This is a genomic window from Gemmiger sp. An120, assembly GCF_002160955.1.
Classification (GTDB): domain Bacteria; phylum Bacillota; class Clostridia; order Oscillospirales; family Ruminococcaceae; genus Gemmiger_A; species Gemmiger_A avium.
The window spans coordinates 1-230,686 of the sequence record NZ_NFLN01000003.1 but is presented as its reverse complement, the minus strand read 5'-3'; the positions used below and the strand labels follow the sequence as shown (position 1 = coordinate 230,686).

Here is a 230,686-nt window from a genome sequence, read left to right as displayed (position 1 = left end):
TATCCCCTCGGTCATTATCGCCCTGGTGTCTCTGGCCGGGCTGGCCATTCTGCTGTTCGCCCAGAAAAAGGCCGGCTATATCCTGATGTGCTGCTGCTATGTGCTGTCCTTCCTGGTGGCGGTTACCGGCAGCCTGTCCTCCGGCAATCTGCTGGCCTCCATTGTGATGTCCCTGATCGGCAGCCTGCTGGTGCCGGTAATCACCTGGCTGTTCATCCGTCGCGACTGGGCACAGTTGCGCTGATCCGGGCGGCCGCCCTGTTTTATCTCCCCGGCCGGGGCCTCCCTGTGGAGGCCCCGGTTTTTCTATATTATGGATTCTTGCGTAAAGTGTGGCAAACCTTTATAATGCAGGTGAAAAGAAGAAAGGGAGAGATCGTATGGAACTGCGTCAGCTGAAATACTTTCTTTCGGCCGCCCGTAATCTGAGTTTCACCACCGCCGCACGGGAGTGCTATATTGTGCAGTCAGCCATGTCCCAGCAGATTGCCGCGTTGGAAAAGGAACTGGGCGTTACCTTGTTTGAACGGGGCGGCCGCACCATGACCCTGACGGCGGAGGGGCGGGTATTCCGCCAGGAGGCAGAGCGCATTCTGCGCCAGGTGACCGACTCCACAGCGTTGGTGCAGACCATTGCCTCCGGCTACGAGCGTACGGTGCGGCTGGGCTGTCACGGAAGCCTGCTGCATCGGGAACTGGTATCCGGCCTGCGGCAGCTGCATAAGGAAAAACCGGATCTGCGGGTGCTGGTTTTTCAGGACATCGCGGCCCGCTTGCTGGATGCTTTGCGCAATAAGGATCTGGACTGTGTGGTGGGCATCCTTTCCCCGGCTATGAAATTGCTGTCCGGTTGGCTGGACTGGCAGGTTATCCGGGAAGAAGGGGTTCGGCTTATGGTGCCGGAAAACCATCCGCTGGCCGGGCGGGAGTCGGTCACAATGGAGGAAGTGGCCAGGGAGCCTGTTATCCTGCTGAGCGGCAGCGATAAACGGGATCATCTGATGCGCTGGGCTGACAGCGGCCATCCGATCCGGGTTTATTGCTATGCGGAAGAAGCCGGCAGCGTAGAAACCATGGTGGCGGCCGGGTTTGGCGTGTCCCTGTGCCTGGAAAGTGCCTGCCGCATCCGGGAGGGCATACGCTATGTGGACATCTGCGGAACCAACCGGGAGCAGGTGGCCCTGTTCTGGAACCGGGGCGAACGGGAGAAAAGGCTGGCGGAGGAACTGCTTTCATTTTTAGTGATGGATCCATCGAATTCCGTTATTTGAATTTGTGGGATCGCTCCGATATACTGAGTGTGGTAAATGTTTAACACATACGGGACGGGTGCACACGGCCTGTGTGGATATAAGCATTCAGCATACCCAGGAGGAGAAAAGATGAAGAAGAACAGCATTCTTGCCTGTGTGCTGGCAGGTGCGCTGCTGCTGAGCGGGTGCTCCAACACAGCGGCATCCGGCAGTGCGGGCAAGTACACAGCAGGCACCTATGAGGCCACCGCACAGGGATACGGCGGCTCTGTCACGGTTACCATGACGGTCGATGCCGACAGCATTACCGATGTGAAAGCCGTGGGCGAAAACGAAACCGAGGGCGTGGGAAGCAAGGCGATCGAGCAGCTGCCCGGCGCGATTCTGGAAGCGCAGAGCTGTGAAGTGGACGGCATTGCCGGCGCCACCTTTTCCAGCGACGCGGTACTTGCAGCCGCCAAGGACTGTCTGGCCCAGGCTTCCGGCACCCAGGCGGAGCCTGCCTCTGTGAAGATGGCTTCCGGCACCTATACCGGCCAGGGAACCGGCTTCCGGGTCAGCGAGCCGATTACCGTCAATGTGACTGTCAGCGAAAATGAGATCCTGGACATCCAGGTGGATCAGGTAAACACGTCGGAAAAACCCTCGATTCTGCAGTCGGTGGTGGATCTGATGCTGCCCCGTATCCTGGAGAATCAGTCGGTGGCTGTGGATGCCATTACCGGCGCAACTGCCAGCAGCAACGGCGTCAAGCAGGCGATTACGGATGCCCTGACCCAGGCGCTGGAGGCCGGCGACAGCGATGCCTCCGCCATCAGCGCGTTCCAGACGGCTCCGGCCAAGAGCACCGAGACCATTACCCTGGACACCGATGTGCTGGTGGTAGGTATGGGCGGTTCCGGCGTGGCGGCGGCGCTGAGCGCAGCGGAAAACGGTGCTTCGGTGCTGGCGATTGACAAGGCCGGCAAATACGGCGGCACCTCGGAGCTGACCAGCGGCCCCATGGCCATCAATGTGCCCAGCCAGGTGGAAGCCGAAATCGCCGATTGGCCCAACCCGGTCACCGGTGAGACCGAGACCAAGCCCGCCGGGGCCGATCTGATCGACGCCGAGGCCCTGTACGAAGACTGGCTGGCCTATACCACCATTGATGGTGTGCAGACCGCCAAGCCTGAAATGATCCGCATCATGATCGACGAGAGCGGCTATACCGATGACTGGCTGACCCAGTATGGTTTCTCTTTTGATCCGGCCATTGGTTTTGCCGGCAACAGCTGGGCGGCGTTTACCCCCCACACCGGCGCCAAGGCCTTGACCGAGAGCTTCTTTGACTCGGTAATCGGGCACTTCGAAGAGATGGGCGGCAGCTACATGCTGGAGACCGAGGCCTATGACCTGATCTATGACGAGGCCACCAACCAGGTCACCGGCGTGCTGGCCCGCAGCACGGCCGACGGCACCGAGTATGTGATCAACGCCAAGGCAGTGGTCCTGGCCACCGGTGGCTACGCCGGCAGCGCCGAGATGGAAGAGACCTACCTGTCCAACGAGTACTATCCCCTGAAGGGTGCCTGGAAGCAGTTCGGCATGCAGCAGAACGACGGCAAAATGATCCAGGCGGCCATTGACGATGGCGCCGGCACCTACAACATCAGCGTGCCGCCCATGGTGCATGTAGGCGGTGTGGACGGCTTCCTGTCCGGCTACGAGGCTGTGCCCATCGAGGGGCAGATCAGCAGCTCCACCGGCCGTCCCGCGGTTTGGTCGGTGGCGGATATTCCCCTGAACATGGCCATTTCTTCCAACACGCTGGCCGTGGGCGCGGACGGAAAGCGCTTTACCAGCGAGACTGCCCTGTCCATGTTCAACCCCTGGATCTCCGGCCCCCACTTCTACAGCATCTGGGGCAACGAGCAGATTCAGGATCTGATTTCCAACGGTTTTGATGAAGTGCCCTACGGCCCCTCTACCAACTATCTGGGGTATGGCAGCAGCATCCCGGCCGGGGTTCCCCTGCCGGAGACCGAGGAAATTCTGCAGGCAGCCATTGACGCGGGCTACGTGTACAAGGCGGACACCATTGCGGAACTGGCGGAAAAGATGGGCTTCGATCCGGAAGTCCTGGAAGCTACTGTAGAAGAGTACAACAGCTACTGCGCCACCGGCGTGGATGAATCGTTCGGCAAGGATGCGCAGTATCTGGCGGCGGTGGAAGGTGGCCCCTACTACGGCATCGTAGGCTCTTCCTACTGCTACTCCACCTGCGGCGGCCTGGATATCAACACCGATTTCCAGGTGCTGCTGGCGGACGGCGAGACCCCGATGGGCGGTTTGTACGCAGTGGGCACCGACTCCATGGGCGTGCTGTTCTCCGAGGCGAAAGCCTACGTGACCTACGGCGGCGCTGCCCAGGGCTGGGCCTATACCTCCGGCCGTCTGGCAGGCCAGGTGGTGGCCGAGGCGGTAAAGGAGTAACCCCTCTCTTTCCCTAAGTGGTGTGACCCGCCCAATACACGGGCCGACCAAGCAGAAGCCGGGCAGTGCAAAGGCACTGCCCGGCTTTTATGTGCAACCTTGGACTCAGTAAGCGGCCGGAGCGATATTCCCGTTCTGCACACAACCTGAACCGAAAAAATCCCCCGGCAGCCTGCCGGGGGATTGCTGTATACAAAGGTGGATTACGCGGCTTCCCACCCGTACATGAACCGGTGCACGCGGGGCTTCAGCGGCTCGTACAGGCCCAGGATCTTGCCCACGCCGAACGCCGCGATCACGGTGCCCTCCCGGATGCCGTGGAACTGCCGGAAGTAGGCCAGCGAGATGGCCAGCGCAATCAGGGACACGGTGATGTCAAAGCACATCTTGACGGTGTGCAGCGGCAGATGCAGCTTGTCCGCAATCACCTGCATGATGCCCTCGCCGGGCAGCGAAATCAGGCAGGGGGCCAGATACAGCAGGATGCCCAGTGCAATCAGCGCCATGCTGATTGCCAGGTACAGCAGCCGCACCCCGTAGATCCCAGCAGGGGAGAGGGACAGCGAGGCTGGATCCGGCAGAAAGCGGTCGGCCAGAAAGTTGGTGAAGTCGGTAAAATAGCCGAACAGGGTGGTGCAGATCAGCTGCAGCACCCGGGCGGGCTGCAGATCCCGGCCCAGAATCAGAAACTGGATCAGGATATACAGCGAAAAAATTACAATGATCCAGGTGCCCATGGACAGAAAGGTAAAAATCTCGCTGAGCACGTAGGGGATGGAGTTTACCGGCGACATCCCCAGATCGGCGGTGCCGGAGAAGGATACCCCCATCGCCATGATGAACAGCCCGGCACAATAGACCAGAACCTTTTTCAGCAGTGTGATTGCGCTATATTTCATTCCAAACTTCCTTTCCCGTTTTGCAGGCATTTTTCCAGCAGCCCTGTCAGCGTCTGCCGCTCCTCGGCGGTCAGGCCGGCGGTGATCTGCGCCTCCGCCTCGGCAAAAACGCCGTTCAGCGCCCCGGCCAGTTCCTGCCCCCGCGGGGTCAGCGATACATACAGGGAACGCCGATTGCCCGGCCGGTTGCGCCGGGTTACCAGGCCCGCGGCCTCCATGCGGGTGAGGATGCTGCCCACCGTGGCGGGTTCAATCTCGCAGTAGTCGGCAATGGCTTTCTGCTCATGCTCCCCCTGCGAGGCCAGAAATTCCAGAATTTTTGGCTGCCGGGGGACAGGCCCAGCGCCGCTGCCCGGTCCAGAACCATGCGGTTCAGCTGCAGGTAGGTCTTCATCCACAGATGATGGAGCGAATTCATGGCTGCCTCCAAATACTAAGCATTCTTATAATAACGATGCTTGTTATATGCCTCTTGCAAAATCTTCTCAACGGGCAGGATGCAAAATAAACAGAGCGAGGGGCCCCGCACCACGGTGCGAAGCCCCTCGCCAGATCGGATTCAGAAAAATTGCGCGGTTCAGCCGGCCAGTGCCGCTTCGGCCGCATGGGTGCCGGCCAGACGGCCGGAGGTCAGGGCAAAGCCCAGGCCCACGCCTTCCACGTTTACGTAGGCGGCCACGCTTATGCCGCTGCAGTTGTTGCCGGTGGCGTACAGGCCGGTGATGGGCTGCATGTTCTCGTCCACCACCTGCAGCTCGCTGGTCACGTCCACGCCGCCCAGCGCGCCCAGCACGGCGTTGTAGCCCTTGGTCACGTAGTAGGGCGCTTCGCTCGCCGCGTACACCAGGCTCTCGGCGCTCTTGAAGAATTCCTCATCCACGCCGGTCTCCACATAGGTGTTGTAGCGCTCCACCGTCTCTTTCAGAGTGTCCGGGTCGCAGCCGATGAACTCGGCCGCCTCGTCCAGGGTCTGGCATACCTTGCCGTCCCCGCTGGCGGTCAGCGCCTCAAAGTCGGCGGCGAACACCTCCGGATCAATGGGGGCATGGTAGACGGTGGGATCCCCGTTCTCGTCCACAATGCCGAAACGATCCCAGTAGTGCACCCAGGTGCCGGTGTTCTCCTGGGTCATGTCGGTCCAGCGGTCCACGGTGGCCTGGTCCACAATGGTAAAGGCGTAGCCGCCCTGGGCCAGCACCGCGCTGGAGAACTCCACGGTATCCTTCAGCAGGTCTTCGTTCATAAACCGCTGGCCCAGCTGGTTCACCCACAGAACCGGGGTGTTCAGGGTCAGCTGTTCGCTGGTGATGTCGGCCGTCTTGGTACCCACGCCATGGTTCATGGTCAGCAGCTTGCCTTTGGCGGCGCCCACATCGTACATCATCTGCAGGCCGGAACCGTCGTTGCCGCCGATAACGCTCACGGTGTCATACACCTTGTCGCCCAGGGTTTCCCGCATCATTTCCTCATTTCCCGCAAAGCTGCCGGTGGCCACGATCACCGACCCGGCATGGACGGTCAGGGTGCTGCCGTCCTCCTTGGTGCACACCGCACCGGTCACAGCGCCGCTGTCATCGGTGAGCAGGCTGGTGGCGGTGGTGTTGTACCGGATCTCAACCCCGTTCTCCTCCAGGGACTGGCCCAGGTAGGTGAAGGGATCGGCGTTGTTCCAGCGGTGGTAGATGATGGTCTCGTCAAAGTGGGCGATCTGCTGGGCGGTCTTGGACAGATACACGTTCACGCCCTTGTCCAGCAGGTATTCCACGGTGTTTTTGGCTTCACTCACAAAGGTGCGCACCAGCTGGGCATTGGCCAGCTGATTGCCCTGGTCCATGATCTTTTCGTACCAGTATTCCTCGTCGGAACCCAGGTCATCGCCGTAGCGCTCTTCCTGCAGGGAAGTGCCGATGGCGAACATGCCCTGGGCCGCGTTGCCCATGCCGCCCAGTACGCCGGTGCTTTCCACACCCAGTACCTGCGCGCCCGCCTCAGCGGCGCTCAGGGCGGCCATGGTGCCGGAAGCGCCCATGCCGATCACCAGTACGTCGGTGGTAACTTCCTCATCCTCGCCGGTGGGCTCGGCCGTCTCCTCAAAGGACATCCCGGCCTGGGTCAGGGCGTCCTTGGCGGCGGCCATCACCGCCGTGCTGGTCACGGTGGCACCCGCCACCCCGTCAATGTCCGGGCTCTGGGCATCCAGAATCGCCTGGGCCAGTTCCGGCAGGGCGGCGCCGCCGATGGTGGCGGTCTCGCTGTCGCCGGCCGCGTCCACGGCGGTGATTGCGCCGCCCTCGATGGTCACGGTGACGCTGACTTCACCGCCGAATCCCTCGGCGGTGCCGGTATAGGTGCCGTCGACAGGGCCGGCGGCGGAACAGTCGGAAGCCGGGCTGCTTGAGCTGTTCTGCCCGCCGCAGCCGCACAGAACGGCGGCCAGCATCAGAACGCTCAGAAGCAGAGCCAGCAGCTTTTTGCCAGTGGTTTTCATGCTTGTTGTTCCTCCTTGCGAATCTTGCGCGGCAGCGGAAAGGGCCCGTTTCCGCCGCTTGTTTCACAACCCGCGCCGCGGCACGGATTGTGCGGTCTGCGTTAAAAGATTATCACGGAAACCGGGCCGCTCACAATTGACGCAGCTTGTGTCAAAAGTGGTTTATTTTTGGCTTTTCCTGGCGGCTGACAGGTACTATACTGTAAGAAAAGACACCAGGCAAGGAGGAATCGTCATGGCGACCAAAGCGGATTGGGCTCCGGTGCTGGAGGGGCTGTCCGGCGGGCCTGCTCAGGCCGGCGGGGTACAGCTGGCGGTCTGCGCCCCGGGGGAACATCCGGGGGCCCATCTGCAGCTGTTGTTTGCGCCGGAGCGGGCGGTGCTCAGCCTGCGGGACGGGCGGCGGGTGCCGCTGTGCGCGGGCAGTGTGCTGCTGCTGCGCAGCCGGGCGGGCTGCCGGGTGGAGAGCGGCCGGGCGCTGGCGGTGCGGTATCCGGAATCCTTTTTTGACGGGCTGTTCTTCAGCCAGCTGGCGGATTGCCGCATCCTGTACGACCTGATGCGGCTGCCCGATCCGGAGGAGGAATTCCTCTGCTTTGACTATCGGCCGGACGAACCGGTGTGGGAATGCCTGCTGGCCCTCTGCCGGGAGCTTCTGCTGGGGGATGGCTTTACCGGCAAGCTGCTGCACTGCGGCACGGTGCAGCTGTTCACCCTGCTGCAGCGGGGATTCCGGGACCACCTGGCGGTAAGCCGTTCCACCATGCTGCGCCAGAACGCCTTCGGCCAGATGCTCAAGTATATGGGGGACCATTACGACACGGTGACCCTGGAGGAACTGGCCCGCCGTTTCAACTACAACCCCAGCTATCTGTCCGCTTATTTCCGGCGGGTCACGGGGGAGACCTTCAGCCACAAGCTGTACCACATCCGGATGGAACAGGCTCTTTGGGCGCTGGAACATACCGACCGCCCGGTACAGGACATCAGCCAGTCTTTGGGATTCAAGGAAAAAAGCTACTTTCTGCGCCGGTTCAAAGCGGAGTATGGCTGCACCCCTACCCAGTATCGCAAGCGGCTGGGACTGCCGCCGCGGGGGGTATGCGCTCCGGACCAAACAACGCCAATCGAATAAAATGACTGCGCGGGCCGACCGAATGATTGTCAGGCCCGCGCTTTTTCTGCCAGCTGAACAGAGCAGTTTTGTTAAACGACAGGGCAGGATTCGGGAACAAAGTGGGCTGGAAATCCGCCGTGAAATTGGGTATGATGGAATTGCACAAAACAAGTGGCGCTCACTTAATAAAACTGTGCATAAGGCCTAAAACATGCGGGCGGAACGAACACATCCGGCCGTTTTAAAAGGAGGAAACACAGATGAAAAAAGCAATCGCATTGATCTCGGCGCTGGCGCTTTGTCTGGGTCTGATGGCCGGCTGCAGCACCGGCGAGTCTACCAGCCAGCCCGCCGCAGGCGGTTCCAGCGAGCCGTCTTCCACGGCCAGCAGTACCGGCGGCACCACCGGCGACAGCAAGGGCGTGATCTACGGCATCTACAAATCCGGCGATCAGACCTGATTCCTGGATGAGGGCGCCGCTGCCAAGGAGGCTGCCGAGGCCGCAGGCTACGAGTTCAACTACGTGGACGTGGGCCTGGATCCCGAGAAGTACCTGAAAGCCATCGACAACGCCATCGCCAGCAAGGCGGCCGGCGTGGTCACCTGCACCCCCGACCAGACCATGTCCCAGGCCGTTGTGGACAAGCTGAGCGGCGCCGGCATCCCGGTCGTGGCCGCTGACGACGCGCTGGAAGCGGACGGCGAAAAGCTGGTGCCCTGGGTGGGCATCAACGCTTACGCCATCGGCCAGGCCAACGGCGAGTGGCTGGCCAACTACGCCATTGAGAACGATCTGGTGGGCAAGGAAGATGTGGGCCTGCTGATTATGACCATCGACACCGTGTCCAGCTGCGTGCCCCGCGCCGAAGGCGAAGTGGACAAGTTCCTGGAACTGTGCCCTGAATGGGACGAGAGCAAGATCTTCTACGCGGACAACGACGGCACCACCGAAAAGGGCAACACCCAGGCGGCCGCTGTGATTACCGCGCATCCTGAAATCAAGACCTGGCTGGTCACCGGTGCCAACGAAGAATGCTGCATCGGCGCGGCCCGTGCGCTGGAGAGCGCCGGCCTGGACAAGGACGCCTGCGTTGTGGGTCTGGGCGGCTACATGGCCAAGGATGAGTTCAAGAAGGACTTCTCCTGCATGAAGGCTTCTGCTTACTTCTCTTCTCAGGACGTGGGCGCTGGCTCCATCGAGGTCCTGCTGCAGCTGATCAACGGTGAAGAGCCTCCCATGGAGACCGCGGTGGACGCCGTGGTCGTAACCCCCGAGAACTACGTGGAAGTCATGGGCTCCTACGCCGAATAACTCCCACCAACAGGGCCGGCCTGCACAGAAAACAGGAGGGGACGCGCCCGGCGGCGCGTCCCCTTTGCTGTGCCCTGTGTTACTGTTCGTCCCGATATTCCTGCGGCGTCATGCCCAGCTGCTGGCGGAAACAGGTGCAGAAATGGCTTTCGCTGTTGAATCCGCACCGGAACGCCACCTCCTTGACGGTGAGCGGGCTGGAACGCAGCAGATACCGGGAATAATCCAGACGCACCATGACCAGATAGCGGTGCGGCGTGAAACCGGTCTCCCGCTTGAACAGGCGGGAAAAGTAAAAGGGGCTGAGCATGGCCTGCCGGGCCAGCAGCTCCACCGAAATGTCCCGGTCCAGATGATCGCTGATATAGCGGATGGACTCCTCCACAACAGCCGACTGCTGCGCCTGGCCGCGGCTTTCCTCGGCACAGAGGATCACGTCGGTAAGCAGATCGGTAATGTATTTGGAAAGACGCAGTTCCGGCGCAGGCACCCGGTCTTTGTACAGGGTCAGCAGCTTGCGCAGGCTGTGGGTGGCGGCATAATGCCCTGCCATACGCAGTACACAGCCGTTTTTGGCGGCCAGTTCATAGTAATGGCGGGCCATCGGTCCGTCAAAATGGATCCACTCGATCTCCCAGCCGTCTCCGGTGGCGGCATAGCGGTGCGGCGCGTAGCAGTCCAGCACCACGATATCCCCCTCCTGCAGGGTACGGCGGCGGCCTTCGGTCTCCACATACCCGGTTCCGTGGGTGATATACATCAGCATAAAACAGTCAAAGGTACGCCGGTCCACGCAGTAGCTGGTGTCACACATATAGTGGCCCAGATATACCGGATAAAAGGCCAGTTCCTTGCCGGCTGCGCTGGGAATGTGTGCGTACAGTACAGAACCGGGCAAAGTCCCGATATCATGCGGCTTCAAGCCGATCCCCCCTTTTGAGCAGTGATTTATTTTTATAGTATAGCAAATTCTTCGGCCGCTCTCTATCGGCCGGTTGAAATAAGAGCAGTTTTTTGAAATAAAAACGCAGTTTACAGCAAGCCCGTCCGGCCCGTCCGCCGGATCCTCTGGAGGTATGACAGATGAGCATGAAATTCCCCTATTCCGTTGAGCTGGAGACCAAACCGGATTTTGAGGCCTGCATGGAGCGGGTCTATGCCTGGTACAATCACGAGGTGCTGGACCGGGTACCGGTGCGTTTCTCCGCCCACAATGCCGAGTACAACACCGTGGACCGGGCTGACCGCTGGCCCACCCTGAAAGACCGCTGGTTCGATGCGGAATACCAGGTGGACAAATACCTGAACAGCATCCGGGGCAAGAAATTCCTGGGCGAAAGTTTTCCGGTGTACTGGCCCAATCTGGGCCCCAATGTGTATCCCTGCATGCTGGGGGGCGAAGTGGAGTTCGGCGATGTGACCACCTGGGCCCGCCATACCCTGCACGACTACAGCGAAGCGCCCCGCTACCGGTTTGATCCGCGCAATCCCTACTTCAAGAAACTGGACGAAATGACTGACATCGCCCTGGAAAAGGGCAAGGGCCTGTTCATCACCGGCTATACCGATATCCACCACGGCCCGGACTGCGCCGACGCCATCCGGGGCACCGAGGCGCTGTGTATGGATCTGTACGACGAGCCGGAGGAAGCCAAGGCCTTTATCGAGCAGTGCAGCCTGGATTTTGAGCGGGTATTCCACTATTTCAACGACAAGCTGCGCGCCCATGACCAGCCGTCGGTCACCTGGATCAACATCCCATCTTATGAGTCTTTCCATATTCCGGGCATGGATCTGTCCTCCATGCTCAGCCGGGAGCAGTTCCGGGAGTTTGTGCTGCCGGTCCTGCAGCGGGAGGTCAAGGTGGCCCGCCACAATGTGCTGCATATGGACGGCAAGGGCGTGGCCCGTCATCTGGATGATTTCCTGGCGATTCCGGAACTGGCCGGCATCCAGTGGGTGCAGGGCGTCGCGGAAGACGAGCCGATCCTGCAGTGGGTACCGCTGATCCAGAAGATCCAGAACGCCGGCAAGGGCGTGGTGGTGGACCTGAAGGTGTCGGAACTGGAGCCCTTTATGGACGCGGTTTCTCCCGAGGGAATCTACCTGTGCATCGCCACCGACGACGAGGAGGAGCAGCAGGCAATCCTGAAACGGCTGCTGAAATGGAAGTAACCCGGAATGGGCCGGTCCTGGTGCTGCGGGGCGGCGATCTGTGTGTTCATGTGCGCCCCGGGCGCGGCGGACGGATCGACCGGCTGTTTCACGGCCCGTCAGGCGGATTTCAGCCGGTGTTTGTGTCCGGCACGGCCTGTCGCACACCCCGGCCCGGCGATGCTTTTGAAGAACACGACACCTGCGGCCTGGACGACGGTTTCCCCACCCTGCTGCGGGAAACCGTGGAACTGCCGGACGGCCCGGTGGTGTATCCGGATCATGGGGAAATCTGGTCCACCCCCATGGAGTGGCGGCAGGACGGGGATGCCCTGACCCTGTTTATGGAAAGCCGGCTGCTGCCGTACCAGTATGAAAAGACCCTGCGCCTGAAAAGGGATTGCCTGCATCTGCACTGGCGTATCCGCAATACAGGGCGGTATGCGTTCCCTTGTCTGTGGACCTTCCACGGACTGTTCCGCTACAGCCCGGACCTGCGGGTACGGCTGCCCGAAAGCGACGGGAACGGGGCACTGTGTACCTGCGCCAACCCCCGCCTGGGGCCGGAGGGCACCCGCCTGCGCCGCACGTCTCTGCTGGAGCATGTGCCTGAACCTGTACCGCCCACCGCAGAGAAATTCTGGCTGCTGGGCCGGGTCCGGCAAGGCCGCTGCGCATTGGAATATCCCGCCGAGGGCATGGCGGTGGTCCTGACCTACGATCCCGCCCAGCTGCCGTATCTGGGCTTCTGGGTCACGGCAGGCGGGTTCAAGGGTGAGTACAACTGTGCGCTGGAACCCTCGACCGGCTGGTACGATTCGGTGGACTGTGCACGCCGGCAGGGCTGCTGCCCGGTGCTGGAACCGGGGCAGGAGCAGAGCTTTTCCATGACCATACGCGTATGCCCGCTGACGCAGGCAGAAAAGGAGGCCTTTGCATGACCGACCGCGAACTGTTTTTTGCCATTGCACGGGGCGAACCCACCGACCGGCTGTATTTCTGCCCGGACATTACCGACTGGTATCTGGGCAACCACCGGGGGCCGGGGGAGCCGCTGAAATACGGCCCCGGCGTGTTCATCCCGGAGGAGGATTCCATCCGGCACGAACATCAGGAGCATCTGGACCCGGAGTTCCGGGATCTGTCCCTGCTGGATTTCCACCGCCGCTACGGCTGGGGCATCCATTGCCATATCCGGGACTGGTACCGGGTGGACTATGCCCCCGGTACCCGGCTGGACACCACTGTGGAGGGGGACCGGATGACCCAGGTGTGGAGCGGCCCCGCCGGTTCGCTGACCCGGCACTGGCAGCTGGCGGCGGACGGCAGCTGGGCTTCGCTGGACTACTGGATGGACGGCCCGGAGGATCTTCCGGTGCTGGAAAGCCTGGTGGACGCCGAACGCTATACCCTGCTGGATGAGAATATTCGCCGGGTGCTGGACGGCATCGGTGAGATGGGCCAGGCGGATATTGTGGTCAACCGTTCCCCGTTCGGCAAGCTGCTGCATGAATACCTGGGCTTTGCCCAGACGGTGTTCCTGCTGGAAGACGAGCCGGAACTGTGTGAACATTTTCTCGAGGTTCAGACCCGCAAGGACAAAGAACTGATGGAACTGGCGGCTGCCTCTTCTTGCAGCCTGGTGCTGATCTGCGACCATGCGGATTCCACCCTCTTTTCGCCCACCATGTACCGGCAGTGGTGCATCCCGTTCTACAAGCAGGCGGGGGAGATCCTGGGCCGGGCAAACAAGTTTGTATCCACCCATCTGGACGGCAACCTGCACACCCTGCTGCCGCTTATGGCGCAGACCGGATTCCATATTCTGGACGGCTGCACCCCCGCCCCTATGTTCGACTATGAACCGGAGGAGCTGGCGGCCTCGCTGGCCCCGGAACAGACCGCTTTTGTGGGGGTTCCCTCCGCGCTGTTCTGCGACGGCACCGGTGAAGAGGAGCTGTTTGCCCTGGCCGACCGCATTCTGCGGGCATTCCATGGCCGGGTAATTCTGAATGTGGGCGATATCCTGCCCGCCAACGGCGATATCCGCAAGGTGATCGCCCTGGGCGAATATGTAAAACGACATCCCCTGAACGGAAGAACGGCCGGGCGGTAGCCCTCGCTGTGCTTTCCGGCACTCGAACCGAGAACGGCCGGGCCAGTTTTGGCCCGGCCGTTCTCGGTGAAAACAGCATTTCTGTAAAGTTTTTGTGAAAAAGGAATTGCAAACCGCGGCGTTTTTTGGCATAATAGGTCTAATCAAATTCTGTAAAAGTGAGGCGTCAGTATGGAATTGCTGGAACAGCGCATCCGGGAGCAGGGTCAGGTCCGCCCCGGCAACATCCTGAAGGTGGACTGTTTTCTGAATCATCAGCTCGATGTGGAGCTCCTGGACGAGATCGGCAAGGAGTTCTACCGTCTGTACAAGGACGAGGGCATCAATAAGATCCTGACCATCGAGGCGTCCGGCATTGCCATCGCCTGCATGACCGCCCGGTATTTCCATGTGCCGGTGGTCTTTGCCAAAAAGGCCAAAAGCAAGAACCTGGATGGGGAAGTGTTTACCTCGGTGGTGCACTCCTATACCTACGGGCGCGACTACGACATCACCCTGGCCCGCAAGTTCCTGGGCCCGCAGGACAAGGTGCTGATTGTGGACGACTTCCTGGCGGTGGGCAAGGCCATGAACGGCCTGCTGGACATCTGCAAGCAGGCGGGCGCCCAGGTGGGCGGCATCGGCATCGCCATCGAAAAGGGTTTCCAGCCGGGCGGCGCTGCGCTGCGGGCTGCGGGCTACCGGGTCACCAGCCTGGCCATCGTGGACGGCATGGGCGACGACGGCTCGCTGGAATTCCGTCCGCAGTAAGACGGCCGGATTCCTGCCTATTTAATATTGTATAGAAATACAAAAAGGGCGCCCTGTCGGGGGCGCCCTTTTTTGCCGGAAACGGGGAATCAGGCCTCGGCCTGCTGGTCTTCCTTGCCGTCAATGCGGCCCAGCATCAGTTCATAGCCGCCGGTACCGTACTGGATGCACCGGTTGATCCGGCTGATCGTGGCGGTGCTGATCTCCACGCTGCGCACGATCTGCTCGTAGGTCTTGCCATCCAGCAGCATCCGGGCCGCCTTCAGCCGCTGGGTCATATCGCCCAGTTCCTTCACCGTGCACAGGTCCTCAAAAAACATATAACATTCTTCCACACTGCGCAGGGCCAGGATCGTTTCAAACAGCTTGTCCGTTGTGGGATTGTGCAGCCGGTCGTTTGCCGCCATTCTTTTCGCCTCTCTTTCTTGTTGCACGCTTTAGCCGGCTACAATGGTATCATACAAACGAACAAAAAGCAACCTCTTTACCGCTGCCGGGGTTCGGGAGTTGTGAAGATTCTGCCAAGAAACTGTGACCGAATTTTGTACAAGTTCCCCACAAAAAGGTTTGGAATGACAAAAACTATGTAAAAATAATGCATTGCCATTGCCTGCTTTGCGGAAGTATAATTTATGGTATCATAGTGAAAAAGTGCTGAAACCGCTTTTTCGTATGAAGAATCAGGAGGGAAAGATATGAAAAAGATCTTGTGCTTTGTGCTTGCGGCTGCCATGGCGCTGAGTCTGGCTGCCTGCGGCAATGGTTCCAACGGAAATGCGTCCGATGGGAATACCATTAAGGTAGGCGTTATTGCCAACACCACCGGCGACTCTTCCCAGTACGGCATTGCTGTCAGCCAGGGTGCCAAGCTGTACATCAAGCAGCTGAACGAAGAGGGCGGCATCAACGGCAAGCAGATCGAGGTTGTAGAGTACGACGATAAGGGCGCCACCGCCGACGCGGTCAACGCCTACGAGCGTATGAAGAGCGACGGGGTCACCGCTGTGATCGGCGCGGTGCTTACCAACACCACCCTGGCCGTAGCCGACAAGACCTATGAGGACAATATGCCTCAGATCACCGCTTCCGCCACCGCGGCCAGCGTCACCGTGCTGGACCCCACCGACGAGAACAGTGATATCCGCACCAACGTGTTCCGCGCCTGCTTCATCGACCCGTTCCAGGGCGAGAAGATGGCCGAATATGCCCAGAAGCTGGGCGCCACCAAGTGCGCCGTGCTGTATGACAGCGGCAACGACTATGCCAAGGGCGTAGGCGATGCGTTCGCTGCCAAGTGCAAAGAGCTGGGTATTGAGTGCACCGTGGAAGGCTACGCTACCGGCGACAAGGACTTCAAGGCGCAGCTGACCAACATCAAGGCTTCCGGCGCCGAGTATATCATGTGCCCCAACTACCTGGAGGACGTGGGCCTGATCGTGACCCAGGCCCGTCAGCAGGGCATCACCGCCGGTTTCCTGGGCGGCGACGGCTGGTCCGGCGTCAGCGCTTACGCTTCCGCTGAGGATCTGGAAGGCTCCTACTTCTGCTCCGGCTACGCGCTGGGCTCCAACGCTGAGTTCGAAGAGGCGTACGCCGCCGAGTACGGCGAGGCTCCCAAGCAGATGTTTGAGGCTCTGGGCTACGACGCTGCGCTGCTGATGTGCAATGCTCTCAAGAGCGCGGAGGAGCAGGGCCTGGAGGCTGGCTCCGACGAGTATAAGCAGGCTGTGATCGACGCCATGAAGGCCACCAACGGCCTGGAGGGCGTCACCGGCACCTTCAGCTTCGACGACCAGAACAACCCCATCAAGTCCGCTTCCATCCTGCAGATCCAGGGTGGCGAGGAAGTCTTCGTGGAGAACTTCTGATCCAGGTTCCCGTAAGTCTTATCGATCGTGCAGGGGGGGCCATCCCCCCTGCACGATTTTTCACATCCTGCCGCTGGTGCGGTATTACCGACATCTCTATCTGAACCGGAAAGGATCTGACCGCTATGTCACTGATTTCCCAAATCATCAGCCAGCTGGTCAACGGGTTGCAGTCCGGCTCCATCTACGCCCTGGTCGCGCTGGGGTACAGCATGGTGTACGGCATCATCCTGCTGCTGAACTTTGCCCACGGCGACATCATCATGATCGGCGCGTATGTGGTGTTCTACGCCATGACCAGCTTCAGCCTGCCCCCGCTGGCAGCGGTGCTGCTGGCCGTTATCGCCTGCACCCTGTTGGGCGCCCTGATCGAAAAAATCGCCTACACCCCGCTGCGTTCGGCCCCCCGCCTGTCGCTGCTGATCACCGCCATCGGCGTCTCTTTTCTGCTGGAAAACGGTGCGCAGCTGGTATTCGGCGCCGGCGCCAAGAACGTGCCCAGCTTTATTGACGGCGGCGTTCAGATCGGCGGCGTGTACCTGAGCTATGTTTCGGTGGTCACCATTCTGGTATCGGTGGCGTCCATGGTCGTGCTGACCTTCCTGGTGCAGAAGACCAAACTGGGCAAAGCCATGCGCGCGGTGTCCGAGGATATGGGCGCGGCCCAGCTGATGGGCATCAGCCTGAACCGCACCATTTCCTTTACCTTTGCTGTTGGCTCGGCGCTGGCCGGTATCGGTTCGGTGCTGTACATCTGCGCCTATGGCCAGGCCAGCCCCACCATGGGCTCCATGCTGGGCCTGAAAGCCTTCGTGGCGGCGGTGCTGGGCGGTATCGGCTCCATCCCGGGCGCGATGATCGGCGGCTTTGTGATCGGCCTGCTGGAGGCCCTGGTCACCGCCGTGGGCCTGTCCACCTGGAAGGATGGCGTGGTGTTTGCGGTGCTGATTGTGGTGCTGCTGGTCAAACCCACCGGCATCCTGGGCCGCAAGATCACCGAGAAAGTGTAAGGGGGTTGGTAACATGATCGAAAAACGCAAAACGATCCCCATGCCGGTTCGGTATCTGATCAACACAGTGCTGGTTCTGGCACTGTTCGGCCTGTTCTACGGCCTGATGCAGGGCGGTATGATCGACGGCTACAGCAGCACCGTGCTCTCCCTGGCCGGCATCAACATCATCCTGGCTGTTTCCCTGAACGTGGCCACCGGCTACCTGGGCCAGCTGCCTCTGGGCCATGCAGGCTTCATGGCGGTGGGCGCCTACACCGGCGGTATCTTCCTTAAGAGCGTCAACGCCTCCGATCTGAGCGGCCCGCTCTACGCGCTGGCCATCCTGGCGGCGCTGGTGCTGTCCGGCGTGGTGGCGGCGGTTTTCGGCGTGCTGATCGGTATTCCGGCCCTGCGCCTGCGGGGCGACTATCTGGCCATCATCACCCTGGGCTTCGGCGAGGTCATCCGCGTCATTATCCAGAACATCGACGATGTGCTGGGCTTTGAGTTCACCGGCGGTATCTCCGGCCTGAAGCGGATCCCCTCCTTTACCAATTTCTATCTGGTGCTGGCCTGCGTGGTGGTCACCTGCCTGGTGATCCATATGGTGATGAAGTCTCATCACGGCCGCGCCATCCTGGCCATCCGGGAAAACGAGATCGCCGCCGAATCCAGCGGCATCAACACCACCTACTACAAGGTTATGGCCTTCTCCCTGTCGGCTTTCTTCGCCGGTGTGGCGGGCTGCCTGTACGCGGGCCATATCGGCTCTCTGGTTCCCAAGGATTTCGGCTTCATGAAGTCCATCGAGATCCTGGTCAACGTGGTGCTGGGCGGCCTGGGCTCCATGGTTGGTTCTGTGCTGTCCGCCTCCGTGCTGACCATCCTGCCCGAGGCGCTGCGTGCCTTTGAGGACTACCGCATGGTGGCCTACTCGCTGGCGCTGATCGTGGTTATGATCTTCAAGCCCTCCGGCCTGATGGGCCAGTATGACTTCTCCATGAGCCGTATTCTGGAGAAACTGCTCAACCGCGGCGGCCGCAAGACCGCCGCCCAGGCGAAAGGGGGTAAGGGCGAATGAGCAGCAAGACAAAACTGATCCCCGTGCCGGGCAGCGGCATGGTGCCTGAGCGGGACATTGACAAAATGCCCATTCTGGACGCCCGCCACCTGGGCGTGGATTTCGGCGGTCTGACCGCTGTGGACGACTTTAACCTGGCCATCGGCCGCACCGAGATTGCCGGCCTGATCGGCCCCAACGGCGCGGGCAAAACCACCGTGTTCAATCTGCTGACCAACGTGTACCAGCCCACCCGCGGCTCCATCCTGCTGGACGGGGTGGACACCAAGGGCAAAAAGGTGTACCAGGTCAACCAGATGGGCATTGCCCGTACCTTCCAGAACATCCGTCTGTTCAAGGAACTGTCGGTGGCCGACAACGTAAAGATCGGCATGCACAAGTCCCTGAACTGCCGCCTGCCCGCCGCCGTGCTGCGGCTGCCCACCTACTGGAAAGAGGAGAAAGCCGCGCAGGAAAAGGCTCTGGACCTGCTGAGCATCTTCGGCATGCAGGATCTGGCCGAGGTCAAGGCCGGCAGCCTGCCCTACGGTGCCCAGCGCCGTCTGGAGATCATCCGTGCCCTGGCCAGCGAGCCCAAGCTGCTGCTGCTGGACGAGCCGGCCGCCGGCATGAACCCCTCCGAGACTGCCGAACTGATGCAGAACATCAGCAAGATCCGGGACACCTTCCAGATCGCCATTATGCTGATCGAGCATGACATGAACCTGGTCATGGGCATCTGCGAGGGCATCGCGGTGCTGAACTACGGCAAGATCATCGCCAAGGGCACCCCCGACGAGATCCGGAACGACCCCGTCGTGATCGAGGCCTATCTGGGCAAGAAGGAGGCGTGAGAGCATGCTGAAGGTTGATAACATCAATGTGTATTACGGCAACATCCACGCCATCAAGGACGTTTCCTTTGAAGTGAACGAGGGCGAGATCGTTACCCTGATCGGCGCCAACGGCGCGGGCAAGAGCACCATTCTGAAAACCATCTCCGGCCTGCTTCGCACCAAGACCGGCGACGTGATCCTGAAAGGGGAGAGCATCAAGAGCGTGGCTCCCCACAAGATCGTGGCCAAGGGCCTGGCCCATGTGCCGGAAGGCCGCCGGGTGTTCCTGGCCATGAGCGTGGAGGAGAATCTGGAGATGGGCGCCTACACCCAGCCCGCCTCTTCCGTCGCCCCCAACATGCAGGAAGTGTTCCAGTGGTTCCCCCGCCTGAAAGAGCGCCGCCGCCAGATGGCCGGCACCCTCTCCGGCGGCGAGCAGCAGATGCTGGCCATGGGCCGTGCCATGATGTCCGGCGCCAAGGTGCTGCTGCTGGACGAGCCCTCCATGGGCCTGTCCCCGCTGCTGGTCAAGGAGATCTTCGAGATCATCACCGAGCTGAACAAGCGCGGCATGACCATCCTGCTGGTGGAACAGAATGCCCAGATGGCCCTGTCGGTGGCTCAGCGCGCCTACGTGCTGGAAACCGGCCGGATCATTATGCAGGGCAGCGCCGCCGAACTGCTCAACAACGACTCGGTGCGCAAAGCGTACCTGGGCGCATAAGCCAAAACAACAAACGGGGCGTACCGTCAAAAGCGGTACGCCCCGTTTTCTGCTGTAAGATATAAAAACAGGCGCCCCGGCCTTTGACCGGAGCGCCTGCTTGTTTTGTGCTGTTTATCGAACCGGCAATCAGCCCTGAACCAGAGCCAGGGTGTCGCGGGCGATCATCAGTTCCTCGTTGGTGCAGACCATCAGGATCTTCACCTTGCTGTCGGCAGCGGACATGTCGATGATGTCCTGACCGCGCAGGTTGTTCTTCTCGGGATCCAGCTTCATGCCCAGGAACTCCATCCCGGCGCAGACATCGCGGCGCACGTTGTTGTCGTTCTCGCCGATACCGCCGGTGAAGACCACGCAGTCCAGACCGCCCATAGCGGCAGCATAAGCGCCGATGTACTTCTTGATCTGGTACTTCAGCATGTCGGTGGCCAGCTGCGCACGCTCGTTGCCGTTCTCGGCAGCGGTGGTCACGTCACGCATATCGCTGGAAACGCCGCTCACGCCCAGCAGGCCGCTCTTCTTGTTCAGGTAGTCGGCCATCTCCTGGCCATGGATGCCCAGCTTCTGCTCCATGTAGGTCACCACGCTGGGATCCACGTCGCCGCAGCGGGTGCCCATCAGCACACCGGCCAGCGGGGTCAGGCCCATGCTGGTGTCCACGCACTTGCCGCCGTCCACAGCGGTGATGGAGGAGCCGTTGCCCAGATGGCAGGTGACCATCTTCAGCTCGGAAGGATCCTTGCCCAGGAACTTGGCGGCGGCCATGCTCACATAGCGATGGCTGGTGCCGTGGGCGCCGTACCGGCGGATGGCGTACTTCTCGTACATCTCGTAGGGCACGCCGTACATATAGGCCTTGGGAGGCATGGTCTGGTGGAAGGTGGTGTCAAACACAACCACGTTGGGCACCTGCTCGCCAAACACCTTCTTGGCGCTGCGCAGACCCTGCACATGGGCCATGTTGTGCACCGGAGCCAGCGGGGCGATCTCTTCGATCTTGTCGATGATGGCGTCGGTCACGATCTCGCTCTTGGTAAAGAACTCCGCGCCCTGCACCACGCGATGGCCGATGGCGCCGATCTCGCTCTTGTCGGCAACCACGGCGCCCTCGCCGGTGGTCATCATCTCCACAACCTTCATAAAGGCCTCGGTGTGGGTGGGGAAGGGAACCTCCACGCTCCACTTGCCGCCGTTGGCCTGATGGGTGATCTTGCTGCCCTCGATGCCGATGCGCTCGCACAGTCCCTTGCACAGAACGGTTTCACCCTCCATGTCGATCAGCTGATACTTCAGAGAAGAAGAACCGCAGTTGATCACCAGAATCTTCATTGTCGAACTCCTCCCGATGTTTTTTGTCACGGATATAAGGGCGGAAGCAGATTTCTCCCGCCCGAATCCTGATTTTACTTTGCGACAAAACTATTATATAATGGACGCATCGCTTTTTCAAGGCAAAAACCGGCCAAAAGCCGACAAAAGGAGGCGCGGATATGCGCGTTGCGGGCATCATTGCCGAATACGATCCCTTTCATGCCGGGCACGCCTGGCAGATCGGGCAGCTGCGGCAGCAGGGCTTTGACCGGATTGTGATCTGTATGAGCAGCTGGGCGGTGCAGCGGGGCGGGATACCCATTCTGCCGCCGCTGGTGCGGGCGCAGGCCGCGCTGGAGGCCGGGGCGGATCTGGTGATCGCTCTGCCCGCGCCTTATGCCTGCCGCAGCGCCGAGGGCTTTGCCGCCGCCGGGGTGGGGCTGCTGAACGCGCTGGGCTGCGTGGATACCCTGGCGTTCGGGGCCGAGACGGCGGATAAGGACGCCCTGCTGGATACGGCGCGTCTGCTGCTGGGGCAGCCCTACGCCGCCGCGCTGCGGCAGCAGCTGGCGGGGGGCGCCCCCTACGCCGCCGCCCGGGCCGCCGCCGCGGAGAGCATCCGCCCCGGTGCAGGGGCGCTGCTGGCCGGGCCCAACAACAACCTGGGGGTGGAGTACTGCAAAGCCATCCTGGCCCAGCGCGCCGCCCTGACCCCGCTGCCGGTTCCCCGCCGGGGGGCCGCCCACGGCCAGGAGGGGGAGACCGGCGGATTTGCCAGCGCCAGCTGGATCCGCCGCCGCATCGCCCTGCGGGGGATCGAGGGGGCCCGGGGCCTGGTGCCGCCCGCTGCCTTTGCGCTGTATGAGCAGGCGGCGGCCGCCGGACTTTTGACCAGCGCCCGGGCCTTTGACCTGGCGCTGCTCAGCCGCCTGCGCGCCCTGACGCCGGAGCAGCTGGCCCGTATCCGCGGGGTGAACGAGGGGCTGCAGCACCGGCTGGCGGACGCGGTGCGCACCGCCCCCACCGCCCGGGCGCTGTACGACACGGCCAAGACCCGCCGCTATGCCCACGCCCGGCTGCGCCGCCTGGCGCTGGACGCGGCGCTGGATTACCGGGAGGGCGCGCTGCCCGGTCTGCCGCCCTATCTGCACGTGCTGGCTGCCCGCCGGCCGGCCCTGGAACTGTGCGGCAGCGCACAGCTGCCCTGCGGTGTGTCCCTGGCCCGGCTGATGCGGCAAAGCGAGGACTGCGCGGCCGTGGGAAAGGCAGAGTGTGCCGCGGCGGATTTTGCTTCCCTCTGCCGTGCACGGCCCGCCGGGATGGGGCAGGCCCTGACCCAGAAACCGGTGATCCTGTAAAAGCCGGACAGTCGTTTTCCAGCGAAAGACGGATTCGTGAACAAGATGTAAACTTTGCGCCAAAATTTGCATTTTTGTCCTTGAACCGGTTTCTGAATATTGAATAGTATTTAACAAAGTGATACAATAACATCAAATGGCGAGTTTTTCCGCGCAGACATTGCGATGAGAAATTCGACGGAGAGGATAGGTGACAGTTAATGACTACCAACAAGCACGTATTGACCTGGCTGGACGAAATGGTCGCGCTGGTCAAGCCCGACAAGGTCGTCTGGATCGACGGCAGCGAGGAGCAGCTGAAGGCTCTTCGTGAGGAAAGCTTCAAGACCGGCGAGATGCAGCCCCTGAACGAGGAGCTGCTGCCCGGCTGTGTGCTGCATCATACCGCGGTGAACGACGTGGCCCGCGTAGAAGGCCGCACCTACATCTGCACCAAGAAGAAAGAGGACGCCGCCCCCATCAACAACTGGATGGAAACCAGCGAGATGAAGGCCAAGCTGATCCCCATGTACGACGGCTGCATGAAGGGCCGCACCATGTACGTGCTGCCCTACTGCATGGGCCCCATCGGCAGCCCGTTCAGCAAGGTCGGCATTGAGCTGACCGACTCCATCTACGTGGTTATGAACATGGATATCATGACCCGTATGGGCAAGCAGGCTCTGGATCAGCTGGGCGATTCCAACGACTTCGTCCGCGGCCTGCACTCCAAGGCCAAGATGGAAGAGGAGAACCGCTACATCGTGCAATTCCCCGAAGAGAACACCATCTGGTCCATCAACTCCGGCTACGGCGGCAACGTGCTGCTGGGCAAGAAGTGCTTTGCGCTGCGTATCGCCAGCTACCAGGGCCTGAAGGAAGGCTGGATGGCTGAGCATATGCTGATCCTGGGCATTGAGGATCCCACCGGCCATGTGGAATACATCACCGCTGCCTTCCCCTCTGCCTGCGGCAAGACCAACCTGGCCATGCTGATCCCGCCCGAAGTGTACGCCAAGCAGGGCTATAAGGTGTGGACCGTGGGCGACGATATCGCCTGGATGCACATCGGTGAGGACGGCCGCCTGTACGCCATCAACCCGGAGAACGGCTTCTTCGGCGTGGCGCCCGGCACCAACGAGAAGTCCAACCCCAACGCGCTGCACACCACCATGAAGAACACCATCTTCACCAACGTTGCCCACAACCTGGACAACAACACCGTGTGGTGGGAAGGCCTGGACAAGAACCCGCCCGAGAACGCCGAAGAGTGGACCGGCAAGAAGGTCAACGGCAAGGAGTGGGTTGCCGAGGGCAACAAGCTGGCGCATCCCAACAGCCGCTTCACCGCTCCCGCTGTGAACTGCCCCTGCCTGAGCAAGGAGTTCAACAACCCCAACGGCGTGCCTGTCACCGCTATGGTGTTCGGCGGCCGCCGCGCCAAGACCGCTCCGCTGGTGTTCCAGAGCTTCGACTGGAACCACGGCGTGTACGTGGGCTCCGCGATGGCTTCTGAGACCACCGCTGCCGCTGCCGGCGCCGTGGGCGTTGTCCGTCGTGACCCGATGGCCATGCGTCCCTTCACCGGCTACAACATGGGCGACTACTTCAATCACTGGATTGAGATGGGCGAGAAGCTGGGCGACAAGGCCCCGAAGATCTTCCATGTCAACTGGTTCCGTACCGACGACGAAGGCCACTTCATCTGGCCGGGCTTCGGCGACAACATGCGTGTGCTGATGTGGATGCTGAAGCGCTGCAAGGGCGAAGTGGACGCCGTGGAGACCCCGATCGGCTACCTGCCCAACGCTGAGGACATCGACATCACCGGCCTGGACGGCATCACCCTGGATACCGTTAAGGACCTGCTGAGCGTGGACAAGGACCTGTGGCTGGAAGACTGCAACGGCGTGGAAGAGCTGTACGACCAGATCGGCGAGCGTGTTCCCGCCGAGCTGCGCAAGCAGCTGGCCGACCTGCGTGCCCGCCTGAGCAAGTAAGCTAAGGCCCGCGCAAGCCGCGTATAAAGCAACAAAAACGGCATGACCGGAACGGTCATGCCGTTTTGTTGTGTCGGAAGCAGCAAAATGCCCGCCTCCGATATTTACAAAGGCGGGCGCAAAAAAGATAGTCAGACGGTGAATTCCATCAGCAGCAGCGAGCCGTCCTCGCCGCTTGTGGTGATGGCAAAATAGCGGGTGATCCCGTCTGCATCGGTGTAGGCAATGCCCCGGTCGGGCACGTCGCCCGCAAAGGTCATCCGGATCACCACCGGCTTGCCCTCGGTCAGCGCATCGGTGGTGTACAGATCTTCGGTATCATAGTACATGGTACCGTCCGCGCCCACATCCCGCAGGGTCAGGGCCAGAAACCGGAAATCGGATACCGGTGCATCGGCGGTAAATACCAGCTGCGTCTGGTAATCAGAGGGATAGTCGGCAAACTGGTCGTAATCGGTCAGGTTGGCCAGCAGGGCCTCGTCTGCAAAGGCTGCCTGGACGGCAGCCCCCTGCGCTGCACCGGTATCCGGGGCCGGTGTGGCCTGCGGCCCGGAAACGGCCGGCATAAACTCCAGCCACATGGTATCCTCGGAAGTCCCCGCAGGGTCATACCGGTATATGTTGTTCCGGTTCCCGGACAGGGCAAAATCTCCGTACCATTGGCCGGCCAGTTCGCCGTTTTCCGCCGTGTCTGCATAATACAGGGGCAGCACCAGGCATTCCTGCCCGGCGATCACCTCGGTGCGCAGTTCCGTCTCCCGCCAGACCAGTTCCCGGCCGATCTGCCCGGGTTCCAATACACCGGCATTTACCAGCCGGGCCTCCAGCACGGCGCCGATCTCGCTGCTGGAAAGGAAGCCGCTGCCGTCCGATTCCTCCGCGTGGGCCTGTTCCCAGGCGATCTGTGCCTTTTGCAGATTGATGGTGCGCAGTTCGCGGGAGTATACCGTATCCCCCGCAAACAGCCGCTGGGCCGCCAGCGGGGTAAAGGTCTCCCGGATACTGGCCGTGTAGAGGCTGCCGTCTTGTGCCGTCCAGTAGTCCAGCAGAGTATACCCGGCGGTTTCATCGCCGGAGAAGGTCAGCGCGGTGGGAAGGACGCTGCCGCTTACCGCTACCGGCTCGCTGCCGGTCAGATCAAAGGTTTCCTCCCGCACCAGAGCATAAACCAGAGTCTGCCCGTTCTGACGGGTCATGTCCAGTACCGCGTGGCTCTCCACCCGTGTGACAAGGGCCTGCACCGGCGCCCCGTCCTGGCCCAGCACCGCCGCCTGGATAGCGGTGTTCAGCGCCGCGGAGGGCTGGGGCAGATCCTCCAGAGCCAGCGCCTTGTTTTCAAAAAAGCCCTCCGGCAGGGCGGCGTTCCCTTCGCCCCAGTCGCTCTCCCACCCGGCCAGCCAGTCATATCCGGCGTCAAAGTAGGCCCCGTCTATTGTCAGATAGGTGTTGCCCTCGTTGGCTATCGTGTGGGTTACCCCGTCGGCGGTGGTCACATAGAAGGTGATGCAGCCGCCCGCCAGGGCTTCATGGCGGCTCAGCCGGCGGCCCCGGCTCTGTTTGATCAGTTCCACCGCCCGACCGGTTTCCTCCTCGTTCAGCAGCTTATACTGCTTGTCGGTATCCTGGGGCATTACCACCAGTTCCAGGCGGGTTATATCTTCCGCCTGCAGCTTTTTGGCCCATTGCAGGGATTCATCCGGCTGGTCATAGGCGAAGAAGGTCAGGGCGGCGGTGACTGAACAGATCAGCAGCACCAGCAGGATGACGGCCGGCTTTTTGTAGCGAAGCACCGCCTTTACCCGGCTTTTTACCCCCACCTCGCCAAAGGCCAGGGGGCAGGGGGCCACCCGCCGCCGGGGCAGACTGCAGGCCAGCAGCGCCTGGGAATAGTCCGCCCGGCCTGCCGGGTCCAGTTTGCTTACTACCCGCTCGTCGCAGGCGGCTTCCATATCCCGGCAGAACAGAATATAGGCCAGCCAGATCACCGGATTGAACCAGTATACCGCCAGAAAGGCGAATCCCAGCAGCTTGAACCAGTGGTCTTTGCGGGCAATGTGGGCCTGCTCGTGGGCAATCACCGAGGGCAGCGCGCTCTCCGGCAGGGAAAAGGGCAGGTAAATCCGGGGCCGCAGAAGCCCCAGCACAAAGGGGGCGGCGATCCGGTCGGACTGCCAGATATTGTCCTGAAGCCGCACCGCCGTGCGCAGCCGCCCTTTCAGCCGCAGCCAGCTGATGGCCGCGTAGAGCAGCATCCCCGCCAGCCCGATCAGCCACACCCAGCCGGCCAGCCAGGTGAGCACCTGCAGCGGGTTGACACTGGCCCCGGGGCTGGGAGCCAGTGACCCGGTAAAGGCGGGATTCACCGCCGCATCCACCGCCGGGATACCGCTTTCAATGTGCGGCGTGGACGAGTAGAGCATCTCTTCCGGCAGAACCTCCCGGGTGGGCACCAGGCTCCAGGGGTGGGGGATGGAGAACGGCAGCAACCGGAACCCCACCACCGCCCACAGCAGCAGCCGGGGCCATCGGGGCGCCTTGCGGAACACCAGCCGCAGCACCAGCACCACCGCGATCAGCCAGCAGGCGGTCAGGCTGCGGTTGAACAGGGTCAGAAACACCTCACTCATGGCTGTTCTCCTTTCGGTACTCGTCGATCATCCGCTGTACCTGGTCGATTTCCCGGTCGGTCATCTTCCGGTGCCGGGTAAAGGCCGCCAGAAACGCGGGCAGCGACCCCTCAAACTTCTTCTCCACCATCTCGTCAATCTCGGCGGCCTGCACCTCGTCCTTGCTCACCAGGCTGCGCACCACCGTGTCTTCATTCACCAGTACCCCCCGCTGGGCCAGCCGCTTGATCACGGTGTAGGTGGTGGTGGGTTTCCAGCCCAGCTGCCCCCGGCACAGGGCCACCAGCTCGCTGCTTTTGACCGGTTCGTGGGCCCACAGAATCAGGCAAAACCGGTATTCGCTCTCAAAGATTTTGGGTGTCTCCAAAGAAACCACCTCCTCTAATGGATTAGAGCCGTTTCTGCTTTCAGTCTAACACAGTAGAGTAACCCTGTCAAGCAAAAGAAAACGCGGGGCGGACGGCTTTCAAAACCGTCCGCCCCGCGCAGATAAGCGGAACGCTGTTTACTTGGTGTAGTTATCGAAGTAGCCCTGCACCAGGATGATGGGGGTACCCTTGTCACCGCTGCCGCTGGTCAAATCGCACAGGCTGCCGATCAGGTCGGTCAGGCGGCGGGGGGTGGTGCCTTGGCTGGCCATGTTGCCGGTCAGGCTCTCGGCCTTGCGGTCCTTCTCCTCAATCGCCTTGCTGATGGCGGCCTTCAGGGCCTCGCCGCTCAGGTCGGCAAAGTCGTTGTCGGCCAGGTACTTCAGCTTCAGTTCGTTGGGGGTACCCTCCAGGCCGGCGGTGTAGGCCGGGCTGACAACGGGGTCGGCCAGCTCCCAGATCTTGCCCATGGGATCCTTGAAAGCGCCGTCGCCGTAGACCATGACCTCCACGTGCTTGCCGGTCTTTTCCAGCAGTTCGGCCTGGATACGGTCCACCAGCTCCTGGCAGTGGATGGGGAACAGCTTCACGGTCTGCTCGGTGGCCTTGTTGGAACCCAGCAGGCCGTACTTGTCGTTGTAGCCGCTGCCGTCCACGCTGGCGGTCATGATCTCGTCCAGGCACAGCACCGTCTTGGCGCCCGCGGCCTTCAGGATCCGCTGGGTGCGGCGGCGGGTGTGGATGTCACAGGCCAGCACGGTGTCGGTGTAATCCAGGATGGCCCGGGGATTGTTGGCGAACACCACCTGGCATTCGGCCCCGCACTCCTCGATCACGCTGCGGTAGTATTCCACATAGTCCACGCCGGTAAAGGTGTGCTTCTTGTAGCCGAACAGTTCCCGGTAGCGCTCCTCGGTGAGCACGTCGCTCCAGGGGTTTACGCCGCTGGCATCCAGGTCGTCCTCGCTGATCAGATGGTTGCCCACCTCATCGGAGGGATAGCTGAGCATCAGCACCACCTTGCGGCAGCCGCTGGCAATGCCCTTCAGGCAGATGGCAAACCGGTTGCGGCTCAGAATCGGGAACAGAACGCCCACGGTGCCGCCGCCCAGCTTGGCGCGCACGTCCTTGGCAATCTGGTCCACGGTGGCGTAGTTGCCCTGGCTGCGGGCCACCACAGCCTCGGTCACGCCGATCACGTCCCGGTCACGCAGGGAGAAACCCTCGCTCTCGGCGGCGGCCAGCACGCTGTCCACCACGATGCGGGCCATGTCGTCGCCCTGCCGGATGATGGGGGCGCGCACGCCCCGGGATACGGTACCCACCAAACGTTCCATACTCTATCGCTCCTTACATAGGGTCTGCCGGAACCTGTGCCCGGCAGCAGTTTTTCACAACACTTTTCATTGTAAGAAAAAACAGGCGGAATGTAAACGGTTTTTTACGCTTTTTTGCAAAAAAAAGCCGCTTACGGCGCGCCCAGCTGCCACAGGTTGCCGCCAAACCAGGCCGCCTGCTCCGGATCGTGGGTGATCAGCAGCAGCCATCGGCCATCGGCTTTGCGCTTTGTCCAGGCCATGGCCAGGGCGGCGGTGTCCTCGTCCAGCCCTTTGAACGGTTCGTCCAGAACAACCCCCTCCGCAGGGGCAAGCATGGCCCGGGCCAGGGCCGCCCGCCGCTGCTGTCCGCCGCTCAAAAGGGCGGCGGGCTTGGTCAGATCTTCGCCGGAAAGCCCCAGTTCCTCCAGGGCCTGGCGGGCTGTTTGTTCGCCGTGGCCGGGCAGCGCCAGCGCCACGTTGGCCACAGCGCTCAGCTGCGGGCAGAGCCGGTCTTCCTGAAACACCGCCGCCAGCCGCCCGGTCACCGTCACGCGGCCCTCGTCCGGCTTTTCCAGCCCCAGCAGCAGCCGGGCCAGGGTGGTTTTTCCCCGGCCGGAGGGGCCCATCAATACGGTGGTGCCCTCCAGACGGCGGCTCACCTTCTCCAGCACGGTTTCGCCGCCGTACCGCTTGGTCACATCGGTTAATTCCGCGTACACAGCGGCGCACCTCCTCCCAGCCGGCGCCCGGCCAGCCGCAAAGCGGCCAGCGCCAGTTTCTCAAATACAGCGCTTACCAGAATGATCACCAGCGTCCAGGCGAACAGCTCACCGGTCTGCAGAAAAATCTTGGCCTGGTACAGCGCTTCACCGATGCTGCCGCCCGCCAGGCCGATCACCTCGGCGGCCACACCGCTTTTCCAGCACAGGCCCAGCCCCGTCTCACAGCTTTGCAGCAGATAGGGCCAGACCCCGGGCAGCCAGATCGCCCGCAGGGTACGCCCGAAGGGCAGGCGGAACACACGGGCCATCTCCAGCAGCTGGGGGTCAGTGCGGCGGATGCCCTCCAGCACCGCCGCATAGATCACCGGCAGCACCATCAGAAAGCTGATCAGCACCGACAGGTTGGCGCTGCTCACCCACAGCAGGGCCAGGATGATGATGCTGGCCACCGGCGTTGCCTTGATAAACTGCATCAGGGGCCGCAGCAGAATGTACACCGGCGGCAGTGCCGCGCTCAGCGCCGCCAGCAGGCACCCGAATACCAGCGCCAGCGCAAAACCGCCCAGAATGCGCGCCGCGCTGAATCCGATCCGGCCCCAGAATGCCCCCTGCGGCAGCATCCCGGCCAGAACCTGCAGTGTTTCGAGGGGGCCGGCCAGCAAAAAGCCCAGCCCCATCCGGCCAACAAAAAAGGCCGCAAGCTGCCACACCGCCACCCAGAACAGGATGGCGGCGGCAGCCTGCAGCCGGGATACCCGGGCGGTTGCGGGCTTAGGCACCATAGTAGAAGCCGTCGTCCGGCATGGCCCCGCCCACGGAGGCCGGATCCTGATCGTACAGGGTCTGCAGATAGCCGGACAGCTTGTCCTTCATCTCACTGCCGGCCAGCCAGGTGATGTTGCAGGCGGGCAGAGCCTTTTCGGCCACTTCGGCCTTGGGCACGATCTCGTACTTGGCAACCAGCTGGGCCGCGTCGGCGGTGTTGGCGTTCACCCACTCGATGCTGGCCTGGTAGTCGGCCAGGAACTGGTCAAAGGCGGCGGGATTGGCCTCGATCACATCGGTGCGGGCCAGCAGCACGCCGGTCACCAGCGCGCTGTCCGGGCTGACCTTGTTCCATTCCTCGGTCAGGTCCAGGGCCACCTTGAGCCCCTCCACCTGCATCTGGGCGGTGGTCACATAGGGCTGCGGCAGTACGGCCACCGCATCGCCGGCGGTCTGCATGGCGGACAGCACCTCGGTGGCTTCGCTCTTGTACTCAATGGTCAGATCCTTGGCGGGGTCCAGACCGTTCTGGGTCAGAATGTAGTTCAGGGCATACTCGGGGGTGGTGCCCTTGCCGGTGGAGTAAACGGTCTTGCCGGCCAGGTCGGCCACGCTGGTCACTTCCGCGTTGCCGGTGGTCACCACATACAGCACACCCAGGGTGTTGACGGCGGCTACCTGCACCTTGTCCTCCAGTTTCTGGTACAGGGTAGCGGCCAGGTTGGCGGGCACGGCGGCCATATCCAGCTCGCCCTTGCTCAGCAGCGGCACGATCTCATCCGCCGCGCCGTACATGGTCACGGTGTAGGTGTTGTCGTACAGGCCCTGTTCCGCGTCATCCATGAGCTTGACCATGCCCATGGTGGTGGGGCCCTTCAGCCCGGCGATGGAATAGGAGGCGGGTTCAACCGGCTCGGCTTCCGATTCGCTTTCCGGGGCGGGGGTAGGCTCGGCCGCGGCGGACGAACTTTCCGGCACGGAAGAGCCGGACCCGACCTGCCCGCAGGCAGCCAGACTCAGTACCAGCACAAGGGCCAGCAGCAAGGCAAGAAACTTTTTCATTGCAGTATTCCTCCAGTCTGCACAAACCCGATCCGGGGGTTTGCGTTCTGGGGGATATTCTACTATAATAAGAAGGAAAATGCAGTTGCGGCGGCAACCGATGCCCCGCAGGAGAGGAGACCCCTCATGCCCGCTACCCTCACCCCGTACTATCCCATTCTGCAGGCTACCACCCTGTTCCAGGGCTTTTCCAATGAGGAACTGGACCAGGTGCTGGCCTGTTTTGCGCCCTGTCTGCGCCGGTTCTCCAAAGGGGAGCTGGTGCTGTTGTCCGGCTTTGAGACCCGGGACGTGGGCCTGGTGCTGGAAGGCTGGGTGGAGGCGCTGAAGAACACCCCCGACGGTACCAGCGTGTCCATCACCCGGATGGATCCGGGCGGGGTGTTCGGGGACGTGCTCAGCGGCAGCAGCGTGAAAAGCCCGGTGACCATTGCCGCCCGCAGCGACTGTGTGATTCTGTTTGTACCCTACGCCAAGATCCTGCACCCCTGCGCCAAGATGCACGCCAGCCACAGCCGTCTGATGCAGAATCTGGTCACCACCATTTCGGACAAGTATTTTGCCCTGAACCGCCGGGTGGATCTGCTGATTCTGAAAAGCCTGCGGGCCAAACTCTGCGCCTACCTGCTGGACGAGGCGCACCGGGCCGGGGCGGATACCTTTACCATCTCCCTGTCCCGGGCGGGGCTGGCGGAGTACCTGAACTGCGAGCGCAGTGCGCTTTCCCGGGAATTGTCCCGGATGCAGGCGGAAGGCCTGCTGGAAACCTACAAAAGCAGTTTCAAATTGCTGAATGTGCCCGCCATGCGGGCTGCCTGCCACCGATAATGAACATTAGGAGGCGCCATCGTGGAAAAACAACCGGTACTGTATATCGTGATCCCCTGCTACAACGAGCAGGAGGTGCTGCCCATCACCAGCGGCATGTTCCGGGACAAGCTTCGTCAGCTGGCCGGTGAGGGCAAGATCAGCCCGGACAGCCGGGTGCTGTTTGTGAACGACGGGTCCAAGGATAACACCTGGGCCATCATTCAGAAGCTGGCCGAAGAGGACCCCTGCTTTGAGGGCATCTGCCTCAGCCGCAACCGGGGCCATCAGAACGCGCTGCTGGCGGGGCTGATGGAAGCCCGCACCCGCTGCGACATCACCATCAGTATCGACTGCGACGGGCAGGACGACATCAACGCCATGGACGCCATGGTGGACGCCTGGCACGAGGGGTGCGAAGTGGTGTACGGGGTGCGCGCCAAGCGGGATACCGATACCTGGTTCAAGCGCACCACCGCCGAGGGCTTTTACCACATCATGAACGCCATGGGCGCCAAGGTGGTGTTCAACCACGCGGATTACCGGCTGCTGAGCCGCCGCGCCCTGGATGAACTGGCCCACTACAAGGAGGTCAACCTGTTTTTGCGGGGCATGGTGCCGCTGGTGGGCTTCAAGAGCACCAGCGTGCTCTATGACCGGGCCAGCCGCATCGCCGGCGAGAGCCATTACCCTTTGCGCAAGATGCTGGCACTGGCCTTTGACGGCATTACCAGTCTGTCGGTGCAGCCCATCCGGCTGATCACCGGGCTGGGACTGCTGGTGTCCATCGTAAGCTTTATCGGGGTGGTCTGGGCGGTCGTCGAAGCGCTGCTGGGCGCCACCGTGGCCGGCTGGGCCAGCACCACCGCCATCGTATGCTTTATGGGCGGTATCCAGCTGCTCTGCCTGGGCGTGATCGGCGAGTACATCGGCAAGATTTATATGGAAACCAAGGCCCGGCCCCGGTTCTGTGTGGCTGAGCGCACCTGGGAAAAGGAGAGGGAAGAATGAGCAAGCAAGTCTGGAAACCCGGCAACCTGCTGGCGCCGGTTCCGCCGGTGCTGGTAAGCTGCGGCAATATGGAAAAGCCCAACCTGATCACCATTGCCTGGGCGGGCACCATCAACAGCGACCCGGTGCGGGTGAGCATCAGTGTGCGGCCCGAGCGGTACAGCCACGGCCTGATCAGCGAGAGCGGCGAGTTCGTCATCAATCTGCCCACCCAGAAGATCCTGCGTGCGGTGGACTGGTGCGGCGTGAAAAGCGGCCGGGATGTGGATAAATTCAAGGAGATGGGCCTGACCGCGGTGCCCGGCAGCGCGGTGAGCGCTCCGGTGCTGGCCGAAAGCCCGGTGAACCTGGAATGCCGCGTGTTCCAGACCATTCCGCTGGGCAGCCACGATCTGTTCCTGGCGGACGTGGTGGCGGTGGACGTGGACGAGGATCTGCTGGACGAGGCCGGCCGCCTGCGGCTGGACAAAGCCGGTCTGGCCGCCTATGTGCACGGCACCTACTACGCCCTGGGCAAGCAGCTGGGCACCTTCGGGTACAGCGTGCGCAAAAAGCCGGCCCGCCGCAGAAAATAAGGCCCGGCGTTTCCGTTTTGCGTGGGAATATGGTATAATTGAAAAATAGTTTTTGGCCGCCGCCCGCCTGGTGCGGAGGCGCAGTTTATAAAGACAGAGGGGTGCAAGACCATGATCCAATGCAGCAAGACCGGCATGTACTATGCCCGGGGCCAGTGGGTCCCGGCGGACGAGCAGGCTGCCGCCGCGCTCGCCGCGCAGGGCTTTACGGCCGAACAGGTGGACAAAGCCCGGGAGGGCACCATCGCCTGGGGCATTCTCCAGGCGCACAACCACAGCGGCGACGCCGAGGCGCTCAAGCTGAAGTTTGACGCCATGGCCAGCCACGACATCACCTTTGTGGGCATTGTGCAGACCGCCCGTGCCTCCGGCATGATCCGGTTCCCCATGCCCTATGTGCTGACCAACTGCCACAACAGCCTGTGCGCGGTGGGCGGCACCATCAACGAGGACGACCATGTGTTCGGCCTGTCCGCGGCCAAGAAGTACGGCGGCATCTACGTTCCGCCCCACATGGCGGTCATCCACCAGTATATGCGGGAGATGCACGCGGGCTGCGGCAAGATGATCCTGGGCTCGGACAGCCACACCCGTTACGGCGCGCTGGGCACCATGGCTATCGGCGAGGGCGGCGGCGAGCTGGCCAAGCAGCTGCTGGGCCGCACCTACGACGTGGCCCGTCCTGGCGTGGTGGCAGTATACCTGACCGGTGCGCCGGTGCCCGGCGTGGGCCCCCAGGACGTGGCCCTGGCCATCATCGGGGCGGTGTTCAAGAACGGCTATGTGAAGAACAAGGTCATGGAGTTCATCGGCCCCGGCGTGGCCAGCCTGCCGCTGGAATACCGCAGCGGCGTGGACGTGATGACCACCGAGACCACCTGCCTGTCCAGCATCTGGGTCACCGACGAGGCCACCCGGAAGTATCTGGCTGTCCATGGCCGCGAGGCGGATTACAAGCCGCTGGCCCCGGCGGAGCTGGCCTACTACGACGGCGTTGTCACGGTGGAACTGGACAAGGTGCGGCCGATGATCGCCCTGCCCATGCACCCCTCCAACGTCTATACCATTGAGGAACTGAACGCCAATCTGGCCGACATCCTGCACAAGTGCGAGGAGGACTGCCGCGCCCTGGTCGGCAACGACAAGGTGCATCTGGACCTGGTCAGCAAGATTGAGAACGGCCGCCTGCGGGTGGATCAGGGTGTCATCGCGGGCTGCGCCGGCGGTACCTACTCCAACATCTGCGAGGCCGCCCAGATCCTGAAAGGCCACACCGGCGGCTGCGGCGAATACGCCCTGAGCGTCTATCCCAGCAGCCAGCCCACCATGATGGCGCTGTCCCGTCTGGGCATCCTGACCGACCTGATGGCCAGCGGCGCCACCATCCGCACCGCCTTCTGCGGCCCCTGCTTCGGCGCGGGCGACGTGCCCGCCAACGGGGCGCTGTCCATCCGGCACACCACCCGCAACTTCCCCAGCCGCGAGGGCGCGAAGCCCGGCGCGGGCCAGATCGCGGGCGTAGCCCTGATGGACGCCCGCTCCATCGCCGCCACCACCCGGGCGGGCGGTATCCTGACCCCCGCCACCGACATCGACTACGCCCCCAACGTGCCGGAGTACGAATTTGACCGCTCCAGCTACGACGCCCGGGTCTACTTCGGCTACGGCAAGGGCAACTGCGACGAAGCCCTGCGCCTGGGGCCCAACATCAAGGACTGGCCCGCCATCGACCCGATGGGGGACAACCTGCTGCTGCGGGTGGCCAGCTACATCACCGACCCGGTGACCACCACCGACGAACTGATCCCCTCCGGCGAGACCAGCAGCTACCGTTCCAACCCCCTGGGCCTGGCGGAGTTCACCCTGAGCCGCAAGGATCCCGCCTACGTAGGCCGTGCCAAGGAGATCCGCGACCTGGAAGCCGGCCGCAAAGCCGGTCAGGCGGACGGCGCGCTGCTGGCGCAGGTGCAGGCGGTGCCCGGCTGTGAGAACCTGACCTGGAAGGACCTGGCCATCGGCTCCACCATCTACGCGGTCAAGCCCGGCGACGGTTCCGCCCGGGAGCAGGCGGCCAGCTGCCAGCGGGTGCTGGGGGCTGCGGCCAACATCGCGGTGGAGTACGCCACCAAGCGCTACCGCTCCAACCTGATCAACTGGGGCATGGTGCCGTTCCAGCTGGAGGGCCCCACCCCCTTCGGCCTGGGCGACTGGGTGCTGGTGCCCGGTATCCGGGCGGCGCTGGAAAGCGGCGCGATTCAGGACATCCCGGCCTGGGTGCTGGGCAGCGAACCCCGCGCCTTTACCCTGCATATCGCCCCGCTCACCGCGGACGAGCGGCAGATCCTGCTGGACGGCTGCCTGATCAACTACTACAAGCATTGAGTTTTCCGCGGCTTCGGCCCTCCGCCGAAGCCGCTTTGTGCGCAGAAAGGAGAAGCCATGAACGGCGACCTGCATACCCACTCCACCTTTTCCGACGGCAGTACCCCCATTGAGCAGCTGCCCCGGCTGGCGGCCCGCGCCGGGCTGGGCTGGCTGGCGGTATCCGATCACGATACCCTGCGGTCAGCGGAGTATGCCTATGCCCATCCGGAACAGGCGGGGGTGCGGCTGATCCCGGCGGTGGAGCTCTCCGCCCGGGACACCGTGCGGGGCCGCCGGGCTCACATCCTGTGCTACTGGCCGGACACCGCCTGCCCGCCGCTTCGCGGATACTGCGACCACATGGCCGCCGAGCGGGTGGAAGCAGGCCGCCGCAACGCCGCCGATCTGGCCCGGGAGGAACCCCGGTTCGATCCCGCCTGGGCCGAACCGCTGTGGCAGGCAAGCGACATCCCGTTCAAGGCCCATCTGATGGCCGCCATGTGCGAGGCCGGTCTGGCCGACAGCATCTATGGGGCCCGCTACCAGGAGCTGTTCGGCAAGAACGGTCCGATCCACAATTCCTGCCGGTACGAATCGGTGGAGGGGGTGCTGGCGCTGATCCGGGCTGCGGGCGGCGTGGCGGTGCTGGCCCACCCCAGCGTGTACAACGGCATGGAACTGGCCGCGGAACTGGCGGCCGCCGGCAAGATCGACGGGGTGGAGATCGACCATCCCCGCAACACCCCCGAAGACCGGGCACAGCTGCACCGGCTGGCGGAAAAGTATGGGCTGCTGGTCACCGGCGGTACCGATTTCCATGGCCGGTACGCGGGTACCCTGCGCCCCATGGGCAGCGGCACCACTTCGGAAGATACCATCCGGCGGATCGAGGCGCTGGCCCGGTCCCGCAAGGAGCAAAAATAAAAAGGAGAGAGAAACTATGACTACCTATACCCAGATGAATCGCGGCGTCTGCAGCCGCAGCACCACCGTACAGCTCAACGACGACGGCACCATCCATGCCGTGGAGGTCGTGGGCGGCTGCAACGGCAACCTGAAGGGCATCTGCTCGCTGCTGCGGGGCCAGAAGGCCGAGGACGCCATTGCCCGTATGGAGGGCATCACCTGCGGCGGCAAGTCCACCTCCTGCCCGGACCAGATCGCCCACGCCCTGCGCGCGGCGCTGGAACAGCAGAAGAACGGCTGAGCACAGCAAACAAAAGCAACGCCCCGGAACCTATCGTTCCGGGGCGTTGCTTTTATACAGGAAAAATCAGGGCATGACCGCGCCCTGGTTGGCGCCGCTGACCAGCTTGGCGTACCGGGCCAGCCAGCCGGACTTCACGTTGGGTTCCGGGGCCACATAGGCGGCCTTGCGGGCGGCCAGTTCCTCGTCGCTCACGTTCAGGGTAATGGAGGCGTTCGGGATGTCAATGGTGATGGAGTCGCCCTCCTGCACCAGGCCGATGGGGCCGCCGTTGGCCGCCTCCGGGGCCACATGGCCGATGGACGCGCCGCGGGAAGCACCCGAGAACCGCCCGTCGGTGATCAGGGCCACCGTCTTGTCCAGCTTCATGCCCGCCAGCGCGCTGGTGGGGTTCAGCATCTCCCGCATGCCCGGGCCGCCGCGGGGGCCTTCGTACCGGATGACCACCACGTCACCGTCCACGATCTTGCCCGCGTAGATGCTGGCAATGGCCTCTTCCTCGCTGTTGAACACCCGGGCGGGGCCGGTGTGGCAGAGCATCTCCGGCGCCACGGCGCTGCGCTTGACCACGCAGCCCTGGGGAGCCAGGTTGCCCCACAGGATCTGGATGCCGCCGGTGGGGCTGTACGGATCGTCAATGGGCCGGATGGCGCGGGTGTCCTTGATGTAAGCGCCCTGGATGTTTTCGCCCAGGGTCTTGCCGGTGGCGGTCAGCAGGCTCAGATCCAGCAGGCCTTTCTTGGCCAGCTCGGCCTGCACGGCGGGGATGCCGCCCGCCGCCCACAGATCGGGCATATGGGTGGGGCCGGCCGGGGCCAGATGGCACAGGTTGGGCACCTTGGCGCTCATCTCGTTGAACATGGCCAGATCCAGGTCTACGCCTGCTTCCTTGGCGATGGCCAGCAGATGCAGCACGCTGTTGCTGGAGCAGCCCAGCGCCATATCGCAGGCCAGGGCGTTGCGCAGCGACTTCTCATTCACGATGTCCCGGGCCTTGATGTCCCGGCGCACCAGTTCCATGATGGCCATACCGGCTTTCTTGGCCAGGGCAATGCGGCCGGCGTGTACCGCGGGAATGGTGCCGTTGCCGGGCAGAGCGATGCCCACCGCCTCGCACAGGCAGTTCATGCTGTTGGCGGTGTACATGCCGCTGCAGCTGCCGCAGCCGGGGCAGCAGCCGTGCTCGCACTCGTCCAGCTTGGCTTCGCCAATGAGGCCGGCTTTGTAGGCGCCCACCGCCTCAAACATCTTGGACAGGCTTACCTCCTGGCCGTCGTAGCTGCCGGCCAGCATGGGGCCGCCGCTGCATACCACGGTGGGCACGTTCAGCCGCAGCGCGCCCATCAGCATGCCGGGCACGATCTTGTCGCAGTTGGGCACCAGCACCAGACCGTCCAGCTGGTGGGCCATGGTCATGGTCTCCACGCTGTCCGCGATCAGCTCGCGGCTGGCCAGGCTGTACTTCATGCCGATATGGCCCATGGCGATACCGTCGCACACGCCGATGGCGGGGATCAGGATGGGGGTGCCGCCCGCCATCCGCACGCCGGCCTTGACCGCGTCGGCAATCTTGTCCAGATGGATGTGGCCGGGCACGATCTCGCTGTGGGCGCTGATCACGCCGATCAGCGGCCGCTCCAGTTCCTCCTGGGTAAAGCCCATGGCGTAGAACAGGCTGCGGTTGGGCGCGCGCTCGGGCCCTTTGGTAACGTTGTCGCTGCGCATTGTCATCGCTCTCCTTTTATTTTGGGGCCGGACGCATCCCGCATCCGGCCCCGCTGTAGTTGCACTGGGTGGTTATTTCTTGAGCCAGCTCATCATCTGGCGCAGCTCGGCGCCCACCTTCTCCACCGGATGCTCAGCCTGCAGGCGGCGGGTAGCCAGGAACTTGGCCCGGCGGCCGCTGCTCATCTCCTGCATGAACTCGCTGGCGAAGGTGCCGTCCTGGATCTCGGTCAGAACCTGGCGCATCTCGGCACGGGTGGCCTCGGTGATCAGGCGCTTGCCGGTGCGGTAGTCGCCGTACTCGGCGGTGTTGGAGATGGAGTACCGCATCTTGCCGAAGCCGCCCTCGTTGATCAGGTCAACGATCAGCTTCATCTCGTGGATGCACTCGAAGTAGGCCATCTCGGGCTCGTAGCCGGCGGCCACCAGGGTGTCGAAGCCGGCGTGCATCAGTTCGCACACGCCGCCGCACAGAACCGCCTGCTCGCCGAACAGGTCGGTCTCGGTCTCCTCACGGAAGGTGGTCTCCAGGATACCGGCACGGCCCGCGCCGATGCCGCAGGCATAGGCCAGGGCGTAATCCTTGGCGCGGCCGCTGTAGTCCTGGGCCACGGCGATCAGGCTGGGCACGCCCTTGCCCTCCAGGTACTGGCTGCGCACGGTGTGGCCGGGGCCCTTGGGGGCGATCATGATCACGTCCAGGTTGGCGGCGGGCTTGACCAGGTTGAAGTGGATGTTGAAACCGTGGGCCCAGCACAGGATGTTGCCCTCTTTCATATGAGGGGCAACCTGGGTGTTGTAGATGTCGGCGGCCAGTTCGTCGGGCACCAGCATCATCACCACGTCGCCGGCCTTGGCCGCGTCCTCAATCTCCATCACCTTGAAGTTGGGGCGGGTGTCGGCAAAACGGCTGGCTTTTTCCCAGTGACCGCTGCCCTTGCGCAGGCCAACCACCACGTTGACGCCGCTCTCGGCCAGGTTCATGGCGTGGGCATGGCCCTGGCTGCCAAAGCCGATCACGGCTACGGTCTTGCCGTCCAGCAGGCCCAGGTTGCAGTCGCTGTCGTAGTACTTCTTGATCATGATGAACACTCCTTTAAATTGGATTTTGTTTCAGAATTGGTTGCGGTCAGGCCGGTCCCACCCGGGCCGGCATCTATCTCGGTCCCCGTTTGTGCCGGGGAGGGGATACAAAATGCTTACAGCAGATGTTCGCTGGCGCCGCCCCGCTCCAGGGCGGTGATGCCGGTGCGGCACATCTCCAGAATGGTAAAGCCCTCCATCATTTTCAGGAAAGCGTCGATCTTGTCCGGTTCGCCGGTCAGCTCGAATACCAGGCTCTCCGGGGACAGGTCGATGATCTTGGCCTTGTAGATGCTGCCGATCTCCCGCAGTTCGCTGCGGTTGGCCTGGGTGGCCTCCACCTTCAGCAGCAGCAGTTCCCGAAACAGGCTTACCGCCGGGTCCAGCACAAAGATGTGGCGGGTCTCCTCCAGGCGGGCGGTCTGCAGCACGATCTGCTGCAGAACCTTGGCGTCGTCGTGCACCACGATGGTGATGCGGCTGACAGCCGGATCGTTGGTGGCGGACACGGTCAGACTGTCGATGTTGAAGCCCCGCCGCCCGAACAGGCTGGAGATGCGGGTCAGAACGCCCGAATGGTTGTCCACCAGCACGCTGATGACTTGTTTGTTCATATCGCTGCGCCCCCTCTCGTTAAGACATCATGATGTCGTCCACATTGCCCGCGGCGGGGATCATGGGCAGCACCTTTTCGTCCTTGTCGATGCGGCACTCGATCCAGGCGGGCTTTTTGGAGGCCAGCGCCTCGGCAAAGGCGGCCCGGAATTCCTCCACCGTCTCGCAGTGGTAGCCCTTCAGACCAAAGCCCTCCGCCAGCTTCACGTAATCGGTCTTGCGGTGGGGATCGGTGCTGGAATACCGCTTGCCGTAGAAAGCGGTCTGCCACTGGCGAACCATGCCCAGCACCTGGTTGTTGAAGATAATGGTGATCACCGGCAGGTCGTAGCTGACCGCGGTGCAGGCTTCGTTCAGGTTCATGTGGAAGGAGCCGTCGCCGGTCATCATGACCACCGTCTGATCCCGGCCCAGCGCCGCCTGTGCGCCCAGGGCCGCGCCGTAGCCGAAGCCCATGGTGCCCAGACCGCCGCTGGTCAGGAACGCCCGGTCTTTCACGTGGCGGATGTACTGGCAGGCCCACATCTGGTGCTGGCCCACGTCGGTCACATACACCGCGTCCGGCCCGGCCAGTTCGCAGGTCGCCCCGATCACCTGATGGGGCGTCAGCCGGTCGGTGTGATCCTTGGGCCGGTAGTCGATGGACTGCCAGCTCTGCAGCTGCCGCATCCATTCCGGATGGGCCGCGGGCTGGATGTGGGGCAGAAGCGCCTCCAGCACCACCTTGGCGTCGCCCACCACGCTGCAGTCTACCTCCACGTTCTTGCCGATCTCGCTGGCGTCGATGTCAAACTGGATGATGGTGGCCTCCTGGGCAAAGGTGCCCGGATCCAGCGCCACACGGTCGGAGAACCGGGTGCCCACCGCGATCAGCACGTCCGCCTTGCTGGCGGCCTTGTTGGTGGTGTAGCTGCCGTGCATGCCCAGCAGGCCCAGATTCAGCGGGTCGCCGTAATCCAGCACACCGGCGGCCATCAGGGTGTAGGTGGCGGGAATCTGGGCTTTCTGCACCAGCTGGCGCAGCGCATCACCCGCACCGGCCGACCGCACGCCGCCGCCAAAGTAGATCAGCGGACGCTGGGCGCTGTTGATGATCTGTGCCGCGTGCAGCACCGCTGCCTGATCGTAATCCTGCCGCGCCGGAATTTCCACCGGCGGGGCGGGGGTGTATTCGGTCATGGCGCCGGTCACGTCCTTGGGAATGTCCACCAGCACCGGGCCCTTGCGGCCGGTCTGGGCAATGCGGAACGCCTCCCGCAGAATGTGGGCCAGGTCCTCCACCCGCCGCACCACAAAGTTGTGCTTGGTGATGGGCATGGTAATGCCGGTGATGTACACCTCCTGGAAGCTGTCCTTGCCGATCAGGCTGTTGCCCACGTTGCCGGTAATGGCCACCATGGGGATGCTGTCCATATAGGCGGTGGCAATGCCGGTGACCAGGTTGGTGGCGCCGGGGCCGCTGGTGGCCAGCACCACGCCGGTGCGGCCGGTGGCCCGGGCATAGCCGTCGGCCGCGTGGGCCGCGCCCTGCTCGTGGGCGGTCATGATGTGGGTGATCTTGTCGCTGGCCTTGTACAGCGCGTCGTACAGATTCAGCACCGCGCCGCCCGGATAACCGAACAGGGTGTCCACGCCCTGCTCCAGCAGCACTTGCACAAAGATGTCTGCGCCGGATAGTTTCATGCTCATTCCCTCGCTTTCTCTCTTTCTCCCTCGCCAAAACCCTGCCGCGTCCGCTGCGGAACGGCACCGCCGGATAAAAAAACGCAGCCCTCGTCCCTGTTAAGAGACAAAGGCTGCGAAAGCGCTCTGCGGTACCACTCTCATTGCCGCCACAAAAGGCGGCCGCTCAGCGGGCCGGTGGGCCCTTGCACGGTAACGGGTGCTCCGTCCAGGCCTACTGGGCCGGAAACCCGGCTGTTCGGTTGGCCGCTCCAGGATGACTTCGCGCGCTGCTGTGCCTGCTGCCTTGCACCAGCCGGCAGTTCTCTCGAGGCCGTGGGCAGGCGTTACTTGTTCCCTTCATCGCGTTTTTGTTGGTTGAAAAATAATTTGCTTTATTATACTAAACTCCGATAGAGAAGTCAAGAGCGCATTTTGCGATTTTTTTGTGTCAGCCCTCCGCGGTGGAGATCACCTTCAGATGAACCCCCGCGTCGGTGGTTTCCACCTGCAGCAGATTGCCGTTTGCGATGCTGGCGTCCCCGCCAAACAGCGGCAGGAACTGAGCGGCAAACTGGCTGTCCACATTGTACAGATACACATATTGATAGGATTCGCCCAGCACTTCCCCCCATTCCTCGGCCGTACAGGGCTGTGTCCAGAGGTCTCCGTCGCCGTAGGGGCTGCCGATGCTGGTGGCGTGCTCGTCCAGATAAAGCGGGGCCAGTTCATAGTTGGCACGCAGGAAAGCCAGGCCCGCGTCCTGCTGGGCGATCAGGTATACCGGCAGCCGGCCGTCTTCTTCGGCAGGCAACTCGCGCAGCCGGTCGGCAATCTCGTGATAGGGGGCTACGGTCTTTACAGTAAGAGCGGCTTCATCAGGGGCATGCACGATATTGTCCAGAATCTCCAGCGGCCAGGGGCTGGTCAGAACCACCCAGAGCAGGGCGGTTGCTGCCGTGCCGGCCAGCACGCCGCGAAGCCGCAGATTGCCCAGAGCCGTCAGCCCGAACCCGGCCAGCACCAGCAGGCAGGCGGTTACACCGGTGTTCAGGTACCGGGACAGAGAGGCCAGCAGCAGGGCCTCCGTTTCGGTAAACCAGAACAGATACCCCATCAGGATGAACCCCACATACAGGGCCAGCGACACGCCCATACCGATCATGGCCGTCACCAGCGGGGAACGGTCCGCCCGGGCACAGAGCTTCCACACCAGGGCCGTCAGCGCCGCGCCGATCAGAAAGAACGCCAGATAGGGAAAATGCAGGCCGGGCAGACCGCCGTAGTTCCAGTCTCCGGCCAGGTTGGCCGCGTAGCTGCGGATAACCTGCACACGCCAGCCGGGCTGATGATGGATGAGCAGATCCCACAGGCTTTCCAGGGTCAGGCCCTGGGGGCTCCAGCGTTTGGGCACCTGCGCCAGAATCAACAGCAGTTTCCAGCTGCCTGCCGTGAACACCGCCGCCGCCGCAGCCGGCCAGAGGGATTTCAGCCGGGCGGTCAGCCGCACCCCGCTGCCCCGCACCGGCAGCAGCATCACCGCGAAAGCCATCGCCGCCAGCAGCGGGCCGGTGCTTTTGGTCAGGCAGAGCTGGGCGGCGCCCACCGCCAGCAGGGCCTGCTCCAGCCGGCCGCGCCGCCCCAGAAACCAGACCAGCGGCAGAAAGCCCCACAGCACACCCAGAAGGCCGTCCACCGTGCTCTCGGTGTAGAAATTCATATAGAGGACCAGCGGCAAAAAGAACAATCCCAGCGCCGCGGCGGGCAGCGTCTGCCAGCCGCGCCGTCCCTCCAGCCGGTGAAGCGGGTAGAACAGGAAGCTCAGTGCCAGAATGTCCTGGGCAAAAAGCGCCGCATCTTCCCGCAGCCCCAGCCCGGAGGCCTTGAGCAGGATATACTGGAACAGAGAAGCCGCCGGCGGGTACTCCTTGAATCCCTCATGAATGCTGGTCAGGCAGGGAAGCTTGTCCTCCAGCAGTACGCCTTTGAGGGCCAGACCCCAGTGGGAGAACTCGTCCCAGCCGATAAAACACCGGTCCCGGCAGATCCACCAGAGCAGGGCCAGCGCACCGCAAAACGCAATCACGTCCGGCCGAAGAAGCGCCCGGACAAACCCGATCCGGCCGCTCTCGCCGGGCCGCACGGCAAACCGCACCGCCAGATAGATCCAGCCGGCCGCCGCCCCGGCCAGGAACAGCCGGGGGGCCAGGAACAGCCCGCCCGCAAGCCCCAGCAGGTAGGCCGCGACGGACGCGCCGCCCAGCACCAGAGGGGCCAGCTCGGCAAAGCGGCGGCCGGTACGGGCTGCCAGCGCCAGCGGCATCGGCAGCACCAACAGGGAGAACAGAATAAACGGCATGGAAAGGGAGCCTCCTTTTGCAGCAAGTAATTCCTTTGCCATTATACAGGAGAAAGGCTGTCAAACAAATAGGAAATCCAAGAATTTGGTTTAATGTTTGCTGAATTCGGCATAAAGTTGAAAACAAAAGGATACATTTCGCCGGTGCGGCGGAACATCCCGGCGGCGATAGGCACTTGTATCCGGAAACAATCTGGAGTATACTCTAACCAGTCTCGACCGACCGGTCGGTCGGAAGGGGCCCGTTCGCTCATCCAAAAAGGAGAAACGCAAACCGTATGTCGAAATTTTGTGTAAAAAAGCCCTATACCGTGGTAGTGGCGGTGGTGCTTGTGCTGGTGCTGGGCGTCATCAGCTTTATGAACATGACCACCGATCTGCTGCCTTCTCTGGAGCTGCCCTATGTGGTGGCGGTGACCACCTATCCCGGCGCCAGTCCGGAGAAGGTGGAAAAGTCGGTCACCGAGGTGCTGGAATCCGCGTTCGGCACCGTGAACGGGGTGGCCAACCTGTCCAGCGTGTCCAGTGAAAACATGAGCATGCTGATTCTGGAATTTGAAAGCGGCACCAATATGGATACCGCCATGGTGAACCTGTCCACCGCTGTGGACCAGGTCAGCAGCTATCTGCCGGATACGGTATCCAGCCCGATGCTGCTGCAGATCAGCCCGGATATGCTGCCGGTGGTGGTGGCCAGCGTGGACATGGAGGGCATGGACATCTACGAACTGACCCAGTTCGTGCAGGAGGACGTGACCCCCTATCTGGAACGCCAGGCCGGCGTGGCCAGCGTGGACGGCACCGGCCTTGTGGAAAAGACGGTGGAAGTGCGGCTGGACCAGGCGCGCATTGACGCCCTGAACGACAAGGTGCTGGCCAGCGTCAGCGACAAGATGGACGAGGCGCAGGCTGAACTGGCCGATGCGAAGCAGAAGCTTGCCGACGGTAAGGCCGAGCTGGACAGCGCCCATACCAAGCTGGAGGACACCCAGACCCAGACCGGCGACGAACTGGCCCAGGCCAGCGCCCAGGTGGACGCGGCGGTGGCCCAGGCCAGCGCCCTGGCCAGCCAGGTGACCAGCCTGCAGGCCAGCAAGGCGGCGCTGGAGGCGGAGCGGGAGATGCGCTACAAGGCCATGGTGGCTATGGCGCAGGCTGCAGACCCGGATGTGGACTCGAACGATGAAGATGCGGTGTGCAAGGCGGTGCAGGGCATCGCAGCCGGTATGCAGGCAACCTATGAAAGCATTACACAGTTGCCTGGCGTGACGGATGACACCACCCTGGAATCTCTGCTGAACAGCCTGCCGGATGATCCCACTCTGAAAGCGCAGTTGCAGGCCCTGATCGCCCAAGGCTGTACCACTGTGGGCAGCATCAAAGAAATGGCCGGCACGATCGGTGCCATGCCCGGTCGCCTGGATGAGATCGACGCGGCCCTTGCCAATCTTTCCACCGAGATCACCGCCGCCGAGATGATGAAAAAGGCGGCGGACGAGGGCCTGACCAAGGCCAAGGACTACTATGCCCAGATCGAGGCGGGCAAGATCGCCGCCGCGGCGGGCTTTGGGGCGGGCACGGCCCAGATCGCCTCTTCCCGCACCGCGCTGGAGGAAGCGGAGCAGCAGCTGGAGGACGCACAGAGCCAGCTGGACGATGCCCGCACCGCCGCGCTGGAGAACGCCGACATTACCGGCCTGCTCTCCGGCAAGACCATTGCCGGTATCCTGACCGCCCAGAACTTCTCCATGCCTGCCGGGTACATTGAAGGTTCCGACGGCAAGCTGATGCTGCGGGTAGGCGATGAGTTCGCCAGCCTGGAAGAGCTGGAAAACACCCTGCTGGTCCATATGGACATCGACGGGGTGGGGGATGTGCGGCTGTGCGATGTGGCCGATGTGGTGGTCACCGACAACGCGGCCGACAGCTATGCCCGGGTCAACGGCAACCAGGCGGTGATTCTGTCGGTGTCCAAGTCCAGCACCGCCGGCACCTCCGACGTGTCCAAAGCGGTGAACGAGGCCATTGAGGAACTGGAAGCCAAATACGAAGGCCTGCGCATCACTCCGCTGATGGATCAGGGCCAGTACATTGCGCTGATCGTCAACTCGGTGCTGTCCAACCTGGCCTGGGGCGGCGTGCTGGCCATCCTGGTGCTGGCGGTCTTCCTCAAGAGCGTGCGTCCCACCCTGGTGGTGGCGTTCAGCATCCCCATTTCGGTGCTGTTTGCTTTGGTGCTTATGTACTTTACCGGCGTCACCCTGAACATCGTCAGCCTGTCCGGCCTGGCGCTGGGTGTGGGTATGCTGGTGGATAACTCCATTGTGGTCATGGAGAACATCTACCGCCTGCGCGGGCAGGGGATGCCCGCCGCCAAGGCGGCCGTGCAGGGTGCCAAGCAGGTGGCCGCGGCCATTGCGGCCTCCACCCTGACCACCGTCTGCGTGTTCCTGCCCATCGTCTTTACCGAAGGCCTTACCCGGCAGCTGTTTGCGGATATGGGCCTGACCATCGCCTACAGCCTGTGCGCCAGCCTGATCGTGGCCCTGACCCTGGTGCCCACCCTGAGCTCCACCCTGCTGCGCAGCGAAAAGGAAAAGCCTCATCCCTGGTTTGACCGGATGGTGAACGCCTATGAAAAAACGCTGCGCTGGTGCCTGCGCCACAAGGCCGCACCGCTGGCCGGGGCGTTGGTGCTGCTGGTCTTTGCAGCCTGGCAGACCAGCCGCATGGGCCTGGAATTCATGCCCGAGATGGGCGGCAACCAGATGACCCTGACCGCTCAGGTGCCGGACGGCACCACCCGGGAGGACGCCTATGCCCTGGCGGACGAGATCATGGACCGCACCCTGGACCAGCAGGGGGTGGAGTATGTGGGTGCCATGTCCGGCGGCGGCACTTCGCTGCTGGGCGGCGGCAGTTCCGACACGGTGAGCAGCTTCAGCTTCTATATCCTGCTGGATGAAGAGGCCTCCAAGGACAACAGCAAGGTAGCCGCCGCCATCACCGAGGCTACCGCGGATGTGGGGGCCGAGATCAGTATTTCCACCTCCAATATGGATATGTCGGCGCTGGGCGGCAGCGGGCTGCAGCTGCGGGTGGCCGGTGAAGATCTGGACCAGCTGCTGGCGGTCAGCCAGGATATGATGGACCTGCTGGGGCAGGTGGAAGGCTTCACCGACATCACCAACGGCCAGGAAGACGGCGACGACCAGCTGCATCTGATTATCGATAAGGACGCGGCCATGCAGTACGGCCTGACCGTGGCCCAGATCTACAGCGAGCTGTCCACCGCGCTGACCACCGAGACCAGCGCCACCACCCTGACGGTGGGGACGGACTCCTACCCGGTCGTGGTGGTGGATGCCTCCACGGCGCCCAATGCGGACAGCCTGCTGGATTACGCCTTTACCACAACCACCACCGATGAAAACGGCGAGGCGGTGGAGGAAGAACACGCCCTGCGCCAGTTCGCCACCCTGCAGCAGGCCCCCGGCGTGAACGCCATCAACCGGGAAAACCAGGCCCGGTACATCACCGTCAGCGCCACCACGGCCGAGGGCTACAACACCAGCCTGCTGGCCCGCCAGGTGGAGGATGAGCTGGCGGCCTACGAGCTGCCCGAAGGGGTGGATGTGACCATCGAGGGCGAAAGCGCCACCATCGGGGACGCCATGCATGACCTGGTGCTGATGATCCTGCTGGCGGTGGTGTTCATCTACCTGATCATGGTGGCCCAGTTCCAGAGCCTGCTGTCGCCCTTTATCGTGATGTTCACCATGCCCCTGGCCTTTACCGGCGGCCTGCTGGCGCTGCTGATCGCGGGCGAGAGCCTGTCGGTCATCGCCATGCTGGGCTTTTTGGTTCTGGCGGGCGTGGTGGTCAACAACGGCATCGTGTTTGTGGACTACGCCAACCAGCTGCGGCTGGAGGGCATGGAAAAGCGGGAAGCCCTGGTGCAGACCGGCCGCGACCGTATCCGGCCCATTCTGATGACCGCCCTCACCACCATTCTGGCCATGGTGACGCTGGTGTTCAGCACCGACGCCAGCGCGGCCATGAGCCGCCCGCTGGCGCTGGTGACCATCGGCGGCCTGAGCTACGCCACCCTGCTGACCCTGATCGTGGTGCCGGTGCTGTATGACCTGCTGTTCCGGCGTGAGCTGAAAAACGTGGATGTGGGGGATTGATCATGACCTATACCGATAAACAGATCCAGGTGTTCACCGGCGTGCTGGCCCTGGCCCGGCAGGGGGTGGACATGGCCAGCCTGCGGGTGCAGCAGATCGCCGACGCGGCGGGCCTGGGCAAAGGGACGCTGTACGAGTATTTCTCTTCCAAGGAGGAGATCCTGGCCGGCACCGTCCACTGGAGCCTGACCCAGATTCTGAACCGGCTGGACCGGATCATGGCCGAACCGGGCAGCTTTGAGGCCCACGTGGCCGGGATGCTGCGGGCGCTGTGGGATACCATGCTGGGGGATGCTACCGTCTATCACAGCCTGAGCAACGGCATGCGGGGGGAGAAGCCCGCCTGCTGCCGGTTCACCGAGGCCCAGCAGGATCTGCTGGACCGCCTGCTGGGGCTGGAACGGGCGCTGATTGCCCAGGGCCGGGAGGAAGGCGTGATCCGCGCCGATCTCCCGGAGGACTACTGCCGCTGCGTGGTGGAAACCGCCCTGATGGCCTCCGCCGCCGCGGTACAGGGCCCGGCGGGCAGCCCGGTCCAGGCGGAAAACCTGTGCCGGATGGTCTGCCGCGCCCTGGCCTGAACCGATACCCAATACGCCGGGCCCCGCTTTCCGGAGCCCGGCATTTTTGTGCCCGCCGTCCGGCATTGATCCGGGGCGGCAAACATGATACGCTTACTGTACAGAAAAACGGCGGCGGGGCGCGCCGTGTCAGGAGGGAGAAAACGGATGTTTCGCATCGCCATTGTGGAGGACGAGGACGCCTGCGCCCGGCTGCTGGAGGACTATATCCGCCGGTACGGCGAAACCGCCGGGGACGCATTCCGCACCGACCGCTTCCCCAACGGGCTGGAGTTTATCGAGAACTACCGCCCGGTATACGACGTGATCCTGATGGACATCCGGATGCCGCTGGTGGATGGCATGGAGGCCGCCCGGCGGCTGCGGGCCCAGGATGAGGAGACCGCCCTGATCTTTGTGACCAACATGGCCCAGTACGCCATCAAGGGCTACGAGGTGCAGGCACTGGATTTTATGCTGAAACCGGTGCAGTACTACGATTTTGAGATGAAATTCAGCAAGGCAATCCGCTACTGCCGCAAGCGCAGCGCCGCCGCCCTGTCCTTTGAAGCGGGCGGCACCGTGCACCGGGTACCGGCCCGGGACGTAAGCTGCGTGGAGGTTATGAACCACTCCCTGCTGTACCATGTGGGGGACGCGGTATATGAGGTGTACGGCCAGCTGAAAACGGTGGAGGAGCAGCTGGCGGGCGGCGATTTTGTGCGCTGCAGCCAGAGCCACCTGGTCAACCTGCGGCACGTTACCGAGGTGCGGGCCGCCTCGGTGGTGGTGGGCGGCCGGGAAGTGCCCCTGAGCCGCCGCAAGCGCAAGGAGTTTTTGCAGGCGCTGGCGGATTATATGGGAGGTGGATTCTGATGGGCCAGTGGGGCGAGTACCGGTTCTTTTTCAACTATTACCATATCCAGCTGCTGGCCGCGGAATTCCTGATCTGCTGGCATCTGCCGCTGCGCCGCCGCTGCCGGCTGCCCAAGGCGGCCGCCTGGCTGTGCTATGCGGGCTTTCCCTTTCTGCTGCAGTGGCTGCTGAACTACGACGAAAACCTGCTGGAAACCTGGTATTCCCTGGGATTTGTGGGCATGATGGCCCTGTCCGGGGTGCTGCTGTGGTTCTGGTTCCGGTTCCGTTCCCTGAAAGAACTGGCCTTTTACACCATGGCCGCCTGCATCCTGCAGCATCTGGTGTACAGCACCTCCCAGCTGGCCTGCGTGACGCTGGGCGTTTCGGCCGAATTTCCCGGCCAGGTTCTGGAAACGGTGGTGCTGGCGGGGCTGTACGCGCTGTTCTACCTGATCTTCGGCCGCCGCCTGGAACCGGGCGACGACGTGGGGGTGCGCAGCGACGTGCTGGTGGGCTTCTCGATGGTGTCGGTGTTTGTGGTCTACTTTTTCAGTTTGTGGGCACGCCTCCGGGAGCCGGTCACCGTCAGTTCCTCTTTCTTTGAAAGCCTGTGCTGTGTGCTGCTGCTGTTTCTGCAGTTTGGCCTGTTTGAGCGCAGCAAGCTGCAGCAGCAGAACGCCATCCTGCAGCAGATCCTGCATCTGGAGCAGGAACAGCACCGCACCTCCACCGAAAACATCGAGCTCATCAACCGGAAATGCCATGACCTGAAACACCAGATTTCGGCGCTTCGGTATATCGACAGCCGCAAGGAACAGGAGGAGAGCATCCGCCAGATCGAGCGGGCGGTGATGATCTATGACCTGTCGGTCAAAACCGGCAACGATGCGCTGGATATTGTGCTGGCGGAAAAAAGCCTGTACTGCGGCGAGTACAACATCCGCCTGAGCTGCATCGCCGACGGCAGCCGCCTGAACTTCATGGAGGACGCGGACGTATACGCCCTGTTCGGCAACGCCTTTGACAACGCCATCGAGAGCGTCTGCCAGCTGAAGGACCCGGAAAAGCGGGTCATCAGCCTGCATATCTACTGCCGGGGCAGCTGCCTGGCCATCCATATGGAAAACTACTGTGACCATCCGGTAGCCTTTGAGGACGATCTGCCCGTTACCACCAAGGGGGACAAGGACTACCACGGTTACGGTACCCGCAGCATGCGCTGCCTGACCGAGAAATACGGCGGCACCATGACCCTCCGCACCGAGGGGGAACTGTTTGTGCTGAATATCCTGTTCCCGCTGAACAGAAGCTGACCCCCGCCCCGCGCGGGGGCTTTTTGTACCCCGGTACTTGACCGCTTACGAGGAAAAACAGACCGAATACGCCAAAAGCAGCCGGAAATTGGCGCATATTGTGGTATTCTGTGCCCAACGAACAAAACTCTTGTGCAATATGCGGAGGAAGGGGGCGCAGAGCAAATCCGTGTGCACGGCAGAACATGAAGGAGGATGGGCATGAAATCCAAACAATCCCGCAACCGGTTGTGGCACGGGCTTACGGCGGCAGGCTGCAGCCTGCTGGCGCTGATGCTGGCGGGCACCAGCATTGCCACCACCCTGGAAACCCGGATCAACTCGATCCTGGGCACCCGCTCCAGCAAGGTGGTCACCCTGAACGCGGACGAGACCGAAGACACCACCTATTTTACCTCGAATTTCGCCGCCGCCCAGGAGCTGGTGGATTACCGGGAAGAACTGAACAGCCGCATCCAGGCGGAGGGTTCGGTGCTTCTGAAAAATGAAAACAACGCGCTGCCCCTGGGGCAGGACGTGAACGTGACCATGTTCGGCATCGGCAGCGTCAGCCCGGTGTACTGCGGGTCCAGCGGCGGCGGTGTAATCAAGAACACCGACCAGATCGTTCCCATCGGCACCGCCTTTGAAGAGAGCGGCATCCATGTAAACGATACCGTGCGCCAGTGGTACATCGACACCGCCATCCCGGAGAACTGCGTCTTTACCTCCACCGGCCGGGACGGCACCGTCACCCAGGAAGGCCCCTGGGAGAACGAGGCCGTGGAACTGGCCGCCCGCACCGACGGTGCGCTGGAGGCGGACGCTTCCGCCGCCTTTGCCGGTTTCCGTGACAGCTACGCCCAGTACGGCGACGCAGCCATCGTGGTGCTCTGCCGCCAGGAGGGCGAGGGCAGCGACCTGCCGGAGGGCAGCCTGGCCCTCACCGAAGAGGAGCGCGCCCTGATCGCCGAGGCCGAGGCCAACTTCGAAAAGGTGATCGTGCTGCTCAACGGCAGCGCCGCCATGGAGATCGAGGAACTCAAGCAGGACCCGCAGGTGGACGCCATCCTGTGGGTGGGCGAGCCGGGCACCCACGGCTTCTACGGCGTGGCCCAGCTGCTCACCGGTGAGGCCAACCCCTCCGGCCATCTGCCGGATACCTACGCGGTGGATTCTACCTCTTCGCCGGCCTACCAGAACGCCGGCGACTTCACCTTCGCCAACGCGGAGGCCGAGGGCCTGGACAGCTACGGCAGCTACTACATCGTGCAGGCCGAGGGCATCTACCTGGGCTACAAGTACTATGAAACCCGCTATGAAGACTGTGTGCTGGGCAGCGGCAACGCGGATTCCGCCACCGGCGCCTTCGCCAGTGAGGACGGCTGGAACTACAACGAGGAAGTTTCCTACGGCTTCGGCTACGGGCTTTCCTACACCACCTTCTCCCAGACGCTGGACAGCGTGACGGTGGACGAGGACGCCCAGACCGTGACCGCCCGGGTCACCGTCACCAACACCGGCGACGTGGCCGGCAAGCAGGCGGTGCAGGTGTACGCCCAGTCCCCCTACACCGACTACGACCGGGAAAACCAGGTGGAAAAGGCCTCGGTGCAGCTGCTGGGCTTTGACAAGACCGGCCTGCTGGAGCCCGGCCAGTCCGAGACTGTGGAAGTGGTCATGGACCTGAAGTACCTGGCCAGCTACGACTATGTGGGCGCCAAGACCTACATTCTGGACGCCGGCGACTACTACTTTGCGGTGGGCAACGGCGCCCACGACACGCTGAACAACATCCTGGCCGCCAAGGGCTACACCACCGCCGACGGCATGGACTACGACGGCGACGCGGCGCTGGCCTCCCTGTGGGTGCACGACGCGCTGGACACCACCAGCTTCTCCACCGGCTACGACGGGGTGACCCCCATCACCAACCAGTTGGATGACGCCGACTACAACTACTGGAAACCCGATACCGTGACCTATCTGTCCCGCAGCGACTGGAGCGGCACCTGGTCCGAGGGCTACGAGGGCCTGGAGGCCACCGCTGAGATGCTGCCCTGGCTGAAAGAAGAACAGTACGAGCCGGGCAGCAGCGATACCTCGTCCATTGTGACCGGTTCCACCGAGACCAATTACAGCCTGATCACCATGCGGGGCGCGGACTACGACGATCCCCTGTGGGAGAGCCTGCTCAACCAGATGACCCTGGAGGAGATGGCAGCCCTGGTCACCGACGCCTGCGAGCATACTGTGGCGGTGGATTCCATCCAGTACGGCGGCAGCCTGGACAAGGACGGCCCGGTGGGCTACGACGCCCATTTCAGCACCAATCCCGAGGATGCGTATCACATCTCCGACAGCGATTCCGACTATCTGAAAAACTACAACTTTGCCAGCATGAACACCGAGCCGGTGCTGGCAGCCACCTTCAACCCGGATCTGGCCGCCGAGCGGGGCGCGCTGAACGGTGAGGACTCTCTGTGGAGCGGCTACACCGAGATCTGGGCCCCCGGCCTGAACCTGCACCGCACCCCCTACTCCGGCCGCAACTACGAATACTATTCCGAAGACTCCATGCTCAGCAACATCATGGGCGCGATCGTCTGCGCCGAGGGCCAGAAGTACGGCAATGTGGCTGGCCCGAAGCACTTTGCGTTCAACGACCAGGAGACCCACCGGCAGGGTGTGGCCACCTTCCTGAACGAGCAGGCGGCCCGCGAGCTGCAGCTGCGCGCCTTTGAGGGCGCCTTCCTGCCCGATGAGGGCGGCGCCATGGGCACCATGACCGCCTTCAACCGGATCGGCGTGGTGCATGTGACCTATTCCTCCGCGCTGCTGCAGAACATCCTGCGGGGCGAGTGGGGCTTCACCGGCTACAACATCACCGACTTTGCCTTCAAGGAACTCATGTACCCCTACGCTTCCATGGCGGCGGGCACCAACGCCTTTGACAACATGATCAGCGACTACAGCGCCATCAACGCTTCGTACCTGTCCACCGATCTGAAACTGCTGGAGGCGGTGCGGGAATCCTGCCACCGGATCCTGTATACCTATGTGAACAGCAACGCCATGAACGGCGTGTCGGCCAATTCCCGTATCGTCAGCGTCACCCCCTGGTGGAAGACCGCCCTTTACGGCGCCGACGCGGTGATCGCGGCCTTTGCCCTGGTAAGCCTGGCCGGGTATCTGGTCACCCTGGCGGGCGTGGCGCGCAAGAATAAAGAAGGGAGCAACCTGTGATGACGCAATTTTTGAAAAAACAGGCCGCGGGCTTCTATCTGTCCGCCCTTTCCATCCTGCTGGCGGCCGTGTCGGCCGTTGCCTGCGCGGTGCTGGCGCAGGACGGGGAAAACACCCCCGCCCTGATCTATCTGCTCACGGCGGCAGGGGTGGTGCTCACCCTGGCGGCGGCAGCCTTCAGCCGCACCCGCACCGGCCTGGCGGTGTATAATACCTCCCCGGCCGCGGCGGCGGTGCTCTACGCCCTGTGCCTGGCGGTGCTGCTGCTGGGCCGTCTGGAATGGCTGGGCGGCCTGATGGCCCACAACGCCAACTTTGCCCCCATGCATACCGCCTTTTACGTGACCATAGCCCTGTATGTGGTCACCATGCTGATCAGCATCGCGGCCAGCTTCTGCAAGCAGGTCCGGGACTGATCCCGTAGCACGCCGCGGGGTGCGGACGGCCGCTGCGCCGCCCGCGCCCCGCTGGCTGTTCCCAAGCAAACCAACCGAAAGGAGAGAGATCCGCTGTGCGAGCGATCCCTTTAATGACAAACTGGACCTTCCGCCGTCTGGGCGAAGAGCAGGCGGGCGAGCGGGCCCCGGCCGTGCCGGTCACGCTGCCCCATGACGCCATGCTGGACGAGCCCCGCACCCTGCTCAGCGCGGGCGGGGTGAATACCGGCTGGTACGAGGGCCGTGATTACGAGTACACCCGCATCCTGCCCCTGCCCGCCGAGGCCGAGGGCAAAAGCCTGATCCTGGAATTTGAGGGGGTGTACCACAACGCCGAGGTATGGGTCAATGGCCGCCAGGCGGCGTTCCGCCCCTATGGCTACACCAACTTCTGCGTGGATCTGGAGGGGCTCGTGCGCTTCGGGCAGGACAATGAGCTGCGGGTGATTGCCCGCAACGCCGACCAGCCCAACAGCCGCTGGTACAGCGGCGCGGGCATCTACCGGCCGGTTACCCTCTGGGTGGGCGGGGCGCAGCATATCCTGCCCGCCGGGCTGCGGGTGCGAACCCTGGCCATCGGGCCCGCCCGGCTGGAGATCGACCTGTTCACCCGGGGCGACGGTCCCGCCGAGATCGACATCCTGGACGGAGAAACCTGCCTGCAGACTGTGCGGGGCGAGGTGACCGGCGGCCGCCTGACCCTGCAGACCACCCTGCCCGACGCCCGCCTGTGGACCCCCGGCCAGGCCAACCGGCTGTACACCTGCCGGGCCCGGTTTGCCGGGGACGAGGCGGCAGCGGATTTCGGCGTGCGCACGCTGGACTGGGGCCCTCAGGGGTTGCGGATCAACGGGCAGCGGGTGATCCTGCGGGGCGCCTGCATCCACCATGACAACGGCATTCTGGGGGCCTGTGCCTACCCGGAGGCGGAGGCCCGCAAGGTGCGGCTCATGGCCGAAAACGGCTACAACGCACTGCGCAGCGCCCACAATCCCTGTTCCAGGGCGCTGCTGGACGCCTGCGACCGGCAGGGCATGCTGGTGATGGATGAATACGTGGACGCCTGGTACATCCACAAGACCCAGTACGACTATGTGAACTACCTGTCCGAGTGGTGGCGGCAGGATTTGCAGGACATGGTGGACAAGGACTACAACCATCCCAGCGTGATCCTGTACTCCACCGGCAACGAGGTATCCGAGACGGCCCAGCCCCGGGGCATCGCCTTCACCGGCGAGATGACCCGCTATCTGCACAGCCTGGACGCCACCCGGCCGGTCACCTGCGGGGTCAACATCTTCTTCAACTTCCTGAGCGCGGCGGGCTTCGGCGTGTACAACGACGAAAAGGCCCGCAAGGAGGCGGAACAGGCCGAGCGCCTGCGCCGGGAGGGCAAGCTGGTGCGGCAGAAAGCCGTGGGCAGCGAGTTTTTCAACAACCTGGCCGGCCTGCTGGGGGATAACGCCATGAAGGTGGGGGCCACCCTCTATCCCTGCGACCTGAAAACCCGGGACGCCTTTGCCAATATGGACGTTGCCGGCTACAACTACGGCATCTACCGGTACGGGCATGACCTGAAAAAATACCCCGACCGGCTGATCCTGGGCACCGAGACCTTCTGCCGGGACGCCTGGCGCTTCTGGGAACAGGTGCAGGATGAGCCCCGCCTGCTGGGCGACTTCGTCTGGTCCGGCATGGACTACCTGGGCGAGGTGGGCGTGGGCGCCTGGGAATACCGGGATTACGCCCCGGACTTCTCCCATGGGCCCGGCTGGGTCACCGCCGGCTCCGGTCGGGTAGACCTGACCGGCAGCCCGCTGGGCGAGGCCCTGTATACCCGGGTGGTTTTCGGGCAGGCGAACGGCCCGCTGATGGCGGTCTGCCCGGTGAACCATACCGATGACCGGCATTCCCCCTCGGCCTGGAAGATGTCCAATGCCTTGCCCAGCTGGTCCTGGAACGGGTGCGAGGACCGTCCGGCCCGGGTGGAGGTCTATGCCCGGGCCGCGTGGGTGGAACTCTGGCTCAACGGCGAGCGGATCGCCCGCCGCCGGGCCAGCCGTACCTGCCGCACCCTGTTCCGGGTCAAATACCGCCCCGGTACGCTTGTCGCGGTATCCCGGAACGAGGCGGGCCGGGAGCTGGGCCGCTGCACCCTGCGCAGCGCCGGTTCCGACACCTGCCTGCAGGCTGTTCCCGAACAGGCGGCCCCCGCGCCGGGCGGGCTGTGGTATGTGCGCCTGCGCTACACCGACCACGCCGGCCTGGTCAAGCCGCTGGAGCGGGGCGTGATCCAGGTGGAGGTGCAAGGCGGCAGCCTGCTGGGGCTGGGAAGCGCCTGCCCCTACAGCGAGCGCGGCTACCGCGGCCGGGAAACCGATACCTATTACGGCGAGGCGCTGGCCATCGTCCGGGCTGACCCGGAGGCGGACTGCGTGACCCTGACCGCCCGGGACGGCCGGTACAGCACCTCGGTGACCGCCCGGCCGGCGGCGGAAAGGAGCAGCCAATGACCCCTGTGCAGAAAACCGCCGGCGGCTTTGCCGCCCGGCATCCCCGGCTGGCCCGGCTGGGATTCCAGTTTGTCAAATTCTACCTGGTCTCCCTGCTGGTCACCCTGTTTCAGTATCTGACCCTGACCTTTTTGCCCGGCCTGATCGACCGGTATACCAACTGGTGTTCCATTCCCTGCCAGTTGATCCATCTGGATTTCTGGATCATCGACACCTATGTGTTCGACTATCCGGTCACCGGCGACGCCACCGGCGGCATGGGATATTTTGCCGCCTTTGCCATCACCCTGTTTCTGGCCCAGTGCATCAATTTCCCCATCCAGCGCAACGTAACCTTCCACTCCCACGGCAACGTGGCGCGGCAGATCGCCTGGTATGTGGTGGCCTGGGTGGTGATCACGGTGGTGTGCAGCATGCTCATGTCCCTGTACCTGCCGCTGTGCCGGGCCTGGCTTCCGGTATCGGTGTACAACGTGATCATCACGGTGATCAACGGCGGGGTGCAGATGGTGATCTATTTCCCCATTCTGAAGATTATCTTTCCGGAGGAAAAACCGGCAGCCTGACCGCTGCCCCACACAAAACACAGCGCCGGGCCTTTCGGGGCCCGGCGTTGTGTTTTGCCACCCCGGATGGTACAATGAAAAAAACGACCGGAAAGGGGAAACGCAGATGGACTGGTTCCTTTCGGTGGACGGGGGCGGCACCAAAACCGCCCTGCTGCTGCGCCGCGCGGACGGCCAAGAATACCGGGCCCGCAGCGGGGCGTCCAGCATCAAGTCGGTGGGGGAGTGCGCCGCCCGGCAAAACCTGGCCCGGGGCCTGGATGAACTGTGGGCGGCCAGCGGCGCCGGCCCGGATTCCGTAACCCACGGGGTGTTCGGCATGTCCGGCTGCGACAGCCCGGAGGACGAGGCCGTCTACCGGACCATGATCGAATCGCTGGGCTGGCGGCCGGGGCGGTATACCCTGTGCAACGACGCGCTGCCCGCCTTTTTTGCCGCGGCCGATCCGCCGGGGGTGGTGCTGATCGCCGGTACCGGTTCCATCGCCATGGGGGTGGACCGGCAGGGCCGCACGGTGCGCGCGGGCGGCTGGGGCTACGGCTTCAGCGACCTGGGCAGCGGCTGGTGGCTGGGCTGCCGGGCGCTGGAACAGGCCCTGCTGTACTGCGACGGCTGCCGGCCCTACCGCCCCTGGCTGGAGGAGGTGGCCCGGGCGCTGGGCGCACCCTGCCTGGAACAGCTGCCCGGCACAGCCACCACCCTGGACAGGGCCGACCGGGTAGCGGCGCTGGCGTCGGTAGTGCTGGGCGGCGAACCTGACCCGAACAAGGACGCGATTCTGGCCCGGGGCGCGGCCCATCTGGCGGCGCTGGTGCAGGCTGCCGCCAAAAAGCTGGGGGAGCAGCCCGGTGCACCGCTGCGGCTGGTGCTCACCGGCGGCTGTATGCGCAGCAGCCGGTATGCGGCGCTGGTGCGGCAGGCCCTGCCCGCCGGGCTGCAGAACGCTCTGGTTCCGGCGGGGGAGGACCCGGCGGAGGGCGGTATCCGGATGGCAAAGCGCGCGGCGGCGCGTAACGGATAAGAAAAGGAGAATCAACTGTGCGGCAAAAGATTGCGGCGGGCGAAAAGCTCGTCTACACCGGCAGCCTGCTCGGCCAGAACATGATCTACAGCTTTGTGACCATGTACATTATGTTCTTCTTCACCGACCTGCTGCGCATCCCTTCCCAGAGCGTTACCGTCATCATGGTAGCGGCCAGCCTGTGGGACGCGGTCAATGACATCCTCATGGGCATGATCGCCGACCGCACCAAGACCCGCTGGGGCAAGTTCCGGCCCTATCTGCTGGCAGGCCCGGCGGTCATCCTGCTCACCACCATCTTCTGCTTCACCCACTTCGGCGGTTCCCCGGCGGGCACCGTGGCGGTGGCGGCGGTGTGCTATGTGTGCTGGGGCATGTCCTACACCGTCTATGACATCCCCATCTGGGCCATCTCCTCGGTCTGCTCCCGGGATGCGGACGAGAAAAACGGCATGGTCACCCTGGGCAAGATCGGCGGCACCCTGGGCACCGTGGTGGTGTCGGTGGGCAGCGTGTCGCTGCTGGGGCTGTTCGGCGGTGAGCGCAGCGCCGGGGCCTATACCGCGGCGGCCGCCGTGGTGGCCGGCGTGGGCGCGCTGCTCATGCTGCTCAGCGGCTTCTTTGTCAAGGAGCGCATCCAGCCCGCTGCCACCGGTGTGCCCTTTAAAAAGAACATTCACACCATTCTGGACAACGCCCCGCTGAAAGCCCTGATGGTCGCGTTGCTGATCGTCAACATGGTCAACAACCTGCGGCAGGTAGCCCAGATGCATTTTGCGGTGTATGTGTGGGGGGATTCCGGCTACGTCACCTGGATCGGGCTGAGCCTGGTGCTGGGGATGGTCTTCGGCATGGCGGTCTCCCCGGCGCTGATCCGCCGCTTTGATAAAAAACATATCTTCCTGGCCGCCTGTGCCGGGGGTGCGGTGTCCAGTACTCTGCCCTTTGTGCTGGGCGGGGGCCCGGCGGTGGGGCTGGTGCTGCTGGGGGTCAGCTTCTTCTTTACCGGCCTTACCACCATCTGCAGTACCTCCATGCTCATGGACACCACCCGGAACACCGGGCGGAAGCAAAGCAGGATTTACAGCTTTTGAACGCTCAGAAGATGGGGGAACATGAAGCGGAGATTGAAAAAATCAAAAATGTGTTCCTTGCTATCCTGCGGGACATTAAGAAAGATATTGACAACGGGGAACAGCCGGGGGAAGCTGTGACCGCTGCTATGTTCCAAGCCATGCGGGACGCACTGGCGGGGCAGAAACAAAAACCACTTTCCATTGATGATGTAACGGCGATGATAGCCGGACGGATTGGACAGCTTACGCCGATGGATGAGGAAACCGTTGATTTGTTCCAGCAGTTTGCGAAAAAGATGATTGAGCAGGCGGGAGAATAATCCTTTAGTCAAATTCGCGAAATTTACATAGGCTTTTATGCAAGGCAGAAAATCGAAATTAAATTGCCTTGAGAATACGTAAAGGAGATAAAGAAGATGAAAGATGACAAAATGAAAATCGAACAGCGATTGCAGAACATGAAAAAATTTTATATTAAAGCGGGTGAACTAATCGATAAATTGCCTGACGCAATTCCAGAAAAAACACGTTCAATGTTAAAGGACACAATTTTAGGCGATAAGGATCTTAAGCGTTTAATGGAGGGTATTGACTCTCATAGACCGCCCAGGTTTTTTTTAATAGGAAGAACCGGGGTAGGGAAAAGCAGTCTGATTAATGCTTTGTGTGGTGCATATGTCGCTGGGGTAAGTGATACCAAAAGTTGCACAGAAGGCGCACAAATCTATGAGTGCAAAGATGGCGACAGAGTATTGATGGAAATTCTTGACACAAGAGGAATTGCTGAGTCGGAAAGCTTAGACGATAAAGTTACAGCCGAAGAAATGCTTATTGAACAAATAAATGAATTTTCACCAGATGTGGCAATTTTTATGCTAAATTGTACTCATCGCGATGATGTGAATACAGATGTTGAATTTCTTAAAAAGGTGTCCAAAGAATATGCCAAAGTAAATAAATTACAATTACCAATAGTTGTTGTAATCAATAAATGTGACGAAATGGCACCTTCCCGCTTTAAGAACCCTGTAGAATATCCAGAAAACAAAATAAATAAAATTAACGAGGTAGTCCAATATTACAAGGGAATTATAGTAAAAAATGGGCTTAAGATAGATAATATAATTGCTGTTTCCTCGTTGATAGATTGGCAAACGCCAGATGGAATGGAAATCGATGTCGATAGCATAAAGAACCTTCCTAAATATGATATTGATAATCTTCAAATTGCATTTGACGGCAGATATGGAATCGAGGAATTGCTTGATATATTGGAAGAAGCCATCCTCGATTTTGAAGCGCAGATGGGATTGAGGATGGCTTCTCGGTTGAATGAAGTTGTAAAAAGGCTTGCGAAACACTTAAACACTATCTTTTCCGGAATATCTGCGACAGTTGCATTAACCCCCATACCGGTATCTGACATCTATATTTTGTTGATTATTCAAAGTATGTTGGTTTGTTTAATTGCATCGTTGAGTGGCCGTGATATTTCACTCGACACAGGAAAAGAGTTCATTTTTAGTATGGGAGGAATTGCAGGTGCTGGATATGTGTTTAGACTAATCGCACAACAAGCGTCAAAATTCTTAAATGCAATCTTTGTTGGTTCCGGTTCGGCGGTTAGCTCTGGGATAGCTTATATTGGAACATCGGCAATAGGTAAAGCAGCGATAGCATATTACATAGAAAATAAGACTATGGATGAAGCAAAAAAGCAATTTGAAAAGGCGAAGCAAGAGCACAATAAATCTTGAGTAAAAATTAGCCTTTACAAAGGGTTAGCAAAGCCAGCCGAGCCAGTCAACGGTCAAGATGAACGGCGCATTTCATGCACCGCCGTTGACAGTCCCGTCTGTCTTTACTGATGGGCAATCAAGGCGGGAAAGCCCTAAAATGGCTTCCCGCCCATTTCAATTATGAGAAAAGAAACATTCCCACATCAGAAAGAGAGTGGCCAAGCACTTTGAGGGATTGGCCGCCTTGTTCACCCATTCAGCGGGGCGGCGGTCAAGGCCGGGTGTAAACCTGTTCATTTCAGCCTTGACGGTTCCCCGCTGTCCCGCTACTTTTCCGGGAGTGTAGCCACAACTTCGGGACACTTTGTCCACAAGTCGGAGCGTAGGACGAGGGACGGGGGCTTTTATATACGCCCAGTCTGCTGTTGAAAACAGACCTGCGCTTACGGCTCCACGCCACACAAGCACAGCCCTGTTTTCCTGTCGCTTCAAATGCCCTTGCCCTCCACGGCGGCAACGGCATTTTCACGGCAACGCCGACAGAGCGTATAACACACTACACTTTGCTTCGCAAAGTCGTGTGCCAAATGGGGGCGTTGCCCCCTTTGGAAACCCCCACAAGAAAAGGCGGTACGCTACCCCTCCACGGGGCGCATACCGCCTTTTCTTGTTATCCAGCCCTCCGGCTGTATCGGTTGAGCAAAAGTCAGCGTGGGATTGATGTGGTATCTTTATCTAAGTGAACCCCCCGTTCCCATTTGCTCACTGCCCGGTCGGTCACCGCCAGCTGCCGGGCCAGGTCTTTCTGGGTCATGCCCCGGCCGGTGCGCAGCTGCCGGATCAGGGCGCCGGTTTTCTGGTTGTCCATGGATATCCCTCCTGTCGGTTTCAGTATACCCGATCCCGCCGCAAAAGGCATCAAACCATTGGTTGATCGTTGACCCAAACCTGGAAAAGTGGTACACTTGTCTCAAACAGGAACGGCCGCCGGCCGGAAAGGGAGATGCATATGACCTACGCAGAAATGTTTGCCAGAGCCAAAGCGCTGCTGGAAAGCGCCGACGCGGGCGCCGTGCAGGGGCACCTGGCGTACCAGTTCAATGTGACCGGGGAAGCCGCCGGGGTGTTCTATGTAGAGGTAAAGGACGGCCAGGTTCATGTGGAGCCCTACGACTACAAGGACCGGGACGCCCAGTTTACCTGCAGCGCCGAAACGCTGGAAAAGATCGCTTCCGGCAAAACCGACCCGGTGGCGGCGGTGATGATGGGCAAGCTGAAAGTAGAGGGCAGCATCGAAAAGGCACTCAAGCTGAAAGACCTGCTCAAAAAATAAGCGGCATACAGCTACCTTATATATAAAGGAAAAGGGCATCGCGGCGGAAAAATGACAAAAAACTTCGCCGGGGGCTTGACAAACTCAGGATTATCAGGTATAGTAATCAGGCACGCTGATGTTGCGTGTCTGATTTATAGGGGTATAGCTCAGCTGGTAGAGCAGCGGTCTCCAAAACCGCGTGCCGAGGGTTCGAATCCTTCTGCCCCTGCCAAAATCGCCGGTTCCGCAAGGGACCGGCGATTTTTCTTTATCACCATAACAAAACGGGAGCAGACCGCAGTCTGCTCCCGTTTGTACTATCTGGTTTACAGGATCGGGATGCCCGCTTTCCGGCAGGCGGCCAGGGTGGCGGCGTCCCACACGCTGGACTGTACCTCGCCGATGTGGGCGCAGCCCAGCAGCAGCATGCACAGCCGGCTCTGGCCGATGCCGCCGCCGATGGTCAGGGGCAGTTCGCCAGCCAGCAGCGCCTTGTGGAAGGGCAGCGAACGCCGGGCGTCGCAGCCGGCGGCGGTCAGCTGCTTGTCCAGGCTCTCCGGGCTTACCCGGATACCCATGCTGCTCACCTCAAAGGCCTTGCCCAGGGTCTCGTTCCAGAACAGCAGATCGCCGTTCAGCTGCCAGTCGTCGTAGTCGGGGGCGCGGCCGTCGTGGGGCTTGCCGCTCTTCAGCGGCGCGCCGATCTGCATCAGGAATACCGTACCCGCTTCTTTGCAGATGGCATCCTCCCGCTGCTTGGGGGTCAGGTCGGGCCAGCGGTCCTCCAGCTCCTGGGTGGTCAGGAAGGTCACCTCACGACGCAGCGCCGGTACCCGTTCCAGCACCGGGAACATCGCCCGCAGGGTGGTCTCGGTGGAGATGATGGCCTGCACGATCTTGTCGGCCACCTGCCGCAGATAGGCCTGGGTGCGCTGGTCGGCGGTGATGATCTTTTCCCAGTCCCACTGGTCCACATAGATCGAGTGCAGGTTGTCCAGCTCCTCGTCCCGACGGATGGCGTTCATGTCGGTGTACAGGCCGGTGTCCGGGGCAAAACCGTACTGGTGCAGCGCCAGCCGTTTCCATTTGGCCAGGCTGTGCACCACCTGGGCGTGGGTGGCGGTGTCCCGGATCTCAAAATCCACCGGGCGCTCCACCCCGTTCAGGTCGTCGTTCAGACCGGTGGAGGCCTCCACAAACAGCGGCGCGGATACACGCCGCAGGTTCAGCGCCCCGCACAGGGTATCCTCAAAAATGCGCTTGATCAGGCCGATGGCCTTCTGCGTCTCATACAGGCTCAGCGCCGGGGCGTAGCCCTCCGGCAGATACAGCTTGCTCATGGTGACGCTCCCTTCCTCTTTAGTGTGCTAAAATTATGCCACATCGGCGGCCAAATGTCAAAACACCTTTTCACGACTTTACAAACTGCCCGCAAAATGCTATATTTAAGTATATCGACTTGGTATATTTCAGGAGGTGCCCGCTTTGCATATTACGCAGGAATCCGATTACGCAGTGCGCATTGTGTTCTGCCTGGCTCGCGCGGGGGTGCGGATGGACGCCCGCAGCATCAGCGAACAGATGTGCGTTACGCTGCGCTTTTCCCTCAAGATCCTGGGCAAACTGGCCCAAAGCGGCATTGTGGCCAGCTACAAGGGCAACCGGGGCGGCTACGAACTGGCCCGCCCTGCCAGCGAGATCACCCTGCTGCAGGTGATCGTGGCGGTGGAAGGCCCCTACCGGCTGTGCCGCTGCGTGGGCCCCGAAGGGGCAGGGGAGTGCAGCCGGGGTGCTTCGGGCTGCTGCTCGTTCCAGCGGGTGTTCGGCCGCATCAGCGATACCATTAATAAGGAACTGGACGGCGTGACCTTCCAGGATCTGCTGGAGGATGAACAGGCTTCGACCACTGCATGACAGAAAAGTTACACTTGCCCGGGCGTACCACGTCCGGGCAAAATTTTTTGCAAAAACTTCAAAAAATGGCTTGACACTGCGGTTTTCGGACACTATAATGGATTAGTCTAAAATAATGGAATAGAACGCCCAAAAGAAAATGTTTTGCACAAAAAACTGGCGAAAGTTTGTGAAAAACAACCAATCACAGGATTTGTCAAGCGTTTTGGTTGTGCGTTTTTACCAAATGCAGTCAATAGTCAAGGATAGGAGTGGTCGCTTTTTATGATGAAGGTCAAGCCCGTAAAGCTCGGCAGCACCCAGCGCATGAGCTTTTCCCGCATCGACGAAGTCATCGAGATGCCCAACCTGATCGAGGTGCAGAAGAACTCGTATCAGTGGTTCCTGGACGAGGGCCTGAAAGAGGTCTTCAAGGACATCTCCACCATCGAGGACTACACCGGCAACCTGGTGCTGGAGTTTATCGACTACCGGCTGGACAAGGAGCCCAAGTATTCCATCAAAGAATGCAAGGAGCGGGACGTGACCTACGCCGCGCCCCTGCGGGTGACCGCCCGGCTGCTGAATAAGGAGACCGGCGAAGTCAAGGAGCAGGAAATCTTCATGGGCGATTTCCCGCTGATGACCGATGCGGGCACCTTTGTCATCAACGGCGCCGAGCGCGTCATCGTCAGCCAGCTGGTCCGCAGCCCCGGCGTCTACTTCGGCGAGAGCTACGACAAGACCGGCAAGAAGCTGTTCACCGCCACCATGAACCCCAACCGGGGCGCCTGGCTGGAGTATGAGACCGATTCCAGCGACGTGTTCTATGTCCGTATCGACAAGAACCGCAAGCTGCCGGTCACCGTGCTGATCCGTGCCCTGGGCCTGTCCACCGATGAGCAGATCAAGGACGTGTTCGGCGAGGACGAGCGCATCCTGGCCACCCTGGAAAAGGATACCACCCACAACGAGGAAGAGGGCCTGCTGGAGACCTACCGCAAGCTGCGTCCCGGCGAGCCTCCCACGGTGGAGAGCGCCAAGAGCCACCTGAACGCCCTGTTCTTCGACCCCCGCCGGTACGATCTGTCCCGGTTCGGCCGGTATAAGATGAACAAGAAGCTGGCCCTGGCCCGCCGTATCACCGGCTTTGTGGCTGCCCGCGAGATCGTGGCCCCCCTCACCGGCGAGCTGCTCTGCGCCCCCGGCGAGAAGATCACCCGCGAGATCGCCCAGGCCGCTGAGGACGCCGGCGTATCCGTGGTTTACATCCACACCCCCGACCTGGGTGAGGACGGCCACGAGGTAAAGGTGTTCACCAACGGCACCGTGGATGCCCAGAAGTTCTTCAGCTTCGACGTGACCGAGTGCGGCATCACCGAGCGCGTACGTTTTGACGAGTTGCGCGCCATCCTGGAAGAGACCGACGACGAGGAAGCCCAGAAAGAGCTGCTGGTCAAGAACCATGACAAGCTCATCGGCAAGACCGTCTCGGTGGACGACATCTTCGCTTCCATCAACTACCTGAACGGCCTGGACCACGGCGTGGGCGTCACCGACGACATCGACCACCTGGGCAACCGCCGTATCCGCAGCGTGGGCGAGCTGCTGCAGAACCAGTTCCGCATCGGCTTCTCCCGTATGGAGCGTGTCATCCGTGAGCGTATGACCCTGCAGGCGCAGGATATGGATATCGTCACCCCGCAGGCGCTGATCAACATCCGCCCCGTGGTGGCCGCCATCAAAGAGTTCTTCGGTTCCAGCCCCCTGAGCCAGTTCATGGATCAGAACAACCCGCTGGCCGAGCTGACCCACAAGCGCCGTCTGTCCGCCCTGGGACCCGGCGGTCTGTCCCGTGACCGCGCCGGTTTCGAGGTCCGTGACGTGCACTACAGCCACTACGGCCGCATGTGCCCCATCGAGACCCCCGAAGGTCCGAACATCGGTCTGATCAGCTACCTGGCTACCTTTGCCAAGATCAACAGCTACGGCTTTATCGAAGCCCCCTACCGCAAGGTGGACAAGGCCACCGGCATCGTCACCGACGAGGTGGTCTACATGACCGCCGACATGGAGGACGAGTACGTAGTGGCCCAGGCGAACGAGCCCCTGGATGAGGAGCACCGTTTCGCCAACGCCCGCGTCAATGTGCGCCGCCGCGACGAGATTCTGGAAATCGAGCGGGAAAAGGTCGACTACATGGACGTAAGCCCCAAGATGGTTGTGTCTGTGGCTACCGCCATGATCCCCTTCCTGGAGAACGACGACGCCAACCGCGCCCTGATGGGCTCCAACATGCAGCGGCAGGCCGTGCCTCTGATGGTCACCCAGCAGCCCATCGTGGCTACCGGTATGGAGTACAAGGCCGCCTGTGACTCCGGCGTCTGCGTGCTGGCCAAGAACGACGGCGTGGTGGAGAAGGTGGACGCGGACAAGATCGTCGTCCGCACCTCCAAGACCACCGTGGACACCTACGAACTGATCAAGTTCATGCGTTCCAACCAGGGCACCTGCGTCAACCAGCGTCCCATCGTGAGCGTGGGCGATGAGATCAAGGCCGGCCAGGTCATCGCGGACGGCCCCGCCACCCGCAACGGCGAGATCAGCCTGGGCAAGAACGCCCTGATCGGCTTCATGACCTGGGAGGGCTACAACTACGAGGACGCCGTCCTGATCAACGAGAAGATCGTCCGTGAGGACGTGTACACCTCCATCCACATCGAGGAGTACGAGCTGGAGGCCCGCGAAACCAAGCTGGGGCCTGAGGAGATCACCCGCGACATTCCCAACGTGGGCGACGACGCTCTGAAGGATCTGGACGAGCGCGGCATCATCCGCATCGGCGCCGAGGTTTCCGCCGGCGACATCCTGGTGGGTAAGGTCACCCCGAAGGGCGAGACCGAGCTCACCGCCGAGGAGCGCCTGCTGCGCGCCATCTTTGGCGAGAAGGCCCGCGAGGTGCGTGATACCTCCCTGCGTGTGCCTCACGGCGAGTACGGCATCATCGTGGACGTGAAGGTCTTCACCCCCGAGAACTGCGACGAGCTGCAGCCCGGCGTGCGCCAGGTGGTGCGCTGCTACATCGCCCAGAAGCGCAAGATCAGCGTGGGCGACAAGATGGCCGGCCGTCACGGCAACAAGGGCGTTGTGTCCCGCATCCTGCCCCAGGAGGATATGCCCTTCCTGGCTGACGGTACCCCGCTGGATATCGTGCTGAACCCCCTGGGCGTTCCCAGCCGTATGAACATCGGTCAGGTGCTGGAAGTCCATCTGGGCTACGCCGCCAAGGCGCTGGGCTGGAAGATCATGACCCCCGTCTTTGACGGTGCGCACGAGAGCGACATCCGGGCCGCGTTCCGGATGGCCGCCGAGAAGAACCACGCCGAGGATGCTCCCGAGTACCCCACCAAGCTGGACAAGATCATGGGCGAAAAGGGCCACGTGATCGACTTCTCCAAGATCGAGCTGGACGAGGACGGCAAGAGCGTTGTGTACGACGGCCGTACCGGCGAGCAGTTCGACAACCGGGTTACCGTGGGCTATATGTACTACCTGAAGCTGCACCACCTGGTTGACGATAAGATCCATGCCCGTTCCACCGGCCCCTACAGCCTGGTTACCCAGCAGCCTCTGGGTGGTAAGGCTCAGTTCGGCGGCCAGCGCTTCGGCGAAATGGAAGTGTGGGCGCTGGAAGCTTACGGCGCCGCCTACACCCTGCAGGAGATCCTGACCGTCAAGAGCGACGACGTGGTGGGCCGTGTCAAGACCTACGAAGCCATCGTCAAGGGCCAGCCGGTTCCCAAGCCCGGCATCCCCGAGAGCTTCCGCGTGCTGATCAAGGAACTGCAGAGCCTGGGCCTGGCGGTCCGCGTGCAGGACGCCAACGGCGACGAGATCGACCTGAAGCAGAACTTTGACGACGAAGAGACCGGCTTCGATATGCGGGATCTGGCCCTGGGCGACGACGTGCTGGTGGAGGGCGAACTCTCCAACGACTACAGCATCGAGGAGCCTGAGGACGACGGTTTCGGTTCGGAAGAGCCGGACGACGATCTGTTCGGGTCTGACGCCGACGAGGACGATCTGTTCGGTGCCAGCAGCCTGGAAGATCTGGATGGCGACCTGTAACGCCTTGCCTGCATCGCTTTACTGAGATCAGGGGCCTGCCGGAAACGGCGGGCGGGGCCCCCGGCAGCCGCCGCGTGCGGCGCCGCCCCCGCTTTTCCGACACTGGCCCATAGAAAGGGAAAGGGTTTCGTTTCATGGAATATAACGATTTCGACTCCATTAAGATCAGCCTTGCCTCGCCCGATCAGATCCGTGCCTGGAGCTACGGCGAGGTCAAGAAGCCGGAGACCATCAACTACCGCACCCTGAAGCCCGAGCGGGACGGCCTGTTCTGCGAGCGCATCTTTGGACCCACCAAGGACTGGGAGTGCCACTGCGGCAAGTACAAGCGGATCCGCTACAAAGGCAAGATCTGCGACCGCTGCGGCGTTGAGGTCACCAAGGCCAAGGTCCGGCGTGAGCGCATGGGCCACATCGAGCTGGCCGCCCCGGTCAGCCACATCTGGTACTTCAAGGGCGTGCCCAGCCGCATCGGCCTGATGCTGGACATCAGCCCCCGTCAGCTGGAAAAGGTCCTGTACTTTGCCAGCTACATCGTAACCGATCCGGGCTACACCCCGCTGGAAAAGAAGCAGCTGCTCACCGAGAAGGAATACCGGGACATGCGCGACCGGTACGAGGATGAGTTCAAGGCGTCCATGGGCGCCGAGGCCATCCAGGAGCTGCTGGCTGAGATCGATCTGGAGCAGCTGGCCAGCCAGCTGCGCGCCGAGCTGGAAGAGGCCGGCGGCCAGAAGCGCGTTCGCCTGATGAAGCGTCTGGAGGTCGTGGAGGCCTTCCGCCTGTCCGGCAACCGCCCCGAGTGGATGATCCTGAACGTGGTTCCGGTCATTCCGCCGGATATCCGCCCGATGGTCCAGCTGGACGGCGGCCGTTTCGCCACCAGCGACCTGAACGACCTGTATCGCCGGGTCATCAACCGCAACAACCGCCTGAAGCGTCTGCTGGAACTGGGCGCGCCCGACATCATCGTGCGCAACGAGAAGCGGATGCTGCAGGAGGCCGTGGACGCCCTGATCGACAACGGCCGCCGCGGCCGTCCGGTCACCGGCCCCAACAACCGCCCGCTGAAGAGCCTGTCCGACATGCTGAAGGGCAAGCAGGGCCGTTTCCGTCAGAACCTGCTGGGCAAGCGCGTGGACTACTCCGGCCGTTCGGTTATCGTTGTCGGTCCCGAGCTGAAGATGTACCAGTGCGGTCTGCCCAAGGAGATGGCGCTGGAGCTGTTCAAGCCCTTCGTCATGAAGGACCTGGTGGAAAAGGGCGTGGCCAACAACATCAAGAGCGCCCGCAAGAAGGTCGAGCGCACCAGCCCCGAAGTGTGGGACAGCCTGGAAACCGTTATCAAGGGCCATCCCGTTATGCTGAACCGCGCGCCTACCCTGCACCGTCTGGGCATCCAGGCCTTTGAGCCGGTGCTGGTGGAAGGCCGCGCCATCAAGCTGCATCCCCTGGCCTGTACCGCTTTCAACGCCGACTTCGACGGCGACCAGATGGCGGTGCACCTGCCCCTGAGCGTGGAGGCCCAGCGTGAGGCCCGTCAGCTGATGCTGGCTTCCGGCAACCTGCTGAAGCCCTCCGACGGCTGCCCCGTTACCGTGCCCACCCAGGATATGATCCTGGGCAGCTACTACCTGACCATGGTCAACAAGGGCGACAAGGGCGAAGGCAAGATCTTCCGGGATGAGAACGAGGCCCTGATGGCCTACGCCGACAAGGTGGTCACCCTGCATGCCCCCATCAAGGTGCGCCGCACCAAGGAAGTGGACGGCCAGGTCATGAGCCGTCTGGTGGACACCACCGTTGGCAGCATCATCTTCAACAATCCGATTCCGCAGGACCTGGGCTACGTGGACCGTACCAATCCCGAGACCATGTTCAACTACGAAATCGGCTTCCAGATCACCAAGAAGAACCTGCCCGACATCATCAGCCGGTGCCTGGCCAAGCACGGCACCCGCACCACCGCCCAGATGCTGGACCGCATCAAGGCGCAGGGCTACAAGTACTCCACCATCAGCGCCATCACCGTGGCCGTCTGCGACGCGGTGATCCCGCCCCAGAAGCCTGAACTGCTGGCTGAGGCCGACGCCAAGGTGTCCAAGGTCATCAAGCAGTTCAACAAAGGTCTTATCTCCAACGAGGAGCGCTACAACAGCGTTATCCAGATCTGGCAGGAGACCACCGACAAGGTTTCCAAGGCCCTGGCCGACAACCTGCCCGACCGCAACCCCATCTTCATGATGGCGGATTCCGGTGCCCGTGGTTCTATGAACCAGATCAAACAGCTGGCCGGCATGCGCGGCCTGCTGGCCAACACCTCCGGTAAGACCATCGAGATGCCCATTCGCGCCAACTACCGCGAAGGCCTGAACATCCTGGAATACTTCGTTTCCAGCCGTGGAGCCCGTAAAGGTCTGGCCGATACCGCGCTGCGTACCGCCGACTCTGGTTACCTGACCCGTCGTCTGGTCGACGTTTCTCAGGACGTGATCATCCGCGAGGAGGATTGCGGCGCCACCGAGGGTATCATCGTGACCGATATCCGCGAGGGCAAGGAAGAGATCGAGAAGCTCAGCGAGCGTCTGATTGGCCGTTACGCTGTGGGCGATGTGAAGGCTCCGGACGGCACCGTGATCGTGCCCGAGGGCAAGATGATGGACCTGTTCGACGCCGAGAAGGTCGTGGCCGCCGGCATCACCAGCGTGGAGCTGCGCAGCGTTCTGACCTGCCGCGCCAAGCACGGTGTCTGCGCCCACTGCTACGGCGCCAACCTGGCCAACGGCGAGGCCGTGGGCATCGGTGAGGCCGTGGGTATCATCGCGGCCCAGTCCATCGGTGAGCCCGGTACCCAGCTGACCATGCGTACCTTCCATACCGGCGGTATCGCGTCGGCGGAAGATATCACCCAGGGTCTGCCCCGCGTTGAGGAACTGTTCGAGAGCCGTCGTCCCAAGGCCATGGCTATCATGACCGAGATCGCCGGTACCGCGCACATCGACGACACCAAGAAGAACCGCCACGTGGTGGTGACCGGTGTGGACGAGAACGGCGCGCCCGCCGAGAAGAGCTACCTGATCCCCTTCGGCCAGCGCGTGCGCATCTCCGACGGCGACAAGCTGGAGAAGGGCGACATCCTCACCGAAGGCAACGCCTATCCCCACGACATCCTGGCCATCAAGGGCCGCACCGCCGTGGAGAACTACCTGATCAGCGAAGTGCAGAAGGTATACCGTCTGCAGGGCGTGGAAATCAACGACAAGCACATCGAGGTCATTGTGCGTCAGATGATGCGCAAGGTCCGTGTGGACGACGCCGGTTCCACCAATCTGATCGGCGGCGCTCTGGCCGACAAGATGGAAGTGGAGGCCCAGAACGAGGCCATCCGCGCCCGCATGATGGCCGGCGAGACCGGCCTGAAGGAAGCCAAGTTCACCCAGGTTCTGCTGGGTATCACCAAGGCTTCTCTGGCCACCGACAGCTTCCTGTCCGCCGCTTCCTTCCAGGAGACCACCCGCGTGCTGACCGAAGCCGCCATCAAGGGCAAGGTTGACCCGCTGATGGGCCTGAAGGAGAACGTCATCATCGGTAAGCTGCTGCCCGCCGGTACCGGCCTGGCCGAGGTGGAGCAGAAGCTCATCGAACGGGAAGAGCAGGAGAAGGAACTGGCCGCTCAGGCGCAGTAACCTTTGCCGTATCTGCCAAAATGTAAAAAAGTGCCTGTCCCGCAAGGGGCAGGCACTTTTTCTGTATACGAGAAACGGCGGAACCGATCGGTTCCGCCGTTACGTTCAGCTTTTCTGGGAATTTTTCTGGTACTCCCGCAGGGTATGGCCGGTTTCCCGCTTGTAGAACTTGGAGAAATAATGGATGGAACTGAAATGGAACAGCTCCGAAAGCTCGGTAAAGTTCTTGTCCATCTGCCGGATGTGGTACTCGATCCGGTCCACCACGCTTTTGCGGTAGTATTGCATCACACTGTAGCCGGTTACCTCCCGGAACAGCTTTTTCAGCTGGGTTTCGCTCATGCTGAAATGTTCCGAAACGTCGGTAAAGGTGATGTTGCGGTAGATGTTCTGGTCCAGATACAGGATGATCTGGCGCACGATCTGATATTCTGTTCCCAGCGACTGCATGGGCAGCGCCTGCACCTGGGAGGGGCATTCCTGCTGCTTGCGGTACAGCGAGATCAGCAGCTGTTCCAGCAGGTTGCGGATCATCTGGCCCGCGCCGGGCAGATGTTCCCCGGCGGAGGGGTCTTCCTTGCAGTAGACCAGATTCTTGCCGAAAGGCTTGTCGTACATCCGGCGGGCTTCCTGCAGCATGGCCTTGAAGAGATGTCGCTCCTGCATATCCAGCGTGAAGATGTGATCCCGGAACTGCTCCAGCATCTCCAGTTCGCCGTTGAAGGACACCACAATGATGTCGCATTCCTCGCACCCGTCCGCCGCCTCGGTGGGGCCGCCGGTGCGGAAATTGTGGAATACATTGGGATGATGGAAGATCACCTGGCCCTTTTCCAGGGTGTAGGGCTCCGGCCCGTTCAGGCCGCTGGCCATCCCTTTGTCCACATAGATGATCTCCCAGAAGTCGTGGCTTTCGCCGGCAAACCGATACCCGCTGTTATGGTGGAAGTAGTACAGGGTGTACAGCTCCGTCACACTGAGCACCGGCCGGATGGGAACAGGTTTCAACATAACCGATCAGCCTTTCACCGCGCCGGCGGTAGCGCCGGACATGATCTGCTTGGACAGCAGTACGTAGATGATGACGGTGGGGATAAACACGATCACAACACCGGCAAACAGGCCCTGGTAGTTGCCGGTTGTCTGCATGCTGGTAACCAGCGTCTGCAGCGCCACCGCCAGGGTGCGGTTGGCCTGTTTGCTGGAGAATACCAGCGCCCAGATGTATTCGTTCCAGTAGCCGATAAAGTTGAAGATGGTGATGGTCACGATACCGGGCTTGGCCAGCGGCACGATCAGCCGGTAGAAAGCGCCGATGTGGCTGCATCCGTCGATCAGGCCGGACTCAAAAACGGTCATGGGCACCGTGGCAAAAAAGCCCATCAGGTATACCGTGGTGGCCGAGATACCGGTGCACAGGTACACAATGATCAGGGTGCCGCGGAAATTGTGCAGGTTCAGTTTTACCAGCATCATGTACAGGGGAGCCAGCAGCATCACACCGGGCAGGCCCAGCGAGATGGAGAACAGGGTCTGGAATACCCGCCGGCCCCGGAAGGTAAACTTGGTCATCACAAAGGCGGCCGGGGCACAGAAGAAGATCAGGCCCGCACAGGCGCACACGGTGTACAGAACGCTGTTCAGGAAGTAGTTCATGATGTGATAGCGTTCCATAACAGTGGAATAGCCGTCCATGTTCAGCCCGTCGGCCAGCAGCTGGTTCTGGAAGATGTCCCGGGTGGGGGTGAACGAAGCCAGCACGACCCAGCCGATCAGCGCCACCGTAAAGGCGCACCAGCACAGAATCAGGATCTTGCCAAACAGATGGACCGCCTTGCCGGCCACGCCGCTGACACGGCCGGCCGGAGCGGGTTTCTGGGTCAGACAATACCGGGGATACCGTTTCATATAGACGCAGCCTCCTTACATTTCGTATTTTTCTTTGGGGAAGACCAGGTTGATCACCGCCATGGCAATCACCGTGACCAGGCAGAGCACCACGCCGATGGCCGCGCCCATGCCCACGTTGGTACCGCTGGTGGCCACCGTGTTGGAGCTGATGGAGGTGCCGAACAGCTGGTCATACATGTAGCTGGCCGGGGTGATGGTGGTGGGGTCGGAGGGCACCACGCTGAATACCCGGGACCAGAGGAAGAAACCGATGCAGCCGATGGTCCAGAAGGTGAACTGGGTCTTGATGTTGTCGGCAATCAGCGGCAGGGTAATGCGGAAAAAGATCTTGCCCTCGGTGGCGCCGTCGATGAAAGCGGCTTCAAACAGATCGTCCGGAATCTTTTTCATGGCGGCCATATAGACCAGCAGGTTGCCGCCGATGCTGCAGAAGCAGTAGGCGATCAGCATGGCCCAGAAAGCGTACTGGGTGCTGGTCCAGGGAATAGCGGCCAGGGAATCCAGCCCCAGCGTTTCAAAGATGGTCTTGAGCAGGCCGAACCGGTTGTTGTACACGTACTGGGTCCAGACGGTGATCATGGCCACCGGGGTGATCACGGTGGGCAGGTAGATCAGATTGCGCCACAGCTCGCCCATGAACATGCCCTTGTGCAGCACCCAGGCAAAGAACAGCGAGATCAGGAACACCGCAGCGCCGCCCACCAGAAAGATCAGCAGCATATTGCGGAAGGATACCCGGAACAGCTGCCGGCTGAACAGGTCCAGGTAGTTGAACAGGCCGACGAACTTCCAGGTGTCGGACGAGGAACTGATATCGGATACTTCATAAAAGGACATCTGCACGGTACGAAGCACCGGGTACAGATAGGCAATCAAAAAGGCAATCACCACTGGCGACAAAAACGCCAGATACATCCTGTGCAGGCTTTTTTTCACAGTTGGTTTCCTCCTTGGGGCAAATCGGTTTGGAAAGATCCGCGGTGTATGGGACACAGAAAACAGGCAGAAATCGAAAAACCAAAGGATGCCGGCCCGCATCCCGCAGGCCGGCATCCCGGCGCCTTACGGGGAAGGCTCCCCGTCCAAGCGCGAACGGCACATCAATACTTGGCGGACTCAGCGGTCAGGGTTTCCACGGCCTTGTCGGCGGTGGTCTGCCCGGTCAGCACCTTGTTCATCTCCAGGGTGAACACCGCGCTCACAAACTCGCTGCTCAGATCGCAGTTCAGGCTGGCCACCTTGTCGGCGGCGGCGATCACGTCGGTGCACTCCGCACGGGCGCCGGTCCATTCGGAACCAACGGTGGCGGGGGCGCCGCCCATCTCAGCCAGGTAATCCTGCACTTCCTTGGAGAGCACGTACCGCAGGAACTCCTTGGCAGCTTCCGGGTTGGGGGATTCGCTGTACACAGCCAGAGGCACGCCGCCCACGGAGGTGTAACCGGCGCCTTCCACGCCGCCCTCCACAACCGGGAACGCGAAGAAGCCCCAGGGGAAGTCATCGCCGGCGGTCTCTGCTACCTCAGAGGGCATCCAGCTGGCGTTCAGGTACATAGCCGCATCGCCCAGAGCAAACTCCTGCTGGCCGGCAGGGTACTTGTTGGTAGCGGTCTGGGGCGACATGTAGGGAGACAGGGCTTCCATCGCCTGGAACGCCTGGGCCACCTGCTCGGACTGCCAGGCCGGATCGGCCGCGTCGGCGCTCATGGCCTTGATGGTATCACTGCCCACCAGACGGGCCAGGTAGTTGTTGGGGATCAGGGTCATGTAGGCATCGTCGCAGGTGATGGCGTTGATGCCGGCAGCCTTCAGCTTCTCGCACACCTCCATGAACTCGGTCCAGGTGGTGGGGGCCTCGGTCACGCCCGCCTGGGCGAACAGGTCCTTGTTGTAGAAGAAGCCCACAACCCAGGGCGCGATCTGCACGCCGTAGTATTTATCGGTGGCCAGACCCGCGGCTTCCTGGCTCTGCGCATTGGCCAGATTCAGAACCGGCAGCAGGCTCTCTTCCACGGTCATGTCCTCCTGGCCCAGCGCCGGGGACTGCATCATGTCGGTGATGTCCATATACCGGTCGGTGCTGGTGGAGTAAGAGAAGTTATCCAGAATGTCGATCTGCTCGCCACCCTCCAGCGCGGGACCGACGATCTCCTGGTTGGAACGGCCGGTCCACTGGATCTCGACCTCACAGTCGGGGTAGTCTTCCATGAACATGTCGGCGGCTTTCTGGATGGCCATGGCCTCCGGCTCACCCTCGTTGTACATGGACCAGTAAACCACCTTGCCGGACAGCTGTTTGCCGGAATCGGATCCGCCGGTTGCAGCGGACGATCCGCCCGCCTGCGACGAGGACGACGAAGACGAACATCCGGCAAAGCAGGTCAGTGCCAGCGCCAGGACAAGTACAAGCGCTACGAACTTTTTCATTTGCATTTCCTCCTGAATAATGATGTCCCCGAAAGGGAGATTCCCTTCCTTTTGTGTTTCCAGTATAACAAGTTCTGACGGTAAAGTATTCGTCTTTTTCGACGCTTGTTTTACTGTTTTCAGGCAGAGCGTAAAAATTATAGCATGAATTTGCAGCAGAATAAATAAATTTTTGCGTTTGCACAGAAAAAAGTGACAAAAATTTATCCATTTTTCAAGCGTGCAGAAAAAGAAGAATAACCGGAAAGGACAAAACGATTGACGGTGATTAGAGCTCCACAGGCAGGCTGCGGCCCTCGTCCAGACGGGAATTTTCCGCCAGCAGCGCCACCAGATGGCTCTCGATGGAGTGCTCGATGGAAGACTGCATCTCGTCGTCGCGGCCGCTGTGCAGCAGATCCACAAACTGTTTGACCATAACCGCGTCGCCGCCGCCGTGGCCCGCCATCGAACCATCGGTGATGTTCAGGTCGATTTCCTCGGTGTGGCCGAAGAAGTCGTGCAGGGTCAGATGGGCCAGATCCATGTTGCCCTCCACACAGCCGCGGGTGCCCATCACCTTGATGGTGCGGTAGCACCGCTCGGTAAAGGCGGACATGGTAAAGTTGATGGTGGCCCCATTGTCCAGATCGATGTTCACCACCTGGTGATCCACCACATCGTTGTCGCAGTGGAATACACAGCGGCCGTAGGGGCCCTCGCGCAGGGCCCGGGCGATGGTCTCCTCGGTGGGGTTGGGGTCCAGCACGTTGATAGGCCAGTGCACCCGTCCCGCCCGCACGCTGGTGCGGTCGCTTTCCAGATAGTAGCGCACCGCGTCATAGGGGCAGTCCGCCCGCACCGGGCAGTCCAGGCACCGCTCGGCGGCGCCCTCCGGGGCTTTGTCTGCCCGGAACAGATAGTTGCTGCCATAGGAACTTACCCGCTGGGCCCGCCGGCCGGACAGCCAGAGCAGCACATCCATATCATGGCAGCACTTGGCCAGGATCATGGGGCTGGATTCGTCCGCCCGCCGCCAGTTGCCCCGCACGTAGCTGTGGGCATGGTGCCAGTAGCCCACCTGCTCCATGGCCTGAATGGTTACCACCTCGCCGATGCGGCCCTCGGTGATGATCCGCTTGAGGGTGGTGTAGAAAGGGCTGTACCGCAGCACGTGGCATACCACCACATGGCGGCGGTACTGCCGGGCCAGCCGCAGCACCTCCAGACAGCCCTCGATGTCCACGGCCACCGGCTTTTCCAGCAGCAGATGGTACCCGGCCTTGAGCGCCGCGCCCGCATGGGCCACATGCTGCCGGTCCTGGGTGGCAATTACCGCCGCGTCGGCCAGCTGGGGCAGAGCGAACATCTCCTCCGCGCTGGTAAAGCAACGCTCCGGCGGGATGTTCCACTCCCGGCGGGCCAGTTCCAGCCGGTCCGGCCGGGGATCGGCGATCGCAGCGATCTCCACTTCATCCGGATGCTCCAGGGCGTACTGTCCGTAGATGTCATGGCCGCGCCCGCCCAGGCCGGCAATTACCATCGTCACCTTGTTCTCATTCATCTTCTCGCTACCTTTCTGTTTCAAAGGGGTTACCAGGCTTTGCAGGCGCTTGTGATCTCGCGCCAGAAATACACACCATGGATCTGATCGGTGCCGGGCTTGCGCAGCACCGGCAGACGGGGCGCTGCCAGCTCTTCCAGTTCATCCAGTTCTCCGGCGCACCAGGCCTCTACCCGCCGGGCCGCGGTCTCCAGCCGGGAGCGTACCCCGGCTATCCGCACCTCCAGTACCTCAAAGCCAAAGGGCCGGTTCTCCTGATCCCACAGCACCCGCCAGGCCTCCAGCAAGTCGCCGCAGTCGGCGGATGCCTGCCGGGCCTGTGCCGCCAGACGGCGCAGCGTTTCCCGGTCGCCGGCTTGGTAGGCATGGCAGAGGTCGCCGCCCAGTTCCGCCTTGTTCTTCAGCACCCGGGCCAGCGCGGCATAGAACGTATACAGCGCCTGCCACTGGCCGCCCGCTTCAGCCCGGACGGCGTATTCCGTTTCCAGGGCCGCGTACTGTTCGGCAAAACCCAGCCCCGCCACGTCGGCATCGTAGATACCGGTCAGCGGGTCCTGGTACAGCAAAAATTTGGCCCCGTTGGGCAGGTCGCTGGCCGGGTCCAGCCGGGCGGTTTTGTGGAACGCACTCAGCCGCAGCAGCGCATCCCAGTCCGCACCGGTGCAGGTATACAGCCGCCGGGCCAGTGCCGCCCGGTCATCCCAGCTGCCGGTGTAGGCGTATTCCGCCCAGGCTTGCAGCCCCAGCAGCATGGCCTGGGGGCTGGTCTCGGCGCCGTCGTCGCCCCAGGTGGTCAGCAGCATCTGCTGCACTCCGTGCTTGCGGCAGGCGGCCAGCGCCGGGGCCGCGTTGCGGAAAAACACCTCGTAATCCGGCGCGGGCCCCAGCCAGGTCCACATGCCGCCCGCAAAGTACAGCGGCACACCGAACTGCTCATGCAGGGTCAGATACCGGTCGTAGAAGGCCTCGTCGGCGTGGTAGTAGTCCCAATACACCAGGGCCACGTCCCGGGGTGCGGCTTCCCGCACCCGGGCGGGGATCTCCACCACGTCCTCGTAATAGTCATCCCGGGGGCTGGCACAGCGGAAGTACATATCGCTCCACATCATGGGCGAGAACCCGTACTGCCGGGCAATCTCCGCCACCCGGTTCACATGGGCCAGCATGATGGAAAAACTCTCCCGGTATCCGTTCTGCTTCAGATACCGGCCCAGCCCCAGGTTCATGGCTTCGTCCATGCCGATATGGATCTTGTCTGTACGGAAACACCGGCGGCACTGCCGCATCATCGCGTCAATCAGCTGATAGACCTCTTCGCTGCCCACCAGCAATACATCGGGGGTGTCCCGCAGCGGTGCGCTGCTCTCCCAATGCAGGAACCGTTCCAGATGGCCCAGTGTCTGGATGCAGGGGACCAGCTCAATCCCCAGGCTGGCGGCCTGATCGTCCAGCTGCCGCAGTTCCTGCTCGCTGTAGGCGCCCCGCAGATAGCCAAAGAACGGATAGTCTTCCAGCTGGTAGGTATCCTCGGTGTACAGGTACATCTGCTGGTATCCCATCAGTGCCAGCCGGGCCAGCATCCGGCTCAGTGCCCGGGGCTGCATCGCCCCGTTGCGGGACAGATCAAAGCTGGCCCCGATGGTGGGAAATACAGGCTCTTCCTGTACATCCTCCGCCCCTTCCAGAAGCAGGCCCAGCCCCCGGAAAAAGTGTACCGGGCAGCTGCCCTCGATCCGGGCGGTGCCGCCCTGGCGGCTCACCCGGAGGACGCTGCCCTCCTGCCAGTCAACGGCCAGGCCGTCGTCGGCCAGTTTCAGTACGTTCAGCCCGGCCAGCAGCCGGACGCCCTCGGTAAAGCGGAGGGCACTCTCGTTCAGTCGAAATCGCATAGGTGGATACCTCGTGTTGTATCGGTATGGGTTTCTGTCTTCATCATACAGCAAAAAGGGTAAAAAATCCGACGCAATTTTTATCCTTTTCGGCTTGATTATACACGATAAAACAGTGATTTTGGCATTTTGCAGTATAAATGCCGGGATTTTTGCGGCAGAAAGCACAATTTTAAGAAAATGAAAAAGGAGACGCTTTTGTCTTTTTCGCCTGATATTGTCAACATTCGGCATTTGTTTGACGCGGCCCCCCTGGCCTTTCTATAATGGGGATGCCGGGAGCAGGATGGCAAAAATGAATCCCCGGCAGAGAGGCAGACGGCCATGAAACTGTTGTTCATTTCTCCGCTGGAAAAGCATCTCCCCGGAACGCAAAAATCCCCCACAGCGCTTGCCGGGCTGCAAGCGCTGTGGGGGGAGACGGTCTCGTTTCAGATCCTCTGCCGCTTTGACCCGGAGGAGGCCGACCGGCTGTACATCCTGCCGCAGGTAACCTGCCCCGGCTGCCGGGTGCAGGTGTTCCGGCAGGAGGTTGTGCCTTGCACCTTTCCCTGTGCACCCAATGCCAGCGGTGCGTACCTGACCCGCAAGCCCGCCCTGATGCCTGATCCGCTGCTGCCCTGGAACGGTGAGCTGCTGCGGCTGCGGGCTGACCGGGACCGGCTGCTGTGGGTGGATGTACAGGTGCCATACGGTGCGGCGGATACCGCGGTGGAGGTGGCCCTGCTGGATCGCAGCGGCCATCCGCTGGCCCGGCAGACGCTGCCGCTGCAGGTGGTGCCGGTGGCGCTGGCGGAGCAGACCACCCGCCATTCCCAGTGGTTTTATGCCGACTGCCTTTGCCAGCGCTACGGCTGCGGGATGTTTTCGGAAGAATTCTACCGCATCGCCGCTGCTTACTGGCGCTGTGCTGCCGAACACGGCGTGGACACCTTGCTCACGCCGGTGTTCACCCCCTCGCTGGATGTGGAACCGGGCGGGCAGCGGATGCGCGGCCAGCTGGTGCGGGTGGAGCGCCGCGGGGATGACTATATCTTTGACTTTGCAGAACTGGAGCGCTGGGTGCGCACCGCCCGGGACTGCGGGATCGGCTGGTTTGAGATCGCGCCTTTCTTCACCCAGTGGGGGGCAAAACATCCGGTAACTGTCTATGCAGAGCCGGACGGCACGCCGCTGTTTGGCTGGCAGAACCCGGCGGATGATCCGGAATACGGCCGGTTCCTGGCCGCGCTGCTGCCCCGCCTGATGGATTGCTTTACCGCACTGGGGGTACGGGACCGGGTGCTTTTCCATATTTCGGACGAGCCCTCCGGGGAAAACCTGGAAGCCTACCGCCGCGCCCGGGCCAAAATCGAGCCCTGGGTGGGCGGCAGCCCTATCCTGGACGCCCTCAGTGACCCGGCTTTTGCCCGGGAGGGGCTGGTGACGGTACCGGTGGCCGCCGAGGATTATCTGGCCCCGTTTCTGCGCCGCCGCACCGGCCCGCTCTGGACCTACAGCTGCTGCTGCCAGGACAAAAAGGTGCCGAACGTCTTTCTGTCCATGCCGCTGACCCGCGCCCGGGTGCTGGGTGCCTTGCTGTATAAGGAACAGCTGGACGGCTATCTGCGCTGGGGATATAATTTCTGGTTCAGTCAGTTCAGCCTGCGCCCCATCGACCCCTGGCAGAACACCGACGCGGACGGGGGCTTCCCCTCCGGGGACGCCTTCCTGGTCTACCCGGGGCAGGGGGGCGAGCCGGTGCCCTCGCTGCGGCTGAAAACGCTACGGGACGCCTGGCAGGATCTGCGGGCGCTGCAGGCGCTGGAGCAGCGGGCAGGCCGGGCCGCGGCGCTGGACTGCATCCGGCAGCATCTGGGGCCGGTAAGCTTTACCCGCTACCCCGCCGACCCGGCCCGGTATCAGGCATTTCGGCAGGCGGTGAACGACCGTCTGCTTCAAACTACAGGAAAGCAGGAACAGGTATGAAAAAGATTGGATTTATCGGATACGGTCTGCGCAGTGAGACCATGATGAAAGCCTTTGCCGGCATCGGCGCGGAGATCGAGGCGGCAGCCATCGCCGACCCCCGCGCCGGGGAAATCCGGGAAAAGGTGGCGGCCGACAGCCGGTTTGCCCACACTCGGTATTACGCGGACGCGGCCGAAATGCTGGCCGCGGAACCGCTGGACGGCGTGTTTATCGGCACCCGCTGCGGGCTGCACGCCTCTCTGGCGGCCCAGGTGCTGGCGCGGGACCTGCCGCTGTTTCTGGAAAAGCCGGTCTGCATCAGCGAGGAACAGTATGACCAGCTGGCCCGGGCAGGCCAGGGGAAAGAGGACCGGGTGGTGGTCTCCTTCCCGCTGCGGCTCACCGATCCGGTGCAGCAGATGAAGCACCTGGCGGACAGCGGCGAACTGGGCGATATCGTGTCGGTACAGGCGGTGAACAACGTGCCCTACGGCAGCGTGTATTATCACAGCTGGTACCGGGACCCCTCCCTCACCGGCGGGCTGTTTTTGCAGAAAACCACCCACGACATTGACTATATCACCTACATCCTGGGCAAGCAGCCGGAACAGGTCTACGCCGAAACGGCCAAGATGCATTTCAAGGGGGACAAACCCGCGGGCCTGCATTGCCCCGACTGTCCGGAATACCACACCTGCCCGGAGAGCAGCTTTACCGTGCGGCATACCCGCAAGGAGGAGCCCACCGGCGACGCCTGCTGCTTTGCCCGGGATACCGGCAACGAGGACGTGGGCGCGGCGCTGTTCCGCTGCGGTGACGGCACCATCCTGTCCTACCACCAGATCTTCCTGGTGAAAGGGGAGGCGGGCCGCCGGGGCGCCCGGTTCGTGGGCACCCGGGCCAGTGCCGAGTTTGATTTTTATACCGCCCGTCTGCGGGTGGATTACTACGACGGACGGCGCGGTGCGGAGTATCAGTTCCACTGCCCGCCGGGCCTGCAGCATTTCGGCGGCGACGAGGAATTGGCCAAAGAATTTCTGGCGGTGATGGACGGCGCGCCCAGCCGCTCCAACCTGGCCCAGGGCCTGGCCAGCGCGGCGGCCTGCCTGGCCGCGAAGCGCTCTGCCGAGTGCGGCATGCCGGTGCGCATACAGCGATAATGGAATAAACAAAAAACGCGGCAGCCTACGCTGCCGCGCTTTTTGTTTGCCCTTTTCAGCGCAGAATGTTGCGCACGATGCCGTAAAGCACCGGTTTCATGTTGTCGATGGTGTCGGGCTTTCCCTCAATGATGGAGGAGTAGCACACCGACCCCACCATTTCCACAATCACAAAGATGATCCGGAACAGTTCCTCCTCGCTGTAGCGGGAGGCCTGGGGGCTGCGCTCCAGATCGCTCATCAGCCGGTCCCACAGCGGGTCGCTGCGCTCGCTCATCTGCCGGGCTACCATCGGCCAGGAGAAGTTCCGCTCCACCAGCCGCAGCACCAGCTTGTTGCGCTTGAAATACTCGATGATGTAGTCCAGCATGAGCAGCACGTTTTCCACAAAATCCGGGGTGCGCCGCTCCTCCAGCCAGGCATAGGCCTCCTCCAGCACCCGGGCGGAAATGTCATATACCAGCTGCTGCAGCAGCTGATCCTTGTCCTGAAAATACAGATAAAAGGTGCCCTTGGCCACATTGGCCCGCCGCACGATCTCGTCCACCGAGGTCTTGGCCACCCCTTTTTCGGTAAACAATCCGTAGGCAGCGGCCAGCAGACTCTGCCGCTTGCGCTCCTTGCGGGACTCCCGTTCATCCGGCATCGCTGTACCCCTCCTCCTCATTCCGGCGCGGTCACGCCGTTGCTTTCAGTATAAGCCCATCCCGCGCCGGTTGGCAAGTGTCCTACGGGGAATTGTACAAAATGACCAACAGTCACAATAAAACAATTCTGACCATTGGTCATTTAATGAATTGACCAGTGGTCATTTCTGCGGTATACTGCTGCTCGATGACCAACAGTCAGTTTCCGCTTCGCCGGAAACCGGGAAAGGAAGTGTTGTGCGATGGAATGGTTCGCACGTTGGGTGGTGCGGCACCGAAAAGCGGTGCTGCTGGCCGCGGTTCTGCTGCTGATCCCCTCGATCTTTGGCGCCGTGGGCACCTATATCAACTACGACATCCTCACCTATCTGCCGCCGGAGCTGGACTCCATGGTAGGGGAGGGGATGCTGGACGAGGATTTCCACATGGCGGCCACCTCCATGATCACGGTGGAGCACATGACCCAGGCCGATACGCTGGCCCTCAAGGAGGCGCTGGCGCAGGTGGAAGGGGTGCGCGCCGTGCTGGGGGCGGACGACCTGCTGAATGTGACCACCCCCAAAGAGATGCTGCCGTCGGATATCCGCCGCTTTTTCTACAGCGACAGCGGGGCCACCCTGCTGGTGGTACAGTTTGATTACCCCAGCGCCCATGCGGTGACCATGGCGGCCCAGAACACCATCAAGAAGCTGCTGAACGAGCGCTGCTTCATCGGCGGTATCTCCGCCATTCTGGAGGATACCCGGGCGCTGGTCAACAAGGAGATGCCGCTGTACATCCTCTGTGCGGTGGGCGCCTGTCTGGTGGTGCTGTTCCTGAGTATGAAAGAAACGGTGGTGCCGCTGATCTTCATGCTGGGGATGATCTTCCCCATCGGGTACAACTTCGGCACCAACATCTTTCTGGGCCAGATCAGCTACATCACCGAGGCCCTGGCCACCGTGCTGCAGCTGGGCGTCACGATGGATTTTTCCATCTTCCTGCTGCACCGGTTTGAGGAAGAGCAGCTGACCTGCCCCGACCCGGAACGGGCCATGGTACAGGCCATACAGAAAACCTTCTCCTCGATTCTGGCCAGCTCCCTCACCACCATCGCGGGTTTCCTGGCCATGTGCACCATGCGTCTTACCCTGGGGCGGGACATCGGCCTGGTCATGGCCAAGGGCGTTCTGCTGGGGGTGATCAGCACCGTCACCATCCTGCCGGCGCTGCTGCTTACCTTCCGGGGCGCTATCTCCCGCCATACCCACCGCACCTTTATTCCCCGGCTGCAGCGCACGCCCCGTTTTGCAGTGCGCCACGCGGTGCCGATCCTGGCGGTGTTCGTGGCCTGCTTCGTCCCCTTTGCCGTGGCGCAGGCCAAAACCCCGGTCTACTACACCCTGTTCGACAGCCTGCCCCAGGATCTGCCGGGCATTGAGGGCACCAACCGGCTGAAAGAGGACTTCGGCATGACCACCTCCCACTTTATCCTGGTGGATGCGGATCTGTCCTCCCGGGAGATGCAGAACCTGTCCCGGGAGATCGCCGGGGTGGAGGGGATCCACCAGGTGCTCAGCTGGGAAAGCTTTGTGGGCGGCGGGATCCCGCAGGAGATGCTGCCCCGTTCCGCCCGGGAGATGTTCCAGGCGGGCGGCCACGAGATGCTGCTGGCCAACTCCAGCTGCAAAAGCGGTACCGCCGAACAGGGCGAGCAGCTCAAAACCCTCAACGAGATCGTAAAACGGTACGATCCCAACGGGGTCATCACCGGCGAGGGCGCCATGACCAACGACCTGATCCAGGTGGCGGATGTGGATTTCCGCAGCGTCAGCATCGCCAGTATTTTGGCGGTGTTCCTGATCATCGCGGTCAGCTTCCGCTCGCTGTCCATACCGGTGCTGCTGGTGGCGGCCATTGAAAGCGCCATCATGATCAATATGGGCATCCCGTATTTCACCGGGGATGTGCTGCCCTTTGTGGCCAGCATCGTAATCGGCACGATCCAGCTGGGCGCCACGGTAGACTACGCCATCCTGCTGACCACCCGGTTCCGGGAGGAACGGGAGGGCGGCTATCCCGCCCGGGAGGCCGCCCGCATCGCGGTGGAACAGTGCAGCCAGAGCATCCTCACCAGCGGGCTTACCTTCTTTGCGGCCACCTTCAGCGTGTCGCTGGCGTCCCGCATGGAGCTGATCGGCAGTCTGTGCCGCCTGATCAGCCGGGGCGCGCTGATCAGTATGTTTGTGATCCTGCTGATTCTGCCGGCTTTGCTGGTGATTACCGAACCCATCATTCAAAAGACCACCTGGCGCTGGACGCGCCGGGGAAAGGAGACGACCACCCCATGAAACGATTCTGGAAAAAAGCCCTGGCCGCCGCCCTCAGCGGCGCGCTGGCGGTAAGCTGCACCCTGCCCGCCTTTGCCGCCGGGCCCCAAAGCAGCGAAATGACCAAGAACGAAAATGTGTTTGTGATCCTGAACCCGGACGGCTCCATCCGGGAACAGATCGTCAGCGACTGGCTGCACAGCGACAGCGGATTTTCCGCCGCTGCCGACCGCAGCAGCCTGACCGGCATTACCAACCTGACCGATACGGTGATGCCGGAACAGAACGGGCAGGAACTGACCTGGACCACCGATGCCAAGGATATCTACTACCAGGGCACCACCGACCAGACCCCGCCGGTCACGGTGGAGATCCGCTATACCCTGGACGGCAGCCCGGTCACCGCCGAAGAACTGGAAGGCAAAAGCGGCCACCTGGTCATCCGTCTGGCGCTCACCAATCATGAGGGGCAGCAGAAAAAGATCGGCGGCAAGACCCGTACCGTCTATACGCCCTTCTTCACGGTGGCGGCCCTGACCCTGCCGGTGGGCACCTACACCGATGTGACCGCCCTGCACGGCACGGTGCAGACCGACGCCAAAACCCAGCTGGCCTGTTTCCTGGCCATGCCGGGCATGTCGGAAACGCTGGACGGCCTGCTGCCGGGGGCGTTTTCCGGCCTGGAAAACTATCTGCTGGACGAACTGGTGGTGGAGGCGGATGTAACCGACTGCACCCTGCCCACCGTGCTGCTGGCCTCTTCCACCAGTGTGGAGGAGCTGTCCGACGGGCTGGACCTGCCCGATCTGGATCTGGGCCAGCTGGATCAGCTGAAAGACGCGGCGGCCCAGCTGCAGAGCGGTGCGTCTACCCTGCATCAGGCCACCGGCGCGCTGCAGAGCAAGATGGAAGAGTTCGAGAGCAGCTATGCCACCTTTGACGCGGGCGTGGACAGCGCCCTGTCCGGCGCACAGCAGGTGCAGGCCGGTTCCCAGCGGCTGCTGGACGGCACCAAGAGCCTGGATGACGGCGCGACCCAGCTGGCGGACGGTACCGTGCAGCTGGACGACGGGGCCAGGCAGCTGTCCGACCAGCTGCAGCAGCAGCTGGTTCCGGCCCTGCAGGGGGCTGCCGGCCAGCAGGCTGCGCTGGAACAGGAGATGGAAGCGCTGCTGGAACAGCTGGAGGGGCTGAAGTTCCCGGATGTGGCGGCGCTCAAAACCCAGCTGGCCACCGGCGTGGGCCAGGTGTTTGACGGCGCCGCGCAGGGCGCAGCCCAGGCAGCTGCCCAGAATGTGGGCGACGCGGTGAAAAGCGGTGCCGCCCAGGCGGCCCAGGCCGCGGTAGGGCAGGCCATGCCCGTCGTGTCCCGGGCCGTGCAGGATACCCTGACGGCAGCCCTGCAGCCCTATGTGGACAGCGGTAAGCTCACCCCGGAGGAGGCCGCGGCCATTCAGGAACAGGCCGGCGGCGCGGTCCAGGCGGCTGCACCCGCCGTGCAGGAGGCCGCGGCCGGTGCGATCCAGAGCCAGGTGAACTTTGACGCCGCCCAGGTGGCGGATCAGGTGGTTGCCGGCATGGCCACGCAGAAGCAGGCGGCGGTGGATAAAGTCACGGCCGCGCTGGACGGGCTGGATGTTTCCGTGGTGGAACCGGCGATAACCGGCTTCCTGAAACTGGCGGGGGATGCCCAGACCATGATGAACTCCCTCAAAACCCTGACCGGTGCACTGTACGATGCGGAAAATCCCGCCAACCCGCAGACGGTGGCCGGTGCGGCCGCGGCGCTGGCAAGCGGTACGGCCGGTGTCCGGCAGGGGGTAAGCACCCTGCGCACCGGTGCCGACCAGCTTACCGCGGGTGCCGCGGAGCTGAACAACGGCGCTTCGGCGCTGAGCGCGGGGCTGAGCACCCTGTCCGCCTCCAGCAAAACCGTAAAGGACGCCATCGGGCAGTTCCGCACCGGTGCGGGTAGCCTGAACGAGGGCGCGGGTCAGCTGCAGGCCGGTCTGGACACCTGCGTGGAGCAGGTGGGCGGCCGTCTGAAAGACCTGGCCGGCAACGCCGACGGCGGTTCCCTGGGCCAGGTCCTGGACGCCATGGAAGAGCAGGCCGCAGCCTATACTTCGTATACCGGCAGCGCCGAGGGGGTCAAGGCCAGCGTTAAGTTTATCATGAAGACCGATGAGCCGGATACACCACAAACCGAATCCCCGGCGGCTGCGCAGCAGCCGGAACCCGCTGTGCAGGAAACCACCTTCTGGGATCGGGTGCTGCACCTGTTCGGCTGAGCAGACCTACCTATTATATATAAGGAAAACCGCCTGACGGCCCTTTGCCGCAGGCGGTTTTTTGCCGCAAAAACCGGCAGAACGAAAATTTGTTGATTTGCCCAGCATTTTTTTGAAAATACTGTTGACATACACAAACTTTGCCTGTAAAATAAATCATGTTGCGCCACCTGGGCGTAACTCTGCCCCAAACCTCGTATATACGGGGCGAAGGACGGAAAAATACTGTAAGAAAGGAGAACAAAATGCCTACTTTTAACCAGCTTGTACGCAAGGGTCGTGAGGTCCTGGTCAAGAAGAGCACCGCTCCCGCGCTGCTGAAGAGCTACAACTCTCAGAAGAAGGCCTATTCCGATCAGAATAGCCCCCAGAAGCGTGGCGTCTGCACCGCTGTTCGTACCATGACCCCGAAAAAGCCCAACTCTGCTCTTCGTAAGGTAGCCCGTGTTAAGCTCACGAATGGTATCGAGGTAACCTCTTACATTCCGGGTATCGGCCATAACCTGCAGGAGCATAGCGTCGTACTGATCCGTGGCGGCCGTGTTAAGGACCTGCCTGGTGTTCGTTACCACATCATCCGTGGTACTCTGGATACCCAGGGCGTGGCCAACCGCAACCAGGCCCGTTCCAAGTACGGTGCGAAGCGTCCCAAGGCCGGTGCTAAGAAGAAGTAATAAAAATCATACCCGCCACAAAGGCTGTTTATATACAAGCGTAAATTGCCTTTCGTGTGGCACAACGGGAGTTTTTATGCTTTCGAGTACCGATGATATCATTCTGTGAAGGAGGGAAGAAAGATGCCCAGAAGAGGTAATACTGCGAAGCGGGACGTTTTGGCGGATCCGCTTTACAATTCCAAAATGGTCACCCGGCTGATCAACAGCATCATGCTGGATGGCAAGAAGGGCGTTGCTCAGAAAATCGTGTACGATGCCTTCAATATCGTGCAGGAGAAGAGCGGCAACGATCCCCTGGAGATGTTCGAAAAGGCTATGGAGAACATCATGCCCAGCCTGGAGGTTAAGGCTCGCCGTGTGGGCGGCTCCACCTATCAGGTGCCTATGGAGGTGCGTCCTGAGCGCCGTCAGACCCTGGGTCTGCGCTGGCTCACCACCTACTCTCGCACCCGCAGCGAGCGCACCATGTCTCTGCGCCTGGCCAACGAGATCCTGGACGCCTGCAACAACACCGGTAACGCGGTGAAGAAGCGCGAGGATACCCACAAGATGGCCGAGGCCAACAAGGCTTTCGCTCACTATCGTTATTGATTCGGTTAGGAGGTTACTATGCCAAGAGACGTTTCTCTGGAAATGACCAGAAACATCGGCATTATGGCGCACATTGACGCCGGCAAGACCACCACCACCGAGCGTATCCTCTACTACACCGGTGTAAACCACAAGATCGGTGAGACGCACGATGGTGCGGCTACCATGGACTGGATGGCGCAGGAGCAGGAGCGTGGTATCACCATCACTTCTGCTGCTACCACCTGCTACTGGAGCCACACGGAACTGCTGAACGATCCTGCCAAGGCCAAGAAGTTCCGGCACCGGATCAACATCATCGACACCCCGGGCCACGTGGACTTCACCGTTGAGGTGGAACGCAGCCTGCGCGTGCTGGACGGCTCTGTGACCGTTCTGTGCGCCAAGGGCGGTGTTGAGCCCCAGTCCGAGACTGTTTGGCGTCAGGCCGACAAGTATCACGTGCCCCGTATGGCGTACGTGAACAAGATGGACATCATGGGCGCCGACTTCTATCGCGTCGTGCGCATGATGCGTGAGCGCCTGAAGTGCAACGCCGTGCCCATCCAGCTGCCCATCGGCGCCGAGGATACCTTCAAGGGTATCATCGACCTGATCGACATGAAGGCTGACGTCTACTACGACGACATGGGCAAGGATGTCCGCGTGGAGGAAATCCCCGAGGATATGCGCGAGCTGGCCGAGCAGTATCATGCCGAGATGATCGAGGCCATTGCCGAAAACGACGAAGAGCTGATGATGAAGTACCTGGACGGCGAAGAGCTGACCAAGGAAGAAATCAAGACCGCTCTGCGCCGCGAGACCATCGCCAACACCGTGGTTCCCGTTGTCTGCGGTACTTCCTACCGCAACAAGGGCGTTCAGAAGCTGCTGGACGCCATCGTGGACTATATGCCCGCCCCCACCGATATCGAGGATATCAAGGGCGTGAACCCCGAGACCGGCGAGGAGACCAGCCGTCCGTCTTCTGACGACGCGCCGTTCGCCGCTCTGGCTTTCAAGATCGCCACCGACCCGTTCGTTGGCAAGCTGTGCTTCTTCCGCGTGTACTCCGGTACCGTTGAGGCCGGCTCCACCGTGTACAACTCGGTGAAGGAAAACAACGAGCGTATGGGCCGCATCCTGCAGATGCACGCCAACCACCGGCAGGACATCGAGATCTGCTACGCCGGCGACATCGCCGCCGCTGTGGGTCTGAAGAATACCACCACCGGTGACACCCTGTGCGATCCCAAGCACCCCGTCATCCTGGAGAGCATGGAGTTCCCCGAGCCCGTTATCCGCGTTGCCATCGAGCCCAAGACCAAGGCTGGTCAGGAGAAGATGGGCATTGCGCTGAACAAGCTGGCTGAAGAGGACCCCACCTTCCGTACCTGGACCGACGAGGAAACCGGTCAGACCATCATCGCCGGCATGGGCGAGCTGCACCTGGAAATCATCGTGGACCGCCTGCTGCGCGAGTTCAAGGTGGAAGCCAACGTGGGCGCCCCGCAGGTTGCTTACCGCGAGTGCATCCGTCGTGCCGCCGATTCCAACACCAAGTATGCCCGTCAGTCTGGTGGTAAGGGCCAGTATGGTCACTGTATCATCACCATCGAGCCCAACGAGGCTGGCAAGGGCTACGAGTTCATCAACGCCGTGGTTGGCGGCGATGTGCCGAAGGAGTATATCCCGGCCATCGACCAGGGCATCCAGGGCGCGATGAAGGCCGGCATCCTGGCCGGTTACCCGGTGGAGGACGTCAAGGTCACCCTGAAGGGCGGCTCCTATCACGAGGTCGACTCTTCTGAAATGGCCTTTAAGATCGCCGGCTCCATGGCGTTCAAGGACGCTATGGCCAAGGCCGATCCCGCCATCATGGAGCCCATCATGAAGGTCGCGGTCATTGTGCCCGACGAATACATGGGCGACGTGATCGGCGACCTGAACAGCCGCCGTGGCCAGATCCAGGGCATGGAAGCCCTGAATGGCTCTCAGCAGGTCAACGCCTTCGTCCCGCTGTCCAACATGTTCGGTTATTCCACCGACCTGCGCAGCAAGACCCAGGGCCGTGGCCAGTACTCCATGGAGCCCAGCCATTACGCTGAGGTGCCCAAGAGCATCGCTGAGGAGATCATGGCCGGCCGCAAGAAGGACTGATTTCACCCCAGCCCTGGCAACTGCGGGGAAATTCCCGCAAATGTCTTGATTTTTGAGAACTGATTTAGTATGATATTCGTAAGTCATACGGTCATAAAAAAGGAGGACAATAACCATGGCAAAAGCTAAGTTTGAGCGTTCCAAGCCTCATATTAACATTGGCACCATCGGCCACGTTGACCACGGCAAGACCACCCTGACCGCCGCCATCACCAAGGTGCTGGCTATGAAGGGCGACGCCGAGTTCACCGATTACGCCAACATCGATAAGGCTCCCGAGGAGCGCGAGCGCGGCATCACCATCAACACCTCTCACGTGGAGTACCAGACCGACAACCGTCACTACGCCCACGTGGACTGCCCGGGCCACGCCGACTACGTGAAGAACATGATCACCGGTGCTGCCCAGATGGACGGCGCTATCCTGGTCGTGTCTGCCGCTGACGGCCCCATGCCCCAGACCCGTGAGCACATCCTGCTGAGCCGCCAGGTAGGCGTGCCCTACATCGTTGTGTTCATGAACAAGGTGGACCAGGTTGACGATCCCGAGCTGCTGGATCTGGTCGAGATGGAGATCCGTGATCTGCTGACCGAGTACGACTTCCCCGGCGACGACACCCCGATCATCAAGGGTTCCGCTCTGAAGGTTCTGGAGAGCAACTCCACCGACATCAACGCTCCCGAGTACGCCTGCATCCTGGAGCTGATGGACGCTGTTGACAGCTACATCCCCACCCCGGATCGTATGGCTGACCAGCCGTTCCTGATGCCCGTTGAGGACGTGTTCACCATCACCGGCCGCGGCACCGTGGCTACCGGTCGTGTGGAGCGCGGCACCATCAAGGTTGGCGAGGAAGTTGAGATCGTTGGCCTGAAGGACGAGAAGATGAAGACCACCGTTACCGGTCTGGAGATGTTCCGCAAGCTGCTGGACTTCGCTCAGGCTGGCGACAACGTGGGCGCCCTGCTGCGTGGTGTGCAGCGTTCTGATATCGAGCGTGGCCAGGTTCTGTCCAAGCCCGGTACCATTCATCCCCACACCAAGTTCTCTGGCCAGGTCTACATCCTGAAGAAGGAAGAAGGCGGCCGTCACACCCCGTTCTTCAACAACTACCGTCCTCAGTTCTACTTCCGTACCACCGACGTGACCGGCGTCATCACTCTGCCCGAAGGCACTGAGATGTGCATGCCCGGCGATAACGTCAGCATGGACGTTGAGCTGATCACCCCGATCGCTATCGAGGAAGGCCTGCGTTTCGCTATCCGTGAGGGTGGCCGTACCGTTGGCTCCGGCGTTGTTACCAAGATCAACGAGTAATCGTTATCTGCATCGCTTTTTTGGCCCCTGCCAGTTTGGCAGGGGCCTTTTCGCATATGCCGGGCAGCCTGGCATTTGGTGCAGCGCCCCTTTTTATCCAGAGGCGATTGTGGTACAATAGACAGGGTACAACGCGGATGGACCGCCGCGAATTTGTGTACCGGTGAGGAAAGTGACCTATGGAAATACAACAAATCTGCAGCCTGCTGGAGATTGACTGGCAGGCATGCGTGTCCCGGTTCAGCGGCAACGAGGGGCTGTACCGGCGTTTTCTGTTCCGCTTTCCCCAGGATGAGACCTGGGAACAGCTGGCCCGGGCCTGGGAACAGCAGGACATTCCCGGTGTGGAGCGGGGGGCGCACACCCTGAAAGGCATTGCCGCCAATCTGGGTCTTGCCCGCCTGCAGGCCGACAGCGCTGCGGTTGTGGACGCTGTCCGTGCCGGCCGCACGGAGGAACTGCCCGCGCTGATGGAGCAGCTGACCGCCAGCTGCCGCCTTGCCCGTGAGATCCTGTCCCAGCCGGTGGACTAAGGGGGCGCGGTATGCAGAGCGAACAATGTGTTGAAACTGCCGCCCGCCGGGATACCATCCTTGTGGTGGATGACGTGGAGCTGAATCGCGTCATTCTCAGCGAGGCGTTCCGGGAGGGCTATCGTCTTCTGGAAGCGGAAAACGGCCGCCAGGCGCTGGATCTGGTGCTGGCTGAGCCGGACCGGATCTGCGCCATCCTGCTGGATGTGGTGATGCCGGTAATGGACGGTTTTGCCTTTCTGGAAGAGATGCGGGCCCGGGACCTGCTGGCCCGTATTCCGGTTTTCCTGATCACGGCGGACTCTTCGGAGAGTAATATGCGCCGCGGCTACGACCTGGGCGCCGTGGATATCATCGGCAAACCGGTGCTGCCCTATTTTGTGCGCCGCCGGGTTGAGAGCGTGGTGGAACTTTACCGGGCCCGGGAACAGCTGGGCCGCCGGGTAGAACAGCAGGCCGAAGAGATTCAGCAGCTGGGCCAGTCCATCATCGAAAGTCTGGCCACCGCCATTGAGTTCCGCAGCGGAGAGTCCGGCGAACATGTGCGCCGGATCAGTGCTCTGACCACCTGGATGCTGGAAGAGCTGCGCGCCTGCGGCTATCCGGGCTGCAATTTCACCGATGAGCAGATCAGCCAGATCGCCACCGCTTCCATCCTGCATGACGTGGGCAAGATCGCGGTGCCGGATCAGGTGCTGAACAAGCCCGGCCGCCTTACCGCCGAGGAATTTGAACTGATGAAGATCCATACCGTGCGCGGCTGTGAACTGCTGGAGCAGATTCCGCAGTACCATTCCAATCCGCTGTTCCGGTACGCCTATGATATCTGCCGCCACCACCATGAACGGGTGGATGGCCGCGGCTATCCGGACGGCCTGAAAGGGGAGGAGCTGTCCATCTGGTCGCAGGTGGTGGCGCTGGCCGATGTGTACGACGCACTCACCAATAAGCGGGTCTATAAACCGGCCTTTACCCATGAGAAAGCCATGGAGATGATCCGTACCGGTCAGTGCGGCCAGTTCCAGCCCGCGCTGGTGGACGCGCTTGCCCAGGGACTGGAGCATCATGCCCGCGGCCCGGAAACCAACTGAACACCAGCGGCCCGCCGGCTCTGCGCCGGATGGGCCGCTGGCTCTTTTTTTGCCGGACTTTTACAAAAAAGTGCAGGATTCCGCGGTTTTCCGCTTTTCAGGACTGGTTAAATGTGCTATACTATGGCATACGAATTTGTAAGTCTGCACAAAACAGAGTCATACAATAAAAGGAGGCACCACCTTTGCAGCAGAGAGAAACCATTATCGTGCTGGACTTCGGCGGCCAGTATAACCAGCTGATCGCCCGCCGTGTCCGGGAGTGCGGCGTATACTGCGAGATCTACTCCTATCGTACCCCGCTGGAGACCATCCGGGCCAAGAACCCCCGGGGCATCATCCTGACCGGCGGCCCCAACAGCGTCTACGATCCTGCTTCCGCCACCTGCACCGCCGATCTGTTTGCCATGGGTGTGCCGGTGCTGGGCATCTGCTACGGCAGCCAGCTGATGATGCATCTGCTGGGCGGTCGCGTAGAGCGCGCCCCCGAGCGGGAATACGGCAAGACCGAAGTGTATGTGGATACCGAATCCCTGCTGTTCCAGGAGGTCAATCCCACCACCATCTGCTGGATGAGCCATAACGACTACATCTCCCAGGCGGCGCCCGGCTTCAAGGTGATTGCCCATACCGACCACTGCCCGGTGGCGGCGGTGGAAGCCCCGGACAAGGGCCTGTATGCCGTGCAGTTCCATCCAGAAGTGCTGCATACCCAGCAGGGCAGCCTGATGCTGTCCAACTTTGTGTACAAGGTCTGCGGCTGTGCCGGTGACTGGAAGATGGACAGCTTTGTGGAGCAGTCCATCCAGAACATCCGCGCCAAGGTAGGCAACGGCAAGGTGCTGTGCGCGCTGTCCGGCGGCGTGGATTCCAGCGTGGCGGCGGTCATGCTGGCCAAGGCGGTGGGCCGTCAGCTCACCTGCGTGTTTGTGGATCACGGCCTGCTGCGCAAGGACGAGGGCGACCAGGTGGAGGCCGTTTTCGGCCCCGAAGGTCCCTACGACCTGAACTTTATCCGGGTCAATGCCCAGCAGCGCTTCTACGATAAGCTGGCCGGCCAGGACGACCCCGAGACCAAGCGCAAGATTATCGGCGAGGAGTTCATCCGCGTCTTTGAGGAAGAAGCCAAGAAGATCGGCCGGGTGGACTACCTGGTGCAGGGCACCATCTACCCGGACGTGGTGGAAAGCGGCCTGGGCGGCGAAAGCGCCGTGATCAAGAGCCACCACAACGTGGGCGGCCTGCCCGACTACGTGGACTTCAAGGAGATCATCGAGCCGCTGCGCGACCTGTTCAAGGACGAGGTTCGCGCCGCGGGCCGTGAGCTGGGCCTGCCCGAGGCTCTGGTAGCCCGTCAGCCCTTCCCGGGCCCGGGCCTGGCGGTGCGGATCATCGGTGCCGTCACCCCGGAAAAGGTCCGCATGGTGCAGGAGGCCGACGCCATCTTCCGGGAGGAGATGGCCAACTTTGGCCTGGCCAATGCCGCCAGCCAGTATTTTGCCGCCCTGACCAATATGCGCAGCGTGGGCGTTATGGGTGACGAGCGCACCTACGACTACGCCGTGGCCCTGCGTGCGGTCTCTACCAGCGACTTCATGACCGCCGAGAGCGTCCAGCTTCCCTGGGAACTGCTGGGCAAGGTCACCAGCCGCATCGTAAACGAGGTCCCCCACGTGAACCGCGTCCTCTACGACTGCACCGGCAAGCCCCCGGCAACCATCGAATTTGAATAAGGAATGCCGTCCCCGGAAACCGGAAAACCCTGGTTTCCGGGGACGTTTTTTCAGGCGGGCACCGGTCCGGACGAATCCGGCTGCCGGATTCGTCCTGTCTATAGAAAAAACGGCGGCTTTCCGCCATACAGACAGAGGTGCGCCATGAAAACCATTGCGATCATTGAAGACGATCCCGCCATCGGGGATATGCTGCAGGAGGTGCTGCAAAAGTATTGGAAGCCTGTCAGGTAGAGGAAGAAGATTTCTTCTGCCATGTGACGCACAAAACATGGGACGTCATTCTCCACGACATACGCAAGGCGCACGAAAATGACAGTGAAAGTGCGCCGGATACTACGCCCGCCGATGAACTGATACGGGAAGTACAAAAGGCCATGCAATCGCCGGGGGACAGGGTTCAGCAATTCACGGAGATATTCTGCAAGGCGTTCCGGCTCAAATATAAGCGGCTCTCACAAGAGGAACGAAGCCTTTTGAAGAAGCTGTTCAAGAAATCCCCGCTGATAAAACAGTCCGGTATGAACTTCCGGCGCAGGCCGTGGAAATGAAAAACTGCCGTTGTGGGAATGGGTGTTCCTGCAACGGCAGCTTTGGCTTTCTATTTTCTATATGGCTTACTGAGTTAACTATATCAGCACCTGATCCAATTCCTGAATCATCACATCTGGATGTAATAAAGCATTTTCGCAATGGCCTTTCCCTTTAAAGCATTTTATGACGCTACCGCTATAATTCTTCGCAATAACTTGAGCCGATTTTTTTGCAAGCAGTTCATTTACAGCAGTCCCATAATAAAAATAGATTTTTGTGTTGGGAGTATCTACATCATCCTTTAGTCGAAAGTTCGCTATCTCGCTGATATAATTTATAATAGTTGTATCTGACATATTATCAAGTACCTGTAAGAAATCCCGGAGATATTCTTGTGGGCAAATACTTTTTGTCGCTTGCGCCAATGTTTTTTTGTCTCTTTGTTGTGACTTGTGAGTTATATTCAAATAGAACTGTAGCATCATTCTTTTCATAATGCCATTGACAGATACAAGCGGAGAACCATCAAAAATCACTTTTTCAATTTCTAATTGTCCATTTTGCCATAACGTAGCGGTCAAAACACCACCCATTGACATTCCATAAATGGCATACACGCTTTTACCATAACGGGAAATATAATAATCCTCAAGTTCTCTTGAAGTCTGTAAAAAAGAGAAAAATTTTTCCTGCTTTTTAGGATTGTGTCCAGGCATTATTGGAATAATAATGTGATAGTCTTTTTGATAATGTTCGATATATTTTTCCCATATTTGATAAGGACATTGAAAACCATGTATAAAGATAATCTTTCTTTTGTTTCTATCTCCAAATTCTAATATTTCCATATATGGTGTTCTCCTTAATTCAGATTATTCTTTGCCTTCAACATCTTCATCCTGTTCCAGCTCAATCACATCCAAAATGCCACAATTCAGGGCTTCGCAGATACGAACCAGCGTTTCCATGCTGATATTTTTTCCCTTACCCATGTTGGCAATCATATTCGTGGTAAGACCGGCGGCAATCCGCAAGTCCTCTTTCCTCATGTTGCGCTCAACCAGCGTGTGCCAGAGGGGTTTATAGCTTATGTGCATTTATCCTCCTGCCTTTCTCCCGGTTCCGGGGACTCTGTTCCCATCATATCAAAATTCTTGCTATCCCACAAACATTTCTTGACACAATCGCCGGTTCCGTCTGGATTGTGCTTTTCCTTTCTTTTTTTGATTACATCTACTTAGCCATAAGCTGCTTTGTGCCAACGGGGAACGCCTGCGCCATTACCGGATCTTCTGGGGAATGCTGGCCGGTTTGCTGGCGGTGTCGGCCCTTTCTGTCTGGAACTCCTCCCGCGCGGCCCGGGAAATGGCCCGCATGGGGATCGAGCGTCCGCTGGAATTCTACTTTTTTGCCATGGCCTCTGTCATGGGGGTGGTGTTCGCCGCCTTCATCAGCCTGTTTTTGAGCGCGGAACTGGCGGACGGCGCGGTCCGCAACAAGCTGATCGTCGGGCACTCCCGCGCGTCGGTCTACCTGGCGGATTACCTGGTCTGCCTGGGGGCATGTCTGGCCTTTGTGGCGGCCTGGTTTTTAGGCGGCCTGACCGGGCTGCTGTGCATCGGACCATTCTCCATGAGCCCGGGCGAGGTGCTGGTGTATCTGCTGATCGCGGCCGGCTTTACTGCCTCGTTTGCGGCGCTGTTTGTGCTGATCAGCCTGCTGTGCGACAACAAGGCGCTTACCGTCATCCTGTCGCTGGCCCTGTGGCTGGGGCTTGTCCTGCTGGCGGGGGCGTTTTACGACCGCCTTCACGAGCCGGAAATGAGCGGCGGCGTGATGTATCAGAACGGCGCCTTTCAGGAGGTTGCCCCTCAGCCCAATCCGCTGTACCTGGCAGGGCTGGCCCGGACGGTCTGCCAGTGCCTGCTGGAATTCCTGCCTACAGGGCAGGCCCAGCTGGTATACGGCGTGGAAGTTCAGGCGCCGGTGCGGCAGCTGGCGTTCTCGCTGCTGTTTACCGGTGTGGCCCTGTGGACGGGCATCAAGCTGTTTAAAAAAAAGAAATCCGATAAGAGGTTGCTATGAACGGGATCCTGTGGGGCGTTATCGTTGCGCTGCTGTGTGTGATCGGCGGTCTGTGCTGGAAAATCCGGCTGCTGCGGGTTTCGGCCCGCCAGATCGGGGCGGAATTCCGCGACAGGCTGGCCGCCGATACCAATACGCTGCTCTCCATTTCCAGCCGGGATGCCGCCATGCGGCAGCTGGCGTCGGCGGTGAATGAGCAGCTGCGGCTGCTGCGAAGCCAGCGGCAGCGGTATCAGCAGGGGGACCGGGAGGTCAAGGAGGCGATTGCCAACCTGTCCCATGATCTGCGCACCCCGCTTACGGCGATCAGCGGCTATCTGGAACTGATGGGCCGGCAGCAGCTTCCGCCGGACGCGGCCCGCTATCTGGCGCGGATCGGGGAGCGCACCCAGGCCATGCAGACGCTGACCGAGGAACTGTTCCGCTACTCGCTGACCGTGTCCGCCCCGTCGCTCCAGCTGCAGCCGGTCGATCTGCGGCGCGCCCTGGAGGAAACACTGCTGTCCCTGTACGGGGCGTTCGCCCAAAAGGGCATTGCGCCCGTGCTGGATCTGGCCGAGCCCGGCAGCCGGTTTTTGCTGGACGCCGGGGCGCTGGGCCGGGTGCTGAACAACATCCTGGCCAACGCCCTCAAATACAGCACCGGAGACCTGACCGTCACCCTGAACAGGGAGGGGGTCATGACCTTTTCCAACCGCACGGCCGGTATGGCGGCGGTGGATGTGCAGAAGCTGTTTGACCGCTACTATACGGTGGAAACCGCGCAGAACTCCACCGGGCTGGGGCTTTCCATCGCCCGGCGGCTTACCGGGCAGATGGGCGGCCGGATCGGCGCTGCCTATCATAACGGCTGCCTGACCGTGACGGTGGACTTTTCAGCGGCCCGGCTGCCGGAAGATGCCCCGAAAACCAATTTGTGAAATTTTATATTCCGCTACATTTGTCGTTGAAATTCATTGACAAGTGTAGCGGAAAATTTTATAATGAAAGCGTCGACAAGTGTCCGAAAGGAGAGGCTCTCTTTGAACAACAACACGCAGGAGCGATTGACCGCGGCGGAGCTGGACATCATGCTCTGCCTTTGGAAGTACACCCAGCCGGTGCGCACAGCCCGCCTGCTGGAGGATCTGCAGCCTGTACACAGCTGGACCCTGTCCACCCTCAAGGTGCTGCTGGGCCGGCTGGAGGAAAAGGGTTATGTGCAGGTTACCCGGCAGGGGCGGTTCACCCTGTATCAGCCGCTGGTGGCGGAGGCGGAGTACCGCCGCCGGGAAACCGGCGGTCTGCTGCACCGCTTTTTCGGCGGTTCGCCGCAGAAGCTGGTGGCCTCCCTGGTGGAGGACGGCAGCCTGACCGGGGAGGATATCGCCGCGCTGGAAGCCATTCTGCGCAAAGCGAGGGAGGATCATGCTGACGAAAACCTTTGAGGCGGTGCTGCTGTTTACCCCCTGGGTGACGGTGTTGGCGGTCCTGCTGCTGGCGGCCCGCCGCTGGCTGCTGCAAAACCGGCAGGCAGCCCGGGCGCTGCGCCTGGCCTGGCTGGTGCTGGCGGCTCGCTGCGCGGTGCCGGTGCGGCTGACGCTGCCGCGGCTGGCGGCTTCCCGCCCCGAACCGCCCGCCTGGAGAGCGCCGGTGCTGGTGCAGCCGGAACGTGTGCCGGGTATCCCGCTGCGGCTGGACACAGCGGCCGCGGCAAGCCCGCCCCCGGCGACGGGCCCGTCTCTGTCGGAACTGCTGATGATCCTGTGGGCGCTGGGGGCATTGTGCTTTGTCGCGGTGCAGCTGACGCGCCATCTGGTATTCTGTCGGCAGCTGTGCCGGTGCCGGGTTCGGCTGCCGCTCTGGGGCCGGATCTACCGTTCCCCGGGCGCACGGGTACCGGTTACGATCGGTCTGCTGCGCCCGGCGGTGTACCTGCCGGTTTCTCTCGCTCCTGACGATCTGCCGTTCGTTCTGGCTCATGAGCGGCACCATATCCGCGCGGGGGATCTGTGGTTCCAGCTGCTTTTGCTGGCCGCCCAGACTCTCCACTGGTTCAATCCTGTTGTCCACCGGATGGCCCTGGCCGCCCGGCAGGATATGGAGAGGGCCTGCGATGCGGCGGTGCTGCAAAACAAACCCCTGCCTTACCGGCTGCGCTATGGGGAGACGGTGCTCGCCGCCCTGAAGAACGCGCGGCGGCAGGCGGCGCTCTCGGCGCCGCTGTGCGGGCCGGGGCGGGCGGCGCAGACCCGTTTCAAGGAGATGTTGGATATGCGTACCCCGAAAAAATCCCTGCTGGCGCTGCCCGCGCTGCTCTGCGCCGCGGTGCTGGCCTGCAGTTTATTTACCGCCTGTACCACACAGCCGGAAAGTTCGTCCCTGGCCGGATCCGATCCGGCGGCCTTTTCCACCGAACACGGCGCCTCCGCCCCGGAATCCGCTTCGGTGCCAGGGGATCTGAGCGTCCCCGAACCGCAGAGCAACCCGTCCACCTTTGATTCGGATACCGACGCATCCGGCCCGGCCGCAGGATCGGGCGAACCGGCTGCCGCCAACACGGGCTTTACCTGGCCGGTGCCCGACGCCGAATCCATACGACGGCTATACGGCGGCAACCATGCCGGCGTGGACATTATTGATGAATATGACACCCCCATATATGCCATTCAGGACGGTACGGTGCTTGCCGCCGGTACAAACTATGAAGAAACGGATGATATAGCAAATCACTGGTCCTATGGTATCCGTGTGACCCTGGATCACGGAGACGGTTTGAAGAGCGTGTATGCCCACCTGTCCGGTGTGGCGGTGAAAACCGGTGATACGGTGGAAAAAGGCCAGCTGGTTGGCTATATGGGATCCAGCGGCCGTTCCACCGGCACCCATCTGCATCTGGAAACATGGCAGGATGGAAGCCGATTTGATCCCCTTACTTTGTTCAGCGCAGACGAAATCCCGGAGATAGAGGAGGAACAAAACTCGGAAGACCCGTCCGCCGCATCCGGTACAGAGCCATAACCATCCCTGTGCGTCTGCTCCCCATACCATGAACCCCAAAAACGTCCTGTGCCCTGCGTTGGGCGCAGGGCCTTTTTTGTGTGCGGATTGCCCAATATTTTTCCGTTTGGTGCTGTGAATCTGGATGATATGAAATCTGGAAAAGTAAAAATATAACAATGAATGTAAAAAAAGTGAAAACACAGGTAAAATGGTGAGGAAAAGGTAAAAAAACCAAAAAGCCGCCCGGCGGGGGGATTTGGTATCATAATGTCAGAAAGACGCGGACATTACACCGCGCACATCCATGAGGAAACAAGGAGGAGTATCCCATGAAAAAATTGATCGCGCTTGCACTGGCCGGTCTGATGGCTTTCTCTCTGGTTGCCTGCGGTTCCGGCAACGGAGGCAACAACGGCGGCAGCACCGGTGAGGACGGTGACCTGCCCGTGCTGCGGGTGGCGGCAATGCCCACCATCACCAGCCTGCCCACCTACTACATCCAGAAGAACGGCCTGGACGTGGCCGCCGGCTTCAAGATGGAAGTTACCATGTTCGATACCGGCGCGCCCATGAACGAGGCGCTGGCCGCCGACCTGTGGGACGTGGGCCATATGGGCGCCGCGGCCGTCACCGGCATGGCCAACTACGATGAGATGATCATCGGCGAGGTGCTGGAGTCCACCGACGGCCAGGGCGTCTTCGTCACCCCGGACAGCCCCATCGCCCAGGACACCGGCTACAATCCCTCCTATCCCACCGTGCTGGGCAGCCCCGAGACAGTCACCGGCATCACCATCCTCTGCCCCGTGGGCACCGCGCAGCACTTCACCGTTCTGAAATGGCTGGAGAAGCTGGGTCTGGAAGCCACCGACGTGAACGTGGTCAACCTGGACACCGTGCAGGCCTACCAGGCGCTGCAGGCCAATCAGGGCGACGCCGCTTCCCTGAATGTGCCCACCTTCTTTGACGCGGTCAACGACGGCATGGTGCAGGTGGCCAACCTGGCCGACCTGGGCACCCGCTATGTGGACCAGATCGTGGCCAACCGCAAGGCCGTGGAGGGCAAGCCCGAGCTGGTGCAGAAGTATGTGGACTGCGTGCTGGAGGCCAACGCCGCCCTGGCCGCCGATCCCGACATGGCCACCGACCTGCTGGTGGAGTTCCTGAAGGACGCCGGCATGGAGACCAGCCGCGAGAACTGCGCCTCCGACCTGGGCCGCGTCAAGTGGCTGCTGAAGGAGGACTGGGCCGGCCGCACCCTGGGCAACTTCGCCAAGGAGCTGGGCGAGTTCTATGTGAGCCAGGGCCAGCTGGACGACAGCGCGCTGGACAAGTTCACCACCAACGTGGACAACACCTTCGTGAAGGCCTACCAGGGCTGATCCCCGCCAAGAGATACGATAGAGGGCCGGCCCGCGGCTCATGCGAGCCGCGGGCCGGCCCCGTCCTTTGAAAGCCCTCCGATTGAGAAAGGTGTGAAGAGCGAATGAAGCAGTTTCTGCAAAAACACAAGTATAAGCTGATCTCGGTGTGCTCCTTCCTGTTCGTGCTGCTGGTCTGGGAGCTGGTCACCGACGTGTTCCACGCCATCAGCCCCCTGATGCTGCCCAGCCCGGCCAAGATCCTGGAGACCTTTATCTATAAGCTGTCCGGCGGCACCAACCCGGACGGTGCCACCCTGTTCGAGAACATCTGGGCCAGCCTGAAGATCGCCCTGGGCGGCTATGTGGTGGGGGTGCTGATCGGCGTGCCCCTGGGCGTGGGCATGGCCTGGAGCCGCCGTTTCGAGCTGTTTGCCAAGCCCCTGTTCAACATCATCCGCCCGCTGCCCGCCCTGGCCTGGATCCCCCTGATGATCCTGTGGCTGGGCATCGGCTACCGCTCCAAGATCGGCATCATCTTCTTTGCCGCCTTCATCAGCGCCACCGTCAACTCCTACACCGGCATCCGGCGCACCAGCCAGGTGCATCTGTGGGTGGGCAAGACCTTCGGCGCCGCCAACCGGCAGCTGCTGTTCAAGGTGGCCATCCCCACCGCGCTGCCCATGATCTTCACCGGCCTGCGGCTGGCTTTGGGCTCCGCCTGGGTGGCCCTGGTGGCCGCCGAGCTGCTGGCCGCCACCCGCGGCCTGGGCTTCATGATCCAGATGGCCCGTATGCTGGGCCGCCCGGACGTGATCATCGTGGGCATGCTCACCATCGGCTTCATCGGCCTGCTGCTCAACACCGTGCTGGAGAAGCTGCAAAACAAGTTTGTTAAGGGGGCGAAAAAAGGATGATCGATACCACGAGCAAAAGCCGGTTCAGCATCAAGCAGCTGACCGTCATCTACACCATCATCTCCCTGCTGTCCCTTCTGGTGGTCTGGGAGCTGGCCGCCCGCTTCACCAGCGCGTCCATGTTCCTGCCGCCGGCCAGCCAGGTCCTGATGGCCTTCTGCCGCAGCTTTGTGGAGCCCATCGGCAAGCACACCATGCTGGTGCACCTGGGCTACAGCCTCTACCGGGTGGCGGTGGCCTTCGCCATCTCCACCGTCACCGGCATCGCGCTGGGCGTGGGCATGGGCTATTCCCGGCTGCTGGAAGCCATCCTCAAGCCTCTGTTCGAGTTCATCCGCCCCATCCCGCCCCTGGCCTGGATCCCCCTGTCCATCCTGTGGTTCGGCCTGGGCGACACCGGCAAGTTCTTTATCATCTTTCTGGGCTGCTTCTGCTTCATCACCGTCAACACCTACGACGGCGCCAAGAATGTGGACCCGGAGCTGATGGGCGCGGCCCGGATGCTGGGCGCCAGCGAGCGCCAGGTCTTCTTTGAGATCGTGCTGCCCAGCTCGGTGCCCTACATCTTCGCCGGCCTGCAGATCGCCGTCACCGCCGGCTGGAGCGCCGTGGTGGGCGCCGAGATGGTCCAGTCCAACGAGGGCGTGGGCTGGATGATCGTGCGGGGCATGAGCACCGGCAACACCCAGCAGATCATGGTGGGCATGGTGGCCATCGGCATCGTGGGCTTTATTCTGGCCAATCTGACAAGTGCTTTGGAGAGGAGACTGTGCGCATGGAACGAGCAAAAGGGAGTGTGACCGGCAACGTGGTGCTGGAGTGCCGCAACGTGGGCCGCACCTTCAAGGGCTACAACGGCGGGCCGGACAACGAGGTGCTCCGGGGCGTGGACTTCGAGGTGCGCGAGAACGAGTTCCTGGTGCTGTTCGGCGCAGGCCAGTGCGGCAAGACCACCCTTCTGAACATCCTGGCGGGGCTGGATATGCCCACCGAGGGCGAGGTCTTTGCCCGGGGCAAGAAGGTCACCGGGCCTGCCCCCGAGCGGGGCGTGGTCTACCAGAAGACCTCCCTCTTCCCCTGGATGACGGTGGAGGATAACGTGGGCTTCGGCCCCAAGGTGCGCCACATGCCCAAGGCCGAGCGGGCCGCGCGCATCAAAAAGTATCTGGAGCTGGTGGGGCTCACCGGCTTTGAAAAGAGCTTCCCCGGCCAGCTGTCCGGCGGCATGCGCCAGCGGGTGGGCATCGCCCGGGCCTACGCCAACCAGCCGGACATCATGCTCATGGACGAGCCCTTCGGCCACCTGGACGCCCAGACCCGCTACATGATGGAAGAGGAGCTCCAGCGCATCTGGCAGAAGGAAAAGCGCACGGTGGTCTTCGTTACCAACAACATCGAGGAGGCCCTGTTCCTGGCCGACCGGATCATCCTGCTGACCAACTGCCCCACCCACATCAAGAAAGAGTATGCGATCGACATGCCCCATCCCCGCGACTATGTGGACCCGGAGTTTTTGCGCCTGCGTCAGGAGATCACCGACAACATGGATCTGACGCTGTGAGAGAGGAGAGCATACCATGCAAGAGAACAACCAGCCCAAGGTACGGGTGCGCAACCTCACCAAGCAGTTCGGCGATCTGCTGGTGCTCAACGACATCTCCTTCGACGTGCAGCCCGGCGAGTTTTTGTGCATCGTGGGCCCCACCGGCTGCGGCAAGACCACCTTTCTGAACAGCCTGACCCGGCTGTACGAGCCCACCAAGGGGGAGATCCTGCTGGACGGCGAGCCGGTGGACCTGAAAAAGCACAACATCGCCTATATTTTCCAGGAGTATTCCACCATGCCCTGGCTGACGGTGGAAGAAAACGTGGGCTTCGGCCTGGATATCAAGGGTGTGGAAAAGAGCAAGGCCAAGGCCCTGGTGGACGAGTATCTGGACATCGTGGGCCTGACCAAATACCGCAAATACTATCCGGATCAGCTGTCCGCCAGCATGTTGCAGCGGGTGGTCATCGCCCGCGCCTTTGCCACCCAGCCGGACCTGCTGCTCATGGACGAGCCCTACGGCCAGCTGGATATCCAGCTGCGCTACCACCTGGAGGACGAGCTCATCAGCCTGTGGCAGCGCACCGGCACCACCGTGCTGTTCATCACCCACAACATCGAGGAAGCGGTCTACATGGGCCAGCGGATCCTGGTGCTAACCAACAAGCCCACCAGCATCAAGTGCACCATCGACGACGATCTGCCCCGCCCCCGGGACATCGCCAGCCCGGACTTTGTCAAGCTGCGCAATCAGGTTACCGATCTGATCAAGTGGTGGTAATCCGCCGCCATACAACCATTCAGGCCCGTTTTTTCGGGCGCGCCGGAACGGCAGGCCGCCCTTTGTGGGCAGCCTTTACATTCCGGGGCGGGGATGCTATGCTAAGATAGTGTGCCGCCGCGCGCCGGAGAAAACGGGCGTTTTTGAGTCAGGAGGAATCCGATCATGCATCGACCCAACGTGGTGTTTATCATCTCCGACGACCAGGGATACTGGTCACTGGGCTGCGCGGGAAACAAAGAGATCATCACCCCCCACATCGACCGGCTGGCCGCCGAGGGCACCCGGTTCGACAATTTCTTCTGCGCTTCACCGGTCTGCAGCCCGGCCCGGGCTTCGCTGCTTACCGGCTGCATCCCCTCCCAGCACGGCGTCCACGACTGGCTGCGGGACGACGACGAGCGCCAGTCCGCCATCGAGTACCTGGCCGGCCAGTACTCCTACACCCGGGCCCTGGTGGAAAACGGCTACGACTGCGCGCTGTCCGGCAAGTGGCACATGGGCGCTTCCGCCAAGGTGCAGCAGGGCTTCACCCACTGGTTCTGCCACAAGTCCGGCGGCGGCCCCTACTACGGCGCGCCGCTCTACAAGGACGGCAAGCTCTACCGGGAGGAGCGCTACGTCACCGACGCCATCACCGACGACGCCCTGGAATACCTGGACTCCCGCCAGGGGCAGGAGGGACCCTTCTACCTGCATGTGGCCTACACCGCCCCCCACGCCCCCTGGCTGAACAACCATCCCAAGGAGTACACCGACCTGTACAAGGACTGCCCCTTCGAGTCGGTGCCCCATCTGCCCCGTCACCCGGACAGCATCTATCTGACCGACGAGGTGGCCAAGGACGAGCGGGCCAACCTGATCGGATATTTTGCCGCGGTCACCGCCATGGACGCGGGGATTGGCCGCATCCTGGCCAAACTGGACGAGATGGGCCTGGCGGAGGATACCCTGGTGGTCTTTACCGCCGACAACGGGTTCAGCTGTGGGCACCACGGCTTCTGGGGCAAGGGCAACGCCACCTTCCCGCTGAACATGTACGAGGAATCGGTCAAGGTGCCCTTCATTGCCCGGCATCCCGGCCGCATCCCGGCGGGCCGCGTCTGCGACGCGCTGGTCTCCGCCTACGACTTTATGCCCACCCTGCTGGACTATCTGGACGTGCCCTGCACCGACACGCTGGAACGACCGGGCACCTCCTTTGCGCCGGCGTTGCGGGGCGAGGCGTTCCGCCAGCACGACGAGGTGGTGGTCATGGACGAATACGGCCCCAACCGCATGATCCGGGACCGCCGGTTCAAGTATGTGGCCCGGTATCCCTACGGCCCCAATGAGCTCTACGACCTGCAGGAAGACCCGGGCGAGACCCGCAACCTGCTGGTACAGGGCGGTGCCGAAGGGCTGGAACAGTCCATGCGGCGGCGCCTGGAGGCCTGGTTTGCCCGGTATGTGAATCCACAGATCGACGGCGCCCGGGAGGCGGTGTTCGGTTCCGGCCAGATCGGCCTGGCAGGCCTGTGGGGGGATGGTTCTCCCGCCCACAGCTGTGACGACTACATCAAGGAGAACCCCAACTACGCGCCCTATCGGGTGAAATGACACACGGGAGGCGAGCAGATGCGAAAAATGTGCCGGAAATTGCGGGAAGAGGCTTCCCGTCTGCGCTGTCAGCTGTTTACGGCCTATTTCGTGCTGTTCGCCGCCTTTTTTATTCTGGTGGTGCTGATGCTCACCACCATGGTGCGGGGCCTGCTGGTGGACCAGATCGGCGGCAGCCGCCTGGATGTGCTGCGCCAGATTGCCGAGCGGGCCAACATCGTCAAAACCAGCAGCGTCACCCTGTCCAACCTGTATACCTATGAGATCTCCAGCCACCGGTATCTGCAGGGCCAGCCGGACGCGGAAAGCCAGGCGGAAGCAGCCAGCTACCTGGATCGCCAGAAACAGGTGTACGACGAGGTGTTTGCCCATATCGGGCTGGGATATGAGGTGCTGTTTCTGGGGGAGAACGGCTTCTCCTACTGTTCAGATCCATCCGCGGACTGGCAGGAGGCAGTACCCGGTCAGCTCTGGTACCGGCACCTGCTGGAAGACCTGAAGAATTCTCAGCAGGGCGGGGTGGAGTTTTCCCGCACCTTTCCCTCGGTTACTGGCAGCGGGGAAGGGTTCCAGTTCGCCGCCGGCCGCATTGTGACCGGCCTGGACGGCAACGGTGTGCTGCTCATCCTGATCGATGAACAGCTGCTGGAAAACCTGTACAGTTCCGTGCAGGGGCAGGGCAGCGAGATCTTTATTTACGACCAGGACGGCCTGGTGGTTTCCCACTCCAATAAGAAGATGCTGGGCAAGCAGTTCTTTGACGTGGACTACATGAGACAGACCTATGGCGTTGACAGCTACGATATTGTATCCCGCCAGGGACAGGATTATCTGCTGTCCACCTTTCTGGATGAGGAGGTGGACTGGACCATTGTGGAGATGATCCCTACCAATGCAATCTTTGGTGCGTTGGACCGGCTGTACTGGATGGTGGGCTGCCTGCTGGCGGGGGCGCTGGTGCTGGCCATGCTGCTGTCCTGGCACATGGCCCGGCGGGTGGCCCGGCCCCTGAGTGATCTGAGCGCCGCCATGGATCGGTTTGGCACGCCGGAATTTGTGCCGCCCTCCGCCGCCACCGGCACCCAGGAACTGGATCACCTGCAGGAAAGCTTCAACCATATGGCCGGCGAGATTGACCGGCTTATGGCCGCGGTGCGGGAGCGGGAAGGGCAGAAACGCCAGTTGGAGATGAATTTCCTGCGGGCCCAGATCAACCCCCATTTCCTGTACAACATGCTCTTTTCCATCCGCTGTACCATCGAGGTGGGCAAGAGCAGCCAGGCGGCTCAGATGCTCAGCGCCTTTACCGATCTGCTGCGCAGTACGCTGGCGGTCAAAGCGCCGCTTATTCCGCTGCAGGAAGAACTGGAAAGCACCCGCAAATACCTGGTGGTGCAGAAGCTGCGCTGCGGCGATAAGATCAACTATGAATTTGACGTGCAGCCCGGCACCAAAAACTGTCTGGTGCCGCCGCTGATTCTGCAGCCGCTGGTGGAAAATGCTATCTTCCACGGGCTGGAGGCCAAACCGGACGCGGACATGCTGGTGATCTCCACCGCATTTAAGGACGGGGACCTGCTGCTCACCGTTACCGATGACGGGGCGGGTATGGGTCCGGAGGAACTGGCCGCCGTGCGGGAACGTATGAGCCGCCCGCCGGAAAAGGACGGAAACTCCATCGGCATGGCCAATGTGCACAGCCGCATCCGGCTGAACTGGGGCGAACCCTACGGCCTGACGGTGGACAGCACGCCGGAAATCGGCACCACCGTTACCCTGCGGATGCCGGCGGTTTTCTCAGAGGAAAGGAACGACCATGAAGGTACTGATCGCGGATGACGAGACCATGATCTGTGAATGGCTGCAGTTCTGCATCTCCCAGAACCCTGCCTGCGAACTGGTGGGGGTGGCGCACAATGGCCGGGAGGCGCTGGAACTGGCCGGTCGGGAAGCGCCCGACCTGATCCTCACCGATATCAAGATGCCGGTGATGGATGGCCTGGAACTGCTGCATGCTCTGCGGGAGGCGGGCAGCCGGGTGCGGGTCGTCGTGCTTACAGCGTTTGCAGAGTTCGATCTGGCCCGGCAGGCGCTGCGGGACGGCGCGTCTGAATACATCCTCAAAACCGAAATGAAAAACGAGATGCTGCAGGAACTGCTGGACCGGGTGAACCGGGAACTGAACCTGAGTGGTGCGGCCAGCGGAATTGCCAACTCGCCCCAGGCCCATTCCATCATCCGGCGCATCCTGCGGCAGGAACGGGATTTGACCAGTGAGGACCTGGAAGAACTGCGCCGGTGCGGCGTGCACTGGCGGGACAACGGCCTGTTTGCGCTGGCGGTGTGGAAAAAAGACCTGATGAACGGGGGCCTGAGCTTTCCCCGGGAGGAGCAGATCCGCCATGTGGCCGGTTTTGACTATACCGACCGGATCTATGTGGTGGTGGGCAACCTGCTGCGGGCGCTGAGCAGCGGCGAAAAGGCCCGCAAGCTTACCGCCTACGCCAAAGAAGTGCAGGCCATGAACCACTGTATGGTGGGGGTCAGTTCGGTCACCGATGAACTGCGGCAGATCCCCTCGCTGGTGTTCCAGGCCGCCTGTACCCTGGGCCAGGGCTTTTATAAAGGGGAAGTGGCGCTGTATGAACCCAGCCAGCCGCTGTCCCGTCTGTTTGAACTGCACCGGGGCTGGAAAAGCGAGATGGCCGGGCTGCGTGTGCAGCTGTACCAGGCCGACGGTGCCCGCCGCCGGGAACTTCTGGAACAGTTTCTGCAGCAGATCAGCACCGACCGTATCCCGGCAGTAGATCTGCTGGGCAAGTGGTTCCTGGATGCGTTTGACCTGTTTGCTCTGCAGGCCCGGGAACAGGGCGCTGAACTGCCGGAGCAGGATGCGCTGCGGGCCCGGCTGGCGGGCAGTGTGTCCCTGCGGGAGGTGCGGGAGATTCTGGGCCAGGTGTCGGAACTGTGCCGGGAAACTGACGAGCCCCACCGGCCGCGCTCCAACAATATCCGGCTGGCGGTGGAGTATCTGCGCAAGCATTATGCCGAACCGCTCAGCCTGGAACAGGTGGCCGCCCAGGTCTACCTGAACCCGGATTACTTTTCCCGGGCATTCAAGGAGGAGATGGGCCTCACCTTTGTCAATTACCTGACCGACCTGCGGATGCAGCATTCGGTGCAGCTGCTGGAAAACACCGCGCTGCGGGTGCAGAACATCGCCCAGTCGGTGGGATATGCCAACGTGAGCTACTTTTCTACCCTGTTTAAGAAGAAATACGGAATGAGCCCCTACGAATACCGCCGCAAGGACGACTGAACCCAAGGAGGTGCCCTCTATGCGCGCCATAATGGTCATGTACGATTCCCTCAACCGGCATATGCTGGCTCCCTACGGCTGCGACTGGACCCAAACGCCGCAGTTTACCCGGCTGGCGGAACATGCCGTTACCTTTGACAACTGCTGGGTGGGCAGCATGCCCTGCATGCCGGCCAGGCGGGAACTGCACACCGGCCGGTACAACTTTCTGCACCGCAGCTGGGGCCCGCTGGAACCCTTTGACGATTCCATGCCCGAGCAGCTGAAAAATGCCGGTATCCACACCCATTTGATCAGCGACCACTATCATTACTGGGAGGATGGCGGTGCCACCTATCACCAGCGGTATACCACCTGGGACTGTGTGCGCGGCCAGGAGGGGGACAACTGGGCCCCGCTGGTGGGATTTGACGGCGGGCCCCGCCCGCACCGCAATATCTGCGGCGAGCCGGCCGACCGCTGGGTGGAGCAGGATTTTGCCAACCGCACCCGCATGCCGGAGGCTGCCTGCCAGCCCCAGTGCCGGACCTTCCAAAAAGGGCTGGACTTTCTGCGGGAAAACCACGGCCGGGACAACTGGTTCTTGCAGATCGAGACCTTTGATCCGCACGAGCCGTTCTTTGTGCAGCCGGAGTACGACGCCCGTTTCCCGGACGGCTACCAGGGCCCCTTCTGCGACTGGCCGGATTACCGGCCGGTAAACGACCAGGACAGCCCGGAGTTTATTGACCATATGCGCCGCCGGTATGCCGCGCTGCTGTCTATGTGCGACGAGAACCTGGGCCGGATTCTGGACGCAATGGATGAGTACGACCTGTGGAAAGACACCCTGCTCATCGTAAACACCGATCACGGTTTTCTGCTGGCGGAACACGGCCAGTGGGCCAAGTGCCATTGCCCGTTCTACGGCGAGGTAGCTCACACACCGCTGTTTATCTGGGATCCCCGCACCGGCCGCCAGGGCGTGCGGGCCTCCAGCCTGGTGCAGACCATCGACCTGCCCGCCACATTGCTGGAATTCTTCGGTCAGCCCCTGCCGCCGGATATGCAGGGCCGTCCGCTCCGCCCGGTGCTGGAACGGGACGAGCCGGTGCATGAAGCCGGATTGTTCGGTATCTTCGGCGGGCAGGTCTGCTGCACCGACGGACAGTGGGTCTATATGCGCAGCCCGGTTCCCGGCAACCAGCCCCGGTATGAGTATACCCTGATGCCCACCCGCCACGGCGGCCGCCGTGCCTTTATCCACAACGAGATTTTGCAGCGTATGCAGCTGCATCCGGCTTTCTCCTTTACCAAGGGGGTGCCAGTGCTGCGTCTGCCCTCTGAGAACTGGATTTCCCAGGCGGAGTATCCCACCATGCTGTTCCGGATGGATCAGGACCCGGCTCAGCTTCATTCGGTGAACGACCCGGAGCAGGAGGCCCGGATGCTGGCGCTGATGGCCCGTCTGATGCGGGAGAATGACTGCCCGCCCGAGCAGTTCCAGCGCATGGGCATAAAGATAAGCTGAAATACCCGTTGACAAACGCAGCTTCGCATGGTATTATCAAAACAAGATTTTTCGATTTGAAAGACGGTGAGAGGATGGAGCCCATCTACGAGCAGCGGGCGCAGGTCTTTAAGGCCCTGTGCGACCCCCGGCGGCAGAAGATTCTGGCGCTGCTGCAAGGCGGGGAGAAGTGCGCCTGCAAGCTGATCGAAGAGATGGAGATGCCCCAGTCCTCCCTGTCCTATCATATGAAGATTCTTTGTGCTTCCGGTATTGTGGTCGGCCGGGAAGAAGGCAAGTGGACCCACTACCGCATCGATCCGGCGGGCAGCCGCCGGGCGGTGGAACTGCTGCAGGAGATCACCAGCACCGATGCAACCGCTTCCGTCTCCTGCCATTGTGGCTGCACCTGACCAAACGGAAACCGCACCAAGCCGGCGCGCTGCGCGCCGGCTTGCTTTACGGCCTATATATCCAAAATATTCGATATGAAAGAGTGGGATACCATGCAGGGACTGTTGTCTTTTCTACAAAATGAGCTGCTGGGCATGAAATGGCTGGACCGGCTCATGGCCCGGCTGGTGGCCGCCGCCTAGCTGGACCCGGAGGGGCGGCTGGGCGGCAGCATTCGTTTCTTCCTTTACGATACCATCAAGATCCTGGTGCTGCTGGGCTGCCTGATCCTGATAATCTCCTATATCCAGAGTTACTTCCCGCCGGAGCGCACCCGCCGGATTCTCGGCCGGTTCCAGGGTCTGACGGCCAATTGCCTGGCCGCGCTGCTGGGCACGGTCACCCCGTTCTGCTCCTGCTCCTCCATCCCGCTGTTTATGGGCTTTACCCGGGCGGGGCTGCCGCTGGGGGTCACCTTTTCGTTTCTGATCTCCTCGCCGATGGTGGATTTGGGTTCGCTGGTGCTGCTCATGAGCATCTTCGGCTGGCGGGTGGCGGTGCTCTATGTGGTACTGGGCCTGGTCATCGCGGTGGCGGGCGGCACCCTGATCCAGAAGCTGGGCATGGAGGATCAGGTGGAACCCTACATCCGGGCGGGCACGCTGCAGACGGTGCCCGGCCAGACTCTCACCCAGGCCGACCGGCTCCGGTTTGCCTGGGAGCAGATGACCTCCACCGCCCGCAAGGTATTCCCCTATGTGCTGGTGGGTGTGGGCGTCGGGGCGGTCATCCACAACTGGATCCCGGAAAGCTGGATTGTGGGCCTGCTGGGCGGCGGCAATCCGCTGGGCGTGGTACTGGCCACTCTGGCGGGCGCGCCCATGTACGCCGACATCTTCGGTACCATCCCCATCGCCGAGGCCCTGCTGGCCAAAGGGGCGCTGCTGGGTGTGGTGCTGGCCTTTATGATGGCGGTCACCACCCTGTCGCTGCCCTCGCTGATTCTGCTGCGCAAGGCTGTCAAACCCCGCCTGCTGGGAACCTTTGTGGCCGTCTGCGTGGCGGGCATCATCCTGGTGGGCTATCTGTTCAACGCCATCCAGCCCTGGCTGGTGAGCATATAAAGGAGGAAAGAACCATGGCATTGTTTGGTTTTGGTAAAAAGAAAGAGGAAAGCTGCGGCTGCACCTGTTCCGCGTCCGCACAGTGTGGATGCAGCTGCGGCAGCAGCAGCGAGCAGGCCCTCGTGGCGGTGCTGGGCTCCGGCTGCAAAAACTGCCACACCCTGTGGGAGAATATGAAGCAGGCCGCGCAGGAACTGGGCCTTTCGGAGCCGGTGGCCTATATCACCGACATGGAGCAGATCGCCCGTTCCGGGGTCATGAGCCTGCCCGCTGTTCTGGTGGATGGCCGGGTTGTGTCCAGCGGCCGGGTGCTGAGCCCTGCCGACGCAGCCGCCCTGCTGAAAAAGGAGCTGGGCTGACCGACTGAACCGGCCACAGGCGGGCCAAACTTCTAGCATCACCTTCCGGCGTACCGCAGCATAGAATGGCACGGCCGCCGGGCGGCTGAGCGTTTGCAAAGAAGGGTGGTACCGCATATGAAGCAGTTCCTGATCAAGGCGTTTCCCTATATCGGATTTTCCGCGCTGGCGCTGGGTGTGGGCTGGCTGGCCAGCTGGCTGACCCGCACCGGGCTGGAAACCGTCTATCCCCAGCTGTAAAAGCCCGCGCTTACCCCGCCGGGCTTTGTCTTCCCCATCGCCTGGGGGATCCTGTATGTGCTGATGGGGGTCAGCATGGCGCTGGCGGTGAACAAGGGCCTGGCTGCCGCAACCCCTGCACTGGTGCTGTGGCTGCTGCAGCTGGCGGTCAACTTCGGCTGGACGATCCTGTTCTTCGGCCTGAATCTGCGGGGAACAGCCCTGGTCTGCCTGGCGATCCTGTGGCTGCTGGTGCTGGATATGACCCTGACCCTGGCCCGGGTCAGCACCGCCGCAGCCTTGCTGCAGGTGCCGTATCTGCTCTGGCTCAGCTTTGCCGCCTACCTGAACGCAGGCATCTGGCTGCTGAACCGGTAAAAGTCAGAGATTTCCGACAAAATCCCTTGCAATTTGCCGGAGAATATGATATAGTATTCAGGCAATCGTTCCGAGGGCCGCTCCCTGTGCACAGGATGGTGCAGGCTGGTGGCTTTCCATTGAAGGTTGTGATGGGCGCATGATTTCGCATGGCCCCCTATGTCATAGACCAGAAATGAGGTGAATGAAATGAAGCAGGGCATCCATCCCAAGTACGTGGACTGCACCATCACCTGCGCCTGCGGCGAGGTGATCCATACCCGCTCCACTAAGCCGGAGATCCGGGTCGAGGTCTGCTCCAAGTGCCATCCGTTCTACACCGGCAAGCAGAAGCTGGTGGACAGCGGCGGACGTGTGGACCGTTTCAACAAGCGTTTCGGCCTGAAATAAGGCTTCATAAACGGTACGACAAAAAGGCGGTTTGCATCAAACCGCCTTTTTGCTGTCCCTGCGGATATTCGCCGAAAGGAGACCGTATGGAGGATTACCGCACCATCCAGGGGGAATCCCTGGCCGAGATCGAGGAAAAACGCAGCCGCTTTATCGCCCGCGCCGCCTTTGCCGATTCAGAGGAAAAGGCGCTGGCAGTGCTGGCCGCCGTGCGGGCCGAGCACCGCACCGCCCGGCACAACGTCTATGCCTATATGCTGCGGGAGGGCAGCCGCACCCGCTACTCCGACGACGGTGAGCCCGCCAAAACCGCCGGCCTGCCGGTGCTGGAAGCTATCCGCCACGCCGGCGTCACCGACTGCATCGTGGTGGTTACCCGGTACTTCGGCGGCACCCTGCTGGGCACCGGCGGGCTGGTGCGCGCCTATACCGAAAGCGCCTCCCAGGCGCTGGCCGCGGCCAAAATTGTCACGGTGCGCAGCTGTGTGCGGGGCTCGGTCACGGTGGATTACAGCCTGTATGAGCAGGCCGCCCGCCTGCTGGAAGCCGCCGGCGCCCGCATGGAAGAGCCGGAGTTTGCCGCCGCCGTTACCCTGCGGTTTGTATTGCCCCAGGGCGAGGAGCAGCCGCTGCTGCCCAAATTCCGCGAACTGAGCCGCGGCGCCGCCGAACTGGAGATCTCCCGGCCTTTTTATACCCCGTTTTGACCCGTGTGACCGGCACAAGGTCAAAATATCACAAAAAATTTTGAAAAAATAAAAGGGTTTTGCCCACAAACCTCGTATATATACTATAGAACGTGTTTTGTGCAGCCCATCGGGCCCGGACAGGGAGGTAGTGCCATGACCGTGCGGGAACAGACCGAACAGATCGAGCGGCAGATCCTGTCGCCGGGGGCCATGCGCAGCACCGACAGCCGGGGCCGCGTGCGGGAGGAAGAACCCTGCCCGCTGCGTACTTGTTTTCAGCGGGACCGGGACCGGGTGGTGCACAGCAAGGCCTTCCGCCGTTTGAAGCAGAAGACCCAGGTCTTTCTCAGCCCGGAGGGGGATCACTACCGTACCCGGCTGACCCACACGCTGGAGGTGGACCAGATCGCCCGCACCATTGCCCGGGCGCTGCGTCTCAACGAGGATCTCACCGAGGCGATTGCCCTGGCCCACGATCTGGGGCACACGCCCTTTGGCCACGCGGGCGAGCGGGCGCTCAACCGGCTGGCCCCCCACGGCTTCACCCACTACCGGCAGAGCCTGCGGGTGGTGGACCGGCTGGAAAAGGGCGGCAAGGGCCTGAACCTGACCTGGGAGGTCCGCAACGGCATCCTGTGCCATACCAAAGGCACCTGGCCCGCCACGCTGGAGGGGCAGGTGGTTCGCCACGCCGACCGGATCGCCTATGTGAACCACGACATTGAGGACGCCATCACCGCCCAGGTACTGGACGCGCGCCAGCTGCCGCCGGTGGTTACCCAGGTGCTGGGCACCACCAAATCCCAGCGCATCACCACCCTGATTGCCGACCTGGTGGCCCACAGCACCCCGGATGCGCTGGCTTTCAGCCCGGACGTGGAGGCCGCCTACCTGACGCTGCACGACTTCATGTATGCCACCGTCTATGTGGACGAGGTGGCCAAGCGGGAAGAGCGCAAGGTGGAAAAGATGCTCTCGGAGCTGTACGAGCGCCTTGTCTCCCAGCCGGAGCTGCTGCCTGGCCAGTATCTGGAAATCGCCTACCGGGAGGGCCCCGACCGGGCCGCCACCGACTATATCAGCGGCATGAGCGATGAGTTCGCCACCCGCACCTTTGAGGAATTGTTTGTCCCCCGCAAGTGGCACGTACTGTGACCTTGACCGGGAGAAAGGATGTTTATGTTCTATTTTGACGGCTCGCTCTTTTTCGGCCTGTTTTATCTGGTCTTTTTCCTGATTCTGGCCGTGTTTGTGGTCACCGCGGTGCGGGGCATTGCCCAGTGGAGCCGCAACAACGCTTCGCCGCTGCTCACCGTGCAGGCCAAGGTGGTGGCCAAACGTACCCGGGTGGGCCACAATGGTACCCACAACACCGGGTACCACACCTATACCCGCTACTATGTCACCTTCCAGGTGGAAAGCGGCGACCGGATGGAGCTGGCCGTGACCGGCGAGGAATACGGCCTGCTGGCCGAGGGGGATGAGGGAAGCCTCTCGTTCCAGGGCACCCGGTACAAGGGCTTCGAGCGCCGGTATTAACGGAATAAACCACACCAGAGAGAGGGGAGGGGAGCGCGTGATTCCGCAGGAGTATATTCAGGAAGTGGTGGCCCGCAACGACATCACCGACGTGATCGGCAGCTATGTGCAGCTGCGGCACCGGGGCCGTACCCACACCGGCCTGTGCCCCTTTCACAGCGAGAAAACGCCCTCCTTTGTGGTGTATCCGGAAACCCAGAGCTACTACTGCTTCGGCTGCGGGGCGGGGGGCGATGTGATCACCTTCATCCGCACCATGAACAATCTGGGCTACGTGGAGGCGGTCAAGTTCCTGGCCGCCCGGGCGGGAATGCCCCTGCCGGACGAGGACGACAAGGCCGGCAAGCTGCGCAGCCGCATTTTGGAGATCAACAAGCAGGCCGCCCGCTTTTTCTATCAGTGCCTGAACGCCAACAACGAGCAGGCCAGCGCCGCCCGGGCCTACTGGCGGCGGCGCGGACTGTCCGACGGCACCATCCGCCGGTTCGGGCTGGGCTGGGCGCCGGATGATTTCCGCAGCACCCTCAACTGGCTGCGGGAACGGGGCTTCAACGAAGAGGAGCTGCTGGCCTCCGGGCTGGTCAAACGCAGCGAAAAAGGCAACCTGTACAACATCTTCCGCGGCCGGGTCATGACCCCGATCTTTGATCTGCGGGGCAATGTGATCGCCTTTGGCGGCCGGGTGCTGGGGGATGAAAAGCCCAAGTACATCAACAGCCCGGAAACCCCGGTCTATAAAAAAAGCCGGGCCATGTTCGCCTTGAATCTGGCCAAGAAAAGCCCCTCCCGCCGGTATATCCTCTGCGAGGGCTACATGGACGTGATCAGCCTGCACCAGGCGGGCTTCGATACCGCGGTGGCCGCCTGCGGCACCGCCCTTACCGGCGAGCAGGTAAAATTGCTGGAAAACTACGCGGATGAAGTGGTGCTCTGTTATGACTCGGACGAGGCCGGGCAGAAAGCCACCGCCCGCAGCCTGGAACTGTTCTCCCACAGTCCCATCAAGGTGTCGGTGCTCACCGTCACCGGCGCGAAAGACCCGGACGAGTTCATCAAGAAATTCGGCAAAAACCGGTTCGAGATGCTGCTGAACGGCACCCACAACGCGCTGGAATACAAGCTGGGCAAGCTGAAGGACAACTACGACCTGGCCACCGACGCAGGCCGGGTGGGCTATATACAGGACGCCATCCGGCTGCTGACCGGGCATATCACTCCCACCGAGCGGGAGGTCTACGCCGGGCGTCTGGCCCAGGAAACCAACGTGTCCAAGGCCTCGATCCAAAGCCAGCTGGACGCGGCGCTGCGCCAGGCCGACCGCCGGGAGGACCGCCGCCGCCAGAAAGAGCTGCTGAACCAGGGCACCGCCGCCCAGATCAAGGTGCCTTATTCGCTGGGGGGCGAAAAGGCGCTGGGCATCGCCAACGCCGAACAGCAGCTGCTGGCCGCCATGCTGAAAAACGCGGATTTCATCCCGCTGGTGCGCAGCCGGATCCAGCCGGACAAGCTGCTGCTGCCGGATATGCAGCAGGCCTGCCAGGCGGTGTTCAACTGTTACGACCGGGGCGTAACCGCCGAGCTGGCCACCCTGGCCCCGGAGGTCACACCCGAAACCCTGTCGCTGCTGAGCGCCATCCTGGCGCGCAACCACGACGTGGCCATTACCCGGCAGGATGTGGAAATGTACCTGGACCGCATCGAGCAGAGTTTCCCCAAAAGCGCTCAGGCGGCCCAGATGAGCCCCGAGGAACTGGAAGCCTATATCCGGAGCCTGCGGGATAAAAAGATGAAGAAGTAACGGCGCTGTGCCGCGAAAGGATAAGGAGATATCGAATATGGCAGAAAAGAAAATCACCATCCGGGAACTGATCGAGACCGGCAAACGCAACGGCAAGCTGACCACCAAGGAGATCAACGAGGCCATTGAAGAGACCGGCTTTGACGTAGAGCAGATCGACAAGCTCTACGAAACGCTGGAGCGCAACAGCGTGGAAATCGTGGACGAGCCCGACCCGGAAGCGGATGCCTTTACCCTCACCGAAGCCAGTGTGGACATGTTCGAGAGCGCCCTGTCCGCAGAGGGCGTGGCCATTGACGACCCGGTCAAGGTCTACCTGAAAGAGATCGGCCGTGTGCCTCTGCTGACCCCCGACGAGGAGATCAAGCTGGCCCTGGCCATTCAGGAAGGCAACAAGGCCGTGGAAACCAAGAAAGAGAAATTCGCCCCGGTGCTGGAGGTGGAGCAGAACAAGAAACTCTCCATCCGGGACCGCAACGAAGCCATGAACGCCGTGCTGGATACCTGCAGCGCCGCCCAGCGGGAAGAGCTCAAGACCCTGGACAAGCTGATCAGCCAGGGCGACCGGGCCAAGCAGCGCCTGAGCGAGGCCAACCTGCGTCTGGTTGTGTCCATCGCCAAGCGGTATGTGGGCCGCGGCATGCAGTTCCTGGATCTGATCCAGGAGGGCAACCTGGGCCTGATCAAGGCGGTAGAGAAGTTCGACCATACCAAGGGCTTCAAGTTCTCCACCTATGCCACCTGGTGGATCCGGCAGGCCATCACCCGCGCCATCGCGGACCAGGCCCGTACCATCCGTATCCCGGTACATATGGTGGAAACCATCAACAAGGTCAAGAAGGTGAGCAGCCAGCTGCTGCACCAGAACGGCCACGAGCCCACCGCCGACGAGATCAGCGAAGCGCTGGATATGCCGGTGGAAAAGGTGCGGGAGATCATGCGCGTTGCGCAGGAACCCGTCAGCCTGGAAACCCCCATCGGTGAGGAGGAAGACAGCCATCTGGGCGACTTCATCCCCGATGAGGACGCCCCCGTGCCCGCCGAAGCCGCCAGCCACACCCTGCTGAAAGAGCAGCTGGCCAGCGTGCTGGGCAGCCTGACCCCCCGTGAGGAAAAGGTGCTGCGGCTGCGCTTCGGCCTGGAAGACGGCCGTCCCCGCACCCTGGAGGAAGTGGGCAAGGAGTTCAACGTGACCCGTGAGCGTATCCGCCAGATTGAGGCCAAGGCCCTGCGCAAGCTGCGCCATCCCAGCCGCAGCAAGCGCCTGAAGGATTTCCTGGATTGAGTTCTGCGCCCCTGCCTGTCTGGCAGGGGCTTTTCTGTCACTATACTGCGGAGGTCTCCATGCTGCGATTTGACTGTCTGGTGCTGGATCACGACGATACCGCCGTGCGCAGTACCCCCACCATCCATTATCCGTCCTTTTCCGCTACCCTGCAGCAGCTGCGTCCCGGCCAGTCCATAAGCCTGCAGCGGTTTGCCGAACTGTGCTACGACCCGGGCTTTGAACCGCTGTGCAGCCGGGTGCTGGCCTTTACCCCTGAGGAGATGAAGATTCAGGAGCAGAACTGGCTGGCGGCGGTGCGCCGTACCCGGGCGCCTTTCTGGCCGGGTATGGTGCCGCTGCTGGCCCGGTACGCGGCGGCAGGCGGGCATATCTGCGTGGTCTCCCATTCCAATGAGGATACCATCCGGCAGGACTACGCCGCCGCCGGGGCCCCCGCACCGGAACTGGTCTTTGGCTGGGAGCAGGGCCCCGGCCGGCGCAAACCCTCCCCCTGGCCATTGCAGCAGATCATGGCCCGCTGGCAGCTGGCCCCCGACCAGCTGCTTATGGTGGATGACCTGAAACCCGGCTGGGAGATGGCCCGTGCCTGCGGTGTGCCCTTTGCGGCGGCGGGCTGGGGCGTGCTCTGCGACGCGGCCCGCCGGGATCTGCAGGCCCGGGCGGACTGGTATCTGGAACGAGTGGAACAGCTGGAAGATCTGCTGTACAGCCGGACATAATCACACAAGCAGGGGAGGTGCAGTTGATGAACTTCATGACAGTACGGGAAGCCGCACAGCGCTGGAATCTTTCCCAGCGGGCTGTGCAGAAGTATTGTGCCCAGGGCCTGGTGACGGGGGCGCAGAAATTCGGTGCTGCCTGGCAGATCCCGGATACTGCGCCCCGCCCCTCCGGCGCGGTGCGCCCGGAAGAACTGCCCGGCCGGGTGCTGTCGGATATCATGCCGCTGCTGAACACCCCGTTCACCCCCGGCTGCTGCCAAAAGCAGGTGGAAGGGATGAAGGCCGGCCCCCGCAAGGAGATTGCCCGGGCAGAGTACGCCTATTTCAGCGGCAATGTGGAGGAGGCGGTGCGCCGCACCGAACCGTACCGGAACGACCCGGATATGGCGCTTCGCCTGTCCGCCTGCCTGCTCAGCGCCTACGCCAACCTGTCCACCGGCAATACCATCCGCACCCGGGAATCGCTGGCTCGCTTGCAGGAGGCGTTGAGCGGCGCAGGCCCGGATACGCCGCCGGCCGAGAGGGCCGCCCAGATCTGTGTGGCAGCGGCTGCGGCCGTGCTGCTGCACCTCCCGCTGCCAAAGGATATCCCGCCGGCAAAGGAGTATCTGCCGCTTCTTCCGCCGGGGCTGCGGATGTTTGCCATCTACGTAATGGCCCATTATGCCTACCTGAAAAAGGAATACGAGCGAAGCCTGGGCATCGTGGAAGGCGCCCTGGCCGTGCAGGGGGCGGTGTATCCCATTCCGACCATCTACCTGCATCTGGTGGCGGTGATGGATCATATGAGCCTGCGCCAGACCGAACAGGCCCAGACCCATCTGCTGGCCGCCTGGGAACTGGCCCGGCCGGACGATTTGATCGAACCGTTCGGGGAGCATCACGGCCTGCTGGGCGGCATGCTGGAATCGGTGCTGAAAAAGGACTGGCCGGAGGATTTCAAGCGGATCATCGCCATTACCTACCGGTTTTCGGCTGGGTGGCGGCGCATCCATAACCCGGATACCGGCCACGATGTGGCCGACAACCTGACCACCACCGAGTTCACCGCCGCGATGCTGGCCGCCCGCGGCTGGACAAACCAGGAAATTGCCGAGCAGATGAACATCTCCGTCAACACGGTCAAACGGCATCTTTCCGCTGCCATGCAAAAACTGAATGTGCAGCACCGCCAGGAATTGAGCCGGTATATGCTGCAATAAAACGGGTAATGCCCGCGGAAAATCATCCGCGGGCATTACCCGTTTTACCCCCTGTGGCGGGTGATGGCAAGAGACGGTATTTGTGGTATAGTGAAAAAAACTGTTCCCGCCGCCGTCGGCGGTCCGCCAACTTGGGGAAGGAGGCCCATACCCCCGTGCAGCAAGATTCTGTTTATGAAATCGTCGTACAGGATACCCAAAACCGGGACTGGCAGGGCCGGATTCGCTTCCCCGCCACCGGGGAGGAACAGCCGTTTGACAGTCTGCTGGAGCTGCTGGCCCTGATGAAGCAGCATCTGCCCGGCAGCCCGGACGGCCCGCACATTTCCTGAAACAAAACTAGGCCGGCGTTTCCGCGTTAAATTTGCGGAAACGCCGGCCTTTTGTGTGTCGGTTTGTTCGCTCAGGCGAAATCGTCGATAATGCCGCCGCCCAGCACCGCGCCGCCCGCATAGAGCACCGCGCTCTGGCCGGGGGCGGGGGCCCGCACTGGCTCGTCAAATTCCAGCCACTCGGCCCCGTCAAACCGGCAGGCGGCGGGTTTGGCCGCACTGCGCACCCGGGCCAGATAGCTGCCCGCAGGGGGCATTTCCGACGGCCCGGCCCAGTCCCGCAGCCGTACCCGGCGGGCAAATTCCTGTCCCGCCCGGCCCAGTTGCACATCGCCGTTTTCCAGGATGCGCTGCACGAACACCGGTTCGCCCAGGGCAATGCCCAGGCCCCGGCGCTGGCCCACCGTGTAGCTGGCAACCCCCTTGTGGGGGCCCAGATCCTGCCCCTCCGGGCCGATGAACCGCCCGCTGCGGTCGGTCAGGCCCCGGGCGCGGATAAAGCCGGTGTAGTCCCCGTCTGGGATAAAGCAGATCTCCATGCTGTCCGGCGCGTCGGCGCAGGCCAGGCCGCTTTCCCGGGCCATCTCCCGGATATCGTCCTTTTCAAATTCGCCCAAAGGCAGCACCAGCCGTTTCAGGATATCCTGCTCCAGCCGGTAGAGCATATAGCTCTGGTCCCGGGCCTCGGATTCCGGACGGTGGATGCGGTACAGCCCGTCCTCGTCCTGTACCACCCGGGCGTAATGCCCGGTGGCGATCAGGTCGATGCCCAGCCGGTCGGCCTCCTCGGCCAGCAGCCGGAACTTCAGCGCCGGGTTGCACCGGATGCAGGGGTTCGGGGTCTCGCCCCGGCAGTAGCTTTCGCAGAACGGGCTTACCACCAGCCGGTCAAACTCCTCCTGCGCGTCGATCACGTGCAGGGGCACCCCCAGCTGGCCCGCGGCCTTTTGGGCGGCCTCCACCGCGCCCTCGTGGGCGGGGGAGAAGCGGATCACCGCCGCCTGCACCGCAAACCCCTGCTGCTGCAGGATCTGCACGCAGACGCTGCTGTCCACCCCGCCGCTCAGGGCAACCAGTACGCCGTCCTGCTGTTCAAAGGTGGAAAATCCCGCCTCAGACACCGCAGCTACCCCCTTCGCAGGCGTGGCAGTCTTCGGTCAGTTTGCCCACGATGGGCTCCGGATCTACCCCCTGGCGGCGGTAGTAGTCGCTCAGAGCGGCCTTCACGGCCTGTTCGGCCAGCACGCTGCAGTGCACCTTGACCGGCGGCAGACCGTCCAGCGCCTCCACAACGGCCTTGTTGGTCAGGCCCAGGGCCTCCTCAATGGTGCGGCCCTTGATCAGCTCGGTGGCCATGCTGCTGGTGGCGATGGCCGCCCCGCAGCCGAAGGTCATGAACTTCACGTCCACGATGCGGCCGTCCTCAATCTTCAGGTACATCCGCATGATGTCGCCGCACTTGGCGTTGCCCACCTCGCCCACGCCGTTGGCGTCGGGCATTTCCCCCACATTGCGGGGATGGGCAAAATGATCCATTACCTTTTCACTGTACATTCCCATGGTTTTGTGCCTCCTGTTCCTTATATCACGCCAGCGGCTTCCACACCGGGCTCATGGCCCGGCGCAGGGGGATGATCTCCTCCAGCACGCTGCACAAATATTCTGCCTCTTCCATTGTGTTCTGCGGCCCGAAGCTGAACCGCATGGTGCCGTGGGCGGCCTCGTGGGGCAGCCCGATGGCCAGCAGCACATGGCTGGGGTCCAGGCTGTCGCTGTTGCAGGCCGACCCGGTGGAGGCACAGATGCCCCGCATGTCCAGATCCAGCAGGATGGTCTCGCCCTCCAGGCCCGCAAAGCTGATGTTCGCGTTGCCGGGCAGGCGGTTTTTCGCGTCGCCGTTCAGCCGGGTCTCGGGGATGTTGGCCAGCACACGGCCGATCACATAATCCCGCAGCGCAACCAGATGGGCCTGCTTTTCCTCCAGGTGGCCCACCGCCAGTTCAATGGCGGCGCCCAGCCCCACGATACCGGCCACGTTTTCGGTGCCGGCCCGGCGGCGGGATTCCTGCCCGCCCCCATCGATCAGGTTATCCGGCAGAACGCCCCGCCGGATATACAAAGCGCCCACGCCCTTGGGACCGTTGAATTTGTGGCCGCTCAGGCTGAGCATGTCCACCCCCAGCTCTTTTACATTCACCGGGATGGCGCCCACCGCCTGCACCGCGTCGGTGTGGCAGAGCACCTTTTTCTCCCGGCAGATGGCGGCGATCTCCTGAATCGGCTGGATGGTGCCGATCTCGTTGTTGGCCAGCATCACGCTCACCAGCGCGGTGTCCGGCCGGATGGCCGCGGCCACATCCTCGGGCCGCACAAACCCGTCGGCCGTTACCGGCAGCCAGGTCACCTCAAAACCGTCCTTCTCCAGCGCCTGCATGGCGTGCACCACCGCGTGATGCTCAAAGGCACTGGTGATCAGGTGCTTTTTGCCCTGCCGGGCCAGCTTGCGGGCCGTGCCCTTGATGGCCCAGTTGTCCGCCTCGGAACCGCCGCCGGTGAAGTAAACCTCCCCGGGCAGGCAGCCCAGTGCCGCGGCTACCTGGGCGCGGGCGGTGTCGATCTGCTCTTTGGCTTCATAGCCAATGCTGTAGTGGCTGCTGGGGTTGCCGCCCGGGCCGGTCAGCACAGGCAGCATCGCCTGCACCACCTGCGGGTCCACCGGGGTGGTGGCGGCGTTGTCTAAATAAACGATATGATCCATCGATTGTCACCTTGCCTTGCTTGGATTGCGGGCGGCACGCTGCCTCCGCTGCACTTAATATATACCATTTTGGTGTAAATTGCAATACCCCGGCGCAAAAAGCCCGGTTCAGCCCTGCCGGCCGCCATAGCGGCGGCTCTGTTCCACCGCCATCCGGTCGCACCGCTCGTTCTCCGGGTGCCCGGCATGGCCTTTGATCCACTGGTAATGGATGGTATGGGGCTCGGCCAGGGTCAGCAGCCGGTCCCACAGATCCGGGTTCAGGGCAGGGGATTTGTCCGCCTTTTTCCAGCCCCGGGCCTTCCAGCCCTTGGCCCAGCCCTTCTGCAGCCCGTCGATCACATACTTGCTGTCGCTGCACAGGGTGATCTCGCAGGGCTCCTTGAGCACCGCCAGCGCCTCGATCAGGGCAGTCAGCTCCATGCGGTTGTTGGTGGTCTGGGCTTCGCCGCCGCTCAGCTCCTTTTCCACACCCCGGTAGCGCAGCACCGCGCCCCAGCCGCCCGGGCCGGGGTTGCCGCTGCAGGCCCCGTCGGTAAAGATCTCGATCTGTTTCATGGCGTCTCCTTTGCGATGATGTAGCCGGGCGCCGCGGCCCGCTTATATTCTGTATTATTATATAGGTTTTGCCCGGCCGGGGCAAGGCCCGGCGATTACCGGCGGCAGTTTTGGGCGAAACTGTCCCCGGGCGGGGCGAATTGACAAAGCCTGTAGGGGGACTTATAATAAAATCATCTTTAGGTGTACGTTGTCATCGCGCAGAGCCTGGGTTGCATTTTTCAATGGACTCACCGTGCTCGTATACGAAAACGGATACTTATGGCGGCCCGGAAGGGGCTTGCCGGTAAGGATAGCGGCACAAAGCCGCAACACACATCTCGGTACCGGGTCGGCTGCAGCAAGCGTGCGGCGGGCTCTGGTACGCGTATCAATATGGAGGTAGTATGGCACAAACAGAGAAGCAAACAAGCCCCGTACCGGAGAAAAAATCCACCCGCCGCGCCCCGGCCCGCCGCCCCGCGGCGAAAGCCCCGCAGGAAGGCGGCGGTCACCGTCCCCGCACGTCCAAACCCAAGAACACCGCGGCCCTGGCGGCCCCCGCGCCGGCGGCATTGGCCCCGCAGGCCGATCCCCGGCCGAACAACCGGCGCCGCAATCCGGCCCGCCGCAACGCCGCCGCTCCCGGGATGCGGATCATCCCCCTGGGCGGCCTGGGCGAAGTGGGCAAAAACATCACCCTCTATGAGTGTGAGGGGGATATGCTGCTGGTGGACTGCGGCCTGGTCTTCCCGGACAGCGAGATGTTCGGCATCGACCTGGTCATCCCCGATTTCACCTATGTGGTGCAGAACAAGGACCGGATCAAGGGCGTAATCATCACCCACGGCCATGAGGACCACATCGGCAGCCTGCCCTATCTGCTGCGGCAGGTGAATCTGCCCATCTACGCCACCCGGCTCACCATTGGTCTGATCAAGAACAAGCTGGAAGAGCACGGCCTGCTGGGCAGCACCAAATTTGTGGAGATCGCCCCCAAGAACAAGTTCAAGCTGGGCTGCTTTACGATCGAGCCCATCCATGTGAACCACTCCATTCCGGACGCGGTGGCGTTCGCCATCGAGTGTCCCGCCGGTATCGTGATCCAGACCGGCGACTTCAAGATCGACTACACCCCGCTTACCGGCGGCCCCACCGATCTGACCACCATTGCCGAGTACGGCCGCCGTGGCGTGCTGGCACTGCTGAGCGACTCCACCAACGCGGAGCGCCCGGGCTTCACCGCCACCGAGCACAAGGTGGCCGAAAGCGTCAGCAACCTGTTCCGCCAGGCTGCCAAGCAGCGCATTATCATTGCCACCTTTGCTTCCAACCTCTACCGCATCCAGCAGATGATCGATCTGGCGGTGGAGAACGGCCGCAAGGTAGCGGTGTCCGGCCGCAGCATGGCCAACAACACCCAGATGGCGCTGGAACTGGGCTACCTGCACGCGCCGGAAGGGGTGCTCATTGATCTGGAGATGATCAACCGGTACCCGCCGGAGAAGATCGTGCTGATCACCACCGGCAGCCAGGGCGAGCCGCTGAGCGCGCTGTCCCGCATGGCCGGCAGCAGCCACCGCAATGTGCGGGTAGGCCCCGGGGACTTCATCATCATCAGCGCCAACCCCATTCCCGGCAACGAAAAGATGGTCACCAAGGTGGTCAACGGCCTGCTGAGCCTGGGCGCTGAGGTCATATACGAATCCATGTACGATGTGCATGTGTCCGGCCACGCCTGCCAGGAGGAGCAGAAACTCATGCTCACCCTGGCCAATCCCCAGTACTTCCTGCCGGTGCACGGCGAGTACAAGCAGCTGAAAAAGCATGCGCTGACCGCCATGAAGCTGGGCATTCCGGAAAAGAACATCCTGATCGCCGCCAACGGCGACAGCATCAACCTGTCCCGGGACGCCATGACCCTGGGCGAGCCGGTGCAGGCCGGCGCGGTCATGGTGGACGGCCTGGGCGTGGGCGACGTGGGCAATGTGGTGCTGCGGGACCGCCGCCACCTGTCCCAAGACGGTCTGGTCATCGTGGTGGCCACGGTGGACAACAAGACCGGCCAGGTGCTGGCCGGGCCGGATCTGGTCAGCCGCGGCTTTGTCTACGTGCGGGAGAGCGAGGAGCTTATGGACGAAGCCCGCCGTGTGGTGCAGGCGGTGTTTGACAAGTGCGCCGCCGATTACCATATGCACGACTGGAACAGCGTCAAGACCCGTGTGCGGGAATCGCTCAGCGCCTATATCTACCGCAAGACCAAGCGCAGCCCGATGATCCTGCCCATCCTGATGGAAGTGTAAACTGCGGCCGCGCCCTGTGCGCGGCGATACGGCGGCCGCCCGCCGCCGTACTGAGGAGAAAACCATGAAACGCAATCCCCGACTTCAACTGGAGATCCTGCTGGCGGTACTGGCCGCGCTCTGTGCCGCGCTGCTGGCGCTGCTGGTCTTTGCGGAGCCTCTGCTGCTGATCCCGGCAGGGCTGGCGCTGGTGCTGATCCTGGTGCTGGCAGCCTTCGGCGCGCGCCGTCTGCGCCGCCGGGTGGCCCGGTATGTGGGCGGTGAAATATCCGCTCCCGGCGGCATACAGGCTTCGCTGGCGGCCATGCCGCTGCCCGCGCTGGTGCTGCAGGGCGGCGCGCTGCTCTGGTGCAACGCCCACTTTGAGGAGGCGATCGGCCCCGGCAGTCTGCTGGCGCCGGTGCAGCAGCTGCTGCCCGGCCTGGATCTGACCGCCGCCGCCCGCCCCGAGGGGCAGGATCTGACGATAGGGGAGCGCCGTTTCAACGCATATGCCTCCGGCGCGTCGGAGAAAAGCGGCGTGTGGGTGGTGTTCCTGGTGGAACTGACCGAACTGCGGGCCACCGCCGCCGAGTACGCCGCCAGCCGCCCGGCCTATATGCTGCTGGAGGTGGACGGCTACGACATCCTCTTCAACGGCATGAAGGACTCGGAGAAAGCCCGCCTGATGGAGGGGGTCAACCGCACGCTGGAGCAGTATTTCGGTCAGACCTCCGGTTTCCTGCGCCGCCTGAGCGCAGGCCGCTATATCGCCGTGGTGGAAGAGCGGCATATGCAGCAGATGGTGGCCGGTAAGTTCAGCCTGCTGGACCAGATCCGCGCGCTGGACGACAGCCAGACCATCACCCTGTCCGCCGGCGTGGGCCGGGGCGGGGCCACCCTGGCGGAATGTCAGGAAATGGCCCAGCAGTCCCTGGATATGGCCCTGGGCCGGGGCGGCGACCAGGTGGCCGTCAAGACAAGGGACGGATTTGAATTCTACGGCGGGGTATCCCGCAGCATTGAAAAGCGCAGCAAGGTCAAGAACCGCATCCTGGCCACCGCCCTGGCCGATATGATCCGCCAGAGCGACAGCGTCATCATCATGGGCCACAAGATGAGCGATCTGGACTGCGTGGGCGCGGCCATCGGCGTGCTGCGGATCTGCAAGATCATGGATGTGCCCGCCATCATCGCGGTGCGCAGCGGGGCCACCCTGGCCGGGCCGCTGCTGCGCCGGTTCAGGGATGCCGGCTTCGGGGACGACTTCACCGAACCGGGGGACGTGCTGGACACCATCACCAAGGATACCCTGCTGGTGGTGGTGGACACCTACCTGACCCACCTGCTGGAAAGCCGGGAAATCTACGAGCGGTGCCGCCATGTGGCGGTGATCGACCACCATCGCAAGACGATGGGCTACATTGAAAACCCTGTGGTGCTCTGCCATGAGCCCTACGCCTCCTCCGCCAGCGAGCTGGTCAGCGAGATGCTCCAGTACGTGGGCACCCGGGAGGACAAACCCACCCCGCTGGAAGCGGAAGCCCTGCTGGCCGGCATTATGCTGGACACCCGCAACTTCGCGCTGCATACCGGCGTGCGCACCTTTGAGGCCGCGGCCTACCTGCGGCAGATGGGCGCCCAGACTGAGGAGGTCAAGCGGCTGTTTGCCAGCAGCATGGAGGAATACGCCGCCAAGGCCTCGCTGGTGGAAAACGCCGTGATCCACAAGGGCTGCGCCATCTCGGTGTGCGGCCCGCTGGCCCCCGGGCTGGCGGTGGTGGTGCCCCAGGCCGCCAATGACCTGCTGGGTATCGAGGGGGTTGCCGCCAGCTTTGTGGCGGTGGAAAAGAACGGCGGCGTGAACATCTCGGCCCGCAGCATGGGCGAGGTGAACGTGCAGGTCATTATGGAATCCCTGGGCGGCGGCGGTCATCTGACCATGGCCGGGGCCCAGCTGAAAGATTGCAGCGCCCAGCGCGCCCGGGAACTGCTGATCAGCGCGGTGGATGCCTTCCGGGCCGACCAGGAGAAAAAAGCGAAAAAATAACCCCGGTTCCGGAAATTTCCGGGACGGAAAGAAGGAGTCAACATGAAGGTCATTCTCAAACAGGACGTAAAGAACATCGGCAAAAAGGACGAGATTCATGAGGTTTCGGACGGTTACGCCCGCAACTTCCTGTTCCCCCGCGGCCTGGCTGCCGCGGCCGACGCGGGCGCGCTGAACGTGGCCCGCACCAAGAGCGAGGCCCAGGCCCATCACGCCGCCGAGGCGCTGGCCCAGGCCCAGGCTATGGCCGCCAAGGTGGAGGGCAAAACCGTGACCCTGAAAGCCAAGGGCGGCGCATCCGGCCGTCTGTTCGGCAAGATCACCGCCAAGGACGTGGCCGATGGCCTGGCCAAGGTGGTGGGCGCCGATATCGACAAGCGTAAGGTGGATCTGGAGCGGGATATCAAGGACTTCGGCACCTTTACCGCGGTCATCAAACTGCATGCCGGGGTCAGCGCCACCTTTAAGGTCAAGGTGGAGGAACTGTAACCCCTCTCATACCAACACATACCGCCGGCGCGGGGCAAGATTGCTCCGCGCCGTTTATCCTGTGGCCCGCCGGGCCGGAAAAGAGCGCGTGAACCATGAAAGATGTAAGCTTGAATCTGGAAAGCATGGGCCTGTCCCTGCCCTATAACCTGCGGGCGGAGCAGTCGGTGCTGGGCGCCGTGCTGCTGGAACCGGGCGTTCTGGCTGATCTGGTGGAGATCCTGCGCCCGGAAATGTTCTACCAGCGCAGCAACGGGGAGATTTTCTCCCAGATGCTGCGGCTGTACACTGCGGGTTATTCGCTGGACTTCGTCACCCTGCAGGAGGCGGTCAGCGCCAGCGGGGCCTTTGAAAGTCCGGACGCGGCGGTGCAGTACCTGACCAGCATCGCCGAGACGGTGCCCTCGGTCAGCAATGTAAAGGCCTACGCCCGCATCGTAGAGGAGAAATACCGCGTTCGCCAGCTGATGCTGGCTGCCCAGAGCATCCTGGAGCAGAGCAACGAGGAAAGCGACGCGGATCTGCTGCTGGAAAATGCCGAGCAGCGGCTGTACGAGATCCGTTCGGGCCGCGGCCAGACCGGCCTGACCCAGATGAACGATGTGGTGGTGGACACCCTGATCAGCCTGCAGCAGCTGTCCGGCCCCAACCGCAGCAAGTACGCGGGCATCCCCACCGGCTTTACCGGCCTGGATGAACTGCTCAGCGGCGGGTTGGGCCGGTCGGACCTGATCATCCTGGCCGCCCGTCCCGGTATGGGCAAAACCAGCTTTGCGCTGAACATCGCCACCAACGTGGCCAAGCGCCAGAAAATCCCGGTGGCCATCTTCAGCCTGGAAATGGGCAAGGACCAGATCGTCAGCCGTATCCTGTCCTCCGAGGCGGGCATCGGCAGCCAAGCGTTCCGTACCGGCGCCCTGACCAGTTCCGACTGGCAGGACCTGGTCCATGTAACCGAGCTGCTTCACGATGTGCCCATCTTTATGGACGACACCTCCAACATCACCATCCCGGAGATCAAGGCCAAGATCCGCCAGATCAACCGGGATACCTCCCGCGCGCCCATCGGCCTGATCGTCATTGACTACCTGCAGCTGATGAGCACCGGCAAGCGCACCGAAAACCGTGTGCAGGAAATCAGCGAGATCACCCGAAACCTGAAGATCATGGCCAAGGAGCTGAACGTGCCGGTCATCGCCCTGTCCCAGCTGAGCCGTGCCACCGAAAAGAGCGGCCGTGCCGATCATCAGCCCCAGCTGTCCGACCTGCGTGACTCCGGTTCTATCGAGCAGGACGCCGACATCGTGCTTATGCTCTACCGGGAGGGCTACTACGCCTCCACCTCCGGCAGCGATACCCAGGTGGACGCGGACACCGCCTACTGCATCGTGGCCAAGAACCGTCACGGCTCCACCGACCGGGTGCCGCTGGGCTGGGATGGCGCCCATACCCGCTTCATGAACCGGGATTTTGTCCATGAATACAACTGAACCCATGCAGCTCCGCCTGGAAGAGATGGTCGGCGCCTTTGTCCGGGCCCGGGAGCTGTTTCCACAGGCCGGCAGGGTCATTGTGGCGGTCTCCGGCGGGGCCGACTCGATGGCCCTGCTGGCGTTTGCTCTGCGCCGGGCCGGGGACTGGGGCTGCACCGTGGAGGCCGCCCACGTGAACCACGGCCTGCGGGGCGCGGCGGCGGACGCGGACGAAGCCTTTGTGGCCGCTTTCTGTGCGGAACACGGTATTCCCTTGCACCGGCACAGCCCCGCCGCCGCGGGCATCCCGGTGCCCGACCACCCGGGGGAGGACTGGGCCCGCCGTCTGCGGTACGACTGGTTTGAACAGCTGGCCGCCGCGCGCGGCGCGGTGATCGCCACCGCCCACACCCGCACCGACCAGGCCGAGACCCTGCTGCTGCGGCTGGCCCGGGGCAGCGGGCTGCGGGGGGCGGCAGGCATCCCGGTCAAACGGGGCTGCTTTGTGCGGCCGCTGCTCTGCGTGGAGCGGGCCGACACCGAAAGCTATTGCCGCGCCCTGGGGGTGCCCTGGGTGCAGGACGCCACCAACGACGGGGATGACTACGCCCGCAACCGGGTGCGCCACATCGCGGTGCCCGCGCTGGAAACGGTGAACCCGGCGGCGGTGCGGGCGCTGAGCGATTTCTGTGAGCGGATGGCCGCTTTGGACGGGTATTTTGCCCAAAAGGCGGACACCCTGTTACTGCAGGCCGCCGCGCCCCAGGGCTGGCGGCTGGAACCGCTGTGCGCTGCCGATGCCCCGGTGCGCCAGGCGGCGCTGCTGACCATCCTGCGCCGGGTGTGCGATCCCAGCGCCCGCCGGCTGGAACTGGCGGAGAAACTGCTGGCCAGCGGCAGCGGCGCGGTGCAGCTGAGCCCCCATGCCCGCCTGCGGGCCGGCAGCGGCCGGATCTGGCTGGAATATCCGGCGGACGCCGAACGGCCCGCCGCCGACCTCTGTATGCCGCTGGAGCCGGGCGAGTGGGCCCTGGGCGGTGATTTTTGTGTGAAAATCGAGATACTGGACGCGAAATTCGTGCCTTTGGGCCCGGATGTTTACAAAAAAGACTTAAACTCTCTGGCGGATTATGCTAAAATAGCATCAAGCGCCAGGCTGCGTACCCGGCAGCCCGGCGACCGCTTTGCCCCCCGGGGCCGCGGTGTGACCAAGACCCTGCACCGCTATTTTATTGAAGAGAAAATCCCTGCCCCCCGCCGGGCCCTGTGGCCTCTGGCAGCGGACGGGAGCCGCGTGCTCTGGCTGTGGGGCGCCGGCTTTGCCGAGGGGACCCAGCCCGGACCGGATACCCGGCAGATCATACGGATCACGCCGATCCCACGAGTGGAGGATGTATTATGAGCTTGAACGACGATATCCTGAAGGTTTTGTACTCCGAAGAGGAACTCAAAGCCAAGTGCGCCGAGATGGGCGCCCAGATCACCAAGGACTACGCGGGCAAAAACCTGCTGCTGGTCACGGTGCTGAAAGGCGCGGTGGTCTATTTTACCGACCTGATGCGGGCCATTGACCTGCCCTGCACCATCGACTTTATGATCGTGTCCTCCTATGGTTCTGGGGTCAAGACCAGCGGCGTGGTCAAGATCGTCAAGGATCTGGACACCGACCTGACCGGCAAGGACCTACTGATCGTGGAGGATATTCTGGACACCGGCCTGACCCTTTCCTACCTGAAGGATATGCTGGCCGCCCGCAATCCCGCCAGCATCCGCATCGCCACCCTGCTGGATAAGCCGGATCGCCGCAAAGCCGACATCAAGGCCGATTACATCGGCTACCGGGTGCCGGACGAGTTCGTGGTGGGCTACGGCCTGGACTACGACGAAAAATACCGCAACCTGCCTTACGTGGGTGTGCTCAAGCCGGAAATCTATTCCGAATGAGCCCCGCGCCCAGGCAAATTGACAGATAACAGGAGTTGATCTTTTGCCCCGTAAACCTCGTTCCAACGGCATTTTTATCGCCGTACTGCTGGTAATGGTCACCCTGGTGGTGATCTTCTACAGCGGCATGGGTTCCGCTGTGTCCAGCTACACCACCATGACCTATTCCCAGGTCATCCAGTATTTTGAAAACAACCAGGTCGTCCGGTTTGACCTGGATCTGAACAGCAGCGTGCTGACCCTTCAGCTGAAAGAAGGCAAGGTGGCGCTGCCGGAGAACGCCCAGCCCGTGCTGCAGCAGGGCACCGCTTCGGCGGGCGGCAGCGGCAGCCTGATGGAAAGCCTGTTCGGCGGCCAGGGCATGGGCCAGCTGCCCCAGAACTCCGGCCAGACCGCCCAGCAGGGCAATGATACGGCCGCTTCCGGCGAAAAGCTGGTGCAGGTATCCTACAAGATGCCCTATCTGGGCCTCTTCCTGGAAGACCTGAACGACTATGTAGCCAGCTACAACGCTGAAAATCCGGACGCCCCCATGGAATACGACATGAGCCCGGTCAAGAGCAGCTTCCCCTGGGAGCTGGTGATCTACCTGGTGCTGGCCGCGGGCATGATGTTTGTGATCTTCACCATGTACCGGGGCGGCCAGGGCGGCGGCGTCATGAACGTGGGCCGCGCCAAGGTCAAGGATCAGCAGGAATCCCAGCGCAAGGCCACCTTTGCCGATGTGGCCGGCGCGGATGAGGAAAAAGAAGAACTGCAGGAAATCGTGGAGTTCCTCAAAAATCCCTCCCGCTTCAACAGCCTGGGCGCCCGCATCCCCCATGGCGTACTGCTGGTGGGCCCTCCGGGTACCGGTAAAACCCTGCTGGCCCGTGCCTGCGCGGGCGAAGCCGGCGTGCCTTTCTACTCCATCTCCGGTTCCGACTTTGTGGAGATGTATGTGGGCGTGGGCGCGTCCCGTGTGCGTGATCTGTTCGACAAGGCCAAGCGCAGCATGCCCTGCATCATCTTCATCGACGAGATCGACGCGGTGGGCCGTCAGCGCGGCGCGGGCCTGGGCGGCGGCCACGACGAACGGGAGCAGACCCTGAACCAGCTGCTGGTGGAGATGGACGGCTTCGGCGCCAACGAGGGCGTCATCGTCATCGCCGCCACCAACCGGGCGGACATTCTGGACCGGGCGCTGCTGCGTCCCGGCCGGTTCGACCGTCAGGTGTACGTGGGCCTGCCCGACGTAAAGGGCCGTGAGGAGATCCTCAAGGTGCATACCCGCCAGAAACCCCTGGCCCCTGATGTGAACCTGAAAACCATTGCCCAGTCCACCGTGGGCTTTGCCGGCGCCGACCTGGAGAACCTGGTCAACGAGGCGGCCCTGCTGGCTGCCCGCCGCGGCAAAAAAGCGATTACCCGCCGGGAGATCGAGGAAGCCTCCATCAAGGTGGTGGCCGGCCCCGAAAAGAAATCCCGCGTGGTTACCGACAAGGAAAAGCGGCTGACCGCCTACCATGAGGCGGGCCACGCCATCACCAGCTATTTCTGCCCCACCAACGACCCGGTGCACCAGATCAGCATTATCCCCCGGGGCGCGGCAGGCGGCTTTACCATGTACCTGCCGGACAAGGACGCCAGCTATGTGACCAAGACCGCCATGCAGGAGCGGATTGTCAGCCTGCTGGGCGGCCGCGTGGCCGAGCAGCTGGTGCTGGAGGACATCTCCACCGGCGCGTCCAACGATCTGGAGCGCGCCACCCAGACTGCCCGTTCCATGGTCACCCGCTACGGCTTCAGCGAGCGGCTGGGCCCTGTGGTCTATGGCTCGGATCCGGGCGAGACCTTCCTGGGCCGTGATTTCGGCCAGGGAAAGGGCTATTCCGAAACCATCGCCGCCGAGATCGACAGCGAGATCCGGGACATCGTGGACGAAGCCTACGAGACTGCCCGCCGGATCCTGAACAGCCATATGGAGCAGCTGCACAAGGTGGCCGGCGAACTGCTGGCCCGGGAGAAGCTCTCCGGTGAAGAGTTCACCACCCTGATGGAGGGCGGCGAACTGCCGCCGCTGGATCCCACTCCCGCCGAGGAACCGGCTGCCCCGGCACAGCCCGCTGAACCGGCCCCGGCCGAAAGCGCGGCTGCCGAACAGCCTGCCGATCAGCCTGAAGCGGTGCAGCCCGCCGAAGAGAGCGCCGCGCCGCAGGAGGAGCCCGACCAGGACTCCGGTGAAAAGGAGTAATGCGCCATGGAGCAGAATTTTGACATTCTGGCCCAGTCCCGGGCCAACTACTACACCAAGGGCAGCCCGGTACAGTTTGTCCGGGTGGAACTGCTGAAAGGGGACGTGACCGGCGAGATTGCCGTCTGCCTGTCCTTCAAGAACATCAGCGCCAAGCCGCTGGCCGGGCTGCTGATCGGCTTCAAGTGCAAGGATATGCAGGGGCAGGTGGTCTGCGAGGATCAGTTCCGGTATGACCAGCTGGCCGCCGGGCAGGGAGAAATCTTCGGTGCCGACGACGCGGTTTATCTGAGCCCGTCGCCCATCGGCAGCGTGGAAGTGGACCTGCTGCAGGCCATCTACACCGATGGCAGCCGCGTCTCCCTGCGGGAGTTCAAGCGGGTGCGCCTGCCTGCGCCCAAGGTGCTGCCCACCAACCTGGCCAGCCAGCTGGAACAGCGCACCGGCAAGCAGGGCTTCTCGGTGGTGCCCCAGATGCTGCCGGAAGGCTGGTTCTGTGCCTGCGGCGCGTTCCATCCCACCGAGGAAAACACCGCCTGGTGCAGTGAGTGCGGTTCCGACCGGATCCTGCTGCAGAACACCCTGTCGGGCTTGCTGCAGAACCGGCCCCAGGCCGCCCCGGTAGTGGAGGATGAGCCCACCCGCATGGTGGACCCGGTCCGCCCGCAGGAGCCCACCCGGGTCATGAGTCCGGTGCAGGACACCGGCGTGGACGACGATATGAAGATCGTCTCCCGCAGTTCTGCCGATACCCAGACCCAGTACCAGCCGCCCCGTTACCGGGCCGACGAGGAGACCGCCACCTCCTACTTTGAGGATGAAGAGGAGTATGACGACTACGACGGCTACGAGGAAGAGGGCGAGGAGGATCGCGGCGATTACATCGCCGGGCAGATCATCCGCTGGGCCCCGCCCATCACCGCGGTGATCTGCGTGATGATCGCGCTGGGCGGTCTGGCTGTCTATCTGCTCCGCTGAGCGCAAAAAACAAAACAGAAAGCCCGCTCCCGGATTTCCGGGAACGGGCTTTTTCTATGCCGCTTGGTATGTAGGCTTACTCGGTGGCGCGGGCAAACGCCAGGAACGCACGGTACGCCATGTACACATCCAGCTTGGAGGTCACCTCAAAGGGCGCGTGCATGCTCAGCACCGGCACGCCGATGTCGATGGTGTCCACGTTGTGGTAGGCGGAGTAGGCCGCGATGGTGCCGCCGCCGCCCTGGTCCACCTTGCCCAGCTCGCCGGTCTGCCAGATGACGTTCTCCTTGTCCAGCAGGCGGGTCACATAGCCCACCAGCTCGGCGGAAGCGTCGTTGGCGCCGCCCTTGCCGCGGGAACCGGTGTACTTGCAGATGGCCACGCCACGGCCCGCGTAGGTGCTGTTGCGGCGTTCAAAGGCGCTGTCAAAGGTGGGATCCACCGCCGCGGTCACGTCCGCGGACAGGCAGATGGAATTCTGCAGGGTGCGGATGTAGTCGGCACCCTTAGCCTGGCACAGCTGCTCGATGAAGTGGAACACATACAGGCTGTTCATGCCGGTCACGCCCTCGCTGCCGATCTCTTCCTTGTCGGTGAGAACGCAGAGGGTGGTGAAGGTCGGGTCCTTGGTCTCGATCTCGGCCATCAGGGCGGGGTAGGCGTCTACCCGGTCGTCCTGGCCGTAAGCACCAATCAGCATCCGGTCCAGACCCACGTCACGGGCGCTGATAGCGGGCACCGCCTCCAGCTCCGCACGGATGAAATCCTTCTCGGTGATGCCGTACTTTTCGTTCAGCAGCTTCAGCACATACAGCTTCACCCGCTCCTTGACATCCGGATCCTCCACCGGACGGTGGCCAACCAGGATGTTCAGCTCTTCGCCTTTCACGCCGTCCCGCAGCTTGCGCTCGTTCTGGTCGGCGGCCAGGTGGGGCAGCAGGTCGGTGATGCAGAACACCGGATCGGTGGGGTCGTCACCCAGGCTGATCTCCACCTTGGTGCCGTCCGCCCGGCAGATCACACCGTGCAGGGACAGGGGCAGCGCGGTCCACTGATACTTGCGGATGCCGCCGTAGTAGTGGGTCTTCAGCAGGGCCAGATCGTCGCTCTCGTACAGGGGCATGGGCTTCAGGTCCAGACGGGGCGCGTCAATGTGGGACACGTTCATATGGATGCCCCGCTCCAGCGGCAGCTGGCCGATGGTGGCGGCCACCACGCTCTTGCCCCGGTTTACCAGGTACACCTTGTCGCCCGGGTTGTAGGCCACGCCCGGCTCGTAGGGCTTGTAGCCGGCTTCCACCAGCCGCTGGGCGGCGGCGCGGGCGCACTCCCGCTCGGTCTTGCCCTCATCCAGAAAACGCTTGTAGCCCTCGCAGAACGCCATGGCGGCGTCCGCCAGTTCCGGCTGGCTGCGCAGGCATGCCTCGCTCTTGTAGCACAGCTGCTCTTCCAGCTTCTGGCCGGCAGTTTTTTCTTTTTCCATACTGTTTTACCATCCTTTCGCTACACTACACAATGTAGGTATTTATTTATATACTACTGACTGTATATGATTCGGCGGGGAACCCAAAGGTTCCCGCTGCTCCGGCACATAACACAGCCGATAGGCGTTATAAGCGCAGATTCGGCCATTTTCAAGCCAAATTTGCCGATATTCTGTATAATTTAAGCTGAATATTCCTCGCTGTATATTCTTTGGTAGGCTTCATAGCTGCGGTTGATCTTGCGAACGTACAGATTCATCTGCTCAAAGGGAAAGGTGTGCAGGGTCACACCGTCGGAAGAATACGCACTGTCTTCCAGCAGGTCGTCCACCGTGCCCCAGCCGCTGTGATAGGCGGCGGCAGCCGTGTCCACGTTGTTGCCATACCGGTTCAGGCACTGGGCCAGGTAGTAGCTGCCAAACCGGATGTTGGTCTCCGGATCGTACAGGTCATCAAAGGTCAGATCCTCGCCGGGGGCAATCCGGCTTTTGATCCAGTCAAAGGTCACCTCGGTAATCTGCATCAGCCCCCGGGCCTCCACCGAGGAGGTGGCTTCGGGGTCAAACCCGCTTTCGGTACGGATCAGGGAATAAAGCAGCAGCGGGTCCAGGTTGTATTTTCCAGCGTAGTATTCAACATACTCGCTGTACTGGCGGGGGTAGCGGGCGGTGTCCAGTGCGGAAAGGCCGGTGCGCAGAATCAGCAGCCCGGCCAGCAGCACACACACCACCAGCACACACAAACCCGCCAGGTGTCGTTTTGAAAATCGCATGACTCTCCTTTCCGGCGCACTGTGCAGGCGCGCCGAGCGGGGCGTTGTTTCAGATGGCGCGCAGCGCGGCCAGCACCCGTTCCGCCTGCTGGTACAGGTCGGCGGGGGAGCCGTCGTTGCGCAGATGATAGTCGGCAGCTGCCAGCAGCGTTTCTTCCGGCAGCTGAGCAGCCAGGCGGCGGGCCGCCTGTTCCGGGGTGATGCCATCCCGGGCGCAGATGCGTTGGATGCTGACCTGCCGGGGGGCGGTCACTACCACCAGCGGCCGGCAATGGGGCTGCAGCATCCCGCCTACGATCACCGCACCGTCCACCAGGCAAAGGGTCTGCCCCTCCGCCTGCTGCCGGGCGGCCCAGTCCAGAATGCGGCGCACGATCTCCGGATGGGTGATGTCGGTGAGGGCTTTGGTGCCCTCCGGGGTGGCAAAGGCCCGGTCGGCCAACAGGTGCCGGTCAGGGCTGCCGTCCGGCAGCAGAATGTCCGTGCCGAACCGCTGTGCCAGCGCCGCCAGACAGGCGGAACCGGGCAGCAGTACCTCCCGGGCCACCTTGTCCGCGTCCAGGGTGGGAACACCCTGCTGCCGGAACCAGGCGGTCACGGTGGACTTGCCGCAGCCGGAGCGCCCGGTGATGCCTGCCAGCGTCACGGTTCCACCACCCGGAACGCGGCGGCGCGCAGCAGCCGGTTGTATACGGCCAGACCCACGCCCTCCATTTCCGGGCAGCGGGCGTACACGGTTTTGGCCCCAAGTTCATCCAGACGGCGCAGGGCGCTGAACAGGTCGTGCGCCTGGGCAGCGGGATCCTGCTCGGTGCCGTAGTGTACGCAGGGCACATCCAGCACCGCTTCATCCCCTGCAAAGCAGAGGCAGAACAGCCCCTCGGCGGGGTGGGCGGCCACGTACCGGGCAAAGGTATCCCGATCCCCCCGCACGATGGTCACTTCGGCCTTGGGGGCGTAGTGTTTGTACTTCATGCCGGGGGAACGCACCGTTTCCCCCGCCTGCAGCTGCCGGGTTACGGCTCCGGCCACCTGCACCGGGCAGCCCAGCACCTGGGACATCTGCTCCGGCGTTACATAACCCGGGCGCAGCACCATGGGCACATCCCCGGCCAGGGAGACCACGGTGGACTCCACGCCCACCTGGCACTCGCCGCCGTCCAGGATCAGGGGCAGACGGCCCTGCATATCCTCCCACACGGTTTTGGCGTCGGTGGGGCTGGGCGCCCCGGACCGGTTGGCGGAGGGGGCGGCCAGCGGCAGCCCGCTGGCCCGGATCACCGCCTGGGCGGCGGGATGGCTGGGCATCCGGATGCCCACCGTGTCCAGCCCGGCGCAGACCGCGTCGGCCACCTTGGGCCCCCGGGGCAGGATGATGGTCAGCGGCCCGGGCCAGAATGCGTCGGCCAGGGCCAGGGCCTGCTCCGGTACCCGGGCGGCCACTTCATACAGCATTTCCCGATCGGCGATATGCACGATCAGGGGATTGTCCTGGGGGCGGCCCTTGGCCACAAAGATGCGGCGCACCGCCTCTTCGTCCCAGGCGTTGGCGGCAAGGCCGTAGACCGTTTCGGTGGGGATGCCCACCACTTCACCGGCCCGCAGCAGTTCCGCGGCCCGGCGCACGCCCTCGGCGTTTGCCGGCAGTAAACAGGTTTCCACGTTGTATCCCTCTTTTTTCTTGTGTCAGCTTTCGGCGCTGCGGCGCAGCTTTTCCGCCTCGTCGGCGGTGCGCAGCGCGTCGATGATCTCGTCCAGGGCGCCGTCCAGTACGGCGTCCAGCTTGTACAGGGTCAGCCCGATGCGGTGATCGGTGACCCGCCCCTGGGGAAAGTTGTAGGTGCGGATGCGCTCGCTCCGGTCGCCGGTACCCACCTGGCTGCGCCGGTCGGCGTCCTGGGCGTCCTTCTGCTCCTGCCGCTTGGCTTCCAGCAGACGGCTGCGCAGCACCTGCAGCGCCTTGTCCTTGTTCTTGTACTGGCTTCGCTCGTCCTGGCATTCCACCACCATGCCGGTGGGCAGGTGGGTCACCCGGATGGCGCTGGAGGTCTTGTTGATGTGCTGGCCGCCCGCGCCGGAGGCCCGGAACGCGTCGATCTTCAGGTCGGCCGGGTCCAGCACCAGGTCCACTTCCTCGGCCCGGGGCATCACCGCCACCGTCACGGTGGAGGTATGGATCCGCCCCTGGGTTTCGGTTTCGGGCACCCGCTGTACCCGGTGCACGCCGCTCTCGTATTTCAGGCGGCTGTACACCCCATCGCCCTCCACCTCCACGCAGATCTCCTTCACGCCGCCCAGCTCGGTGGCGTTCAGGCTCAGCACCTCGCAGCGCCAGCCCTGTTTCTGGGCGTACATGCTGTACATCCGGTGCAGGCTGTGGGCAAACAGGGCGGCTTCCTCGCCGCCCGCGCCGCTGCGGATCTCCAGAATCACGCTGCGGTCGTCGTTTTCGTCCCGGGGCAGCAGCAGACGCTGCAGTTCTGTCTGGGCGTCTTCCAATTTTTGCCTGTTTTCGCTGCGCTCCTGTTGTACCATGGCTTTGAACGCGGCGTCCAGGTTCTCGTCCTGCAGCAGCTCTTCCGCCTGGGCCAGATCCCGCCGGGCGGTTTCCAGCCGGCGGTTGGCTTCCGTCAGGGGTTCAAGCTGCTTATACTCCCGCATCAGGGCCGGATACCGGGCGGCGTCGGCCAGCACAGCGGGATCCTGCAGCTGGTGGGTCAGTTCTTCCAGACGGCGCAGCGCCGCCTGCAGCTGTTCCTGCATAGAATCTCCTTTTCGGTCAGGGGTAGGGGGGCGGACATTCCCGCGCCGCTACGCCTGCCCGGGACGGCGCACCGCCCGAATGTTCTTTTCGATGCGGGCGCGGGGCAGCATGATCTCCCGCCCGCAGCCGGTGCACCGGATGCGGAAGTCCATTCCCACCCGCAGCACCGCAAAGGTATTGGCCCCGCAGGGATGCGGCTTTTTGGTCTGGATGGTATCGCCTACCTGGATATCCATATCTATACCTCCCGGCAATTTGCTGCAATCCATCTTATTATACCCTATACGCGAAAAAAAGCAAAGACAGTACCGGATAAATATCCCGGCATTCCGCCGCATACAGTGTACCAGCGCCCTGGTGCGCACAACAGCGGCGGGCCCCGGGACGGGACCCGAAAAAAAGGAGGAACAGAATTGATGACGGAATTTCCGGCCGAGGGGCTTTGCCGCCCCGCCGATGCCATGAGCCTGTACGCGCTGGAGGCAGCGGCCGCCACCGGGCAGCTGCTGCAGAGCACCGCCCTTGCCTTTGACAACGAGCGGCGGCTGCGGTTTGAACTGGCGGGTATGCCGGGGCTGATGCCCTTTGAAGAATGTGCCGACGGCGCCGCCGAGGGCCTGGTGCGGGACGTGGCGGTGCTGGTACGGGTGGGGCGGCCCACCTGTTTTGTGGTGGAGGGCCTGCGCCGGGACGGGCAGGACCGCCCCTATCTGGCGCTGAGCCGCGCCCGTGCCCAGCGCCGCTGCCGGGAAGAATACCTGGACCGGCTGGAGCCCGGCCAGGTGATACCCTGCACCGTGACCCACCTGGAACCCTTTGGGGCGTTCTGCGATGTGGGCTGCGGGATCAGCGCGCTGCTGCCCATTGATTGCCTGTCGGTGTCCCGCATCGGCAGCCCGGCGGACCGGGTGCGGGTGGGCCAGCAGCTGCTGTGCGCGGTGAAGAACCGGGATGAACAGGGCCGTCTGGTACTGACCCTGCGGGAACTCATGGGCACCTGGCAGGAAAACGCGGATTGCTTCCACCCGGGCGAAACGGTGGTGGGCATCGTGCGCAGCGTGGAGGACTACGGCGTGTTCATCGAGATCGCCCCCAATCTGGCGGGCCTGGCGGAACACTGCGAAGGGTTGCAGCCGGGCCAGGCGGTAAGCGTGTACATTAAAAGTATCCTGCCGGATAAAATGAAGATCAAGCTGGTGGTGGTCAACCGGAACCTGCGCAGCGATATCCGGTTTGAACCCCGGTATTTTGTGCGGGAGGGGATCATCCGGCGCTGGGTGTACTCCACCCCCGGCAGCCGCAAACAGGTGGAGACGGTTTTCTGCCAGCCGGCCGCGGCCTTGTAAGTTGCGTAAATTTTGGTATAATAAAAAGCAGAATGCTTATGCCCCAGGAGAAAGGACGTGAACAGGATGGGCCATAACGACGCGTTTACCGGCGGGGTCAAACCCGGCGGGCTGACCAGCACGATGGAGGTGCGGATCCTGCTGTGCTACCTGATCAAAACCGCCGCCAAGACCGCCGCGCCCCTGACCCGGCAGGAACTGGAAAACGCCCTTCTCAGTGAGGAACTGGTGAATTATTTTGAACTGGCCGGCGGCCTGGGCGACCTGGAACAGCAGGGGATGATCCGGCTGGAGGACGGCCGCTACCGGGTGACCGACAAGGGCTCCACCGTGGCGGACACCCTGGCCTACGATCTGCCCCGCAGTGTGCGGGAAAGCGCGGCCCGGGCGGTGATCCGGGCCCAGACCTGGCTGCGCAAGGCGGCCCAGCACAAGGCCACCGTCACCGCCGAAAACGGCCGGTATCTGGTGGACTGCCGCATCGAGGATCTGGGCAGCGAGGTGTTCCGGCTGCAGCTGGAAATGCCCGACCCCCTCACCGCTGAAGCGGTCAAGCACCGCTTTATCGAGCAGGGCAGCGAGATATTCGCCCTGCTGATGGACGCTCTTACGCGGGAGGGCAAGAACTGAACCATACCGCAAAAGGCCCGCAGAACCCACAAAAGGTTCCGCGGGCCTTTTTTGCGCCGCCGCGCAGTCTGCGGCAGATTCCGGATTCAGCCGCAAAAATCCGGAAAGCGATGAGCTTGTTGAACAAAGAAAACAAAAAAACATCAACACATTGAACAAATTTATTGACAAACCCGTTTTTCTTCTTGACTGTTGGCGGAAAAAGGGTTACACTGGCATTGTCAAACGGAAACGTTTCCAGAAACGTTTCCGAACAATCGGAAACACACACAATCAGGAGGGAAATACAGATGAAACGCAAACTTCTTGCTCTGGGCCTGGCGGCTGCCATGTCCGTCTCGCTGCTGGCCGGCTGCGGCAGCGCGGGTTCTTCTTCGCAGGCTGGTTCCACCGGCGGTTCTTCCACCGGCGGCGAGGCTGCTTCGGGCGGCTCGGTCTATTATCTGAACTTCAAGCCGGAGGCGGATGCCCAGTGGCAGGCCCTGGCCGAAACCTACACCGAACAGACCGGCGTGCCGGTCACCGTGGTCACCGCGGCCAGCGGCAACTACGAGACCATGCTGAAATCTGAGATGGCCAAGACCGACGCCCCCACCCTGTTCCAGGTCAACGGCCCTGTGGGTCTGGCCAGCTGGAGCGATTACTGCTACGACCTGACCGGCACCGACTTTGCCAATGAGCTGACCAGCGACGACTTCAAGCTGATGGACGGCGACAAGCTGGCGGGTGTGGCCTATGTGTACGAGGGCTACGGCATCATCGTCAACACCGCCCTGCTGGAAGAAGCCGGCTACACCACCGCCGACATTACCGACTTTGAGTCCCTGAAGAAGGTGGCCGAGGACATCACCGCCCGCAAGGACGAGCTGGGCTTCTCCGCTTTCACCTCCGCCGGTATGGATGGCTCTTCCGACTGGCGCTTCAAGACCCACCTGGCCAACATGCCTCTGTACTATGAGTTCGAGGATGAGGGCTACGAAGGCACCCCGGCCGAGATCAAGGGCGCCTATCTGGACAACTACCGTCAGATCTGGGATCTGTACATCAACAACGCCACCTGCGAGCCGTCCCTGCTGTCTGCCAAGACCGCTGACGACGCTACCGCCGAATTCCTGACCGGCGCTGCCGTGTTCTATCAGAACGGCACCTGGGAGTACACCAACATCGCCGACCTGGGCGACGAGAACATGGATATCCTGCCCATCTACATCGGTGTGGACGGCGAGGAAAATCAGGGCCTGTGCATCGGCACCGAGAACTACTGGTGCGTCAACGCCAAGGCTTCTGAAGAAGACATCAAGGCTACTCTGGACTTCATGTACTGGTGCGTGACCTCCGAGGAAGGCACCACCGCCATGGCGCAGGATATGGGCTTCATCTGCCCCTTCAAGAACGCCAAGGAGACCCCCAACGTTCTGAACAACAAGATGAACGAGGCCGTGGCTTCCGGCAAGTACTCGGTGGCCTGGGACTTCAACTACATCCCCTCTGAAGAGTGGAAGAACGGCGTTGGCTCCGCCCTGACCAGCTACGCGGCTGACCAGACCGATGCCAACTGGGATGCGGTCGTAACCGCGTTCGTGGACGGCTGGGCCACCGAGGCCGCCGCTGTCAACGGCTGATCCCCACAACCGGCAGATACCCTGTGAGACGGCGGGCGGGCGTTCTTGCCCGCCCGCCGTTCCGCTTTGTTTGCAAGAGAAAAAAGGAGGCTGCTTCTCGTGGAAAAAGCCATCAAGCGCTATTTCCCCATCTTTGTGCTGCCCACCATGCTGGCGTTCCTGATCGGCTTTATCGTGCCGTTCATAATGGGCATCGGCCTGTCGTTCTGTGAATTCACCACCGTTACCGACGCCACCTTTGTGGGCCTGTCCAACTACGTCAAGGCGCTGCAGGATACCGTGTTCCGCCACGCGTTCTGGTATACCGCCGCGTTCGCCATCGTCTCGCTGGTGGTCATCAATGTGCTAGCGTTCCTGATCGCGCTGGCCCTGACCCAGAACCTGCGGGGCACCAACATCTTCCGCACCGTGTTCTTCATGCCCAACCTGATCGGCGGTATTGTGCTGGGCTATATCTGGCAGCTGATCTTCAACGGCATCCTGGCGCCCTTCTCCACTACCCTGAACCTGAACGAGTGGTACGGCTTCTGGGGCCTGGTCATTCTGGTGGCCTGGCAGCAGATCGGCTATATGATGATTATTTATATCGCCGGCCTGCAGTCCATCCCCGGCGACGTGATGGAGGCTGCCGCCATCGACGGCGCCAACGCCCGCCAGCGGCTGTTCAAGGTCACCATCCCCATGATGATGCCCTCCATCACCATCTGCACCTTCCTGTCCATGGTCAACGGCTTCAAGCTGTTTGACCAGAACCTGTCCCTGACCGCCGGCGAACCCGCCAAGATGTCGGAACTGCTGGCGCTGAACATCTATAACACCTTCTACGGTCGTACCGGCTGGGAGGGCGTCGGCCAGGCAAAGGCGGTCCTGTTCTTCATCCTGGTCGTGGTTTTGGGCCTTTTGCAGCTTCGTCTGACCCGTTCGAAGGAGGTACAGCAATGAATCGACACAAATCCGTCGCCGGATGGCTGGGCACCGCGTTTTTCAGCGTTGTCAGCGTTGTGTACATCCTGCCGATCTTTATCGTGCTTTTCAACTCCTTCAAGAAGAAATCCTTCATCAACCTGCAGCCCTTCACCCTGCCCAACGAGAGCACCTTCAACGGGCTGGAAAACTACACCGCCGCCATTGACCAGTACGGTTTCCTGGACGCGGTGGGCTGGACGGTGTTCATCACGGTGGGCAGCGTGCTGGCCATCCTGCTCTGTACCTCCATGTGCGCCTGGTTCATCACCCGGGTGAACAACGCCGCCACCCGCCTGATCTACCTGCTGTGCGTATTCTCCATGGTGGTGCCTTTCCAGATGGTCATGTTCACCCTGTCGCTGGTCACCGACCGGCTGGGCCTGGGTACTCCCTGGGGCCTGGTCATCATTTACCTGGGCTTCGGCGCCGGCCTGGCGGTGTTCATGTTCTGCGGCTTCGTCAAATCCATCCCCATTGAGATCGAGGAAGCCGCCCTGATTGACGGCTGCTCGCCGCTGCGGATGTTCTTCTCGGTGGTGCTGCCCATCATGCAGCCCACCTACATCTCGGTGGGTATCCTGGAAACCATGTGGATCTGGAACGACTTCCTGCTGCCCTATCTGACCCTGGACATCAAGAAGTACAAAACCATCTCCATCATCATTCAGTATATGAAAGGCTCCTACGGGCGGGTCGACATGGGCGCTATCATGGCTGCGCTGATCATGGCGATCATCCCGGTGGTCATTTTCTACCTGGCCTGCCAGAAGCACATCATCAAGGGTGTTGCCGCCGGCGCGGTTAAGGGGTAAAATAGAACCAAAAATCCATGCAAGGAGCGTGCCGCCAATGACCATCAAAGACATCGCCCGCCTGTCCGGATACGGCGTGGGCACCGTGTCGCGGGTGCTGAACCATCATCCCGACGTAAGCGACGCGGCCCGGGAGCGTGTTATGGCCGTGGTGCGTCAGTATGGCTTTGAGCCAAACTCCAACGCGCGGCATCTCAAATCCCAGACCCTTTCCTCGGTGACCGTGCTGGTCAAAGGTACCCAGAACATGCTGTTTGCCGATCTGCTGGAGCGGGTGCAGTCCCTGCTGCTGGACAGCGGCGAAGAGGTGTTTGTGGCCTACCTGGACGAGGACGCGGATGAGGTAACCTACGCGATCCAGCTGTGCCGCCTGCGCCGCCCCAAAGGGCTGATCTTCCTGGGCGGCGACCTGGAGTTATTCCGCAGCCGGTTTGACCAGATCACCGTGCCCAGCGTGCTGCTTACCAACAACGCCGCCCAGCTGGGATTTGCCAATCTTTCCAGCTTTACCACCGACGATTCGGCTGCGGCCGCCTGCGTGGTGGACTATCTGGTTTCCCGCGGGCATACCCGCATCGGCCTGCTGGGCGGCAATCTGTCCAGCGAACAGATCAGCTACCGCCGTATACACGGCGCCTGCGAAGCGATGCAGCGCCACGGCCTGACCCTGCCGCTGGAAACGCAGTATGAGCCCTGCCGGTTCTCGCTGCCGGACGGCTACGCGGCGGCCAAACGGCTGCTGCAGCGCCAGCCGGATCTGACGGCGATCTTCTGCATGGGCGACGTGATCGCCTCCGGTGCAATGCGCGCGGTGCGGGATCTGGGCCTGCGGGTGCCGGAGGATGTTTCCCTGATCGGCTACGACGGTATCCTGTGGGCCCGGTACAGCGTTCCCCGGCTGACCACCGTGCGCCAGAATACCGAACAGCTTGCCGCGCGGGGGGTGAGCACGCTGCTGAAAAGCCTGCATTATGACATCGCGCCGGTGCACGAGATCATCCCGTTCCAGCTGCTGGAGCAGGAGAGCGTGCTGGCGCTGAATAGTCCACATTTGCCACAGAAAGGATGAATCCTGTATGAGAAGCGCCGGAATTCTGCTGCCGGTCACCTCGCTGCCCTCGCCCTGGGGCGTGGGCACCATGGGGCGTACCGCCCGCGGATTTGTGGATTTTCTGCATCGTTCCGGACAGTCTTACTGGCAGATCCTGCCCATCTGCCCCACCGGATATGGCAATTCGCCCTATCAATCCTTTTCTTCCTTTGCCGGAAACCCCTACCTGATCGACCTGGATACGCTGGCCCGGTCCGGCCTGCTGGAACCGGGGGAGTACCAGACCCTGGACTGGGGCTCCGACCCGGAAAAGGTGGACTACGGCCTGCTCTACCGCAACCGGTACACCGTGCTGCGGATCGCCGCTAAGCGGTACGAGCGCCGCTGCCCGGCCCGGCTGGCGGATTTCTGCCGGGAGCAGGCTTCCTGGCTGGAAGACTACGCCTTGTTCATGGCGCTGAAAGACCGGTTCGGCGGCGCCCCCTGGACCGAGTGGCCGCTGCCGCTGCGCCGCCGGGAACCCCAGGCCCTGGCCGATGCCCGGGCGCAGCTGGAACCGGAAGTGCGCTTCTGGCGCTGCGTGCAGGCCATCTTCTTTGAACAGTGGGAAAAACTCAAAACCTACGCCAACCGGCAGGGGGTGCAGATCATCGGTGACCTGCCCTTCTATGTGTCGGGGGACAGCGCCGACGTCTGGGCTGATCCGGGCCAGTTCCAGCTGGACGAAAACCTGCAGCCCATCGAGGTGGCCGGCTGCCCGCCGGACGGATTCGCGGCGGGCGGGCAGTTGTGGGGCAACCCGCTGTTCGACTGGGAACGGATGAAAGCCGACGGCTATGCCTGGTGGATGCGGCGGATTGCCTTCCAGCTTCGCATCTACGACGTGCTGCGGATCGACCATTTCCGCGGCTTTGATTCCTACTATGCCATTCCATACGGGGCGCAGGACGCCCGCGGGGGCCGCTGGCGTCCCGGCCCGGGCATCGACTTTTTCAAGGAAGTGGAGCGGCAGATGGGCCGCCAGAATATCATTGCGGAGGATCTGGGCTTTCTGACCCCCTCGGTGCGCACCCTCCTGGCACAGACGGGGTTCCCCGGCATGAAGGTGCTGGAACTGGGCTTTGATTCCCGCGATACCGGCTCCGGCTATCTGCCCCATACCTATCCGCGCAACTGCGTGGTCTATACCGGCACCCACGACAACGACACGGTGCAGGGCTGGATGGCCCACGCACCCCGGGAGGACGTGGCCCGCGCCACCGCCTACCTGCGGCTGAACGAGGCCGAGGGCTACCATTGGGGCATGATGCGCAGTGCCTGGGGCAGCGTGGCCGACCTGGCCATCATGCAGATGCAGGATCTGCTGGGTCTGGGCAGCGAGGCCCGGATCAACACCCCCTCCACCATGGGGGACAACTGGACCTGGCGCTGCCGCCCCGGCGTCTTTACCGATCAGCTGGCCGATACCCTGCGCGCCGAAACCGCGCAGTACGGCCGCCTGCCCGAAACCTGAAAATGAGACAAAAACAGCCCCGGAAACGCCTTGGCGTTTCCGGGGCTGTTGTTTCGGCGGGATTATGTCGCCTGCATAGCCCGGATCATCCCGTCAATGCCCTGCTGTATGATGTGGCAGCTGCCCGTTCTGCGAAACGCGGGGGTGTAGAAAAAGGCACCGTCCGCATCGCGGCAGAAACCGTCCGCCGGGGTGATCTCCGCCAGACCCTGCAAAACCTGCGGCCCCAGCACCGCCCGCAGAAAATCAATGCCCGCGCACATGGTGCCAATGCGTTTGCCCCGGGCGGCAAACTGCCGTACCAGTTCCGCTGTGCCTGAAGTGCGGCAGTCACGCAGCAGGCCCAGCCCGCCGGGAATCACCAGCGCGTCGTACTCCGCCGGGTCCACCTTATCCAGGGGGCGTATCCGCCCGCGGCCAAGCCGGGCGGCTTCCGTCAGAACCGAGCGCATCTCCTCCGGCTGCTCGGTAATGTGATTCACCGCAGGGGCCTGCGTATCCTCCGCCACGGGAAGATAGTCACAGCCGTATTTGTCCAGGGCGGTGTAGGTCAGCACCGTTTCCTCAATGCAGGAGCCGTCCCCCAGGCCGCAGCCCGTCAGCAAAACCAGCCATTTCATTCCGCTTGCTCCTTTCAGGTGGTGTATAACCTGATTGTACCGGAAAACGCGATCGCCTGCAAGCAGGTGCACCTTCATAGAACAGCCGCTACCCAGAAGCAGGCGCCGCCGCCCGGCGTGTCGGCCACCCCCAGCTGCAGGCGGCAGCGTTCGGCCAGTTCGGCGGCCACCGAGAGCCCCAGACCAAAATGCTGCCGGTCGGCGCGGGAGGATTCCGCCCGCCAGAACCGGCGGAATACGGCCGGCTTATCCGCGTCCGGCACGCCCGGGCCGTGGTCGCGCACCTCCCATACCATGCGGCGGCCCCGCTGGCAGCAGGCCAGTTTCACCGCCGATCCTGCCGGTGCGTAGCGCAGCGCGTTGTCCAGAAATATGCTCAGAATCTGGCACAGTTCTTCCCGGTTGGCCTGCACCGGGGGCAGCGGTTCCGGGGGCAGAGCAGCTTCGATCCGCCGCCCGGCCCGGCGCGCCGCCGGTTCCCAGGCTTCGGCCATCTCCAGCAGCAGGGTGTCCGGTTCCAGCCGCTGTACAGGGCCCGGCTGCACCAGCCCCCCGCCGGAGAGGATCAGCAGCTGGTCGATCAGGCCGCTCATCCGGGCGGCTTCGCTGTCCAGCAGGCCGATGTGACGCCGGGCGGTGTCCGGGTCTTCGCCGGGCAGCACTGCCAGCCCGGCCCGCAGCACCCCCAGCGGGGTGCGCAGTTCATGCCCTGCCGCCCGCACAAACTCCCGCTGCTGGTCCATGGCGCGGCACACCGGGCGGATGGCCCGCCCCGCCACCAGCCAGCACAGCGCCGCCAGCAGGGCCACCCCCGCCAGCGCCACCAGCAAAAAGACCGCGGCGGTGCGGCGCAGCACCCGCTGCTCACCCGCCAGCGGCTGCCAGGCAACCAGCAGCCGCCAGCCGCGGCCGGTGGCCTGTTTGCGGGCCGTTACACGGGCGTCGCCGCCGGTGAGCTCCACCTGTTCCAGCGCCTGCGCCTGCCCCCCGGCGGACAGAGGCGGCGTGTCCGGGTCAAAGCCCGCCAGCCGCAGCGCCTGCCATACCAGCGCCCGGTCGCTCTCCTCCGCCAGGCCGGAGAGCAGCAGGGCGGAGCCGTTCTCCGCAAAATAGAACCGGATGCTGTTGCGGGCAGCGGAATCCTGGATTCTCTGCCAGTCCAGCGCGCTGTCCAGTTCCCACTGGCTGGCCAGATCGGACACCGCCGCTTCAAATGCCGCCTGCCGCTGGGCGGTGTACATCCGGCCGCAGAGCAGAAAGGACACCGCCGCCACCGCCACCACCACGCTGCCGGTGAGCACCGCCGCCAGCATGGTCAGGCGGCGGCGCAGCCGGGTCAGCATTCGCCTGCGCGGTAGCCCAGCCCGCGCACCGTCTGGATCTGCACCCGGCTGCCCACCTGCTGCAGCCGCCGCCGGGCAAAAAAGATGTAGTTGTTCAGGTTGCCCTCTTCCACCTCGCTGTCGGCGCCCCACACCCGGTCCAGCAGCAGGGCGCGGGGCAGCACCTGCCCGGCGTTGCGAAACAGAAAGGCCAGCAGCGCCGCTTCCCGGCCGGACACCTCGCACCGGCCTTTCGGCCCGGTCAGCACCCGGGCCCCGGTGTCCAGTGCCGCGTCGCCGCAGCGCACCACCGCCCCGTATCCGCCGCTGCGCCCCCGGGCCAGCGCCCGCAGCCGGGCCAGCAGCTCGCTGGCGTCAAAGGGCTTGGCCAGGTAGTCGTCTGCCCCGGCGTCCAGCCCCTCCACCTTGTCGCCGGGCGCGCCCAGGGCGGTGAGCATCAGCACCGGCAGGGCGAATCCCTCCGCCCGCAGGGTGTGCAGCAGGGTCAGCCCGTCCAGCCCGGGCAGCATCCGGTCCAGGATCACCCCGTCAAATTCGCCCTCCCGCAGCGCCGCCAGCCCGTCCGGGCCGGTGTGCGCGGCGGTCACGCTGTGGCCGTGGGTGCGCAGCAGCGGAACCAGAAATTCGCACAGCGCCCGGTCGTCTTCTATTAAAAGCAGTTGCATAACAGGGTCCTCCCGCTTACAGGATATGGTGTATAGTAGTATAAAAAAGCCGGGTCTATTTTCTGTCTAAAGCCCATTTTAGACCGGATTTAGATTTTTCCCTGATATCCTGTGTACACAACACGACAGGAGGCAAGGTATGAAACAAAAACTTTTTGCGGCGGTTCTGGCCGCCGCTGTGCTGCTGACCGGCTGCGGCCGGGCCGTTCCCCAGGAGGAAACGGTGTCCGGCGGCTATGTGGAGCAGCGTATCCCGCTGCCCGATCCGGATTTTTACTGCACCGGGATCTTCCCCAACGTGGACGGCAGCGTCACCCTCTATGGCGCGTCCACGGTGGAAGCCCTGTACCGGCAGGAGGGCTGGCAGGGCGGGGCGTCCGGTTATATCGTCCAGCCGGACGGCACGGTCACCGGGCAGCCTTTGCCCTGGGATGAAGAACTGGCCGCTGCCTGTGCGGATGGCGCCTACAGGGTCAGCATGGCCGCCGACGAGGCAGGAACCCTCTACCTGCTGGCCGGCAAACAAAATACCCAGCCGGAGGATACCCCTTTCCGGCTGTGGCGGGTGGAGAACGGTGCGCTGGTCTCCATCCCGGTGGATTTCACCGGCTGTGAATTGCTGACCGGCAATTTTGGCGATGGCCTGTTCTGCACGCTGGACGGGGTCAGCGAGGGCTGGGTCTTTGTCTCGGCCAACAATGGCCACTGGGCGGTGTTCAGCACCGAGGGCAAACTGGTCAACCAGTATGAACCGTCAGCTTAGGGCAGCGGGGCCAGCTTCTATGCCAGCGCCGTGCGCAATGGGTATGCGTGGGCCGGAAGCAACGGCTATGCCCCGGCGTATACCCTGCCGGAGATGGAGAAAGCCAGCAGCCTGACCCTGCCCATGGGTACCATTTTTCCGGACTGGGAAGGGGAGGGCTTTTATCACCTTTCTTATGAAAACGAGCAGGAACGCATCCTCTCCCATTATACCCTGTCCGGGGACACCCGGGAAATCCTGATGCATGGCAGCGACTATGCCTGGGGCCCCGAGTCAACCAGCGCCTTTACCGGCTGCGCGGCTTCGGACGGTGCGCTCTGGCTGCTGGTGGAGAGCGGCGGCGGGCAGACCCTCTGCCGTTACGTGTACGACCCGGCCAAGACGGTGGAGAACACCCTGACCGTCTATTCTCTGGAAGAAAGCGCCCTGGTACGGCAGGCCATCGCGGAATGGAACAACCTTCACCTGGAAACCCGGATCGAGTATACGGTAGGCATGACCAATGCGGAGGGCACCGGCGCCACCCGGGAGGACGTGATCCGGCAGCTGAACACCGAACTGCTGGCGGGCACGGGCCCCGACCTGCTGATTCTGGACGGCCTGGCGGGGGATTCGCTGATCCGGCAGGGGCTGCTCACCGATCTGACCGGCCTGGCCGACTGGAGCGCCGTGCGGGAAAACGTTCTGGCCGCTTACACCCGGGAGGACGGGCTGTACGCCGTGCCCATGGGGATGCGGGCCTACATCGTGGGCGGCCGCCCGGATACGGTGGACGACCGGCTGCTCTCCCTGTCCGGCATTGCCGACGCCATGGAGCAAAGCGGAGAGGCGAATGCCTGCCTGGCGTTTTCCAGTTCTCTGTATGAGCAGATATTTGATTTGTTTTACCCGGCCAGCGCCGACGCCATCTGGCGGGACGGGCAGTTCCAGCCGGACGCCTATACCGAATTTACCGAACAGCTGAACCGCATCGCCCGTGCCGCCGGGGCCAAGACCATCCAGGCCAGTACCGCGGGCGAAGAACCGGAGATGGAGGGCGCGGCAAACGCCGAATTCTATGCCGCCGGATATTCCGCCGGTACCCTGAACAACTTCTGGAACGGCGAGGGCCGCTGGTTTGCCGAAGGTTGGGGCAGCGCCGTGCAGGCCACCGCGTTCAGCCTGCTGCAGCGGGACGAGGAGGGCAGCCTGACAGGCTCCGCCCCCGGTGAAGTGACCCTGTATCCGATGCCCGGCGTGGAGGGCACCGGCGCGCTGGAACCGCTCTGCGCAGCCGCGCTGCCGGTAAACGGCGAAAACCAGACCCTGGCGCTGGACTTCCTGCAGCTGATGCTCTCGGATACGGTGCAGAGCGCCGCCGGCCTGGACGCGCTGCCGGTCACCGAAAGCGGCCTGGCCGCCGCCCTGGACCGGGTGCGCCAGACCGACCCCTTTACGGTCACCAACGGCGAAAACGCGGTGCTGGATTCCCTCACCGCTGTGATCCCTGATACGGTGCTGCAAGCCGCGGCCCGGGAAGCCGCCGCCCGCCTGTACGACGGGGAGCTTACCCCCGAAACCGCCTGCCAGGCGGTGAAAGAGGCCGCCGCCCTGCGGCTGGCGGAACAGAGCTGAGCTACCGGTCCACCGGCAGTTCCAGATAAAACACTGCGCCGCCGCCCGGCGCGTCCTCCACCCGGCTCAGCGCCGTAAGCAGCAGCACCGGCACCGAACATCCGGCCCGCCGGGCGGCACGCAGCAGCTCCAGCCCGTCCATGCCCGGCAGCATCCGGTCCAGCACCACCGCATCGTAAGGGTTCTGCCGCAGCAGCGCCAGACCCTCGGGGCCGCGGCCGCACACATCGCAGCCAAACCCCGCCTTTTCCAATACCGGAACGAGCACCGTGCACAGGGCCGCGTCGTCCTCGATCAGTAAGATCCGCATGATCGTGCCTCCTTTTCCTATTGTATTATACACCCGTTTCCTTGAAGAAATCTGGAAAGCCGCCCGCCTGCTTTCCAGGATTTTTTCAGCTTTCCTTTGTATACTCAGAACCATACTCCCGCTTTGGGCGGAAAGGAAGGTCAGATCATGAATCGAACAGACATCATAAAACGGATCGCGGCCGGTGTGCTGGCCGCGGTATTGACCGCCGCGCTGGCAGGCTGCGGAAAAACGCCCGCCTCTTCGGTGGGCGGGCAGGATACCTTTGAACCGGACAGCGCGGTCTCCACCACCGGCGCCTGGCGGGAAGAAGAGGTCACGCCGGATGAAAACGCCCGCAGCTATAAAACGCCGGTGACCCTGGCGGACGGCTCGGTGCGGATGCTGGAAGCGGGGGCGGACAATACGCTGCACCTGTTGACAAGCGCCGACAACGGGGCCACCTGGCAGGAGATTACCGTGGACTGGCAGCCGGCCGGGGCGGAGTCCTTCGGGGTGTGCCGCATGCTGCCGGACGGCGGCTGCTTTGTTACCGCCGTGAAGGAAGATAACGGCCAGCGCAAAGAAAGCTACTGGACGCTGGACCCGGAGACCGGCGTCCTGGACCCGGTCACCCTGCCGGAAAACATTGTGCAGCTTTCGGATGCCTACCCGCTGGGCGGGGATTCGCTTTTGCTGCTGGGCATGAGCCTGGTCCCGGCCAGCGCGGATGCGCCCGCCGTTCTGGTGGATGAAAACGGCATGATGAAAACCACCAGCCCCTGGAAACTGGACCTGGCCACCGGCGCCTGTGAAGGACTGACCGCCCTGACCAATACCCTGCAGGGCAGCATTATTTCCGGCATGGCGGCGGATCCCACCGAGCTGGGAGCTTATTACAGCCTAGCTTATATGGATACCGGCGTTCAACTGCTGCGCACCGATGCAGATGAAGCCACGGCCTGTGTATTTGACAGCCTGCCCAATGCCTCCGCCGCCGCTTTTGCCGCCTGCGCCGACGCAGAAGGAAACTATTACTATGCATCCTCCAAGGGCATCTATCGGGTGGCCAAGGGCGGTGACCTAGCAGAACTGGTGGTAGACGGGGCGTCCACCGCCCTGTCCCGGAGCGAGGCGGTCGTTATGGGTCTGACCTGCTGCGCCGACGGAAGCTTCTTGACAGTGAGCCTGGAGGGCGGGCAGGATGCCATGACCGCCCATCTTTATCGCTACTACTGGGACGCCGACGCCCCGGCGGAGGAGAGCACCGCCGCCCTCACCGTCTGGAGCCTGGAAAACAACGATACGGTGCGGGCGGCGATCGAAGTATACGAGCAGCAGAACCCCGGCCTTACCGTGACCTATCAGGTGGCAGTGGAGGACGGCGCCACCACCCGGGAGGACGCCCTCTCCGCGCTGAACACCGCCCTGCTGGCCGGTTCCGGGCCGGATGTGCTGATCCTGGACGGGCTGGACTGGCAGGCCTACCGGGACAAGGGGCTTCTGGCCGATCTGAGTGAGTGGGTGGACCTGTCCGCTTTGCAAAGCAATCTGGTGGACCCGTTCCGGGAGCAGGAGGGCGTGTTTGTACTTCCGGCCCGGTTCTCGGTGCCGGTGCTCTGCGGGGCCCCGGAGGACCTGGCAGGGCTGGACAGCCTGGACGCGCTGGCAGAGTACCTGCTGCAGCTGCCCGCCCGCCCCGCCTGGGATTACACCAGCGCCGGATATTATGAGCAGCTGGAACCGCCCTACGGCCTGGGGTTTGTCAGCGTGGAACAGCTGCTGGACTTTGTGCTGGGCAGCAGCGCCGCCGCCCTGACCGAGGACGGTGCGAACGGGGACGCGGTGGAAGCTGTGCTGAAATTTGTGCAGCAGGTGGGCCGCTACTACGGCATGGAGGACTATAAGGGCCTGCTTTCAAACGGGGTGATCTCCAGCGGCAGCGAGGGGCAGAGCGTGAGCTATGGCGACGGCAGCTACGAGTGCTTTTCCACCGGCAACGCCCTTTTGGCCTGGGAGGAAATGCTCACCCCCTCCTACCTGACGGCGGTCCGCAAAGACCGGGCGGGCGTTTCTTTGATACAGCGCCCGGGGCTTGTGCAGGGGGCCTACACACCCCGCACGCTGGCGGCCGTTTGCGCCGATGCATCGGAGGAAGCCGGGGCATTTGTCGCCATTCTGTTCGGCAGTGAGGTGCAGGCCTCCTGGCAGCAGGACGGGATGCCGGTGCGGGCCGACGCGCTGCAAAGCAGCATCGAGGCCAACTGCCCGGACCCCGAAGCCCGGCAGAATGTGCAGGCGCTGATCGACGCGCTGCAAACGCCGGTCACCCAGCCGGACGATACCGTCCGGGATGCCCTTTTGCAGAATGCAAACGCCCTGATCGCGGGCGATGTCACCTTGGAACAGGCCCGAACGGGGGTGGAGGATGCGCTCAACTTGTATCTGGCGGAACAGGAATAAGCGGGCCGGATGGCGCGCCGCGGCGCTGCTGCTGGCCCCCAGCCTGCTGGGTACGGCGGTCTTTTACCTGCTGCCGTTTCTGGAGGTGATCCGCCGCAGCTTTACCGACGCGGCGGGGCGGCGCTTTCTTGGGCTGGCCAACTACCAGACGGTGCTGACCAACCGGGCGTTCCACACCGCCGCCGCGAATACAGCCCGGTTTCTCTGCGTCTGTATCCCGGCGCTGCTGGCTGTTAGCCTGGTCATGGCGCTGCTGGCCCGGGCGGCGGGGCGGCACGGGCAGCTGTTCCAGACCAGCTTTCTTCTGCCGCTGGCGGTGCCGGTAGCCAGCATTGTGCTGCTCTGGAAGGTGCTGTTTGCACAAAACGGGCTGGTCAACAGCCTGCTGGCCGCATTGGGGGCCGCCCCGGTGGATTTTATGGGCACCGGCGAGGCCTTTTGGGTGCTGATCGCTACCTATCTGTGGAAAAACAGCGGCTATGACCTGGTGCTTTGGTCCGCCGGGCTGGACCGTATCCCGCCCGCCCAGTACGAGGCCGCCGCGGTGGACGGGGCAAACAGCTGGCAGGTGTTCCGCTGGATCACCTGGCCGGGCCTGCGCCCCACCCTGTACCTGACCGCGCTGCTCAGCCTGATCAACAGCTTCAAGGTGTTCCGGGAAGCCTACCTCGTGGCGGGGCAGTACCCTCACGAGAGCATGTACCTGCTGCAGCATCTGTTCAACAACTGGTTCTTGAATCTGGAACTGGGCCGCATCACCGCGGCGGCGGTGCTTCTGGTGGGCGGAATGCTGGCGGTGGCCGGTGTGTGTCTGGCTGTCCGCCGCTATCGAAAAAGGAAAAACCTATGCTGAAACGAATCGCCTGCCTGCTGGCGCTCACCCTGCTGGCTCTGTTCACCTGGTGGGTGCTCTGGTTTATGGGGATGGGGGCCCTTACCCCTGAGGATGAACTGTTGGCCACCATCGGCCCGGCCCTGCAAAGTGAAAGCCGCGAACCCGCTGTATGGTGTCTGCTGCCCAGCTGGCCCACGCTGCAGCCGCTGGTACAGCTGCTGCTGGACACACCCACCTTTTTTGCCATGTTCTGGAACGCCTGCAAGCTGGCGTTTCCCCAGGTGGCCGGGCAGCTGGTTGTGGCGGCCCCGGCGGCCTGGGCGTTCAGCAAACTGGAGTTTCCCGGGCGGCGGGTGTTGTACGGAGCATACCTGGTGCTGATGGTGCTGCCTTTTCAGATCACCATGGTGCCCAACTACCTGGTGCTGGACCGTCTGGGCCTGATGGATACCCCCTGGGCGGTGATACTGCCGGGTGTGTTCTCGGCCTTTCCGGTGTTCATTATCAAAAAAGGGTTTGACGCGGTGCCGCAGAGCCTGCTGGAAGCGGCCGCGCTGGATGGCGCGGGGCCGCTGCGCTGCTTTGTGTCGGTGGGTCTGCCGCTGGGGCTGCCCGCGGTTTTGAGCGCGGCCACCCTGGGCTTTATCGAAGCCTGGAACGCCATCGAGCAGCCGATGCTGTTTCTGAAAGACAAGGCCAACTGGCCGCTGAGCCTGTATCTGTCCAACATCACGGCCGGGGATCTTGGCCTGGCGATGGTGGCCAGCCTGATGATGCTGGCCCCGCCGCTGCTGCTGTTCTTGACCGGCCGCAAATACCTGGAACAGGGTATCGGCCTTGCCGCTTCGATCAACGAGGGAATGTGAGGAAACGCCCCATGGAACAAGTGAAAACCTGGATACGGTCGTGGGGCCGGCGGCTGGCGGCCGGTTGGCAGAACCAGCGGGCCGGCCGGTACGCGGTGCGGTTTTTCGCCGCTATGCTGGTGTTTACGCTGGTGGCCCGCGGGGTCAGCGGGGCCGCGATGCCGGTCGTGACCCTGACCACCCCCACCCAGGGCGCCATTGTGCAGCAGGCCGAGACCACCGCCACCGTGACAGCCGGGGAGGGGGAGAGCCTTGCCCTGCCCGCCGGGATCACGGTGCAGGCCCTGTATGCCGCTGCCGGGCAGTCCCTGACCGGGGGAGAAGCCATTCTGCAGTTGGATAAGGAAGAACTGCAGGACGCCCTGGACGAAGCAAAGGCTGCCCTTGCCCAGCAGCAGGCCCAGCTGGATCAGCTGAATGCCTCCACCGATCCGGACGGCAGCTCGGTGGCCGCGGCTCAGCAGAGCCTGGACCGGGCCAACGAGGACTACACCCGCACCGATACCCGCACCCGCGCGGCGGTGGACGAGGCCAATGCCGCTTGTACGGCCGCCCGGTCCGCCCTGGATGAAGCGGAAAAAACCCTGCAGGAATTGCAGGCCCAGACCGACCCGCCGCCTACCGAGGAACAGTTGGCCGCCGCCCGGCAGGCGGTGGACGAGGCGCAGGCCACGCTGGCTGCCGCCCGCCAGGCGGTACAGGACGCGGAAACCAGCCGGGAGGATTCTCTGCTCTCGGCCCGGCGCAGCGTGGAAAACGCCGAGAGCGCGCTGGCGCAGGCCAATACCGCCTATTCTCAGGCCCAGGCCAGCGCCGCCCTCACCGCCCAGAGCAACGCGGCCCAGGCGCAGACGCTTCAGTTGGAGATGGCGGATACCAGGGAACAGATCGCCCTGCTGCGCAGCCTGCTCGACGAGGACGGTCTGGTCACCGCCCCTCGGGACACCCAGCTGCTGCGGTGCGATCTGACCGAGGGCCAGCCCTGCCCGGAGGGGGATGTGCTGCGCCTGGCCAAAGCGGACAGCGAACTGCTGGCCCGGTTCACCCTGCCGGCCGCCCAGGCGGAACAGCTCACAGCCGGGCAGACAGTCACCCTGACCCAGGGCAGCCGCCAGACCGAAGCGACGGTGCGCACGGTGAGCGCTGCCGATGAAACGGCCGGCACGGCCTCGGTGACCGCCGTCCTGCCCGAAACCGCTGCGGGCTTCACCGCCGGTACGGCCCAGGCCCGGCTGGTGTTTTCCCGCACGGCCTACAGCACGGTCTTGCCGGCCTCGGCCATCCGGCAGGACACCCAGGGCAGCTATGTGCTCACGGTGGAGGAAAGCAGCACCGCCTTTGGCATAGCCTATACCGCCCGCCGGGTGCCGGTAACGGTGCTGGAGGTGGACAGCAGCAGCCAGTACGCCGCCGTGGAGGGCACAATAAGCAGTGGGGCGATCACCGATTCCACCCGTCCGGTCAGCCCCGGCACATCGGTGAGGGTGGAAGAATGAGACGGCTGATAACCGCGCTGCTGGCTTTGGTGCTGTTGCTGCTCACCATCACGGGCATGAAAAACGCCGATGCCCTGGCCCGGCAGAGCACAAGCATCAGCCTGCGCTGGCAGCAGGCGCTGGCGGATGAAACAGCGGCCGAAGCCCGAAAAAAACAGCCCGGGCTGACCCTGTGGGGCCAGACGGAGGATATTCTCACGGCGGGCTGGCGGCAGGCGCAGGCAACCCTGATCACCTACCAGGGAGACCCGGCCCTGGTGTGGGACCCCGTCTGTCAGACCGGCGCGCTGCCCGCCCCACTGGATGAAACCGGCTGTGCCGTGTCCGCCGCGCTGGCCTGGGCGCTGTTCGGCAGTGAGGATGCGGTGGGGCTGACCCTTTCCCGGGGCGAAACTGTCTATACCGTGCGGGGCGTGTTCCCGGGGGAGGACTGCCTGGCCTTGCTGCCGGACCCCACAGCCTCGTATACCGCCGTGGAACTGCCCACCGTCGGGGAAACCTGGCAGGACCCCGCCGCCTGGGCGGAGGAACAGCGCCAGCAGGCGGACCTGCCCGCACCGGACTGGACCCTTTGGCCTGCCGCGGCGGCTTTTCTGGCCCGGCTGCTGGCCTGGCTGCCGCTGCTCTTTGCGGCGGGGGTGCTGGCCGCGGCGTTGTGGCGGGCGGTCAGGCGGCAGGCACTCTGGCGGCGGGATGCCGTCGGTTTTGCCCTGCTGCTGGCGGCGGCGCTGGCCCTGCCCGTGCTGCTGGCCCTCTGGCCCGCTTGGCTTACCCCCTCCCGGTGGAGCGATTTTGCCTGGTGGGGCCGGCTGGCACAGCAGCTGCGGGAACAGGGCACCGCCTGGCTGGCCGCCCCCTGCCTGGGGCGGGACCTGCCGGTAAAAACCGGCCTGCTGGCCCAGGCAGGGCTGGCTGTGTTTCAGACCGTTCTGTGCGAGGTGCTGCGCTGCCGCCTGCGCGGTACAGACCAGGTAAAATAAACAAACGAGCCGCCGCAGGCTGAACCCGCGGCGGCTCGTTTATGCGTTTACCGAATCAATAGTTGTCGGTGTGGATCTCAAAGAAACTCTGGGAATACAGGCAGGTGGGGCAGACCTCCGGTGCGGCGGTACCCACTACGATGTGGCCGCAGTTGCGGCACTCCCAAACCTTCACCTCGCTCTTGGCAAACACCTGGGCAGTCTCCACATTGTGCAGCAGGGCGCGGTAGCGCTCCTCGTGGCGCTTCTCGATAGCCGCTACCAGGCGGAACTTGGCGGCCAGTTCGGGGAAACCTTCTTCCTCGGCGGTTTTGGCAAAGCCGTCGTACATGTCGGTCCACTCGTAGTTTTCGCCCTCGGCGGCATGCAGCAGGTTCTCGGCGGTGCTGCCTATACCGTGCAGTTCCTCAAACCACATCTTTGCGTGGGACTTCTCGTTCTCGGCCGTTTTCAGGAACAGCTCCGCGATCTGCTCGTACCCCTCGCTCTGGGCCACAGAGGCAAAGAAGCTGTACTTGTTGCGCGCCTGGGACTCGCCGGCAAAGGCGGCTTCCAGGTTCTTCTCGGTCTGGGTGCCGGCGTACTTGCTGGCGCCCTTGGCCGGGGCCTCCTCGATCTTCTCAAAGGCGGAGGCCGGCTGGCGGCAGACCGGGCAGGTGAAGTTTTCGGGCAGGCTCTCGCCCTCGTAGATGTAGCCGCAGATCTTGCATTTCCATTTGCTCATGGTGGTTTCTCCTTTCATGGTGGGGTTGGTGGTTTCCGGGCGCGGGGCCGCGTCCGGCCGTTTCTGAATCAGGCTGCTGCAGTCCTGATAATGGGTGTGCAGCATCTTTTCCGCCATCTCGCTGAGCGGACGGCCATAGAACGCCGCGTAAACCTCCTGGATTTCCGGGTTTTCGTGGCTGGTGCGCAGGGTCATGGCCTCGTCCCGCCGGTACAGGGCGGCAATCCGGCTCTTGCGGGTCTCGTCCGCGTTCTTCATCAGGTCCTTGGGCTGCCCGCCGCCGCCGATGCAGCCGCCCGGGCAGGCCATGACCTCCACAAAATGGTACTGCTTGCCGCTTTCTTTCATGCGGGCCAGGAAGTTCCGGGCGTTGGCGGTGCCGTATACCACCGCTACCCGCAGGGTGTGCTCGCCGATGGTCACCTGCGCCTCCCGTACGCCCTCGTACCCGCGCACCGGCGCCAGTTCCAGCAAAGCCTGGGGCGCTTTCTCGCCGGTCAGGTATTCGTAGGCGGTGCGCAGGGCGGCTTCCATCACGCCGCCGGTGTTGCCAAAGATCACACCCGCGCCCGAGGCCTTGCCCATCAGGGAATCGTAGGCCGAATCCTCCAGCGCGTTCCAGTCCACCCCCGCATCCCGGGCCCAGCGGGCCAGTTCCCGGGTGGTGATCACCTGGTCGGTATCCCGCATGCCGGGCACGCCGTGGTAATCGGCGGCCGCGTGCATCTCCTCCCGGCGGATCTCAAACTTTTTGGCAGTACAGGGGGTTAGGGCCACATGCATGATCTTCCGGGGATCCAGCCCCATCTTCCGGGCAAAATAGGTCTTTACGGTGGGGCCCTGCATCCCGATCGGGCTTTTGGCGGTGGACAGGTGCTCCAGCAGTTCCGGCGCGTAGATCTCTGCAAAATGCACCCAGCCGGGGCAGCAGCTGGTAAACTGCGGCAGCGGCCGGTCGCCCTGGGTAATGCGCCGGATCAGCTCACTGGCTTCTTCCACAATGGTCAGGTCAGCGGCAAAGTTGGTGTCCAGCACGTAGTCCACGCCCAGCGCCCGCAGCAGCGCCACCATTTTGCCCTCCACAAAAGCGCCGGGCTCCATGCCGAATTCCTCGCCCAAGGCGGCACGCACCGCCGGGGAGGTGCTTACCACCACCACACGTTCCGGGTCAGCCACCGCCTGCCGCACGGCGGGGACCTCGCCCCGTTCGGTGATGCTGTCTACCGGGCAGACATTGGCGCACTGCCCGCAATAGATGCAGATCGCCTTGCCGCCGGTTTCCTCCAGTGTGTAGCTTCCGTGTACGCCCATCAGGTTGGTGCAGGCTTCTTTGCACATGCCGCACCGGATGCATTTTTCCTCCCAGCGCAGGATGCTGGGATTGTCCGCCTCAATGGGCACGCGGACGGATAAGGGCAGATGTTCCAGTTTGTTCACGTTCCTTTCTCTTGTTGGTCTTTTCTGCACTCCTCACACAGGTACAGCAGTTTCAGATCGTAGGCCAGGATGGAAAATCCCACCTGCCGCTCCAGCTGGGCGGTCAGATCGCCCAGGTCAACATCCAGCAGCCGGCCGCAGCGCTTGCACACCAGGTGGTCGTGGCGCAAAATCCGGTCGTACCGGTCGGGGGAGCCCTCCACCGATACCTTGCGGATACGGCCCTCTTTCCACAGGCGGTTCAGGTTGTTGTACACCGTGGCCAGCACCACCTGGGGGCAGCTTTGCCGCAGCTGTTCAAAAATCTGCTCGGCGGTCATGTGGCTGCGGGAATTCTCCACAATCTCCAGAATTTTCTTTCCGTATTCAGTCACAAACATCAACACCAATTTAGAATGATTCTAATGATAGTATAGCTTGTTTTTGTGCAAAGTCAAGAGGTATGTACTAAAAATGTCGGATAAAACAAAAAATGTGACCGCCCGGCAGTCACAAAACTGCAGAGCGGTCACAAATTCTTGGAAAAATATTACTCGTTTTCTCCGTCGCGCATAGGATAGCGCTGCTGGGCTATCTGGAAGTCCAGCCAGTTGCCGTGGGTGTAGTACCAGTAGAACGCCAGCGAACTCAGCCCCCAGGTGAGGGGATAGACCCAGTACACCATCTGGATGCTGTGGGTCAGCGGCACAGTGATCATCAGGAAGGTCACCCGGATCAGGCACCAGCACACCATCATCACCAGCATGGGAATCATGGATTTGCCCGCGCCGCGCAGCACCGCCGCGATGGAATGGGAATACGACAGCAGACAGTAGAACAGCGCCGAGGTGCGGGCCTTGTCGGTGCCAAAGCGCACCACCTCCGGCGTGGAGTCAAAGGCGGCGATCAGCTGCGGGGCAAAGATAAAGATCAGAACGCCGATCACCTCGGCCAGCGACACCGCCGCCAATACCCCGAAGCGTACCCCCTTGCGGGTGCGTTCGTATTCCTTGCCGCCCAGGTTCTGGCCCACAAAGGTGGTCAGCGCCATGGTAAAGCTGTTGATGGGCAAGAAGCCGAAGCCCTCTACCTTGGCGTAGGCGCCGTAACCGGCCATCGCCATCTCACCGAACGAGTTCACGTTGGACTGCACCAGTACGTTGGCAAAGGCAATGATGGAGTTCTGCACACCGGAGGGCAGGCCGATCCGGATGATCTCTTTTAAATAGTAGCGGTCAAAGCAGAGCTTGCGCAGATCCAGCCGGTAGGCCTCCCGGCTGCGCATCAGGTGCCACAGGCACAGCAGCGCGCTGATCGCCTGGGAGATCACGGTGGCCAGCGCCGCGCCGCCCACGTTGGTGTGTACGAATTCGACGAACACCACGTCCAGCACCAGATTGACCACCGAGGAAACAATCAGGTAGTACAAAGGATGGCGGCTGTCGCCCACCGCTTGCAGGATGCCCACCAGAATGTTGTACATCACAAAAAACAGCGAGCCGGAAAAATAGATGCTCAGGTAGCTGACCGACTGGGGCAGCACGCTTTCCGGTGTGCCCATCCAGATCAGGATCTGGGGCGAGAAGGTCACGCCAAGTATCGTCATGATCACACCGGCCACCAGGCCGAACGCTGTGGTGGTGTGCACGGCACGCTGCACAGCGGCGGAGTCCCCGGCGCCGTACAGCCGGGCAATCACCACGCCCGCGCCGCCGGCGATGCCGCTCAGAAAGCCGATCAGCATAAAGATCAGGCTGCCGGAGGAACTTACCGCGGCCAGGGCGCTGCTGCCCAGAAAATTGCCCACGATCAGCGAGTCCACCGTATTGTACAGCTGCTGAAAAAGATTGCCCAGAAACAGCGGAAACGCAAAAAAGACCATCCGTTTCCAGATGGTACCGCTGGTCATGGGCTCCACGGTTCTTGCCATTGCAGAAACCTCCCCCTAACACCGCAAAATAAGACAACTTTACCTATTATACGTGTTTGCGCCCCGTCATGCAAGGCATAGCGGAAAATCCGGTCAAGACGCCCGCCGCGGCGTCTTGACAATCCATTCGGTAAAAGCGTATACTAAAGTGTAATTTTGCGGCGAAACGCGGCGGATGGTTTCCGCTGCCCGCCGTAACTGGGAGGCAAATCATGAATCCCCTGATTCTTCAGTCCGATTTCGGCTATGCGGACGGCGCGGTCAGCGCCATGTACGGTGTGGCCCAGGGTGTCTGCCCGGAGCTGCGCGTCTTTGATCTGACCCACGACATTCCGCAATATGACATCTGGGAAGCCAGCTACCGGCTGATCCAGACCGTAAGCTACTGGCCCAAGGGCAGCGTCTTTGTCAGCGTGGTGGACCCCGGCGTGGGTTCCACCCGGCGCAGCATCGGCGTCAAGACCGCCGAGGGGCAGTACATCATCACCCCGGACAACGGCACCCTGACCCACATCAAGCGAATGTGCGGCATCGTGGAAGCCCGGGTAATCGATGAGAGCATCAACCGGCTGCCCAACTCCGGCGAGAGCTACACCTTCCACGGGCGGGACATCTACGCCTATACCGGTGCGCGCCTTGCCTCCGGTATCATCACCTTTGAGCAGGTGGGCCCCGCCGTGCCGGTGGACAGCGTCATCGAGCTGCCGGTCATCGAGGCACGCAGGGAAGAGGAAACCGTCACCGGCACCATCGACGTGCTGGACGTGCGGTTCGGCTCTCTGTGGACCAACATCTCCCGGGAACTGTTCGCCCAGCTGGGCATCCAGCACGGCGGCCGGGTAGAGGTGACCATCACCAACGACACCCGCACCCTGTACAAGAACATCATGGTCTACGCCAAGAGCTTTGCGGATGTGAACGTGGGCGAACCGCTGCTGTACATCAACAGCCTGGACTGCGTGGCCGTGGCCATCAACCAGGGCAGCTTCTCCAAGGCCTACAACATCGGCACCGGCATCACCTGGCGCATCACCCTGCGCAAGGCGCCCCGCATCGTCTACGAATAACCCCGGCCCGGCAGAGCCCTGGCTCTGTGGCAATATACATCTTTCATTGTGTGAGGAGTTGTACGCTATGAAGAATTTTTCCATCAAGACCGTTGTGGCGGTCGGCATCGGCGCAGCCCTGTTCTTCGTTCTGGGCCGTTTCGTGGCCATCCCCAGCGGTATCCCCAACACCAACATCAGCCTGCAGTACGCCATCCTGGGCATGCTGGCCGCCATGTACGGCCCGGTTGCCGGCGGTCTGATCGGCCTGATCGGCCACACCCTGATCGACCTGTCCTGGGGCGGCAGCCCCTGGTGGAGCTGGGTCATCGCCTCCGCTCTGGTGGGCGTGATCGTGGGCCTGACCGCCAAGAAGCTGGCCCTGAACGAGGGCGACTTCGGCAAGAAGAAGGTGGCCCTGTTCGCCGGCTTCAACGTGCTGGCCAACGTGATCGCCTGGATCGTGGTTGCCCCCAGCCTGGACGTGCTGATCTATGCCGAGCCCATTGAGAAGGTCTATTCTCAGGGCGTGTTTGCTGCCATTGCCAACAGCCTGACCGCTGTGATCGTGGGCGCCCTGCTGGTGGCTGCCTACTGCAAGACCATCGCCAAGAAGGGTTCTCTGGACAAGGAGTAATCCGGTCCCCCGGCAAGCGCGGCCTGCCGTGTTTGCCAAAAGGGAAAAGCTGTGGGAGAGGACCTTGCGGGCCCTCTCCCATTTGCGGTTTATGCCCGGCTGCCGTTTGCGGCGCGCGGCCGTGCCGTTTCCCTCTCTGATTCTATACATGGAGGAGCCCGTGCCATGAACACGCCCATTATTTCCTTTCGGGATTATACCTTCCAGTACCGCGCGCAGGCGCGTCCCACCCTGTACAACATCAATCTGGACATCTATCCCGGCGAAAAAATCCTGATCGCCGGGCCGTCCGGCAGCGGCAAGTCCACCCTGGCCAGCTGCATCAACGGCCTGATCCCGTTCAGCTATCCCGGCGAATCCACCGGCGAGCTGATCGTGGACGGTATGGAGGCCAAAAAGCAGAGCATTTTCCAGCTGTCCAAATCGGTGGGCACCGTTCTGCAGGACCCGGACGGCCAGTTTATCGGCCTGACCGTGGCGGAGGACATTGCCTTTGCCCTGGAAAACGACTGTGTGCCCCAGGCGGAGATGCACGCCACCACCAAGCGGGTGGCGGGGCTGGTGGACGTGGCCCATCACCTGGACTACGCGCCCCACGAACTGTCCGGCGGGCAGAAACAGCGGGTCAGCCTGGCGGGCGTCATGGTGGACGCGGTCAAGATCCTGCTGTTTGACGAGCCGCTGGCCAACCTGGACCCGGCCGCCGGCAAGCAGACGATTGAACTGATCGACCGCATCCAGAAAGAAACCGGCACCACAGTGCTGATTATCGAGCACCGTCTGGAAGATGTGCTCTGGCGCAGCGTGGACCGGATCATCCTGATGGACGAGGGCCGTGTGGCCGCCGATCTGCGGCCGGACGAGCTGCTGGCGGGCAGCCTGCTCACCGAAACCGGCATCCGGGAACCCCTCTATCTGACCGCGCTGAAATATGCCGGGGTATCCATTACCCCGGAGAAAAAGCCCGCCCACCCGGATACTCTGGTGCTGGATGAGGCCGACAAGGAACAGGTGCGCCGCTGGTTCCAGGCGGTGCAGCCCGCGCCTGCCCCGGAAGAGCAGCCGGTATTGCTGGAGGTGCGGGGGCTGAACTTCGGCTACACCAAGGACCGGCCCACCCTGCGGGATATCTCCTTTACCATCCGGAAAGGGGAGATGGTCAGCATTGTGGGCCGCAACGGCGCGGGCAAATCCACCCTGTCCAAGCTGGTGTGCGGCTTTGAAACCCCGGATTCCGGCCAGATCTTCCTGGACGGGCGGGATATTTCGGATGACAACATCCGTACCCGTGCCCGCCGCATCGGTTATGTGATGCAGAACCCCAACCAGATGATCTCCAAAACCATGATCTTTGACGAGGTGGCCCTGGGCCTTGTGCACAGCGGCATGCCCGCCGATCAGGTCCGTGCCCGGGTGGAGGACACCCTCAAGATATGCGGGCTGTATCCGTTCCGCAACTGGCCCATCTCGGCGCTGAGCTTCGGCCAGAAAAAGCGGGTGACCATCGCCAGCGTGCTGGCCCTGGGCCCGGAGGTCATCATTCTGGACGAGCCCACCGCCGGCCAGGACTTCCACCACTACACCGAGATCATGGAGTTTTTGCGGGGCCTGAACGAGCAGGGGGTCACGGTGCTGATGATCACCCACGACATGCACCTGATGCTGGAATATACCCCCCGGGCGCTGGTATTCAGCGACGGGCACCTGATCGCCGACAAGAGCGCCGCCGAGGTGCTCTGCGATCCGGCGCTGGTGGAGCAGGCGGCCTTGAAAGAAACCAGCCTGTTCACCCTGGCGGGCCGCTGCGGCATCGCCCCGCCGGAACAGTTTGTCCAGCGGTTCATTGACTACGACCGGGAGGTGCGCGCCCATGGCTGCTAATACCGTTCTGAATTATCTGCCGCGCAAGAGTTTTGTGCACCAGCTTACCGGCACCACCAAACTTGCCTTTTTCCTGCTGTTCACCTTTGCCAGCATGATCACCTACGATACCCGGGTGCTGATCGGGCTGATGCTCATCAGCTTTGCCGCCTTCCGGGTCAGCCATATCAAGCTGCGGGAAGTGCGGTTCATGCTGGTGTTCATGCTGATCTTCCTGATTCTGAACAACGTATTCATCTACCTGTTCAGTCCGGAGCAGGGGGTGCAGATCTACGGCACCCGCCATGTGATCGTGCACCTGTTCTGGCGGTACACCATCACCTGGGAACAGCTGTTCTACACCCTGAACATCTCGCTGAAATACTTTGTGGCGCTGCCGGTGGCGATTCTGTTCATCTCTGCCACCAACCCCAGCGAGTTTGCCGCCAGCCTGAACCGGATCGGCGTGTCCTACCGGGTGGGCTATTCGGTGGCCATCGCCCTGCGGTATATCCCGGATATCCAGCGGGACTACCACAGCATCAGCCAGGCCCAGCAGGCCCGCGGCATCGAGCTGGGCAAAAAGGAAAAGCTGCTGGCCCGGATGAAAAACTCGGTGAACATCCTGCTGCCGCTGATCCTGTCCAGCCTGGCCCGGATCGACACCATCAGCAACGCCATGGAGCTGCGCGGCTTCGGCAAAAAGAAAAAGCGCACCTGGTATGTGGCCCGGCCCTTCGCCCGCAATGACTATCTTGTGCTGGGCTTCGGTGTCCTGCTTCTGATTTTAAGCCTGGTCATCACCTTCTGGGATGGCAACCGGTTCTACAATCCCTTTGTATAAGCTGCAAAACCGCCTGTTCCTGTAGGGGAACAGGCGGTTTTTTGTCGAAAATTTCTGCTGTGAAAAGTGGCATAAATCCGTTGAATCCCCTTTTATACTGTGCTATCATACAAAAGTGTGAGTGTATTGTTCGGCGGTGGTTGTTCTGCGTTCCAAACCGGCGCGGTAAGCGGGGCCCGGCCGCAAAGGGGAGGTATCGTGTTGGAATATCGCTGCGAAGAAAACGATAAATCGGTGCGCACCGCTGTGGAAACGTTTCTGCACCGGTACTTCTGGCTGCGGGACGTGGAGGGAACCCTGGCCCTTGTTCCGGATAACGTATACAGTATCGGTACCGGCGAGGGCGAGGTGGCGCTGGACAAGCAGGCCATGCGCCGCCTTCTGGAACAGGAAACCGCCCTTATGTCCGATCCGATTGCCTATGAAATAACGGCATATTCCCAGCGGCAGCGCGCGCCGGGTGTATGGGATTGCTTTTGCGCGCTGCGGCTGCACCTGGAGGCAGAGGAGGGTACGCAGGCGGAATACAGCATCCGCCTGACCCTGGGCATGCGTGAGCAGGACGGCCGGATTTTGCTGGATACCCTGCATGCCTCGGAACCCAGCCACAGCCAGGAAGAAGGGGAGTTCTTCCCCATCAAGTTTATTTCGGAGGGCAGCGGCCAGGTGAACCGCAAAACCCAGCGGGAGCTGCTGGAAATCATCGAGCAGATCATGCCGGGCGGTATCATCGGCGGCTATCTGGAACCGGGGTTCCCCTTGTATGTGGCCAACAACAGTCTGCTGCAGATGGCCGGCTATGGAAGCTACCCGGAATTTGAAGAGGACATCGGGGGGCTGGTGATCAACAGTATCCATCCGGATGACCGGGATCTGGTAAACCGGGAAGTGGAAAAAGCGCTGGCAAACGGGGACCAGTATGAGATTGAGTACCGGATGCTCTGCCGGGACAAAAGCAGCATCTGGGTGCATGACATCGGCCGGCGCACCGTTGCGTTGGACGGGCGTCAGGCCATCATCAGCGTGCTGACCGATATTTCCGAGCAGGTGCACCGCACCGCCCATCTGAAATGGGAGGCTTCCAGCGACCCTCTCACCGGCATCTACAACCGCAAGGCCGCGGAGGAGCAGATCCGCCACGCCATGCAGGCCTGCACCAGCTATTTGTTTGTCATGTTCGATCTGGACAACTTCAAAAAGGTAAACGATACCTATGGCCACCAGCAGGGGGACGTTGTGCTCAATGCCTTTGTGCGGCAGATGCTGCATACCTTCCGGCGCACCGACATTGTCTGCCGCCTGGGCGGGGACGAGTTTGCGGTCTTTATCCCTGATCTGTACGACGTGCAGGCAGTAAAAAACAAGATCGAATCGCTGATCAGCGCCTACCAGCAGATGATGGAAACCGATTGGCCCAGTGCCCGCGCGGCGCTGTCCGCCGGTGGAATTTACAGCCAGACACCCCGCAGCTTTGCCGAGTTGTACAAGCTGGCGGATGATGTGCTGTATGAGGTGAAAAACGAAGAAAAAGGCCGGGCCAAAATCCTCGAGATCTGACCGGCAAAACAGCCATCCCCGAAGCGACTGCCGGGCCGGGGATGGCTCTTTTTTGCGTCCGGGGGCGTTGTGTTCCCGCTTGCAAACGCCCCAGTGCCTGAAATTTGGCTGTGATAAAATAGAAACAATATATTGACTTTTGAATGCGGCGGATATACTATATATAGTGCATTCGCCCGACATCTTTAGAAGGAGTAACGCTATGAACGTACGCAAGCGCAGCGGCAAGGTCGTGCCTTTCGACGCCGAATTTATCCGCCGGGCCGTCACTCTGGCGGCAGCTGCCGCCGGGGAGCATGACCCCCAGGCGGTGGACCATATCACCGATTCCGTCACCGAGCGGCTCAAACTCACCGGCCAGGAGATTCTGGACATCGAGAACATCCAGGACGCTGTGGAAGAGACCCTGTTTGAACAGAAATACTACCGCACCGCCAAGGCCTACATCCTGTACCGGATGCAGAAAGAGAAAGAGCGCACCAGCGCTGACTGGAAAGAGGGCATCCTGAGCCGGGAGTTCCTCAGCCCCTACAAGCATGCCCCCAACCCGATGGAGCAGCTGGGCGCGTTTGTGTACACCCGTACCTATTCCCGTTACCTGCCCCATCAGGGCCGCCGGGAATTCTGGTGGGAAACCGTGCGCCGCGCGGTGGAGTACAACGCTTCGCTGGCCCCCACTTCCCGGGAAGAAGCAGAAAAGCTCTACGATAATATCTACCATTTGCGTCAGTTTTTGTCCGGCCGTACCCTGTGGGTGGGCGGCACCCCGGTGGCCGAAAAGTACCCCATGGCCAACTACAACTGCGCCTTTACCGTAATCGACGACTTCACCGCCTACCATGACCTGTTTTACCTTCTGATGGTGGGCAGCGGCGTGGGCGTCCGGGTGCTCAAGTCCGATGCGGAAAAGCTGCCCGCGGTTCGCACCGACCTGCAGATCCTGCACAAGTCCTACGACCCCGTCCCGGCCAGCGAGCGTCTGGAGTACACCAACCTGACCTTCACCCGGGACACCGCCACCCTGGCCATCGGCGACTCCAAGGAGGGCTGGGCCCAGGCGCTGACCCGCTACTTTGAACTGCTCACCAACCGGGAGTACGAGGGCATCACCACCCTGGTGGTGGTCTACGACTCCATCCGTCCGAAGGGCGAGCGCCTCAAGACCTTCGGCGGCACCGCCAGCGGTTCCGGCTCCATGATGGCCATGCTGGACAAGATCCACAAGGTGGTCACCGGCGCGGGCGCCCGGGATTCCGCGGTCCGCACCCGCCTGCGTCCCATCGACCTGCTGGACATCGCCAACATCATCGGCGAGAACGTGGTGTCCGGCGGCGTGCGCCGCACTTCCGAGATCGGCCTGGTGGACGCGGACGACGAGACCTGCATCCAGGCCAAGAGCAACCTGTACCGCCAGGTCAACGGCCACTGGGAGATTGACAAGAGCATCGCCCACCGGCAGATGAGCAACAACTCCATCTTCTACCGGGAAAAGCCCACCCGGGAAAAGCTGCACTGGCACCTGCAGCAGATGCGCTACTCCGGCGAACCGGGCTGGATCAACGAGGAGGCGGGCCTGAAGCGCCGCCCCAACTTCTGCGGCTGCAACCCCTGCGGCGAGATCCTGCTGGACTCCAACGGCCTGTGCAACCTGACCACCGTCAACGTGATGGCCTTTGTGGACGAGTACGGCACCCTGGATAAAGAGGGCCTGCTGGAGGCTCAGCGCCTGTCCGCCCGGGCGGGCTACCGCATGACCTGCCGGGAACTGGAAATGTACCGGTGGGACCGGGTGCAGAAGCGGGACCGCCTGCTGGGCTGCTCCCTTACCGGCTGGCAGGATATGGTCAATGCCACCGGCATGAGCCGGGAGGAACAGGCTGCTCTGCTGGATGAGATGCGCGCCGAGGCCCACAAGGCCGCCGACGAGCTGGCCGACCGTCTGGGCGGCAACCATCCTCTGCTGGTAACCACCCTCAAGCCGGAGGGTACCCTGTCGCTGCTGCCCACTGTGTCCAGCGGCGTGCATTACTCCCATTCTCCCTACTACATCCGCCGCGTCCGGATCACCGCCACCGACCCGCTCTGCCGCGTCTGCGAGGATCTGGGCTACCCCGTCCTGCCCGAGGTGGGCCAGGACCCGGAAGACCCCACCACCAAGGTGCTGGAGTTCCCGGTCAAGGCGCCTGCCGGCCGGGTCAAGGGGGATGTGTCCGCCATTGAGCAGCTGGAAAACTACAAGCTGTTCATGGAGCACTATGTGGACCACAACTGCTCCATTACCGTCCATGTGCGGGATAACGAGTGGGACGATGTGGAACAGTGGGTCTGGGATCACTGGGACGACGTGGTCGCCCTCTCCTTCCTGAGCTACGACGACAGCTTCTATGATCTGCTGCCCTATGAGGAGATCACCAAGGAAGAGTACGAGCGCCGCCGCGCCGCCATGCGTCCCTTTAATCCCTCGCTGCTCTGCCGCTATGAGCACGAGGAGACCGAACTGGACATCGGCGCCTCCGATTGCGTAAACGGCGTCTGCCCCATCCGATAAGTTTATCTGTCCGCTTGCCGCGGCGTTTCCGCTTTGGGAACGCCGCGTTTTTTTGTTGGGAAAAAGGCCGCAAAAATCGCTTGTGCAGCCGGTCTGGATTTGCTATGATGGGGGCAGCGGGCGGGGAAATCCCGCCGCCCTTTTCGAAGGAGGAATTGGTATGTACAGCACAGACGCTATCCGCCCCGATCCCCGGGCCGTTCTGCAGGGGGATACCTGGCGGATCACCGTTCTTACCCCCCGGCTTGTCCGGCTGGAATACAGCCAGACCGGCCAGTTTACCGACAGTGCCACCCAGCTGGCGGCCGACCGGCATTTTCCGCCCGCCCCGTTCCGGGTATCGGAGTGCGGCGGCAGCCTGCAGCTGACCACCGAGTTTCTGCGCCTGACCTATGACAAAGGCCCCTTTTCGTCCACCGGCCTGACCATCCAGATCACCGGCAAGGACAGCCTGTATGCCTCGGTGTGGCACTATGGGGACGAACCCCATGACCTGGGCGGCACCGCCCGCACCCTGGACGAGGCAGACGGCGCCATCCCGCTGGAACACGGCGTGCTCTCGGCGGACGGCTGGTCGGTGCTGCGGGATACCGGCAGCGGCCTGGTCAATGAGGAAGGCACCATCTCGCCCCGGCCCGACCCCACGGCGGAGGACCTGTACTTTTTCGGCTACGGGCGGGATTATCTGGCCTGCCTGCGGGACTTTTACCGGCTTACCGGCCCGGTGCCGCTGCTGCCCCGGTATGCCTTGGGCAACTGGTGGAGCCGCTATTACCGCTATACCCAGAGCGGTTACCTGGCCCTGATGGATCGGTTCCGGCAGGAGCAGATCCCCTTTACGGTGGCGGTGATCGATATGGACTGGCACGTCACCGAGATCGATCCCCGGTACGGCACCGGTTGGACCGGCTTTACCTGGAACCGGGAGCTGTTCCCCGACCCGGAGGCATTTTTGCAGACGCTGCACCAGCAGGGGCTGCGTACCACTCTGAACCTGCACCCCGCCGAGGGCGTGCGGGCCTGTGAGGACTGCTATGCGCCCTTTGCCGCCTTTATGGGCACCGATACCGCCCATGAGGACCCGATCCCGTTCCTCCCCGCCGATCCCAAATTCATGGGAGGCTACTTCCGGTTTGCCCTGCACCCGCTGGAAGAGCAGGGGGTGGATTTCTGGTGGATCGACTGGCAGCAGGGCACCAACTCCGGCGTGGCCGGGTTGGACCCGCTCTGGCTGCTCAACCATTACCAGTACCAGGACAGCGCCCGCCGCCATGCCCGGGGGCTGATCTTCTCCCGCTATGCCGGGCCGGGCAGTCACCGGTACCCCATCGGCTTTTCCGGCGATACCATCGCCACCTGGGATTCGCTGGCGTTCCAGCCCTATTTCACCGCCAACGCCTCCAACATCGGCTACGGCTGGTGGAGCCACGACATTGGCGGCCATATGCGGGGCGTCAAGGACGACGAGATGGCCCTGCGCTGGCTGCAGTTCGGTGTGTTCTCGCCGATCCTGCGGCTGCACAGCACCAACAACGAGTTCAATTCCAAGGAACCCTGGCAGTATGAGGAATCCATCGCCCGCCGCATGAAGCAGTTCCTGCGGCTGCGCCATCGGCTGATTCCTTATCTGCACACCATGAACCGCCGGGCCAGCGAGGAGGGCGAGCCCCTCTGCCAGCCCATGTACTACAAAGCCCCCTACGCACGCGAAGCCTACGCCGTGCCCAACGAATATTGGTTCGGTACCGAGCTGGTGGCCTGCCCCATCACCGAGCCGGTGGACCGCCATACCCGCCTGGCCCGGTTCAGCGCCTGGCTGCCGGAAGGGGAGTGGACCGACCTGTTTACCGGTCTGCGGTATCACGGCGGCCGCAAACTGGATTTGTACCGCCCGCTGGATTCCATCCCGGTGCTGGCCAAAGCGGGCGCACTTCTGCCGCTGGACGGCCGCACCGAGGGCAACCGGTGCGACAACCCGGACACCATGGAACTGCGGGTATTTGCCGGGGCGGACGGCGCGTTCTCCCTCTGGGAGGACGACGGCGAGGACGACCGCTTCCAGCCCGAACACTGGGCCGAGACCCCCATCACCTTTGCCTGGGGCGAGGACGTCTGCCTGACCATCCATCCCGCCAAGGGCAACCGGGCTTGCCTGCCGGCGGCGCGCAGCTGGCGGGTGGAGGTGTTCGGCCTTTCCGCCAATGCTCCGGCCACCCTCTGCGAGCAGAACGGACAGACCCTGCCGCTTGCCGGGGAATACCGGCCCGAAACCGGCAGCTGGGTCTGGCAGCTGCCCGCCGCCGCGCCGGATGCTTCGCTTACTCTGCGGCTGACCGGCTGCACAGCCGGGGACAACCAGGTGGAAGACCGAGCGTTCCGGTTGCTGCACAACGCCCAGATTTCCTTTGACGAAAAGTCCGCCGTGATGGATACGGTGCGCCGCCTGGGCAGCCAGGGCGGCGGGGTGGTGCTCAGCCAGCTGCTTACCCTGGCTCTGCCTCCCCAGCTGACGGGCGCGCTGGCCGAACTGCTCACCGCGCTGTAAAACACAAAAAAGGAACGGCTTTTCCGTCCGGAAAAGCCGTTCCTTTTTTGTTGTAATGCCGTTTAGTGCTCGCCGCAGTGGCCGCCGCAATGGCTGCCGCAGCCGTGATCGCCGCAGGCGTGGCCCTCTTCGTGATGATGGCCGTGATGGTCGCAATGGGCGTTGGGGTCAAAGGTCAGGTTGCCGGCGGCCAGCGCTTCGGCAGCCGCGTCGGCGCTGCCGCTCACACCGCCGTACAGCTTGATGTTAGCCGCGGCCAGCGCCATCTGGGCGCCCCCGCCGATGCCGCCGCAGATCAGCGCGTCCACGTTCAGCGCGGTCAGAACCCCGGCCAGCGCGCCGTGGCCGCTGCCCTGGGTATCCACCACCCGGGAGGAAACGATCTTGCCGTCCTCCACGTCATAGATCTTAAACTGGGCGGTATGGCCAAAATGCTGGAAAATCTGGCCGTTTTCATAGGTAACTGCAATTCTCATGATAGAATCTCCCTCCGGTTTCCGGTATTGCTGGTGATAACTCTGCTTGAAGCACGCGGAGAACCCGCACCCGGCCCCCTGCCCGTCGCATAGCCGGAACTCGCCGCCCTCAATGTGCAGCGGCCGCCCGTTCACCAGCATATCCGCCAGCTTGCGGCGGGCGCTTTCGTAGATCTTCTGCACGGTGGTGCGGGCAATCTGCATCGAGGCGCTGCACTGTTCCTGGGACAGCCCCTCCCCGTCGATCAGCCGGATAGTCTCGTATTCGTCGATGGTCAGCAGGATGGGGGACTGGTTTTCCGAAGCATCGGCCGGGCAAAACGCCACCGTCCGCGGATAGTGGCAGACCCGCCGGCATTTGGTCGGTCTTGGCATGGGCATCTCCTTTGTGCGTTCTGGTTTTCAGTATACGCTGGTTTATGGCATATGTCAATAACATGCCGGGCGGATTGACCACGCTGCTTTACTTTGCTAAAATATAGAAAGCAAACCTGTGAGGGGGAACGGGAAAATCGATGAAACGCGCACGCAATCAAATGATTCTGTCCATGGCCATTTTCGGCACACTGGCGCCCTTTGTACGGTGCATTTCAGTGTCGTCGGGGGAGCTGGCTTTGTACCGGGCGGTGTTGGCGGCCGTACTGATCGGGGCCTGGCTGCTGCTCATCCGGCAAATGGTGCCTTTTGGGGCCATCCGCCGCCAGCTTCCGCTGCTGCTGGCCTCCGGTGTGGCCATGGGCATCAACTGGATTCTGCTCTTTGAAGCCTACCGCTACACCACCGTTTCGGTGGCCACCTTAAGCTATTACTTCGCACCGGTGCTGGTCACGGCAGCCTGCCCGTTCCTGTTCCGCGAACGGCTCACCCTGAAACAGGGGGTCTGTTTTGTCATGTCCACCCTGGGCCTGGTGCTGATCACCGGCGCTTCCGGTATGGGGGAGAGCGGCACCGATCACCTGGGCATTCTGTTTGGACTGGGCGCGGCGGTGTTCTATGCCTCGGTGATCCTGCTGAACAAGTTTATCCGCGGGGTGGAGGGCATCCACCGCACCTTTGTGCAGTTCCTGGCCGCCATCCTCACCCTGATCCCCTATGTGGCGCTGACCGGCGGGGTTACCCTGGGCGGGCTGGACGGCCCGGGCTGGGTCTGCCTGTTGATCGTGGGGCTGGTACACACCGGCGTGACCTACTGCCTGTACTTCTCCGCCCTCAAAGAACTGCCGGGCCAGAAAGCCGCTATTTTGAGCTATATCGATCCGCTCACGGCGGTGCTGGTCTCGGTGCTGGTATTGCGGGAGAGCATCAGCCTGTGGCAGGCGGTGGGCGGCGCGCTGATCCTGGGCTTTACCCTGTGGAATGAGATCAGCCCGCCTGTCCGGGCAAAAAGCTGAGGAGAAAAAACAGAATGAACCAAGCCATGAACCCCTATCTCCCGGGCTGGGAGTATATCCCGGACGGCGAACCCTATGTCTTTGAGGGCCGTGTGTATGTGTACGGTTCCCACGACCGGTTCGGCGGGCCGCTGTTCTGTATGAATGACTATGTGTGCTGGTCCGCCCCGGTGGAGGATCTGAGCGCCTGGCGGTATGAGGGGGTTATCTACCGCAAAAACCAGGATCCGATGAATCCCTCCGGCCGCCGCTGCCTGTACGCCCCGGATGTGACCCGCGGCCCGGACGGCCGGTATTACCTGTACTACGCCTTTGATTTCCGGGGCGTCATGGGGGTGGCGGCCTGCGATACCCCGGCCGGGGAATACCAGTTTCACGGCCATGTCCGGTTTGCGGACGGGCATGTGTGGGGCACCCGGTCGGGGGAGCCCTTTCCCTTTGACCCCGGTGTCCTCACCGATGAGGACGGCCGGGTCTGGCTCTATTCCGGCTTTGCCACCCGGGTACCGGCCATCGCCTCGGGATTTCGCCGCCTGACCAACGAGGGCGGCGTGGTGCTGGAACTGGAGCCGGATATGCTCACCATCCGTTCCGGGCCCACCCTGCTGTTCCCCACAAAAAAGCAGCCCGGCCATTTTCCGGATCACGCCTTTTTTGAGGCCAGCTCCATCCGCAAGGTGGACGGCCGGTATTGCTTTGTCTATTCCTCCCAGCATAACCACGAACTCTGCTGGGCCATGGCCGACAGCCCCGCCGGGCCGTTCACCTTTGGCGGTACCCTGGTGGATATGGGGGATCTGTTCCTGAACGGCAATACCGACGAGCGGAAGGCGGTCAACTACTTGGGCAACACCCACGGCGGCATCGAGAAGATCGGGGAGGACTGGTACGTATTCTACCACCGGCAGACCAACCGCCATTCCTATTCCCGGCAGGGCTGCGCCGAACGGCTCACCCGCACCCCGGAGGGCGGATTCCGGCAGGCGGAGGTCACTTCCTGCGGCCTGAACGGCGGCCCGCTGGAGGGCCTTGGCCGCTATCCGGCCCGGATCGCCTGCCAGCTGTACAGCGGCCAAGGCTCAGCCCGGTACGATATCCGGTTCCCCCGGCTGCGGCTGGCGGGTCACCCCTACTTCACCCAGGAGACCCCGGACGGGGAACAGACCGATACCCAGTACATCGCCAACCTGCGAAACGGGGCGGTGGCTGGTTTCAAGTATTTCCGGCTGGCGGGCCTGCAGACGGTGGAAGTGGAACTGCGGGGCCGGGCCGATGGGGAACTGCTGGTGGCGGATACGCCGGACGGCGCACCGGCAGCCGCGATCCCGGTGCGGCTTCACACCCGGCAATGGACCACCCTCCGCGCCCCCTGTCCGCTACCGGATGGGGACAGGGCCCTGTACTTCCGCTACAAAGGCAAAGGCCGCCTGGATTTCCGGGCCTTTACACTGAGACAGCATCGCACTATATAAAACAATGCTCTCTGACTTTGTCAGAGAGCATTGTTTTATAGTTGTTCACTCTTCCGCAATGGCCTGATTCCCCGTGGACCAGACATGAGAGCTTTGCGAATTCTCCGGGGTATTGTCGGCCATAACACCCACCAGCTTATGGGGCAGATAGGCCTGCTCCAGGTAGGCGGTCTCCTCCCGGCTCAAAACCAGATCCACCGCCCGGACGGCGCTTTCCAGATGGGACGGTTTCGTGGCGCCTACCACCGGCGCGGTCACCTTTTGCAGCAGCCAGGCCAGCGAGATTTCGGCCATGGAAACGCCCCGGCGCGCAGCCAGCTCCGCCACCCGGTCAAGGATGACGCTGTCCTGCCGGGCGGTGGCGTCGTATTTGCCCTTGGCGTAGCTGTCCTCCCGCAGCCGGCGGGAGCTTTCACCCGGGTGCCGGGCCAGCCGCCCGCCGGCCAGCGGGCTGTAAGGAGTCATGGCGATGTTGTCTTCAGCGCAAAGCCGGGCCATTTCCCGCTCCTCTTCCCGGAAGATCAGATTGTAATGTCCCTGCACCGAAACAAACTGCGGAAAACCCGCCTGCCGGGCCAGGGCGTTTGCCTTGGCCAGCTGATAGGCAAAGCAGTTGGAGATGCCGATATACCGCACCTTTCCCGCCCGTACAGCCCGGTCCAGTCCCGCCAGCAGATCCTCCATCGGGGTGGCGTAATCCCACATATGGCAGATATACAGATCCACATAGTCCAAGCCCAGATTCCGCAGACTGGTGTCCAGCATCCGTTCCACATGGCGCTGGCCCGATACGCCGTCCTGAATCTCCTGCGGGGTGCGGGGCAGAAATTTGGTGGCCACCACAACCTCGTCACGCCGCGCAAAATCCCGCAATGCCCGCCCCAGATACTGCTCGCTGGTACCGCTCTGGTAGGCGATGGCGGTGTCAAAGAAATTGATGCCCTGTTCCAGACCGTGCCGGATCACGGCCCGGGACGCTTCCTCGTCCAGCGTCCAGCTGTGCTGGCCATTGCGGGCGTCACCGAACCCCATACACCCCAGGCAGATACGGGAAACGGTCAGATCCGAATTGCCGAGTTTGGTGTACTGCACAACACCGCCCCCTTATTCCAGCCCGTCGTATTGGTCGGCGCTTACCGGCTCCAGCCATTCGTTGGCGGTTTCCTCACCGGGTACCTCCACCGCGATGTGCGAGAACCAGCTGTCCTTCTTGGCCCCGTGCCAGTGCTTCACGTTGGCCGGAATGGTGATCACGGTGCCGGGGGTCAGGCTCACCGCAGGTTTGCCCTCTTCCTGGTACCAGCCCTCTCCGGCGGTGCAGATCAGCAGCTGGCCGCCGCCGCTTTTGGCATGATGGATGTGCCAGTTGTTCCGGCATCCCGGCTCAAAGGTAACGTTAGCCAGGAACACGGCGCATTTGCCAGCCTCGGTCAGCGGATTCAGATAGGAGTTCCCGATAAAATACCGGGCGTAAGCGCTGTTTTCTGCGCCCAGACCAAATACGTTCTGCCGGTCAAATTCCTGTTTATCTATGATCTTCATAGCAATATCCTCACTTTCTGTCAGCCCAAATCTTTATTCTGCTGGAAGTTCCAGCGTTTCCAGCCAGTTCAGAACCTCATCCTCGGAGGCACTGCCGGCAAACCGGCGCCCCTCCTGCCACTGTGCCTCGCCGGCAAGGGCGTGCAGATCCTCCGCACTGGAGCCGATCCCGCTGGAACCGGAGGTGCAGAACGGCACGATGACCGCATCCCCAAAATCGCAGCTTTCCAGGAAGGTATATACCACCTTGGGGGCGCCGCCCCACCAGATGGGATACCCCAAAAACACCAGGTCATAGCTGTCCGGGTCGTCCGGCGTGCCGGTGATGGCGGGCCGGGCGTCCGGGTCGCTCTGTTCCTGATTGGCCCGGCAATCGTCGTTGCTGTAGTTCAGATCATCCTCGGTGTAGGGCTCCTGCGGCTGAATCGCAAACAGATCGGCATCCAGCGCGCTTTGCAGAATACCGGCGATCCGCCCGGTGTTGCCGGTGGCCGAAAAATATGCCACCAGCACCCGCGTCTCTTCCTCGGAAGCGGGCTCTGCCTGGGATTCGGACGAAATCTCCGGGGAAGAAAAGGTCTGCGGCTCGCTGGCTGGGCTGGCCGGATCGGATGCGCCGCTCTGCCCGCCGGTTTCCGCGCAGGCGGCCAGGGTTCCGGCCAGCAGCAGAGAGGTCAGCAGTGAGAAAAATCGTTTCATCGTTTTCCGCCTCCTGATTTGGTTTTTGCCTTTCGGATCGCATGGCGCAGGTCGTCCAGGCGCTGCAGCTGATGTTCCCGAAAATGAATCTCGTCCAGAGCGGTACGGCGCTTTTCTTCCAGCATAGCCAGCCGGCGGGCGTCCGAGCCCGGCCCGTCCAGCAGCAGGCGCAGATAGGTCTCCACCTCGTCGCTGGCAAATCCCACATCGTGCAGGGTCATGATCAGACTCAGCCGTTCCAGATCGGTGTCGTCATACTGCCAGGCGCCCATCACCTTTTTTACCGCGCCGCACAGCTCCCAGCTTTCGTATTCCCGCAGAATCTCCATGGGGATCCGGTAGCGTTCGCTTGCCTCCTGAATGGTCATGACGCACCTCCTGATAAAAAAATGAAGGGGTCCTGTTCGGGACACCTTCATTGTAAACCGGCAGACCGGCCATGTCGAATACTTACTTTGAATCGTCAGAAATAGCTGCCAGGCATTGCCGGATGTGATCCAGCAGCGCCGCAAAGGCCGGCGGAAAGGACTCGGTTTTCTTCCAGGCCAGCACCGTGTCCGATTCAAGAGCAGAGGAGAGCGGCACAAACCGCAGCCCCTCATACTGGCAGCGCAGCTGCACGGTGATAAAAGCGCCCATGCCGGCCCGGGCCAGGGTCGCCATGTTGTAGGGCAGGTTTCCGGTGGCCACAGCCTGGATATTCGCCGCATACGGGCCGAACCAGCGTTCCAGTTCTTTCTGCACCAGGCCCCGCTCGGTCAGAATCAGCGGAATCTGCGCCAGATCCTGGGCAGTTACGGATTCTTTTTGCGCCAAAGGCGAATTTTCCGGCAGATGTACGCCCCAGTGCTCCTTGACCGGCATACGCAGAATATCATACCGGCTGATATCCACCGGTTCCAGTAAAAGGCCCAGATCCAGTGTGCCGTTCTCCAGCCGTTCTTTGGTGTGGTCGGCGTTGCCGCTGGAAAGCCGGTAGGTCACCCGGGGGTGCAGCTGATGAAAGGAAGCAAGCCATTCCGCCAGCAGATGCATTCCCTCCAGCTCACCGCTGCCGATGGCGATTTCGCCGTGCAGCTCCGGATCCCGGCGGAATTCCTGTTCGGTCTTTTCCGCCAGATCCACCAGTTCCTGGGCGCGCCGCCGCAGAAGCATTCCGTCGTCGGTCAGCACAATGCGGTACCGGCTGCGGTAAAACAGCTGCACTCCCAGTTCCTCCTCCAGCTGCATCAGCTGCCGGGACAGGGTGGGCTGGGTCAGATGCAGCAGCGCCGCGGCCCGGGTGATGTTTTCTTCCCGTGCCACCGCCAGAAAATATTTCAAAACCCGCAGTTCCATGGGATCGCCCTCCTTCTGCTTTCATCCTAGCACACCGGGAGGGCCCGCACAAGAGAAAAATGCCTGTCAGGAATGATTTGCGCATTATGAGTGAGAAAATGAATACCTGCTTCGGAAACTATTTCAAGAGCCGCCGCCTGCTTACTGCACCGCCGTCACCCGGTACGGGATGACAGTATCCCGGTCGGGGCACCAGTAAAGCCAGTCACCCTCCACAAGAGGTTCAGCGGGATAATAAACCGGGTGCACCGGGGGTTCCACAGCTTCCAGCGTCATGACCTCCTGGCCATCCTGATCCAGAATGGATATGGGGGTTACTTCCTTGCCTGCCTCATTGGTATAGCTGGTACCTTTGGCGGCGCGCAGCAGCGGCGGAGTGGCCAGCTCGTTGAACTGGGCATCGTACCGGCGAATCGCCTGGCTGCCCTGTACGCCCAGATACTGGGCCCCGGTTTCGTCCGGATCGCCCGCCATCCATAAACCGGCATCCAGCAGAGGCTGACCATTCAGATCCACACCGATGTCGTCGTCCGCTGCCTCGTCCCATACGGCCAGCCAATTGGGATAAAACCGGTCGATGGTATCCGCATCCACCGGCAGTTCGGCCCCGGTGCGGTCATAGGCCACCCCATTGTACACAATGCCGCCAGGGTAGTATTCGGCCCCGGTGGAAAGGCAGTTGCCGTATCCGTAGGGCATGTCCGCCATCACCAGCGAACCGTCTGCATTGTACAGTTCACCGGCGCCGTCCTGGTCATCGTCCATAAAGTAATAGCCGTATGCCGGGTCGGCCCAGGCGGCGTAAACTTCACCGGCAATCAGTTCGCAGCGGCTGTTGTAGATGTCGTAATATTTCCGGCTGATCCCGCCGGTACCGCCCGAAGAGGCATACTCGTAGCACAGGCCGTAGGCTACCTGGCCCACCCAGGTGACCTGGTCGTATATCGGCTCCACTACAATGTTGCCGTCCAGGTCACTGTAACCCCATTTGCCGTCCCGGTAATAGGGCACGATGCCGGATTCGCTGCAGCGGAAATTGTTGCCCATCCAGTACAACTCTTCCCGGCGGGGGGAGGAGTAAGGATCGTTGGGATCGTAGGTGCTGGGCAGCCCGTAAAAATCGATCCGGTACAGTTCCTCCGCCGGTACCGTGTACAGGGGTTTGTATTCCCCCTCCTCGCTGATATAGCCGGCCTGGCCGTCCTTGTACACAAAGGCCCAGCCGTTAAAGAAGGGGCTCACATGCTGGTATCCGTCGAACACATTGCTGGCGGTCAGGGTCAGCGCCCCCTCCACCGGCAGGTTGGCAGTAAGCTGCTTGCTTACCGGTGCCGCAGGCTCCGGCGTGGCAGCAGGCTCGGAATACGACGCAGCAGGGGCAGAAGAAGAGGAAGGCGCCAGGGCTTCACCGCCGCAGGCTGCCAGCATGGTGCAAAGTACCGCAGCGCTTACCAGCCGCAGAATACGATCAGTCTTCATAAAAGACACTCCTTTGTAGGCTCAGAATGAGAATATGTCGTGCCATGAAGAATTTTACTTCGATAAAACAACCAGAGCATACCACCGGTTAAGGAAAAAGTCAACAAAAATTTTATTACGATAAAAATTTTCCGAAAAAGCCTTGACAAGGCGGGCCGGAGACGCGTATCCTGAAAAACGAAGAATTTTGTTGCGATAAAATAATTCGTGCGTGGAAAGAAAGGAGGCTGCCATGGAGCCCATCAAACTATTCGATGCGGAGCTGACGGTTATGCAGTATCTGTGGGAGAATGGCCGTGTGATGGCAACCCGGATAGCCGAGGATCTTATGGCGCAGTATGGCTGGAAAAAGAGTACCACCTATATTGTGCTCAAGCGGCTGGAAGGCAAGGGCGCGATCCGCCGCCAGAACCCCAAATATTGGGTGGAGCCGCTGGTAAGCCGCAGCCAGGTACAGCATTCCGAGACCAGCAGCCTGCTGGATAAGATGTTTGGCGGCAGCTTTACCAGCCTGTTTGCCAATTTCCTGTCCTCCGAGCAGGTGTCAGCCGGCACGCTGGAAGAACTGCAGGCCCTGCTTGACGAGAAAAAGAAAGAACAATAGGTGGGTACAGGATAAAATGGAGGCATCCGGATGATGCAAGCATTTCTGTCGGTGCTCAATATGAGCATCGCCTCAACCATCCTGTTGGCGATGGTGCTGGTATGGCGCTGGGCCCTGCGCCAGTACGGAGCCGCCGGGTTCCGCTGCCTGGTGTGGCTGCCCTTTTTGTTCCGGCTGCTGGTTCCGTATTCCTTTCCCAGCGGGTTCAGTGTGTACAACCTGATTCCGGGACGGCTGGAAAAACCCGGCGGCGCGCTGCTGAGCATAGCCTATCTGGACACAGCCGCCCTGGGCGAACAATCGCTGGCGGCCGGGCAGAATCTGGCGTACAAGCAGCTGCTGGGCCTGGCCTGCGGGATCTGGGCGGCAGGGGCCGCTGCCATGCTGCTGTATATGGCAGCGCAGTACCTGTGGCAGCGGATCTCCCTGACCACCGCCTATCGCCTGCCGGAAAACGAAACCGCCTCCTATGCGGCCCGTGCGGGGCAGCGCAAGCCCTCTCCGGTGCTGTGTACCGGTGCGGTGCGGGGCCCGCTGGTGTTTGGGCTGGTGCATCCCCGGGTGCTGCTGCCGCTTTCCTTGTGGGAACAGCCACACGGGAGGGAGTACATCCTGCTGCATGAGTTTACCCATATTCGCTGGGGCGACCATGTGGTGCTTATGGCGGCCAATCTGGCGCTGGCGCTGCACTGGTTCAACCCGCTGGTGTGGCTGGCCCGCCGCCGGATGGCGCAGGACATCGAGCGCGCCTGCGACGCCCGGGTGCTGCGCGGGCTGGAACGGCAGCAGCAGCTGGCCTATGCCCAGGCATTGGTGGATTGGGCCGGCCGCCGCTCCGGCTGGAACGGCTATGCGGCGTTTGGTGACCGGGATGTGAGCCAGCGTGTGCGGGGCGTGCTGGCCTGGAAACGGCTGCCCCGCTGGGCCGAACTGCTGCTGGGGGCTGCGATGGTGGCCTGTTTCCTGTGTACCGCCACCAATCCGCTGGTTCGGGCGGATACCTACCTGCCGGTATCCTCGCCCTTTGTAAGCGAAGCCGACCGGGATCTGTTCCGCGCGGCAGCCTGGCGGCTGGCGGAAGGGCTGGAAAATGCCGATCCCCTGGCGCTGGCCGGGCAGGCCAGCATGGATGCGGCCTATTTTGCACCATTGTATGAGGAACTGGCCGGCATGCGTCTGGAGATCGACGGGATGCGGCTGTACTGCAACAGTGCCGATGCGGCGGAGCTCTACATCCAGGTGACCGTGCAGGACGGCGCGGGGGTATATGCTTCCGGTGAAGGCGTACTGGTGGCTCATATGGTGCGCACCGGCTACCGTCCGGAGCCTTTTGTGGACTGTCTGATGCCCCAGGCCAAGTACGAGAGCATGCGCCGGGCGGATACCGGCAGTGAGGCCGCCCGGCTGGCGGTACGGCTGTGCGCCGAGCTGGAGCCCGGGGATTTTGAGGCGCAGAGCCTTTCCCCCGTAACGGTAGCCCGGGTGTGCATGGCCAGTGCAATCCAGGACAAAGGAGAGACGTCCCCCTTTTCTCCCGCCCGGATGGAACAGCTGGCCCGGGAATATTTTGACCTGGAGGATTTTTCCTGCCGTGACCCCGCTGTGTTCGATGCCGCGGCAGGAACCTATTACTATGAAACAACCTCCACACCCCGTATGTGTGTGACCGGGTGGGAGAATACCAGCGAAGGCGGGGTGCGGGTGACGGTGGAAAGCTATGAGGATCCGCTGTGCCTGTACCCGCTGAGCCGGTTGGAATGTGAGATGCGCAAGGCGGGCTGAACCCGCCGACAGGAGGAAACGGAAAATGAAGAGATTGTTTGAGCGCATGCGGCGGACCGCTGCGGCGGCGCTGAGTGCGGCGCTGCTGTGGGGTGTGCTGCTGCCGGCAACCCCGGTACGGGCGGAGGATGCCCCCGCGCCGCAGGCGGTAAACGATGCCGGGCAGGAGCTGATTCTGCTGCATAAGCACGAAACCGGGCAGAATGACATGCCCTATGTGACCGATACCCTGCGGGATGGGAGTACGATCCCGGTCCTGAAGCTGTCTTTCGGGGAGATCACCCTGTGCCGGGGCGATGCGGACCACCCGCTGACCCAAAGCGAGACCACCGTCCAGCTGTATCTGGGCGACACCCTTGTGCCGGAAGACGCCGTGAAGTTTGTCCCGCTGCACGATACGTATGCCCAGTACGGCGTGCAGGTCAATACCAGCGTGGTGCTGACCCAGCTGCTGGCCCAGGCCAGCCCGGATTTCGGGATGACATTGAAGCTGACCGCGGGGGAGGAGAGCCTGTCCATCACAATCCCCAACGCGGGGGTAACGGTAGAAGGGCCGACAAACGTGCCGCTGACCATCCAGGCTGCCGGCCCGGATCTGTATGCGGCAAGTGTGTACCTGAATGTAACCAGCGATGCCTTGCGGTATATCCAGCCCAACATGGACTGGATCGCCGCGGACATGCAGCTGACCGGGAGCATTGCGGAGTATTTTACCGATCCCCGGACAAGCGAGGGGTACGGCCTGGTGTTCACCCCAACTGAAAAGCTGGCGGAGCTGGCCGCGCATCAGCCGGTAAGCGGCCAGCTTACCTGGACCGGCAAGCTGGACAGCTAGCCGCACAGCCTGGAGATATCCTATATCAACGCTGGCTGGTGGGGCAGCTGGTACAGCTGGAGCGGCACAGGAAGCGAGTACTGGATGCCGGATACCGGGGTGCAGCTGGAGGCGGGCCAGTCCGGCAGCTTCCTGCTGCGTCTGTATCCTCAGAACACAAACCCGTCCAGCGGTGCCCAGCCCATCCGGCTGGATGAGCAGTATCTGCAAAAGAACCTGCCGGCGGGCATTACCGCCACCCTGCAGGAAGATGGCGTTACCCTGCGGGTGGACTACGCGCTGACCAGCGCCGATGTGAACCCGGCGGATACTTCCTGGACCCTGACGGCAAACCTGCCGGGAATGGCCAGCCCGGCCGTGGTAAATCTGCAGGTAAAGGCCGCCCCTGCCTACTGGCTGGCCAGCTTCAGCATGAACCCTTCGCTGCCGCCCTATTCATACCAGTATACCAGCATGACAAGCCTTAATATAGCTACCCTGTACGAGGGCTATGCCCTGATCCCGCTGATTGACGGCCGCCCCGCCGCCACCCGGGAAGAACTGGAACAGAGCGGCATTACGGTGGCCGACAGCGCCGACCCGTACCTTATCCAGGCCACGCCCCGGCTGCTGAACTTCACCGACAGCAGTGGCAAAACCAGCCAGGTGTGGGGGCTGTGCCTGGCAGCCCTGGCGGAAAACGCTGTCAGTGAATCCCGCACCCTGACCGTTTCCCGAAATGGCGAGTCTGTGGGGACGGTGGCCTATACCCTGGACGGCATGAACAACAACGGCAACAGAACGACCCCTCTGCAGAGCGACGCGCTGAAAACCCTTGAACTGAACGGTCAGGCGCAGCCCGGCACCATCTACGCCGTAAAGGACAATAACGGCCAGGCGCTTCCCCTTACCGCGGCACCGGTGGTTACCGGTACGGCGGCCCAGAACCTGACGGTGGTCTGGAAAGAGGGCCTGTCCGGCGTGCGGGTGGACCTGAACGCGGAGCAGGTACCCGGTGAGGCCACCGTGGAGATCCGGGTGGGGGATACGGTGCGCCGGATCGTCTACACCTTTATCCGGTATCCGGCATCGGCTACCTACTACTCCAAGGGCCTGGACGGCAGCCGCCGCAACTACAACGAAACGCTGCAGTTTACCGGCGATCTGGCCGGGGTCAGCGGCCGCAATCCCCAGCCGGTGCAAACCGCCCGTTTCACCGAGGATGGCAGCTTTGATGTCTATCTCTATTCCATGCAGTACATAGCCCAGGAACAGTATGCCGATCCCACCCAAATGGACCGTTACTACAGCTTTGCCGCCGAACTGGTGGAGAACATCCAGTTCTATACCTCCGACCCGGAGGTGCTGCGGATCGAAAAGCAGATCACCCATTCCGATGAAACTGACGGGGCTTTCCCGGGCAACGGCTACGCCAACCCGGAGGGCAACTGCTTTGGCGTGACCCTGACCCCTGGCGGCAAGAGCGGCAGCTGCGATGTGTACGCGGTGATTCAGCTCAAGCGCCCCAGCGACAACGATCCCTTTGGCTGCGACACAAGCAAAACCCCGGAGACGGTGACCATTGGCCACACCTTTACGGTGCAGTCCAGGGAAGAAACCGAAACCTATACCGCAAACCCGGATACCCTGCCGTCGGTGCTGGAGAGCATCACCATGACCAGTACCCCGGTGCTGGTGCTGCTGGAAGGCGGGGAGTATCCCATGGACCTGAATCTCAGCGGCAAAAACCTGATCCTGCGCAGTGCTGACCCGGAGAATCCCGCCCGCTTTACCGGGGACCCGGACGCGGAGGGCGGATTTATCATCCAGGTAAACGCCCCCTCGGCCAGCTTCGCGCTGGAAGACCTGGTGGTGGACGGCGGCGGCAAACGGGGCGGCGTCCAGCAGCTGGGAGACAGCATGCAGGGAATTAGGATTCCCTTTACGATCCGCCGCTGCCAGATCCAAAACTGCACCACCGGCGTTTCGGGCATGCTCATGGGCGGTCTGCGGCTGGAAAATACGCTGGTGGACAATTGCGCCACCGGCGTGGACGGTGCCCAGCTGTACTACTGCACCCTGCAGAACAACGGCATCGCGCTGGCCCAGCAGTATCAGGTGAATATTACCCAGGACTTTACCGCCCGGTGGAGCCGGTTTACCGGCAACACCACCGACGTGGCCATCCTGACCACGGTGATGGGGGATGCCGCCTACACCGTGAACCTGCCTCAGAACTACTGGAACGGAAACCCTGCGCCCATCCTGAAAGTGCTGAAACTGGATGACCCGGATACCGAACTGGAAGGCAAAACGGTGCATCTGTACGCCTCTCCCTATTACGCGGATGCGGCGCTCACCACCCTGAACGTGGATGTTTCCACCACCCAGGTAGAGGATGGAACCCTGTTGCTGCCGGTGGAGAAAAGCGAGACCGGCGAGGGCGGCATGAAGATGTCCGCCGAGGCGTTCGCCGCCATCCAGGAGGCGGATATGCCCGCGCAGTTCCCCATCCTGGATACCGAATCCCGGGAGATGGCCCGCTGGAGTTTTGAAAAGATCCAAAACACCACGATCGACACCGAGCTGAATGTGGAGGACGAACTCTCCGACCAGGCCCAGGCCGCAGTGGACAAGCTGCCGCAGAGCGAGCAGAACAAGATCCTGCAGGAGGTCAACCTGAGCCACAACGGCCAGCTGCCGGGCCGGGCCACCCTGTCCATCAAAGCCAGCCAGCTTCCTTCCGGCGGCGTGGAGCAGCTGTATCTGTACTGGGTCAAGGCGGACGGCTCCATTGTGCCCGCCGAAGTGATCGACGTGACCTATGACGCGGCCACCCGGTGCTATGTGATCACCATTGACCATTGTTCCGAGTATGTGATCACCAGCGGCAAGCTGGAAACCACGGGGGGCGGCGGATCCGCTACACCCGAGCCCACTCCCGGCTCTGGTGACGGTGGGTCTGGCACCGCGCCCACGGCAACCCCAACAGCCATGCCCTCTCCCACGCCGCATGCCAGTGCGGAAAACCGGCCGGAAGCCTCGTCCCGGCCCACCCAAAGCGAACTGTTCAGCGCGCAGCAGGTGATCGATGCGTTCAAGGCCCAGCCCGACAGCGTGCGCCTGGATGTAACGGTCCAGGACAAGGTCAGCCAGAAAGCCTTTGAACTGCTGGCCAACCGGCCGGACGCCGAACTGCGGCTGGAGGGCGAAGGCTTTGCCTGGGTGTTCCGCGGCAGCGAGCTTGTCTCCACCGAACTGCCCGGCGGGGTCTTTGCCGCCGGTGTGACCCTGGGCGTGGACAACGAAACGGCCGACCGCATTGCCAAAATCGCGGCAGGCGCACCCTGGTACGGGTTTGAAACCGAGTATTCCGGCCAGCTGCCCGGCCCTGCGCAGCTGGAACTGGTGGTAAACACTTCGGCATTTACCGGCATGCAGTGCGGGCTGTACTGGCTGCCCGAGACCGGAGACGCAGAACGGATCGCCACGGTAACGGTAGGGGAGGACGGCCGCGTTTCTCTGCCGCTGGAACATTGCTCCCTCTACTTCCTTGTGGCGGAAGAGCCGGCGGAACTGTCCGCCAGCCCCACACCGGCGCCGGATACCAGCACCCCTGCCCCGGAAGAAGCGGCAGACGAACCCGCATCCGGTTTCCCGGTTATTCCGGTTGCCGGCGGGGGCGTACTTCTGGCAGCAGTTTTGGCAGCCATCCTTTGGTTCCGCCGCCGCTAAGAAAGTAACTAGGCGGACAGCCAATCCCGAAAATACAAAACCGATATTCCAATGCCCAAGCAGAGGCAATGGAATATCGGCTTTTTGTTGTCTGCAACCCAGCTGCACAAGAAAGAGGCGTCTCCTGCCGGAAACGCCTTTTTCATCTGTGTGGACAAAAATAAATCCGAACCCTCACCCATCGGTGCAAAGTCCGGATTCATCTGGTGGAGATAAGCGGGATCGAACCGCTGACCTCTTGAATGCCATTCAAGCGCTCTCCCAGCTGAGCTATACCCCCACATGTTCACCTGTCAGCAGCCGTTTGTCGACTGCTTGATTATTATAGCAGGTGATTATGGGTTTGTCAATGTTTTTTTGAATTAATAAAGCGTTTGGTAACAATGACGGTACAAAGTACAAAAATTTATTCAAAACAGGGAAAACAATCCGACACCCTTGACAAGCAGCGGCGAGTTCGGCATTATTATTTTAGTATCTAAAATATAGATACTAAAATAAATTCCAAGGCAGTTGTGCAAGAAAGGAGGCGCTCTCCCGTGAAGATTGATTTTGACAGGGAGATCGACAGAAAATCCACCTGGGATCTGAAATGGAACGGTTCCATGGTGGCGGATTATCTGAATACCCAGGTGCCGGAGGACTTTATCCCCATGTGGGTGGCGGATTCGGACTTTGCCTGCCCGCCCCATGTGCTGCAGGCCCTGCGGGAGCGCCTGGAAAAGGAAGTACTGGGCTACTGCGCGCCGCAGAAACCGTTCTATGATGCGGTTTGCTGGTGGCAGAAAGAGCGGCATGGCTGGCAGGTGGACCCCGCCTGGATCACCGCGCTGCCCAGCGTGGTGGCGGGCATCAACATCGCCCTGCATGTATTTACCGAAGAGGGGGACGGCGTCCTGGTACAGACGCCGGTCTATGATCCCTTCTCCACCATCGTGCGGCGGACCGGCCGCCGGGTGATCAACAATCCGCTTCGGCAGGAAAACGGCCGTTTCGTGATGGACTACGAACAGCTGGAACAGCTGGCTGCCGACCCGTCCACCAAGGCGCTGATCCTCTGTTCGCCCCACAACCCGGTGGGCCGGGTATGGGAAGCGGAAGAACTGCGCCGCCTGGCGGAGATCTGCCTGGCAAACAATGTGGCCATCATCTCGGACGAAATCCATTCGGACATCCTGCTGGCGGACAAACCCCATACTCCGCTGCTCTCGCTGGATGCGCGGTATGCGGACCGGTTCGTCTGCCTGACCGCCCCCAGCAAAACCTTCAATATTCCTGGGCTGAAAACGGCGGTGGCCATCATTCCCAACCGGGAAGTAAAAGAGAAGTTCGACCAGATGCAGCTGGCCATGTCGCTGGATGTCCGCAACACCTTCGGCCTTGTCGGGCTGACGGCCAGCTACACCCCCGAGGGGGAGGAATGGCTGGCGCAGGAGCTGGACTATCTGCGGGGCAACGGGGATCTGGTGGAGGAGTTCCTGGCCAGGGAGCTGCCCCAGGTGCGGTTTATCCGGCCGGAAGGCACCTTCCTGTGCTGGCTGGATTGCCGCCCGCTGGGCCTGAGCGACGAAGAGCTGCTGCATCGGGTGGTGATGGAGGCGCGGGTCATCTGCGTGCCGGGCCCCTGGTTCGGCCCCGGCGGCGAGGGCTATCTGCGGCTCAACATCGGCTGCACCCGGGCGAATTTGAAAACGGCGCTGGAACGTCTGGCCGCCGTGCTGAAGAAAGGGGAAGCAAATGGAAGCTGAACTGCGGGCGCTTCTGGACGAGGTTGCCTCTGAAACGATCCGGAACCGTCACTGGCTGCACGAGCACCCGGAACTGAGCCTGGCGGAAAAAGAAACCAGCGCGTTTATCTGCCGCCGGATGGATGAGCTGGGCATTCCCTGGGAACGTGTGGGGGAATACGGCCTGATCGGTCGGCTGGAATGCGGCCCGGGCAAAACCGTGCTGCTGCGGGCGGATATGGATGCGCTGCCGGTGGAGGAGTCGCCGGAAAACCTGTGCCGTCCCAAGGCGGCAGTTTCCGGCACGCCCGGGATATCCCACGCCTGCGGGCACGACGCCCATGTGGCAATGCTGCTGTCCGCCATGAAGGTGCTGAGCGCTGCCCGCAGCCGTCTGCACGGAACGGTGCTGTTCTGCTTTGAACAGGCGGAGGAAACCGGCAAAGGCGTGCAGCCCATGCTGGACGCGCTGGCCCGGTATCAGGTGGACACCGCCTGGGCCATCCATGTGTACGCGGGGCTGGATTCCGGCAAGATCAGCGTGGATCCCGGCGCCCGGATGGCCGGCCTGGCCGCCTACACCGTGCGCCTGAACGGCAAAGGCGGGCATATCTCCCGGCCCGACCTCTGCCATAACCCGATTATGTGCGGCGCCCAGATCCTGTCTAATCTGAGCATGCTCTGGGCCACCGGCATTGATCCTGCCAAGACGGTAACGCTGGGGGTAGGCACCTTCCATGCGGGGGAAAAGGGCAATGTAATCCCCGATACCGCTGAGTTTGCGGGCTCGCTGCGCTTCTTTGACAAGCAGGAGGGGCTGCGTGCCTACAGCGAGTTCAAGCGGATTGTGGATACTACCGCGCAGATGTACGGCTGTACAGCGGAATATCCCCGGGAACTGGTGGCGCCCTTTGTGGTGCAGAACGATCCGGCCTGTGCGGCGGCCGCGGCCCATGCGGTGGAAGAATGGGCCGGCAGCGGGCATGTGTCCCCCTGCGAACCCTGGTCTGCCACCGAGAGCATGGCGGCGTATCTGGAACGGTACCCCGGTGTGCTGGCTTTCCTGGGCATCCGCAATCCCGAGGCCGGCACCGGCGCCGGCCACCATACCACCCGGTTCGACGTGGACGACGCAGCGTTCAGCCTGGGCGTGGTGTCCACGGTGGGCTACGCCTGGCAGTATTTGAAGGAGGAATAAACGATGAGTTGGAGTCTGGCGGCATCCCTGGTAGTCGTATGCGTGATTATGTTTCTGGGCGACTTGGTCTCCCGCAAAACCAGCAGCAAGGTCTCGTCCCTGATTGTTATTGCACTCTGCTTCATGATCGGTTTCTGGACGGTGTTCCCCAAGGACATCCTGGACACCTCCATGATGAACTCTTTGCGTGAAATCACCATGCTGTACATTCTGCTGCAGGTAGGCGCCCGGTTCAACCTGCAACTGGTCAAAAAGGACTGGCGCGTTGTGGTCACCACCCTGGCGGTGGTAGCCGGCATCCTGGTAATTGTGGGTGTGGCAGGCAGCCTGATCTTCGGGCGGGAAACTGCCCTTGTGGCCATCCCTCCCCTGACCGGCGGCGGTCTCGGTGGTGTCGGCAATTGTGGCCGGCGTGGTCGTCAAGTTCCTGTAATCAGCCCAACCTCCCTTTTGTCCGGAAACCTACCGCCGTGTCTCCCTGCGCGGTGGGAGGTTTTCTGTTCCGGGGATTTGTCAGACGGCGCTGATTGTGTTATGATACAGTCATTGACAGGGGGAGAGAGCATGGAACGGCAAGAGACCGATCGCATCCGGGAACTGATGGCTGCGGTGCGCAGCGTCACCGATGCGCATGAAAAATATCTGTCCCGGGCGCGGGACTATCTGGACGGGGAAAAGCTGTATATGCGGGAGGCTCATTTTGCCATTGCGGTGGGCCACAGCGGCGAAGTGACCATGTCGGAGCTGGCCCACCAGCTGGAGATCACGCCCGGCGCGGTCAGCCAGCTGGCCCAGCGTATGGAGAAAAAAGGCTATGTGGAGCGGGTCACCTGCGCGGAGGACAAGCGAAAAAATATTGTGCGCCTGACTGAAAAGGGTCGGGCGCTCTATGAAGCCCATGAGGTATATGACCGCGCCCAGTATCAGGTGATTGCCCGGAGCTTGGCCCGGTACACACCGGAACAGCTGGATCTGTTCATTGAGATGGAACGGGAACTGAGCCGCCTGCTGTGCAGCGAAGAGGAATAAGGCAAAAGAAAACAGCCGCCCGTCGGGCGGCTGTTTTTCTCATGGTTCAGGCGGTTGGCTCCGCCGGTTCCGCTTCCCAGTGCTCGGTTGTGCGCAGCGGCAGACGGCGCATGGTCACGAAAAAGGCGATGATCAGCGGCACAGCGCTGCCCGCCCAGGCCATGGGGTTGGCCAGGCAGGCGCCGGTGTAGCCCAGCGGGCTTACCAGCCACACGGCGCATACACCCCGCATTACCAGTTCCATGATCCCGGCAAAGGTGGGCACAAAACTCTGCCCCAGCCCCTGCAGGGTGTAGCGGAACACAAACAGCAGGGCCAGAAGCCAGAGCGAAACACCCACAATAAACAGGTAGATGCGGGCCAGGTCCAGCACCTGCGGGTCGTGCCCCACAAACAGGGAGGCCAGCGGCCGCCCGAACAGGACAAACGCCCCGCCCATAAAGGCCGACCAGCCCAGCGCCATGGCGCTGCACTGCAGCACGCCCTGCCGGATGCGCTGGATCTTGCCCGCGCCGTAGTTCTGGGCCGCGTAGGTGCCCACCGCCAGGCCAAAGCTCATCAGCGGCAGCGTGCCCAGAGATTCCAGCTTGTTGGCAGCGGTGAACGCGGCCACCGCCGTGCTGCCCAGGCCGTTCAGCGCGTACTGCAGCATCAGCGAACCGATGGCAATGATGCTGCTCTGAAAGCCCATCGGCAGTCCCATATGCAGATGCTCCACCACATCCTCCCGGGTCAGCCGCCAGCTGGAGCGATCCAGCCGCAGGATGGGGAACCGCAGCCCGATGTACCATACACAGGCCAGACTCGCCAGGATCTGGGCGGCCACCGTGGCCACGCCCGCGCCCATCACCCCCATCGGGGTGTACAGGATCAGCAGAATATCCAGTACAATGTTGATCAGGCAGCCGCCCACCAGAAAGTACAGCGGCGTTTTGCTGTCGCCCAGCGCCCGCAGCACGTTGGAGGTCACGTTAAACAGCATGGTGGCCAGGATTCCCCCGAACACCACCGCCAGATATCCCACCGCATCGTCCAGAATTTCGGGCGGGGTCTGCAGCAGGATCAGCAGCTGGCGGGTGCCCAGTACGCTGGCCACGGTCAGCACCAGACCGATCCCGCCGCCCAGCAGCAGGCTGGCGGCATAGCTGCGGCGCACGCCCTCCTCATCCCCGGCGCCGAACCGCCGGGCGGTCAGCATTGAAAACCCGGCCGAGAGCCCCTGGGCAAAGCCGATAATAAAGAACATCAAACTGCCGGTGCAGCCCACCGCGGCCAGCGCATTCACACCCAGCATGCGCCCCACGATAAAGGCGTCGGCCATGTTGTATACCTGCTGGAACAGGTTGCCGATAAACAGCGGAAAAGCAAACAGAAGAATCAGCCGGGCAGGAGAGCCGGATGTCATGGAACGTACCATCGTCGCATACCTCGCAGTGCAGAAAAGGGCAGGCGCAAGCCCGCCGGTGCGTGTTCGGATACACAGTACGCGGCCGCCGGGCCGCGCGCTCTCGAGAGAGACTGCACTCTATCATACAGCCGCCGCGGCAAAAGTCAATGCAATTTCTGAGTCTTGTAAAAATTCGGCACTGTTCTCCTGCGGGCGGGGGAGTGCCCGTCCCGGTTTTGTGCAAAACGCGCTGCGACGGAACAAAGCGGCACCTGCTTGTCCCTCTGCGGCGTACATGGTATACTGAAAGCAATCCATCGGAAAAGGAGGCGACCGGTTTGCGAATTGCTCTGGTGGATGACAACCCGCAGGATGCACAGGTACTGCAGGGATATCTGGACTGGTTTTCCCGGGAGGTAGGGCTGGAGTGGTCCTACGCCTATTATTCGGATGGACAGGCTTTTCTGAACGGGGATACCTGCCAGTTTGACCTGATTGTCATGGACGTGGATATGCCCGGCATCAACGGTATCGAGACAGCCCGTCTGCTGCGCCAGCGGGACCCGGATGTGCTGCTGATGTTTGTGACCAATATGCCCCAGTATGCCCTGGCGGGCTACGCGGTGGATGCGCTGGACTATCTGATCAAGCCGGTAGCCTATGGGGACTTCACCCTCAAACTGCAGAAAACGCTGCGGTATCTGCGCCGGGACCGCACCGAGTGGATCACTCTCCATACCACAGGCGGAATGGTCCGGCTGGAACCCCGGGAAATTTTGTACGTGGAATCCACCCTCCATTACCTGACCTACCATACCTGGTCGGGTGAGTATCGGGTACGGGGGGCGATGGCGGAGGCGGAGCGTACCCTGCAGGGCTACTCTTTTGCCCGCTGTTCCCGCAGCTATCTGGTCAACCTGCGCCATGTGCGGGCCATTGAGGGGGAGGACGTAGTGGTGGAAACGGTGCGCCTGAAGATGACCCGAAGCCGCCGGGAAGAGTTCTTGGAACGGTTCACCCGCTTTCTGGGAGGGATGGAACCATGACCGTGCCCACCCCTGTAGCCATTTTTGAAGAACTGCGCTTTGTATGGGAACTGATGGCGGCGGAATATCTTTTCCTGCTGCCCTTTGCCCGCCGCAAGCCCCGGTGGCTGCGGCGTACGCTGGCAGGTGTTGTGCTGTTTTCGGTGCTGTCCCAGTTTTATTTCCCCTGGCAGGGATTCTGCCAGGGTGTTCTGCCTCTGCCGATGGCTGACCTGTTTACCGGCTTGTGGTATGTACCGCTGGCGTTAGCCACTATGCTGTACAGCCGGGTCTGCTTTCAGATCACCGTCTGCGATGCACTGTATATCGGTATCTCCGGCTATGCGGCTCAGCATCTGGTATATGTAACGGTACATGAACGGCTTGCCCTGGACTGGTATCCGCAGCTGACCGCCTGCCTGCCGCTTTATGCGCTGGTCAGCCTGGCGGCCTGCGGGCTGCTGTACGGCCTGCTCTACCGGGTGATGGCCCGTCCGCTAAGCCTGTGCGGCGGAGAGCTGAACCAGGATACCACGGCCCATATCCTGCACTATGTCCTGCTGCTGGCGGTGCTGATCTTCTGCACCCTGTCCTGCCAGCATCTGTTCCATTTTGATCCGGCCATCCGGATCCTCAGTGCCCAGCTGGGCTTTCTGATCTGCGCCATGATTCTGGGCATTCAGTATCTGTCCTGCCGCAACATCCTGGCCCAGCGGGAACAGGCCGTGATCCATCAGATGCTGCGGGACGGCGAACGCCACTATACCCATTCAAAAGAACTGATCGAGATGGTCAACCGCAGCGTGCACGACCTGAAACACACCTGCCAGGCCCTGCACACCATGGATGAAGGGGAGCGTCTGGCCTTTGTATCCGAGCTGGAGCAGAACGTGGCCATGTACCGCCGGCTGGTCCATGCGGACAACGAGGCGGTGAACACCATCCTGGTGGAAAAGACCCTGTCCTGCGAAAAGGAGGGCATCCGCCTGGCCTGTTCGCTGGGACACCTGGAACTGGACTTCCTCTCCTTACCGGATCTGTATACCCTGCTGGGCAATGCCATCGACAACGCGGTGGAAGGCGTGCGCAACCTGCCCGACCCGGAAAAGCGGGTGGTGCAGCTGAGTATCCAGACCAGCGGCGGCTTTGTCAGCATCCAGACCAACAACTATTATGCAGGCGAACTGACGCTGGAAAACGGCCTGCCCCGCACCACCAAGCGGGATCCGGCCGGTCACGGCTACGGCCTTAAAAGTATCCGCTACCTGGCCCGCAAATACGGCGGCTCCATGAGCGTGAGCGCCCGGGACGGCGTTTTCGTTCTTCAGATCATGCTGCCGGTTCAGTCTTAATCCTTCGGCAAAATGCCCTGCTTGGCGGGGCATTTTTTTGTGCCCGGCTGCAACTTCTGCCAGCAAACTGCAAGTTCTGCCACCCCCCTTGTTCCGCCCGCCGGGCCTGTGGTATATACCTTCACAGACCGGCGGGGCCACGGCCATCCCGCCATCGTGAGACCTTTTGCGGACAAGGAGGAACCAGCATGCAGAAAAAACGATCCATCCCATTGCTGGCGCTGATCGCCGTTCTGGTGGTTGCGCTGTCGGTGGGCAACTTCTTTGCGTTCAAGTACGCGCCCATCATCACCACCTATCTGGGCCAAAAGAGCTATGAGGTGCGCAGCGGAGACAGCGAAGAGGATACCGAATATTATAAAAGCGATTTTTCCAGCGAGGAAGAGCGTCTGCTGGCGGATGCGGCGGCCGCCCGGGTAACCGCCTCGGAGGGCTTTGTGCTGCTCAAGAATGACAACCAGGCCCTGCCCATGGAGAACGGCGGCAATGTGACCCTGTTCGGCGTCAGCTCCGCCTCCATTTTGTATGGCGGCGGCGGGTCCGGCGCGGTGGACACCTCCACTGCCCCCACCCTGAAAACCGCGCTGGAAAGCGCCGGCTTCTCGGTCAACCCCACCATGTGGGACTTTTACACCACCGGCGCGGCGACAGACATCCGCATGGACGTGGCCGATATGGCCGGTACCGGCCGCTATGTGATTCATGAAGCGGCCCCCGCACTGTTTGGCAGCGCAGAGGAGAGCAGCTTTGCCGAATACGGTGACGCGGCCATTGTGACCTTTGCCCGTTCCGGCAGCGAGAGTGCCGACATCCCCACCGTCTATGACGAAAGCTACGCCGAGCCCATGGATGTGGAGGGCTTCCTGGGGGCATTCCATTCCGATCCGGTGGATTCCCCTGAGGACATCGGCCGGCACTACCTGGAACTGACCGCCAACGAAGAAGAACTGCTGCGCTATGTGAGCGAGCGGTTTGACAAGGTGATCGTGCTGATCAACTCCGGCAACGCCATGGAGCTGTCCTTCCTGGATCAGGAAGAGTACGGCGTGGACGCCTGCCTGTGGATCGGCAATCCGGGCCAGGACGGCCTGTACGCGGTGGGTGACCTGCTCAATGGCACTACCTCGCCCTCCGGCAAGACGGTGGACACCTACGCCTACAATCCGCTGGGGGCGCCCGCGGTGCAGAACTTCGGCAATCACCAGATGGCCGGTGCCGAGGAGGCCGTGAATACCGCCTATGTGGTGTACCAGGAGGGCATCTACGTAGGCTACAAATACTACGAGACCCGCTATGAAGACACCGTGCTGGGCCAGGGTGGTGCCGACGCGGCGGTGGGCGTCACTGCCGAAGGGGCGGGCAGCTGGGTCTATGCCGACGAGGTGCAGTTCCCCTTCGGCTACGGCCTGAGCTACACCACCTTCACCCAGGAACTGGTGGATGCATCCCGGGACGGCGATGATTTTGTCTTTACCGTCCAGGTAACCAACACCGGCGACCGGGAGGGCAAGCAGGTGGTGCAGCTCTACCTGCAGAGCCCCTATACCGATTACGACAAGGCAAACGGCGTGGAAAAGGCGTCCGTACAGCTGGCGGGCTTTGCCAAAACCTCCACCCTGCAGCCCGGTGAAAGCGAAACACTGACCATCACCGTGGCCGAAGAGGAACTGAAAGCCTACGATGCCACCGCCAACAACGGCGAAGGCAGCTATATTCTGGAGAGCGGCGACTATTATTTCACCGCCGCCACCGATGCCCATAACGCGGTGAACAACATCTTGGCCGCCAAAGGGGCCGAGGGTCTGGACGGGGAGGCCAACGCCGCGAACACCGCCGTCTTTACTCTGGAGAGCACCGACAAATACGCCGTTTCCAGCTATACCGGCGCGGCGATCACCAACCAGTTTACCGATGCGGATATCCGCACCTACGATCCGGACTTCACCTATCTGACCCGCAGCGACTGGGCGGGCACCTGGCCCAGCACCTATGAACTCACCGCTACCGAAGAGATGGTGCAGGCCCTGGCCATCCCCACCGGCACCGACGATCCCGACGCGGAGATGCCCACCACCGGCGCGGACAACGGCCTGTCCCTGGCTATGATGCGGGATTTGTCTGCCGACGATCCCAGCTGGGACGACCTGCTGGACCAGCTTACCGCCCAGGAGATGTACAACCTGGTGCGGGTGGGCGGCTACCAGACCCAGGCTGTGAACTCGGTCAGCGCCCCGGCCACTGTCTGTGTGGACGGTCCCGCCTATGTGGGCAACGCGGGCACCACCGGCGTAACCCGCCCGGAGGATACCTATGCCTGGTGTTCGGAGGTGGTCATTTCCTCCACCTGGAATGAGGAGATTGCCTACAACATGGGCAACCTGATCGGCGAAGACTGCCTGGCCCAGGGCGAACTGAACTTTGCGGGTTGGTACGCGCCCGCCATGAACATTCATCGCACCGCTTTCTCCGGCCGCAACTTTGAGTATTACTCGGAGGATGGATTCCTCTCCGGCCGGTTTGGCGCAGCCACCGTGGCCGGTGCCCGGGAAAAGGGCGTGATCACCTTTGTCAAGCACTTCGCCCTGAACGATCAGGAGACCAACCGTTCCGGCATGAGCACCTTTGCCAACGAGCAGTCCATCCGGGAAATCTACCTGAAAGCCTTTGAATCCAGCATTGCCGACAGCGAGAGCGGCACGCTGGGCGTTATGCTCAGCATGAACCGCATCGGCCTGAAGTGGTCCGGCAACCATGTGGGCATGAGCACCAACGTGGTGCGCGGTGAATGGGGCTTTGAAGGCATCATGATCACCGACCAGGCCTCCTATCCGCAGTCCTTCCCGGCGCTGGCGATCCGCGGCGGCCTGGAGGGCGGTACCGATATGTGGCTGAACAGCGGCGCGGACAACTGGCAGATTGACGGCTACCAGACCAACGCTACCGTGATGAACCAGCTGCGGCAGGCGTCCCGCCATATCCTCTATGCGGTATCCCAGAGTTTTGCCATGAACGGCATTTCCGCCAGCGCTCAGGTGGTGCGGGTGCTGGCCCCCTGGCAGACCTGGCTCATCGCGCTGGATGTGATTCTGGGCCTGCTCTGTCTGGCCGGCGCGGTGGTCATCTGCCGCAAGACCCGCTGGCGCAGCTGACCATTTCTCTGGCTCTTTCCGGGGAGGTTCCTCCTTCCCATCCGCCCGAACCAGCGGCGGGGCGCACCCTGCAACAGCGTCCCGGCCATTTGGTGACACGGCAATAAAAACCGGACGCCCGGCAGCAAACACTTGCTGCCGGGCGTCCGGCTTTTTCTCGCTGAAAGGGGATTACACCGTGGTCTTGCGCTTTCTGCGCCGCGCAAGCAGAATCCCGGCACCGGCGGCCAGCACCAGAATCCCCGCGCCGCCTGCGTTCTGCTTGCCCGCATACACCGGGGCGCTGTTGGTGCAGTTCAGCAGCACAGCCCGCATCTGCCCGTACAGATGCAGGGATTTCTCACCGTAGAACTCCACGCTGGTAAGGGTGTCCAGGTCGTTTTCCGGTGCCATGGCCCCGGCAATTCCACCGGCGTTCCAGTCGGCGCAGACCTCGCCCTCGTTGACACAGCCTTCCACCTTGGCGGCCTGGTCGTCCGCGGTGTCCTCGTCGGAAACATCGGTGAACTCCCAGCCCAGATAGTCGCCGGCCTGGTTTACCGTCTGGTTGATGGCGTTCATCTGGTCGGTAATGGCCTGCAGGTCGCCGGTCAGCGCATCCACCGAACCCTCTACCGAGGCCGACATCCCGGAAACCGTCTGATTCAGGTTCTGGATGCGGCTGGTCAGATCGTTTTTTGCCGCCTGGATGCTGTCCCGGTCGGGCAGATCGGGCAGTTCGCCGGGCTTGGGCACCAGCGCCGCGGCCGCGTCCCGGGCGTTCTGCGCCTGGCTTTTCAGCGAGTCCAGCCCGTCGCTGACCCCGGTCACGCCGCTCTGCAGATGGCCGGATACCTGCCCGGCGGTCTGGTTCAGCGCGTTCAGCTGATCCTGCAGCATCTGCAAGGCGTCTTCGCTGTAGTCCACCCGGGTCACTGGTTCCAGCTGCCCTACGATGCCGCCCACGTTGTAGCCCATCTGCCGGTATCCCACATCGCCCCGGTTTTCGCAGCTGCGCACCACGCCGGTGTTCACACCGGTCACGCCGCCCACGTCGGTTGCATTGTTCAGTGACTCCGCACCGGTCAAAGTCTCCAGCGTCACATCCGAGAGCGCCACCTGGTTCTGCTGTTCGGTGGTATTCACCGCGGCCTCATTGGTGCAGCTGCGCACCACGCCGGCATTTTCACCAGCCACGCCGCCCACAAAATGGCTGCCGCTCACGCTGCCGGACACCCGGCAGTTCTCCACAAGACCGGTCACCTGGCTGCAGCCCACAATGCCGCCCACCGCGTCTACGCCGCTTACGGTGCCCTCAAAGGCGCAGTCGGTGATCTGCCCGGCGCTGACCCCGGCAATGGCACCCACCTGGAAACGGCTGCCCAGGGGCGCTACCGTGCCCTGCAGGTTCAGATCGTGTACCCGAGCCGTCTCGGTCAGGGTGCGGAACAGCCCCTTCTGCGAACCGTCCCCGGTCACCTACAGGCCGGTAATGGTATGTCCGCCGCCGTCAAAATCGCCACAGAATACCGGGATGCCTTCCCAGTCCACGCCGGTCAGGTCAGGTCGGTATCCAGCCGCACCGAAAGCCCCTGGCTGTAGCTGTCCAGACGGCAGTTTTCCGCAAAGGCCAGCAGCTGGTCGGCGGTGGTGATGACCAGCGCCGCGGTCTCTTCCTCCCCGGCATACACCGGCGTCAGCGCCAGACAAAGCACCAGCAGCAGGCCGATGCAGGCTGTGATCCGTTTACGCATGGTTTCCGTCGCCTCCTTCCTCGTCCGCGGGGGAGATCTGGCCATCGGTGGAAAGGGTGGCGTTCAGCTGTCCGTGCAGGATGCCGTCCAGATTTCCGTCCACAAAGCCGGACACGTAGCCGCGCACATGGCCCCGTACCCGCACAGTGCCCTTGACGCTGCGCAGGTTCCAGTCCACCCCTTTGAACTGGAAGCTGGTTCGCTCGATGATCCGGTCACCCAGTACCAGGATAGAGGGCAGTACCCCCAGCACCAGCACGATACTGATGATGGTGCCCCGGCCCAGGCAGTTGCCCATAATGGCAATCACCGGCTGGGTGGACAGGTTGCCGATCAGCAGCCCGGCCGCCGCCATGATGCCGCCGGAGGTAAACACCGTGGGAAACGCCGCATTCACCGCTTTCAGAATGGCCTGCCGGGGTTCCAGCAAAGCCCGCTGTTCCTGATAATGGCTGGAGATCACGATGGCGTAGTCGATGTTGGCGCCCATCTGGATGGCGTTCACGATCAGATACCCCAGGAAATACAGCGGCTGGCCGGTCAGGGTGGGGATGGAGAAGTTGATCCAGATACTGCCCTGGATCACCACGATCAGCAGTACCGGCAGCGCCGCCGACCGGAAGGTGAACAGCAGCACCGCAATCACAAACAACGCCGACAGAATGCCGATCAGCAGGTTGTCGGTCACAAAGGATTCGGCCAGATCCCGGGCGCTGGTGGAATCGCCTACCACATAGTAGTCGCCCTCATAATACTGGCCCGCCACCTCCCGGATGGTGTCCAGAAAAGCAAAGGTCTCGTCGCTCTCCACCGGCAGATTCAGATACAGCACCATCCGGCTGTGCCGGTCGTTTTTCAGCTGCTGCTGGGCGCTCTCGATCTGATCAAACAGGTCTTCCGTGTCCGAAACACCCGCGTCCTCCAGCGTCAGGGTCAGGTGGTAGTCCTCCGCGCTGTCTTTCAGAAACACCAGCAGATCAAACAGCGGCACCGCATACTCGTCCAGCCCGCTCAGCAGCTGGCCGTACTGGTCCTGCTCCAGGGCATAGGCCCCATACAGCGCCTTGGCTACCTCGTAATCCAGCCCCGCCATCTCGCTGAATGCCCGGGGCGTCAGCGAGTCCGCCAGGGTGTAGCCGTCCATCGCCTGGTGGTCAGGGAAGAGGCGCTGATCTCCGGAATTGCTTTGGACAGCGCGTCGATGCAGGCGTCCCGGGTGGGTTTGTACTCATGCTCGTCCGAAAAACGGTGGCACAGGATGATGGCATAGTCGATGGCCAGCGCCAGCTGCAGCACGGTGGCGACGGCGTCGGACACAAAGCTGATTTTACCGTAGAAAAAGTTGGTGCCCATGTTCAGCAGGGCCGCCGCCGCAAAGGTCAGCAGCAGCATCGGCACCTCCGCCCAGGCGCGGGAGGTCAGGCTCAGCACGATCACAATGATCACCGCGGCCACCAGCAGGATAATGCCCATCTCCCGGCGCAGCATGGCGGTTGCGTCGAAACCCACCATCGTGTCCAGCGACAGGTCATACCCGGCCAATAGCTCTTTCAGCTGTTCCACTGCCGCCAGGCTTGCCTCGTCGTCGGCCGCTTCGCTGAAGGTCACGTCGTAGAGGGCGGCCGCATCCCGGTAGTGTTCCTCGGTGCCGTCAAAGGTGACCGATGCCACCCCCGGCACCGCGGCGATCTCCTCGTAGAGAGCCTGCGCTGTTTCATAGGTAACGTTGGACACCATTACCCGGGCGCTGCCCGGGGTGAGAAAGTTCTCGTTCATGGCCGTAAGGCCCTGCCGGGTCTCGGTGTCCGCAGGCAGATAGGCGGTCACGTCGTTTTCTACCTGTACCCAGTTGCGGGAAAACAGGCAGAAGATCAGCGCAAACACATACAGCAGAAAAAACAGATAGCGCTTGTCCACCACAAAGGTGGCTACAGCACGCATTCCATTGCCTTTTTCCTTTTTCTCGTTCATGGCTGCTCCTTGCAAAAAATCAATACTCCGGCCGCCTTATTCCTCTGTCAGCAGATTGCTTACATAGGGGGTGCGGCCGGCCTGCACATCGTCATAAAACTGCTGCTTGCGGTCGATGTAATCCACCGCGCCGTTGAGCAACTCGATTTCTTCCAGCAGGGCCTTTCGGCGCCGGGCCAGCATTTCCTTCCGCTCCGGGATGGACGCTGCGCCCGCCAGGCACAGCTGCACATAATGGCGCATCTCCCGGATGCTCAGCCCGCACCGTTTCAGACAGCCGAGCCCCTGGATCCAGGCAAGATCCCGCTCGTCAAAAACGCGGCGGTTGCCCGCGTCCCGTTTCACATGGGGCACAAGCCCCTGGTTGCAGTAAAATTTGAGGGCTTCATAGGTCATTCCGGTCTGTTCACAGACATCTTTCATGGAATACAGCATCGTGCGATCTCCTTGAATTTTCACAAAATACCGCTTGACCGGTAGTAACAACCGGATGCTACACTGAGGATACCACAGCCGCCCCGATCCTGCAAGGGGCGGGCAAGGTGAAACGGAGGAGAATACGATGGAATATACAGCCCTTTCCAATGGTGTGAAGATGCCGGTGCTGGGATATGGCGTGTACCAGGTGAGCCCGGCGGAGTGTGAGCGCTGTGTGCGGGACGCGCTGACGGCGGGCTACCGGTCCCTGGATACTGCGCAAAGCTATTTCAATGAAGAGCAGGTGGGCGCCGCCATGGCGAATTCCGGCGTCCCCCGGCAGGAGATCTTCCTTACCACCAAGGTATGGGTGGAGCATTACGGCTATGAGGCGGCCCGGGCCTCGGTGCTGGAATCGATGCGCCGTCTGCGTACCGATTATCTGGATCTGGTGCTGCTGCATCAGCCGTTTTCCGATTATTACGGTGCCTGGCGGGCCTTGGAGGACCTGTATCAGGAGGGCAAGCTGCGGGCAATCGGCGTGTCCAACTTTTACCCCGACCGTCTGGTGGACCTGGCCTCTTTTGCCCGTATCCGTCCGATGGTGAACCAGGTGGAGATCCACCCTTACCATCAGCAGACCGAAGCGCTGGGCTGGATGAAGAAATACGGGGTGCAGCCGGAAGCCTGGGCCCCCTTTGGCGAGGGGCGCGGCGGGCTGTTCACCGACCCGGTACTGACCGGCATCGGTAAGCGGTACGGCAAATCGGCAGCTCAGGTCATGCTTCGGTGGCATCTGCAGCGCGGGGTGGTGGTGATCCCCAAGTCCACCCATATCGAGCGGATGCAGGAAAACCTGAACGTGTTTGACTTTTCCCTGACCGGGGAGGAGCTGGCAGCGATCGGGGCACTGGATAAAAAACAGAGCGCGTTTTTCTCCCATCAGGACCCAAATATGGTAGAATGGTTTGTAAAGATGGTGGAGGCGCGCAGCACCCGCCGGGGTACCGGCACCGAGACCTGACAGACAGGAGGTAGATTGTATGCGTAAGAATTTCGGCGCAAAGCCCTGGACCTATCCGCAGCCGGTGTTCATTCTGGCCAGCTATGGCGAGGACGGCACCCCCGACGCGATGAACGCGGCCTGGGGCGGCATCAGCGACGATGAGCAGCTGTCCCTGTGCATCAGCGCGGGGCACAAGACCACCGCCAATATCCTGGCGCGTGGGGCGTTTACCGTCAGCATGGCCACGGCGGATCAGCTGGTTCCCTGCGATTATGTGGGCATTGTGTCCGGCAACACCGTGGCGGACAAGCTGGCCAAAGCAGGCTGGCACACCACCCGCTCGGAGTTTGTGGACGCGCCCCTGATTGACGAACTGCCCATGGCGGTGGAGTGCCGTCTGGTCAGCTACGATCCGGAAAGCTGCCGCCTGGTGGGGCTGATCGTCAACGTGAGCGCGGACGAATCGGTGCTGGGTGAGGACGGCAAGATCGACCCGGACAAGCTGCAGCCCATCATCTTTGATCCGGTGCACAATACCTACCGCCGGCTGGGTGCGGTGGCAGGCAATGCCTTCCGTGACGGGGCAAAGCTGAAATAAGAAAAGCCCCTTTTCTGGCAGCGGAAAAGGGGCTTTTGCGTACAGGAAATTGGACTTTTGACGCGGCAGCTGGTACAATAAGAAAAAGCGCCGGGCGCATCGCCCCGGTGCCGGTCATGCGGAAAGCGGGGAACCTTATGGAACTGAAACAAATCTGGACCTCGGGCAATACCGAAATCGGCTCGCATTATGCGGCGAAGGTACTGGGGGGATCGCTGGGGCTGGCGGTGCTGGCGGCGGCGCTGGTGGCCGGCTGCACAACGCTGCTGTACCGGCTGGGGCTGATGAATGAATGGGTTACATTGGTGCTCTGCCTGGCTGTTACGGCCCTGATCGTAGTGGCGGCGTTCCGTCTGCGCCGGAGCGTTCAGCGGGACAGAACCATCTTCTACCTGACGGAGGATGACCGGCTGTTTGTGCTGGATGCGGCCAGCCAGTACCGCCATACCGGCGGCGTGCTGGGCATGGCGGAGGGCGCAATAAAAACCGAACAGTTCCTGAATGAGAACGCCTGCCGGCCGGTATTGCCCGCCGGCGCGGACGAGATCCTGGCGGTGGACAACCTGAAAGAAAATGCCGGGCACTACGCCATCCGGTGCCGGGTGCGCTGCCCGAACGGGGCCACGGCGGACAAAACCTGGCTGCTGGTGAAAGGCATCCCGGATCAGGAGCTGCTGCTGCGGCAGCTGGAACGGCGCCTGAGCGGGGCCCGTTCTCTGGAACCTGCCCGCAGCCGGAATCCACTGGGTATCGGCATCAGCACGGCGGCACTGGTATGCTGCGTCGCTTTGTGTGTGCTGAGCCATCCGTCGGTTGGCCTGTTGGCGGCAACCCTGTATTTTCCCGGCCTGGGGGCCGCCTTTGCCGCGTTCTGCTGCCTGACCTGGTTTTTGGTACGGCAGCAAAGGGGAGAGTAACGCAAGAACAAAGGAGAATGACCCATGCCCTATACCCGGGAGGAGCTGACCGAAGCCCGGCGCCAGATCGCGTCGACCCTGCACAAGCTGCGGGAGGTGATCAAAACGTTGGAAGAAAAGGAAAACCCGGCCCGCTACCGCTCCCAGATTACCCTGGCAAAGCGGCGCATCGAAGCCTTTACCATCGCCAATGCGCTGATTGAGCGGGAACTGAGCGCCCTGGACGAGTAAACAAAGCCGCCCGGCCCTCCGTGCAGGAGAGCCGGGCGGCTTTTGCAGCAAAATCAGTCTGCCCGGTAGCGGCGCAGGCTGTAGCGGCCCCGGGGCTCGGTGGCCTTGCCGTATTGAATGGCGGTTTGCGGGCACTCGTTCAGGCAGCGCAGACACTGGTAGCACTGTGCGGCCCAAACCGGCTTCCCATTGGTCAGGGTGATGGTATGGGCAGGGCAGTTCTGAGCGCACAGGCCGCAGCCGTTGCAGGCATCGGTGGCATAGAAACTTTTGGTGCTGCGGGCAAACCGGTTGAAGCCGAAGTTGGCAAGACCGGATTTCAGCCCCGCCAGGGCCCCCTCATGTACCCGGCTTGCCGGCTTGTTTTCCCGCAGCTCCGCGGCAATGGCTGCCAGTTCGGTCTCCGCTGCGTCCAGCTTGGCGCATACGGTGGCTTCGTCTTCCAGTTCCGAGCCGATCACGTAGTTGTTGGGCATCACCAGGCTGTAGCAGCTGTCCAGCGGAAATACCGCCGCCAGCTTTTTTAGGGCATGGCCCGCCTCCGAACCGCAGGTGCCCACCGCAAAGGTAAACGCCCCGGCCTTGTCCAGCTGCCGGGCAAAGTCCAGTACCGGTTCCGGCGCACCCCAGGCATAGATGGGAAACACCAGCCCGATGCGTGCTTCTCCCTGGCAGGTGGGAACTGCGTCCAGCCCGATGATATCCCGGGCCTCGTCGCCGGTAAGGACGGCCAGTTTGCGGGCCGCCCAGCGGGAGTTGCCGGTGCCGGAAAAATAATAGATCATAGCGTTACTCCTTTCCGCTGCGGGCCTGCTCCACAACCTTCTGGTAGGGCCCCACAATGGCTTCGGTCATCTTGCCCTTGGCCTGCTTCTGGATGGAGGGCACCGCCATCAGCGCCCCCACCAGACGCATCTGCCAGATGCGCTTTTTCTGCTTCTGGGGGAAGTCGTAGATGCCGTGGGATTTGTAGAACTTGTGGTCGGCCTTCATCAGCCCCTGCATGACGTAGATCAGATCCCGGAAGATCTTCATGCCGCCCACCCCGTAAAAGTTGGCCGGGCGGGTCAGATGGTTTTCCATGGCAAAGGCCAGATTCTGCGCCAGAGAGCGGATCTCCGCCGTGGTGTCCCCCTCGTCGGTGGCCACCCCCGCCAGATAGTTGCCGCCCACCTCGGCACGGCCCTCTACAATCATCCGCAAATTGGGCTCAAACTGATAATCGCCCCGGATCAGGTAGGCGATGGGGGTGCCGTGGGTCACGGTGCGGTGCCCGTTGCAGAACTGCCGGTCGTCAAAGCATTTGAAGCTGGACTGGGTGTAGTGGTCCGCAATCGCAAAGGCGTACACAAAGCCGTCGGCGGTCTGGATTTGAGTACGCAGAAATTCATCAAACCCGTCTTTGTAAACGCATTTTCCGGTAACGGCGCAGCCAAAGCAGCCCAGACATCCGCCGTCAAAGGGGAATTCCCGCAGGTTCACCACCCGGCTTTCGTAGGGCAGCGCCGCCCGGAAATCCGCGATCATCCCGGCCAGCCCCTCATCGTCCGGGGCACAGTTGGTCACAATGACCACATCCTTGCCCTGCCGCCTGGGTTCAGCGGGCAGGCAGGGCCGGTAGACCGGCCGCTGCGCCACCGGCGGCTGTACCGGCGGCACCACAAAGGGCCCATGCTGGCAGGAAAAGATCAGCTGGTCAAAAAAGTTTCTGGCTTCCTGCCGCCCTTTCTCGCACAGCAGATCCTCCATATCGGCGGACAGGCCGCGGATCACCTTCATGCCCAGATCGCAGCAGTTTTCCTCGATGTACCGATGGGCGGTCACGTCGTAAAAATGTTTGGAGGTGGTGATCTGGCTGGCGAACTTGCCGCGCAGGTCCACCCCGTCCGCCTTGATCAGTTCGATCAGCCGGTGCATCTGGTACGGGGCGATAAAAGTGTACACCGGATAGCAGAACAGAATCAGTTCCGCCTGTTCCAGCTCCGTGCGTACCGGGGCAAAATCCTTTTCATAGGCCCGGATACGCTGCCCCACCGGCAGCACGATGAACTGATGCTCCGGGTGCAGCGCCTGCAGGTACAGCGCGGTGTGTACCGTGGCAGAATTCTTGCCCTTGGGGCTTGCATTCAATACCAGAATTTTCATACTTCCTCCTCCAGTTCCGCCAGCAGCTTGCCGTACCACTCCTGTTCAAACCGGGCAGCGGCAATGCCGTACTCGATGGTGTATCCCTGAAACCGGAAAACCGCCGGCCAGTCCTGCCCGGGCGGCAGTTCGCCCGCCTGTATCTGCCGGAACCGCTCCCGGATCGTCTCCAGCACCGCCTGCATCTCTTTCATCTGGCGGATGTAATCCCGGATGGCGGCGGCGCGCTGGGTGGGGTCGGCCAGCCCCAGAAAAAACAGCCGGGCCAGTTCCATATTCTTGACCTTATCCGCCTGCATAGGCTGTGCCACCCAGCCGGAAAACGCCGCCCGGCCCTCTTCCGTAATGGAAAAGGTCTTTTTCCGCCGTTTGCCCTCCCGGGTCTCCGCGGCGGTCACAAAGCCTTCCCGTTCCAGCTTGGCCAGCGCCGTCTGCACGCTGCCCGCGCTGTGGGAGCAGATCAGCGCCAGATTCTGCCGGATGAACCGCTGCAGCTCGTACCCGGTCATGGGCGCCAGCATCAGCAGCCCCAGAATAAGATACTCCATATCGGCCTCCTGATATATCGAATAGAGATAGTATACCGCGCGGCTGTACCGTCCGTCAACCGCAAATCCTTGACAAACTGGCCCTGGGCGGGTATTATAATACGATTTGGCAGCGAATGCCAGATGGTCGGGCCGGGGCAGAAAGGAGAGGTCTATCCATGTATCGGTATGTTGAAGACAAACGCTTCGTAAGCAAAATGCGGCAATTCTGTGGCAGCATCATGCAGGAACTCTGCCATACCCTGAAACGGGACTGGAATATCGGAACGGTGTTTTTTCTGGTAGGCAGCGGCGCGCGCAACCTGATTTTGCAAAACGAAAATTGCCCCATTGACCTGGATTACAACCTGGAGTTTGTCCGGCTGGATCCCTCCCTGTCCGAACGGGAGGTGAAAGAGGCGGTTCGCTGCGCGTTCAATAAGGTGCTGCGGCGGCGTGGATTGCCGGACTGTCAGGATTCCACCGCTGCACTGACCACGGCCACCATGAGCCTTTATCGCGGAAATCCTGCCCTGTTTTCCATGGATGTCTGCATTGTCCGGCGAGAGCCGGACGGCACGCTCTCACGGCTGATCCATCAAAAAAACGGTTCGGTTCAGCTTGACCGGTACATTTGGAACACGGCGTGTAACTCAGACGGGCTCCGGGAAAAGGTGCAGCTGATTCGGCAATCCGGCAAATGGGGCGAAGTCCGTCAGGCATATCTTTCTTTGAAGAATCAGTATTTGCGCCGAAACGATTTGTATCACCCTTCGTTCATCTGCTATATCGAGGCGGTAAATCAGGTGTATTGCACCATGACAAACAAAACAGAATACGTTACATGGGCAGGAAGTCTGACAAGAAAATGAATTTGTCCGCCTTTTTGAAACAACAAACGGGAGACACACCGCGGTGTGTCTCCCGTTTTTCCTTGCGATTCAGCCGGACAGCGCTTCCAGAAAATCCGCCACGGCGCCGTCCATACAGCCGGACAGCACCAGCGCGCACTGACTGCGCACCTCCCGGGGCGCTTCGGACACGCAGGCCGACAGGCCCGCGCAGCGCATCAGATCCAGATCGTTGTAAAAATCCCCGATAAAGGCCACCCGGTCCAGCGGTATCCCGTTTGCCCGGCAGAGCCGTTCCAGTGCCTCCCGTTTGCCGGCGTTGGCGTTCATCAGCTCCACAAAATCCGGCGCGGTGCGCTCGATGCGGATCCCGGGCAGTGCCAGCGCTTCCACACGCCGGGCAATGGCGGCGGTCTGTTCCGGCGGGGCCATCAGGATCAGCCGGTACAGCGGCCGCTCCACCTGTTCCAGAGAAAGGGCAGGGGATAGTCCACGCCGCCGTCCACGATCCGCAGCATGGATACTCCCACCGACAGGGTGCGCACGTCGTTGTTGGTGGTCATGACGAAAGGCCAGAAGTAGTCGCTCCAGGTGGTGACCAGGGTCAGCAGGCACAGGGTCAGCAGGGTGGGGCGGGCCAGGGGCAGCATGATCCGGGTGATGATCTTCCACTGGCCGGCCTTGTCCAGCCGGGCTGCCTCCAGCAGTTCGTCCGGCACCTGGCGGAAGGTCTGCCGCAGCATGAAGATGGCAAAGGCGCTGGTGCCGTGGGGGATGATCAGGCTGATGTAGCTGTTGATCAGGCCGGCCTGGCTGAACAGCAGGAATACCGGCAGGAAAATCAGCTGCGCCGGGATCATCATGGTGGCCAGCACCGCGCCGAACAGCAGCTTCTCGCCCCGGAACCGCATCCGGGCAAAGGCGTAGGCGGCGGGAATCACGGTCACGCACTGGCACAGCAGGGTGCCCGCCGTGACGATCAGGCTGTTCTTGAGCATGTTCCGGAAGGGAATGGCCTCAAATGCCCGGGTAAAGTTGTCCCAGGCCGGGTTGGACACCCAGAAGGCGGGGGGCGTCTGGTAGCACTGCCCCATGGTTTTTACAGCGGTCAGCAGCATCCAGTACACCGGCACAAAGAACACCAGCAGCATCAGGATACTCACTGCGCTGCGGGCGGTGCGGCAAACGGTACGTTTCATGGCAATGCCTCCTCTCACCGGTAGTGGACCCGCTTGCCCAGCGCGCCGAAGTAGACCAGGGTGCAGGCGCCGATGATCACCATCAGCACCACCCCCTCGGCGGAGGCGTAGCCCAGCTTGTAGAACTTGAACCCGTACTGGTACAGGCTGTATACCAGGGTGGAGGTGGCGTTGGCGGGGCCGCCGGCGGTCATGATGTTCACCGTTTCAAACATCTTGAAACAGGCGATCAGGTTCATCAGGGTCAGAAAGAACAGCGAGGGCGAGATCATCGGCAGGGTGATTTTGAAGAAGGTCTTGGCGGGGCCGGCTTTGTCCAGCCGGGCGGCCTCGTACAGATAGCCGGGCACCCCCTGCATGGCCGACAGGATAATCAGGGTGTTGTAGCCCACGCATTTCCACACGCTTACCAGAATCAGCGAGTACATGGCCACCGCCGAATCCTGCAGCCAGCGGATCCCGGGCAGCCCCACCAGACCCAGCAGCCAGTTGAGCAGGCCGTAGTCCGCGTCCATCAGCCAGACCCAGATAAAGGCCACCGAAACCAGCGGCATTACGTAGGGCAGAAAGATCGCGCTTTGCAGCAGCCGGTTAATCCGGGTGTCTTTTTTCAGAAAACAGGCGGCGGCCAGGGCTAGTCCCATGCCGAATACCAGCGTCCATACGGTGTACTGGAAGGTATTGCCCAGCACCTGGAAAAACTCCGGATCGTGGAACATGGTCACAAAGTTCTGCAGCCCCACAAATTCCTTGGGCTTGATCATGTTCCAGTCAAAAAAGCTCAGATAGACCATGTACCCGATGGGGTACAGCACAAAGACAAACAGCAGCGCCAGCGCGGGGGCGATGAGCAGATAGGGCAGCAGGGCGGCGCCGCGCCGGCGGCGTACCGCAGTGCGGGCGGGCAGTACGGCCTGCACCCGGGACGCTGCCGGGAAGAAGATGCGTTTCAGTACCTGTTCCATGGATTACGCTCCTTTTTCGGTAAGGCGGCATTCGTTGCCGTCGAAGAAATGCAGCCGGTCCGGATCCACACAGAGGGTAACCTGGCCGTACGCTTCCGGGCGGCCGCTGAAATCCTTGACCTGCACCATGCCGAAATCGGTCTGCACCTTGTACAGAATCTGGTCACCCAGGTTTTCCCGGGTCACCACCTGACCGGCCAGCCGCAGCCCGCTGCCCGCGGTGGGGCGGCTTTCCACCCGGCAGGCCTCCGGGCGGAACCCCGCGTGCATGGCAATCAGCGGGGTGTTCATCCCGGCCTGACGCAGGGCCCGGATCGGCAGAATGTTCATGGGCGGGGTGCCGATGAACCGGGCCGAGAACACGTTGGCCGGTTCCCGGTACAGCGCGTCGGGGGTGTCGTGCTGGCGGATCTGCCCGTTTTCCAGCAGTACGATGTCGGTGCCCATGCTCATGGCCTCCACCTGGTCGTGGGTCACATACACAAAGGTGGCGCCCAGCTTGCGGTGCAGCTCGATCAGGTCGGTGCGGATCTGGGCCCGCAGCTTGGAATCCAGGTTGGACAGCGGTTCGTCCATCAGAAATACCGAGGGCTTTTTCACAATGGCCCGGGCCAATGCCACCCGCTGCCGCTGCCCGCCCGAAAGCTTGGCCGGCATCCGGTCCAGGTAGTCCTCCAGACCCACCATCTGCACCGCCTCTTCAATCCGGCGGTTCCGTTCCGCCTTGTCGATCTTCATATTGATCAGGCCGAATTCAATGTTGCCCCGCACCGTCATGGTGGGATAGAGGGCGTAGTTCTGGAACACCATGGCGATCTGCCGGTCGCCCGGGTCTACACCCTTCATGGAAACGCCGTCGATCCGGATCTCACCGGCGGTCTCCTTTTCCAGCCCGGCGATCATCCGCAGAATGGTGGATTTGCCGCAGCCGGAAGGCCCCAGCAGCACCGTGAAGCTGCCCTGCCGGATGGACAGGTTCAGATCCTCGATTACCGGCGCGTTCTTGTCGTAGGCTTTTGTGATATGTTCCAGTACGATCTTGTCCATGATCGGTCCCTCCCTGAACATTCCCTTGTGATTCTGCCCGTATTATACCGCCGTTTGGAGCAATGCTCCATCAAACAAATGTAAAATGAATGATAATTTCATATGCGTTTTCTCCACCGGAATTTTACTGGACAACCGGCCTGCAGCCTTTTACAATAAGGAGAGAAATGCAATTGGGGGCGCTTTACAAATGGACCTTCCGGCAAACTGTATCGTGCAGCTGCAAAGCCTGCTGCCCTCCCTGCAAGGGGTGGAGCGCAAGGCGGCTGCGTATATTCTGGAGCATCCTGCCGACGCGATGGCGATGCCGGTAGCCCGGCTGGCCAGACAGGCGGGCGTGTCGGAAAGCAGCGTGATCCGGCTGTGCCAGCGGCTGGGATTTACCGGCTATTCCGCTTTCAAGCTGGCGCTGGCGGCCAGCCTTTCAGCGGCAGGGCTGGATCATACCCTGGATGACCTGACCATCGACGAAGGGGAAATGACCCCCGCCCGGGTGATGACCCGGGTATTTGAGCAGACGCGCCAGGCCCTGGAGCAGACCATGCTGATCCTTTCGCCGGAGCAGTTTACCCGGGCGGCGGAACTGCTGCAGAACGCCGCCTCGGTGACCTTTTTCGGCATTGGCACCTCGGCCCCGATTGCCCAGGACGCCTGCTACCGGTTCAGCCGTCTGCCGATGCTGGTAAACTGCGCGGTGGATCCCTATATGATGGTGCTGCTGGCCTCCCGGATGGGGCCGGGGGATGTGGCGGTGGCCATCTCCCACACCGGCCAGTCCCGGGAGACCCTGCGGGCAGCAGAACAGGCCCGGCAGCAGGGGGCGCAGGTGATCTGCATTACCAGCTATCTGGACTCTCCCATCACACGGCTGGCCCAGGTGCAGCTGGTTACTTCGGCGGCGGAGAGCAGCGCCATTCACGAGGCCATCACCTCCCGGATCGCCCACATCTCGGTACTGGACAGCCTGTACACCACGCTGGTGCTGCGGGCCCCCTCGGAGTATCCCGACCGGCTGCACCAGATCAACGATCTGATGCGCCAGGCACGCCGCCCGTAAATTGGCGTACAAGACGCACAAAGCTCCCGCCCGGTTTCCCGGACGGGAGCTTTGTGCATACAATAAGGGGACAGAAAATGGCTGAAAATCAGGTCTGGTGTGTCTCGCGCCACAGCCTGTCGGCAACGGGGGCCCAGGCTTCGGCGTAGGGGCGGCAGCGGCCGCACAGACTGTCCACACATTCCGGAGACTGCAGATCGGTGGAACGGGCGCCGGTGCGCTTGACCATCGCCTGCAATTTTTCCGGATTTTCCAGCATGGGGCAGGGCCGCAGCATGTTGCCGTTGAAAGGCTGGCCGTCGTGATAGGCCATGAACAGCGGACTCTTCAGCGCGTCCAGCAGGGAGCAGTTGTGGATGTTCACGTTGGAGTAGTGGATGAACACGCAGGGCTCCACGTCACCAGCAGCGTTGATGTGCAGATAGCTGCGCCCGCCGGCGATGCAGCCGCCCACATACTCGGCGTCGTTCTGAAAGTCCATGGTGAAAAGCGGTTTGGTCTGCCGGAAACCGCGGATGCGTTCGTACACCGCCCGGCGCTGCTCCGGGGCAGACAGCAGTCCAGCCACAGCCCCGCTGCCCACCGGCATGTAATGGAAAAACCAGGCGAACAGCGCACCCGTTTCAATCAGCATGTCAAAGAATTTCTCGCTGGTTACATCCTGCCAGTTGGCGCTGGTATAGCAGGTGGAAACGCCGAAAGGCAGCTTGTGCGCGTGCAGCAGCCGCATGGCGGCCAGTGCCTTGTCAAAACTTCCCGCGCCCCGGCGGCTGTCGTTGGCGGCGGCAAATCCCTCCAGGCTGATGGCCGGCACAAAGTTCTTCACCCGCAGCATCTCCTGGCAGAATTCCTCGTCGATCAGGGTGCCGTTGGTAAAGGCCAGAAACTCACAGTCGGCATGGGTCTCACACAGCTGGATCAGATCCGCCTTGCGCGCCAGCGGCTCGCCGCCGGTATAGATGTACATGTATACACCCAGCGCCTTGCCTTGCTGAATGATGCGGTCAATGGTGTCCGTTTCCAGGTTCAGGCTGTGGCCGTACTCTGCCGCCCAGCAGCCGGTACAGCGCAGGTTGCAGGCGGAGGTGGGATCCAGCAGAATGGCCCAGGGTACGTTGCAGTTCTCCTGATGGCGCACCGCCTGCTGGCGGGTGCCGCCGATCAGCGAAGCGTTGATGATGAAGTTTTCCAAAAAGGTTTCCCGTACCCCTTTGTCCAGCTGAAATACCCGCAAAAGCAGCTGGTACCAGTTGCTTTCCGGATGCTCCAGAACCTGGCGGAAGGCTTTCCGCTGGGCCTGGTACAGGTTGCCTGCGTCAAACTTGTCCGCCCAGTCCAGCAGCTTGGAAAAATTCTTTTCCGGATCGCGCTCGATAAACGCCAGCGCCTGCCGGGCGGCAAAGGTCTGAATGGATTCGATCATGGATTTGTCTTCCAATGGGGTTCCCTCCTGTCTGTGCAGATCCGCAAGGAAAGATCCCTCCCATCCCGGCTCAGTACAGCCCGGCCAGGATCTCCACGCAGCGGTCGATACCCAGGCTGCCGCTGTTCAGGGTGATGTCGTAGTTCTGGGCATGGCCCCACTTCATGTCGGTGTAGAACCGGTGGTACGCGGCACGGCGTTTGTCCTTATCCCGCAGCCGCTGCTCCGGCGATTCGGCCCGCTCGCCGTACTCCTGCACGATCCGCTTGGCCCGGAACGGCAGATCCGCGTGGATGAACACCCGCAGACAGTCCGCCTTGTCCCGCAGAATGTAGTCGGCGCAGCGGCCTGCGATCACACAGGGGCCTTTCTCCGCCAGATCGGTGATGATCTTGAACTGGATTTCCCACAGATAATCCGCGTTGCTGGGGGCGCCTGCCGTGTGGGCAAAGGCCGATGCCAGAAATCCGCCGGGCGCGTCCTCGCCGGCAGCCTTGATGTATTCGGGATTGAAGCCGCTTTCCGCGGCAATCTTCTGGATCAGCTCGTTGTCATAGCAGGGGATCCCCGGCTTTTCGGCCAGCTTTTTGCCGATCGTGCGTCCGCCGCTGCCGAATTCACGGCTGATGGTGATAATGCGTTGTTTCATGGATAGCTGCTCCTTTCGGTGTGAATTATTCAGAAACCTGTTTCAGCTGCTTTCTCTCGTAGATCAGCAGCCCCAGCGAAAGCAGAAATGCCAGACCATCCGCCACGGGGCCGGTTCACAGCACGCCCACCACACCCAGGAACATGGGCAGGATCAGGGCGGCGGGAATAAAGAAGATAATCTGCCGGGCCAGGGACAGAATGGCGGACTTCACCGGCTTGCCCACTGCCTGCAGATAGACGGCCACCACCGTCTGGAAACCGGTCAACGGGCAGAGCAGCAGAAAAATCCGGAACGCCTTGACCGCGAATTCATTGTACAGCCCTTCTTCGGAACCAAACAGCGACACAACGCTCATGGGGGCAAACTGGAAGATCAGGAAAGCTGCAATCGCCACAATCTCGGAGGCCAGCAGCGCAATATCCAGCGCGATTTTCACCCGCTTGTAGTCCCGGGCGCCGTAGTTGTAGCCGATGATGGGCTGGGCGCCTACCGCAATGCCTACCAGAATGGAGATCAGGATCTGGTTAACCTTCATCACAATGCCGGTGGCGGTCAGCGGGATTTCCGCCCCGTACACCGAAGCCGCCCCGTATACCGCCAGCAGGTTGTTGGTCAGGGCCATGACGATGGTGATGGCAAACTGGGTGATAAAGCTGCTGATGCCGAAGGCCGCCACATTCAGGCAGGTGCGGCGGCGCAGCCGGAAGGCGGACAGGTTCAGCCGCAGGGTCTTGAACCGGGGCATATACACCACCGATACCACAAAGGAGGCCACCTGGCCCATTACCGTGGCGATGGCCGCGCCCCGCACGCCCATATGGAAAACAAAGATAAAGATGGGGTCAAACACCGTGTTGATGATGGCGCCCAGCACCATGGAAAACATGGCGTATTTGGGGCCTCCGTCCGCCCGGATGATGGAGTTCAGCGCCGCCGGGATCATCATAAAGGGAAGCCCCATGCCGATCACAGTACCGTACTCCAGCGCAAAGGGGCGCAGGGTATCGGTGGCCCCGAACAGGGTCAGGATCGGATCAATAAAAAGCAGGAATACGGCCGTCAGCAGAATACTCACGATGGTAACCAGCGCGATGGCGTTGCCCACGCCCTTGCGGGCGCTCTCCACATCGCCCTCGCCCAGTTTCAGGCTCAGATAGGCGGCGCCGCCGTCGCCGATCATCAGCGACAGGCTCAGCGCTACGATGGTGATGGGGAACACCACGTTGGTGGCCCCGTTGCCCAGATAACCCACGCCCCAGCCGATGAAGATCTGGTCCACGATGTTGTACAGCGAGTTCACCAGCAGCGAGATCACGCAGGGAATGGCAAATTTGGCAATAAGCCGGCCCACCAGCTCGGTGGAAAAGGGACTTTTGGTTTGGGATGCGGTTGCTTCCATGTACTTCACTCTCTCCTCATTCGATTAAGTAACTAGTTACCTATTACGGCAAAAAAAGCAGGCAGCGGGTTCGCGGCTGTGCCGCGGTACACTGCCTGGGGAACACATCTTCCCGCAAGGGCCTTTATTCCGGATCGGCGTTCTGCAGCAGTCGGTCCACCAGCTGCTGCAGGGTCTGCTGCTCCGCGTTCGTAAGATTCCGACAGAACTCATCCAGCACCTCTGCGTCCTGTGCCAGGATCAGTTTATGGATGCCCGCGGACTTTTCGGTGCAGGTGATGGCTTTATACCGCCGGTCCCGGCTGCTGGGTACGCAGCGCACAAACCCCTTGCTCTCCAGCCGCTGCAGCAGCTTGGTCATGGCAGGATGGGTCACATGCTCGATCCGTTCCAGATCGTTCTGGTGAATCTCTTCCTCCCCGGCTGCTTCCAGGCGGCTCACCGAACCCAGCACCCGCAGCTGCACGCTGGTCAGCCCCATATCGGCCGCCTTTTCGTCCATCCGCTTGCGGAAGGCCCGGTTCAGAATGGCAATTTTAAGCCCAAACGGCATTGTACCCGGCATTATGTTTTCCTCACTTGTCTGCATAATAAGTAACCAATTACTTGTTATACCTTGCCGCCATTTTTTGTCAAGCGGCAGGTCAGTCCAGCTCAAAAGCGCCGGTGTACAGCTGGTAGTAGCGGCCTTTCTGCGCCAGCAGCTGCTCGTGATTGCCGCGCTCGATGATTTTGCCGTGCTCCAGCACCAGGATCGCCTGACTGTTGCGCACGGTGGACAGCCGGTGCGCAATCACAAAAACCGTGCGGCCCTCCATCAGGATGTCCATTCCTTTTTTAATCAATTTTTCGGTATAGGTGTCGATGGAGGAGGTGGCTTCGTCCAGAATCAGCACCGGGCAGTCGGATACCATGGCCCGGGCGATGGCCAGCAGCTGCCGCTGCCCCTGTGACAGGTTGGCCCCGTCGCTGTGCAGCATGGTCTGGTACCCTTCGGGCAGATGAGCGATAAAAAAGTCCGCGTTGGCCAGCCGGGCGGCCCGGATGCACTCCTCGTTGGTGGCCTCCGGCCGGCCGTACCGGATGTTCTCCATCACTGTGCCGGTAAACAGATGGGTGTCTTGCAGCACAACCCCCAGGCTGCGGCGCAGATCGTCCTTACGAATTTCCCGGATATCCAGTCCGTCGTAGGTGATGCGTCCGGCCTGGATGTCATAAAACCGGTTGATCAGGTTGGTGATGGTGGTCTTGCCGGCGCCGGTGGAGCCCACAAAGGTAATCTTCTGCCCGGGTTTGGCGTACAGGCTGATATGGTTCAGGATAACCTTTTCGGGCGTGTAGCCGAATACCACATCCTCAAAGCGAATATCGCCCCGCAGCGGTACACAGCTGCCGTCCGGCTTTTTCCGGACCCATTTGCCCTGTTCGTCCCGGTCCAGCGTGATATCACCGCCTTGGTCTTCCGGCGCGGCATCCAGCAGCTCAAAAATCCGCTCGGCGCCCGCCAGCGCCATCACGATGGCGTTGAACTGCTGGGACACCTGCTGAACCGGACCGTTGATCTGCCGGGAATAGGCCAGAAAAGAAACCAGAACGCCAGCCGCTGCCGCCACGCCGCCGCCGCTGGCGGCACAGTAAGCGGAGAGCAGCCCGGCATCGCCGGTGAACAGGATCAGCAGCACCCCAGCCAGCGCCACCACAATATATTGCAGATAGCTCAGATTGCCGTTGACCGGCCCCATGATAAAGGCATAGGAGTTGGTCGCCCGGCCCACCCGGTTCAGTTCGTCGTTCAGCGCCCGGAACTGCTCTTCGGCCTTTTTTTCGTGGCAGAAAGTTTTGATGACCTTCTGGCCCTCGGTCATCTCCTCCACAAAACCGTTCAGCCGGCCGATGGCCGTCTGCTGCTCCAGAAAATAGCGGGAGGAACGCCCGCCGTTGCGCTTCACAAAGGTCAGGATCAGCGCCAGCGCAGCAAACACCACCAGAGAAAGGGAGGCGCTGTATCAGAGCATGAACGCGATTGCGATCACCATGGTAATGCAGGAGGACAGAATCTGCGGAATGGTCTGGGACAGCAGCTGCCGCATGGTGTCCACATCGTTGGTGTACAGGCTCATCCGGTCCCCGTGGGTGTTGGCGTCGAAAAAGCGCAGAGGCAGACGCTGCATCCGTTCAAACATTTCATCCCGCAGGGTGCGCAGGGGTCCCTGGGCAATGTACATCATGATCCGGTTGTAGGCAAAGGTGGCCAGGGCGCCAACCAGGTACACCACCCCCATGAACAGGATGTTTTGATAAATGAAGCCCATATCGGCGTTGGCGCCGTTTCGCATCAGTTCCGAGGCAATGGGGGCCAGCCGGGAGGTGCTTACGATATTGGCCGATGCGGCCAGAATCACAAACAGGCCCACAAACACCGCCGCCGCCCGGTACCGGAAAAAGGTGTAGGCCAGCAGCCGCAGCAAGGTGCGTGCCGGATCCTTGGCCCGTCTTCCGCTATGACGTTGCATTCAGCCTTCCTCCTTTCCGCTCACCTGGGATTCATACAGGTTCCGGTAGATCTCGCTGGTGCGCAGCAGCTCCTCGTGGCTGCCCACATCGGTGATCCGGCCTTTGTCCAGCAGAATGATCCGGTCGGCGTCCTGCACCGAGGCCACCCGCTGGGCAATAATGATCTTGGTGGTGTCCGGGGCATATTTCCGCAATGCCTGCCGGATCTGGGCGTCGGTGCGGGTATCCACCGCGAAGGTGGAATCGTCAAAAATCAGCACCTTGGGCTGCCGCAGCAGCGCCCGGGCAATGCACAGCCGCTGTTTCTGGCCGCCGGATACATTCACGCCGCCCTGCCCCAGATCGTAGTCAAAACCGCCGGGCAGCCCATCGATGAATTCTTCCGCGCAGGCCTGCCGGGCCGCAAACCGAAGCTGTTCCATGGTGGCGTTCTCATTGCCCCACCGCAGGTTTTCCGCAATGGAACCGGAAAACAACTCGTTTTTCTGCAGCACCATGGCCACGCTGCCGCGCAGCACATCCAGGTCGTAGTCCTGAACGTTCACCCCGCCTACCCGTACGCTGCCGCCGGAAACGTCGTACAGCCGGGGAATCAGGGACACCAGGGAAGACTTGCCGGATCCCGTGGCGCCGATAATGCCGATCATTTCACCGGAATCGATGTGCAGGTCAATATCCCGCAGCACCGGTTCAGATGACCGGGCGGAGTACGCAAAACTCACATGGCAGAAATCCACCGAGCCATCCCGCACACAGGTTACCGGATCGGCGGGCGCGGTGATGGTGGGCTGTTCGGCCAGCACTTCGCAGATCCGCTCCATGCTGCCCTTGGACATGGAAATAAAGTTGATGCACATGGCAACCGACAACACCCCGGTCAGGATCTGCATGGAGTAGATCACCAGGGTCTGCAGATCGGCGGCGGTAACATTGCCGGGCAGATTGCCCACCGCCATGTTGGAACCCACCAGCAAAATCAGGATATTGCTTACAAACATGGCAAAGGTGGCGCAGGGGGTCAGAAAGGTCAGGATTTTTTCCGCCTTGACCGAATAGCGGTATACCTCGCCCGTGGCCTGGTGCATCTTGTCAATTTCCCGGGCCTCCCGCACAAAGGATTTGACAACCCGGATCGCTGTCAGATTTTCCTGTACCACCAGGTTCAGGTCGTCGTATTTGCGGAACATGGTGCGGAAAGGCGCCGCCACCTTGACCATGGCAATGGCCACAACAATGCCCAGCACCACAGCCACACCCACAAAGATCAGGCTGATGCTGCCGTCGATCCAGGCGGTCATCAGGATGGAAACCAGCAGCATGGGGGCCCGCACAATCATCCGCAGGCACATCTGGTAGGCGTTCTGCACGTTGGTCACATCGGTGGTGATGCGGGTGATCAGGCTGGCGGTGGAGAACCGGTCGATGTTGGCAAAAGAAAACGACTGAATCTTGCTGTAGAGGTCCTCCCGCAGCTGGCCTTGGCGGCCAGTTTGCCGCCCGCCACGCCGAACACCAGCGCCAGCATGGCGCACACCAGCAGCGCAGCCATCAGGATAGCCAGCCGCCCGCCGTTTACGGTATAGGCGGGATCCCCGGCCGGCAGTTCCAGCTCACCGATCACAAAGGTCATAAGAAAGGGAATCACGATGTCCATGGCGACTTCCCATACCATCAGGATCGGGCAGAGCAGGGAGGAGTCCGGTACTCCCGCACACTTTTCAGCAGGGTGCGGATCATGTTTCCTCACCTCCGCGGGATGAATCGCGGCAGGCCTGCATGTTTTCCAGAACCCGCTGCAGCAGCCGGTTCAGTTCTGCTTGCTCGTTTTCGTCCAGCCCGGCCAGCAGTACCTCTTCGGTCTGGGCGGCCAGCTGCATCAGAGCCTGATCCATGGCCAGCCCCGCCTCGGTCAGATAGATCCGGCTGCGCCGCGCATCCTTGTCGTCTGCCTGCCTGGCCAGCAGACCCTTTTTCTCCAGCCGCATTAAAATGACCGCTATGGTGGACTGAGACAGCCCCAGCTGTCCCATCAGTTCCCCGGCGGTAAGCGGTTCTTCCCGGTGGCGCAGCATGTAGCGGATTACTTCCGACTGGCTGGATGTCAGCCCCATGCCCTGCATGGCCTGGTTGCGGAACCAGGATACCCCGTTGCCCAGCTGCACCAGCAGCCGTCCGGTCCGGTATTTAGGGGGATTCATACGCCCCATCCCTCCTTACAAAAAAAATAAATCGCAAGCGATTCATCGCTTGCGATTTGTTTTAACACCGTCCCCGGATTTGTCAAGCACAGCCGGCATCCGTACCGCCTTTGCCGGATCAGCCGTTCCAGATCCGGGCTGTGTAGGTATTCCGCCCGGTCAGCACCGCCAGTACCACCAGAAGAAGCAGACACACCGGCCAGAGCGGCAAAAACGCATCGTTCTGCACCGAACTGCGCCACAGCTGGGCAAACGCCGGCGCAGGCAGCGCAAAAACAACCAGCTGGATCCCTGTCAGGATCCGGTAGGCCAGGATCCGCCCCGGCGTAGCGCGGTATACAAGGCGGGCCACAGCGCCCAGTACCAGCAGAATACCACCGTACAGGATGGCCGCTGCGGCAAGCGCCTGTACCAGCAGCCCGGCCAGACCGCTGAACCCGGACCCCAGCAGGTTCAGCAGAATGGCGTACCCCTCTACATCGCCCACCTCTCCGGAACTGTTCGGAAAAAGCCCGGCCGCCGTGTCCAGCAAAGCCTCTCCCATGGAAAACAGAAAGAGCCCGGCAATCAGCACCAGCGCCGCCGGAATCCCCACCAAAAGCAGATTGCGGTTGACAGGTTTCATGCAAAACAACTCCTCTCACACAGCAGCTGTACAAGCCGCTTTACCTGCTTTTATCATACAAATTTTTTTGCGAAAATGCCAGCCCTGGTAAACAGAAAAAGGATGCCGCTTGCACGCTGTGGATCAGCTGCCTGTCCGCCCGGCAGAAAAATCCCAGTCCGGGCTGGAAACAGGTCATGCAGCGCTGTCCGCTGCTGCGCTATAATCTGTGAAAAATGCCCAAAAATCAGCTGTTTCTTTTTTCACGAATTTCCTGTAGCGCGGGCTACAGGACGCGTCGAGAAGCGCCGGCAATCCCTCTATACTCGTTTACAAGAGCAAGCCGGATTGCGCAAAAAACCTTTGCGCACGATGGGATAAGGAGGCTATTGTATGGGCGCAGAAACCACAACACTATTCATCAACGGAATGGAACGAACCTTCTCCATGGGGAACCATTTCGGCCAGGTGCCCTGCAGCGAAACGCTGCTGGAAACCCTGCGGGACCGGCTGGGTCTGACCGCGGCCAAGAAGTCCTGCGACGAGGGCGCCTGCGGCTGCTGCACCGTCATCAAGGATGGGGAGGCCGTGCCCTCCTGCATGCTGCTCACCGCTGACTGCGACGGTGCGCACATCACCACCCTGGAGGGGCTGGCCGATCCGGAGACAGGAGAGCTGAGCGCTGTTCAGCAGGCGTTCCTGGATTACAACGCGTTCCAATGCGGCTTCTGCACGCCGGGTATCATCATGACCACCCAGGCGCTGCTGAACAAGAACCCGCACCCCACCGAAGAGGAGGTACGGGACGCGCTGAGCGGCAACTACTGCCGGTGCATCAGCCATTACCACGTCTTTGAGGCGATCGCCTCGCTGGCGGGCCGGGGCGTGGATCTGGACGAAAAGTGGAGGGACAGACGATGAAACACTTTGGCAACGAAAACTACAAGCCGGAAAACTACCGGTATGTTGGCAAGGTAAACGTTCCCCGGAAGGACGCCAAGGAGATCGTCACCGTCAAATGTACCTTCCTGGATGACTTCACCCTGCCCCGTATGCTGATCGGCCGCGCTCTGCGCAGCCCGCACGCCCACGCCCGGATCGTACATATCGACGTGGAAAAGGCCCGCAAGCTGGAGGGCGTGGCGGCCGTCCTCACCTACAAGGACGTGGACCAGAGCTGGAAGATGGGCTGGCCTCCCATGAAGCCCATCCTGGGGCAGGACCTGCTCTATGTGGGCGACCCGGTGGCCCTGATCGCCGCCGAGACCCGGGAGATCGCCGACGCGGCCGCCGAGCTCATCGAGGTGGAGTACGAGGTGCTTCCCGCGGTGCTGGACGGCATGGAGGCCGCCAAGGACGGCGTGCCCCAGCTGTATCCCGGCCAGTTCAAGAACAACATCGTCACCCCCGGCTACCCGCCGTTCCAGAAGGACGGCCCGTTCTGGCACCTGATCAAGGGCGACGTGGACAAGGGCTTTGAAGAGTGCGCCTACATTGCGGAGGACACCGTGGAATTCTCCAAGATGGCCGCCCCCGCCGCCCCCGAAGCCC

At 62.1% G+C, this 230,686-nt stretch carries 198 protein-coding genes, 2 tRNA genes, 3 pseudogenes and 1 other annotated feature (1 of these 204 cut by a window edge); of the genes and pseudogenes, 128 read left to right on the top strand and 75 right to left on the bottom strand.

What is annotated here, in order from left to right; translation table 11 throughout:
* The 3 genes from B5E65_RS04375 to B5E65_RS04365 form a co-directional block, all read left to right on the top strand.
* Positions 1-244, top strand: partial view of a hypothetical protein gene (locus tag B5E65_RS04375; protein ID WP_087170551.1) — the 3' portion only. Its footprint begins 83 nt before the window's first position; the window shows 244 of its 327 coding nt (coding positions 84-327); its start codon lies beyond the left edge, outside the window; the stop codon is at positions 242-244.
* A 136-nt stretch (positions 245-380) separates the two neighbouring features.
* Positions 381-1,271: a LysR family transcriptional regulator gene (locus tag B5E65_RS04370; RefSeq protein ID WP_087170550.1), complete on the top strand. Its 891-nt coding sequence runs from the start codon at positions 381-383 to the stop codon at positions 1,269-1,271.
* Between the two features lie 111 nt (positions 1,272-1,382).
* Entirely contained in the window at positions 1,383-3,728 is a 2,346-nt protein-coding gene (locus tag B5E65_RS04365; protein ID WP_087170549.1) for an FAD-dependent oxidoreductase, read from the top strand.
* 203 nt (positions 3,729-3,931) lie between these two features.
* On the opposite strand, the gene B5E65_RS04360 is transcribed toward B5E65_RS04365, so the two are convergent.
* From B5E65_RS04360 to B5E65_RS04350, 3 genes are all read right to left on the bottom strand, one after another.
* Entirely contained in the window at positions 3,932-4,627 is a 696-nt protein-coding gene (locus B5E65_RS04360; protein ID WP_087170548.1) for a YczE/YyaS/YitT family protein, read from the bottom strand.
* Entirely contained in the window at positions 4,624-5,025 is a 402-nt protein-coding gene (locus B5E65_RS04355) for a MarR family winged helix-turn-helix transcriptional regulator (RefSeq protein ID WP_242957475.1), read from the bottom strand. The genes B5E65_RS04360 and B5E65_RS04355 overlap by 4 nt, the downstream gene beginning before the upstream one ends.
* Before the next feature lie 179 nt (positions 5,026-5,204).
* Positions 5,205-7,115, bottom strand: coding sequence for an FAD-dependent oxidoreductase (locus B5E65_RS04350; protein ID WP_087170547.1), 1,911 nt, complete (start codon positions 7,113-7,115; stop codon positions 5,205-5,207).
* Positions 7,116-7,350: 235 nt separating this feature from the next.
* Here B5E65_RS04350 and B5E65_RS04345 point away from each other — a divergent pair, with 235 nt between their 5' ends.
* The 3 genes from B5E65_RS04345 (at position 7,351) to B5E65_RS04340 (ending at position 9,545) form a co-directional block, all read left to right on the top strand.
* Positions 7,351-8,250 carry a helix-turn-helix transcriptional regulator gene (locus B5E65_RS04345; RefSeq protein WP_087170546.1) on the top strand — a complete coding sequence of 300 codons (900 nt, stop codon included), beginning with the start codon at positions 7,351-7,353 and terminating at the stop codon, positions 8,248-8,250.
* 242 nt (positions 8,251-8,492) lie between these two features.
* The gene (locus B5E65_RS16505) at positions 8,493-8,693 is read left to right on the top strand and encodes a hypothetical protein (protein ID WP_242957474.1); all 201 of its coding nucleotides are present in this window, start codon (positions 8,493-8,495) and stop codon (positions 8,691-8,693) included.
* 3 nt (positions 8,694-8,696) lie between these two features.
* A complete protein-coding gene (locus B5E65_RS04340; RefSeq protein ID WP_275532858.1) occupies positions 8,697-9,545 on the top strand; it encodes a substrate-binding domain-containing protein in 849 nt (282 codons plus the stop codon).
* A gap of 79 nt (positions 9,546-9,624) precedes the next feature.
* On the opposite strand, the gene B5E65_RS04335 is transcribed toward B5E65_RS04340, so the two are convergent.
* The gene (locus B5E65_RS04335) at positions 9,625-10,467 is read right to left on the bottom strand and encodes an AraC family transcriptional regulator (protein ID WP_087170545.1); all 843 of its coding nucleotides are present in this window, start codon (positions 10,465-10,467) and stop codon (positions 9,625-9,627) included.
* Between the two features lie 161 nt (positions 10,468-10,628).
* Here B5E65_RS04335 and B5E65_RS04330 point away from each other — a divergent pair, with 161 nt between their 5' ends.
* The 4 genes from B5E65_RS04330 (at position 10,629) to B5E65_RS04315 (ending at position 14,565) form a co-directional block, all read left to right on the top strand.
* Positions 10,629-11,720, top strand: a complete 1,092-nt coding sequence (locus B5E65_RS04330; RefSeq protein WP_087170544.1) for a uroporphyrinogen decarboxylase/cobalamine-independent methonine synthase family protein — start codon at positions 10,629-10,631, stop codon at positions 11,718-11,720.
* Positions 11,711-12,640, top strand: a complete 930-nt coding sequence (locus B5E65_RS04325) for a DUF4432 family protein (RefSeq protein WP_087170543.1) — start codon at positions 11,711-11,713, stop codon at positions 12,638-12,640. The genes B5E65_RS04330 and B5E65_RS04325 overlap by 10 nt, the downstream gene beginning before the upstream one ends.
* A complete protein-coding gene (locus B5E65_RS04320; protein ID WP_158098512.1) occupies positions 12,637-13,815 on the top strand; it encodes a uroporphyrinogen decarboxylase family protein in 1,179 nt (392 codons plus the stop codon). The genes B5E65_RS04325 and B5E65_RS04320 overlap by 4 nt, the downstream gene beginning before the upstream one ends.
* A gap of 171 nt (positions 13,816-13,986) precedes the next feature.
* A complete protein-coding gene (locus B5E65_RS04315; protein ID WP_087170541.1) occupies positions 13,987-14,565 on the top strand; it encodes a xanthine phosphoribosyltransferase in 579 nt (192 codons plus the stop codon).
* A gap of 89 nt (positions 14,566-14,654) precedes the next feature.
* On the opposite strand, the gene B5E65_RS04310 is transcribed toward B5E65_RS04315, so the two are convergent.
* Positions 14,655-14,972 (bottom strand): YerC/YecD family TrpR-related protein, encoded by a 318-nt coding sequence (locus B5E65_RS04310; RefSeq protein ID WP_087170540.1) that lies wholly within the window; start codon positions 14,970-14,972, stop codon positions 14,655-14,657.
* Positions 14,973-15,260: 288 nt separating this feature from the next.
* On the opposite strand from B5E65_RS04310, the gene B5E65_RS04305 reads away from it, so the two are divergent.
* From B5E65_RS04305 to B5E65_RS04285, 5 genes are all read left to right on the top strand, one after another.
* The gene (locus B5E65_RS04305) at positions 15,261-16,433 is read left to right on the top strand and encodes an ABC transporter substrate-binding protein (protein WP_087170539.1); all 1,173 of its coding nucleotides are present in this window, start codon (positions 15,261-15,263) and stop codon (positions 16,431-16,433) included.
* Positions 16,434-16,567: 134 nt separating this feature from the next.
* On the top strand, positions 16,568-17,443 hold the full coding sequence (locus tag B5E65_RS04300; protein ID WP_204655817.1) for a branched-chain amino acid ABC transporter permease: 876 nt from the start codon (positions 16,568-16,570) through the stop codon (positions 17,441-17,443).
* A 13-nt stretch (positions 17,444-17,456) separates the two neighbouring features.
* The gene (locus tag B5E65_RS04295; protein ID WP_087170537.1) at positions 17,457-18,506 is read left to right on the top strand and encodes a branched-chain amino acid ABC transporter permease; all 1,050 of its coding nucleotides are present in this window, start codon (positions 17,457-17,459) and stop codon (positions 18,504-18,506) included.
* Between the two features lie 38 nt (positions 18,507-18,544).
* Complete coding sequence (locus B5E65_RS04290) at positions 18,545-19,339, top strand: ABC transporter ATP-binding protein (protein WP_430672980.1); 795 nt, start codon at positions 18,545-18,547, stop codon at positions 19,337-19,339.
* Between the two features lie 4 nt (positions 19,340-19,343).
* Positions 19,344-20,045, top strand: a complete 702-nt coding sequence (locus B5E65_RS04285; protein ID WP_087170535.1) for an ABC transporter ATP-binding protein — start codon at positions 19,344-19,346, stop codon at positions 20,043-20,045.
* 129 nt (positions 20,046-20,174) lie between these two features.
* On the opposite strand, the gene B5E65_RS04280 is transcribed toward B5E65_RS04285, so the two are convergent.
* Positions 20,175-21,374, bottom strand: coding sequence for an acetate/propionate family kinase (locus B5E65_RS04280; protein ID WP_087170534.1), 1,200 nt, complete (start codon positions 21,372-21,374; stop codon positions 20,175-20,177).
* A 161-nt stretch (positions 21,375-21,535) separates the two neighbouring features.
* On the opposite strand from B5E65_RS04280, the gene B5E65_RS04275 reads away from it, so the two are divergent.
* Entirely contained in the window at positions 21,536-22,714 is a 1,179-nt protein-coding gene (locus B5E65_RS04275; RefSeq protein ID WP_087170533.1) for a nucleotidyltransferase family protein, read from the top strand.
* A gap of 200 nt (positions 22,715-22,914) precedes the next feature.
* Positions 22,915-24,693, top strand: a complete 1,779-nt coding sequence (locus tag B5E65_RS04270) for a phosphoenolpyruvate carboxykinase (GTP) (RefSeq protein ID WP_087170532.1) — start codon at positions 22,915-22,917, stop codon at positions 24,691-24,693.
* Positions 24,694-24,824: 131 nt separating this feature from the next.
* Here the strand turns inward: B5E65_RS04270 and B5E65_RS04265 are convergent, their stop codons facing one another.
* From B5E65_RS04265 to B5E65_RS04240, 6 genes are all read right to left on the bottom strand, one after another.
* On the bottom strand, positions 24,825-27,320 hold the full coding sequence (locus tag B5E65_RS04265; protein WP_087170531.1) for a M56 family metallopeptidase: 2,496 nt from the start codon (positions 27,318-27,320) through the stop codon (positions 24,825-24,827).
* Positions 27,313-27,687, bottom strand: coding sequence for a BlaI/MecI/CopY family transcriptional regulator (locus B5E65_RS04260; RefSeq protein WP_087170530.1), 375 nt, complete (start codon positions 27,685-27,687; stop codon positions 27,313-27,315). Before B5E65_RS04260 ends, B5E65_RS04265 begins: the two co-directional genes overlap by 8 nt.
* A gap of 138 nt (positions 27,688-27,825) precedes the next feature.
* Positions 27,826-29,025, bottom strand: a complete 1,200-nt coding sequence (locus B5E65_RS04255) for a coenzyme F420-0:L-glutamate ligase (RefSeq protein WP_087170529.1) — start codon at positions 29,023-29,025, stop codon at positions 27,826-27,828.
* 131 nt (positions 29,026-29,156) lie between these two features.
* On the bottom strand, positions 29,157-29,726 hold the full coding sequence (locus tag B5E65_RS04250; protein ID WP_242957472.1) for an ATP-binding cassette domain-containing protein: 570 nt from the start codon (positions 29,724-29,726) through the stop codon (positions 29,157-29,159).
* Positions 29,711-30,511 carry an ABC transporter permease gene (locus tag B5E65_RS04245; RefSeq protein ID WP_206406276.1) on the bottom strand — a complete coding sequence of 267 codons (801 nt, stop codon included), beginning with the start codon at positions 30,509-30,511 and terminating at the stop codon, positions 29,711-29,713. The genes B5E65_RS04250 and B5E65_RS04245 overlap by 16 nt, the downstream gene beginning before the upstream one ends.
* Positions 30,501-31,556 carry an ABC transporter substrate-binding protein gene (locus B5E65_RS04240; protein WP_087170528.1) on the bottom strand — a complete coding sequence of 352 codons (1,056 nt, stop codon included), beginning with the start codon at positions 31,554-31,556 and terminating at the stop codon, positions 30,501-30,503. The genes B5E65_RS04245 and B5E65_RS04240 overlap by 11 nt, the downstream gene beginning before the upstream one ends.
* 126 nt (positions 31,557-31,682) lie before the next feature.
* Here B5E65_RS04240 and B5E65_RS04235 point away from each other — a divergent pair, with 126 nt between their 5' ends.
* From B5E65_RS04235 to B5E65_RS04210, 6 genes are all read left to right on the top strand, one after another.
* Positions 31,683-32,384, top strand: coding sequence for a Crp/Fnr family transcriptional regulator (locus B5E65_RS04235; protein ID WP_087170527.1), 702 nt, complete (start codon positions 31,683-31,685; stop codon positions 32,382-32,384).
* Positions 32,385-32,402: 18 nt separating this feature from the next.
* The gene (locus B5E65_RS04230) at positions 32,403-33,374 is read left to right on the top strand and encodes a glycosyltransferase family 2 protein (RefSeq protein WP_343286388.1); all 972 of its coding nucleotides are present in this window, start codon (positions 32,403-32,405) and stop codon (positions 33,372-33,374) included.
* Complete coding sequence (locus tag B5E65_RS04225) at positions 33,371-33,949, top strand: flavin reductase family protein (RefSeq protein WP_087170525.1); 579 nt, start codon at positions 33,371-33,373, stop codon at positions 33,947-33,949. The genes B5E65_RS04230 and B5E65_RS04225 overlap by 4 nt, the downstream gene beginning before the upstream one ends.
* A 111-nt stretch (positions 33,950-34,060) precedes the next feature.
* Positions 34,061-36,331 (top strand): hydratase, encoded by a 2,271-nt coding sequence (locus B5E65_RS04220; RefSeq protein ID WP_087170524.1) that lies wholly within the window; start codon positions 34,061-34,063, stop codon positions 36,329-36,331.
* Positions 36,332-36,388: 57 nt separating this feature from the next.
* A complete protein-coding gene (locus B5E65_RS04215) occupies positions 36,389-37,237 on the top strand; it encodes a PHP domain-containing protein (protein ID WP_087170523.1) in 849 nt (282 codons plus the stop codon).
* A gap of 16 nt (positions 37,238-37,253) precedes the next feature.
* A complete protein-coding gene (locus B5E65_RS04210; protein WP_087170522.1) occupies positions 37,254-37,520 on the top strand; it encodes a TIGR03905 family TSCPD domain-containing protein in 267 nt (88 codons plus the stop codon).
* A gap of 66 nt (positions 37,521-37,586) precedes the next feature.
* Here B5E65_RS04210 and ilvD read toward each other — a convergent pair whose 3' ends face one another.
* The 5 genes from ilvD to B5E65_RS04185 all read right to left on the bottom strand — a co-directional run bounded on the left by ilvD (position 37,587) and on the right by B5E65_RS04185 (position 44,964).
* Entirely contained in the window at positions 37,587-39,245 is a 1,659-nt protein-coding gene (gene ilvD, locus B5E65_RS04205) for a dihydroxy-acid dehydratase (protein WP_087170521.1), read from the bottom strand.
* A gap of 72 nt (positions 39,246-39,317) precedes the next feature.
* A complete protein-coding gene (ilvC, locus tag B5E65_RS04200; protein WP_087170520.1) occupies positions 39,318-40,328 on the bottom strand; it encodes a ketol-acid reductoisomerase in 1,011 nt (336 codons plus the stop codon).
* A 116-nt stretch (positions 40,329-40,444) separates the two neighbouring features.
* Positions 40,445-40,942: an acetolactate synthase small subunit gene (ilvN, locus tag B5E65_RS04195; RefSeq protein ID WP_087170519.1), complete on the bottom strand. Its 498-nt coding sequence runs from the start codon at positions 40,940-40,942 to the stop codon at positions 40,445-40,447.
* A 19-nt stretch (positions 40,943-40,961) separates the two neighbouring features.
* Complete coding sequence (ilvB, locus tag B5E65_RS04190) at positions 40,962-42,626, bottom strand: biosynthetic-type acetolactate synthase large subunit (protein ID WP_087170619.1); 1,665 nt, start codon at positions 42,624-42,626, stop codon at positions 40,962-40,964.
* Between the two features lie 99 nt (positions 42,627-42,725).
* Positions 42,726-42,978: a binding site (T-box leader), on the bottom strand.
* 78 nt (positions 42,979-43,056) lie between these two features.
* On the bottom strand, positions 43,057-44,964 hold the full coding sequence (locus B5E65_RS04185) for a hypothetical protein (RefSeq protein WP_087170518.1): 1,908 nt from the start codon (positions 44,962-44,964) through the stop codon (positions 43,057-43,059).
* A gap of 278 nt (positions 44,965-45,242) precedes the next feature.
* Between B5E65_RS04185 and B5E65_RS04180 the strand changes: the two genes are divergently transcribed.
* The 12 genes from B5E65_RS04180 to B5E65_RS04125 all read left to right on the top strand — a co-directional run bounded on the left by B5E65_RS04180 (position 45,243) and on the right by B5E65_RS04125 (position 62,480).
* Complete coding sequence (locus B5E65_RS04180) at positions 45,243-49,154, top strand: efflux RND transporter permease subunit (RefSeq protein WP_087170517.1); 3,912 nt, start codon at positions 45,243-45,245, stop codon at positions 49,152-49,154.
* 2 nt (positions 49,155-49,156) lie between these two features.
* Positions 49,157-49,735 carry a TetR/AcrR family transcriptional regulator gene (locus B5E65_RS04175; protein ID WP_087170516.1) on the top strand — a complete coding sequence of 193 codons (579 nt, stop codon included), beginning with the start codon at positions 49,157-49,159 and terminating at the stop codon, positions 49,733-49,735.
* A 147-nt stretch (positions 49,736-49,882) separates the two neighbouring features.
* Entirely contained in the window at positions 49,883-50,590 is a 708-nt protein-coding gene (locus tag B5E65_RS04170) for a LytR/AlgR family response regulator transcription factor (RefSeq protein WP_087170515.1), read from the top strand.
* On the top strand, positions 50,590-51,885 hold the full coding sequence (locus tag B5E65_RS04165) for an ATP-binding protein (RefSeq protein ID WP_087170514.1): 1,296 nt from the start codon (positions 50,590-50,592) through the stop codon (positions 51,883-51,885). Before B5E65_RS04170 ends, B5E65_RS04165 begins: the two co-directional genes overlap by 1 nt.
* 201 nt (positions 51,886-52,086) lie before the next feature.
* A complete protein-coding gene (locus tag B5E65_RS04160; RefSeq protein WP_158098511.1) occupies positions 52,087-55,110 on the top strand; it encodes a glycoside hydrolase family 3 C-terminal domain-containing protein in 3,024 nt (1,007 codons plus the stop codon).
* Positions 55,110-55,526: a hypothetical protein gene (locus B5E65_RS04155; RefSeq protein ID WP_087170512.1), complete on the top strand. Its 417-nt coding sequence runs from the start codon at positions 55,110-55,112 to the stop codon at positions 55,524-55,526. The genes B5E65_RS04160 and B5E65_RS04155 overlap by 1 nt, the downstream gene beginning before the upstream one ends.
* A 113-nt stretch (positions 55,527-55,639) precedes the next feature.
* Positions 55,640-58,060 (top strand): glycoside hydrolase family 2 TIM barrel-domain containing protein, encoded by a 2,421-nt coding sequence (locus B5E65_RS04150; RefSeq protein ID WP_087170511.1) that lies wholly within the window; start codon positions 55,640-55,642, stop codon positions 58,058-58,060.
* Positions 58,057-58,626, top strand: coding sequence for a hypothetical protein (locus B5E65_RS04145; protein ID WP_087170510.1), 570 nt, complete (start codon positions 58,057-58,059; stop codon positions 58,624-58,626). The genes B5E65_RS04150 and B5E65_RS04145 overlap by 4 nt, the downstream gene beginning before the upstream one ends.
* A gap of 106 nt (positions 58,627-58,732) precedes the next feature.
* The gene (locus B5E65_RS04140) at positions 58,733-59,647 is read left to right on the top strand and encodes an N-acetylglucosamine kinase (protein WP_087170509.1); all 915 of its coding nucleotides are present in this window, start codon (positions 58,733-58,735) and stop codon (positions 59,645-59,647) included.
* Between the two features lie 17 nt (positions 59,648-59,664).
* Entirely contained in the window at positions 59,665-60,741 is a 1,077-nt protein-coding gene (locus B5E65_RS04135; protein WP_206406275.1) for an MFS transporter, read from the top strand.
* Positions 60,738-61,043, top strand: coding sequence for a hypothetical protein (locus B5E65_RS04130; RefSeq protein ID WP_481810352.1), 306 nt, complete (start codon positions 60,738-60,740; stop codon positions 61,041-61,043). The genes B5E65_RS04135 and B5E65_RS04130 overlap by 4 nt, the downstream gene beginning before the upstream one ends.
* A gap of 96 nt (positions 61,044-61,139) precedes the next feature.
* A complete protein-coding gene (locus B5E65_RS04125; protein ID WP_087170508.1) occupies positions 61,140-62,480 on the top strand; it encodes a GTPase family protein in 1,341 nt (446 codons plus the stop codon).
* A 688-nt stretch (positions 62,481-63,168) separates the two neighbouring features.
* On the opposite strand, the gene B5E65_RS04110 is transcribed toward B5E65_RS04125, so the two are convergent.
* Positions 63,169-63,330 carry a helix-turn-helix transcriptional regulator gene (locus tag B5E65_RS04110; RefSeq protein ID WP_087170507.1) on the bottom strand — a complete coding sequence of 54 codons (162 nt, stop codon included), beginning with the start codon at positions 63,328-63,330 and terminating at the stop codon, positions 63,169-63,171.
* A 141-nt stretch (positions 63,331-63,471) separates the two neighbouring features.
* On the opposite strand from B5E65_RS04110, the gene B5E65_RS04105 reads away from it, so the two are divergent.
* Both B5E65_RS04105 and B5E65_RS04100 read left to right on the top strand, forming a co-directional pair.
* Complete coding sequence (locus B5E65_RS04105; RefSeq protein ID WP_087170506.1) at positions 63,472-63,795, top strand: SCP2 sterol-binding domain-containing protein; 324 nt, start codon at positions 63,472-63,474, stop codon at positions 63,793-63,795.
* A gap of 138 nt (positions 63,796-63,933) precedes the next feature.
* Positions 63,934-64,009 (top strand) — tRNA-Trp (locus tag B5E65_RS04100).
* Positions 64,010-64,103: 94 nt separating this feature from the next.
* Here the strand turns inward: B5E65_RS04100 and asnA are convergent.
* The gene (asnA, locus tag B5E65_RS04095) at positions 64,104-65,117 is read right to left on the bottom strand and encodes an aspartate--ammonia ligase (protein WP_087170505.1); all 1,014 of its coding nucleotides are present in this window, start codon (positions 65,115-65,117) and stop codon (positions 64,104-64,106) included.
* A 145-nt stretch (positions 65,118-65,262) separates the two neighbouring features.
* Here asnA and B5E65_RS04090 point away from each other — a divergent pair, with 145 nt between their 5' ends.
* From B5E65_RS04090 to rpoC, 3 genes are all read left to right on the top strand, one after another.
* Positions 65,263-65,691 (top strand): RrF2 family transcriptional regulator, encoded by a 429-nt coding sequence (locus B5E65_RS04090; RefSeq protein ID WP_087170504.1) that lies wholly within the window; start codon positions 65,263-65,265, stop codon positions 65,689-65,691.
* 264 nt (positions 65,692-65,955) lie between these two features.
* Entirely contained in the window at positions 65,956-69,798 is a 3,843-nt protein-coding gene (rpoB, locus tag B5E65_RS04085; RefSeq protein ID WP_087170503.1) for a DNA-directed RNA polymerase subunit beta, read from the top strand.
* A gap of 134 nt (positions 69,799-69,932) precedes the next feature.
* Entirely contained in the window at positions 69,933-73,484 is a 3,552-nt protein-coding gene (rpoC, locus tag B5E65_RS04080) for a DNA-directed RNA polymerase subunit beta' (RefSeq protein ID WP_087170502.1), read from the top strand.
* Positions 73,485-73,589: 105 nt separating this feature from the next.
* Here the strand turns inward: rpoC and B5E65_RS04075 are convergent, their stop codons facing one another.
* From B5E65_RS04075 to B5E65_RS04050, 6 genes are all read right to left on the bottom strand, one after another.
* Positions 73,590-74,495: a helix-turn-helix domain-containing protein gene (locus B5E65_RS04075; RefSeq protein WP_087170501.1), complete on the bottom strand. Its 906-nt coding sequence runs from the start codon at positions 74,493-74,495 to the stop codon at positions 73,590-73,592.
* 6 nt (positions 74,496-74,501) lie between these two features.
* Positions 74,502-75,392, bottom strand: coding sequence for a carbohydrate ABC transporter permease (locus tag B5E65_RS04070; RefSeq protein WP_087170500.1), 891 nt, complete (start codon positions 75,390-75,392; stop codon positions 74,502-74,504).
* A 15-nt stretch (positions 75,393-75,407) separates the two neighbouring features.
* A complete protein-coding gene (locus B5E65_RS04065) occupies positions 75,408-76,331 on the bottom strand; it encodes a carbohydrate ABC transporter permease (protein ID WP_087170499.1) in 924 nt (307 codons plus the stop codon).
* A 164-nt stretch (positions 76,332-76,495) separates the two neighbouring features.
* Complete coding sequence (locus B5E65_RS04060; protein WP_087170498.1) at positions 76,496-77,821, bottom strand: ABC transporter substrate-binding protein; 1,326 nt, start codon at positions 77,819-77,821, stop codon at positions 76,496-76,498.
* A 268-nt stretch (positions 77,822-78,089) separates the two neighbouring features.
* Positions 78,090-79,364: a Gfo/Idh/MocA family protein gene (locus B5E65_RS04055; protein ID WP_087170497.1), complete on the bottom strand. Its 1,275-nt coding sequence runs from the start codon at positions 79,362-79,364 to the stop codon at positions 78,090-78,092.
* A gap of 29 nt (positions 79,365-79,393) precedes the next feature.
* Positions 79,394-81,253, bottom strand: a complete 1,860-nt coding sequence (locus tag B5E65_RS04050; RefSeq protein ID WP_087170496.1) for a beta-N-acetylhexosaminidase — start codon at positions 81,251-81,253, stop codon at positions 79,394-79,396.
* 324 nt (positions 81,254-81,577) lie between these two features.
* Here B5E65_RS04050 and B5E65_RS04045 point away from each other — a divergent pair, with 324 nt between their 5' ends.
* Together B5E65_RS04045 and B5E65_RS04040 are read left to right on the top strand one after the other, a co-directional pair.
* Complete coding sequence (locus B5E65_RS04045; protein WP_087170495.1) at positions 81,578-83,221, top strand: DUF4091 domain-containing protein; 1,644 nt, start codon at positions 81,578-81,580, stop codon at positions 83,219-83,221.
* Positions 83,218-84,363: a Gfo/Idh/MocA family protein gene (locus B5E65_RS04040; protein ID WP_087170494.1), complete on the top strand. Its 1,146-nt coding sequence runs from the start codon at positions 83,218-83,220 to the stop codon at positions 84,361-84,363. Before B5E65_RS04045 ends, B5E65_RS04040 begins: the two co-directional genes overlap by 4 nt.
* Positions 84,364-84,418: 55 nt before the next feature.
* Here the strand turns inward: B5E65_RS04040 and B5E65_RS04035 are convergent, their stop codons facing one another.
* Positions 84,419-85,009, bottom strand: a complete 591-nt coding sequence (locus B5E65_RS04035; protein WP_087170493.1) for a TetR/AcrR family transcriptional regulator — start codon at positions 85,007-85,009, stop codon at positions 84,419-84,421.
* A 243-nt stretch (positions 85,010-85,252) separates the two neighbouring features.
* On the opposite strand from B5E65_RS04035, the gene B5E65_RS04030 reads away from it, so the two are divergent.
* The 10 genes from B5E65_RS04030 to B5E65_RS03985 all read left to right on the top strand — a co-directional run bounded on the left by B5E65_RS04030 (position 85,253) and on the right by B5E65_RS03985 (position 98,243).
* On the top strand, positions 85,253-87,340 hold the full coding sequence (locus tag B5E65_RS04030; protein ID WP_087170492.1) for an efflux RND transporter permease subunit: 2,088 nt from the start codon (positions 85,253-85,255) through the stop codon (positions 87,338-87,340).
* Positions 87,337-89,610 (top strand): hypothetical protein, encoded by a 2,274-nt coding sequence (locus B5E65_RS04025; protein WP_087170491.1) that lies wholly within the window; start codon positions 87,337-87,339, stop codon positions 89,608-89,610. Before B5E65_RS04030 ends, B5E65_RS04025 begins: the two co-directional genes overlap by 4 nt.
* A 245-nt stretch (positions 89,611-89,855) precedes the next feature.
* Positions 89,856-90,284 carry a 30S ribosomal protein S12 gene (gene rpsL / locus B5E65_RS04020; RefSeq protein WP_087170490.1) on the top strand — a complete coding sequence of 143 codons (429 nt, stop codon included), beginning with the start codon at positions 89,856-89,858 and terminating at the stop codon, positions 90,282-90,284.
* Positions 90,285-90,407: 123 nt separating this feature from the next.
* Positions 90,408-90,878 carry a 30S ribosomal protein S7 gene (gene rpsG / locus B5E65_RS04015; RefSeq protein ID WP_087170489.1) on the top strand — a complete coding sequence of 157 codons (471 nt, stop codon included), beginning with the start codon at positions 90,408-90,410 and terminating at the stop codon, positions 90,876-90,878.
* 18 nt (positions 90,879-90,896) lie between these two features.
* On the top strand, positions 90,897-93,017 hold the full coding sequence (gene fusA / locus B5E65_RS04010) for an elongation factor G (protein WP_087170488.1): 2,121 nt from the start codon (positions 90,897-90,899) through the stop codon (positions 93,015-93,017).
* Between the two features lie 115 nt (positions 93,018-93,132).
* Complete coding sequence (gene tuf / locus B5E65_RS04005) at positions 93,133-94,335, top strand: elongation factor Tu (RefSeq protein ID WP_087170487.1); 1,203 nt, start codon at positions 93,133-93,135, stop codon at positions 94,333-94,335.
* 179 nt (positions 94,336-94,514) lie between these two features.
* On the top strand, positions 94,515-94,868 hold the full coding sequence (locus tag B5E65_RS04000; RefSeq protein WP_087170486.1) for an Hpt domain-containing protein: 354 nt from the start codon (positions 94,515-94,517) through the stop codon (positions 94,866-94,868).
* 11 nt (positions 94,869-94,879) lie between these two features.
* Positions 94,880-95,959 carry an HD-GYP domain-containing protein gene (locus B5E65_RS03995; RefSeq protein ID WP_087170485.1) on the top strand — a complete coding sequence of 360 codons (1,080 nt, stop codon included), beginning with the start codon at positions 94,880-94,882 and terminating at the stop codon, positions 95,957-95,959.
* Between the two features lie 185 nt (positions 95,960-96,144).
* Positions 96,145-97,692: a glutamine-hydrolyzing GMP synthase gene (guaA, locus tag B5E65_RS03990; RefSeq protein ID WP_087170484.1), complete on the top strand. Its 1,548-nt coding sequence runs from the start codon at positions 96,145-96,147 to the stop codon at positions 97,690-97,692.
* A gap of 215 nt (positions 97,693-97,907) precedes the next feature.
* Positions 97,908-98,243, top strand: a complete 336-nt coding sequence (locus B5E65_RS03985) for a hypothetical protein (RefSeq protein WP_242957471.1) — start codon at positions 97,908-97,910, stop codon at positions 98,241-98,243.
* A gap of 78 nt (positions 98,244-98,321) precedes the next feature.
* On the opposite strand, the gene B5E65_RS03980 is transcribed toward B5E65_RS03985, so the two are convergent.
* The gene (locus tag B5E65_RS03980) at positions 98,322-99,074 is read right to left on the bottom strand and encodes an alpha/beta fold hydrolase (protein WP_087170483.1); all 753 of its coding nucleotides are present in this window, start codon (positions 99,072-99,074) and stop codon (positions 98,322-98,324) included.
* Between the two features lie 24 nt (positions 99,075-99,098).
* Entirely contained in the window at positions 99,099-99,323 is a 225-nt protein-coding gene (locus tag B5E65_RS03975; RefSeq protein WP_087170482.1) for a helix-turn-helix domain-containing protein, read from the bottom strand.
* A gap of 202 nt (positions 99,324-99,525) precedes the next feature.
* Here B5E65_RS03975 and B5E65_RS03970 point away from each other — a divergent pair, with 202 nt between their 5' ends.
* The 27 genes and pseudogenes from B5E65_RS03970 (at position 99,526) to B5E65_RS16150 (ending at position 124,738) form a co-directional block, all read left to right on the top strand.
* A complete protein-coding gene (locus B5E65_RS03970) occupies positions 99,526-100,311 on the top strand; it encodes an ABC-2 transporter permease (protein WP_087170481.1) in 786 nt (261 codons plus the stop codon).
* On the top strand, positions 100,308-101,231 hold the full coding sequence (locus B5E65_RS03965) for a sensor histidine kinase (RefSeq protein ID WP_087170480.1): 924 nt from the start codon (positions 100,308-100,310) through the stop codon (positions 101,229-101,231). Before B5E65_RS03970 ends, B5E65_RS03965 begins: the two co-directional genes overlap by 4 nt.
* A gap of 102 nt (positions 101,232-101,333) precedes the next feature.
* On the top strand, positions 101,334-101,738 hold the full coding sequence (locus tag B5E65_RS03960; RefSeq protein ID WP_158098510.1) for a BlaI/MecI/CopY family transcriptional regulator: 405 nt from the start codon (positions 101,334-101,336) through the stop codon (positions 101,736-101,738).
* Positions 101,719-103,311 (top strand): M23/M56 family metallopeptidase, encoded by a 1,593-nt coding sequence (locus tag B5E65_RS03955; RefSeq protein WP_087170478.1) that lies wholly within the window; start codon positions 101,719-101,721, stop codon positions 103,309-103,311. The genes B5E65_RS03960 and B5E65_RS03955 overlap by 20 nt, the downstream gene beginning before the upstream one ends.
* Before the next feature lie 311 nt (positions 103,312-103,622).
* On the top strand, positions 103,623-104,675 hold the full coding sequence (locus tag B5E65_RS03950) for an ABC transporter substrate-binding protein (protein WP_087170477.1): 1,053 nt from the start codon (positions 103,623-103,625) through the stop codon (positions 104,673-104,675).
* Positions 104,676-104,779: 104 nt separating this feature from the next.
* Positions 104,780-105,571 (top strand): ABC transporter permease, encoded by a 792-nt coding sequence (locus tag B5E65_RS03945; RefSeq protein ID WP_087170476.1) that lies wholly within the window; start codon positions 104,780-104,782, stop codon positions 105,569-105,571.
* On the top strand, positions 105,568-106,371 hold the full coding sequence (locus B5E65_RS03940; RefSeq protein ID WP_087170475.1) for an ABC transporter permease: 804 nt from the start codon (positions 105,568-105,570) through the stop codon (positions 106,369-106,371). Before B5E65_RS03945 ends, B5E65_RS03940 begins: the two co-directional genes overlap by 4 nt.
* Positions 106,347-107,132 (top strand): ABC transporter ATP-binding protein, encoded by a 786-nt coding sequence (locus B5E65_RS03935; protein ID WP_087170474.1) that lies wholly within the window; start codon positions 106,347-106,349, stop codon positions 107,130-107,132. Before B5E65_RS03940 ends, B5E65_RS03935 begins: the two co-directional genes overlap by 25 nt.
* A 16-nt stretch (positions 107,133-107,148) precedes the next feature.
* Positions 107,149-107,898: an ABC transporter ATP-binding protein gene (locus tag B5E65_RS03930; RefSeq protein ID WP_087170473.1), complete on the top strand. Its 750-nt coding sequence runs from the start codon at positions 107,149-107,151 to the stop codon at positions 107,896-107,898.
* A 165-nt stretch (positions 107,899-108,063) separates the two neighbouring features.
* Positions 108,064-109,497 (top strand): sulfatase family protein, encoded by a 1,434-nt coding sequence (locus B5E65_RS03925; RefSeq protein ID WP_087170472.1) that lies wholly within the window; start codon positions 108,064-108,066, stop codon positions 109,495-109,497.
* 18 nt (positions 109,498-109,515) lie between these two features.
* Positions 109,516-111,336 carry a cache domain-containing sensor histidine kinase gene (locus B5E65_RS03920; protein WP_087170471.1) on the top strand — a complete coding sequence of 607 codons (1,821 nt, stop codon included), beginning with the start codon at positions 109,516-109,518 and terminating at the stop codon, positions 111,334-111,336.
* The gene (locus B5E65_RS03915; protein ID WP_087170470.1) at positions 111,314-112,816 is read left to right on the top strand and encodes a response regulator; all 1,503 of its coding nucleotides are present in this window, start codon (positions 111,314-111,316) and stop codon (positions 112,814-112,816) included. Before B5E65_RS03920 ends, B5E65_RS03915 begins: the two co-directional genes overlap by 23 nt.
* A 19-nt stretch (positions 112,817-112,835) precedes the next feature.
* The gene (locus B5E65_RS03910; protein ID WP_087170469.1) at positions 112,836-114,326 is read left to right on the top strand and encodes a sulfatase; all 1,491 of its coding nucleotides are present in this window, start codon (positions 112,836-112,838) and stop codon (positions 114,324-114,326) included.
* 74 nt (positions 114,327-114,400) lie between these two features.
* Positions 114,401-114,718 carry an ArsR/SmtB family transcription factor gene (locus tag B5E65_RS03905; RefSeq protein ID WP_087170468.1) on the top strand — a complete coding sequence of 106 codons (318 nt, stop codon included), beginning with the start codon at positions 114,401-114,403 and terminating at the stop codon, positions 114,716-114,718.
* 93 nt (positions 114,719-114,811) lie between these two features.
* Positions 114,812-115,822, top strand: a pseudogene (locus tag B5E65_RS03900) (permease).
* A gap of 14 nt (positions 115,823-115,836) precedes the next feature.
* Positions 115,837-116,181 (top strand): thioredoxin family protein, encoded by a 345-nt coding sequence (locus B5E65_RS03895; RefSeq protein WP_087170467.1) that lies wholly within the window; start codon positions 115,837-115,839, stop codon positions 116,179-116,181.
* A gap of 117 nt (positions 116,182-116,298) precedes the next feature.
* Positions 116,299-116,421, top strand: coding sequence for a hypothetical protein (locus B5E65_RS16690; RefSeq protein ID WP_275532857.1), 123 nt, complete (start codon positions 116,299-116,301; stop codon positions 116,419-116,421).
* A gap of 12 nt (positions 116,422-116,433) precedes the next feature.
* Positions 116,434-116,778 (top strand): annotated as a pseudogene (locus B5E65_RS16500) (TspO/MBR family protein); the annotation flags it as partial.
* Between the two features lie 189 nt (positions 116,779-116,967).
* A complete protein-coding gene (gene rpmE, locus B5E65_RS03885; RefSeq protein WP_087170466.1) occupies positions 116,968-117,168 on the top strand; it encodes a 50S ribosomal protein L31 in 201 nt (66 codons plus the stop codon).
* An 86-nt stretch (positions 117,169-117,254) separates the two neighbouring features.
* The gene (locus B5E65_RS03880) at positions 117,255-117,875 is read left to right on the top strand and encodes an IMPACT family protein (RefSeq protein ID WP_087170465.1); all 621 of its coding nucleotides are present in this window, start codon (positions 117,255-117,257) and stop codon (positions 117,873-117,875) included.
* Between the two features lie 135 nt (positions 117,876-118,010).
* The gene (locus tag B5E65_RS03875; protein ID WP_087170464.1) at positions 118,011-119,012 is read left to right on the top strand and encodes a deoxyguanosinetriphosphate triphosphohydrolase; all 1,002 of its coding nucleotides are present in this window, start codon (positions 118,011-118,013) and stop codon (positions 119,010-119,012) included.
* 24 nt (positions 119,013-119,036) lie between these two features.
* Positions 119,037-119,396 carry a DUF2500 domain-containing protein gene (locus tag B5E65_RS03870; RefSeq protein ID WP_343286385.1) on the top strand — a complete coding sequence of 120 codons (360 nt, stop codon included), beginning with the start codon at positions 119,037-119,039 and terminating at the stop codon, positions 119,394-119,396.
* Positions 119,397-119,433: 37 nt separating this feature from the next.
* Positions 119,434-121,194, top strand: a complete 1,761-nt coding sequence (gene dnaG / locus B5E65_RS03865; RefSeq protein ID WP_087170462.1) for a DNA primase — start codon at positions 119,434-119,436, stop codon at positions 121,192-121,194.
* A gap of 37 nt (positions 121,195-121,231) precedes the next feature.
* Positions 121,232-122,479, top strand: coding sequence for an RNA polymerase sigma factor RpoD (rpoD, locus tag B5E65_RS03860; protein ID WP_087170461.1), 1,248 nt, complete (start codon positions 121,232-121,234; stop codon positions 122,477-122,479).
* A 59-nt stretch (positions 122,480-122,538) separates the two neighbouring features.
* Positions 122,539-123,201, top strand: coding sequence for an HAD family hydrolase (locus tag B5E65_RS03855; protein ID WP_143402966.1), 663 nt, complete (start codon positions 122,539-122,541; stop codon positions 123,199-123,201).
* A gap of 26 nt (positions 123,202-123,227) precedes the next feature.
* The gene (locus B5E65_RS03850) at positions 123,228-124,406 is read left to right on the top strand and encodes a LuxR C-terminal-related transcriptional regulator (protein ID WP_087170459.1); all 1,179 of its coding nucleotides are present in this window, start codon (positions 123,228-123,230) and stop codon (positions 124,404-124,406) included.
* Between the two features lie 155 nt (positions 124,407-124,561).
* The gene (locus tag B5E65_RS16150; RefSeq protein ID WP_158098509.1) at positions 124,562-124,738 is read left to right on the top strand and encodes a hypothetical protein; all 177 of its coding nucleotides are present in this window, start codon (positions 124,562-124,564) and stop codon (positions 124,736-124,738) included.
* 71 nt (positions 124,739-124,809) lie between these two features.
* On the opposite strand, the gene mnmA is transcribed toward B5E65_RS16150, so the two are convergent.
* From mnmA to rnhA, 4 genes are all read right to left on the bottom strand, one after another.
* Positions 124,810-125,859 (bottom strand): tRNA 2-thiouridine(34) synthase MnmA, encoded by a 1,050-nt coding sequence (mnmA, locus tag B5E65_RS03845; RefSeq protein ID WP_087170458.1) that lies wholly within the window; start codon positions 125,857-125,859, stop codon positions 124,810-124,812.
* A complete protein-coding gene (gene nifU, locus B5E65_RS03840; protein WP_087170617.1) occupies positions 125,852-126,292 on the bottom strand; it encodes a Fe-S cluster assembly scaffold protein NifU in 441 nt (146 codons plus the stop codon). The genes mnmA and nifU overlap by 8 nt, the downstream gene beginning before the upstream one ends.
* A gap of 31 nt (positions 126,293-126,323) precedes the next feature.
* Positions 126,324-127,496 (bottom strand): cysteine desulfurase NifS, encoded by a 1,173-nt coding sequence (nifS, locus tag B5E65_RS03835; protein WP_087170457.1) that lies wholly within the window; start codon positions 127,494-127,496, stop codon positions 126,324-126,326.
* Positions 127,497-127,604: 108 nt separating this feature from the next.
* The gene (rnhA, locus tag B5E65_RS03830) at positions 127,605-128,054 is read right to left on the bottom strand and encodes a ribonuclease HI (RefSeq protein ID WP_087170456.1); all 450 of its coding nucleotides are present in this window, start codon (positions 128,052-128,054) and stop codon (positions 127,605-127,607) included.
* Between the two features lie 386 nt (positions 128,055-128,440).
* Here rnhA and B5E65_RS03825 point away from each other — a divergent pair, with 386 nt between their 5' ends.
* The 8 genes from B5E65_RS03825 to B5E65_RS03790 all read left to right on the top strand — a co-directional run bounded on the left by B5E65_RS03825 (position 128,441) and on the right by B5E65_RS03790 (position 139,481).
* Positions 128,441-130,336 (top strand): ribonuclease J, encoded by a 1,896-nt coding sequence (locus B5E65_RS03825; protein ID WP_087170455.1) that lies wholly within the window; start codon positions 128,441-128,443, stop codon positions 130,334-130,336.
* A gap of 64 nt (positions 130,337-130,400) precedes the next feature.
* Complete coding sequence (locus tag B5E65_RS03820; RefSeq protein ID WP_087170454.1) at positions 130,401-132,365, top strand: DHH family phosphoesterase; 1,965 nt, start codon at positions 130,401-130,403, stop codon at positions 132,363-132,365.
* A 42-nt stretch (positions 132,366-132,407) separates the two neighbouring features.
* Complete coding sequence (gene rplI / locus B5E65_RS03815; RefSeq protein ID WP_087170453.1) at positions 132,408-132,854, top strand: 50S ribosomal protein L9; 447 nt, start codon at positions 132,408-132,410, stop codon at positions 132,852-132,854.
* Positions 132,855-132,949: 95 nt separating this feature from the next.
* The gene (gene dnaB, locus B5E65_RS03810; RefSeq protein WP_087170452.1) at positions 132,950-134,344 is read left to right on the top strand and encodes a replicative DNA helicase; all 1,395 of its coding nucleotides are present in this window, start codon (positions 132,950-132,952) and stop codon (positions 134,342-134,344) included.
* Positions 134,331-135,728 carry a tRNA lysidine(34) synthetase TilS gene (tilS, locus tag B5E65_RS03805; RefSeq protein WP_087170451.1) on the top strand — a complete coding sequence of 466 codons (1,398 nt, stop codon included), beginning with the start codon at positions 134,331-134,333 and terminating at the stop codon, positions 135,726-135,728. The genes dnaB and tilS overlap by 14 nt, the downstream gene beginning before the upstream one ends.
* Positions 135,725-136,270, top strand: a complete 546-nt coding sequence (gene hpt / locus B5E65_RS03800; protein WP_087170450.1) for a hypoxanthine phosphoribosyltransferase — start codon at positions 135,725-135,727, stop codon at positions 136,268-136,270. Before tilS ends, hpt begins: the two co-directional genes overlap by 4 nt.
* Before the next feature lie 43 nt (positions 136,271-136,313).
* Positions 136,314-138,503, top strand: a complete 2,190-nt coding sequence (gene ftsH / locus B5E65_RS03795; protein WP_481810351.1) for an ATP-dependent zinc metalloprotease FtsH — start codon at positions 136,314-136,316, stop codon at positions 138,501-138,503.
* Positions 138,504-138,509: 6 nt separating this feature from the next.
* Complete coding sequence (locus tag B5E65_RS03790) at positions 138,510-139,481, top strand: hypothetical protein (RefSeq protein WP_087170449.1); 972 nt, start codon at positions 138,510-138,512, stop codon at positions 139,479-139,481.
* A 76-nt stretch (positions 139,482-139,557) separates the two neighbouring features.
* On the opposite strand, the gene B5E65_RS03785 is transcribed toward B5E65_RS03790, so the two are convergent.
* The 6 genes from B5E65_RS03785 to B5E65_RS03760 form a co-directional block, all read right to left on the bottom strand.
* Positions 139,558-140,964, bottom strand: a complete 1,407-nt coding sequence (locus tag B5E65_RS03785; protein ID WP_087170448.1) for an aminopeptidase — start codon at positions 140,962-140,964, stop codon at positions 139,558-139,560.
* 182 nt (positions 140,965-141,146) lie between these two features.
* Complete coding sequence (locus tag B5E65_RS03780) at positions 141,147-141,737, bottom strand: lytic transglycosylase domain-containing protein (RefSeq protein WP_087170447.1); 591 nt, start codon at positions 141,735-141,737, stop codon at positions 141,147-141,149.
* 49 nt (positions 141,738-141,786) lie between these two features.
* Positions 141,787-142,383, bottom strand: coding sequence for a dephospho-CoA kinase (gene coaE / locus B5E65_RS03775; RefSeq protein ID WP_087170446.1), 597 nt, complete (start codon positions 142,381-142,383; stop codon positions 141,787-141,789).
* Complete coding sequence (locus tag B5E65_RS03770; RefSeq protein WP_087170445.1) at positions 142,380-143,399, bottom strand: L-threonylcarbamoyladenylate synthase; 1,020 nt, start codon at positions 143,397-143,399, stop codon at positions 142,380-142,382. The genes coaE and B5E65_RS03770 overlap by 4 nt, the downstream gene beginning before the upstream one ends.
* A 24-nt stretch (positions 143,400-143,423) precedes the next feature.
* A complete protein-coding gene (prfA, locus tag B5E65_RS03765; protein WP_087170444.1) occupies positions 143,424-144,500 on the bottom strand; it encodes a peptide chain release factor 1 in 1,077 nt (358 codons plus the stop codon).
* 48 nt (positions 144,501-144,548) lie between these two features.
* Positions 144,549-144,737, bottom strand: a complete 189-nt coding sequence (locus tag B5E65_RS03760; RefSeq protein ID WP_087170443.1) for a DUF951 domain-containing protein — start codon at positions 144,735-144,737, stop codon at positions 144,549-144,551.
* A 180-nt stretch (positions 144,738-144,917) separates the two neighbouring features.
* Between B5E65_RS03760 and B5E65_RS03755 the strand changes: the two genes are divergently transcribed.
* The 7 genes from B5E65_RS03755 to malQ all read left to right on the top strand — a co-directional run bounded on the left by B5E65_RS03755 (position 144,918) and on the right by malQ (position 152,441).
* On the top strand, positions 144,918-145,847 hold the full coding sequence (locus B5E65_RS03755; RefSeq protein ID WP_087170442.1) for a S1 RNA-binding domain-containing protein: 930 nt from the start codon (positions 144,918-144,920) through the stop codon (positions 145,845-145,847).
* 66 nt (positions 145,848-145,913) lie between these two features.
* Positions 145,914-146,477 (top strand): DUF4364 family protein, encoded by a 564-nt coding sequence (locus B5E65_RS03750; RefSeq protein ID WP_087170441.1) that lies wholly within the window; start codon positions 145,914-145,916, stop codon positions 146,475-146,477.
* A 290-nt stretch (positions 146,478-146,767) separates the two neighbouring features.
* Complete coding sequence (locus B5E65_RS03745; protein WP_087170440.1) at positions 146,768-148,099, top strand: ABC transporter substrate-binding protein; 1,332 nt, start codon at positions 146,768-146,770, stop codon at positions 148,097-148,099.
* 99 nt (positions 148,100-148,198) lie between these two features.
* Complete coding sequence (locus B5E65_RS03740) at positions 148,199-149,041, top strand: carbohydrate ABC transporter permease (RefSeq protein ID WP_087170439.1); 843 nt, start codon at positions 148,199-148,201, stop codon at positions 149,039-149,041.
* The gene (locus tag B5E65_RS03735; protein WP_087170438.1) at positions 149,038-149,877 is read left to right on the top strand and encodes a carbohydrate ABC transporter permease; all 840 of its coding nucleotides are present in this window, start codon (positions 149,038-149,040) and stop codon (positions 149,875-149,877) included. The genes B5E65_RS03740 and B5E65_RS03735 overlap by 4 nt, the downstream gene beginning before the upstream one ends.
* Before the next feature lie 37 nt (positions 149,878-149,914).
* The gene (locus tag B5E65_RS03730) at positions 149,915-150,946 is read left to right on the top strand and encodes a LacI family DNA-binding transcriptional regulator (protein WP_087170437.1); all 1,032 of its coding nucleotides are present in this window, start codon (positions 149,915-149,917) and stop codon (positions 150,944-150,946) included.
* Between the two features lie 7 nt (positions 150,947-150,953).
* Entirely contained in the window at positions 150,954-152,441 is a 1,488-nt protein-coding gene (gene malQ / locus B5E65_RS03725) for a 4-alpha-glucanotransferase (RefSeq protein WP_087170436.1), read from the top strand.
* A gap of 62 nt (positions 152,442-152,503) precedes the next feature.
* Here the strand turns inward: malQ and B5E65_RS03720 are convergent, their stop codons facing one another.
* The 3 genes from B5E65_RS03720 to B5E65_RS03710 form a co-directional block, all read right to left on the bottom strand.
* Entirely contained in the window at positions 152,504-153,061 is a 558-nt protein-coding gene (locus tag B5E65_RS03720) for a DJ-1/PfpI family protein (RefSeq protein WP_158098508.1), read from the bottom strand.
* Between the two features lie 74 nt (positions 153,062-153,135).
* Entirely contained in the window at positions 153,136-154,404 is a 1,269-nt protein-coding gene (locus B5E65_RS03715) for a sensor histidine kinase (RefSeq protein WP_087170434.1), read from the bottom strand.
* Positions 154,398-155,069 (bottom strand): response regulator transcription factor, encoded by a 672-nt coding sequence (locus B5E65_RS03710; RefSeq protein ID WP_087170433.1) that lies wholly within the window; start codon positions 155,067-155,069, stop codon positions 154,398-154,400. The genes B5E65_RS03715 and B5E65_RS03710 overlap by 7 nt, the downstream gene beginning before the upstream one ends.
* A 139-nt stretch (positions 155,070-155,208) precedes the next feature.
* Here B5E65_RS03710 and B5E65_RS03705 point away from each other — a divergent pair, with 139 nt between their 5' ends.
* Positions 155,209-155,832 (top strand): hypothetical protein, encoded by a 624-nt coding sequence (locus B5E65_RS03705; protein ID WP_087170432.1) that lies wholly within the window; start codon positions 155,209-155,211, stop codon positions 155,830-155,832.
* Positions 155,833-155,862: 30 nt separating this feature from the next.
* Positions 155,863-157,446, top strand: a complete 1,584-nt coding sequence (locus tag B5E65_RS03700; protein WP_087170431.1) for a hypothetical protein — start codon at positions 155,863-155,865, stop codon at positions 157,444-157,446.
* A 1-nt stretch (position 157,447) separates the two neighbouring features.
* Here B5E65_RS03700 and B5E65_RS03695 read toward each other — a convergent pair whose 3' ends face one another.
* Positions 157,448-157,756 (bottom strand): response regulator, encoded by a 309-nt coding sequence (locus tag B5E65_RS03695; protein WP_158098507.1) that lies wholly within the window; start codon positions 157,754-157,756, stop codon positions 157,448-157,450.
* 147 nt (positions 157,757-157,903) lie between these two features.
* Here B5E65_RS03695 and B5E65_RS03690 point away from each other — a divergent pair, with 147 nt between their 5' ends.
* Genes B5E65_RS03690 through B5E65_RS03670 form a run of 5 tightly spaced genes read left to right on the top strand, consistent with a single transcriptional unit; the run spans position 157,904 to position 164,375 of the window.
* Complete coding sequence (locus tag B5E65_RS03690) at positions 157,904-160,198, top strand: ABC transporter substrate-binding protein (RefSeq protein ID WP_087170429.1); 2,295 nt, start codon at positions 157,904-157,906, stop codon at positions 160,196-160,198.
* Positions 160,164-161,051, top strand: coding sequence for a carbohydrate ABC transporter permease (locus tag B5E65_RS03685; protein WP_164488801.1), 888 nt, complete (start codon positions 160,164-160,166; stop codon positions 161,049-161,051). Before B5E65_RS03690 ends, B5E65_RS03685 begins: the two co-directional genes overlap by 35 nt.
* Positions 161,045-161,899, top strand: coding sequence for a carbohydrate ABC transporter permease (locus B5E65_RS03680; RefSeq protein ID WP_087170427.1), 855 nt, complete (start codon positions 161,045-161,047; stop codon positions 161,897-161,899). The genes B5E65_RS03685 and B5E65_RS03680 overlap by 7 nt, the downstream gene beginning before the upstream one ends.
* A gap of 11 nt (positions 161,900-161,910) precedes the next feature.
* The gene (locus B5E65_RS03675; protein WP_087170426.1) at positions 161,911-163,395 is read left to right on the top strand and encodes an HlyD family efflux transporter periplasmic adaptor subunit; all 1,485 of its coding nucleotides are present in this window, start codon (positions 161,911-161,913) and stop codon (positions 163,393-163,395) included.
* On the top strand, positions 163,392-164,375 hold the full coding sequence (locus B5E65_RS03670; RefSeq protein WP_087170425.1) for a hypothetical protein: 984 nt from the start codon (positions 163,392-163,394) through the stop codon (positions 164,373-164,375). Before B5E65_RS03675 ends, B5E65_RS03670 begins: the two co-directional genes overlap by 4 nt.
* A gap of 55 nt (positions 164,376-164,430) precedes the next feature.
* On the opposite strand, the gene rbr is transcribed toward B5E65_RS03670, so the two are convergent.
* The 3 genes from rbr to B5E65_RS03655 form a co-directional block, all read right to left on the bottom strand.
* Entirely contained in the window at positions 164,431-166,536 is a 2,106-nt protein-coding gene (rbr, locus tag B5E65_RS03665) for a rubrerythrin (RefSeq protein WP_343286384.1), read from the bottom strand.
* A complete protein-coding gene (locus B5E65_RS03660; RefSeq protein WP_087170615.1) occupies positions 166,533-166,910 on the bottom strand; it encodes a Fur family transcriptional regulator in 378 nt (125 codons plus the stop codon). The genes rbr and B5E65_RS03660 overlap by 4 nt, the downstream gene beginning before the upstream one ends.
* 155 nt (positions 166,911-167,065) lie before the next feature.
* Complete coding sequence (locus B5E65_RS03655) at positions 167,066-168,445, bottom strand: MATE family efflux transporter (RefSeq protein WP_087170424.1); 1,380 nt, start codon at positions 168,443-168,445, stop codon at positions 167,066-167,068.
* Between the two features lie 212 nt (positions 168,446-168,657).
* Here B5E65_RS03655 and B5E65_RS03650 point away from each other — a divergent pair, with 212 nt between their 5' ends.
* From B5E65_RS03650 to B5E65_RS03620, 7 genes are all read left to right on the top strand, one after another.
* Entirely contained in the window at positions 168,658-169,512 is an 855-nt protein-coding gene (locus B5E65_RS03650; protein ID WP_206406274.1) for an SAM hydrolase/SAM-dependent halogenase family protein, read from the top strand.
* Between the two features lie 67 nt (positions 169,513-169,579).
* Positions 169,580-170,128, top strand: coding sequence for an ECF-type riboflavin transporter substrate-binding protein (locus B5E65_RS03645; protein ID WP_087170422.1), 549 nt, complete (start codon positions 169,580-169,582; stop codon positions 170,126-170,128).
* Positions 170,129-170,293: 165 nt separating this feature from the next.
* The gene (locus B5E65_RS03640; protein WP_087170421.1) at positions 170,294-172,009 is read left to right on the top strand and encodes an ABC transporter ATP-binding protein; all 1,716 of its coding nucleotides are present in this window, start codon (positions 170,294-170,296) and stop codon (positions 172,007-172,009) included.
* Entirely contained in the window at positions 171,999-172,832 is an 834-nt protein-coding gene (locus B5E65_RS03635; protein ID WP_087170420.1) for an energy-coupling factor transporter transmembrane component T family protein, read from the top strand. The genes B5E65_RS03640 and B5E65_RS03635 overlap by 11 nt, the downstream gene beginning before the upstream one ends.
* Positions 172,833-173,033: 201 nt before the next feature.
* On the top strand, positions 173,034-174,389 hold the full coding sequence (locus tag B5E65_RS03630) for a GGDEF domain-containing protein (RefSeq protein ID WP_143402965.1): 1,356 nt from the start codon (positions 173,034-173,036) through the stop codon (positions 174,387-174,389).
* Positions 174,390-174,591: 202 nt separating this feature from the next.
* The gene (gene nrdJ / locus B5E65_RS03625) at positions 174,592-176,937 is read left to right on the top strand and encodes a ribonucleoside-triphosphate reductase, adenosylcobalamin-dependent (RefSeq protein WP_087170418.1); all 2,346 of its coding nucleotides are present in this window, start codon (positions 174,592-174,594) and stop codon (positions 176,935-176,937) included.
* 160 nt (positions 176,938-177,097) lie between these two features.
* Entirely contained in the window at positions 177,098-179,482 is a 2,385-nt protein-coding gene (locus tag B5E65_RS03620; RefSeq protein ID WP_087170417.1) for a glycoside hydrolase family 31 protein, read from the top strand.
* 62 nt (positions 179,483-179,544) lie between these two features.
* Here B5E65_RS03620 and B5E65_RS03615 read toward each other — a convergent pair whose 3' ends face one another.
* Positions 179,545-180,333 (bottom strand): DUF134 domain-containing protein, encoded by a 789-nt coding sequence (locus B5E65_RS03615; RefSeq protein WP_087170416.1) that lies wholly within the window; start codon positions 180,331-180,333, stop codon positions 179,545-179,547.
* A 140-nt stretch (positions 180,334-180,473) separates the two neighbouring features.
* On the opposite strand from B5E65_RS03615, the gene B5E65_RS03610 reads away from it, so the two are divergent.
* Positions 180,474-181,349 (top strand): DMT family transporter, encoded by an 876-nt coding sequence (locus B5E65_RS03610; protein ID WP_087170415.1) that lies wholly within the window; start codon positions 180,474-180,476, stop codon positions 181,347-181,349.
* Positions 181,350-181,363: 14 nt separating this feature from the next.
* Positions 181,364-182,821, top strand: coding sequence for a family 43 glycosylhydrolase (locus B5E65_RS03605; RefSeq protein ID WP_087170414.1), 1,458 nt, complete (start codon positions 181,364-181,366; stop codon positions 182,819-182,821).
* A 45-nt stretch (positions 182,822-182,866) separates the two neighbouring features.
* Here the strand turns inward: B5E65_RS03605 and B5E65_RS03600 are convergent, their stop codons facing one another.
* From B5E65_RS03600 to B5E65_RS03575, 6 genes are all read right to left on the bottom strand, one after another.
* Entirely contained in the window at positions 182,867-183,913 is a 1,047-nt protein-coding gene (locus B5E65_RS03600) for an aldo/keto reductase (RefSeq protein WP_087170413.1), read from the bottom strand.
* A gap of 12 nt (positions 183,914-183,925) precedes the next feature.
* Entirely contained in the window at positions 183,926-184,363 is a 438-nt protein-coding gene (locus B5E65_RS03595) for a cupin domain-containing protein (RefSeq protein WP_087170412.1), read from the bottom strand.
* A 33-nt stretch (positions 184,364-184,396) separates the two neighbouring features.
* A complete protein-coding gene (locus B5E65_RS03590; protein ID WP_087170411.1) occupies positions 184,397-185,062 on the bottom strand; it encodes a flavodoxin in 666 nt (221 codons plus the stop codon).
* Complete coding sequence (locus B5E65_RS03585) at positions 185,059-185,430, bottom strand: MerR family transcriptional regulator (protein ID WP_087170410.1); 372 nt, start codon at positions 185,428-185,430, stop codon at positions 185,059-185,061. The genes B5E65_RS03590 and B5E65_RS03585 overlap by 4 nt, the downstream gene beginning before the upstream one ends.
* A gap of 82 nt (positions 185,431-185,512) precedes the next feature.
* Complete coding sequence (locus B5E65_RS03580; RefSeq protein WP_087170409.1) at positions 185,513-186,400, bottom strand: LysR family transcriptional regulator; 888 nt, start codon at positions 186,398-186,400, stop codon at positions 185,513-185,515.
* A gap of 141 nt (positions 186,401-186,541) precedes the next feature.
* Complete coding sequence (locus B5E65_RS03575) at positions 186,542-187,879, bottom strand: WG repeat-containing protein (RefSeq protein WP_087170408.1); 1,338 nt, start codon at positions 187,877-187,879, stop codon at positions 186,542-186,544.
* A 232-nt stretch (positions 187,880-188,111) separates the two neighbouring features.
* Between B5E65_RS03575 and B5E65_RS03570 the strand changes: the two genes are divergently transcribed.
* The 4 genes from B5E65_RS03570 (at position 188,112) to B5E65_RS03555 (ending at position 194,814) form a co-directional block, all read left to right on the top strand.
* Positions 188,112-188,483, top strand: a complete 372-nt coding sequence (locus tag B5E65_RS03570) for a BlaI/MecI/CopY family transcriptional regulator (protein ID WP_087170407.1) — start codon at positions 188,112-188,114, stop codon at positions 188,481-188,483.
* Between the two features lie 30 nt (positions 188,484-188,513).
* On the top strand, positions 188,514-190,265 hold the full coding sequence (locus B5E65_RS03565) for a M56 family metallopeptidase (protein WP_087170406.1): 1,752 nt from the start codon (positions 188,514-188,516) through the stop codon (positions 190,263-190,265).
* Positions 190,266-190,290: 25 nt separating this feature from the next.
* A complete protein-coding gene (locus B5E65_RS03560; protein ID WP_087170405.1) occupies positions 190,291-191,100 on the top strand; it encodes a hypothetical protein in 810 nt (269 codons plus the stop codon).
* Between the two features lie 84 nt (positions 191,101-191,184).
* A complete protein-coding gene (locus B5E65_RS03555; RefSeq protein WP_087170404.1) occupies positions 191,185-194,814 on the top strand; it encodes a hypothetical protein in 3,630 nt (1,209 codons plus the stop codon).
* Positions 194,815-195,018: 204 nt separating this feature from the next.
* Here the strand turns inward: B5E65_RS03555 and B5E65_RS03550 are convergent.
* Positions 195,019-195,094: transfer RNA gene (locus B5E65_RS03550), tRNA-Ala, on the bottom strand.
* A 259-nt stretch (positions 195,095-195,353) separates the two neighbouring features.
* Between B5E65_RS03550 and B5E65_RS03545 the strand changes: the two genes are divergently transcribed.
* Genes B5E65_RS03545 through B5E65_RS03535 form a run of 3 tightly spaced genes read left to right on the top strand, consistent with a single transcriptional unit; the run spans position 195,354 to position 198,768 of the window.
* Entirely contained in the window at positions 195,354-196,562 is a 1,209-nt protein-coding gene (locus B5E65_RS03545; protein WP_087170403.1) for a MalY/PatB family protein, read from the top strand.
* On the top strand, positions 196,552-197,739 hold the full coding sequence (locus B5E65_RS03540) for a M20 metallopeptidase family protein (protein ID WP_087170402.1): 1,188 nt from the start codon (positions 196,552-196,554) through the stop codon (positions 197,737-197,739). Before B5E65_RS03545 ends, B5E65_RS03540 begins: the two co-directional genes overlap by 11 nt.
* 3 nt (positions 197,740-197,742) lie before the next feature.
* Complete coding sequence (locus B5E65_RS03535; RefSeq protein WP_087170401.1) at positions 197,743-198,768, top strand: MarR family transcriptional regulator; 1,026 nt, start codon at positions 197,743-197,745, stop codon at positions 198,766-198,768.
* A gap of 46 nt (positions 198,769-198,814) precedes the next feature.
* On the opposite strand, the gene B5E65_RS03530 is transcribed toward B5E65_RS03535, so the two are convergent.
* Positions 198,815-200,185, bottom strand: a complete 1,371-nt coding sequence (locus tag B5E65_RS03530) for an MATE family efflux transporter (protein ID WP_087170400.1) — start codon at positions 200,183-200,185, stop codon at positions 198,815-198,817.
* Between the two features lie 308 nt (positions 200,186-200,493).
* Between B5E65_RS03530 and B5E65_RS16005 the strand changes: the two genes are divergently transcribed.
* The 3 genes from B5E65_RS16005 (at position 200,494) to B5E65_RS03515 (ending at position 205,681) form a co-directional block, all read left to right on the top strand.
* A complete protein-coding gene (locus tag B5E65_RS16005; protein ID WP_158098506.1) occupies positions 200,494-201,201 on the top strand; it encodes a LytR/AlgR family response regulator transcription factor in 708 nt (235 codons plus the stop codon).
* Positions 201,198-202,532, top strand: coding sequence for an ATP-binding protein (locus B5E65_RS03520; RefSeq protein WP_087170399.1), 1,335 nt, complete (start codon positions 201,198-201,200; stop codon positions 202,530-202,532). Before B5E65_RS16005 ends, B5E65_RS03520 begins: the two co-directional genes overlap by 4 nt.
* Positions 202,533-202,720: 188 nt before the next feature.
* The gene (locus tag B5E65_RS03515) at positions 202,721-205,681 is read left to right on the top strand and encodes a glycoside hydrolase family 3 C-terminal domain-containing protein (protein WP_087170398.1); all 2,961 of its coding nucleotides are present in this window, start codon (positions 202,721-202,723) and stop codon (positions 205,679-205,681) included.
* A gap of 171 nt (positions 205,682-205,852) precedes the next feature.
* Here the strand turns inward: B5E65_RS03515 and B5E65_RS03510 are convergent, their stop codons facing one another.
* The 5 genes from B5E65_RS03510 to B5E65_RS03495 form a co-directional block, all read right to left on the bottom strand.
* The gene (locus tag B5E65_RS03510; protein WP_087170397.1) at positions 205,853-207,139 is read right to left on the bottom strand and encodes a hypothetical protein; all 1,287 of its coding nucleotides are present in this window, start codon (positions 207,137-207,139) and stop codon (positions 205,853-205,855) included.
* Positions 207,140-207,216: 77 nt separating this feature from the next.
* A complete protein-coding gene (locus B5E65_RS03505) occupies positions 207,217-207,414 on the bottom strand; it encodes a hypothetical protein (protein WP_087170396.1) in 198 nt (65 codons plus the stop codon).
* Positions 207,407-208,558, bottom strand: a complete 1,152-nt coding sequence (locus B5E65_RS16495) for an MMPL family transporter (protein WP_242957470.1) — start codon at positions 208,556-208,558, stop codon at positions 207,407-207,409. The genes B5E65_RS03505 and B5E65_RS16495 overlap by 8 nt, the downstream gene beginning before the upstream one ends.
* Positions 208,528-209,385, bottom strand: a complete 858-nt coding sequence (locus tag B5E65_RS16490; protein WP_242957469.1) for an MMPL family transporter — start codon at positions 209,383-209,385, stop codon at positions 208,528-208,530. The genes B5E65_RS16495 and B5E65_RS16490 overlap by 31 nt, the downstream gene beginning before the upstream one ends.
* 36 nt (positions 209,386-209,421) lie before the next feature.
* On the bottom strand, positions 209,422-209,820 hold the full coding sequence (locus tag B5E65_RS03495; RefSeq protein ID WP_087170395.1) for a MerR family transcriptional regulator: 399 nt from the start codon (positions 209,818-209,820) through the stop codon (positions 209,422-209,424).
* A gap of 127 nt (positions 209,821-209,947) precedes the next feature.
* Here B5E65_RS03495 and B5E65_RS03490 point away from each other — a divergent pair, with 127 nt between their 5' ends.
* The 4 genes from B5E65_RS03490 (at position 209,948) to B5E65_RS03475 (ending at position 212,554) form a co-directional block, all read left to right on the top strand.
* On the top strand, positions 209,948-210,826 hold the full coding sequence (locus B5E65_RS03490) for an aldo/keto reductase (RefSeq protein ID WP_087170394.1): 879 nt from the start codon (positions 209,948-209,950) through the stop codon (positions 210,824-210,826).
* A 19-nt stretch (positions 210,827-210,845) separates the two neighbouring features.
* Entirely contained in the window at positions 210,846-211,406 is a 561-nt protein-coding gene (locus tag B5E65_RS03485) for a flavin reductase family protein (protein WP_087170393.1), read from the top strand.
* Between the two features lie 137 nt (positions 211,407-211,543).
* Entirely contained in the window at positions 211,544-212,323 is a 780-nt protein-coding gene (locus tag B5E65_RS03480) for a hypothetical protein (RefSeq protein WP_087170392.1), read from the top strand.
* 24 nt (positions 212,324-212,347) lie between these two features.
* On the top strand, positions 212,348-212,554 hold the full coding sequence (locus tag B5E65_RS03475; RefSeq protein ID WP_087170391.1) for a hypothetical protein: 207 nt from the start codon (positions 212,348-212,350) through the stop codon (positions 212,552-212,554).
* 53 nt (positions 212,555-212,607) lie between these two features.
* Here B5E65_RS03475 and B5E65_RS03470 read toward each other — a convergent pair whose 3' ends face one another.
* Genes B5E65_RS03470 through B5E65_RS03460 form a run of 3 tightly spaced genes read right to left on the bottom strand, consistent with a single transcriptional unit; the run spans position 212,608 to position 215,247 of the window.
* Complete coding sequence (locus B5E65_RS03470; RefSeq protein ID WP_087170390.1) at positions 212,608-213,339, bottom strand: EFR1 family ferrodoxin; 732 nt, start codon at positions 213,337-213,339, stop codon at positions 212,608-212,610.
* 4 nt (positions 213,340-213,343) lie between these two features.
* Complete coding sequence (locus tag B5E65_RS03465; protein WP_087170389.1) at positions 213,344-214,699, bottom strand: NAD(P)H-dependent oxidoreductase; 1,356 nt, start codon at positions 214,697-214,699, stop codon at positions 213,344-213,346.
* Positions 214,696-215,247, bottom strand: a complete 552-nt coding sequence (locus B5E65_RS03460) for a PadR family transcriptional regulator (protein WP_087170388.1) — start codon at positions 215,245-215,247, stop codon at positions 214,696-214,698. The genes B5E65_RS03465 and B5E65_RS03460 overlap by 4 nt, the downstream gene beginning before the upstream one ends.
* 158 nt (positions 215,248-215,405) lie before the next feature.
* Here B5E65_RS03460 and B5E65_RS03455 point away from each other — a divergent pair, with 158 nt between their 5' ends.
* Entirely contained in the window at positions 215,406-216,098 is a 693-nt protein-coding gene (locus B5E65_RS03455; protein ID WP_087170387.1) for a hypothetical protein, read from the top strand.
* Positions 216,099-216,167: 69 nt separating this feature from the next.
* Here the strand turns inward: B5E65_RS03455 and B5E65_RS03450 are convergent, their stop codons facing one another.
* From B5E65_RS03450 to B5E65_RS03435, 4 genes are read right to left on the bottom strand one after another with little or no spacing between them, the layout of a single operon-like run.
* Positions 216,168-216,539 carry an HAD family hydrolase gene (locus tag B5E65_RS03450; protein WP_087170386.1) on the bottom strand — a complete coding sequence of 124 codons (372 nt, stop codon included), beginning with the start codon at positions 216,537-216,539 and terminating at the stop codon, positions 216,168-216,170.
* Complete coding sequence (locus B5E65_RS03445; RefSeq protein WP_087170385.1) at positions 216,515-217,276, bottom strand: carbohydrate ABC transporter permease; 762 nt, start codon at positions 217,274-217,276, stop codon at positions 216,515-216,517. The genes B5E65_RS03450 and B5E65_RS03445 overlap by 25 nt, the downstream gene beginning before the upstream one ends.
* A 14-nt stretch (positions 217,277-217,290) precedes the next feature.
* Entirely contained in the window at positions 217,291-218,241 is a 951-nt protein-coding gene (locus tag B5E65_RS03440) for a carbohydrate ABC transporter permease (RefSeq protein ID WP_087170384.1), read from the bottom strand.
* Between the two features lie 3 nt (positions 218,242-218,244).
* Positions 218,245-219,288, bottom strand: a complete 1,044-nt coding sequence (locus tag B5E65_RS03435; protein ID WP_087170383.1) for an ABC transporter ATP-binding protein — start codon at positions 219,286-219,288, stop codon at positions 218,245-218,247.
* 190 nt (positions 219,289-219,478) lie between these two features.
* Here B5E65_RS03435 and B5E65_RS03430 point away from each other — a divergent pair, with 190 nt between their 5' ends.
* The gene (locus B5E65_RS03430) at positions 219,479-220,345 is read left to right on the top strand and encodes a MurR/RpiR family transcriptional regulator (protein WP_158098505.1); all 867 of its coding nucleotides are present in this window, start codon (positions 219,479-219,481) and stop codon (positions 220,343-220,345) included.
* 88 nt (positions 220,346-220,433) lie between these two features.
* Here the strand turns inward: B5E65_RS03430 and B5E65_RS03425 are convergent, their stop codons facing one another.
* The 9 genes and pseudogenes from B5E65_RS03425 to B5E65_RS03390 all read right to left on the bottom strand — a co-directional run bounded on the left by B5E65_RS03425 (position 220,434) and on the right by B5E65_RS03390 (position 229,156).
* Positions 220,434-221,768 (bottom strand): radical SAM/SPASM domain-containing protein, encoded by a 1,335-nt coding sequence (locus tag B5E65_RS03425; RefSeq protein WP_087170613.1) that lies wholly within the window; start codon positions 221,766-221,768, stop codon positions 220,434-220,436.
* 70 nt (positions 221,769-221,838) lie between these two features.
* Positions 221,839-222,417 carry a cytidylate kinase-like family protein gene (locus B5E65_RS03420; RefSeq protein ID WP_087170381.1) on the bottom strand — a complete coding sequence of 193 codons (579 nt, stop codon included), beginning with the start codon at positions 222,415-222,417 and terminating at the stop codon, positions 221,839-221,841.
* Positions 222,418-222,532: 115 nt separating this feature from the next.
* Positions 222,533-223,819, bottom strand: a complete 1,287-nt coding sequence (locus B5E65_RS03415; RefSeq protein WP_242957468.1) for an MATE family efflux transporter — start codon at positions 223,817-223,819, stop codon at positions 222,533-222,535.
* Between the two features lie 124 nt (positions 223,820-223,943).
* A complete protein-coding gene (locus B5E65_RS03410; protein ID WP_087170380.1) occupies positions 223,944-224,384 on the bottom strand; it encodes a MarR family winged helix-turn-helix transcriptional regulator in 441 nt (146 codons plus the stop codon).
* Positions 224,385-224,463: 79 nt separating this feature from the next.
* Positions 224,464-226,332: pseudogene (locus B5E65_RS16845) on the bottom strand (ABC transporter ATP-binding protein).
* On the bottom strand, positions 226,333-227,757 hold the full coding sequence (locus B5E65_RS03400) for an ABC transporter ATP-binding protein (protein WP_343286386.1): 1,425 nt from the start codon (positions 227,755-227,757) through the stop codon (positions 226,333-226,335).
* Positions 227,730-227,987 (bottom strand): hypothetical protein, encoded by a 258-nt coding sequence (locus B5E65_RS16775; RefSeq protein WP_343286382.1) that lies wholly within the window; start codon positions 227,985-227,987, stop codon positions 227,730-227,732. The genes B5E65_RS03400 and B5E65_RS16775 overlap by 28 nt, the downstream gene beginning before the upstream one ends.
* Positions 227,988-228,066: 79 nt before the next feature.
* Entirely contained in the window at positions 228,067-228,531 is a 465-nt protein-coding gene (locus tag B5E65_RS03395) for a MarR family winged helix-turn-helix transcriptional regulator (RefSeq protein WP_158098504.1), read from the bottom strand.
* A gap of 118 nt (positions 228,532-228,649) precedes the next feature.
* Entirely contained in the window at positions 228,650-229,156 is a 507-nt protein-coding gene (locus tag B5E65_RS03390; protein ID WP_087170378.1) for a hypothetical protein, read from the bottom strand.
* Between the two features lie 372 nt (positions 229,157-229,528).
* Between B5E65_RS03390 and B5E65_RS03385 the strand changes: the two genes are divergently transcribed.
* Positions 229,529-230,056 (top strand): (2Fe-2S)-binding protein, encoded by a 528-nt coding sequence (locus B5E65_RS03385; protein WP_087170377.1) that lies wholly within the window; start codon positions 229,529-229,531, stop codon positions 230,054-230,056.
* On the top strand, positions 230,053-230,686 hold a 634-nt coding region (locus B5E65_RS03380), incomplete at its 3' end, for a xanthine dehydrogenase family protein molybdopterin-binding subunit (RefSeq protein WP_481810350.1). The genes B5E65_RS03385 and B5E65_RS03380, both read left to right, overlap by 4 nt.

What these genes read in the sequence shown, in the direction of transcription:
- B5E65_RS04310 (WP_087170540.1), bottom strand. Translation starts at nt 14,972, where the DNA reads ATGGCGGCAAACGACCGGCTGCACAATCCCACAACGGACAAGCTGTTT.
- rpoB (WP_087170503.1), top strand. Translation starts at nt 65,956, where the DNA reads ATGATGAAGGTCAAGCCCGTAAAGCTCGGCAGCACCCAGCGCATGAGC.
- B5E65_RS03455 (WP_087170387.1), top strand. Translation starts at nt 215,406, where the DNA reads ATGTATCGGTATGTTGAAGACAAACGCTTCGTAAGCAAAATGCGGCAA.
- rnhA (WP_087170456.1), bottom strand. Translation starts at nt 128,054, where the DNA reads ATGAAACAGATCGAGATCTTTACCGACGGGGCCTGCAGCGGCAACCCC.
- B5E65_RS03870 (WP_343286385.1), top strand. Translation starts at nt 119,037, where the DNA reads ATGTTCTATTTTGACGGCTCGCTCTTTTTCGGCCTGTTTTATCTGGTC.
- ilvD (WP_087170521.1), bottom strand. Translation starts at nt 39,245, where the DNA reads ATGCGCAGCGACAACGTTACCAAAGGGCCCGAGCGCGCGCCCAACCGC.
- B5E65_RS04170 (WP_087170515.1), top strand. Translation starts at nt 49,883, where the DNA reads ATGTTTCGCATCGCCATTGTGGAGGACGAGGACGCCTGCGCCCGGCTG.
- B5E65_RS03935 (WP_087170474.1), top strand. Translation starts at nt 106,347, where the DNA reads ATGGAACGAGCAAAAGGGAGTGTGACCGGCAACGTGGTGCTGGAGTGC.
- B5E65_RS04125 (WP_087170508.1), top strand. Translation starts at nt 61,140, where the DNA reads ATGAAAGATGACAAAATGAAAATCGAACAGCGATTGCAGAACATGAAA.
- B5E65_RS03715 (WP_087170434.1), bottom strand. Translation starts at nt 154,404, where the DNA reads ATGCTGACCCGGCTGCGCCGCCGCCTGACCATGCTGGCGGCGGTGCTC.
- B5E65_RS04330 (WP_087170544.1), top strand. Translation starts at nt 10,629, where the DNA reads ATGAGCATGAAATTCCCCTATTCCGTTGAGCTGGAGACCAAACCGGAT.
- B5E65_RS03735 (WP_087170438.1), top strand. Translation starts at nt 149,038, where the DNA reads ATGAATCGACACAAATCCGTCGCCGGATGGCTGGGCACCGCGTTTTTC.
- B5E65_RS03480 (WP_087170392.1), top strand. Translation starts at nt 211,544, where the DNA reads ATGGAACTGAAACAAATCTGGACCTCGGGCAATACCGAAATCGGCTCG.
- B5E65_RS03570 (WP_087170407.1), top strand. Translation starts at nt 188,112, where the DNA reads ATGGAGCCCATCAAACTATTCGATGCGGAGCTGACGGTTATGCAGTAT.
- B5E65_RS03465 (WP_087170389.1), bottom strand. Translation starts at nt 214,699, where the DNA reads ATGAAAATTCTGGTATTGAATGCAAGCCCCAAGGGCAAGAATTCTGCC.
- B5E65_RS03895 (WP_087170467.1), top strand. Translation starts at nt 115,837, where the DNA reads ATGGCATTGTTTGGTTTTGGTAAAAAGAAAGAGGAAAGCTGCGGCTGC.
- tilS (WP_087170451.1), top strand. Translation starts at nt 134,331, where the DNA reads ATGAATACAACTGAACCCATGCAGCTCCGCCTGGAAGAGATGGTCGGC.
- B5E65_RS03580 (WP_087170409.1), bottom strand. Translation starts at nt 186,400, where the DNA reads ATGGAACTGCGGGTTTTGAAATATTTTCTGGCGGTGGCACGGGAAGAA.
- B5E65_RS04060 (WP_087170498.1), bottom strand. Translation starts at nt 77,821, where the DNA reads ATGAAAAAGTTCGTAGCGCTTGTACTTGTCCTGGCGCTGGCACTGACC.
- B5E65_RS03620 (WP_087170417.1), top strand. Translation starts at nt 177,098, where the DNA reads ATGTACAGCACAGACGCTATCCGCCCCGATCCCCGGGCCGTTCTGCAG.
- B5E65_RS03820 (WP_087170454.1), top strand. Translation starts at nt 130,401, where the DNA reads ATGAAACGCAATCCCCGACTTCAACTGGAGATCCTGCTGGCGGTACTG.
- B5E65_RS04050 (WP_087170496.1), bottom strand. Translation starts at nt 81,253, where the DNA reads ATGCGATTTCGACTGAACGAGAGTGCCCTCCGCTTTACCGAGGGCGTC.
- B5E65_RS04270 (WP_087170532.1), top strand. Translation starts at nt 22,915, where the DNA reads ATGACTACCAACAAGCACGTATTGACCTGGCTGGACGAAATGGTCGCG.
- B5E65_RS04345 (WP_087170546.1), top strand. Translation starts at nt 7,351, where the DNA reads ATGGCGACCAAAGCGGATTGGGCTCCGGTGCTGGAGGGGCTGTCCGGC.
- B5E65_RS04360 (WP_087170548.1), bottom strand. Translation starts at nt 4,627, where the DNA reads ATGAAATATAGCGCAATCACACTGCTGAAAAAGGTTCTGGTCTATTGT.
- B5E65_RS03410 (WP_087170380.1), bottom strand. Translation starts at nt 224,384, where the DNA reads ATGCCGGGTACAATGCCGTTTGGGCTTAAAATTGCCATTCTGAACCGG.
- B5E65_RS03420 (WP_087170381.1), bottom strand. Translation starts at nt 222,417, where the DNA reads ATGAAACAACGCATTATCACCATCAGCCGTGAATTCGGCAGCGGCGGA.
- B5E65_RS03970 (WP_087170481.1), top strand. Translation starts at nt 99,526, where the DNA reads ATGCTGGCCGGTTTGCTGGCGGTGTCGGCCCTTTCTGTCTGGAACTCC.
- B5E65_RS03710 (WP_087170433.1), bottom strand. Translation starts at nt 155,069, where the DNA reads ATGCAACTGCTTTTAATAGAAGACGACCGGGCGCTGTGCGAATTTCTG.
- B5E65_RS04040 (WP_087170494.1), top strand. Translation starts at nt 83,218, where the DNA reads ATGAAAAAGATTGGATTTATCGGATACGGTCTGCGCAGTGAGACCATG.
- B5E65_RS03555 (WP_087170404.1), top strand. Translation starts at nt 191,185, where the DNA reads ATGCCGGATACCGGGGTGCAGCTGGAGGCGGGCCAGTCCGGCAGCTTC.
- B5E65_RS04365 (WP_087170549.1), top strand. Translation starts at nt 1,383, where the DNA reads ATGAAGAAGAACAGCATTCTTGCCTGTGTGCTGGCAGGTGCGCTGCTG.
- B5E65_RS03575 (WP_087170408.1), bottom strand. Translation starts at nt 187,879, where the DNA reads ATGAAGACTGATCGTATTCTGCGGCTGGTAAGCGCTGCGGTACTTTGC.
- B5E65_RS04245 (WP_206406276.1), bottom strand. Translation starts at nt 30,511, where the DNA reads ATGGTGCCTAAGCCCGCAACCGCCCGGGTATCCCGGCTGCAGGCTGCC.
- B5E65_RS03590 (WP_087170411.1), bottom strand. Translation starts at nt 185,062, where the DNA reads ATGAAACGATTTTTCTCACTGCTGACCTCTCTGCTGCTGGCCGGAACC.
- B5E65_RS03825 (WP_087170455.1), top strand. Translation starts at nt 128,441, where the DNA reads ATGGCACAAACAGAGAAGCAAACAAGCCCCGTACCGGAGAAAAAATCC.
- B5E65_RS04070 (WP_087170500.1), bottom strand. Translation starts at nt 75,392, where the DNA reads ATGAAACGGTATCCCCGGTATTGTCTGACCCAGAAACCCGCTCCGGCC.
- B5E65_RS03995 (WP_087170485.1), top strand. Translation starts at nt 94,880, where the DNA reads ATGCAGAGCGAACAATGTGTTGAAACTGCCGCCCGCCGGGATACCATC.
- B5E65_RS03975 (WP_087170482.1), bottom strand. Translation starts at nt 99,323, where the DNA reads ATGCACATAAGCTATAAACCCCTCTGGCACACGCTGGTTGAGCGCAAC.
- B5E65_RS03595 (WP_087170412.1), bottom strand. Translation starts at nt 184,363, where the DNA reads ATGAAGATCATAGATAAACAGGAATTTGACCGGCAGAACGTATTTGGT.
- B5E65_RS04315 (WP_087170541.1), top strand. Translation starts at nt 13,987, where the DNA reads ATGGAATTGCTGGAACAGCGCATCCGGGAGCAGGGTCAGGTCCGCCCC.
- ilvB (WP_087170619.1), bottom strand. Translation starts at nt 42,626, where the DNA reads ATGAAACTATCCGGCGCAGACATCTTTGTGCAAGTGCTGCTGGAGCAG.
- B5E65_RS03925 (WP_087170472.1), top strand. Translation starts at nt 108,064, where the DNA reads ATGCATCGACCCAACGTGGTGTTTATCATCTCCGACGACCAGGGATAC.
- B5E65_RS03790 (WP_087170449.1), top strand. Translation starts at nt 138,510, where the DNA reads ATGGAGCAGAATTTTGACATTCTGGCCCAGTCCCGGGCCAACTACTAC.
- B5E65_RS04240 (WP_087170528.1), bottom strand. Translation starts at nt 31,556, where the DNA reads ATGAAAAAGTTTCTTGCCTTGCTGCTGGCCCTTGTGCTGGTACTGAGT.
- B5E65_RS04145 (WP_087170510.1), top strand. Translation starts at nt 58,057, where the DNA reads ATGACCCCTGTGCAGAAAACCGCCGGCGGCTTTGCCGCCCGGCATCCC.
- B5E65_RS03855 (WP_143402966.1), top strand. Translation starts at nt 122,539, where the DNA reads ATGCTGCGATTTGACTGTCTGGTGCTGGATCACGACGATACCGCCGTG.
- B5E65_RS03760 (WP_087170443.1), bottom strand. Translation starts at nt 144,737, where the DNA reads ATGGATATCCAGGTAGGCGATACCATCCAGACCAAAAAGCCGCATCCC.
- B5E65_RS03435 (WP_087170383.1), bottom strand. Translation starts at nt 219,288, where the DNA reads ATGGACAAGATCGTACTGGAACATATCACAAAAGCCTACGACAAGAAC.
- B5E65_RS03390 (WP_087170378.1), bottom strand. Translation starts at nt 229,156, where the DNA reads ATGAAACCTGTCAACCGCAATCTGCTTTTGGTGGGGATTCCGGCGGCG.
- B5E65_RS03690 (WP_087170429.1), top strand. Translation starts at nt 157,904, where the DNA reads ATGAATCGAACAGACATCATAAAACGGATCGCGGCCGGTGTGCTGGCC.
- B5E65_RS04045 (WP_087170495.1), top strand. Translation starts at nt 81,578, where the DNA reads ATGAAACTGTTGTTCATTTCTCCGCTGGAAAAGCATCTCCCCGGAACG.
- asnA (WP_087170505.1), bottom strand. Translation starts at nt 65,117, where the DNA reads ATGAGCAAGCTGTATCTGCCGGAGGGCTACGCCCCGGCGCTGAGCCTG.
- B5E65_RS04275 (WP_087170533.1), top strand. Translation starts at nt 21,536, where the DNA reads ATGCGCGTTGCGGGCATCATTGCCGAATACGATCCCTTTCATGCCGGG.
- B5E65_RS03720 (WP_158098508.1), bottom strand. Translation starts at nt 153,061, where the DNA reads ATGAAATGGCTGGTTTTGCTGACGGGCTGCGGCCTGGGGGACGGCTCC.
- ilvC (WP_087170520.1), bottom strand. Translation starts at nt 40,328, where the DNA reads ATGATCAAGAAGTACTACGACAGCGACTGCAACCTGGGCCTGCTGGAC.
- B5E65_RS03705 (WP_087170432.1), top strand. Translation starts at nt 155,209, where the DNA reads ATGAAACAAAAACTTTTTGCGGCGGTTCTGGCCGCCGCTGTGCTGCTG.
- rpmE (WP_087170466.1), top strand. Translation starts at nt 116,968, where the DNA reads ATGAAGCAGGGCATCCATCCCAAGTACGTGGACTGCACCATCACCTGC.
- B5E65_RS16495 (WP_242957470.1), bottom strand. Translation starts at nt 208,558, where the DNA reads ATGGACGGCTACACCCTGGCGGACTCGCTGACGCCCCGGGCATTCAGC.
- B5E65_RS03915 (WP_087170470.1), top strand. Translation starts at nt 111,314, where the DNA reads ATGAAGGTACTGATCGCGGATGACGAGACCATGATCTGTGAATGGCTG.
- B5E65_RS04320 (WP_158098512.1), top strand. Translation starts at nt 12,637, where the DNA reads ATGACCGACCGCGAACTGTTTTTTGCCATTGCACGGGGCGAACCCACC.
- hpt (WP_087170450.1), top strand. Translation starts at nt 135,725, where the DNA reads ATGAGCTTGAACGACGATATCCTGAAGGTTTTGTACTCCGAAGAGGAA.
- B5E65_RS03505 (WP_087170396.1), bottom strand. Translation starts at nt 207,414, where the DNA reads ATGCGTAAACGGATCACAGCCTGCATCGGCCTGCTGCTGGTGCTTTGT.
- B5E65_RS04220 (WP_087170524.1), top strand. Translation starts at nt 34,061, where the DNA reads ATGATCCAATGCAGCAAGACCGGCATGTACTATGCCCGGGGCCAGTGG.
- B5E65_RS03440 (WP_087170384.1), bottom strand. Translation starts at nt 218,241, where the DNA reads ATGGAACAGGTACTGAAACGCATCTTCTTCCCGGCAGCGTCCCGGGTG.
- B5E65_RS03395 (WP_158098504.1), bottom strand. Translation starts at nt 228,531, where the DNA reads ATGAATCCCCCTAAATACCGGACCGGACGGCTGCTGGTGCAGCTGGGC.
- B5E65_RS04155 (WP_087170512.1), top strand. Translation starts at nt 55,110, where the DNA reads ATGACGCAATTTTTGAAAAAACAGGCCGCGGGCTTCTATCTGTCCGCC.
- B5E65_RS04140 (WP_087170509.1), top strand. Translation starts at nt 58,733, where the DNA reads ATGGACTGGTTCCTTTCGGTGGACGGGGGCGGCACCAAAACCGCCCTG.
- B5E65_RS04295 (WP_087170537.1), top strand. Translation starts at nt 17,457, where the DNA reads ATGATCGAAAAACGCAAAACGATCCCCATGCCGGTTCGGTATCTGATC.
- B5E65_RS04370 (WP_087170550.1), top strand. Translation starts at nt 381, where the DNA reads ATGGAACTGCGTCAGCTGAAATACTTTCTTTCGGCCGCCCGTAATCTG.
- B5E65_RS03520 (WP_087170399.1), top strand. Translation starts at nt 201,198, where the DNA reads ATGACCGTGCCCACCCCTGTAGCCATTTTTGAAGAACTGCGCTTTGTA.
- B5E65_RS03680 (WP_087170427.1), top strand. Translation starts at nt 161,045, where the DNA reads ATGCTGAAACGAATCGCCTGCCTGCTGGCGCTCACCCTGCTGGCTCTG.
- B5E65_RS03670 (WP_087170425.1), top strand. Translation starts at nt 163,392, where the DNA reads ATGAGACGGCTGATAACCGCGCTGCTGGCTTTGGTGCTGTTGCTGCTC.
- B5E65_RS04235 (WP_087170527.1), top strand. Translation starts at nt 31,683, where the DNA reads ATGCCCGCTACCCTCACCCCGTACTATCCCATTCTGCAGGCTACCACC.
- rpoD (WP_087170461.1), top strand. Translation starts at nt 121,232, where the DNA reads ATGGCAGAAAAGAAAATCACCATCCGGGAACTGATCGAGACCGGCAAA.
- fusA (WP_087170488.1), top strand. Translation starts at nt 90,897, where the DNA reads ATGCCAAGAGACGTTTCTCTGGAAATGACCAGAAACATCGGCATTATG.
- B5E65_RS04025 (WP_087170491.1), top strand. Translation starts at nt 87,337, where the DNA reads ATGAAACGATTCTGGAAAAAAGCCCTGGCCGCCGCCCTCAGCGGCGCG.
- B5E65_RS03495 (WP_087170395.1), bottom strand. Translation starts at nt 209,820, where the DNA reads ATGCTGTATTCCATGAAAGATGTCTGTGAACAGACCGGAATGACCTAT.
- nifU (WP_087170617.1), bottom strand. Translation starts at nt 126,292, where the DNA reads ATGTACAGTGAAAAGGTAATGGATCATTTTGCCCATCCCCGCAATGTG.
- B5E65_RS03385 (WP_087170377.1), top strand. Translation starts at nt 229,529, where the DNA reads ATGGGCGCAGAAACCACAACACTATTCATCAACGGAATGGAACGAACC.
- B5E65_RS04055 (WP_087170497.1), bottom strand. Translation starts at nt 79,364, where the DNA reads ATGAATGAGAACAAGGTGACGATGGTAATTGCCGGCCTGGGCGGGCGC.
- B5E65_RS03920 (WP_087170471.1), top strand. Translation starts at nt 109,516, where the DNA reads ATGCGAAAAATGTGCCGGAAATTGCGGGAAGAGGCTTCCCGTCTGCGC.
- B5E65_RS04105 (WP_087170506.1), top strand. Translation starts at nt 63,472, where the DNA reads ATGACCTACGCAGAAATGTTTGCCAGAGCCAAAGCGCTGCTGGAAAGC.
- B5E65_RS03530 (WP_087170400.1), bottom strand. Translation starts at nt 200,185, where the DNA reads ATGGTACGTTCCATGACATCCGGCTCTCCTGCCCGGCTGATTCTTCTG.
- rpsG (WP_087170489.1), top strand. Translation starts at nt 90,408, where the DNA reads ATGCCCAGAAGAGGTAATACTGCGAAGCGGGACGTTTTGGCGGATCCG.
- B5E65_RS04000 (WP_087170486.1), top strand. Translation starts at nt 94,515, where the DNA reads ATGGAAATACAACAAATCTGCAGCCTGCTGGAGATTGACTGGCAGGCA.
- B5E65_RS03610 (WP_087170415.1), top strand. Translation starts at nt 180,474, where the DNA reads ATGAAACGCGCACGCAATCAAATGATTCTGTCCATGGCCATTTTCGGC.
- B5E65_RS03850 (WP_087170459.1), top strand. Translation starts at nt 123,228, where the DNA reads ATGAACTTCATGACAGTACGGGAAGCCGCACAGCGCTGGAATCTTTCC.
- B5E65_RS03875 (WP_087170464.1), top strand. Translation starts at nt 118,011, where the DNA reads ATGACCGTGCGGGAACAGACCGAACAGATCGAGCGGCAGATCCTGTCG.
- nifS (WP_087170457.1), bottom strand. Translation starts at nt 127,496, where the DNA reads ATGGATCATATCGTTTATTTAGACAACGCCGCCACCACCCCGGTGGAC.
- B5E65_RS03755 (WP_087170442.1), top strand. Translation starts at nt 144,918, where the DNA reads ATGACGGAATTTCCGGCCGAGGGGCTTTGCCGCCCCGCCGATGCCATG.
- B5E65_RS03560 (WP_087170405.1), top strand. Translation starts at nt 190,291, where the DNA reads ATGAAGAGATTGTTTGAGCGCATGCGGCGGACCGCTGCGGCGGCGCTG.
- B5E65_RS03930 (WP_087170473.1), top strand. Translation starts at nt 107,149, where the DNA reads ATGCAAGAGAACAACCAGCCCAAGGTACGGGTGCGCAACCTCACCAAG.
- B5E65_RS04325 (WP_087170543.1), top strand. Translation starts at nt 11,711, where the DNA reads ATGGAAGTAACCCGGAATGGGCCGGTCCTGGTGCTGCGGGGCGGCGAT.
- B5E65_RS04160 (WP_158098511.1), top strand. Translation starts at nt 52,087, where the DNA reads ATGAAATCCAAACAATCCCGCAACCGGTTGTGGCACGGGCTTACGGCG.
- B5E65_RS03780 (WP_087170447.1), bottom strand. Translation starts at nt 141,737, where the DNA reads ATGCGATTTTCAAAACGACACCTGGCGGGTTTGTGTGTGCTGGTGGTG.
- B5E65_RS03745 (WP_087170440.1), top strand. Translation starts at nt 146,768, where the DNA reads ATGAAACGCAAACTTCTTGCTCTGGGCCTGGCGGCTGCCATGTCCGTC.
- B5E65_RS03730 (WP_087170437.1), top strand. Translation starts at nt 149,915, where the DNA reads ATGACCATCAAAGACATCGCCCGCCTGTCCGGATACGGCGTGGGCACC.
- B5E65_RS03635 (WP_087170420.1), top strand. Translation starts at nt 171,999, where the DNA reads ATGGCTGCTAATACCGTTCTGAATTATCTGCCGCGCAAGAGTTTTGTG.
- B5E65_RS04150 (WP_087170511.1), top strand. Translation starts at nt 55,640, where the DNA reads ATGACAAACTGGACCTTCCGCCGTCTGGGCGAAGAGCAGGCGGGCGAG.
- B5E65_RS04210 (WP_087170522.1), top strand. Translation starts at nt 37,254, where the DNA reads ATGACTACCTATACCCAGATGAATCGCGGCGTCTGCAGCCGCAGCACC.
- B5E65_RS03430 (WP_158098505.1), top strand. Translation starts at nt 219,479, where the DNA reads ATGGACCTTCCGGCAAACTGTATCGTGCAGCTGCAAAGCCTGCTGCCC.
- B5E65_RS04265 (WP_087170531.1), bottom strand. Translation starts at nt 27,320, where the DNA reads ATGAGTGAGGTGTTTCTGACCCTGTTCAACCGCAGCCTGACCGCCTGC.
- B5E65_RS03685 (WP_164488801.1), top strand. Translation starts at nt 160,164, where the DNA reads ATGCGCTCAACTTGTATCTGGCGGAACAGGAATAAGCGGGCCGGATGG.
- B5E65_RS03540 (WP_087170402.1), top strand. Translation starts at nt 196,552, where the DNA reads ATGGAAGCTGAACTGCGGGCGCTTCTGGACGAGGTTGCCTCTGAAACG.
- B5E65_RS04215 (WP_087170523.1), top strand. Translation starts at nt 36,389, where the DNA reads ATGAACGGCGACCTGCATACCCACTCCACCTTTTCCGACGGCAGTACC.
- B5E65_RS03485 (WP_087170393.1), top strand. Translation starts at nt 210,846, where the DNA reads ATGCGTAAGAATTTCGGCGCAAAGCCCTGGACCTATCCGCAGCCGGTG.
- B5E65_RS03880 (WP_087170465.1), top strand. Translation starts at nt 117,255, where the DNA reads ATGGAGGATTACCGCACCATCCAGGGGGAATCCCTGGCCGAGATCGAG.
- B5E65_RS03640 (WP_087170421.1), top strand. Translation starts at nt 170,294, where the DNA reads ATGAACACGCCCATTATTTCCTTTCGGGATTATACCTTCCAGTACCGC.
- B5E65_RS03515 (WP_087170398.1), top strand. Translation starts at nt 202,721, where the DNA reads ATGCAGAAAAAACGATCCATCCCATTGCTGGCGCTGATCGCCGTTCTG.
- tuf (WP_087170487.1), top strand. Translation starts at nt 93,133, where the DNA reads ATGGCAAAAGCTAAGTTTGAGCGTTCCAAGCCTCATATTAACATTGGC.
- B5E65_RS04255 (WP_087170529.1), bottom strand. Translation starts at nt 29,025, where the DNA reads ATGGAACGTTTGGTGGGTACCGTATCCCGGGGCGTGCGCGCCCCCATC.
- B5E65_RS03750 (WP_087170441.1), top strand. Translation starts at nt 145,914, where the DNA reads ATGGGCCATAACGACGCGTTTACCGGCGGGGTCAAACCCGGCGGGCTG.
- B5E65_RS04225 (WP_087170525.1), top strand. Translation starts at nt 33,371, where the DNA reads ATGAGCAAGCAAGTCTGGAAACCCGGCAACCTGCTGGCGCCGGTTCCG.
- B5E65_RS03460 (WP_087170388.1), bottom strand. Translation starts at nt 215,247, where the DNA reads ATGGAGTATCTTATTCTGGGGCTGCTGATGCTGGCGCCCATGACCGGG.
- B5E65_RS03475 (WP_087170391.1), top strand. Translation starts at nt 212,348, where the DNA reads ATGCCCTATACCCGGGAGGAGCTGACCGAAGCCCGGCGCCAGATCGCG.
- B5E65_RS03650 (WP_206406274.1), top strand. Translation starts at nt 168,658, where the DNA reads ATGAATCCCCTGATTCTTCAGTCCGATTTCGGCTATGCGGACGGCGCG.
- dnaB (WP_087170452.1), top strand. Translation starts at nt 132,950, where the DNA reads ATGAAAGATGTAAGCTTGAATCTGGAAAGCATGGGCCTGTCCCTGCCC.
- B5E65_RS04035 (WP_087170493.1), bottom strand. Translation starts at nt 85,009, where the DNA reads ATGCCGGATGAACGGGAGTCCCGCAAGGAGCGCAAGCGGCAGAGTCTG.
- B5E65_RS03955 (WP_087170478.1), top strand. Translation starts at nt 101,719, where the DNA reads ATGCTGACGAAAACCTTTGAGGCGGTGCTGCTGTTTACCCCCTGGGTG.
- nrdJ (WP_087170418.1), top strand. Translation starts at nt 174,592, where the DNA reads ATGAACGTACGCAAGCGCAGCGGCAAGGTCGTGCCTTTCGACGCCGAA.
- B5E65_RS03940 (WP_087170475.1), top strand. Translation starts at nt 105,568, where the DNA reads ATGATCGATACCACGAGCAAAAGCCGGTTCAGCATCAAGCAGCTGACC.
- B5E65_RS03905 (WP_087170468.1), top strand. Translation starts at nt 114,401, where the DNA reads ATGGAGCCCATCTACGAGCAGCGGGCGCAGGTCTTTAAGGCCCTGTGC.
- B5E65_RS16490 (WP_242957469.1), bottom strand. Translation starts at nt 209,385, where the DNA reads ATGAACGAGAAAAAGGAAAAAGGCAATGGAATGCGTGCTGTAGCCACC.
- B5E65_RS04030 (WP_087170492.1), top strand. Translation starts at nt 85,253, where the DNA reads ATGGAATGGTTCGCACGTTGGGTGGTGCGGCACCGAAAAGCGGTGCTG.
- rpoC (WP_087170502.1), top strand. Translation starts at nt 69,933, where the DNA reads ATGGAATATAACGATTTCGACTCCATTAAGATCAGCCTTGCCTCGCCC.
- B5E65_RS04285 (WP_087170535.1), top strand. Translation starts at nt 19,344, where the DNA reads ATGCTGAAGGTTGATAACATCAATGTGTATTACGGCAACATCCACGCC.
- rplI (WP_087170453.1), top strand. Translation starts at nt 132,408, where the DNA reads ATGAAGGTCATTCTCAAACAGGACGTAAAGAACATCGGCAAAAAGGAC.
- B5E65_RS04165 (WP_087170514.1), top strand. Translation starts at nt 50,590, where the DNA reads ATGGGCCAGTGGGGCGAGTACCGGTTCTTTTTCAACTATTACCATATC.
- B5E65_RS16690 (WP_275532857.1), top strand. Translation starts at nt 116,299, where the DNA reads ATGAAGCAGTTCCTGATCAAGGCGTTTCCCTATATCGGATTTTCCGCG.
- B5E65_RS03945 (WP_087170476.1), top strand. Translation starts at nt 104,780, where the DNA reads ATGAAGCAGTTTCTGCAAAAACACAAGTATAAGCTGATCTCGGTGTGC.
- B5E65_RS03425 (WP_087170613.1), bottom strand. Translation starts at nt 221,768, where the DNA reads ATGATCGAATCCATTCAGACCTTTGCCGCCCGGCAGGCGCTGGCGTTT.
- B5E65_RS03655 (WP_087170424.1), bottom strand. Translation starts at nt 168,445, where the DNA reads ATGGCAAGAACCGTGGAGCCCATGACCAGCGGTACCATCTGGAAACGG.
- B5E65_RS03605 (WP_087170414.1), top strand. Translation starts at nt 181,364, where the DNA reads ATGAACCAAGCCATGAACCCCTATCTCCCGGGCTGGGAGTATATCCCG.
- B5E65_RS04110 (WP_087170507.1), bottom strand. Translation starts at nt 63,330, where the DNA reads ATGGACAACCAGAAAACCGGCGCCCTGATCCGGCAGCTGCGCACCGGC.
- rpsL (WP_087170490.1), top strand. Translation starts at nt 89,856, where the DNA reads ATGCCTACTTTTAACCAGCTTGTACGCAAGGGTCGTGAGGTCCTGGTC.
- B5E65_RS03470 (WP_087170390.1), bottom strand. Translation starts at nt 213,339, where the DNA reads ATGATCTATTATTTTTCCGGCACCGGCAACTCCCGCTGGGCGGCCCGC.
- B5E65_RS03565 (WP_087170406.1), top strand. Translation starts at nt 188,514, where the DNA reads ATGATGCAAGCATTTCTGTCGGTGCTCAATATGAGCATCGCCTCAACC.
- B5E65_RS03415 (WP_242957468.1), bottom strand. Translation starts at nt 223,819, where the DNA reads ATGGAAGCAACCGCATCCCAAACCAAAAGTCCCTTTTCCACCGAGCTG.
- B5E65_RS03615 (WP_087170416.1), bottom strand. Translation starts at nt 180,333, where the DNA reads ATGCCAAGACCGACCAAATGCCGGCGGGTCTGCCACTATCCGCGGACG.
- B5E65_RS04185 (WP_087170518.1), bottom strand. Translation starts at nt 44,964, where the DNA reads ATGCCGTTTATTCTGTTCTCCCTGTTGGTGCTGCCGATGCCGCTGGCG.
- B5E65_RS04180 (WP_087170517.1), top strand. Translation starts at nt 45,243, where the DNA reads ATGTCGAAATTTTGTGTAAAAAAGCCCTATACCGTGGTAGTGGCGGTG.
- B5E65_RS03785 (WP_087170448.1), bottom strand. Translation starts at nt 140,964, where the DNA reads ATGGAAAAAGAAAAAACTGCCGGCCAGAAGCTGGAAGAGCAGCTGTGC.
- B5E65_RS16775 (WP_343286382.1), bottom strand. Translation starts at nt 227,987, where the DNA reads ATGGACATCGTGATTCCCTTTCTTATGACCTTTGTGATCGGTGAGCTG.
- B5E65_RS03910 (WP_087170469.1), top strand. Translation starts at nt 112,836, where the DNA reads ATGCGCGCCATAATGGTCATGTACGATTCCCTCAACCGGCATATGCTG.
- B5E65_RS03950 (WP_087170477.1), top strand. Translation starts at nt 103,623, where the DNA reads ATGAAAAAATTGATCGCGCTTGCACTGGCCGGTCTGATGGCTTTCTCT.
- prfA (WP_087170444.1), bottom strand. Translation starts at nt 144,500, where the DNA reads ATGCAGGAACAGCTGCAGGCGGCGCTGCGCCGTCTGGAAGAACTGACC.
- B5E65_RS03445 (WP_087170385.1), bottom strand. Translation starts at nt 217,276, where the DNA reads ATGAAACGTACCGTTTGCCGCACCGCCCGCAGCGCAGTGAGTATCCTG.
- B5E65_RS04305 (WP_087170539.1), top strand. Translation starts at nt 15,261, where the DNA reads ATGAAAAAGATCTTGTGCTTTGTGCTTGCGGCTGCCATGGCGCTGAGT.
- B5E65_RS03645 (WP_087170422.1), top strand. Translation starts at nt 169,580, where the DNA reads ATGAAGAATTTTTCCATCAAGACCGTTGTGGCGGTCGGCATCGGCGCA.
- B5E65_RS04350 (WP_087170547.1), bottom strand. Translation starts at nt 7,115, where the DNA reads ATGAAAACCACTGGCAAAAAGCTGCTGGCTCTGCTTCTGAGCGTTCTG.
- B5E65_RS03490 (WP_087170394.1), top strand. Translation starts at nt 209,948, where the DNA reads ATGGAATATACAGCCCTTTCCAATGGTGTGAAGATGCCGGTGCTGGGA.
- B5E65_RS03965 (WP_087170480.1), top strand. Translation starts at nt 100,308, where the DNA reads ATGAACGGGATCCTGTGGGGCGTTATCGTTGCGCTGCTGTGTGTGATC.
- B5E65_RS03980 (WP_087170483.1), bottom strand. Translation starts at nt 99,074, where the DNA reads ATGGAAATATTAGAATTTGGAGATAGAAACAAAAGAAAGATTATCTTT.
- B5E65_RS03695 (WP_158098507.1), bottom strand. Translation starts at nt 157,756, where the DNA reads ATGCGGATCTTACTGATCGAGGACGACGCGGCCCTGTGCACGGTGCTC.
- B5E65_RS03675 (WP_087170426.1), top strand. Translation starts at nt 161,911, where the DNA reads ATGGAACAAGTGAAAACCTGGATACGGTCGTGGGGCCGGCGGCTGGCG.
- B5E65_RS04290 (WP_430672980.1), top strand. Translation starts at nt 18,545, where the DNA reads ATGGTGCCTGAGCGGGACATTGACAAAATGCCCATTCTGGACGCCCGC.
- B5E65_RS04280 (WP_087170534.1), bottom strand. Translation starts at nt 21,374, where the DNA reads ATGAAGATTCTGGTGATCAACTGCGGTTCTTCTTCTCTGAAGTATCAG.
- B5E65_RS03535 (WP_087170401.1), top strand. Translation starts at nt 197,743, where the DNA reads ATGAGTTGGAGTCTGGCGGCATCCCTGGTAGTCGTATGCGTGATTATG.
- B5E65_RS04075 (WP_087170501.1), bottom strand. Translation starts at nt 74,495, where the DNA reads ATGTTGAAACCTGTTCCCATCCGGCCGGTGCTCAGTGTGACGGAGCTG.
- B5E65_RS16505 (WP_242957474.1), top strand. Translation starts at nt 8,493, where the DNA reads ATGAAAAAAGCAATCGCATTGATCTCGGCGCTGGCGCTTTGTCTGGGT.
- malQ (WP_087170436.1), top strand. Translation starts at nt 150,954, where the DNA reads ATGAGAAGCGCCGGAATTCTGCTGCCGGTCACCTCGCTGCCCTCGCCC.
- B5E65_RS04175 (WP_087170516.1), top strand. Translation starts at nt 49,157, where the DNA reads ATGACCTATACCGATAAACAGATCCAGGTGTTCACCGGCGTGCTGGCC.
- B5E65_RS03585 (WP_087170410.1), bottom strand. Translation starts at nt 185,430, where the DNA reads ATGACCATTCAGGAGGCAAGCGAACGCTACCGGATCCCCATGGAGATT.
- ilvN (WP_087170519.1), bottom strand. Translation starts at nt 40,942, where the DNA reads ATGAACAAACAAGTCATCAGCGTGCTGGTGGACAACCATTCGGGCGTT.